General features: G+C 34.1%; 187 protein-coding genes, 3 tRNA genes and 3 pseudogenes (2 of these 193 cut by a window edge). 97 read left to right on the forward strand and 96 right to left on the reverse strand.

Translation table 11 applies throughout. The features are described 5' to 3' along the window. Positions 1–495, forward strand: the 3' portion of a protein-coding gene (locus ACFS3A_RS00320; RefSeq protein WP_343590802.1) for a competence protein CoiA family protein. Its footprint begins 204 nt before the window's first position; only the last 495 of its 699 coding nucleotides appear in the window; its start codon lies off the left edge, out of view; the stop codon is at positions 493–495. A gap of 452 nt (positions 496–947) precedes the next feature. Further along, the gene (locus ACFS3A_RS00325; protein ID WP_343590803.1) at positions 948–1,418 is read left to right on the forward strand and encodes a hypothetical protein; all 471 of its coding nucleotides are present in this window, start codon (positions 948–950) and stop codon (positions 1,416–1,418) included. 197 nt (positions 1,419–1,615) lie between these two features. On the opposite strand, the gene ACFS3A_RS00330 is transcribed toward ACFS3A_RS00325, so the two are convergent. From ACFS3A_RS00330 to ACFS3A_RS00345, 4 genes are all read right to left on the reverse strand, one after another. Continuing rightward, positions 1,616–2,014, reverse strand: a complete 399-nt coding sequence (locus ACFS3A_RS00330; protein WP_379823162.1) for a hypothetical protein — start codon at positions 2,012–2,014, stop codon at positions 1,616–1,618. 62 nt (positions 2,015–2,076) lie between these two features. Beyond that, entirely contained in the window at positions 2,077–5,349 is a 3,273-nt protein-coding gene (locus ACFS3A_RS00335) for a dsDNA nuclease domain-containing protein (protein ID WP_343590805.1), read from the reverse strand. A gap of 94 nt (positions 5,350–5,443) precedes the next feature. Next, the gene (locus tag ACFS3A_RS00340; RefSeq protein WP_379823164.1) at positions 5,444–6,562 is read right to left on the reverse strand and encodes a hypothetical protein; all 1,119 of its coding nucleotides are present in this window, start codon (positions 6,560–6,562) and stop codon (positions 5,444–5,446) included. 241 nt (positions 6,563–6,803) lie between these two features. Continuing rightward, entirely contained in the window at positions 6,804–11,378 is a 4,575-nt protein-coding gene (locus ACFS3A_RS00345; RefSeq protein ID WP_379823165.1) for a hypothetical protein, read from the reverse strand. A 68-nt stretch (positions 11,379–11,446) separates the two neighbouring features. Here ACFS3A_RS00345 and ACFS3A_RS00350 point away from each other — a divergent pair, with 68 nt between their 5' ends. The 3 genes from ACFS3A_RS00350 (at position 11,447) to ACFS3A_RS00360 (ending at position 16,213) form a co-directional block, all read left to right on the forward strand. Further along, positions 11,447–11,917: a DUF4138 domain-containing protein gene (locus ACFS3A_RS00350; protein ID WP_343590808.1), complete on the forward strand. Its 471-nt coding sequence runs from the start codon at positions 11,447–11,449 to the stop codon at positions 11,915–11,917. Positions 11,918–12,042: 125 nt separating this feature from the next. Continuing rightward, on the forward strand, positions 12,043–13,923 hold the full coding sequence (locus ACFS3A_RS00355; protein ID WP_343590809.1) for a DUF262 domain-containing protein: 1,881 nt from the start codon (positions 12,043–12,045) through the stop codon (positions 13,921–13,923). Next, positions 13,907–16,213: a DUF262 domain-containing protein gene (locus ACFS3A_RS00360; protein WP_343590810.1), complete on the forward strand. Its 2,307-nt coding sequence runs from the start codon at positions 13,907–13,909 to the stop codon at positions 16,211–16,213. Before ACFS3A_RS00355 ends, ACFS3A_RS00360 begins: the two co-directional genes overlap by 17 nt. A gap of 77 nt (positions 16,214–16,290) precedes the next feature. On the opposite strand, the gene ACFS3A_RS00365 is transcribed toward ACFS3A_RS00360, so the two are convergent. Continuing rightward, the gene (locus ACFS3A_RS00365; RefSeq protein ID WP_379823167.1) at positions 16,291–17,229 is read right to left on the reverse strand and encodes a hypothetical protein; all 939 of its coding nucleotides are present in this window, start codon (positions 17,227–17,229) and stop codon (positions 16,291–16,293) included. Positions 17,230–17,792: 563 nt separating this feature from the next. Between ACFS3A_RS00365 and ACFS3A_RS00370 the strand changes: the two genes are divergently transcribed. Further along, the gene (locus ACFS3A_RS00370) at positions 17,793–18,599 is read left to right on the forward strand and encodes a hypothetical protein (RefSeq protein WP_379823169.1); all 807 of its coding nucleotides are present in this window, start codon (positions 17,793–17,795) and stop codon (positions 18,597–18,599) included. Positions 18,600–19,121: 522 nt separating this feature from the next. Here ACFS3A_RS00370 and ACFS3A_RS00375 read toward each other — a convergent pair. Continuing rightward, positions 19,122–19,532 carry a hypothetical protein gene (locus ACFS3A_RS00375; protein ID WP_343590813.1) on the reverse strand — a complete coding sequence of 137 codons (411 nt, stop codon included), beginning with the start codon at positions 19,530–19,532 and terminating at the stop codon, positions 19,122–19,124. Positions 19,533–20,151: 619 nt separating this feature from the next. On the opposite strand from ACFS3A_RS00375, the gene ACFS3A_RS00380 reads away from it, so the two are divergent. From ACFS3A_RS00380 to ACFS3A_RS00390, 3 genes are read left to right on the forward strand one after another with little or no spacing between them, the layout of a single operon-like run. Next, on the forward strand, positions 20,152–23,175 hold the full coding sequence (locus tag ACFS3A_RS00380; protein WP_343590814.1) for a SusC/RagA family TonB-linked outer membrane protein: 3,024 nt from the start codon (positions 20,152–20,154) through the stop codon (positions 23,173–23,175). A gap of 18 nt (positions 23,176–23,193) precedes the next feature. Next, positions 23,194–24,624, forward strand: a complete 1,431-nt coding sequence (locus ACFS3A_RS00385; protein ID WP_379823171.1) for a RagB/SusD family nutrient uptake outer membrane protein — start codon at positions 23,194–23,196, stop codon at positions 24,622–24,624. A gap of 1 nt (position 24,625) precedes the next feature. Further along, positions 24,626–27,283: a S9 family peptidase gene (locus ACFS3A_RS00390; RefSeq protein WP_379823173.1), complete on the forward strand. Its 2,658-nt coding sequence runs from the start codon at positions 24,626–24,628 to the stop codon at positions 27,281–27,283. A 69-nt stretch (positions 27,284–27,352) separates the two neighbouring features. Here the strand turns inward: ACFS3A_RS00390 and ACFS3A_RS00395 are convergent, their stop codons facing one another. Both ACFS3A_RS00395 and ACFS3A_RS00400 read right to left on the reverse strand, forming a co-directional pair. Further along, positions 27,353–27,634, reverse strand: a complete 282-nt coding sequence (locus ACFS3A_RS00395) for a DUF6520 family protein (protein ID WP_131427308.1) — start codon at positions 27,632–27,634, stop codon at positions 27,353–27,355. 88 nt (positions 27,635–27,722) lie between these two features. Beyond that, positions 27,723–29,240 (reverse strand): DoxX family protein, encoded by a 1,518-nt coding sequence (locus ACFS3A_RS00400; protein WP_343590817.1) that lies wholly within the window; start codon positions 29,238–29,240, stop codon positions 27,723–27,725. Between the two features lie 1,384 nt (positions 29,241–30,624). Here ACFS3A_RS00400 and mobA (ACFS3A_RS00405) point away from each other — a divergent pair. The 6 genes from mobA (ACFS3A_RS00405) (at position 30,625) to ACFS3A_RS00430 (ending at position 37,385) form a co-directional block, all read left to right on the forward strand. Next, on the forward strand, positions 30,625–31,056 hold the full coding sequence (mobA, locus tag ACFS3A_RS00405; protein ID WP_343590818.1) for a conjugal transfer protein MobA: 432 nt from the start codon (positions 30,625–30,627) through the stop codon (positions 31,054–31,056). Then, on the forward strand, positions 31,053–32,342 hold the full coding sequence (gene mobB / locus ACFS3A_RS00410; protein WP_379823175.1) for a conjugal transfer protein MobB: 1,290 nt from the start codon (positions 31,053–31,055) through the stop codon (positions 32,340–32,342). Before mobA (ACFS3A_RS00405) ends, mobB (ACFS3A_RS00410) begins: the two co-directional genes overlap by 4 nt. Before the next feature lie 362 nt (positions 32,343–32,704). After that, entirely contained in the window at positions 32,705–33,130 is a 426-nt protein-coding gene (locus ACFS3A_RS00415) for a hypothetical protein (protein ID WP_379823177.1), read from the forward strand. Positions 33,131–33,172: 42 nt separating this feature from the next. Continuing rightward, the gene (locus tag ACFS3A_RS00420; RefSeq protein ID WP_343590821.1) at positions 33,173–33,343 is read left to right on the forward strand and encodes a hypothetical protein; all 171 of its coding nucleotides are present in this window, start codon (positions 33,173–33,175) and stop codon (positions 33,341–33,343) included. A gap of 775 nt (positions 33,344–34,118) precedes the next feature. Beyond that, positions 34,119–35,579 (forward strand): hypothetical protein, encoded by a 1,461-nt coding sequence (locus tag ACFS3A_RS00425; protein WP_343590822.1) that lies wholly within the window; start codon positions 34,119–34,121, stop codon positions 35,577–35,579. Positions 35,580–35,591: 12 nt separating this feature from the next. Further along, positions 35,592–37,385 (forward strand): hypothetical protein, encoded by a 1,794-nt coding sequence (locus ACFS3A_RS00430; protein WP_379823180.1) that lies wholly within the window; start codon positions 35,592–35,594, stop codon positions 37,383–37,385. 288 nt (positions 37,386–37,673) lie between these two features. Here ACFS3A_RS00430 and ACFS3A_RS00435 read toward each other — a convergent pair whose 3' ends face one another. Further along, the gene (locus tag ACFS3A_RS00435; RefSeq protein WP_343590824.1) at positions 37,674–38,192 is read right to left on the reverse strand and encodes a hypothetical protein; all 519 of its coding nucleotides are present in this window, start codon (positions 38,190–38,192) and stop codon (positions 37,674–37,676) included. A 143-nt stretch (positions 38,193–38,335) separates the two neighbouring features. Next, entirely contained in the window at positions 38,336–39,361 is a 1,026-nt protein-coding gene (locus tag ACFS3A_RS00440; protein ID WP_343590825.1) for a PIN domain-containing protein, read from the reverse strand. Positions 39,362–39,765: 404 nt separating this feature from the next. On the opposite strand from ACFS3A_RS00440, the gene ACFS3A_RS00445 reads away from it, so the two are divergent. Then, positions 39,766–40,191 (forward strand): hypothetical protein, encoded by a 426-nt coding sequence (locus ACFS3A_RS00445; protein WP_379823181.1) that lies wholly within the window; start codon positions 39,766–39,768, stop codon positions 40,189–40,191. A gap of 1 nt (position 40,192) precedes the next feature. Beyond that, on the forward strand, positions 40,193–40,477 hold the full coding sequence (locus ACFS3A_RS00450; RefSeq protein WP_379823183.1) for a helix-turn-helix domain-containing protein: 285 nt from the start codon (positions 40,193–40,195) through the stop codon (positions 40,475–40,477). A 547-nt stretch (positions 40,478–41,024) separates the two neighbouring features. On the opposite strand, the gene ACFS3A_RS00455 is transcribed toward ACFS3A_RS00450, so the two are convergent. From ACFS3A_RS00455 to ACFS3A_RS00475, 5 genes are all read right to left on the reverse strand, one after another. Continuing rightward, positions 41,025–43,109, reverse strand: a complete 2,085-nt coding sequence (locus tag ACFS3A_RS00455; protein WP_343590827.1) for an AAA family ATPase — start codon at positions 43,107–43,109, stop codon at positions 41,025–41,027. 3 nt (positions 43,110–43,112) lie between these two features. After that, positions 43,113–43,559 carry a hypothetical protein gene (locus tag ACFS3A_RS00460; RefSeq protein WP_343590828.1) on the reverse strand — a complete coding sequence of 149 codons (447 nt, stop codon included), beginning with the start codon at positions 43,557–43,559 and terminating at the stop codon, positions 43,113–43,115. After that, positions 43,552–44,697 (reverse strand): hypothetical protein, encoded by a 1,146-nt coding sequence (locus ACFS3A_RS00465; RefSeq protein WP_343590829.1) that lies wholly within the window; start codon positions 44,695–44,697, stop codon positions 43,552–43,554. The genes ACFS3A_RS00460 and ACFS3A_RS00465 overlap by 8 nt, the downstream gene beginning before the upstream one ends. Then, entirely contained in the window at positions 44,694–45,731 is a 1,038-nt protein-coding gene (locus tag ACFS3A_RS00470) for a ComEC/Rec2 family competence protein (protein ID WP_379823185.1), read from the reverse strand. Before ACFS3A_RS00470 ends, ACFS3A_RS00465 begins: the two co-directional genes overlap by 4 nt. Positions 45,732–46,245: 514 nt before the next feature. Further along, entirely contained in the window at positions 46,246–46,956 is a 711-nt protein-coding gene (locus ACFS3A_RS00475) for a hypothetical protein (RefSeq protein WP_343590831.1), read from the reverse strand. 877 nt (positions 46,957–47,833) lie between these two features. On the opposite strand from ACFS3A_RS00475, the gene ACFS3A_RS00480 reads away from it, so the two are divergent. From ACFS3A_RS00480 to ACFS3A_RS00535, 12 genes and pseudogenes are all read left to right on the forward strand, one after another. Further along, on the forward strand, positions 47,834–51,010 hold the full coding sequence (locus ACFS3A_RS00480; RefSeq protein WP_379823186.1) for a DEAD/DEAH box helicase: 3,177 nt from the start codon (positions 47,834–47,836) through the stop codon (positions 51,008–51,010). Positions 51,011–51,538: 528 nt separating this feature from the next. Next, positions 51,539–53,197 carry a T9SS type A sorting domain-containing protein gene (locus ACFS3A_RS00485; RefSeq protein ID WP_379823188.1) on the forward strand — a complete coding sequence of 553 codons (1,659 nt, stop codon included), beginning with the start codon at positions 51,539–51,541 and terminating at the stop codon, positions 53,195–53,197. A 1-nt stretch (position 53,198) separates the two neighbouring features. Beyond that, the gene (locus ACFS3A_RS00490) at positions 53,199–59,984 is read left to right on the forward strand and encodes a DUF5977 domain-containing protein (protein WP_379823191.1); all 6,786 of its coding nucleotides are present in this window, start codon (positions 53,199–53,201) and stop codon (positions 59,982–59,984) included. Between the two features lie 26 nt (positions 59,985–60,010). Beyond that, positions 60,011–63,337: a DUF6443 domain-containing protein gene (locus ACFS3A_RS00495; protein WP_379823192.1), complete on the forward strand. Its 3,327-nt coding sequence runs from the start codon at positions 60,011–60,013 to the stop codon at positions 63,335–63,337. 2 nt (positions 63,338–63,339) lie between these two features. Beyond that, complete coding sequence (locus tag ACFS3A_RS00500; protein ID WP_379823194.1) at positions 63,340–63,870, forward strand: hypothetical protein; 531 nt, start codon at positions 63,340–63,342, stop codon at positions 63,868–63,870. Positions 63,871–64,105: 235 nt separating this feature from the next. Next, on the forward strand, positions 64,106–65,032 hold the full coding sequence (locus ACFS3A_RS00505) for a hypothetical protein (RefSeq protein WP_379823195.1): 927 nt from the start codon (positions 64,106–64,108) through the stop codon (positions 65,030–65,032). A 141-nt stretch (positions 65,033–65,173) separates the two neighbouring features. Then, a pseudogene (locus ACFS3A_RS00510) lies at positions 65,174–65,758 on the forward strand (DUF416 family protein). Between the two features lie 195 nt (positions 65,759–65,953). Then, positions 65,954–66,916 (forward strand): hypothetical protein, encoded by a 963-nt coding sequence (locus ACFS3A_RS00515; protein ID WP_379823197.1) that lies wholly within the window; start codon positions 65,954–65,956, stop codon positions 66,914–66,916. 80 nt (positions 66,917–66,996) lie between these two features. Then, positions 66,997–67,737, forward strand: coding sequence for a DUF6882 domain-containing protein (locus ACFS3A_RS00520; RefSeq protein ID WP_379823198.1), 741 nt, complete (start codon positions 66,997–66,999; stop codon positions 67,735–67,737). 19 nt (positions 67,738–67,756) lie between these two features. Further along, the gene (locus ACFS3A_RS00525; RefSeq protein WP_379823200.1) at positions 67,757–68,677 is read left to right on the forward strand and encodes a tetratricopeptide repeat protein; all 921 of its coding nucleotides are present in this window, start codon (positions 67,757–67,759) and stop codon (positions 68,675–68,677) included. 103 nt (positions 68,678–68,780) lie between these two features. Beyond that, complete coding sequence (locus ACFS3A_RS00530) at positions 68,781–69,170, forward strand: hypothetical protein (RefSeq protein WP_379823201.1); 390 nt, start codon at positions 68,781–68,783, stop codon at positions 69,168–69,170. A 44-nt stretch (positions 69,171–69,214) separates the two neighbouring features. Further along, positions 69,215–69,661, forward strand: a complete 447-nt coding sequence (locus tag ACFS3A_RS00535) for a hypothetical protein (RefSeq protein WP_379823203.1) — start codon at positions 69,215–69,217, stop codon at positions 69,659–69,661. A 60-nt stretch (positions 69,662–69,721) separates the two neighbouring features. On the opposite strand, the gene ACFS3A_RS00540 is transcribed toward ACFS3A_RS00535, so the two are convergent. Further along, positions 69,722–69,979, reverse strand: coding sequence for a hypothetical protein (locus ACFS3A_RS00540; RefSeq protein ID WP_379823205.1), 258 nt, complete (start codon positions 69,977–69,979; stop codon positions 69,722–69,724). 92 nt (positions 69,980–70,071) lie between these two features. Then, a complete protein-coding gene (locus ACFS3A_RS00545; RefSeq protein WP_379823206.1) occupies positions 70,072–70,479 on the reverse strand; it encodes a helix-turn-helix domain-containing protein in 408 nt (135 codons plus the stop codon). Between the two features lie 174 nt (positions 70,480–70,653). Here ACFS3A_RS00545 and ACFS3A_RS00550 point away from each other — a divergent pair, with 174 nt between their 5' ends. The 5 genes from ACFS3A_RS00550 (at position 70,654) to ACFS3A_RS00570 (ending at position 74,192) form a co-directional block, all read left to right on the forward strand. After that, a complete protein-coding gene (locus ACFS3A_RS00550; RefSeq protein WP_379823207.1) occupies positions 70,654–72,288 on the forward strand; it encodes a hypothetical protein in 1,635 nt (544 codons plus the stop codon). An 86-nt stretch (positions 72,289–72,374) separates the two neighbouring features. Beyond that, positions 72,375–72,737 carry a hypothetical protein gene (locus ACFS3A_RS00555; RefSeq protein ID WP_379823209.1) on the forward strand — a complete coding sequence of 121 codons (363 nt, stop codon included), beginning with the start codon at positions 72,375–72,377 and terminating at the stop codon, positions 72,735–72,737. An 11-nt stretch (positions 72,738–72,748) separates the two neighbouring features. After that, positions 72,749–73,282: a hypothetical protein gene (locus ACFS3A_RS00560; RefSeq protein ID WP_379823210.1), complete on the forward strand. Its 534-nt coding sequence runs from the start codon at positions 72,749–72,751 to the stop codon at positions 73,280–73,282. Positions 73,283–73,446: 164 nt separating this feature from the next. Next, complete coding sequence (locus ACFS3A_RS00565; protein WP_379823211.1) at positions 73,447–73,839, forward strand: hypothetical protein; 393 nt, start codon at positions 73,447–73,449, stop codon at positions 73,837–73,839. Between the two features lie 11 nt (positions 73,840–73,850). Next, positions 73,851–74,192 (forward strand): hypothetical protein, encoded by a 342-nt coding sequence (locus ACFS3A_RS00570; RefSeq protein WP_379823212.1) that lies wholly within the window; start codon positions 73,851–73,853, stop codon positions 74,190–74,192. A 554-nt stretch (positions 74,193–74,746) separates the two neighbouring features. Here ACFS3A_RS00570 and ACFS3A_RS00575 read toward each other — a convergent pair. Next, positions 74,747–75,076: a hypothetical protein gene (locus ACFS3A_RS00575; protein WP_379823213.1), complete on the reverse strand. Its 330-nt coding sequence runs from the start codon at positions 75,074–75,076 to the stop codon at positions 74,747–74,749. A 24-nt stretch (positions 75,077–75,100) separates the two neighbouring features. On the opposite strand from ACFS3A_RS00575, the gene ACFS3A_RS00580 reads away from it, so the two are divergent. Beyond that, positions 75,101–75,595, forward strand: coding sequence for a hypothetical protein (locus ACFS3A_RS00580; RefSeq protein ID WP_379823215.1), 495 nt, complete (start codon positions 75,101–75,103; stop codon positions 75,593–75,595). Positions 75,596–75,660: 65 nt separating this feature from the next. Here the strand turns inward: ACFS3A_RS00580 and ACFS3A_RS00585 are convergent, their stop codons facing one another. Then, the gene (locus ACFS3A_RS00585; protein ID WP_379823216.1) at positions 75,661–75,978 is read right to left on the reverse strand and encodes a DUF6922 domain-containing protein; all 318 of its coding nucleotides are present in this window, start codon (positions 75,976–75,978) and stop codon (positions 75,661–75,663) included. A 153-nt stretch (positions 75,979–76,131) separates the two neighbouring features. Between ACFS3A_RS00585 and mobA (ACFS3A_RS00590) the strand changes: the two genes are divergently transcribed. The 26 genes and pseudogenes from mobA (ACFS3A_RS00590) to ACFS3A_RS00715 all read left to right on the forward strand — a co-directional run. Continuing rightward, positions 76,132–76,563, forward strand: a complete 432-nt coding sequence (gene mobA, locus ACFS3A_RS00590; RefSeq protein ID WP_379824349.1) for a conjugal transfer protein MobA — start codon at positions 76,132–76,134, stop codon at positions 76,561–76,563. Beyond that, the gene (gene mobB / locus ACFS3A_RS00595) at positions 76,560–77,855 is read left to right on the forward strand and encodes a conjugal transfer protein MobB (protein ID WP_379823217.1); all 1,296 of its coding nucleotides are present in this window, start codon (positions 76,560–76,562) and stop codon (positions 77,853–77,855) included. Before mobA (ACFS3A_RS00590) ends, mobB (ACFS3A_RS00595) begins: the two co-directional genes overlap by 4 nt. Positions 77,856–78,317: 462 nt before the next feature. After that, positions 78,318–78,881 (forward strand): hypothetical protein, encoded by a 564-nt coding sequence (locus ACFS3A_RS00600; RefSeq protein ID WP_379823218.1) that lies wholly within the window; start codon positions 78,318–78,320, stop codon positions 78,879–78,881. A 4-nt stretch (positions 78,882–78,885) separates the two neighbouring features. Further along, a complete protein-coding gene (locus ACFS3A_RS00605) occupies positions 78,886–80,556 on the forward strand; it encodes a hypothetical protein (protein ID WP_379823220.1) in 1,671 nt (556 codons plus the stop codon). A gap of 166 nt (positions 80,557–80,722) precedes the next feature. Next, complete coding sequence (locus ACFS3A_RS00610) at positions 80,723–81,640, forward strand: tyrosine-type recombinase/integrase (RefSeq protein ID WP_379823221.1); 918 nt, start codon at positions 80,723–80,725, stop codon at positions 81,638–81,640. A gap of 10 nt (positions 81,641–81,650) precedes the next feature. Next, positions 81,651–82,526, forward strand: a complete 876-nt coding sequence (locus ACFS3A_RS00615; protein ID WP_379823224.1) for a tyrosine-type recombinase/integrase — start codon at positions 81,651–81,653, stop codon at positions 82,524–82,526. Positions 82,527–82,574: 48 nt separating this feature from the next. Beyond that, entirely contained in the window at positions 82,575–83,618 is a 1,044-nt protein-coding gene (locus ACFS3A_RS00620; protein ID WP_379823225.1) for a phosphoribosyltransferase-like protein, read from the forward strand. Positions 83,619–83,645: 27 nt separating this feature from the next. Further along, positions 83,646–84,260 carry an NADAR family protein gene (locus ACFS3A_RS00625; protein ID WP_379823227.1) on the forward strand — a complete coding sequence of 205 codons (615 nt, stop codon included), beginning with the start codon at positions 83,646–83,648 and terminating at the stop codon, positions 84,258–84,260. Positions 84,261–84,492: 232 nt separating this feature from the next. Continuing rightward, entirely contained in the window at positions 84,493–85,341 is an 849-nt protein-coding gene (locus ACFS3A_RS00630; RefSeq protein ID WP_379823229.1) for a hypothetical protein, read from the forward strand. Next, the gene (locus tag ACFS3A_RS00635) at positions 85,338–85,781 is read left to right on the forward strand and encodes a hypothetical protein (RefSeq protein ID WP_379823230.1); all 444 of its coding nucleotides are present in this window, start codon (positions 85,338–85,340) and stop codon (positions 85,779–85,781) included. The genes ACFS3A_RS00630 and ACFS3A_RS00635 overlap by 4 nt, the downstream gene beginning before the upstream one ends. A gap of 40 nt (positions 85,782–85,821) precedes the next feature. Beyond that, positions 85,822–86,415, forward strand: a complete 594-nt coding sequence (locus ACFS3A_RS00640) for a hypothetical protein (protein WP_379823232.1) — start codon at positions 85,822–85,824, stop codon at positions 86,413–86,415. A 9-nt stretch (positions 86,416–86,424) separates the two neighbouring features. Next, positions 86,425–86,808 (forward strand): hypothetical protein, encoded by a 384-nt coding sequence (locus ACFS3A_RS00645; protein ID WP_379823234.1) that lies wholly within the window; start codon positions 86,425–86,427, stop codon positions 86,806–86,808. A 278-nt stretch (positions 86,809–87,086) separates the two neighbouring features. Continuing rightward, complete coding sequence (locus ACFS3A_RS00650; protein ID WP_379823237.1) at positions 87,087–87,911, forward strand: hypothetical protein; 825 nt, start codon at positions 87,087–87,089, stop codon at positions 87,909–87,911. A gap of 43 nt (positions 87,912–87,954) precedes the next feature. After that, positions 87,955–88,755, forward strand: a complete 801-nt coding sequence (locus tag ACFS3A_RS00655) for a phospholipase D-like domain-containing protein (protein ID WP_379823238.1) — start codon at positions 87,955–87,957, stop codon at positions 88,753–88,755. Between the two features lie 630 nt (positions 88,756–89,385). Next, positions 89,386–90,234, forward strand: a complete 849-nt coding sequence (locus tag ACFS3A_RS00660) for an RHS repeat-associated core domain-containing protein (RefSeq protein ID WP_379824350.1) — start codon at positions 89,386–89,388, stop codon at positions 90,232–90,234. A gap of 808 nt (positions 90,235–91,042) precedes the next feature. Next, on the forward strand, positions 91,043–91,687 hold the full coding sequence (locus tag ACFS3A_RS00665; RefSeq protein WP_379823240.1) for a hypothetical protein: 645 nt from the start codon (positions 91,043–91,045) through the stop codon (positions 91,685–91,687). A 364-nt stretch (positions 91,688–92,051) separates the two neighbouring features. After that, the gene (locus tag ACFS3A_RS00670; protein ID WP_379823242.1) at positions 92,052–92,627 is read left to right on the forward strand and encodes a tyrosine-type recombinase/integrase; all 576 of its coding nucleotides are present in this window, start codon (positions 92,052–92,054) and stop codon (positions 92,625–92,627) included. Positions 92,628–93,106: 479 nt separating this feature from the next. After that, positions 93,107–93,673 (forward strand): hypothetical protein, encoded by a 567-nt coding sequence (locus tag ACFS3A_RS00675; RefSeq protein WP_379823243.1) that lies wholly within the window; start codon positions 93,107–93,109, stop codon positions 93,671–93,673. Between the two features lie 4 nt (positions 93,674–93,677). Further along, positions 93,678–95,357, forward strand: coding sequence for a hypothetical protein (locus ACFS3A_RS00680; protein WP_379823246.1), 1,680 nt, complete (start codon positions 93,678–93,680; stop codon positions 95,355–95,357). Between the two features lie 109 nt (positions 95,358–95,466). After that, positions 95,467–96,384: a tyrosine-type recombinase/integrase gene (locus tag ACFS3A_RS00685; RefSeq protein ID WP_379823248.1), complete on the forward strand. Its 918-nt coding sequence runs from the start codon at positions 95,467–95,469 to the stop codon at positions 96,382–96,384. A 12-nt stretch (positions 96,385–96,396) separates the two neighbouring features. Then, entirely contained in the window at positions 96,397–97,263 is an 867-nt protein-coding gene (locus ACFS3A_RS00690; RefSeq protein WP_379823250.1) for a tyrosine-type recombinase/integrase, read from the forward strand. A 46-nt stretch (positions 97,264–97,309) separates the two neighbouring features. Continuing rightward, on the forward strand, positions 97,310–97,441 hold the full coding sequence (locus ACFS3A_RS00695) for a hypothetical protein (protein WP_379823251.1): 132 nt from the start codon (positions 97,310–97,312) through the stop codon (positions 97,439–97,441). 210 nt (positions 97,442–97,651) lie between these two features. After that, a pseudogene (locus ACFS3A_RS00700) lies at positions 97,652–98,476 on the forward strand (RHS repeat domain-containing protein); the annotation flags it as partial. 1 nt (position 98,477) lies between these two features. Next, positions 98,478–99,032 carry a hypothetical protein gene (locus ACFS3A_RS00705; protein ID WP_379823253.1) on the forward strand — a complete coding sequence of 185 codons (555 nt, stop codon included), beginning with the start codon at positions 98,478–98,480 and terminating at the stop codon, positions 99,030–99,032. A gap of 241 nt (positions 99,033–99,273) precedes the next feature. After that, a complete protein-coding gene (locus ACFS3A_RS00710; RefSeq protein WP_379823255.1) occupies positions 99,274–99,933 on the forward strand; it encodes an IS1 family transposase in 660 nt (219 codons plus the stop codon). A gap of 100 nt (positions 99,934–100,033) precedes the next feature. After that, positions 100,034–100,204, forward strand: a pseudogene (locus ACFS3A_RS00715) (RHS repeat-associated core domain-containing protein); the annotation flags it as partial. Positions 100,205–100,258: 54 nt separating this feature from the next. Here the strand turns inward: ACFS3A_RS00715 and ACFS3A_RS00720 are convergent. The 5 genes from ACFS3A_RS00720 to ACFS3A_RS00740 form a co-directional block, all read right to left on the reverse strand. Continuing rightward, positions 100,259–101,422 (reverse strand): IS3 family transposase, encoded by a 1,164-nt coding sequence (locus tag ACFS3A_RS00720; protein WP_379823257.1) that lies wholly within the window; start codon positions 101,420–101,422, stop codon positions 100,259–100,261. Positions 101,423–102,161: 739 nt separating this feature from the next. Further along, on the reverse strand, positions 102,162–102,560 hold the full coding sequence (locus ACFS3A_RS00725) for a hypothetical protein (protein WP_379823259.1): 399 nt from the start codon (positions 102,558–102,560) through the stop codon (positions 102,162–102,164). A gap of 10 nt (positions 102,561–102,570) precedes the next feature. Further along, on the reverse strand, positions 102,571–104,202 hold the full coding sequence (locus tag ACFS3A_RS26755; protein ID WP_449267441.1) for a ferredoxin: 1,632 nt from the start codon (positions 104,200–104,202) through the stop codon (positions 102,571–102,573). Positions 104,203–104,626: 424 nt separating this feature from the next. Next, positions 104,627–105,943, reverse strand: a complete 1,317-nt coding sequence (locus tag ACFS3A_RS00735) for a site-specific integrase (RefSeq protein ID WP_379823262.1) — start codon at positions 105,941–105,943, stop codon at positions 104,627–104,629. 281 nt (positions 105,944–106,224) lie between these two features. Next, positions 106,225–106,309: transfer RNA gene (locus tag ACFS3A_RS00740), tRNA-Ser, on the reverse strand. 396 nt (positions 106,310–106,705) lie between these two features. Here ACFS3A_RS00740 and ACFS3A_RS00745 point away from each other — a divergent pair. The 4 genes from ACFS3A_RS00745 (at position 106,706) to ACFS3A_RS00760 (ending at position 111,687) form a co-directional block, all read left to right on the forward strand. Then, positions 106,706–107,119 carry a hypothetical protein gene (locus ACFS3A_RS00745; RefSeq protein ID WP_379823264.1) on the forward strand — a complete coding sequence of 138 codons (414 nt, stop codon included), beginning with the start codon at positions 106,706–106,708 and terminating at the stop codon, positions 107,117–107,119. 7 nt (positions 107,120–107,126) lie between these two features. After that, the gene (locus tag ACFS3A_RS00750; RefSeq protein WP_379823265.1) at positions 107,127–108,227 is read left to right on the forward strand and encodes a hypothetical protein; all 1,101 of its coding nucleotides are present in this window, start codon (positions 107,127–107,129) and stop codon (positions 108,225–108,227) included. Positions 108,228–108,343: 116 nt separating this feature from the next. Further along, on the forward strand, positions 108,344–110,581 hold the full coding sequence (locus ACFS3A_RS00755; RefSeq protein WP_379823266.1) for a S8 family serine peptidase: 2,238 nt from the start codon (positions 108,344–108,346) through the stop codon (positions 110,579–110,581). Positions 110,582–110,598: 17 nt separating this feature from the next. Next, positions 110,599–111,687 carry a hypothetical protein gene (locus ACFS3A_RS00760; protein ID WP_379823268.1) on the forward strand — a complete coding sequence of 363 codons (1,089 nt, stop codon included), beginning with the start codon at positions 110,599–110,601 and terminating at the stop codon, positions 111,685–111,687. 392 nt (positions 111,688–112,079) lie between these two features. Here the strand turns inward: ACFS3A_RS00760 and ACFS3A_RS00765 are convergent, their stop codons facing one another. The 4 genes from ACFS3A_RS00765 to ACFS3A_RS00780 all read right to left on the reverse strand — a co-directional run bounded on the left by ACFS3A_RS00765 (position 112,080) and on the right by ACFS3A_RS00780 (position 115,350). Then, positions 112,080–112,316: a PDDEXK nuclease domain-containing protein gene (locus ACFS3A_RS00765; protein WP_379824351.1), complete on the reverse strand. Its 237-nt coding sequence runs from the start codon at positions 112,314–112,316 to the stop codon at positions 112,080–112,082. Positions 112,317–112,705: 389 nt separating this feature from the next. Then, complete coding sequence (locus tag ACFS3A_RS00770) at positions 112,706–113,713, reverse strand: PDDEXK nuclease domain-containing protein (protein WP_379823269.1); 1,008 nt, start codon at positions 113,711–113,713, stop codon at positions 112,706–112,708. 65 nt (positions 113,714–113,778) lie between these two features. After that, positions 113,779–115,002, reverse strand: a complete 1,224-nt coding sequence (locus ACFS3A_RS00775) for a site-specific integrase (RefSeq protein WP_379823270.1) — start codon at positions 115,000–115,002, stop codon at positions 113,779–113,781. A 260-nt stretch (positions 115,003–115,262) separates the two neighbouring features. Further along, a tRNA-Ser gene (locus tag ACFS3A_RS00780) sits at positions 115,263–115,350 on the reverse strand. Positions 115,351–115,913: 563 nt separating this feature from the next. On the opposite strand from ACFS3A_RS00780, the gene ACFS3A_RS00785 reads away from it, so the two are divergent. The 10 genes from ACFS3A_RS00785 (at position 115,914) to ACFS3A_RS00830 (ending at position 125,777) form a co-directional block, all read left to right on the forward strand. Next, positions 115,914–116,675 (forward strand): Cthe_2314 family HEPN domain-containing protein, encoded by a 762-nt coding sequence (locus ACFS3A_RS00785; RefSeq protein ID WP_379823272.1) that lies wholly within the window; start codon positions 115,914–115,916, stop codon positions 116,673–116,675. Positions 116,676–116,841: 166 nt separating this feature from the next. Beyond that, complete coding sequence (locus ACFS3A_RS00790; RefSeq protein ID WP_379823275.1) at positions 116,842–116,991, forward strand: hypothetical protein; 150 nt, start codon at positions 116,842–116,844, stop codon at positions 116,989–116,991. Continuing rightward, positions 116,972–117,778 (forward strand): hypothetical protein, encoded by an 807-nt coding sequence (locus tag ACFS3A_RS00795; protein WP_379823276.1) that lies wholly within the window; start codon positions 116,972–116,974, stop codon positions 117,776–117,778. The genes ACFS3A_RS00790 and ACFS3A_RS00795 overlap by 20 nt, the downstream gene beginning before the upstream one ends. A 179-nt stretch (positions 117,779–117,957) precedes the next feature. Beyond that, positions 117,958–118,605 (forward strand): hypothetical protein, encoded by a 648-nt coding sequence (locus ACFS3A_RS00800; RefSeq protein ID WP_379823278.1) that lies wholly within the window; start codon positions 117,958–117,960, stop codon positions 118,603–118,605. 553 nt (positions 118,606–119,158) lie between these two features. Beyond that, positions 119,159–119,719, forward strand: a complete 561-nt coding sequence (locus tag ACFS3A_RS00805; protein WP_379823281.1) for an SH3 domain-containing protein — start codon at positions 119,159–119,161, stop codon at positions 119,717–119,719. 62 nt (positions 119,720–119,781) lie between these two features. Then, a complete protein-coding gene (locus ACFS3A_RS00810; RefSeq protein WP_379823282.1) occupies positions 119,782–120,519 on the forward strand; it encodes a nuclease-related domain-containing protein in 738 nt (245 codons plus the stop codon). A gap of 183 nt (positions 120,520–120,702) precedes the next feature. After that, complete coding sequence (locus ACFS3A_RS00815) at positions 120,703–122,880, forward strand: ATP-dependent endonuclease (RefSeq protein ID WP_379823284.1); 2,178 nt, start codon at positions 120,703–120,705, stop codon at positions 122,878–122,880. 11 nt (positions 122,881–122,891) lie between these two features. Then, entirely contained in the window at positions 122,892–124,793 is a 1,902-nt protein-coding gene (locus ACFS3A_RS00820; RefSeq protein ID WP_379823286.1) for a UvrD-helicase domain-containing protein, read from the forward strand. Between the two features lie 236 nt (positions 124,794–125,029). After that, positions 125,030–125,470 (forward strand): hypothetical protein, encoded by a 441-nt coding sequence (locus ACFS3A_RS00825; RefSeq protein WP_379823288.1) that lies wholly within the window; start codon positions 125,030–125,032, stop codon positions 125,468–125,470. Then, complete coding sequence (locus tag ACFS3A_RS00830; protein ID WP_379823290.1) at positions 125,460–125,777, forward strand: DUF6804 family protein; 318 nt, start codon at positions 125,460–125,462, stop codon at positions 125,775–125,777. Before ACFS3A_RS00825 ends, ACFS3A_RS00830 begins: the two co-directional genes overlap by 11 nt. A gap of 762 nt (positions 125,778–126,539) precedes the next feature. Here ACFS3A_RS00830 and ACFS3A_RS00835 read toward each other — a convergent pair. From ACFS3A_RS00835 to ACFS3A_RS00970, 28 genes are all read right to left on the reverse strand, one after another. Then, complete coding sequence (locus ACFS3A_RS00835; protein ID WP_379823292.1) at positions 126,540–126,860, reverse strand: hypothetical protein; 321 nt, start codon at positions 126,858–126,860, stop codon at positions 126,540–126,542. Between the two features lie 490 nt (positions 126,861–127,350). After that, a complete protein-coding gene (locus ACFS3A_RS00840) occupies positions 127,351–128,046 on the reverse strand; it encodes a nucleotidyl transferase AbiEii/AbiGii toxin family protein (protein WP_379823293.1) in 696 nt (231 codons plus the stop codon). Then, positions 128,039–128,560, reverse strand: coding sequence for a hypothetical protein (locus ACFS3A_RS00845; RefSeq protein WP_379823295.1), 522 nt, complete (start codon positions 128,558–128,560; stop codon positions 128,039–128,041). Before ACFS3A_RS00845 ends, ACFS3A_RS00840 begins: the two co-directional genes overlap by 8 nt. Before the next feature lie 123 nt (positions 128,561–128,683). Beyond that, positions 128,684–129,907, reverse strand: a complete 1,224-nt coding sequence (locus ACFS3A_RS00850; protein ID WP_379823297.1) for a site-specific integrase — start codon at positions 129,905–129,907, stop codon at positions 128,684–128,686. Between the two features lie 261 nt (positions 129,908–130,168). Next, a tRNA-Ser gene (locus tag ACFS3A_RS00855) sits at positions 130,169–130,256 on the reverse strand. Between the two features lie 149 nt (positions 130,257–130,405). Continuing rightward, the gene (locus ACFS3A_RS00860) at positions 130,406–130,804 is read right to left on the reverse strand and encodes an acyl-CoA thioesterase (RefSeq protein ID WP_379823299.1); all 399 of its coding nucleotides are present in this window, start codon (positions 130,802–130,804) and stop codon (positions 130,406–130,408) included. Between the two features lies 1 nt (position 130,805). Next, complete coding sequence (ribB, locus tag ACFS3A_RS00865; protein ID WP_289665653.1) at positions 130,806–131,939, reverse strand: 3,4-dihydroxy-2-butanone-4-phosphate synthase; 1,134 nt, start codon at positions 131,937–131,939, stop codon at positions 130,806–130,808. 2 nt (positions 131,940–131,941) lie between these two features. After that, the gene (locus ACFS3A_RS00870; RefSeq protein ID WP_379823302.1) at positions 131,942–133,390 is read right to left on the reverse strand and encodes an LptF/LptG family permease; all 1,449 of its coding nucleotides are present in this window, start codon (positions 133,388–133,390) and stop codon (positions 131,942–131,944) included. Positions 133,391–133,398: 8 nt separating this feature from the next. Then, entirely contained in the window at positions 133,399–134,091 is a 693-nt protein-coding gene (locus ACFS3A_RS00875; RefSeq protein WP_379823304.1) for a LolA family protein, read from the reverse strand. A 7-nt stretch (positions 134,092–134,098) separates the two neighbouring features. Further along, positions 134,099–136,552 carry an FtsK/SpoIIIE family DNA translocase gene (locus ACFS3A_RS00880; RefSeq protein ID WP_379823305.1) on the reverse strand — a complete coding sequence of 818 codons (2,454 nt, stop codon included), beginning with the start codon at positions 136,550–136,552 and terminating at the stop codon, positions 134,099–134,101. An 18-nt stretch (positions 136,553–136,570) separates the two neighbouring features. Next, positions 136,571–136,945 (reverse strand): diacylglycerol kinase family protein, encoded by a 375-nt coding sequence (locus ACFS3A_RS00885; protein ID WP_379823307.1) that lies wholly within the window; start codon positions 136,943–136,945, stop codon positions 136,571–136,573. A gap of 13 nt (positions 136,946–136,958) precedes the next feature. Then, a complete protein-coding gene (tpx, locus tag ACFS3A_RS00890) occupies positions 136,959–137,456 on the reverse strand; it encodes a thiol peroxidase (RefSeq protein ID WP_289665663.1) in 498 nt (165 codons plus the stop codon). Between the two features lie 345 nt (positions 137,457–137,801). Continuing rightward, a complete protein-coding gene (locus tag ACFS3A_RS00895) occupies positions 137,802–138,059 on the reverse strand; it encodes a DUF6952 family protein (RefSeq protein WP_008462029.1) in 258 nt (85 codons plus the stop codon). Positions 138,060–138,082: 23 nt separating this feature from the next. After that, positions 138,083–138,391, reverse strand: coding sequence for a thioredoxin family protein (locus ACFS3A_RS00900; protein ID WP_007805605.1), 309 nt, complete (start codon positions 138,389–138,391; stop codon positions 138,083–138,085). A 209-nt stretch (positions 138,392–138,600) separates the two neighbouring features. After that, a complete protein-coding gene (locus ACFS3A_RS00905) occupies positions 138,601–139,239 on the reverse strand; it encodes a peroxiredoxin (protein ID WP_053471125.1) in 639 nt (212 codons plus the stop codon). A gap of 125 nt (positions 139,240–139,364) precedes the next feature. Beyond that, complete coding sequence (locus tag ACFS3A_RS00910) at positions 139,365–140,978, reverse strand: glycoside hydrolase family 3 protein (protein WP_379823308.1); 1,614 nt, start codon at positions 140,976–140,978, stop codon at positions 139,365–139,367. A gap of 2 nt (positions 140,979–140,980) precedes the next feature. Next, positions 140,981–141,430 carry a GNAT family N-acetyltransferase gene (locus ACFS3A_RS00915; RefSeq protein WP_379823311.1) on the reverse strand — a complete coding sequence of 150 codons (450 nt, stop codon included), beginning with the start codon at positions 141,428–141,430 and terminating at the stop codon, positions 140,981–140,983. 152 nt (positions 141,431–141,582) lie between these two features. Then, positions 141,583–141,924, reverse strand: a complete 342-nt coding sequence (locus ACFS3A_RS00920) for a hypothetical protein (protein WP_379823313.1) — start codon at positions 141,922–141,924, stop codon at positions 141,583–141,585. Positions 141,925–141,955: 31 nt separating this feature from the next. Further along, complete coding sequence (locus ACFS3A_RS00925; RefSeq protein WP_379823314.1) at positions 141,956–143,218, reverse strand: MFS transporter; 1,263 nt, start codon at positions 143,216–143,218, stop codon at positions 141,956–141,958. Beyond that, complete coding sequence (locus tag ACFS3A_RS00930; RefSeq protein WP_379823315.1) at positions 143,205–144,773, reverse strand: family 10 glycosylhydrolase; 1,569 nt, start codon at positions 144,771–144,773, stop codon at positions 143,205–143,207. The genes ACFS3A_RS00925 and ACFS3A_RS00930 overlap by 14 nt, the downstream gene beginning before the upstream one ends. Before the next feature lie 93 nt (positions 144,774–144,866). Further along, complete coding sequence (locus ACFS3A_RS00935) at positions 144,867–146,138, reverse strand: acyltransferase family protein (protein ID WP_379823316.1); 1,272 nt, start codon at positions 146,136–146,138, stop codon at positions 144,867–144,869. Between the two features lie 59 nt (positions 146,139–146,197). After that, on the reverse strand, positions 146,198–147,403 hold the full coding sequence (locus ACFS3A_RS00940) for an anhydro-N-acetylmuramic acid kinase (RefSeq protein ID WP_379823317.1): 1,206 nt from the start codon (positions 147,401–147,403) through the stop codon (positions 146,198–146,200). Between the two features lie 300 nt (positions 147,404–147,703). Then, positions 147,704–150,703: a glycoside hydrolase family 3 N-terminal domain-containing protein gene (locus ACFS3A_RS00945; RefSeq protein ID WP_379823319.1), complete on the reverse strand. Its 3,000-nt coding sequence runs from the start codon at positions 150,701–150,703 to the stop codon at positions 147,704–147,706. Positions 150,704–150,755: 52 nt separating this feature from the next. Then, the gene (locus ACFS3A_RS00950) at positions 150,756–152,261 is read right to left on the reverse strand and encodes a sodium:solute symporter (protein WP_379823320.1); all 1,506 of its coding nucleotides are present in this window, start codon (positions 152,259–152,261) and stop codon (positions 150,756–150,758) included. Positions 152,262–152,285: 24 nt separating this feature from the next. Then, positions 152,286–153,107 (reverse strand): N-acetylmuramic acid 6-phosphate etherase, encoded by an 822-nt coding sequence (murQ, locus tag ACFS3A_RS00955; protein WP_379823322.1) that lies wholly within the window; start codon positions 153,105–153,107, stop codon positions 152,286–152,288. A gap of 133 nt (positions 153,108–153,240) precedes the next feature. Beyond that, a complete protein-coding gene (locus tag ACFS3A_RS00960; protein ID WP_379823323.1) occupies positions 153,241–154,440 on the reverse strand; it encodes an exo-beta-N-acetylmuramidase NamZ family protein in 1,200 nt (399 codons plus the stop codon). A 242-nt stretch (positions 154,441–154,682) separates the two neighbouring features. Continuing rightward, the gene (locus ACFS3A_RS00965) at positions 154,683–156,419 is read right to left on the reverse strand and encodes a RagB/SusD family nutrient uptake outer membrane protein (RefSeq protein WP_379823325.1); all 1,737 of its coding nucleotides are present in this window, start codon (positions 156,417–156,419) and stop codon (positions 154,683–154,685) included. Between the two features lie 32 nt (positions 156,420–156,451). Further along, positions 156,452–159,730 (reverse strand): SusC/RagA family TonB-linked outer membrane protein, encoded by a 3,279-nt coding sequence (locus ACFS3A_RS00970; protein ID WP_379823327.1) that lies wholly within the window; start codon positions 159,728–159,730, stop codon positions 156,452–156,454. A gap of 245 nt (positions 159,731–159,975) precedes the next feature. Between ACFS3A_RS00970 and ACFS3A_RS00975 the strand changes: the two genes are divergently transcribed. The 6 genes from ACFS3A_RS00975 to ACFS3A_RS01000 all read left to right on the forward strand — a co-directional run bounded on the left by ACFS3A_RS00975 (position 159,976) and on the right by ACFS3A_RS01000 (position 170,071). Further along, positions 159,976–160,725: a DeoR/GlpR family DNA-binding transcription regulator gene (locus ACFS3A_RS00975; protein ID WP_379823329.1), complete on the forward strand. Its 750-nt coding sequence runs from the start codon at positions 159,976–159,978 to the stop codon at positions 160,723–160,725. Between the two features lie 136 nt (positions 160,726–160,861). Next, positions 160,862–161,755, forward strand: coding sequence for an alpha/beta hydrolase (locus tag ACFS3A_RS00980; protein WP_379823330.1), 894 nt, complete (start codon positions 160,862–160,864; stop codon positions 161,753–161,755). 345 nt (positions 161,756–162,100) lie between these two features. After that, entirely contained in the window at positions 162,101–163,936 is a 1,836-nt protein-coding gene (locus ACFS3A_RS00985) for an outer membrane protein assembly factor BamB family protein (RefSeq protein WP_379823331.1), read from the forward strand. A gap of 208 nt (positions 163,937–164,144) precedes the next feature. Then, the gene (locus ACFS3A_RS00990; RefSeq protein ID WP_379823333.1) at positions 164,145–165,626 is read left to right on the forward strand and encodes a glycoside hydrolase family 10 protein; all 1,482 of its coding nucleotides are present in this window, start codon (positions 164,145–164,147) and stop codon (positions 165,624–165,626) included. A gap of 9 nt (positions 165,627–165,635) precedes the next feature. Further along, positions 165,636–166,940, forward strand: a complete 1,305-nt coding sequence (locus ACFS3A_RS00995) for a serine hydrolase domain-containing protein (RefSeq protein WP_379823334.1) — start codon at positions 165,636–165,638, stop codon at positions 166,938–166,940. 227 nt (positions 166,941–167,167) lie between these two features. Next, positions 167,168–170,071, forward strand: coding sequence for an FAD-binding and (Fe-S)-binding domain-containing protein (locus ACFS3A_RS01000; RefSeq protein WP_379823336.1), 2,904 nt, complete (start codon positions 167,168–167,170; stop codon positions 170,069–170,071). A gap of 140 nt (positions 170,072–170,211) precedes the next feature. Here the strand turns inward: ACFS3A_RS01000 and ACFS3A_RS01005 are convergent, their stop codons facing one another. Continuing rightward, a complete protein-coding gene (locus ACFS3A_RS01005) occupies positions 170,212–171,369 on the reverse strand; it encodes a Gfo/Idh/MocA family protein (RefSeq protein WP_379823338.1) in 1,158 nt (385 codons plus the stop codon). Between the two features lie 384 nt (positions 171,370–171,753). On the opposite strand from ACFS3A_RS01005, the gene ACFS3A_RS01010 reads away from it, so the two are divergent. Continuing rightward, complete coding sequence (locus ACFS3A_RS01010) at positions 171,754–173,688, forward strand: amino acid permease (RefSeq protein WP_379823339.1); 1,935 nt, start codon at positions 171,754–171,756, stop codon at positions 173,686–173,688. Positions 173,689–173,835: 147 nt separating this feature from the next. Next, complete coding sequence (locus tag ACFS3A_RS01015) at positions 173,836–174,930, forward strand: DUF695 domain-containing protein (protein ID WP_379823341.1); 1,095 nt, start codon at positions 173,836–173,838, stop codon at positions 174,928–174,930. Positions 174,931–175,163: 233 nt separating this feature from the next. Here ACFS3A_RS01015 and ACFS3A_RS01020 read toward each other — a convergent pair whose 3' ends face one another. Next, positions 175,164–176,408 carry an aminotransferase class I/II-fold pyridoxal phosphate-dependent enzyme gene (locus ACFS3A_RS01020; RefSeq protein ID WP_379823342.1) on the reverse strand — a complete coding sequence of 415 codons (1,245 nt, stop codon included), beginning with the start codon at positions 176,406–176,408 and terminating at the stop codon, positions 175,164–175,166. A 346-nt stretch (positions 176,409–176,754) separates the two neighbouring features. On the opposite strand from ACFS3A_RS01020, the gene ACFS3A_RS01025 reads away from it, so the two are divergent. The 5 genes from ACFS3A_RS01025 to ACFS3A_RS01045 all read left to right on the forward strand — a co-directional run bounded on the left by ACFS3A_RS01025 (position 176,755) and on the right by ACFS3A_RS01045 (position 180,531). Next, on the forward strand, positions 176,755–177,213 hold the full coding sequence (locus tag ACFS3A_RS01025; protein ID WP_012024199.1) for an Lrp/AsnC family transcriptional regulator: 459 nt from the start codon (positions 176,755–176,757) through the stop codon (positions 177,211–177,213). Between the two features lie 324 nt (positions 177,214–177,537). Further along, positions 177,538–177,783, forward strand: coding sequence for a hypothetical protein (locus ACFS3A_RS01030; RefSeq protein ID WP_379823344.1), 246 nt, complete (start codon positions 177,538–177,540; stop codon positions 177,781–177,783). Then, positions 177,773–178,066 carry a type II toxin-antitoxin system RelE/ParE family toxin gene (locus tag ACFS3A_RS01035; RefSeq protein WP_379823346.1) on the forward strand — a complete coding sequence of 98 codons (294 nt, stop codon included), beginning with the start codon at positions 177,773–177,775 and terminating at the stop codon, positions 178,064–178,066. Before ACFS3A_RS01030 ends, ACFS3A_RS01035 begins: the two co-directional genes overlap by 11 nt. 364 nt (positions 178,067–178,430) lie before the next feature. Further along, on the forward strand, positions 178,431–179,834 hold the full coding sequence (gene lpdA, locus ACFS3A_RS01040) for a dihydrolipoyl dehydrogenase (RefSeq protein WP_379823348.1): 1,404 nt from the start codon (positions 178,431–178,433) through the stop codon (positions 179,832–179,834). 154 nt (positions 179,835–179,988) lie between these two features. Continuing rightward, entirely contained in the window at positions 179,989–180,531 is a 543-nt protein-coding gene (locus tag ACFS3A_RS01045) for a lipocalin family protein (RefSeq protein ID WP_379823349.1), read from the forward strand. A 61-nt stretch (positions 180,532–180,592) separates the two neighbouring features. Here the strand turns inward: ACFS3A_RS01045 and ACFS3A_RS01050 are convergent, their stop codons facing one another. Together ACFS3A_RS01050 and ACFS3A_RS01055 are read right to left on the reverse strand one after the other, a co-directional pair. Beyond that, positions 180,593–180,967: a DoxX family membrane protein gene (locus tag ACFS3A_RS01050; protein WP_379823351.1), complete on the reverse strand. Its 375-nt coding sequence runs from the start codon at positions 180,965–180,967 to the stop codon at positions 180,593–180,595. A gap of 243 nt (positions 180,968–181,210) precedes the next feature. Beyond that, on the reverse strand, positions 181,211–182,419 hold the full coding sequence (locus ACFS3A_RS01055; protein WP_379823352.1) for a vWA domain-containing protein: 1,209 nt from the start codon (positions 182,417–182,419) through the stop codon (positions 181,211–181,213). Positions 182,420–182,558: 139 nt separating this feature from the next. On the opposite strand from ACFS3A_RS01055, the gene ACFS3A_RS01060 reads away from it, so the two are divergent. The 3 genes from ACFS3A_RS01060 (at position 182,559) to ACFS3A_RS01070 (ending at position 187,362) form a co-directional block, all read left to right on the forward strand. Beyond that, positions 182,559–183,845 (forward strand): anthranilate synthase component I family protein, encoded by a 1,287-nt coding sequence (locus ACFS3A_RS01060; protein ID WP_379823353.1) that lies wholly within the window; start codon positions 182,559–182,561, stop codon positions 183,843–183,845. 116 nt (positions 183,846–183,961) lie between these two features. Beyond that, on the forward strand, positions 183,962–185,272 hold the full coding sequence (gene tilS / locus ACFS3A_RS01065; protein ID WP_379823355.1) for a tRNA lysidine(34) synthetase TilS: 1,311 nt from the start codon (positions 183,962–183,964) through the stop codon (positions 185,270–185,272). Next, positions 185,272–187,362, forward strand: a complete 2,091-nt coding sequence (locus ACFS3A_RS01070) for a protein-disulfide reductase DsbD family protein (RefSeq protein ID WP_379823356.1) — start codon at positions 185,272–185,274, stop codon at positions 187,360–187,362. Before tilS ends, ACFS3A_RS01070 begins: the two co-directional genes overlap by 1 nt. Positions 187,363–187,842: 480 nt before the next feature. Here ACFS3A_RS01070 and ACFS3A_RS01075 read toward each other — a convergent pair whose 3' ends face one another. Next, a complete protein-coding gene (locus tag ACFS3A_RS01075; protein WP_379823358.1) occupies positions 187,843–189,159 on the reverse strand; it encodes an ammonium transporter in 1,317 nt (438 codons plus the stop codon). A 316-nt stretch (positions 189,160–189,475) separates the two neighbouring features. Here ACFS3A_RS01075 and ACFS3A_RS01080 point away from each other — a divergent pair, with 316 nt between their 5' ends. Continuing rightward, on the forward strand, positions 189,476–190,456 hold the full coding sequence (locus tag ACFS3A_RS01080) for a Gfo/Idh/MocA family protein (RefSeq protein WP_379823361.1): 981 nt from the start codon (positions 189,476–189,478) through the stop codon (positions 190,454–190,456). A gap of 100 nt (positions 190,457–190,556) precedes the next feature. On the opposite strand, the gene ACFS3A_RS01085 is transcribed toward ACFS3A_RS01080, so the two are convergent. Continuing rightward, entirely contained in the window at positions 190,557–191,723 is a 1,167-nt protein-coding gene (locus ACFS3A_RS01085) for an MFS transporter (RefSeq protein WP_379823362.1), read from the reverse strand. 96 nt (positions 191,724–191,819) lie between these two features. On the opposite strand from ACFS3A_RS01085, the gene ACFS3A_RS01090 reads away from it, so the two are divergent. Beyond that, a complete protein-coding gene (locus ACFS3A_RS01090; protein ID WP_379823363.1) occupies positions 191,820–192,188 on the forward strand; it encodes a winged helix-turn-helix transcriptional regulator in 369 nt (122 codons plus the stop codon). 45 nt (positions 192,189–192,233) lie between these two features. On the opposite strand, the gene ACFS3A_RS01095 is transcribed toward ACFS3A_RS01090, so the two are convergent. After that, positions 192,234–192,932 (reverse strand): DUF1963 domain-containing protein, encoded by a 699-nt coding sequence (locus tag ACFS3A_RS01095; protein WP_379823366.1) that lies wholly within the window; start codon positions 192,930–192,932, stop codon positions 192,234–192,236. 152 nt (positions 192,933–193,084) lie between these two features. Here ACFS3A_RS01095 and ACFS3A_RS01100 point away from each other — a divergent pair, with 152 nt between their 5' ends. Next, a complete protein-coding gene (locus ACFS3A_RS01100; RefSeq protein WP_379823367.1) occupies positions 193,085–194,620 on the forward strand; it encodes a YifB family Mg chelatase-like AAA ATPase in 1,536 nt (511 codons plus the stop codon). A gap of 73 nt (positions 194,621–194,693) precedes the next feature. On the opposite strand, the gene ACFS3A_RS01105 is transcribed toward ACFS3A_RS01100, so the two are convergent. From ACFS3A_RS01105 to gltB, 27 genes are all read right to left on the reverse strand, one after another. Beyond that, complete coding sequence (locus ACFS3A_RS01105) at positions 194,694–195,926, reverse strand: outer membrane beta-barrel protein (RefSeq protein WP_379823368.1); 1,233 nt, start codon at positions 195,924–195,926, stop codon at positions 194,694–194,696. Positions 195,927–196,279: 353 nt separating this feature from the next. Then, the gene (locus tag ACFS3A_RS01110) at positions 196,280–197,149 is read right to left on the reverse strand and encodes an alpha/beta hydrolase (protein WP_379823370.1); all 870 of its coding nucleotides are present in this window, start codon (positions 197,147–197,149) and stop codon (positions 196,280–196,282) included. Between the two features lie 34 nt (positions 197,150–197,183). Further along, complete coding sequence (locus ACFS3A_RS01115) at positions 197,184–197,735, reverse strand: hypothetical protein (RefSeq protein WP_379823372.1); 552 nt, start codon at positions 197,733–197,735, stop codon at positions 197,184–197,186. Between the two features lie 131 nt (positions 197,736–197,866). Then, the gene (locus tag ACFS3A_RS01120; protein WP_379823373.1) at positions 197,867–198,367 is read right to left on the reverse strand and encodes an SRPBCC family protein; all 501 of its coding nucleotides are present in this window, start codon (positions 198,365–198,367) and stop codon (positions 197,867–197,869) included. A 46-nt stretch (positions 198,368–198,413) separates the two neighbouring features. After that, entirely contained in the window at positions 198,414–198,914 is a 501-nt protein-coding gene (locus ACFS3A_RS01125) for an SRPBCC family protein (protein WP_379823374.1), read from the reverse strand. Then, positions 198,904–199,230 carry an ArsR/SmtB family transcription factor gene (locus tag ACFS3A_RS01130; RefSeq protein ID WP_379823376.1) on the reverse strand — a complete coding sequence of 109 codons (327 nt, stop codon included), beginning with the start codon at positions 199,228–199,230 and terminating at the stop codon, positions 198,904–198,906. Before ACFS3A_RS01130 ends, ACFS3A_RS01125 begins: the two co-directional genes overlap by 11 nt. 203 nt (positions 199,231–199,433) lie before the next feature. Next, positions 199,434–200,777 carry a hypothetical protein gene (locus tag ACFS3A_RS01135; protein ID WP_379823377.1) on the reverse strand — a complete coding sequence of 448 codons (1,344 nt, stop codon included), beginning with the start codon at positions 200,775–200,777 and terminating at the stop codon, positions 199,434–199,436. Beyond that, on the reverse strand, positions 200,764–202,482 hold the full coding sequence (locus ACFS3A_RS01140) for an IPT/TIG domain-containing protein (protein WP_379823378.1): 1,719 nt from the start codon (positions 202,480–202,482) through the stop codon (positions 200,764–200,766). Before ACFS3A_RS01140 ends, ACFS3A_RS01135 begins: the two co-directional genes overlap by 14 nt. Positions 202,483–202,599: 117 nt before the next feature. Next, entirely contained in the window at positions 202,600–203,787 is a 1,188-nt protein-coding gene (locus ACFS3A_RS01145; protein ID WP_379823380.1) for a hypothetical protein, read from the reverse strand. Positions 203,788–204,044: 257 nt separating this feature from the next. Further along, positions 204,045–204,803 carry an ankyrin repeat domain-containing protein gene (locus ACFS3A_RS01150; RefSeq protein ID WP_379823381.1) on the reverse strand — a complete coding sequence of 253 codons (759 nt, stop codon included), beginning with the start codon at positions 204,801–204,803 and terminating at the stop codon, positions 204,045–204,047. 24 nt (positions 204,804–204,827) lie between these two features. Further along, positions 204,828–205,532 carry a M949_RS01915 family surface polysaccharide biosynthesis protein gene (locus ACFS3A_RS01155; protein WP_379823382.1) on the reverse strand — a complete coding sequence of 235 codons (705 nt, stop codon included), beginning with the start codon at positions 205,530–205,532 and terminating at the stop codon, positions 204,828–204,830. A 25-nt stretch (positions 205,533–205,557) separates the two neighbouring features. Beyond that, positions 205,558–206,046 carry a YegJ family protein gene (locus ACFS3A_RS01160; protein ID WP_379823383.1) on the reverse strand — a complete coding sequence of 163 codons (489 nt, stop codon included), beginning with the start codon at positions 206,044–206,046 and terminating at the stop codon, positions 205,558–205,560. 39 nt (positions 206,047–206,085) lie between these two features. Next, entirely contained in the window at positions 206,086–206,793 is a 708-nt protein-coding gene (locus ACFS3A_RS01165; RefSeq protein WP_379823385.1) for a PA3715 family protein, read from the reverse strand. A gap of 18 nt (positions 206,794–206,811) precedes the next feature. Next, on the reverse strand, positions 206,812–207,795 hold the full coding sequence (locus tag ACFS3A_RS01170) for a hypothetical protein (RefSeq protein ID WP_379823386.1): 984 nt from the start codon (positions 207,793–207,795) through the stop codon (positions 206,812–206,814). Between the two features lie 36 nt (positions 207,796–207,831). After that, positions 207,832–208,299 (reverse strand): DUF1572 domain-containing protein, encoded by a 468-nt coding sequence (locus ACFS3A_RS01175; RefSeq protein ID WP_379823388.1) that lies wholly within the window; start codon positions 208,297–208,299, stop codon positions 207,832–207,834. Positions 208,300–208,337: 38 nt separating this feature from the next. Beyond that, positions 208,338–208,901 (reverse strand): hypothetical protein, encoded by a 564-nt coding sequence (locus ACFS3A_RS01180; protein ID WP_379823389.1) that lies wholly within the window; start codon positions 208,899–208,901, stop codon positions 208,338–208,340. A gap of 93 nt (positions 208,902–208,994) precedes the next feature. Next, positions 208,995–210,155 (reverse strand): DUF1624 domain-containing protein, encoded by a 1,161-nt coding sequence (locus ACFS3A_RS01185; RefSeq protein ID WP_379823391.1) that lies wholly within the window; start codon positions 210,153–210,155, stop codon positions 208,995–208,997. Positions 210,156–210,411: 256 nt separating this feature from the next. Then, a complete protein-coding gene (locus tag ACFS3A_RS01190) occupies positions 210,412–210,774 on the reverse strand; it encodes a hypothetical protein (protein WP_379823392.1) in 363 nt (120 codons plus the stop codon). A 134-nt stretch (positions 210,775–210,908) separates the two neighbouring features. After that, positions 210,909–211,352 (reverse strand): hypothetical protein, encoded by a 444-nt coding sequence (locus tag ACFS3A_RS01195; protein ID WP_379823394.1) that lies wholly within the window; start codon positions 211,350–211,352, stop codon positions 210,909–210,911. Positions 211,353–211,379: 27 nt separating this feature from the next. Continuing rightward, a complete protein-coding gene (locus tag ACFS3A_RS01200) occupies positions 211,380–211,829 on the reverse strand; it encodes a hypothetical protein (RefSeq protein WP_379823396.1) in 450 nt (149 codons plus the stop codon). A 40-nt stretch (positions 211,830–211,869) separates the two neighbouring features. Further along, positions 211,870–212,004, reverse strand: coding sequence for a hypothetical protein (locus ACFS3A_RS01205; RefSeq protein ID WP_379823397.1), 135 nt, complete (start codon positions 212,002–212,004; stop codon positions 211,870–211,872). Positions 212,005–212,060: 56 nt separating this feature from the next. Further along, complete coding sequence (locus ACFS3A_RS01210; RefSeq protein WP_379823398.1) at positions 212,061–212,198, reverse strand: hypothetical protein; 138 nt, start codon at positions 212,196–212,198, stop codon at positions 212,061–212,063. A 79-nt stretch (positions 212,199–212,277) separates the two neighbouring features. Further along, on the reverse strand, positions 212,278–212,673 hold the full coding sequence (locus tag ACFS3A_RS01215; protein ID WP_379823399.1) for a helix-turn-helix domain-containing protein: 396 nt from the start codon (positions 212,671–212,673) through the stop codon (positions 212,278–212,280). 257 nt (positions 212,674–212,930) lie between these two features. After that, positions 212,931–213,476: a DUF7691 family protein gene (locus ACFS3A_RS01220; protein WP_379823401.1), complete on the reverse strand. Its 546-nt coding sequence runs from the start codon at positions 213,474–213,476 to the stop codon at positions 212,931–212,933. Positions 213,477–213,627: 151 nt separating this feature from the next. Next, positions 213,628–214,863, reverse strand: a complete 1,236-nt coding sequence (gene lysA, locus ACFS3A_RS01225) for a diaminopimelate decarboxylase (protein ID WP_379824352.1) — start codon at positions 214,861–214,863, stop codon at positions 213,628–213,630. A 797-nt stretch (positions 214,864–215,660) separates the two neighbouring features. Continuing rightward, on the reverse strand, positions 215,661–217,115 hold the full coding sequence (locus ACFS3A_RS01230; RefSeq protein WP_379823402.1) for a glutamate synthase subunit beta: 1,455 nt from the start codon (positions 217,113–217,115) through the stop codon (positions 215,661–215,663). A 155-nt stretch (positions 217,116–217,270) separates the two neighbouring features. Continuing rightward, positions 217,271–221,788: a glutamate synthase large subunit gene (gene gltB / locus ACFS3A_RS01235; protein WP_379823404.1), complete on the reverse strand. Its 4,518-nt coding sequence runs from the start codon at positions 221,786–221,788 to the stop codon at positions 217,271–217,273. Between the two features lie 416 nt (positions 221,789–222,204). Here gltB and sucC point away from each other — a divergent pair, with 416 nt between their 5' ends. Further along, positions 222,205–223,398 (forward strand): ADP-forming succinate--CoA ligase subunit beta, encoded by a 1,194-nt coding sequence (gene sucC, locus ACFS3A_RS01240; RefSeq protein WP_144214913.1) that lies wholly within the window; start codon positions 222,205–222,207, stop codon positions 223,396–223,398. Between the two features lie 415 nt (positions 223,399–223,813). Here sucC and ACFS3A_RS01245 read toward each other — a convergent pair whose 3' ends face one another. Together ACFS3A_RS01245 and ACFS3A_RS01250 are read right to left on the reverse strand one after the other, a co-directional pair. Beyond that, the gene (locus ACFS3A_RS01245; protein ID WP_379823406.1) at positions 223,814–224,611 is read right to left on the reverse strand and encodes a DUF5694 domain-containing protein; all 798 of its coding nucleotides are present in this window, start codon (positions 224,609–224,611) and stop codon (positions 223,814–223,816) included. A gap of 86 nt (positions 224,612–224,697) precedes the next feature. Then, a complete protein-coding gene (locus ACFS3A_RS01250) occupies positions 224,698–225,495 on the reverse strand; it encodes a DUF5694 domain-containing protein (RefSeq protein ID WP_379823408.1) in 798 nt (265 codons plus the stop codon). Between the two features lie 221 nt (positions 225,496–225,716). Here ACFS3A_RS01250 and ACFS3A_RS01255 point away from each other — a divergent pair, with 221 nt between their 5' ends. Together ACFS3A_RS01255 and ACFS3A_RS01260 are read left to right on the forward strand one after the other, a co-directional pair. Continuing rightward, the gene (locus tag ACFS3A_RS01255) at positions 225,717–226,757 is read left to right on the forward strand and encodes a sensor histidine kinase (RefSeq protein WP_379823410.1); all 1,041 of its coding nucleotides are present in this window, start codon (positions 225,717–225,719) and stop codon (positions 226,755–226,757) included. A gap of 4 nt (positions 226,758–226,761) precedes the next feature. Beyond that, positions 226,762–227,469 (forward strand): LytR/AlgR family response regulator transcription factor, encoded by a 708-nt coding sequence (locus tag ACFS3A_RS01260; protein ID WP_379823412.1) that lies wholly within the window; start codon positions 226,762–226,764, stop codon positions 227,467–227,469. A 137-nt stretch (positions 227,470–227,606) separates the two neighbouring features. Here ACFS3A_RS01260 and ACFS3A_RS01265 read toward each other — a convergent pair whose 3' ends face one another. The 4 genes from ACFS3A_RS01265 to ACFS3A_RS01280 all read right to left on the reverse strand — a co-directional run. After that, positions 227,607–228,074, reverse strand: coding sequence for a DUF1456 family protein (locus tag ACFS3A_RS01265; protein WP_379823413.1), 468 nt, complete (start codon positions 228,072–228,074; stop codon positions 227,607–227,609). A gap of 104 nt (positions 228,075–228,178) precedes the next feature. Then, complete coding sequence (locus ACFS3A_RS01270; protein WP_379823415.1) at positions 228,179–229,213, reverse strand: aminotransferase class I/II-fold pyridoxal phosphate-dependent enzyme; 1,035 nt, start codon at positions 229,211–229,213, stop codon at positions 228,179–228,181. A 1-nt stretch (position 229,214) separates the two neighbouring features. Continuing rightward, positions 229,215–230,225 (reverse strand): dipeptide epimerase, encoded by a 1,011-nt coding sequence (locus ACFS3A_RS01275; RefSeq protein ID WP_379823416.1) that lies wholly within the window; start codon positions 230,223–230,225, stop codon positions 229,215–229,217. Between the two features lie 48 nt (positions 230,226–230,273). Continuing rightward, positions 230,274–230,686, reverse strand: the 3' portion of a protein-coding gene (locus ACFS3A_RS01280) for a hypothetical protein (protein WP_379823418.1). 817 nt of this gene lie beyond the right edge of the window; only the last 413 of its 1,230 coding nucleotides appear in the window; the start codon falls outside the window, past its right edge; it ends in the stop codon at positions 230,274–230,276.

The following is a 230,686-nucleotide window of genomic DNA, read 5'->3' on the forward strand; positions in this document are numbered from 1 at the left end:
ACGGTCTGGCATAAGACCGCAAAGAAATTTATAATCAATCAATTGTCAAAAAAGGGAATCACAGCACTTCAAGAAAAGATAGGATTTGATTGGATCGCTGATATCTATTTTGAAATCGATGATAAAAAATATGCATTTGAAATCCAGAGATCTGCTCAAACTTTACCAACCTATCTGGAAAGACAGGAAAAATATAATAATTCCAATGTTGAGGCAATCTGGCTGTTAAAGCATTCACGGTACAAAACTCTTACAAAAGCAATAGGTTATTATATCTTAAAAAAGAAATATAATAATAAAGTTCCAGCGTCTGGTTTTATGCCATCACTAATTGCTTTACCGGTTTTTTATATTGATGAATCTAGCTTCCGCATAAAAGGAGTCGGCAAATTTGATCACTCCATTCCTGATTTCATCTCAGCAATAGTCGAAAACACGATGTTTTTTGATCACTGTTGGAAATTAAAGGGCATTGACCTTTTAAATGATCTGTAATTTACTTACTCCGTTCTGAAACAAATAGAACTGTTGCTCTGAGCAACAGTATGCTTAATAAAATAAAAAGAACCTGACTTTTTTGCATTTTCTTCATAAGTGAAAGGAAAGAGTGCAAAAGTGATCTTTAAATGCACGATAAGGGAGGTAGCTTTGCGGGAATGTTAAATCGGCTAATTTCCATATTGTTATGTATTGTGCTCAACGGCTCACACTTTTCGAGATACATTACTATTGCTGGAAAAACCGGTCAATGTGACGACCATTTTGCGGAGCCATATTTTTTTTGTAAAAAAAAGAATTAGCTTTGAATGTTGTATGTTTTTTAGCTTTTAGTGACGTATTGATATTAGCTTTTAATGATGCATGAGTATTAGATCTTAATATTTGTACTATCGTTCCATTTTAATTACATTGTGGATATTATTTAAAGTCACAATTTTAAAAGAAAGATGGAAAAGCTAAAGCCTACTAAACAACTTGCTCAAAATCTGAAAGATTTATTGAAAGATATCGGCGAAAATTCAGTTTTATTTCAAATTTACACAAGAATTCATTCGAGTGAATGGCAGGCATTCAAAAATCTGGAACATTCCGGCTGCGATATTGTTTTATTAAATCTGAAAACAAACAGGATAATAAAAATAGAAGTAAAGACCAGACAATCACTTTACACGACAGCGACGAGCAAAAATACAGAAGGTAAGCGACAATTTAATGTAACTAAAAATGAATACGATGAAATGGACTTACTGATATGTTTCTGGTTTGACTATAATTCATATTTCATAGTGCCCAAGTCTGATCTAAGTACTAATAAATCCAATATTAAACTCACGATAAAGAGAAACGGAGAAGGAGGCTACGGAATAAATGATAAATTTTTGGATAAATGGGAAAATCTGACCAATCTACTATTGTAAATTTTTAGCAGCAGTTAAGTTCTTACAGGTACTTTGAGCCAAAGTATTGCGAAAGGCAATTTTATTAATCTGCCATATTTTTTAATATTAAGGGTAAAGAACTAATGTTTTGTTTCTGGAAAGGATTTTTTACGCTTAAAAAATGAAAATAGCTGAAAATTCATCTTTTAAAGGTGCACTGGAGAGTGCCTGTGGTTTCAGTAAAATTTATATTCCATTCCAAACTTGAATACTGATGACGGTGTTGATGCTGTTGGAAAAAATTCAACTTTCAAAGTATCGGCATCCTTGCGGGTTTTAATTTTATATCCTCGTTTTTCGGTCCACTTAACAAGTTCCTCATTCTGATCCATAATCTGTATCTGTGAAGGTTTTTTAGAAACCTTAAATATGAATTTGCTGCCTTGATCGTATACGAATATGCTGTCTGCCTTTTCTACGGATTTGTAGTCGGCAGAAACAGTGTCGGACCTCATTATCAGATTTGCCGCCGATGGATTAAAATTATAGGTTGTTTCTATCTTTACTTTATAACTTGGTGATGGGGTGCAGGCCGACTGGATTGCCAGTACGAATAAAAAAAAGGCTCTTTTCATGGTAAAGCGATTTCTGGTTCTCTCAGATGTATAAAATAAGCCGTTGAGTCTGGCCAATTTATTTATAAATCTTTTAATGGATTTTCTGTGGGATCATCATCCGAGCCAAATCCTAAACGTCTGGAAAGATAGCTGCGAACCGCCCTGAAGTTTGGGTATTTCATTCCATTTTCTAATCCGAAGGATTCAAGAATGTCAACAGGAAGTTTGTCGATATAAAATGAAAGTTCGGGAGATCTGAGCCATTCCACTGGTATCGGAATATAATTTTGATCTTCGAGCTGGATTCTCATTTCTGCCGATAGCTTTGTTTTTAAAGCTGAAGCCTCCTGTTGGGTTGAAGGGGGATTTTTCTGCAGTATAATATTGGCTTTTATAGCAATTACAAAATTACTCAGAGCTGAAAGGATCTGCCAGTCAAGAAAACCTGTAGAGCGCATTGAATTGACAAGTGCTTTAAAATCGGGATCCCGTTTCCAGATTTTGAGGCTGACAGACAGTGATGTATTGGCAGATCTGTAATGTTCTGAGATCTTTGCCAGTGATGAAGCCTGATCGTATTTTACACTTAAATCTTCAATTTTGATATCCAATTTCAGTGTCTGCGGATCAAAATCATTAAAGCTGACAGGGTTGAAATCTGACCGTCTGGATTCTTTGAATTCTTCCTGTGACACAAGATTGAAATATACTTTTTGGAAGCCGTTTAAAATCAGTCCTTTGTGCCCTAAATTTTGTTTGGTGTAAAGCGCATCAAATGCGCCATAAAATTCTTTGCTGGGTAGCAGGCTTATATTGCTCAAGAGTATTTTAATGCAGGTGGCAAGAAATGCGTAGTGATACTGCACATTTTGCTGGCCTATGTCCTTAAATGCCGGAATGGCCAAGTCCCAGACAGCCTCATCATGGGACATTCGCTGCTTTAAATTATGCGTATATTCTTGATTTTGATCCAAATGAATTGTTATCGGCATTTGAAGGAGGTGCAGATCGGCGCCCAAAAGTCCTATCTCACAGAGTATAATCTGTAAAAGTGCTGTAAATTCTTCTGCAATTGCAGTCATTTCTGCTTCATTTGAAAAAGCAATTTTCCATCCAATCCCGTAGGTCTCAAATTCTATTTTCCTTACCGGGCCGATATCGCTGAAAGGAGCCATGCTCAGTTTTTTCTGCAGCAGTTCCTTTAAGGTGTTTATATCGCGAAGTTCTGATTCAACACCTCTGCCGGCCCCCTGCAGGAATTCGGTATAGATCCATCCCAGCTTCTGCTTCTGGAACTGTAAAAAACCTTGAAGCTCGGAATGTATTACAGGCCCGGCAATAAGAATAATGGCAGTATCTGCAAGTGCATTGCCAAAAACAATGTCTTTGTTCACGTCAATGTAATCGGCATTAAACTCAAACCTTGCATAAAGGTAATTCTGTATATTATCCAAGGCGCTGATCCAGCTGCCCTGGCGATAGTCCGCGTCAAAGACTGAAGCATAGCTTTCGCCCATGAGCTTCAAAGCGCCGTAATCTCCAAAATGCACGCATGCCCATACCGCAGAGAGGGCGTAATATTTTGCGGCAAGATTCATTCCCAAGTCCAGATACACTTTTGAAATATTGTTAAGAACAATTATCAGATACGCACGGCCATCATCATGATTGCAGTTATCCTTTGCTTTATGCAGGCAGGCCAATGCAGCCAGATAGTTGTTGGAGGAAGGCCTGCTCAGGTAGGTGAAGCTTCTTTGAAGAAGAATTTTTGCAGCCGCAAGGTTTTGGCCTTTTTCCCCTGCCAGTTTTTCAATGCTTTGCAGAAACACTTCAAGTGTGTGTACAGCCTGGATCTCGACCTCCTGTCTTATGAGAATATTGAGTATGCCTTCTGACTGGTTATTAAGAGTGGCTATACTGTAGGTTTTTGCCTGTTCCAAAAGATCAGGAATTTTACGGTAGAATTCTACTGCCCCAGCAGTCTTTTGCAGCATTGAAGCTGAAGGATCGTTATGAAAATGGAAGTTTCCCATCAGCTGCAGAGCCAGGCAGAGCTCATCAGTATTATTATGTTTTGATATTCTACTGCTAATAACCTTATATATTGAATTCCGCCAATTTTCTACATCTTGGGACTTAATAAGTTCTGGAAAAGTCAGAGAATACTTAGCGGCTATTTCCAGCAGTATTATATCATCTTCCAGATCAGAAAAGGAATTTCTATCGTCAAGATTTTCAAAATAATAGCTGATTAAGTTTTCTGTGCCTTCAATTGTATTTTTTACTGTAAAGGTTTTTGAATCCGGCGATAAAAGAAGAAAAATATATTCATAGACTGCTTTTCGACGGCAGGATGTAAATGTTTGCTCCAGATCTATATAATGCTTTAATAGGTCCAGCCATAGCCCATCATGATCGGTTTGGCAGAGTTCCCATCTGCAATGCTTTGCAGCGGCAATGATTTCATAAAATTCTCCTACTCTGAAATCATTAATCTTTGCCGCTTCTTTCCATTTTTTGTAAAGTAGAGCATACCATCTGTCTTTTTCGCTTCCCATATTGAGAAGCAGGACATCAAGGGACTGGTCAGTAAGAATTTTTCTTTCTGCATTTTTTTCTGCAGTTCTGGCAGCTATTTCGGCCAGGAGTAACGATATATAAGTAGAGGCCCGATCTGGATTTAAAGAAAAGGGCAGCTGTACTACTAATTGCTCCAGTTCATTGACAAGCTGCGGGATGGCATCCTGCTGAGGTATCGCATCAAATTTCCATCTTATCGATTTTATAAAATTATTCCAGACTTCATCGGGCAGCCGGTCATAAATTTCTTTGGCATCCTTGATCGCATTTTCGATTTCAGGAGAAAATTTTGCGCTCATCACACTGGATATATACTGATCTATTATAGATTTTACCTTTGAGCGGCATCTTTCGAGTATCTGCTCTGGGAGGTTGTCCTGATTCCTCCACCACTCCTGTAAAAGTTTAGGATCCCCGGTTTTATACTGTCTAGCCGGTTTAGAGTTCGTTTCAAATACAAATGTTACATTGTCCAGGGCATACTCTCCTTTGCAGTAGAGCATAAAAAAATGAGCAATGCTCTTTGTAATTTCTTCCTTTGAAAAAGAAAAATTATCGGAGTATAATTTTACCTGTCTAAAAGTAGAAGATCCTTTGCTCAGACTGCGTTCAAAAATATCCTCTTCATAGTCACAATAGATTTCAGTGCCATTCTGCTCGAGCCTGTTTTGCAACCATGTCCGAAGAGTTATAAGTTTTTGAAAATAAAAACCCTGCTCTGCACCAGTAGCATCAGTATCTTTTGTAAATAAATGAAGTTTGGCTAAGCTCATAACAAAAATATTGTTTTTATAAGTGAATGCGAGTTGATAATATCTATTGTAAAACTCTGCGATAATCAGTTCTTTTTGATTATCTCAATCAGGGTTAAAACCATGTTTTCTTTTTAAACTGTAAAGTATCCTTATCCACATCATCCAAGAACTCCTCTTTACTATTTGTCAATGGATTGTACCAGTCTAATTTTTGTAGTGCCCATTCAAGCCACTGCTCAGTTTGGGATGATTTGTCAGGCTGAGTATTTATAAAATCATAATATTCTTTTAAGATACTGTAATTTTTCCAGCGGTGGGCGTCATTATAGAACTGTCTGAATTTATTTAATTCATCCTCCTTTGTCAGCTGTTTTTCAAGTTCTATCTTTTCTAATTCTTTCCTTTTAGTTTCTTCAAGCCTTCTGCGTATCCTCATTTCATGCATTGCCAGAAAATCACTTTCGATTTTGATCAGAATTTTTGCAATTTGATTCTCGATGAGGCTTTTTTTTGAATCAACAAATTCATAAGTTCCAAATCGTCCGGCTTTCACTGCAAGTTTTCCATTGGGAATCAGCTCTCTGGTTTTCCATTTAAAATCAGTATCAACCATCACAGAATTACAGATTTCCCTGATGGAAATTTTCATCTCGTCATCTTCATTGGCTATGATTGTTAATCCGTCCTGTTTTACAACTATTTTATAGTTTAATACCCGGAAGTTTTTAATGAGATTATCGAGTATTCTTAAAGATCGTGCAATATTTTTAGGAGTAACAATTATGCTCGGCATTCCCCTTCCGGTCTCTATTGTGCCTTTAATCCGGCTGTAGGCATCTGCTTTTATCCCTTTGATGTAATTTTGGGTGTCTAGTACGATAATATCGGGTCTGCTCAGCCTGTCAGAAACTTTAAACACCAGATTCTTATTGTTTTTTATACTTTCGGAAACCAGATCAATTTTCGGATCCTGCTCACTGCTTGGCTTTGTCTGACTGATGTTAATTTTGATCTGTTCTTCTAAATTTTTGTTTGGCAGTTTAATCACTGCAGTTTTTTTGCCATATTGAATTTTCTGCCAATGTCCCATCACAGGCGTTGGTATATTGTGTTTTTTACATATTTTCCTTAAGCCGTTATCCGATAGATTGAATTCTTTGGCTAAAACAGTCATCGGCGTGGACCATATTTTTTCATACAGTTCCAGCCTTGTCAATGTTATTACGTTCATATATTAGTTTTACTGTATGGTATTGGAATTGTTCGGTTAAATCTAATAATTATAATCGTATTGCAATGAGTATTTTCCTAAGATTTTTACAGCTGTTTATCCTGAAAACCGTTCTGTGCAGAGACGCTGTTGAACCATAAATATCTTTGTAATATCGGTGCTTTTAATTTTAAATTAAGTGCTGATTTTTTAGAGCAGGCCGGACAGCATTATAATTAATTTTAAAATTCAGGAGAGATGTTTAAACCAATTCTTCTAGGATTTTCTCAGTAATTCTTTGATAGCGGTAATCTTTCAAAATTGAATCGAATGATTTTAAGAGATCTTTCCTCAGAAGGATGCTCTGCTCATCATTTGATTTTAAAGCATTGAATGCGCCAACGATAAATTTTATAGTTTCCTGATCCCTGCCAAATCCCTGTTCTTTATTTTTTAGCTTATCGTCAAGCAGGACAGCCTTATTAAATATATTGACTGAAGTGGGGGCATACTTGCTGCACTGTTGGGTTAAATATCTGATGAGCTGTCCGGAAAGATAAAAATGGGGGGTCCCGATAAAAAGGGTCAGGAATTTTTCGATATCTATCAGTTCAATGTCATCAAGAAGCATATACTGAAAAGCCATGTCCTTGGATGTATCCAGGTTTTCGGCTTCCAGCCAATACTCTAAAATGTTATTTGCTTTTAAAGAGCTCTCTTTGTTATGATAGTAGTTTTTAAAAACAACCTGCAGCGTCCATGATCTGGTGTAATGACTGCCCGAAATTAGATCCTTAAGAAGTTTTTCCGCGGCATCTTCTCCATATATGTAGGAGCTGTATAAAATTAAAAATAAGGCTTGAGAATCTTCTTCCCCTAATTTCCTGCTTTGTATAAGTGCATCAAAAACGGGAATAAATTTTTCAAAATTGACATTGGCCATAAACTGAAGTGACCAGAGGGCTGAAGCGGCAATATAAATATTGTTCTGCTGAAGAAGGTTGGTACTGAAAATTTCAAATGATTTTTCGCGGTCTAAATTATTTAGATAGACCAAGCGATTCAGAACTACCGCTTTTGCTTCAGCGGGACCGTCCTTTAAGATTTTTTCAATTGTGCTGAAAGTGACCTGCTTATGCTTTTTGTCGGTTATCTGCAATAATGCCGCAGCAGCCATTCCATAAGGAGTGCCCTTTGCAGCTCTAACCAATTCAACTTCCGAGGTTTCGGAATGGGCTGCAAAATCTACATTTTTAGCTTTATTCCAATTTAGGGCAGTGCCGATGATGTACTCTAAGATTTCATCGTCATCAATATTGGATTCAACAAGATATCCGGCAATTCTGACCACAATGTTCATTTCATCCTGCTCACTTCCGTCCACAATGGGTTTGAGTTTTTTGAACAGCATGTGAATTATTTTGGGATCATGCTTTATTTCGATCAGTCCCAGCATTCCTAACACGGGGTAGCTGATGTTTATTGATGTGTCATCTATTGCGTGCTCTATAATTTCAGCAGATCTATCAGGGTAGTTTCTGGCATATTCTTTAAAAGCCCATGAATGTTCCCGCAGCCCGCCTTTAAGGAAGTCCTTTGAAAATGGATTTCTCTCTGAGTTATATGTACGAAAAGATGCCAGCCAATGCAATATGCCCATTTTGCTGTATGCCTGATCATTCAGGGGCCTTCTTACAATACCGGCCAGAGGACTGCCCGAGGTGTAGGTTTCTTTAAAATCTTCAAATTTTCGATCTAATTCATTTTTTCGTTTTTTTAATTCTGTATTTTCTTTAAGAGTTTTTTCTGGAAACCTTCTTAAAAGGACATGCTGTGTGAAACCCCATTTCAAGTGCAGGTAACTTTTATCATTGTATCTGCGGACAGCTGTTTCGGACGGGACCCTTAGATTCAGCACCAGCTGCATAATTGTTTTCTGCTCATCGGCATTAAAATAGGGAAAGCTGTTTTGAAGCAGATCCCGGAACTCCGCTCCAAGATCGCTTGCTGTTAAAAAACATTTGCTGTCATAAAAATGCATGAAGAGTTTATAGGTGTAGTCCGGATAAGTTCTATGAGAACCGTCTAATGCGTGAACAATAAGACGCAGGACCGCCTCATATCTTGACGTAAGATGGTGATCAAGGAACTGCTTAAATTCCGGACTCTCTGACAATGCCATTTTCCGCAGGCAGGAAGCCAGAAGCCAATAGTAATATCCGTCGTTATCTGAGGGCTTTGTCGTTTTTAAATTTACCCCTGTATAAACATGGTCATCATAAAAGCTTAAATAGTTATGGTCATTTGACCTTAATTCTTCAATTAGACTCTTAAGCAGAGGCTGGGCCAGTTTCCACGGAATTACGCTGGATAATGCGCCAAGCAACTTATTTTCCTGGTAGGCTGTATTTCTTGCGGTCTGCTGCAATGTATTGTTGGGCAGCTTGTCTTCAATCAGATTGAAACAATACTCAGGATTTGTCTGCGCTATTTTATATAGGGACGTGTAATAGGTATGCGGGTCACTATCTACAAGATCGGGACATTGTTCGAATAGTTTCAAGTAATTATCGGCAGGGCAATCCTGCAGATAGAATAGAAGTGACTGCTTTACTGCGGTGTTGTCTAATTTATAGAGGAGATCCCATGCGCCCTCTGCATTTTTACTTATATACCGATGCAGAAAACTTACCATGCTATTGGTTTGGTATTCGTCAAAACCCTTCGTGCCGAAGTTAATCTGGATTTCAGCTGCTTCACCTCGGGGTTGAGTCAGCAGTCCTTTTTTCTGGGCTGAAAGAAACCATGCATCGTCCTGTGCATTCTCAAAATATAGAATCCTATATTCAATGCTGCTGCCGGCCAGATCTGATATCAATTCTGCTTCTTCTTCAAAAGGAGACTCCTGAAATAAGACCCAGCAATAGCACATGTGCTTGATATGGAAAAAAATCTCATCATCCTTGAAAATGTTTTCCAGCTGGGCAAGATATATTTTTGGACTGTATTCCCGCAGGTAATTAATGATCATCTTTACGGCCGACCTTATCAATATGGACTGGTGCTGCTGCTTGATGTATTTAATGATGCTGCTGTTTTTTTCGACGAATCGTTTAGCGAAAATAAAATCATAAAATGTCTGATGAAAGAACTGGATCTGTCTGGTGTCCTTTTTTATCAGCCTTTCACTCTCAAGATAGTTCAACTCGGATAAGTAATTGTCAAAATGAAATTCATTTACGGTGATTGCCTGATCTGCAAACATTTTATTGGCAATTTTGAACAGGAGCTTTTTTACTTTTAGAGGATCTACCGGTGTCTGATGGCTGATTGTCCTAACCTTGGATCTGTAGAGTTCCGTATAGAGTTCATGCAGGGAGCTTATTGATGAATTTAAATTGACAGAAGAGCTTATACGGGTATAGATATTCAGATGGCTGGGTGTTCTGAGAAGGTGCAGCAGCTTGCTGGAAATTTTATTTTCATCAATTCCCTTTTTCCTAATTGTTTCAAATACTTCCGATTCGCTCAACAGTCCGACTTTCACCGTTTTCAAGTTTTTATAAACTTTTAGGGAAGGGTCATAATGAAGATCGAAGATGCGGACAGAGACAATAAGCCGAATATTGGGGTCATAGGTAAATTGATCGATTATTAGTTTAAAAACATCAAGATAGCTTCTATTGCTGGACATGGACTGTGATAAAGCATCAATCTGGTCAATAATGATTACTGTCTGGCTGTATTTTTCTTTACATTTCTCTATCAGATCCAGTACAGGGACTTTAAGCCCGGTTTTAAGCTGCAGCTCCTTTATGTTAGAACAGTGCAACTTGTCGGCTTTCAAGCCCAGGACTCCAATTTTGCCGTTAGACAGCTGGTCATAAAGATCTTTCAGTATGACAGTTTTGCCCATTCCTGCATTGGCGGCGAGAAGGCATACATTCAAGGGACGATCCAGCTCATCCAGTTCATGTGGTGCACTTAGCCATTCAATAAGCTCCTGGGTTTCTTTTCGGGGAATGTGTGAATTTTGCAGGTCATCAAAATGATTCTTTTCGATACTCAGACTGGCAGAACCTTTCTGCAGTTCCTTTTTAATATTATCCCCGGTCAGCATATTGCCAAGGTTCCCTGAGAGAGTGTTTTTATGGTTTTTGCCAGAATCTAAAATTACAGTGCGGACCTGAAAAAATAATGACTGCAGATGCCTGCAGGATGGATGGACAAGTAATGCATCAAGATCCTGAGGATAGATTTTTTTTACTTTTATTGCTGCTAGTATTTCCAGAACATCATTAAAAGTTGAAGGCAGAAGCGAAAGGGGTTTTATGGTAGGATGCTTCAGATTCTTAGCGATCCAATTCTGCAGGTCTTTTTCCGCTTTTATATTGGCATTAAAATCGTCAATAAAATCGCTGCATTCCATTACGAATCCCGTTGAGACAGCAATATAATAAGTGAATTTTTTTTTATCAGGAATCAATCTCGGATCAAGCAGGCTGTAAAGCGCGAATTTGGTGATTTCCAGACCAAACTGCTGTTTGGAGAGATTCTTTGCGTACTTCTTACATTGAATGATTCCAGTACTCTTGAAGTTATTGAATAAAGCACAGTCACGCCCTTTGTCGTGAACCCCTGACATCGGGGAAATGCTTTCAAAAGATTCGAATTTATTCTCTTTGATCAAAATATCGTAAAGACTGTATACCAGCTCTTCGAATCTGCGGTCATCAGAAATCTGGTTATAGGGAAATGATTTGTTTTCAATTGCGACAGGCTTATTTTCCTGCGGATCGTCAAAAGGCAGTACGGTATGATATTGAATTAAATCCATATGAGGTAATCAGAGTTCTATAATTTAAATTTGGTACTGTCTGCAGCAATACTGGTAAAGACAAATAAATGAAATGTAAAACAAGCTCAAATATAGAGATTATTTGCCCTTTTTTAAGACTACTATCGGCTACTGTAATTCTGATCAGCTGCGCATTATCCTCTTTTGCGCACAATACTGCAGGTATTCCCCTTGAGCTGCAAAGGATAGCCCCCTTTGCAATCAAAGTTACCTATGATAAGACATCTAATATTTTTTTCCCGGGAGCTATTCGCTATGTGGATCTTGGCAGCGGGGAACTCATTGCAGGAAAAACGGAAGGATCAGACAATGTACTGAGGGTAAAAGCGTCGGTAAACGATTTCGAGCCTGAAACCAATTTTTCTGTCATTACTAACAACGGAAGTTTTTACATCTTCGATGTGCACTACAGCGCGAATCCCGATACACTGAGTTATAATTTATGCAAGGTGAACCAAGCAGGCCAGAAGGCAGGTGCAGATATTCATATTTTTAAAACGATTGCTGCTCTAAGATAAAAGCACAATATCTCTTGCGAAATTTTATAATATTTATCGTACTGCTTTGATAGAAAATATTATAAATGTGCGAAACATTTTATAAATTGCTCAAATTTCCTAAACATTTTAACTATACCTAATTTATGAATACATTAAACCAGACTACTGCTCTGATAGACCTGTTTGGAAAAGAGTTCATCATACCTCATTACCAGAGAGGATACCGCTGGGAAAAGCAGGAAGTTGAAGAACTTCTTGATGACTTGTGGAACTTTCAAAAAACGTCCAATAATGGAGAGTTTTATTGCCTGCAGCCCGTTGTTCTGCAAAAAGTGGATGATAATATCTATAATGTACTGGATGGACAGCAGAGGCTTACGACCATTTATCTGATTCTTGCTTTTCTTGAAGAAGCAAGGCATGACTACGGTTATATGCAGAAAATTTTTAAACTGAGATATGAAACAAGACCAGGTTGTGAAGAATATTTACACCAGAACAAATTTTCTTTAGGTATTGATGAAAGCAATATTGACTATTTTCATATCACCAATGCCTATCAGGCTATACGGGAGTGGTTTGCAGATCCACTGCATGGAGGGGCAAAAGTAAAACTAGTGCCTATTCTTATGGATGAAAATTCAAAGTCCAACCGAAATATTAGAATTATATGGTATCAGACAGCGCCTACAGTAAAACCGATCGATATTTTTATACGTCTTAATATTGGAAAGATTCCCCTTACGGATGCTGAACTTGTAAAAGCTCTTTTGCTGCAGAGTGATAAGTATGGAGATAAGGAACTAAAGTTTGCGGAAATGAAACTTTTTGAGCTGGCTTCTGAATGGGACAGAATTGAATATGCCCTTCAAAATGAGGATTTTTGGTATTTTTTAAATAATGGCAGTAATACCAAACCTTCGCATATTGAATTCATACTAGATTTGACAGCAGATATTATTTTCAGGGAAAAAAAATATTTTGACAAAAAGCCTCATAAGCATTCCACTTTTCTGATTCTCTCAGCCTACCTTCAAGACCTTCTAGAGACTGAGCAGATGAGCAGGATTAAAGCTGTGGAAAAAATATGGAAGACAATTGCGGAATATTTTGAGTATTTTCAGAACTGGTATAATGACAGGACACTCTTCCATCATATAGGTTATCTTGTTGCTGTGTCTACTAGGCCGGCTATATTGATTGATAATCTTTTGGTAAAATCTAAAGGGCTTGCAAAAAGCAGTTTTAAAGAATACTTAAGGAGTCAGATAGGCTCGAGGGTTTTTATTGAGAAAAAACGAAAGGATATTAGTGGAGAGGAAAAGTATTTAAATTTGGAAGACCTAGTGTATGAAACGGCAGATCAGAAAAGCAGTGATCGTCAGGAAATAATGAGGATTCTACTGCTTCATAACGTAGATGCATCACTACGAAGCGATAAAGAGAATTCTAGATTCCCTTTTAATCTTTATAAGCAGACTCATACAAATCAAAAATGGAGTCTTGAGCATATCCATGCTCAAAGATCAGCCTATATTACAAGTGAAGAAGGCAAGAGAACATGGCTTACCGACCATAGAACTTCTCTTAACAGCAGCCAGCATGATGATGACTTTGGCATTTTGGCTGAGAAAATGAATGCTCTGCTTTCTGAAGAAAGCATCAACAAAAATGGGTTTGAAGACGTGGTGGAAGAGTTATACTCTTTAATTAATTCCAAAACATGCACTGATCAGAACAAAATTCATTCAATAAATAATCTTTGTCTTGTTGACAGCATTACCAATAGTCATCTGAATAACTCAGTTTTTGACGTGAAGAGGGAGAAAATAAAACAGAGAGAAGCCAAGGGACATTATATTCCAGTCTGCACAAGAAATATTTTTATGAAAACCTATAGTGAATATCCCCATACTAATGCTTATTGGACAGATTACGACAGGGAAAAGTATTTAGAGAAAATTAGAAAAGTTTATGATTTTTATACTCAACAATCTATAAAGGAAAATGAAGTTTACATTTAAAGAGTTATTAGAGAAATATAATGTAGTGATTCCGCAACTCCAGAGAGATTATGCTCAGGGGCGCACAAGTGAGGAAGATTTGAGAAAAGTATTTATATCTAATATCCGGTCAGTGCTCGCTGATGACGGAACAGATCTTAATCTTGATTTTGTTTATGGCTACACTGAGCCTTCTGGCGGTGAGCGAGAAGTTTTTATCCCTTTGGATGGACAGCAGCGACTTACAACGCTTTGGTTAATCCATTGGTACCTCAGTCCGCGTGAAGTAGAACAAATAGAAGAGAAAACTTTCTGTTTTCTGGATTCTGATACAGTGGAATATCTAAAAAATTTCACATATCAAACAAGGATCTCATCAAAGCGTTTTTGTACCTGCTTAATAAGTGAATCACTGAATTTAAAATCAGAGAGGTCCTTAAGCAGTAATATTACTGATTCACCCTGGTATATGGCTTCGTGGGATAGTGATCCTACAATTAAATCCATGCTTGCCATGTTGGACACCTTGGAGAAACTTATACTAGACAAAGAAATTTCATGGAGCAATCTTTTGACTGGAAGAATTACATTTGATTATATTGACATTAAATCTGACGAATTTCGTCTAACTGATGAATTATATATAAAAATGAATTCAAGGGGCAAGCCATTGACGGATTTTGAGAATTTCAAAGCATTGTTTTCAGGTATATTAGCAAAGAAAGACACTGAATACGCAGAAAGCAGAAAGAACTTTGAAAATGCGCAAGTGAGCTATCAGGATTATTTTGCATTTAAAATTGACGGACAGTGGCTTGATCTTTTCTGGTCTTACAGAAACCAGGTTACTATCAGTGTCGATAAATGTATACTGAATTTTCTTTATTTTGTTTCCGAATTTCTCTTTTATCGCAGTGATGAAGATTACGGGAGCGAAGGTATAGTTCCCAAAAGAGATATCGATTTTTATGCCGAGGTGTTTTCTTCAAAAAAGAATATAGATTTTCTTTTTGATTCGTTGGATTTTTTATCTAAGCTTGAAAGTGCGCCTGAGTTTTTTAATGATTTATTCGAGAATATCTCCACTTTTGACATTCATAAAAAAGATTATTTTTTCAGATGTATTACAAGTACAGGGTTTGACGTTTTGGACAAAACGATGCTATACTCGATTCTGTCATATGCTACAAAACTGGAAACTGTGATACCAGATGATGAATTTAGAGATTACGTTCGCGTAGTAAGAAATCTTCTGATGGCTGTGCGTCAGCCCAATCCTAAAAGAAGAATTGAATATTTGACTAATCTGCGTTTGCCAAATGTAACGGACTACTGTGCTTTTATAGATCGTTTTACTGATGTTCTGCGTGACGATCCGCAGAATTCGGTTTATGGTATACTTTCGGAAACGCAATTTTCTGGATTCAGCAAGGAGAGTATAACTGCTGAGATGCGTAAGGCACTGGTGATTAATGATGATTTAAGCTTGAAAGATTCCATTCATGCTCTGGAGGAGCATAAACAAATTCAAGGAAATACTATTAATTTCAATTTTAAAGGTATTGATGTAAAAAATAAAATTGAATCATTTCTTCAGATTTGGTCGGGAGAAACAGACAGAGGACTCCTAGTTCGTGCTTTTCTCACTTACGGTGATTACTCTGTGAAGACTCACCAGCGTACTTTATTAGGTCCGGTATGGTATCTTGGCAGTCGACTGAACTGGAATAGAATTCTGACTGCGGGTGAAAGGGATGAAAGAAGGAAAATATCGGTAATGCTGGATGACTTTCTGGAAGGCTTTATTAAGGCTGAAGGCATAAATGTCAGCGAGAAGCTGGAGTTTATAATCGACAGGTTTCAGAGTGAAGAATATGACTGGCGCTACTACTTTATAACTTATCCCGCCATAACTAGTAATCATTATGAAAAGCTAAATGTATTTTCTTGGGGGGATAGTGATTTTGAAGTAAACCAGCTTGGGAATTCAGGAAAACAGGTACTACATTCTTATCATCTAAATTCTTATGAAATTGCATTAAAATCACTATTCAAAGAAGATGGACGTGTTGTTCTTTATTACGGCAGATTTACTGACTTGAGTTATATTAAGGTTTTAGGTAAAATCTCGATAAGATGCAAGGCATCTGCCTGGAAGATTTCATGGCAAGACAGCGTAATTTTAGATGATAGTCTTATTGAAAAATACAGACTTGTGATAGACGGAAACACTACTTATCTCAGAGATAATGAAATGAAGGATCGCATAGAACTAGCGGCCAGATTTATAAAAGATTTTGTTGAATTGTAATATATAGATTTTAAATTAGCTGCCTCTACCAAACAGGTAGAGGGCTAATTAGATGTATGACACAATTTACTGACTGACTAGTTTTCTTCCTTGACCGCGAAATACTCAGCAAATATTTTTTTCAGGGTAGTGTACAGTTCTTTCCTGGAACCGAAAATCTTTGAAAGCACTATTGCTGCCTCATTGTCTTTTTCGCTTATGCGTCCAAGGATAGCTCGGACGAGTTGCATCTTGGAATCTTCTGAATATTGGCTTCTTTCGGCATATTGGATATCTTGATCGAGGATTTTATAAATCATTTCCAAAATTTTTGTAATTTCTCGAATTAAAATATCTTTATTTTCCTTACATATAGCTAGATTACCCATTTTTATACCATTGGCAAGAAGGTGGCAAATAAAAAATAGTTTTGCGCTTTGGCCTGTCATTTCTGAATCGGGACAGCTATTGTTCGGATTAATATTGCATAACTCCTTATGATGAGTTACAAAATCGATTTTTAAGGCATCTTCAATATTCAATTCTCCTTCAAACATGAATTCGATATTAACTGCTTTATTGTAAAAGTTACGTCCTGTAGAATCAATATGTAAGGGCCCACTGTATTCTGCTCCAGGGTCATAGGGTTTTATAATTTCATGATCTACGTAGTCTTTGTCTGAAATTAGGATTCGGCATGCTTGGGGGGTATATTCAGACATTACCTCGACAGTATAGAATTTTTTATTCCTTACTAGATCACTAAGACGATAAGAAAATCGTATATTTCCGTAAATTGATCCGTCATGCCATTCATTTGGGGAAAGCCAGACTACCTTGATCAATTCACCATTAAGGCGGCTTTTGTCTTGGATGAGTTGTGGAATGATTTGCTCTGACTGCATCAGATATTTTGCGGCTGGAAGGTGAGTGATGTGGTGTACTTCTAAAAATTCTCTTGAATTGTCAAGCCAGATATCCTTTTGACCTCTCCTTTGTATTCCTTTTATTATCTTTTGATTTTCAAATATGTTCATTTGTTTTTTGAAAAATAGGTATGAAATTTATTTTATAATAATAGCAATTATTTTTTGTCTTGTCAAGCCTTTCTTATATTTTATAATCTGATTTTTTTAAACTAATATGTATTTAGATATAAAATTATTCTTAATTGTTGAATCATATGTTTTTAAATATAAGTTAAAGGTCCAATCAGCTAATTATATGTATCTTCATATAAAGTTTAATTTCAGTAAGTTGTAATTTCTTATCTATCTTTAAGGTTATCAAAGTACATCCACTATTTTGAATATGCACTTATGTAATTTGCCAGATTAATATTCAGTATAACATATTCCTGTTGCAGAATTGGCAGATTGATGGCAAAATTCTTTTTTGTAAAAACAAATTCTCTGTATCTTGACTTGTTCTTGTCTCCTCTCTTGAAATTGTAAATTTATCATATTTCCATAGTCCGTGGTTTGAATTTTTGCCACCTTTTGATGGAAAGATTGAAATCAGGTAAAAATACGTGCTTGGGACTGTGCATGAAATTGTTATTTTACCTTCTCATCTTTTTTAATTTACTAAATAATTTTATATGTTTGGAGACCACGTAACTGCCCATCGGATAGCATTCCAGTTTATGGGTATTGATATGAAATGTCGTGCGGAGCTGCAGAAGTGTACTCTTGTATCGGAACGCGACTACGTAACGGCCTTCGGGACTAGAATTCGAGATAGTCTTTTCCATGATTTTGATTGTTATTCACAGACTTTAAGACCGGCGGTTGAACAGGAAAACGGGGTGGACGGCATCATCGTTTTTAAATTCGGCAATGATGTCAAGATCGGCATGTTTGAAGCCAAAAGGCCACAGCTGAAGCACAAAAGCTGTCGTTGGGACTATCTTTCAGGAGGTGGGCTTTCGCATTTTACCGAACAGATAGAAAATCAGCGGAAATGGAGGGATGTTTTTGCCATCTGGGAGATGTTTATGAACGAGATGCCGGACGGACATCTCAGCCCTCCTTTTGAGCATTTTGGGAGTACCTGTATATGGCATAATGATGCTTTTCGTTATGCTGCTGTTAACGCACTCTATCTCAGTGCATGGACGACCGACCACCTGAAGATTCTTGCAGCGCAAGACTCTGTGAACCTTTACACTATCATATATAATATAGTGATCTGCAAGAGGGGCAGGCGCCTTACAGTCAATCCGGCAGACAGCAGTGTTACTGTCCTTAATCCGGCGGACAACAGCTTTTCGATGGAAGTTCCTCTGCCGTCTGCTCGCAGCAGGGACGATGATTTAAGGATAGCATCTTTTCTAGAACGCAACAATCTGGACCATTATACTTTCGTAGACCTTGCTGGAAACAAGGAACATCTTGACAGTCATTAGTGGCTGCCGTGCAGCAGGGAATAAAAAATATAAACTACTAAAATAGTTTAAAAATCGCATTAAAGGATGATTTTAAAGTTAGATGCTAGCTGACCAATGAGTGCCTGCGAAGCAAGGACACTGGAAAAAGTGTCGGATTATGATTTGTTCAGTATATTATCATTTTCAGATACATATAAGAATAAAAAGAGATAGAACAGAAAGTTTTCTTTCTGTTCTATCTCTTTTTAATAGAAACTTTTACTATAATTTCTGTTAGAAGAAGCTTGAAAACGTAGTGTTAAATCTAACGGTAATTATTGCGCCGTATTCTAGGTGGTTTAAATTGCCTTTACCTTTGGTTCTAATACTGGCAAAGGGGCTTGCTCTAATTTTTATATTAGCACTATCTTAAATTGCACTGTCTGTAGGGCAGCCGCAAGTGAATTGCTATAAATCCCGTGAGGGTTAAGTGTTTTTTCACCACTTTATCGAAATTACATTTATGACTGAATAAAAAACATAAAATGAATTGCCCAAAATTTATTCTCGTGATAGAAGAAATTTCTTAAACGCAACAATATCGGATTCGCTTATTGAATAATATGTTTTAGCAAAATCGTTTAGAGAAAATCCCATAGCTTCCAAAATTAAGATTAAAGTTGTTGATTTAGCTACAGATTTAGCATTAAGAATGTTTGAAACTGTTGCTTTTCTTATGTCTACTTCATCAGAAACTTTTCCATAACTTTTTACAATAACATCCACATCATTCTCATTATGAGGATAATTTTTATTGCTTTCTAATAGCCTTCTTAGGCTAAGTGCAGTCTTTAATTTTATATTTTCTTCATTAGTTTTTTTCACAATGCAATTAACCATATCTAAAATAAATAATCGGTACGCTTTGGGGTACCGATTATTTTTAATATATTTGATTTTGTAACTAGTCAAATAGTAACTTTTTTGTTAAATTTGCGATTCTTCAATAAAAATTTTTGAAGCATTCGCTTTGAATCTCGTATAGGAAAACTGGCGTTTTTAAATTACCACGAGATGATAAGTGCAAATGCTCACGCCACAAAGGGCGTGGGCTCACTTATTTGTGGTAAAGGTACCGCCAGTACCTCCTATACAATAAGCTGAGTTCCGCGCCTCTTTTATTTGGTCACACCTCAACTTCTTCAAAGCAGCTTCCTTAGATTTTAAAGAAACGCATCCTTTTGTTTAACCTATAACCGGTTTAAATAATGATGTAGCAGTTAATTTATTATTAGTAATGCCTGGCCCATACTGTTATTACCGTTGAATTAGTTAAAGGAAGGGCTAGGTTATTACCTTATCTAAGTATTTTGTGTAAAATTTACAGAATCAAAAATTTATATCATCATTTTTTTTTAAATTATTAACCCAATTAAAAACACCTTGCCAGTGAAATAATACAATTATAATCAAAATTGAAAGCTCACTTAGAGCTACAATTAAGTAAAAAATGGCCCTCTACCACAGCGACTAAACTAGTATAGAGGACCATAGCCAATCAAACCAATGTTTAACTAACCAATCCAATATTATGAATAATTTTTCATTTTACAAGGATGGGAAAGCTCTTTATTGCCTATTTTTTATCTGGCTGTCTCTATCTTTCTCATCCTGTTTTGCCGCTGATTCACGGCATTTCAATACCATTTCACAACAGATTCACGGTACTGTAACCGATGGAAGTTCTCCGCTTCCAGGTGTCACTATTTCTATAAAAAATAAATCAAATACTACAGTAATATCAGATTACAACGGCCAGTTTTCTCTTTCTGCTTCGCCCTATGATACACTCGTGGTTTCCTTTATCGGATTTAAAACTGCTTTAGTACCCATCGCCGGAAAGAAGATTCTCAATATTGCCCTGCAGTATAACACGACCAGCCTTCAGGAAGTCAAAATCAACGCGGGCTATTATTCGGTAAAAGAAAAAGAACGCACAGGAAGCATTTCAAAAATCAGCTCAAGAGATATCGAAAAACAACCCGTTACCAATGTACTCGCGACAATGCAGGGACGAATGGCAGGTGTGAATATAACCCAAAATACAGGTGTAGCCGGCGGAGGTTTCGATATCCAGATACGCGGACAAAACAGTTTACGTTCTGATGGAAACAGACCTCTATATATTATTGACGGCGTTCCTTACTCTTCTGATTCGGTAGGTTCAGATCTCACCGGAGTTGTTCTTCCGGGGCCAACCAGTCCTTTAAACAGTATTAACCCAAGTGATATAGATAGTATAGAAGTGCTTAAAGATGCCGATGCTACAGCTATCTATGGCTCAAGAGGTGCTAACGGAGTTGTGCTTATCACTACAAAAAAAGGAAAAGAAGGTAAAACGCGCTTTACTGTAAATGCCTCAGGGGGACTTGGTAAAGTAACCCGAATGATGGATTTAATGAATACCCAGCAGTATCTGCAAATGCGAAGAGAAGCATTTGCCAATGATGGCATACCGTACGGACCAACAGATTACGATGTAAATGGAACTTGGGATCAGAACCGCTATACCAATTGGCAGAAAGTTTTCATTGGAGGCACTTCAGAGATCAACGATGTGCAGGCATCCTTGACAGGAGGTTCTGCGGGAACACAATTTCTAGTGAGCGGTAATTTTCATAAGGAAACAACAGTATTTCCAGGGGATTACAATTACAAGAAATGCAACTTGCTTACCAATCTGAATCATGAGTCCGAAAATAAAAAATTACATCTCAATTTCTCTATGGGTTATACAGTACAAAAAAACTATCAGATGGCAGATGATATCACGCAGCAGGCCGTTCTTCTTGCCCCAAATGCACCAGCGCTGTATGATGCCCAGGGGAATTTGAACTGGGAGAACAGTACATGGAACAATCCACTGAGTGCTTTGGAAGGAGAATACAGGTCCAGTACCAATGATCTTTTTGTCAATGGTTTGTTTTCTTATGCAATTATTCCAAATTTAATTGCTAAAACAAGCTTTGGTTTTACCGACACCCGATTTGAAGACAGCCGTACACAACCCTCTACCATGTATGATCCTGCATCTGAAGTAGGAAGCGACAACTCATTCATCGATGTTAATGCCACCTCAAGAAAATCATGGATTATTGAACCTCAATTGTCATGGTCAAAAAAAATAGGCAAAGGAAAAACCGAAATACTCATAGGGGCTACCTATCAGCAGCAGACTTCAGAACAACTTGTACAGGAAGCCATTGGATTCAGTAGCAACAGCTTGATTTATAATCTATCTTCTGCTTTTTCTATTTACAATGACACTCATAGTGAAACTGTATATAAATATCAGGCCTTTTTCGGTAGAGCCAATTTCTTCTGGAACGAGCGTTATATTATCAATCTGACGGGTCGAAGGGACGGCTCAAGCAGATTTGGCCCTAGCAGACAGTTTGCCGCTTTTGGAGCTATTGGAACTGCCTGGCTGTTTTCAAATGAAAACTTCATAAAGAATAATCTTGATTTTTTAAGTTTTGGAAAACTAAGGCTGAGTTATGGAACCAGTGGAAATGACCAGATCGGGGATTACCAGTTTTTAGACACCTATGGAGCTTCGGGTAACAATTACGGGGGTATTATCGGTTTTGAACCTACGCGATTATTCAACCCTAACTTTGGCTGGGAAATCAATAAAAAATTAGAACTGGCATTGGAAACTGGATTTTTCAAGGACCGAATTTTTATAACAGCTGGCTGGTACAGTAATCGCTCGTCGAATCAACTCGTTGGAAATCCTCTTCCTACAATGACAGGGTTCAGCTCCATACAGGCAAACCTAGATGCAACGGTACAGAATACAGGAATCGAACTCACTCTGAGAACGATCAATTTCCAAAGACAGTCCTTTAACTGGTCCAGCAGTTTTAATTTAACTATAGCCCGCAATAAATTACTTTCTTTTCCTAATCTTGGAGGATCAACTTACAAGAACTCATTTGTAATAGGAGAACCTTTAAATATTAAAAAAGTGTATCATTATACCGGGATGAATCCTCAAACTGGAATCTACCAATTTAAGGATTACAACGCTGATGGTTCCATAACAGCAGCAGAAGATAAACAATCTGTACGTGATTTGAATCCAAAATATTTTGGAGGATTTCAAAATACCATTGCCTACAAGAACTGGCAGTTCGATTTTTTATTCCAGTTTGTCAGCCAGTTGAATTATAATGGTTCCTATAGGTCAGGACTGCCCGGCAGCATGAGTAATCAGCCAACAGCGGTAATCGACCGCTGGCAGGCTCCCGGGGATAATGCAGCATATGAATTATATTCCACGGGAGTAAACAGTGCGGCAGTAGATGCATTTAACAAATATTATCAAAGTGATGCCATGATAAGCGATGCCTCTTATGTTCGTCTGAAGAACCTGTCCCTTTCTTATACTATTCCAGAGCAGTGGCTAAAAGGTGTAAAATGCAGACTGCTGTTTCAAGGGCAGAATCTGTTTACAATTACCTCCTTCCCAGGTGCTGATCCGGAATCCAGATTTAGTATGAGCCTGCCGCCGTTAAAGGTTTTTACAACCGGTGTACAGCTCACTTTTTAATCCTATAATTCAAAAATTATGAAAAAGAAATTAATTTTTCGATTTATGGCTAAACATAATATCGAAGCTGTAAGCCGAAACTATCTTATTGTATTACTTATGCTGGGTGTATTGCTTGTGCATAGCTGTGATAGTTTTGTTGAAGTTGACCTGCCAAATTCTCAACTGACCGCAAGTGGTGTTTTTGAAGATAAGTCCACAGCCAATGCTGCTATGGTAAATATATATGCAAAAATGAGAGATTCCGGTATTCTAAGCGGTAATTTGTCTGGACTGTCCAATCAAATGGGCAACTACACAGACGAGCTAGTATATTATGGAAGTGTCATTGGCAAAACCCGCAATTTTTACAATAATGCTCTCCTTGCTTCCAATGTGGATATTTCGAATTGGTGGGGCACAAGCTACAATCAGATTTATGCCGCCAATGCGGTCATCGAAGGGGTAAACGCTTCCAAAGCATTAACACAGGAGGATAAAAAGCAATTGACAGGAGAGGCTTTATTTGTGAGATCGCTGCTTCATTTCTATCTTTTAAATCTCTATGGCGATGTGCCTTACATAACCACTACCGATTACGATAAAAATAAAACAGCATCTAGGATGCCCTCTACTGAGCTGTATCTCTATATTATAAAAGATCTGGAATCGGCAGTATCATTATTACCCGATGACTATTTTTCAAGTGACCGTATACGTCCCAATAAATCTGTAGCGATGGCATTACTTGCAAGGGTGTATCTCTACAATAAACAGTGGGCAGAAGCTGCTAATGCCGCATCCTATCTTCTAAACAATACACAGAGTTACTCCTGGCAGTCCGATTTAAATTCGGTCTTTCTGAGAGAAAGCACCACAACAATTTGGCAGTTAATGCCACGCGTAAATGGGCAGAACACGCAGGAAGGGGAAACCTTTATATTCAACGCAGGACCGCCGTCACTTACTGCATTAAGCGCGCAGCTCCTAAATTCATTTGAGCCGGGAGACCAGCGCAGAGTGCTGTGGATAAAAACAGTTACTAAGGGCAGTGAAAAATGGTATCACGCCAATAAATACAAACAGAAATCAAAGACAGCAAGTTCCTTGGAATATTCCATAATTTTTCGATTAGCTGAGCAATACCTCATTCGTTCTGAAGCGCGCGCCGAGCAGGGTGAACTTATCGGAGCAAAGGAAGATTTGGACAAAATCAGAACCACAGCAGGTCTTTTAGAAACCACAGCCCTGAGCAAACAAGAAATCCTTACTGCTATCCAGCATGAGAGAAAAGTAGAGTTTTTTACAGAACAGGGACATCGTTTTTTTGATTTAAAAAGAACACATGCTCTTGATCCATCCCTTTCATCTGTAAAAGCAGGCTGGGATTCAACCGATAGGTTATTACCATTGCCGGAATCAGAACTCCTGCTCAATGCTAATCTAAAACCACAAAACCCCGGTTATTAAAATGAAATTTCATCACAAAAAAAATGACATAGATAATTTCTTTGCATTAGCGCATTATACAAGAAACTGTTTTTTAATACTGATTGTAATTTTGATTTCATTTAATGGATTTAGCCAAAACGCTTTTGAAAGAGAATTAACGGCAAAAGATTATCCTTTGTGGAGTTATTTAAATATAGATAAATTTTCACAAAATGGAAAATGGGTCAGCTTTTATCTTAATTATGAAAGTGGAAGAGATACTTTGCTGGTTAAAAATAGTGTAGGAACAAAGAGCTATAATTTCGCGGGAGCGAAAAAAGGGGAATTCATCACTGAGCGCTTTTTTTTAATGATGAGTGCAAAAGAAGAAATAAGAATTCTTGACCTCCACAGCTCCAAACAGGAAATTCTGCAAGGAGTACTCCGATATGAGGTATGCAAGGATTCCAAAAGTGTAATTATTCTCAAAAAAGCAGACACTGGAAAAAAACAGTTAGAGCTGAAAAATTTAGAAAATGACAGATCAGTTACTATTGATGATCTCGATCGATATTGGTATAATTCAAAAGCTGATCTGCTTGCATACACCGCTATAAAAGATGGTAAAATGGCCCTTAACCTGTTAAATCTGCATGATAAAACCACAAAAACAATATCTATTGCAGTTGAGGATTTTACCTATTCTGATCTGGTCTGGCAAAAGAATGGAAATTCTATAGCATTTCTGGAAAGTCCTTTAAAGAATAAAGAAAAGCCATCACTGAGTTCTGTCGGATATTACTTTGTAAAGGAAGGAAAATTATACACGTTCAATCCGCAAACGCAGGATAATTTTCCTAAAGATATGCAGGTTGTTTCTTCCTCTGCTGCCAGTCTTAATATTTCTGAGGATGGCAAAAGAATTTTTTTTGGATTACAGAAGACTCTGCTTCCTGTTGATCAAACACAAACTCAAATTTGGAGCGCACAGGATAAGTTTCTATACACCGCCAAAGTGCAGATTGAAGGTTGGGACAAAATAGCAAAAGTAGCAGTATGGCAGCCTCTGAAGAACAGCTTTAATCAGATCACAGATAATGAGTTGCCGAAAATGATGTTAAACACAGATCAAAAATACGCTTTGCTCTACAATCCGCAAAGCTATGAACCACAGGCAAATCGTGAAGCTCCATTGGATATTTATATGATGAATCTAGAAACCGGTGAGCGTAAATTAGTATTAGAAAATCAATCAGGTGCTCAAACTGGCACTACTGTTGCTATATACGAAAAAAAGCTTATCTATTTCAAGGACAGGAACTGGTGGGTTTATGATATAGAGCGAGCGGTTCATCAAAATCTTACAAAAGATCTTGGAGTGTATTTTTCAGATGAACAGACCGACTGGCCCGAAGAAGCAATTCCTTTCGGGAATCCGGGATGGATCAAGGAAAGTAAGAAACTTTTTTTATATGACAAGTATGATATCTGGAGCATTGGTATAGACGGAAGCGGGGCAGTTCGTCTGACCGATGGGCGAAAAAACAAAACAACCTGCAGAATAATTCCCCAATCTCAAGAGCAGTCAAAAAAAATGAACTACGACGGCAGTTATAAAGGAGTATTTAAACTGTGGGACAGACTGCTGATCAAAACTGAAGCACTTGAGAGTACAGGCTATTGTTATTGGGATAAAAAAAATGGTCTGCAGCCTTTGTTGGATAAAAAAATGTATACAAGCCAGTTCCTGAGTGCTTCAAATAATAGCACTTGTATTTACAAGGAAGAAAATTATGACTCACCGCCAAGACTAATCCTGAAAGAGAGTACAATTTCCAAAGAAAAAACAATCTTTCAAAGCAATACGCAGCATTTCAAATACCAGTGGGGACATTCCAAAATGATCAGCTATGTGAATTCCAAAGGCGACAAATTGTATGGAGTTTTATTCTATCCGGCTGGCTTTCAAAATGGTTTAAAATACCCTATGATTGTTCATATCTACGAAAAGCAATCCAAAGAATTGTTCAAATATGTAAACCCGTCACAGAACAATCCCACAGGATTTAATATCAGCAATTTTACTTCTAAGGGATACTTTGTCTTTTTGCCTGATATTGTTTATGAAGTTGGAGATCCAGGCCCGTCTTCGGCCGACTGTGTTATTTCTGCTGCAAAAAAAATAATTAGCAGTGAATCTGTTGACAGTGACCGCGTAGGTATCATCGGACATTCTTACGGAGGATTTGAAGTGGATTATATAATTAGCCAAAGCAATTTGTTTAGAGCAGCAGTTGCAGGGGCGGCTATCACCGATTTTGTCAGCAGCTATTTGTGGGCCGCATGGGGAGGTGAAAAACCTAATTTTTGGCATTATGAGTTTGGGCAGCTAAGGATAGGAAAATCTCTGTATGAGGATTATGATCGATATCTTAAAAACTCTCCTGTTTATCATGCTGGCAAAGTAAATACACCTCTGTTATCGTGGGCAGGCGAACAGGATGCACAGGTACATAATTATCAGAGTATTGAATTTCATTTAGCTCTCCGGCGTCTTGGCAAAATAAATACAATGCTGCTTTATCCAGGAGAGGATCATACCTTGATGAACAGCAAGTACCAAAAAGACCTTACAGAACGAATCGAACAATGGTTCGGCTATTACTTAAAAGGGAGTAAAAAACCAGATTGGTTCTAAAAAATAATCCCGTTTAAAAACAATGCAGTTCCACTGGGAACTGCATTGCCTTTTCTACAAGGAAGAGAACTAAGGGCGATATATTGTGCGTACACAATCACCAGCTGCATTCAATCCAAATAATTGTGCACCGGCTGGATCTAAATCGACTCTACAAACAATTCCATTGTTCGTTGTTGAACATTCATCCGCTTGTTCACAAGAATTTCCTTGATCATTCAATTTAACGTACCCTTGAATTGGCGCAGCTTTTTTAGAGCGCTCATTCATCGCATGGGTGGTAAAAGCACCTGCTATCGCAAGGGCAAATACGGCAACAGGAAGCACCTGTTTTGCAAATTTTGATTTCATGATATATAATTTAAATGTTAGCGATCTACTCTTTTACAGGTTTTCGATCTTTTCCCTGACACTGCAGTATATTTTCATGATAGAATTTCTATTTTTTATTTTGATAGACGTTGATTAACCTTTTATTTAATTTGTAATGAACCAGGTACTTTCCGATAATACCATAAAAATTATCATTATGAACAAAGAAACTCTTCAGCTTTTCATTTTTAATATGGTAGATATAAAAACTGCCTTTATAAGAATTAGTATTAAGATCATAGATATCAATAATACTAGCCTCTTTCCACATTTCTGAAGGTTCATACTTACCTAATAATGCTGAATTCACAAATAATAAATTTTTACAAACGGCGCTTGCTTTATTGACTATTAATGGAGGAGCCGCCAATTTTCTTTCTGCTCTGCTGGTAACAGTAGCCACTTTAATCTGCACTTTATTTACTGAATCTATTGTCTTGCCTCGATAGCTGAGGTTCAGAGTAGAGTCAGCTACTATAAATTCATTCCGATACAGGTAAATATATACCAGCCTCTGAAGTTCATGATCATAATGAAGTGTTCCGTCGACATCAAAAATTCCATCTATTTGTTTCTGTAATAATTTTTCATTGAAATGCAGCCTTGGCTGGTCTCCAAAATACAACGAACCAAGTATGCTTTCGCCTTTTCTACTGGCGTTTGAACGAAATACTAGGTTAGTTGAATCCACGAGCTGATAATGAGAAAAAGTATTGTAGCCATTCCATTTTACATATGCTTTCCAGTCTTTTATCAAACCTTTGTATATAACAGGAACCGATCCATCTATAAGATAAAAATTGGGAGGTAAAATACGAACCTGGACAGACTGGAATGGAAAATCAGTTCGAGTGGGATTAATTTTGAATTCATCTCTTTTTTGTAGAAGAGTATCAAATACTGTGATCTTTAGAGGCGCAGTATAATTACCCAGATAAATTTTATCTTTCATGGTCCCCGCAAAATAATAGGAATTAAACTGAAGATTAATTTCATTCATTTTAGCAGCTTTACCGGAAAAGCGGCGCACAAAATTATTTCGATGCTCAATTATGTCTTCGGATAATATAAAAAGAAATACAACTACCCCAATACTAAATAGAGGAGTTATTAAAAAGGCACTGGCAAGTACAGCAGGTTTTGAAATAAGATGCCCTTTGGATACCATACCGGCCAGTATCAGAATACCTGCTGCTGCCAAAATTATGAAAACTGAATTGAAAATCAAATGTTCTCTCCATCCCATTTCTTCAAGTATGCCACCACAGGAACATGGAACAAAAGAGCTGTAATTTAAAATAATATAAATATAAACGGTAAACATAACCATTAGACAAAGAGCTAGAAAAAGTCCTATTAATCTCCATTTTTTTGAAATCAGAAGAAATGCGATAAACAATTCTGTTGCCGGTACAATCCAGGCAAATAAACCTGCAAAAGCACTAAGCAATGGGGACTGTCCCAATTGAACCTGAAAATTTTCAAAATCGAGCAATTTACTTATTGCAGCATACACAAACAGCAGAACATATAGAAAAGAAATTACTTCTATAAAAATATTTCTATGATGGCTGCTTAATTTCATTGTGATGTAATTAAAAATTCATAATGTAAAATTCTGTAAATTAATTGGTTAAAGTGTTGCCGATTTGGGAATACAAATTATCAATAAGGGATTAAATTCATACTATGATCGACAATCTGTAAAGTCTTCTTTTTTATAACTCTCCCTTTATCAGTTTTAATATGTGTAAAATTAGATTAATTACTCCTGCTGATTATTACGAAAAACGATCCAAAATTTATAAAAAACGATCTATTTTACATCGTTCCCAAATATCTAAACGTAAAAATAACTACCCATAAAATCTCAATACTAATCACAAAAAATAATTGTTTTTTAATATTAGAGTCTCTTAATAAAACTTTTGAACATCAAGTGCTTACAGTATTTGTAATCTGAAAAGTATATTGAAATTTTATATACATGAATGATACGTTTATAAATTGAAAGACGAATAGTTATCCAGCATAAGTAATAAAACCCGACTTTGGAGGAGTTTTTAAGCCCCGCAGGGCAAGTTGTTTTGAGATGCTGAATTCATTTCAAGCATCTCAAAACACAACTTGCTATTTTCTCTCGAAAATATTATTACTGATGATTTTAATTGAAAGGGCTTGATGCCCTTTTTTTTGTAATGGCTGTAGGTTAATTTATTTCAGAAATCTGCAAAGTGTGCAGGCTTATAGCAAAGCCTGATCAATAACAGTTTTTTTCGGTGAAGCCTGCAGATTGTGGGAAGATATATTAAAGCAATAATTGACTTATAGATCTTAATTACAAGCACGGGCGCAAGTATGCTGGACTGCAAGTAAGCAGGTATGCAGGTGTTTAAGTATTCAAGTACGCAGGAATGTAAGCAGGCAAGTATGTAAGCAGGCAAGTATGTTGGCATGCAAGAATGCTGGCATGAAGGTATGCAAGCCAGCAAGCATTTACTTATTTGTATAGGTGTTTTTAAAAGCATAAAAATGCTTTTATGGTTTTTCCAGAAACTCTTCAATTTTATTTCAGGCAAACGTAGAAGAGTCAATTGAGCCTAAGTACCAAGAAAAAAAATATTTTTCCAAAGAAAATAGAAAAACGGAAAAAAGAAAAAGAAAGCAATTTAAAAGGGCGGGATGCAGACAGAGCAAAAGGAAACGGAATAAGTCCCGAAGGGTGTTTTGTGAGCACGCGAGCAAAACATTATGCCGTAGTCTTTTGGTCAGGCTGATCCATCACGTCCTACCTTGGTTTTCTTTTTACTGTTCCTTTAATTAGAATATAAAGCTACATTTGAAAATATCCGTCCTTTTTTTTTGAGACATAACAGGCCAAATGCTTCCAAAGATTTCCAAATCCAAGCAGCACTGCTGATAATAAAATATATTGGTTTTTATTTTAAGTAATATAAGCAACAATACTTATGGAAAACAAAAGTACAGCCAATCCCCGCAAAGGAGGCAGGCATCCTAAAGTAGATCCCGCCATCCACCGCTATTCGATCAGTCTTACAGCTGAGGAAAATGCCCGCTTCCTGACTCTTTTTGAAACATCAGGCATGAACGTAATGGCGCATTTTATTACGGCGTGTATTTTTCAAAAAGAGATTAAGACAGTTAAGATCGATAAAGGAGCAATGGATTATTACATACTCCTGACTGCCTTATTTGGTCAGTTTCGGGCTGTTGGGGTTAATTATAATCAGGTTGTGAAAATTATGCAACACAATTTTTCCGAAAAGAAAGCTCCGGTATCTCTCTACAAATTGGTCAAAGAAACAATGGAGTTAGGTGTTTTATGCCAAAAGATAATCCGGCTTACAGCTGAATTTGAAGAGAAACACCTGAAAAAGTGATAGCAAAAATAGGAAGAGGAAGCAGTTTGTACGGAGCATTGGCCTATAATTATCAAAAACTTGAAAAAGAAAGTGCACAGATTTTGTTTACCCAAAAGATAATCCAATCCCCTGATTGCAATTATTCCCTAGAACAGCTCTCCCGTTCTTTTGAATTACACTTACTGGCTAACAGAAAAACAGAAAAGCCGATACTTCATATCTCTTTAAATCCTGATCCGAAAGATAATGTAAGTGATACTGATTTTGAGAATATGGCACAAGACTATATGAGGCAGATGGGTTATGGAAATCAGCCTTTTGTGGTTTTTAAACATACCGATATAGACCGTACTCATATCCATATCGTATCGGTGTGCGTGGATGCAGACGGCAGGAAAATATCCGATAAATTTGAAAAAAGACGCTCGATGGCTGCCTGCCGGACACTGGAAAAACAATACGGTCTTATATCGGCAGTAGAGAAAAAGCAAGAGGCGCACAACCCAGCATTCAAACCAGTTGACTATAAGGCAGGAGATATAAAAAGCCAGATGGCTTCGATACTGAGCTATCTGCCTAAATATTATCAGTTCCAAACTTTCGGGGCGTATAATGCTGTGCTTTCCCTTTTTAATATTACTGCCCAGGAAGTCATCGGCGAATATAATGGCATTCCAAAACAAGGACTGGTATATTTTGCATTGAATAAGCAGGAAGAAAAAGCAAGCAGTCCTTTTAAGGCTTCGCTGTTTGGCAAAAGCGCAGGTTATTTACAACTGCAATCCCTATGCAGCCATAACAGGATAAAACTAAAAGATAGTCCCGTTAAGGAATCAGTTAAAGAGAAGATCCAATCAGTAATACGTACTGCATCAAACGAATCCGAATTTAGAAAAAAGCTAATGGAGGAAAGGATCAGTATTGTTGTACGACGAAATGCTGGAGGACGTATCTATGGCATCACTTTTATAGACCACAAATCCCGCAGTGTATGGAACGGATCAGAGCTGGCTAAAAACCTCTCGGCAAATACATTTAACGACTGGTGGAATAATAATAATAAGAAACCAGAAAATCCCATACATAAAAGCAGTTTTTCCCAAAAAGATGCTATGATGAAAACAGAAACAAGCCAATTGCCTAACACGCCTGACTTTTTAATAAAAGAAAATATGCCCCATACTTATGAACAAAACAGTTTTGACGTATTAGGCGCTTTATTGCTGCAGGCACAGGCAGAGGATTACGAGGAAAAGTTATTTGACAGTAGGATGAAACGAAAGATTAAAAGAAGAAGATTGTAAGCTTAAATATGAGTTTCCTTATCACCAAAGAACAATTTGAGTTCAATAAAACAAAGGCTGCTAAAATTTATAAAACCAGTATTTTTATAAGTCTGGATCATTTTTAATTTTTTTATTTCAACAGACAAGCTGCCTTCGGGTATTTACCTGAAAAACAAATTGGCACAAACGTTATGCCATTGAAAGACAAACAAAGCAAGTAATGGATGTATTCCGAATTACTTCATGGGCATTTTTATATTTGTCTTATAAATACATACGCAAGCTGGATAGGTAGAAATATCTAATTTATATAGTTAAGGAATAAAACAAACGCAGCGATATATTTTCATTAAGAGGATAATAACTAAATTTTAAAGGCAATGAAAAGAGGTAAGCTGATAAAGTACTTGAATGTTATATTAAATTTTGATGAAAGGATCCGATTAGTAGAACATCTAATTAGTGTAAGTGATCAGGAAAAAAAAATGCAGTCCATTTCTTCAAATGAAAAATGTAAATCCTGTTATAACAAAATTGACTTTGCCCAGCTGTTTTATATTTTGATGGATGAAGGTATATTGTTTTTTGATGCTACAGACGAAAAAAATAATAGAAGTAAGTTTCAGTCTTTTCTCGAAAATAATTTTACATATGCCGGAGATGAGGGCGGGCAGTCGAGAATTAAGTCAATCAGTAGACAGTTTTCCGAATGTAAGGGCTACACATATAAAGAAAAGCAAATTACATTTTTAGAAGATCTTATAAGAACAATGCAGGATAGGAAAAGAAGAATTGAGAGCTGGTAAGACCTGGTAAAATAGTTTAGTGTCAAATTTAAATTTTTAGTGATGACAAAAAAAGAAAGAAAGCTCTCTTTTGTTATGAGAGTAGAACAATTAATAGAGCCTGTGCTTTTAAGACTGGAAACAATTGATTCAAAAATTAGCCAAGGGAAAGTTTTGGGACCTGAATACTACAGAAATGAAGATTTTAAAAAAAATGTTTGGGCTGTCCAATAACACTATTATAAAATACAGACAGACCGGAATCCTTCCCTATACCAGGCTGGGGGATATTTTTCTGTATGACAGCGGCAAGATTGATAAAATACTCAGAAGCAATGGATCATAAATTAGTATTTAATCAGTTGCCCCATATTTATAAAAAGAGCTCCAAATAGATTAGGTAACTAAAAAAGCAACTATTTTTTCAAGGATGGTTTGATACCATTCCAAAAGAAAAAGCCTTTAAAGACTTATATTTAAAGGCTTTTTCTTTTTAAAAGTCACTTTTCGAACTTTACGTGGCTGAAGAGCTATGTTTTGTTTCATGAGCATAAAAAGGTTAGTGTTTAGGCATAGCAAGGTTTTGATAAAAAATACAACCCGGAGGAGATTTTTTATCAAATCTGAAAGGCCAGGCCTTGCTATGGCATTAAGAACAAGGAATTACCTTTGCTCCTGAAATAAGACAAAAGCATACAGGCTATTAATTATAAAAATCAAGGGGATGAAATGATGGTTGGATTGGAAACGAGTCAAAGCGATTAAGATGACAAATTCTGCAATCTGATAAGTTACAAAGTATGCTGTTATTTGATTAAATTGATATTTTATATAATAATTTTCTTCTAAAAAAACAGGTATTTATACGTGCGATTAATATAATTAACATTTTTACATTTACTACTGATTAACAATGGATTACGGTTTGTTCTTGCTGTGTTATTAATTTTTCATGTAGTACAAAAAGTTCAATTTTTATAATTTCTTAATTTGTAAAATTTTTTAAAATGTGGAAAAGCTTATTGCAATAATTACAGTCCTTTTTATTTTAAGCATGGTCTGTGAAAGGATAGCAGAATTCTTGAAATATTATATTTCCGATAGCAAAGTTGGAAAGAGATATTTTGTCGGTAATACTGCAAAACGTTATCCAAAAGGTTCTCAAGGAGAACAAAAAAGAATATATCGTATATTGAAGATCAATCTAGTATGCGGCTTTATAACAGCTTTGGCTTGCCATGCATCACTTTTTGATTTACTGTCAAATCTCGACAATCCTGGAGGTCAGCTAGGATGGACAGGACATACAAAGCAGTTTTGTCAACGGGAATACTTTTGGGACAATGTGGGATTTGTGATTGGATGTTTTATGACTGGTGCTTTTATTAGTCTTGGGTCAAAATTTTGGCATGATTTACTTGACATAGTTATGGCGGTTCGAGATGCTAAAAATGAAATTAACCGTGCATCTGATTCTTCATACGCCGGTTTAACCCAAAGCGAAAAGTACCAATTGCTTGATGCTGCTATAAAGGAGAATAAAGCTTCTTGGAAAGCTTCTTATGATAATTACGCTGGAGTTTCAATAGGCAATAAATTAGTAGGGACAGAAAGAATTATTACAGACGAACTGTCTATAAGATTTAACGTAGTGAATAAGGTTGAGCTTAGGCAAGACGCCAGAACAGCAATTCCTGACTATATTTTTTATGCAGGCTACAAGATTCCGACCGACGTTGTTGAGACAGGCAATATTGTTGCAACGGTAAGCCCTATAGGTTCTAATGTGAGACCACGCCCTTTGGGTAGCAGTATCGGCAGGATTAATTCAGGGTATGCTGGCACGCTTGGACTCAGGGTAAAACTAAATGTAAATGGAACTGCGCTTGTATGTGGTATGAGCTGCTATCATGTTTTGTTTCCAGAAGAACTACTGAAAGGTGTTCGGGAAATTTTTTCGCCTAATGACATTACCATAACTACAATGAATGACGTAGTTTCTCCATCGCAATTGGATAACCCCACACAAAAAGGTATTGGCGGAGTTGCTGTAGGATGCTTTAATCGATATGTGGATATCGGCTTTTTCGAAACGACACAGAAATTGGTATCAAAAGACATATTTAGTTTCAAGTCTATAACTTCAATATATCAGGTAACTACCAGTGATGTCAATATTCTAAAAGTAAAATTATGTGGACGTACTTCTGGTCTTGTCCAAGGGAGAGTAGTATCAGTTAGGACTCACCCTGATATCCTCTATTTTGAAAAAGAGCCGAAAAGATTTAAGCATGAACTGCAGGATCTTATCCAAATAGAAATCAATGCTACGTCTGGCGATTCAGGTGCTGCAGTGATAACGCGTAGCAATGAGCTATTAGGCATATTGGTGGCTACTGATAATTATTATGGCTATGTAATTCCCGCACATGCTATCATGAAAAATTTTGATTTAGAATTTGAATTTTAAACCAACATAACTATGAAAAAAATTATACTATTTCTTTTTATCTTTTCGATGAGCCATTTTATCAACGCTCAAGATACCATTACTTCGCCAATCAAAAAAGAACTGGCGCAAAAACAGGATCTTATTAAATCAACGCCTAAAGGCTACGAAAAGGGATATGCAAATTGTGACCAAGATGCTACAGAGCTTGAGGTCTTGTTAGTTATTGGAAAAAAGGGGGATAAGCCTTTGGATAAAAACCAGTATAAACTTAAGCAGATTGGCGGATCGGCAGTTGTTGATGCAAGCAGTGCTGAAGGAATAAAGCTGACTTTTAAAATTCCTAATCCACTTCAGAGTGTAGAAGATGTAGTTTTTTACCAATTAACTAATAAGAATCAAACTACTTTTTATCAGTATATTAAGCAGATCAGTAAGCAGTCCATGGTAGCAAAACCGGTAACAATTAATGCGCTTACACTAAGTGTTTACACCCCGCAGGCTGACGTTTGTACCGGATGTAAAACTGTTGGAAATACAGTAAGTTACTACTTTGGGACCAACGAAACAAAAATCACAAGAAAAGCTGGGAGTAACATCAAGCCTTCTGGAATGGATAGTGAAGGGTATTTGCGTACTAGATGGTGGGCACTTCCTCATGTTGGAGAGGAGTTAGAACTTGAAATTCTAGATGTTAATCCCTTCAAATATGACGTAACCATTTCAGATGAGACTGTCAATATACATTCATCGACATCGGAATTCTTAACATCGGTATTCACTCCTGGCATACCTAAAATGTCGGGTGCTGATAAAGGTACACAGGAGGACCAAGAAAGGATAAAGTTTTCCAAAATTATGGAATCTCTTGACCAGGCACTTACACAGAGAATGGCAGAATATCAGAGGGAAGGTGACTGCTATAATCCTTGCTCAGATGTTTCGAAAGCAGATAATGAAATACAGCAGTATTTTATAAATGAGTATACATTTCCTCAAGGAACTATTACACTTGAGTCGTTTCTGTTGCAAAAAATAGAAAACCTTTATGGCGCAAGTGATGGAGATGAAGAGGCGACCAAAGAAAAGAAGAAATTAAAAGATGTGGTTTCTAAATATATTTCATTCAAAACCTCTGCGATGGGAAGGGTCAGTTACAGTATCCCACAAATCAAGAACGTGGACCAGTATGTTTTTACGGTTAATATTACTCCAAAACCAAATATGAATGCAGGTAAGCGCCTTACCAATGCGCCAATAACTGTTGATATACTAGGCGGTTTTCGTGCAGACGTAACAACCGGATTGTTCGGTACCTCTCTTGTAGATGAAAAGTACCGCATTTTTGCCGATAGTACGCAGGTTCCAGGCTCCAGTCCGACAGCATATATCAAGAGAAAGAAAATTGTAAAGGAGGATTGGGGAAATAAAGATTATGGTGTCTCGGCGCTATTTCATTTCTACTACAAATTCAATCCTTACATTAATCCCTCTTTGAGTTTAGGGGCGGGTATGACAATAAGTGACAAACCAAAGCTTCGTTATTTTTTAGGAGGAAGTCTACTTTTTGGAAAAACAAACAGGCTGGCAATCACTTATGGAGCTGCAATGGGGCAGATCGAAGAGCTTAGTGATCGTTATGTTGAAGATCCAGACGGTAATATCTATACTTCTAATTCTGATACAACTGTTGATCTTAAAAAAAGATTTCAAATTAAGCCATTTCTTTCTCTTACCTATAGTATCCCTGTGTTTGAGAAAAAAGAGAAGGTAAAAGCCGCAGAAGTCAAAGAAGAAGAGGTTAAGACAGATACGAAAAAAAAATAGGACAGATGTTATTATACTAAAAAAAATGACAATTGAAAGCTGGGAGGTAGTACGTTAATTTTACCTAAAAGAGAAAGATTTCTTATTAAGGAATCTTTCTCTTGTTACACGGATTGAAATTTTTTCTATAGAAACTTGCCAAAACGTAATGGTAGATAGTTTTGGTTAAGCTGCCACCAGATTGATTATCAATTTAATAGTAGACTAAGAGGAAATAGTGATTTAGAAAAAGGCAAAAATTCGATATTTTTAAACTTTTATATTTATAAAAAGCTTCTACAACATTTTTTACTTTAATCGGTTTGATAAACTAACATTGAGCTTGTCAACTCTCAAGTCCTTTCTTACTAAATTGATAATTTTTCTCAGACTTAATTCTAAATTATCGTAAGCTTTAATTGTTAATTTTGCATTTCCATTAAAAGCTGAAGTAACGAAATGTCTAGACTCATGCCCAAATTCTAGTAATTCCATATAAATCTTATTTGGCAATATTGGAATAGCTTTAAAAATTGTATCTTGAAAATCTGTTACAAGACTATCGTAATTTGTGCTTTCTTTCTCAATATATTTAACCCAAGCTTTTTTGGTTCCTTGATGGTCTTGAACTTCTTGAACAAGATCAAAAAAAGATTCAAATATATTGTTGGCGTGGAAAATTAAATCTTTATAGGCATCAATTTTTTCCTGAAAAATTAGATCTTGATTGGATTTGTTCCTGTCTCTCTGATAGCTTAAAAATGTTAGAATGAGAGCAAATATTGAAATCGCTGTTGCAAATATGGCTACTATGTCTGATGATGTCATATGGGATAGATATAAAGTTCTGTTGTTTTTATATGGTTAAAAGATTTGAATAGAATAATAATAATATGAACAGATAAAAAAAGAATTAAAACCAATTGGAAACGTCATAAACGATAGTACATGGTATAGACTTCGAAATTTCATTAAGTATCCAAATTGTCCCATTCATCACCGAGTACCCAGCGTAAAGCCGATAATTTCCCGTTAATCATTCCCCATGTAAAATCATCAAATCGTAAATTTTTTTTGCCGTAAGTACGTTCTACTTTTTCGGCTCCTTCTACAGCTCCTTCCCAAACATCTTTTATTATGGTGCTATTGGCGGTTTCGATTTTAAAATCTTTTCTATCTATTAACTTCATTTTGCCATTTCTAACTGACTGCTCGCGAATTTTATGTCTGTTGTACCAGATCTTCTGCTCGATCTCGTTTTCTACATCTAATATTTCAGAAAGACTTCTAAATCCAAAATCCCAATCATTTTCATAATTAAAGTCTTCAACTAGGTCAGGGTTAATTAAATAAAGTGCTTCTGCCAGATTTATAAAATACTGGTATTTGGGACTGTTAAATATTTCTTTTAAATCTTCGTGCGGCAATTTTTGATTTCCATTTTTGATGCTGAAATCATTAATATTATGAGTTACAAATGCAATGTTGAAATCTTGAGCGGAATTTTGTTCTTTGTACTCGTTGTAACATTCAATTATGAGTGAGTCTCCCATACTGTTTTTGGAAAGATGAAATGGTGCTTTCTTATCTATTGCCCGCTGAGCGGCCCTAAGTTTTATAGAGTCAGTGATATCAAAAATTTCAGCGTTTTTAAATATACTCTCAATCTTTGCAATACTAATAATCGCATTTTCGCTAAGGGTCGGTATCTTTTTATCTATATCATCTAGTTCGGACAAAATATGGGTTTTAGATTCACTTTTTGCGTGCTCTGTAACCATTTCTTTTACTTTTCTAAAATGACTTGATAAGCTCTTTCCAGCATCCAAAATTATACGTTCTTTATTTCTATCAAATTCAGCTAATATTATTTGAGGTAATATTAGGGTTACTTCGCCCTGATCTAGAAATTCGCAAAGTAAATTTAAAGTTTCTTCGCCTTTTAAAGTTTTCGCGAGATCCAGCCAAACACAGGTGTCTATTAGTAGCTTTGTCATTTTTTAATTTAATGATTTATTGTAAAGAGTTTGATTAATTTTTTCGCTGAACATATATCCCATTCATTATAATATAAACTTAATCAAGTCGGTCGCTATAAATATAGTAAAAATGTTAAAATTCAAAATTATAATGAATGTCTATTTCAGCCTTCCGATGTCAATTATCTTCATAATATTTTTTAAACCTTAGGCGCAAAGAGATTAAATTCAGTCATTGGCTTCCTTCCAATGACAAACATTACTGACTGGTTAAGTTTGATGAATTTTTGCATTTAATTTACTTTTTAATAAATTTCAAAAGAAGGAAGATGCAAAAAGATACAGTTTATAAAGATTTGAAAATGTATTACCCTTCATTCAGAAATATTAGAGCAAGTTGAATTTTTTTAATATCAAACGCGATGAAAGATGTAAAGATTGATACTCTGGAGACTATGCCAAAACTGCTTCGTATACTCTGCATCAAAATAAAGTCACTTGAAAAGACGGTACAAAGAAATAATGGTTCAAAAGGAAAAAGAATGGTATGCTGCTCAAGTCTCAAAAAAAATGAGCTCGCATTTATTTTCTATATCTTAATGGACGAAGGTATCCTGTTTTTTGAAAGGAATGGCCCTTCGCAGAACAGGTCCTTGCTGCAGACCTTTTTTGAAAAGAATTTTAGTTACAGAGGGGAGACAGGCCTGCAAATGCCTTTAAAATCTATTAGCAGGGAATTTTCAGAGGCAAAGGGGTATACTTATGAAGAAAAGCAATGCCGTCTTCTTGATAGCATAATAAACCGGCTGGAACGCCGCAAGGAAAGGATTAAATTAAAGTCGCAATAAAATGGAAAAAAATAAAATTTCTTACAAACCCAGGCTTTTTAATGCGTTACAAAATGTTCTAGATCCGCTTTTTCAAAAGATTGAGAAGATCGAGCTGAGTATCAATTCAACAAAGATGAAACCTCAGTATTATAGAAATGAGGATTTGAAAAAGATGTTTGGACTGTCCAATAACACCATTATAAAATACAGACAGACCGGAATTCTGCCCTATACTAAGCTGGGAGATATTTTTTTGTATGACAGTAGAAAGATCGATAAAATACTGAGAAGTAATGAATCATAACTAGTTCCCCAGGTTAAAAAAAAAGAGATGAAAATAAAGCGGGTTACTCAGGAGGTAATTGTTTTTCCAACAGGGTTCGATACAATTGTGGATGAAAAAAGTCTCCAATTAATTGAAGTGTCTGCACGCTAATAGAAAAACGGCTCTATGACAGCTTTAGTGCTTTTACGAGGAGGTTTTCATTTTTTTATTCTTGCTCTTTATCTGATAGAGATTTTCGGAAAGCAGTCCCAGTAATCGCTTTTTGTATGTGTAGGAATTATTTTAAATTCCTGCGAACTGGATGATTTTTGCCGTTTTTTCAGGTATGGGCAAAAGTGGCATCCAACAGGAATTTCTCTTTAAGAAAAACCTCTATCCTTGTCTTGAAATTATCTGAACGTTCATAGGGAAAGTTTTACCTGAATTTATCAGTTATTAGATGTTCTTTAGCAAAATCACTATGTAAATTTTCAAATCTATTAGTAATATTATGCTTTAAGATATGTATCGCTTGTTCACAGTTTGAATGGCAAGTTTTATTTATTAAAAACGCTGAAAATTAATGCTACATTGGCTGAATGCATTTGTCTTTTCGATCATGTGAATCGATCATATTAATTTTATAATCCTGATCTTTAACTAATTTAGTTTCTTCAAGGATGTTTAAAAGATCGACCTGAACCTGTTTCGATTGACCGTTTTCAGAGGTTGTTACTTTATCTTCTTTTGAAATCGCAACCAATATTTGTCGATTTTTATTCTTACTGGCTTCTTTTAATAATTCTTTTAAATCCGCAGAAGCTATTGCATGCTGCCCTGGTTCGTCAAGAATTAAAATTCCAAGATGAAGTTCGGCTTTTACCAATAAGGTCATATAGAATGCCCATTGCGCACGAATAAAATCACTTGCTGACGATAGTAATCTAATCGGTTGAGGGGTAATAGTTCCGACAGTTACTACTGGGAAGAGTTTGTTGGATTCATCTTGAGAAATATAAATCCGTGAAAGTATTTCTTTCGAATATCCAAATTTTTCCAAATAGTCAATAAACTGATTTTTAAAATCATAAATCTTTTGCTGATCAAGTTCAAAATGACGTTTTAGTACTTCTTTTCTTGATCTAATCTGTGCTAATTTTTCAGAGATTTCCATTAAGTCGGCCTTAAACCTGTTAAATTGATGTCCAATCTTAGTCATTTTTTCAAGTTCGAATTTTATGCGCATTTCTTCGTTGATACTTACACGTGACGGGATTCGTGAATCGTCAAGTAATTCTTTATCTAGAATAGACAAAGTGTTTTTTAGTTCACTTATCTTCTCTTGGTAATAACTGACAATTTTGTCAAAGCGTCCATTAAGGTTTTGTGAACTTTTGAGATAAGATACGTACAGGCTGCGTTCGGACTTATAAAATGGTATCGATTTAGAGCCGTTAATTCGATCAATATTTTTAAACTCGATATTAGGATTGGTTAATAAAGATGAGTTGCAGACTGGGCAATTTTCTACAGCACCGACATGAAATGATTTTAGTTGATTAAGCTTATTTATCCCCTCCAAAGCTTCAATCTCTTTGTTTAAGTGATCAACTGTAAATAGATAATTTTTTATTTTGACTTCTTCATTTATTTGTTGCTCTCTTATTTTGTGTAATTCCTTATTTAAAAAAGCTAATTTTTTACTTGTTTCGTCATGTTTTAATAGAATTTCGCTGCTTGTTATCTTGGAACTATCCAAGGTATTTTTTAATATCAGATCCCGATTTTGGATCTTCAGATCTGATATTATTTTCTCCAAAGTACTGTAGTTACCTTTGGTATCTCTGGTCTGCAAATCAAGTTTTGAAATTTTTTTTGGAGAAAGTTCAGCTGTAAATGTTTCAGCAAGGTTGGCGGTTAATAGATTATAATATGAAGTTATAGTCTGAAATGTTTCGACCGTATTTGTCCAAACATTTTTATATTCTTTTTCGCGCTGTTTTAGCTTGTCAAGTTCAAACTCTTCAATTAGTCCACTTAGACCTAATGTATATTCTACAATTTTTTGTTTAGCTTTTTTTGTATTAAAAACAGGAATCTGCGCAAAGAAATCTGACCATCCTTTTGTTTGTTCTACAAATGAGCTCGCAAATATTTGCTGCAGATAAAGTATTTTTTGTGTAGTTCCATCATCATCCACAAAAAGAGGGATTGCTATTTTTGAAAAATCAGAAAGCCATCTATAAAAGCCATCGGCATGATCAGTATCACCTGTGGCATGTATGAATTTTTCTTCGGGTGCTCCATCATTAATCTGGACGTTAATCAAATTTGGATCATCATCATATTGAGATTTTATAACTCTTGTAATTATAGCTTTTTCACCATCTTGATTACTAATTTCAAGTTTTGCGGACGACTCAAAAACATTAAAGTTTTGGTTATTGTATTTGAAACTTGTCTTTAAACATTCTTTTAGGCCATCAGAATTACCATAGCTAGCCAATTGTTCCATCCCCAGACAATAATAAATGCAAGACAATACTGTGGATTTACCACTAGAATTGTCTCCTGAAAGTATATTTAGTCCAGAACTGAAGCTGTACTCGAAACCAAAGTTCCTGCCTTCAGTTTCAGTAACCAATGCCTTAATTGAGTGAATTTGTATCATTATCTACCAGATTAATTGTTGTTTTTTTAGCTCGCTCATACTAACAGCTTTGCACCATTGCATAATTTCTTCACGAATTTCTGGCATTATGTTGTTATCTTCCATTTCGGTGACTATGGATAATCCTGTAGCGCTCATACCAAAACTAATTATGCCATTACTTTCCTTAATGACTAAATATTTTTTCTCATGCGATAAAATTATGTTTTTGCGTAATGAGCTGGAAATTTCCCAAGGGGAAGAAAGCAAGGTGGAAAGTTTTTTTACAGAAACATTTTTTTTAACAGCATCTAAAATAAATGCAATCTTCTTTAAAGGAATTGAAAGCGTTTTACCGTTTATCGAGTACTTTATGATTAGCAAGATCATCAATATATTAATCTGATCGTTTTCTTGATATCCCTCAAGAATCTTGATTTTATTTCCTTTTATTGTTATTTTTTCATTCATTTCCTAATATACTTAAGCTGCAGTCTGCGATCCATTCGCTAATTCCATAAAATGCCAAAAGTTTTACATCCGACGGGGAAAAAACAGAACCCAGGCACTCACGTAAATAATTTTCATATTCATTTTTAATGTTTGTAACGCCAAGACGAGCTTCCCTTTTATCATTTGCATATATATTCTTATCTTCGAGATCATAAACCTTATATGCATTTTTATATAAAGTAAACAACTGTTCATTATTACGTAATTCCGTTGTAATATATGCTTTTCCAAGAAGCAGTTTTTTTATAATATGCCTTTTGTTTTTTTCTAATTGATCTTCAGCGTATACATTTGGCAATTTACTATTGATATATTTGAGTTGTGGCTTGTTAAGGTCATTATTCTCCCACTCAGTAATTGCATCTTCATCTATTGCATCAAATATAGCTTCTAATGACCTCAGGCTTAGAGTAGAATCAAAATTTAATTCCTCTGAATCCATAATTGGAAGTTCAATTCCTAAAATTTTAAGAGCAGATAGAGCCGATACGCTTACAAACTGAATTTGGCCGTCATCCCCTTTATTTGGAATTTCTGTCATTACTCCGGCACATATAAGCTCCGTATGATTTTCAATAAATAGACCTGAACCTGACCATCCGCCTAACCAATCACTACCCGCACTGTAGGTATTGTTACTTAAAAGACTTTTGTCAACACTACAGAGGAAATGGTAATTAATCTTTTCACAATCTGAATTGAAATATAATTTTTTGTGGGTTACCGAAGTTTTAGAGCTTTCATATTTTCCCCGAAACATTAGTGAATGAGTTGGGTTTTTTGGAATTGTGCAGAATTTAGGGCAGATGAAACTTGCAAGATCTGATTTACAATCCAGTTTAAAAATTGTAATATCATGCTCTTTTGCCAGTTCTTGATTTCCCACCAACTCTATGACTGGATGTGCAAGACCAGTATGATCTACGACATTCCAATTTTTGAGCACAGGTGTCTGGTCAAAATTTTTACCAAATAGATTATGACTTGCTGTTAAACATAGTAGATCTTCTTTCCATGGGAAAATTACGGAACTTCCGATAAATTTGCCATCCTTATGGATTAGTCCCGTGGTGGTGTTTAAATTAGAAATACTCATTCTTCAGGAAATTTTAAAAATTGAATTACTTGAAAATCTAAATTAAGTGTGTTTTGTTCTTCGGCCGTTAAAAGTTTGTCTAAAGGTAGGGGGTAATTCGAATAAATTGTAATTGGATTGTCATTTGAAATACGACCATAAGTGCTTATCAATATTAAAGTTTCTCTTGAAGGATGGTAATACGGTCCGCTTCCGTCTGTGGAGATCAAATATTTGGAGCATTTTATTCTCTCCAATAAGTCCTGTGTCGTATTATGTTTGGATCCGTGGTGGCTAACCTTAAATAAATCAATTTCTAGCTGATTCTCTTTGGTATAGCCTTTTCTGTCCAATTCTTCAATTATTAGTAATGGATTAGCATCCCCTAGAAATAAGAGTCTAAAATCTTTATATTCTAATATAAAAGCGATGGAGCTGGCATTGAGTAAATCTGTTTCCCAATTATGAGGTATAGGTTGATTGGAGAGGATGTGTTCTCTTTCAATTAATCTTTCGTCGCGTGCAGCTACTTTGTTGTCAACTTGATTTCTTGAATACACATATTGTTGATATATTTCATTTGCAGTCCATTTAGCTATTAGTCCTTTAATGACTTCTTCCTTTGGGGAAAGTATATGAAGGCTTAATCCCTGAATGTTAATTAAATTGTCATTATTCTCCTTTAAATATAGAGATATACACTGGATTCCACGCGAACGCAGAAGTTCCTCCAATTTTACGCCATGTTCAACTCCCACGAGATCTGAATCTGATGGTGCTAAAATAAGCTCTGGTGTATTCATAAAAACTTTTGAAGCTGGGTTAAATGCGGTTTCTTTATCTTTAAGCCATTTGAAAAAACCTCCAACATGATCATAATCTACATGAGTTACAAGTATAGAGTCGTGCTTACCAAAATCTTGAACCCTGGATTTAAGAAATCGATATGTATTTTGGTTTCCGGTATCAATCAGTAGTCGATGTGGATCTTCTTCATTCCAAGAAAGCATAAAACTATCTCCTTTTCCAGCAAGAAAACAGTCCAGCCTTAACATTGCAAATGACTTAAAATAGATGAGTTAGTAAATTGATTTATGTAGTTTTTGAGCATAGTTTTAAGTTTAGTTGGTTTAAAAATACAAAAAATCACGTTGTAATAGTCTATCCAGCAAGAGTACGAATATTCTTTTATAATAGCTAGAGTCAATTTGTGGGGAAGTTTTTTGTTAGTGGCTAATTTTCCTTAATTCTTTCCAGTTCTAAACCTTCTTGTAATGCCTCATACATAGAATTTTAACTAACATATTTTAGTCGAACGTATTTATCAAATTAATTTTTCAAAACCTTAGTAAAAGTATTATTTTTTTATTTTGGGTGTTAACCTTTCATAAGATCAGGTATTTTTACTTGCTCTTATACTTGTTAATTTTGTTCAAGTTAGGTTTTTAAGTTTTCTAAAGCATAATATTTTATAGAATATGAAAAGATCTAATTTCACTCAATAACGAATATAAATAGAAATAAAAAAGCCTGCATTTTTGCAGGCTCCATTATGACTTTGAATATATTTTAAAAATAAAATTTTCCCTCTGCTTCAAATCCTGTAGGCTTTTGAGAAGGCATTTTCTCTAATTCTGATTTTTCACCCTTTCTAGTGTAGACATCAACAAAACGTTCTCTATCTTTTCCCATAAGATGTTTTCCTTTTTGCCTTTCGAGCCAGCCTGTAACAGTCACTCCGACAAATTTTGGGAAAAGCTCTCTTCGAGCTAAAGGGCTAGTGGAATTAAAACTCTCACGACTTCTGCCTGATAATTCAGCTTGTGGATGTTTGCTGTGGTCGTATTTCCACCATACAGAAATTTCAAGTTCACCAAATCCTATTTCCCGCCATTTTATGACTGAAGGGTATTCAAGAACTTCAGCAAAAACATGTCCCTTCTGATCGTTTGCGTTCGGATTTTCAGGGCTATTTAAGGATATCAGGTTCTTTTTTAAGAGTTCATTAATTCCAGCCACTAAAAGATTGCGATACGGATCGAGTTTTTTTCTTCCCTTAAGTTGTGAGTTTTTGTTAGTATTTTCCCGAGTATCAGCGGTGTGATTTTTAATAGCATTGTCCCTTATAATGCTGTTTTGGAAATTTTTAAAATTGGTGAATCCAGACTGCACAGCAGCAACATCCAATGCTTGAATGTGTGTAATATTCTGTTCTTTTTTGATTTTTTTGGCCTGACGCTTCAAGTAGCTTTCAGTATGCCCTGTATCGTTCTGTTTCATTTTCATTGTGAATTTATTTCTCGTCAAAAAATGTCGCCCATCAGCCATCTTTCGAAACGAGAACTAAGTTTCGACAATGAAATTGTAAATAAGACGGTGCTGATACAGCTTTGCAGTGATGAGCGGCACGCTTCCGTTAAAAGCGATGTGTAAAGTTAATAAAAATATAATTACCCGCTTAATAATATGTTGTAAAGATTATCCAGTTTTCTGGCAAGTAATCTTCGTAAATTGTTTATAATTTGAGTTTCAGCTGAAAGTTCGAGCGGACAATTATCAAGATATTCGTTAAGCAGCTTGTTTAAAATATTTCTATTGACACGAATTGTAACGTAATCTTCGGTTATAAATTTGGAAACGTTATCCCTGCATTTCATCCGCTTTCTTTGGCAATGGATTTTCCTTTTGCCTTTTCAAGAAGTGTCTTAAAAAAACAATATCCTTTGGAGTTGTTGATTGTTTGGTCTGGAAAAAGTCCAAGTCAATATCTAGTCAACCTGAGATAAAGATAAAGTCCAAAATAGAATGGTGACTGAAAAGCAGCCTATAACACTCCAAATGAAAAAGCCTTTAACGCTAGTGTTTAAAGGCTTTTTCATTTGGAGTTTCTTTTGAAACTTCTACTGGCGGAGGAAGAGGCTTCGATTATCTTATTTTGATTCCAGTAATTACTGGTACTTTCAGCATTTTTATATAAAATTTGATATAGTACAAATATTACTCTCAAATTTTCTGTAAAAGTATAAATTTTCTGCTTAATTGAGGGCTATAAAATGAATGAATTATTCACTTTTTATGTGGTTTTATAGTTAATATCTTAATTAGCAATAATGTATGTAAATCTTTAATTTAGCACTACCAAATTAACTTTCTAACGATGAACCAACTACAACAGTTTAGCCTCGAAATACCTATTGAGGCAAAATTTATATTATATGAACCGCTTTATTATTTTAAACATTCTAAAGATTGCGGCAGTTTCCGTCAAGTTGCCCTTAAAGCTGGATCGCATAATTTAACTTTAACTCATAAGAAAGATTCTGTTTATCTAGTGCATGATGTTGAAGGAAATTCCTTTACAGCTTCGGTTACTTTCAAACAAGGGATTTATAAATTTAGTGGCTTAGCTGAACATTCTATTGAATATTCGAAACAAGATTTCAATTTATACAGAAATGGAACAGATGGTTATTCTTTAAGACCTGCTCAGTCAGGAGCTTTATATTCTTTGTTATCCCATTGGTCGTTGAGCTATGATGCATGCACTATTGTACTGCCGACCGGTACTGGAAAGACGGAAACCATGCTGGTAGCTGTATTAGCTGATAATGCTCAGAGAGTATTGGTAGTCGTACCGACAAAGGATTTAAAAAAGCAGTTGTCTCAAAAATTTGAAACTTGGGGTATGCTGAGACAACTAGGAGTAATAAGCGGTGCCACTTCAAACCCGAAGGTGCTTATATTGGATAAAATTATTTCCAACCCTAAGGATATATTAGATATACAATCGGCAGAAATAATTGTAACAACTCCAGGATTAATTGCGAGGGCAAGTTTCCCAATACTGGAAGCATTGAAAGGTACTTTTTCTCATATTTTCTTTGATGAAGCGCATCATGTTGCAGCGACGGGTTGGAAAAGAATAAAAACACAGTTTGAAGATTCAAAAATTGTACAATTTACTGCAACTCCATTTAGGAATGACAAGAAGCCCATTGAGGGCAAAATTCTCTATAATTATTCTTTAGCAAGAGCATTAAAGGACAATTGTTTTTCAAAAATTTCTTTGATATCAGTTGATGAAAGACATCCTAAAAGAAAAGATAAAGCAATTGCTGATGCTGCAATACAAAGACTTAGAGAAGATAGAGCAAATGGATTGACTAGGCATAAGGTTATGGTTAGGACAGAAAAGAGCAAACATGCGGAAGAACTATATAAGAACTACAAAGAATGGTTTCCTGATGAGAGAATTGTTGTAGTTCACAATGAAACAAAAGGACAGGCAAAGATTGTTGAAGACATAAAAAGAGGCTTATATGATATTGTGATATGTGTTGATATGCTTAAAGAGGGCTTTGACTATCCTGATTTTAAAATTGCAGCTGTGCATAAGCTTCATAAATCTTTGGCAGTCCTTCTCCAGTTTATAGGACGATTTACCAGAACGCAGGAAGGTTTGGGAGATGCTTCATTTGTTGTAAATTTTGCAGATGAAAATTTATCTGTGGAATTGGAGAATTTATTGCAGGAAGGATCTGGATGGGAGGAAGTTATCAGTGAAATAGCTGATGCTAGGAAAGCTGATGCGGAATCTTTATTATCTTTTTTACAGGGATGCAAACCATTTTCAGGTTTTGATTCTCCTGATACAGAGTTAAACCCGAAGCTGGTTTATCCTGCTTTAAGCTGTATGTGCTACAGAGCAGCGAAGGTTGATTGGAATAACTTTAAGCTTGCATTCAATCTTTCTAAATATGCTCTTACCCAGCCATATTATAACCCTGATGAAAATGTTTTTTATTTTACCACGCAGAAAAGAGAGAAGGTAAAGTGGGCCAGAACAGATAAACTACGTGATCAGACTTGGAATTTGATAGTAATCCATTTTGATTCTGTGTCGCAATTGCTTTATATCGGATTTTCAGAAAAAACTCTTGAAATAGATAAATTAGTAGAATTCCTCACTGAATCCAAGCCAGAACGCGTATCTGGAGATCCTGTTTTTAGAGCATTTGACTCTATAAATCGACTAAGTATAGTGCATGCAGGGATTTTTAAGCCAGCTAGTCATTTACATCGTTATTCAAGATTAAGCGGCTCAGATGTTACAACAGAACTAAGTAGGTGGAAAAGTGGAACAAGATGCCAGAAGTCCGATTTTGTAGGAGTGGGGTTTAGAGATGGTTTTCCTGTGAGTGTAGGCGCCTCGGTTAAAGGGAAAATTTGGAGCCCGGCAAGAGTTGGGGATTTAAAACAATGGAAATCTTGGTGCATTCAAGTAGGTAAACTTATTACAGACGAGTCGATAGATTCGAATAAATTACTAGAAGATTCAGCTGAAAAGACAGAGTTAAAGCTTTATCCTGAAAACTTAATTGTAATGGCTTGTGATTGGTCAGAGGAACTTTATGATAAAATACATAAAATTACAGTGGATTCAGGTTCAGTTTCTTATCTTCTTAGTGAGGCATATATCAAGCTTTTAAGTATTAGGGATGATAGGGCTCAGTTTGTTTTTTATCTGCAGAATGAGAAAATAGAGTTTAGCATCAGGCTTGGAGGCGAAAGAGGACATAGTATTGAGGGATTGGATAAGAGTCGTTTTTTTGTTGAAGGATTAAGAAGTGAGCCAATGGAGTTAAAAGAATTCTTTGAAAAGTATCCTCCGACAATGTTCTTATTAAATGGTGATACTATCTCAGGATGTATTTGGACTCAATATGCCCAAGTTGCTGCTGTCAGTATTCCTGATGATAGAATTGAATCCTTAGGATGGGAAGAAGTGCAATACAGTGCAGAGTCAATGTATAAGGGCAGTTTGAAACGTGAAAATTCTGTACAGGAGTATATGATGAACAGATTAGTTAACCAAGGAGCAAAAGTAGTTTTTAATGATGATAATTCTGGAGAGTCGGCTGATATAGTTGCAATATTTCATGATGCAGATACCATAAGATTTGAAATGGTTCATTGTAAATACTCAAAAAATACTGCCGGTGCCAGACTTTCAGATTTATATGAGGTCTGTGGACAGGCTATTGTGTCCTTAAGATATAAATGGAAACCAGAAGAGCTCTTAAAGCATATGGAAAGGCGTGATAATACAGGTGTATTAAAAGGAAGAAGGTTTTATTATGGAACTAAGACTGATATTGAGAATATTAGAAAGGCACTTCGATATAGCGAGGTAAAGTTTGAATTTGCAGTTGCACAGCCAGGTGTAAACGTTAAAAAACTAAACGATGAAATGAAGGGTTTTTTAAGTTCTGTATATTCAACGGTTGTAGACATGACAGAAACAGAATTGAAATGTTATTTTAACAGTAAATAATTTGCTACTGCCGCTAAAAAATCAAAACCCTCAGCGTTAACTGAGGGTTTTTTTTAAGCGGAGGAAGAGGGATTCGAACGGTTGTTCAGATTTCTCTTATATTCTGCATTTTTCTAATATTTTTTTAAGTACTGCGCCACGATTACGCCATAAACTTTTTATGCATTTTTATGCATATTGAAAGGTTAAAGATCGATTTGCATCTTGTTTAAATCATCAAATAATTCATGATTGATTTAGAAACAAAGATATGAATTTTAATTAATTAAGAAGCATTTGAAAAGTTATGCACTGCGAGTATCCACAAAAATTAGAATGGTAGATTATTTGTAAGTACCCATTAATTTTTGTGGAAGAAAAGGTATATATTCCAACCAAAATCGCTGCCATCTTCTTTTATTTATACTTTAATAAATTTTTTAGATTAAACAAAAGCTAAATCTTTACGGAATCCCGTAAAGAACTTATAAACAGTTAAATTATATTCGCTGCATAATTATAATAATCCCAAATTTTATGATAATGCTTATGCGGAAACTTTACTTATTACTTCTTTTTTTAGTGCCTTTTTTGAATTATTCTCAGGATATTCTTTGGGAGAAATCCTATGGAGGCACACATGCAGATTATCTTTTCGATGCGCAACCCACAGCTGATTATGGTTTTATTCTGGCAGGAAGTTCTCTTTCTGATAAGACAGGAAATAAGTCCGAAGAGAATCATGGAGATTTAGATTACTGGATTTGGAAAATGAAAGAAAACGGAGAACTGGACTGGCAAAAAAGTTTTGGAGGCTCTGGTTTTGATATGCTTCAGAGTATAAAAAATACCATAGACGGCGGATTTATTTTGGCAGGTACTTCAAGCTCTGCCAAAAGTTTTCAAAAAAAAGAAGACTGCAAAGGACTTTCGGATTTTTGGGTAATAAAACTTAATGCTGCAGGTGATGAACAATGGCAACGTACCATAGGCGGAGACGGTCAGGAAGAATTATTGTGTGCTTTCCAGACTAAAGACGGAGGATATATTTTAGGGGGTTCATCAAGTTCTAGTCCGCGTTCTGCAATTAGTTCCAAGCTTGACGAAAAATCTTTTGCTTCCGACCCGTATTCAAAATCTGAAAAAAGCAGAGGAAATATGGACTACTGGGTTATCAAATTAGATAAACAAGGTGTTATTGAATGGCAGAAAACCTACGGAGGTCAGTATTCTGATATTTTAAGAAGTATGGAGCAAACCGCAGACAACGGTTATATTCTGGCAGGTTATTCCAATTCTCCTATATCGGGTGATAAAACAGAAGCCTATAAAGGAGTGGGTGATTACTGGATTGTGAAGATAAATGATACAGGTGTAATACAATGGCAAAAAACTTATGGAGGTGATGGCGATGACCAGCCTTATGTGATTCATCAGACAAAAGACGGCGGATATATAATAGGAGGAAACTCCAACAGCTCAAATGCGTTAACCAGTCAGGGAGGAATTGTAGGTAACGGAACTGATTACTGGATTTTGAAACTGGATCAAGAAGGAGGAGTAATCTGGAGTAAAACATTTGATTTTGGTAAAGTTGATATTTTAACATCGTTGGTAGAAAATGCTGATGAGACTTATTTAATAGGTGGCCATGCACGAAATTCCGGGCCGAAATCAAACGGAGGTTTAGTGTCAAAAGCAACAAATTTAATTGCTAAAGAAAAAGATGGTATTAATGACTACATCGCGCTGAAAATTAACAATGAAGGGGAAGAGATCTGGAATAAGACAGTTGGAAGCGGAGGAGAGGATATTTTGCGTAAACTGGTTGAGACCAGAGACGGAGGTTATTTGATGGCCGGTACTTCTAACGGATCATCAAAAGATAAAAATTCCAATATAGGGAACAATGACTTTTGGGTAGTAAAACTAAAAGACAAAGCCAAAGTTGAAAAAGTGAAAGCCAGTATAGAAGCTATTCCTAACCCGGTATCTACTTACACCAACGTTATTATAGGTTATGATTTTAATAAAGGAACCGCTTCTGTAATAGACATTTTAGGAAGAACACTCCAAAGGTTCGATATTTCCAGCAGGACTGTTCCTGTGGATATGACTTATTATCCGGAAGGTGTCTATATCATAAAAATTCAGACTGATGTAAAAACAGAATCAGTGAAAGTTATTAAAAAGATAAACGGTAAATAGAATGAAGCATTTTATCCTTTCAATTCAAACAATAGTATTGTTGTTTCTACTATTATTTATAAACTTTTCAACGTCCTTACAAGCACAAACAGGAAATACTTCTCCCATACCTGATTTTGCTCCGAAAACTCCAGAAGCAGCAGCTTTTTTGAAATACGGAGAGTATCCGGTTGATCTTTCTACAGGTGTTCCTGGTATCTCAATACCATTGTATAGTGTCGATATAAAAGGGTTTAAACTTCCAATTTCTTTGGACTATCATGCTTCTGGAATCAAAGTCAATCAGGAAGCAACATGGGTCGGACTAGGATGGAATTTAAATGCTGGTGCTCAGGTTATTTTAAGCCCAAGAGATGAAATCGATGAGAATTATCCTGACGTTGATGTAATTCCAAATGATGATGATATAATCGCTTTTTTCAAGCAACATCCTTACAGACATAATGATGTTTCCATGTTAAATACGAGCCTTGACAGGTCAAGGGTTAAAGACATGTATGTATTTTCTTCTCCTACTGCGAATGGTAGTTTTTACATAGACAATCTTAAAGAAAAAAAGGTGGTGACGATTCCTCCAAATGCTTTTAAAGTTGAACTTATAGGGGGTAGTAGAGAAAACATGAGATTTAAAATTACAGATCCTCAGGGTAATGTATATTCTCTTAATACAACTGAAATTTCAGTGAAAGCTTTGACCCATGATGACAGATATATTAGCGCCTGGTATGTTGATGAAATTAAAACCCCGTCAAACAATAAAATAGAGTTTTTATATGAGGACGACGGGGGACTTACAGATTTGAGTTTTTCTCAAAGAGTAGATATAAAAAAAATCACTAAGAGTGATCGGGAAAAATGTTCAGCATTTTCGCAGTATACGCAGGTTGGAGCGGTAATAGACGAAAAAAGTAATGTTGTAACATTATCAAAAAAGATAAAAGAAATAATTTTTAATGAAGGGAACTCAAAGGTTATTTTTAGTAAGACTGCCGGAAGACAAGATTTGAGAGATGGAAATAGTTATTTGAGTAAGATAGAAGTTAGAGATTTTACAAGTATAAAGGGATTTGTATTTCAATATTCTTACTTTACTTCATCCAGTTCGGGCAGTAACTACACCGGCAAAAGATTAAAACTGGATAAGATTAGCGATTTGTATGGTAAAAATGAACAAGAATTTGTTTATTCGAATATTGCACTACCTAACAAAGAGTCTAAAGAACAGGATTATTTTGGTTTTTACAATCAGAGAAGTAACCAGGACCTGATTCCTAAGCATTATATTTCATATCCCTATCCAACCGAGATTGGGAAAGCAGACCGAAGAGTCAACCCTTTAGTGAATCAGACAGGCATTCTGAAGGAAATTCATTATCCTACAAAAGGGTATACAAAGTTTAACTATGCAGCTAACCAATTTTTTGGAATTGACCTTTTTGATAAGTATAATTCAAACATTATAAACAGTCCCGTTATTCAGGGCACTGGAGGGACACTTCAGGTTAAAGAAAAGCCAGGGATTGACGGAATGGTATGTGATAATCCGGATCCTTTAGAATGTGTTAATTATGTTTCAATTCCGTTTACTGCTATAGAAGCTAAAGGCTTGTTGACATTTAAACTGGATGCGCCAGAAGGAGATAATCCAACATTATTAAAATACCATTATGCAAAAGTGAGGGTTTTTTCAGGGCAAAATGAAGTATATAACTCGGGAAAATTAGTAAGACAGGAATATAATATTCCAGTTGAGTTACCTGAGTCAGGAACAATAGAGGTGGAAGTTTACGGTAAATTTTATAGTGTAAATAATCTGCAATTAAAATATACAAATAATGACCCAACACCTAAAAATAATTTAGGAGCCGGGTTGCGAATTGAAAGTATCGAAAACTACAATCATGACAATTCACTAATTTCAAAGAAAGAATATGATTACAGTGATGTTGAAAAACCTCTTCAAACCAGTGGTAAATTGATAAATGAGCTGAGTGCCACTTTTGAAACTATGAGTTTTAAGAATTATAATTTTTATCCATGTTCTACCTCACAGAGTGGTTCGAATGGTTGTGATCCACTTTATGATCTTCAGAATACATCCAGTATCACTTCAAATTCAAGATATGGAATAGAAGGAAACACGGTAATCTATAAATATGTAAAAGAGAAACAAGTTGATGTATTAAATCAAAACAATAATATTGTCAGTTTATATGAATTTACTACAGCTTCAGATGATGTTCCTTTAGGTAATCCAGGATTACAAATATCAACAACATGGAAAAGAGGTAAAGTATTAAATAAAAAGATTTATAAAACGATAGGACTAAGCAATGAGTTGATCGAGGAAGAAAAAAATACTTATATTGAAGATCCGACAAATACTTCAAGATACAAAGGGTTTAAGATGTGGCGTTTAGGTAAAACAAATATAACGGAAGATCCAAATAATCCTTTTGTGCTAACTTGCCCCTATTATGCAAATGGACTGGATATCAGAGTGCTGGACGTTATAGAGCCGATAACATATGATATTCTCATTCTATGGTATTATCAAAAAGCCTCTGAGAAAACGAGCTATTATTATGATTCATCTAATAGCCTGACAGGAAAAGTAATTACTACTACCAATTTTAATTATAATAATCCGGAACATCTTCAATTATCCTCACAGACGGTTAAAAACTCAAAAGGTGAAATTCTTGAATCAAAGTATTTTTATGCGGGGGATTCGGAAATGACATCTAAACCATTTATAAACGAATTGAAGGCAGCTTATTTAATAGGAGTTCCTTTGAACACACAAACATTTAAAGGAGGAGTAAAAATATCGGAACAATTAACGAATTATGATAAAAGTTCTTCTACAAACAATTTGCTTCTTCCAAAATCTGTTTATGCAAATAAAGGTACAGCAGAAATTGATTTGATTTTGGACAAAAAAATCACTTATGATTTATATGATGACAGAGGCAATATATTGCAGTATACACAAGAAGGAGGATTACCAGTTTCTATAATATGGGGATATAATAAAATGCATCCAATTGCAAAAATTGAAAATACAGCTTATTCATCAATTAGTCCGGAAACGATAACAAATTTACAGACTCTTTCTAATAGCGATTCAGATAACTGTATGTCTGCTGATTGTTCAGAACAGGTGTTGAGAAACGCATTGAACTCATTTAGGAACTCGTTTTCAGATGCGTTTATTTCAACTTATACTTATAATCCTTTAGTTGGTGTTACCAGTGTTACAGATCCGAAAGGATTTTCTTCATATTATGAATATGATCGTGATGGTAGATTACGATTTGTGAAAGATAAAGATCTGAATGTACTCCAAAAATATTGTTATAATTACAAAGGTCAGACAATAGACTGTGGTGATAATTCGTCAACAAGTGTCGTATTATATAAGAGTGTTGCACAGAGCGGTTCGTTTACCAAGAATAATTGCCCTGCCGGAGCGTCAGGTTCAAGTGTAAGTTTCAGTCTTGGAGCAGGTGCAGTGACATCAACAGTCTCTCAGGCAGATGCAAATGCTTTAGGATTAAATAAATTCAATACAGACGGGCAGAATTATGCCAATGCAAGTGGATCTTGTACATATTACAGTGTTGCCCAAAGTGGTTCATTTACCAAAAATAATTGCGCTGTTGGAGCATCGGGTTCAAGTTTAATTTACAGTCAGGCAGCTGGCGTTATGACATCAAATGTTTCACAAACTGATGCTGACGCTTTAGGGTATTCTAAGTTTATTAATGATGGACAGAATTATGCCAATGTCAATGGATATTGTACTTATTATAGTGTTGCACAAAGTGCTTCATTTACTAAGAATAATTGTCCTGCAGGAGCATCAGGTTCAAATGTAGATTATAGTCAGTCAGCTGGGGTTGTAACTTCAAATATTTCACAAGCTGATGCCGATGCCTTAGGATATTCTAAGTTCATGAATGATGGTCAGTCATATGCTAATGCTAACGGATATTGTACTTTTTACAGTGTTGCGCAAAGTGGCGCGTTTGCTAAGAATAGTTGTAACGCAGGAGGATCAGGATCAACAGTATCCTACAGTCAATCAGCAGGAGTTGTAACATCAAACATTTCGCAAGCTGATGCAGATGCTTTAGGATATTCTAAGTTTATTACTGATGGTCAGAATTATGCCAATTCCAATGGATATTGTACGTATTACAGTGTGGCTCAGAGTGGTTCATTTACCAAAAATAATTGCGCTGTCGGAGCATCAGGTTCAAGTTTAATTTACAGTCAGGCAGCTGGAGTTATGACATCAAATGTTTCACAAACTGATGCTGACGCTTTAGGGTATTCTAAGTTTATTAATGATGGACAGAATTATGCCAATGCCAATGGATATTGTACTTATTATAGTGTTGCACAAAGTGCTTCATTTACTAAGAATAATTGTCCTGGAGGAGCATCAGGTTCAGATGTAAATTATAGTCAGTCAGCTGGAGTTATAACTTCAAATATTTCACAAGCTGATGCCGATGCCTTAGGATATTCTAAGTTCATAAATGATGGTCAGTCATATGCTAATGCTAACGGATATTGTACTTTTTACAGTGTTGCACAAAGTGGCTCGTTTGCTAAGAATAGTTGTAACGCAGGAGGATCAGGATCAACAGTATCTTACAGTCAGTCAGCAGGAGTTGTAACATCAAACATTTCGCAAGCTGATGCTGATGCTTTAGGATATTCTCAGTTTATTACTGATGGTCAGAATTATGCCAATTCCCATGGATATTGTACTTATTATAGTGTTGCCCAAAGTGGTTCATTTACTAAGAATGACTGTGCTTCCGGAGGATTAGGGGCAACAGTTTCCTATAGTCAGTTAGCTGGAGTTGTAACCTCAAATATTTCACAAGCTGATGCCGATGCTTTAGGATATTCTAAGTTTTTTAATGATGGACAGTCTTATGCCAATGCCAATGGATATTGTACTTATTATAGTGTTGCTCAAAGCGGTTCATTTACTAAAAATGATTGCGCTGTCGGAGGAGCAGGTTCAAATGTGAATTACAATCAGGCAGCCGGAGTTTTAACATCAAATATTTCGCAAGCTGACGCTGATGCATTGGGACTTGCTAAATTCTATACAGATGGTCAGTCTTATGCTAATGCTAACGGATATTGTACTTATTACAGTGTCGCACAAAGCGGTTGGTTTACAAGAAATAATTGCGCTATGGGTGGAACGCCTTCAAGTCTATTTTACAATCAGACGACAGGAGCATCAATATCAAATTTTTCTCAGGCAGATGCCGATGCATTAGGATATGCTAAATTCAATACGGATGGTCAATATTATGCCAATATAAATGGAACATGTACATTTTATAATGCTGCAGTAAGTAAAGTGTTTTTTAGAAATAATTGTCCAGCTAACACTGATCCGGGATCATATACTTATTCTGTTTCATACGGAACCTATACAAGTACTATTTCTCAGGAGCATGCAGATCAGTTAGCACAAAATGCTATCAATGCTTATGGACAAAATGCTGCAAATGCAGAAGCAGTATGTATATTTTACAGCGTAGCACGAAATGGCTCGTTTATAAAAAATAATTGTGATGTAGGCGGAGCAGGTTCAAGCGTGACTTACAGTCAGAACAGAGGAGTTTTAACTTCTACCACTTCCCAAGCGGATGCCGATGCTTTAGGGTATTCTAAGTTTATGAATGATGGCCAGGCTTATGCCAATGCAAACGGATATTGTACGTATTACAGTGTGGCGCAAAGCGGCTCTTTTGCTAAAAATAATTGCGGTCCGGGAGGAGTACCATCAAGTGTATCTTATAGTCAGACGGCAGGGGCAGAAATTTCAAATATCTCACAAGTTGATGCAGATGCAAAAGGACTTGCTTTATTTTACTCAAATGGACAAGCCAATGCAAATGCAAATGGAACTTGTACATATAGTAATGCAGCAATTAGTCAGACATTTACCAAAAATGATTGTCCCGCAAACAGTACCCCGGGTACTTACACTTACACTGTTCCCGCCGGAAAATATACTGGAGGATCACAAGTATTGGTAGATAACTTAGCACAAAATGAAATGAATGCAAATGGGCAATATTTTGCAAATATGATAGCGGAATGTTTTTTTTACAATACAGCTAGGTCAGGAGTATTTGTCAAAAACAATTGTGGCGCTGGTTTGACGGGAGGTTCTGTTACTTATAGTGTTCCAAGTGGAAAATATATCTCAAATTCTCAAGAGAATGCAGATAATTTAGCGCAATCTGAGGTAAATAATAATGGACAGGAATATGCAAATACAAATGGCATTTGTCTTTATAATAGTATTGCGAGAAGTGGATCGTTTACCAAAAACAATTGTGGACAAAATGGAGATGGATCAGTTGTGAATTACACTCAGGGCGCTGGCGCAGTTACATCAACAGTTTCTCAGGCCGATGCAGATGCTTTAGGTCTAGCCAAATTTAATACTGATGGACAGGCTTATGCTAATGCAAATGGCGGCTGTTCTGTAGGTTTTAGTTATGAATATTTTTTTAATGCTTCTACCAGACAGCTTAGTCTAGATGTTATGGCTTCCGGTACGGCTCATAATGGTGCTACACTTTATTTTACGATCAATTTCATCCGAACAAGCGGGGTAGGATCTAGTGTAACTCAAACAGTAGTATTTTCTGCAGGTCAGACAAGTAAGCTGGCTACCATTACGTTACCACCTACAAATAGAATTGCTAGTGTAACATTGGATCAATTGATTAGAAATTAATAGTAAAAAGGTAAAATTTAATACTAATGAAACAATATATAGAAATTCTAATACTGTCATTGATCGTTTTTAGTGCCAAAGCCCAAACTTTCAGCGACGATAATTTCATTTATACCATAGCTCCTAAAAAAGCAGTTCAGTCAGCAAATTTAAGCTCTCTGGCCAAAGAGGAAATGACTCAGAACCTGACCTATTTCGACGGATTAGGTCGTTCTGTTCAAACAAGAGTGATTGGACAGGGAGGTAATGGAGAAGATCTTGTTACCCCCTTTGAGTATGACGGTTTTGGCAGGCAAGTAAAAGAATATCTGCCTTATGCTGTTGTAAATGGAGGGACTAATTATGGTCGAATCGACACCAATACGGCGATTAGTACATCAGGTTCCTTTTATAATGGTTTGTATGATAATGGTTCGAATTCTTTTTCAGAAAAACAATTGGAAAATTCGCCTTTTAACAGGGTCTTAAGACAAGCAGCACCCGGAACTTCCTGGGCCATGGATAGCGGTCACGAAATTAAAATAGAGTATCAGACCAATAAATCGTCTGATGCCATAAAATTATATAGTGCCTCAGCAACGTGGAATGCCGGCTCGGGGTTGTATGATATTTCATTTTCTGATGGAGGAACTTATGAGGAAAATGTGTTATATAAAACCGTAACTTATGATGAGAATACATCTGCCAGTCCTGCTGAAGGTTCCGGTTCTACGGTTGAATTCAAAAACAAGGAAGGGCAGGTTGTCTTAAAAAGAACCTACGATGGTGGAGAAAAACACGATACCTATTATGTCTATGATATTTATGGAAATTTGACCTATGTGATTCCGCCAAAAGCAGAAGGAAATATTGATTTTAATGTCCTAAGTGGTTTATGTTACCAATATAAATACGACGATAAAAATCGTTTGGTGGAGAAAAAACTACCGGGTAAACAATGGGAGTTTATCGTTTATGATAAACTGGATCGTCCTGTTGCTACAGGACCGGCGATCTCACCTTTTAAGGGAGAAAGTGCAATAGGCTGGATTATTACTAAATATGATGCCTTTGGAAGACCTGTTTATACAGGATGGAGAAATCAAACCTCTAATTCAGCTTCGCGTAAATCCCTTCAGGATGCACAGAACAGTGCAACGGTTTTATTTGAAAGCAAGCAGGCTTCGGGAACTATCGACGGAATCGAAACATACTATACTAATCAAATTGAGCCTGTAAGTTTTAATCTCTTAACGGTTAATTATTATGATAATTATGTATTTCCAAATGCACAGGTTTTACCTTCTTCAGTAGAAGATCAAATCGTTTTGCAAAATGTGAAAGGAATGGTCTCAGGAAGCTGGACAAGAGCTGTAACTACTGCATCTTCAACGGCAGGAGAGACCAATACTATATTTTATGATGACAAAGCGCGACCAATAAAAAATTATCTTCAGAATTATCTGGGAGGTTATACCTCAAGTGAGAGTAAACTCGATTTTGCCGGAAAAACATTGTATAGCATTACCAGACACAAACGTAGTTCCGGGAATGCAGAAATTATAGTAAGAGAAGAATTTACGTATTCAGGTCAGGATCGTCTTCTTACCCATACCCATCAGATAAACGGTGGAACAATTGAACTTTTGACTGACAATAAATATGATGCTCTGGGACAGCTTGAAAGCAAAAGAGTTGGAAACAATTTGCAAAAAGTAGATTTTAAATATAATATCAGGGGATGGCTCAAAGAAATCAATAATACAGCTAATTTGCAACAGGATACAGATACGGTAGATTTGTTTGCTTTTAAGATTAATTATGATGCTACTCAGACAGATGTATCGGGAGTAAGTCCATTGTACAATGGGAATATCTCTGAAACCTTATGGAAAACGGCTACCGATTTAAACGAAAGAGCCTATGGCTATAAATACGATAAACTCAACCGATTAAAAAATGCAGTTTATGAAAAGAACGGTATCACTACCAGCGCTTATGATGAAAACCTGACTTATGACAAGAACGGAAATATCAAAACCATAAGCAGAAAAGGAGATTACGACCCTCAGGTAGGAAACATCGATATTGATGATTTGGTATATACTTATCCGGCCAATTCCAATCAACTTACAAAAGTGACCGATAACTCGAATAACGTGAGTGGATTTAATGATGCCAATAAAACAGACGATGATTACAGCTATGATGATTATGGGAATATGATTACCGATAAGAACAAAAACATCACAGAAATTACTTACAATCACTTAAATTTGCCAAAGAAAATAACATTTGGAACCACCGGCAGTATTGAGTATATTTACACTGCAACAGGACAAAAAATTGAGAAAATTGTAACTGAAAATACAGTAACTACAACTACCAATTATTTGAACAGTTACCAGTACAAAGACAATGTTTTAGAATTCTTTCCGACAGCAGAGGGTTATGTGAAAAATGAGAATAATGCTCTTTCGTATGTTTACCAATACAAAGATCATTTAGGAAATGTTCGTTTAAGTTATACCCGAAATGCACAAAACGTTCCTGAAATTATTGAAGAGAATAATTATTATCCTTTTGGTTTAAAACATAAAGGATATAATGATTATTTGGCAACGGTGAATAAGTATAAGTACAACGGCAAGGAGCTCCAAGACGAGCTGGGGCTTGGTGTTTACGACTATGGTGCAAGAAATTATGATCCAGCGCTTGGTCGTTGGATGAATATAGATCCTAAGGCTGAAGAAATGCGTAGACATACACCGTATAATTATGCATTTGATAATCCTGTGTATTTTGTAGATCCTGATGGAATGAGTCCAACAGAAGGTCCAGGTCCGGGTCGCGGTGCTGCAATTATCGCTGCAGGTCTCGGTGGTGCTGCTGCGATATCAGTAGCTGGTGTAGGGCCACAAGGAATTGTTTTAGAACCCGCTGCGGGTGTGGTTGCTGTTGGTTCTCTTATAATCGGTGGTGGTGTGATGCTTTGGGATGCATTTACAGGTAGAGATAATTCTTCAAGTAGTAATGCAGATTATAATTCGGGTGCAGATAATAAGGAAACTAAAACCAAAACGGCACCAAATCCTGACGGGGCTAAAGGTAAACCCGATCACCAACAAAAAGTGAAAGATCTAGAGCAAAAAGCAAAACAAGATCACCCTAACGATGATGTGGTAACTGAAAAGAAAATTAAAGTAGAAGGTTCAAACAGAAGACCTGACGTTCAAGTAGTAGATAAAGAAACGGGTAAGACTAAAATGATATACGAAGCTGAAAGAAGACCAAAAAGTAAAAGAAATGTTGAACGTGAAGCGGAATATACTAAATTAAAAATACCACATGAAACACATAAAGTTGGTAATTAATTATGGCTCAATTTGAATTTTATATAAATGATAATGACAGAATAAAATTGGTAAATTTTATTCTGTCTAAAAGAACAAATATTATTCCAGATCTTTTATACGAAAGTAAAAAATATAGGATTTTGGAAGATACCGAAGATTTCAATAACTGCATGAAAAATAGAGATATTAGATATTTTTTATTAGACTCTAGTTATGCTAGTGAAGATCTTAATTTTTTAGAAGTATTAATTGAAAATAAGACTAAGTATAAAATAAGTCAAAGAGTTGGTGGCCCCTATTTAGATTTAGTGTTCTATTTAGGACACGCAGAGGATTCGACAATACCATATAAGCGTAGCGAGTTGGATTTCTATTCAAAATTTATCCATCTAAACAGCACGGATGAGTTTAAAGCATCCGTAGAGTTAAAAGCATATTACTCACAAATTGTTAAATTCATAAAAAGTCAATGCCGATCTGTCAAAAAAAACGGAAAAAATTATTGGATCAGTAATGAGGTTTTACAAGAAATAAGTATTGATTTAGATTAGAGAAACGATAACGAAATTTTTAGAAAAGGGTGACATATGATCGCCCTTTTTTAGAATATTGGAATATACTTTAGGTTTGAAATTAGAAAATAAATGAGGTTGTAACATTAAATTGATAGTAGAATATTGAACTTTATTATCTTTAGAATTAATTTATGAATCAGTGCAAATAAAGACTAGTAGACAGCTAATTAATAAATAACCTAATCATTTAACATCTGAATGACAATTTACAATGAGCATATTTGATATATTTAAAAAAAAACAAGAATACGAACTTCCCCAAATTTATAAAGGAATAATTAGTAAAGATGATTATAATATTATTTTGGATTTCTCATTACTTTACCATAAAGAGCAGAATTTATTAGTTTCTAAAATTGATGAGGGAGAAATTGTGATTGAAATTAATAATGAAATTCAACATCGTTATTTGGACAATTTGGTTAGAGTCCTATCGGGTAATGAAAAGCTAAAATGGAAAGAAATAATTTTCGATCATTTTAATAAATTAAAGTATAATAACTCAGCTTTTGAATATTTATACAAAGACTTCGAATACGCCTCTCAATTTTTAAGGGTTTTGATAAAAGGAAATAACTTTAATTTAGGTGATGATATTTCAAATTATGTTCATAGAATTGATTTTCCCGATACTAATACCTTTTTAGTTTTAGAATTCGAAGAACAATTTCATTATATCTTAAAAGATGAAATTTTGGAATGGGAAAAAACAGAGAATGAATTGTTTGAAACTGCTTTAGAAAATATTCCACAAGATGAAATTGAAATTAAAGTATATGAGTTTGCTGAAAAATTTAAAGTATTTTCTTTTACGAGTGGTGATTATTCATCTTCATTTATGATTAATTTGAAAAATAAGGCTGATTATGTAATTGGAAATTTTGGAAGTTTAGTTGCTATTCCAACTAAAGGGACTGCATTGGTTTATCCAATTGAAACAAATAACATTCTTGAATTAATTGAAGTAATAGATCCCACGATTGAGAAATTTTATAATGAAGACCCAGGAAATATAACTCAAAATTATTATTGGTTTCACAATAACAAATTTCGTTTATTCTCAACAGGAACCGACGAGGATAAAAAATTTATAAAATTGCCAGAAGCATTATCCGAAATGTTTGCTAACAAACTTTAGTTTAAAGAATGTTTATCCAAATGGACAAAATTATACGAGGTTATAATTTTAAATATTCGGATAATGAAAGATAGGTAAGACATATTATTAATTATTTAAGGAGGGATAATAAAAAGTGCAAACTTATTTAGTTACAAAAATATGATACAACAAAAATTACTTTTGTTAAATGACGAGAAAAAAATTACATTTTCACTATTGATATGTGAAAGGCTTTTACCTAACTATGTTTATTTTTCTAAAAAATATAGCTGCGGTAATCCATCGGAACTAAATAATATAATTTCAATTTTATATTAGAATTTACTTGAAAAGATTGAAGATCCTAATATTGATAATTATATAGATACTGTTAAAGCGATTATTCCAGATACTGAGGATTATAGTACTATATTAGTCTCTTTTGCTTTAGATGCTTGTACATCAATATTGAGTACTTTATATTTTTTACAAGATAAAGAAACAGAAAATATTGTCGATGTTTCGACTTATGCAACAGATACTGTTGATATGTTTATTCAGGAACTTGATGATTTAGATATCAGTAATCCTAATTTAGAATCATTGATTTGGGAAAATTCGTTTATGCAAAATGAGATAAAAAGGCAGGCAAATGTCATTGATTATTTAAATAGTATAGAATCAGTAGCGGAAAGGGATTTAGAAGTAATGAGACAAATTGTTAAAGATGATATTATCGACGTAAGTTTGTTGAAAGAGATATAGATCGGTATTGGTTTTGCCAACCAAGACAAAACAAAACAAAAATTAAGGGTGTATTTTTACACCATTAATTTTTGGAACAGTTTTATTAGATATTTATCAAATAATTAAATATATCCATCACAGATAAAAACGAAATTGATAGTGGATAGAATTAAATAATGCAATATTAAATAATGGAGGTCAACAGTGGTTAAGATGCTAAAATTATTAATTAATAAAAAAAATATGTTTTCATTTTTTAATAGAGGAAATACCAAGCCAGATATACCAAACTGGGCTAGTTTTTTTGAAAATTCAGAATATTCAATATTCATATACGAAATTGAAAATTATTTCAATAAGCTAAAGATTCAATTTGAAGTTTATGACGGAATTATAATAACAAGTCAAAACGAATTTGGATTAACTAATTTAGGATTAAGCAATGTTGCTCAAATCTGCAAACAAGATCAACCTAAAAATTATAAAGTGATAATAAAGGATCACTTTAATTCACTGATTGAAGCAAATAAATTTGAAATAGAATTTGAAAAAAAAGTAGACAACTTTGATGAAGTTAAAAAATATATTGGAGTAAGATTATATAACGAAGAATATGTTGATTATACTGGAAAAGAGTTTATAATTGGAAAAGAATTTGAAGGAGATATTTATTGTATGATTGTATTTGATTTTCCTCATAGCATTTCAAGTATAAAACCAGAACAAATAAAAAACTGGGGAAAATCTATAGGGGAGCTTTTCGAAATTGGAATACAAAATATTAGAGAAAAATATCCACTTACAATAACAAAAGAAGATTTTAATACGTTCGACATTTGGTTTGTTAATTCCGATCATTTTTTTACGCCAAACATACTATTTGATGTAGAAAACCTCAAAAAGCTTAGTGGCAGTAATGGTCTATTAATTGGAATTCCTCATAGACATTCGGCAATAATATATCCAATTGAGAATTTAGAAATCATAAAAGCTATGAATGGAATTTTTCCAGCAATTCATAATATGAACATTGAAGGGCCTGGATCTCTTAGTAATAAAGTTTTTTGGTATAAGGATGAAATTTTTACTGAAATTCCATATAAAATTGAAGATGGGAAATTGCAATTTTTTCCTCCAGAAAACTTTCTAAAAATGCTAAACGAACTAACTACTTAAATAAAAATACGGACTTAGGTACCTCTCTAGCCTTAAGTTACGGCAGGCTTAAGGACAAAGCTACACAAAAACGTTATAATATGGACTACAAAGATTTTTTAACAAATTGTTTTGGAGAATTAGAAAAATTGCAAGATAATTTAAATAAGTCTTATGATATTAATTCTTATACAAGGTGGGAGTATGACCAGCCTAGTGGTATTATAACTCTTTCTAAAGCTGATAAAATTATTAATTTCAGATATTATCAAGTAGGAACTTTTTCAACAGAATTAAAAACTTGGAAATGGTCTTGGGACAATGAAAATACATCAAAAAATGTAGCCGTTGATATTGAAAAAATTAGAGGTTTTGGAATTGCAAATGAGTATGAGAATTTAATTAATGGAGAATTTACTTCGTACGAAGAAATAGGATGGGAATTATCTTCTATTTGTTGTAATTTAATTGGAGGTATTGGCGTATATAGACCCGTTATTGATCATTTAAAAATTCACATTGTACTAACCGAAGTAATTGATAACGATTTAGCAGAAAGGGAAAAGACTAAATATGTTGATTGTGAAAATCATGACAGAAGAAGAAGAGCATTTATCTGTCAGCATTTAAAAGAAGGAAGCAAAAATGGATTTGAAGAATCTTTTGAAACATATGAAGACATGGAATTTGAGTATGAAGATGATGATTTTGTGGCTTGGTGTAACGACTGTGAAAAAGTAAGAGATGAAGAAGATAGTTTATCCGGAAAATGTTGGGAAGAAGGCAAATTTAAAATTGTTTGTGAAAAATGTTATTTCAAGATTAAGGAAAGTAACATCTAAAAAGCACTTTATATTTGACATGAAAACCTATATTCTGATTTTATTAGTATTGTTTAAAACCTTGACAGCTGAAGGGCAAAAGAAAATGGAAAATAAATTTATTACTTGGAATAATTTTGTAGATGGATTCGGTAAAGAAATGGTTTACGCTGAAGATGTTTTTAAAAACATGGTTAAAAGTGGATTGAAAGACCATTGCTTAACCAAAATGGATTTCACTTTTATTTCAGACAATCAGGAAAATCTAATCCGATTAGCGGAGTTTCTAATATCCCATTATCCATACACAGTGCAGGAAGTGAAGAAATATGGATCCCTGTGGGAAATAAACGGAGAGACAAATGAAATGCCGATCACGGAAGATAATTTAATGTATTGGTGTCTGGATATGTATAAAAGAGGCTATGAATTTGATTCAACTCTAGACGCTTATGGAGGACTTTTTGACCCTAAAGATCCCAAACTTCCAGACTTAGACTCTTCAAAAGCAGATTACTATTTTGATAAAGGAGTTGAATGTTATAATAATGGAGATTTAAGTGGTTCTTTAATCAATTGGTCATTAACTATCGCGATTAATTCAAAAGATCAAAATGCTTATTACTCAAGAGCAATCGTGAAAAATGAATTGTATACTTGGAAATCAGCACTTAAAGATTATGATAAAGCTTTAGAAATAGCACCAAAATTTGCAAGTGCCTTAATAAACAGAGGCGGGCTTAAAGATGAAAATGGAGATTATCAAGGGGCAATTGCTGATTATCAGAAAGTATTGCAACTCGATGATTCAGAGATTGAGAATAAACAACAAGCATATTTTAATCTTGGTAATACAAAATTCAATTTAAAAGATAAAAATGGAGCTTGCGAAAATTGGAAAAAAGCATTGGAACTTGGTGCTGAATATGCTAAAGGTAAAATTGACGAATATTGTAAATAACAAAGTCAATAAAATATTGATTCAAAATCCTGTGAATTTTTATTGGAATGATTATGAGGTTAATTTATATCAACGGACGGATAAATGAAAAAGATTATTAATTATGTTCTATAACTACGATACACCCGAAAAAGCAATAATTTCTTTAGAAAATGCATTTTCTAACAAGGATATTGTAAATGTGGTTGCTTCTAAAGATTTTGAAGCAGAAGCAAAAATAGTTTTACAAAGAACAAATGTGGAGCTAAATGAAGAGACTATTGATTTGACTGCTAAATTACTTGAACTATCACTTGTTGAGTACATTCTAAATAATGGGTTTCCTGATTTTTCTATGGTAAAAAGGCAATTTTCTGAATTAAGTGAAATAGATAATGATTTGTATTTCATCGAGGAAACATTAATTTACGAGGATGGTAAAACTTACAGCAATATAATTTTTCTAACAGTTGAGGATAACAAATGGAAAGTAGCGATGAATGAGGAAAAATAATTGTTGAAATTACTCATAATTTTCTAAATATATACCAAACAAAAATGAAACATAAATTTACATTGCTTTTAATTTTAGTATCAATGACGCAGTTTGGACAAACAAAAATGGAATTTGAAGGCGACAAAATAAAAGTTTCTTTTGGCAAAAATATTGACAGCGAAAAAACAGCTATAAAATTCACTCAAGGAACTTGGAATGTAACCTTATACAGTTTATTTGAAAATAACCAAATCGTTGAAAATGCTTTCCCTTTAGAAGCTGGAATTTATAATCTGATTATCACTTATTCAAACGATCTATATTACAGTGAGATAGCATTGTATAGGATGTCACCTAAAAAGGAAAAAATATCCTTCGATTTTTATGAAGCCTGCGGAAAAATATTTTGCCGAATAAAATCTGATTATGCTCAAGAATTGAATAAAGAAATTGTTATGAATAAGTTTGACAATGAAATCCAAGAAATCATAAATTCTGTAAAAGATTAGTCTTTACTTGTTTGAAATATATTCCAAATAACGTCTTTATATAAACGATATTGAAAATTGTTACTTAATTGTACTTAGTAAAGTAATAATGTCATTTACGTTGTGAGAAGAAATATAATCTAATATATAATTTTCTGCTTGTTTTTTTAGGTCTGCCGAAGTTGAAAAAGTATTAACATAGAAACCTTCATTTTCATCTTCAATATGAATAATTTCGGTATAGCCTTTAGTAATTAATGTCCCTTTTAGTTTTAATAATTTAAGCTCACTTTCGCTGTCAATTTCTTTCTTTACTCTAAGCTTTATAGTTTTATTCATGGTATTTCATTTTATAATTTATGCAAATATTTAGCAACAAAAAAGAGACTCGAAAGTCTCTTTTTGGAATTAATATATCTTTTATAAAAGCATCATTTTGCTTTTAATAATTTTTCCAAGTATTCGACCTTATCTTTTTCTGCCTGAACCAAGCGCTCGTAAAGTTTGATCTGCTGTTCGTGGGATTCGATTAATTTATCTAAAGGATTAAAATTGCATACATTATTTGCAAAAGTATTATTGCCTGAATCATTAAAAGTATTAAAATAATTAAACACACCTTCTTCAGAAAAATTCTTAATTGCTTCGACGCTTACACCCAATGCTTTTGCTACTTCGATTAGTTTTTCTTCTTCAATCGTTTCACTGTTTTCCATAATAGAAATCGCCTGCTGGTTTGTTCCCATAGCCTGTGCCAGTGCCTCCTGTTTCATGTCTTTCAGTTCACGGATACGGCTGATTTTACGCCCCATGTGATTTGGTTTTGTTAATGTACTCATAGCTCAAAGATAATAATTAAGAATAAAAAAGTAAGTCTTATGTATGATATAGAAATTTTACTGTACGGTATGATACAAATTGATACGGTACAGTACGACTAATCACTTACTTGCCTGTGTGTTAGACAAAAATACAATTTTTCACACAAAGTATTAATTAAAAAATGAAAAATTATGAGTGAAATTCAATTTCAAAAGCAGAAAGAATTGGAGAATGCCGTGAGAGAGCTCCAATCATTTATTGACATTACGGCGGTCACTCTGCATCAGGCAGAGACAGCGGGTAAAAACGGTTATATACTTACCATAATCTTAAGGGAAGATTCACAGCAGATTGCATCGGAAATGTATGCTTGGGCAGATAAGGTTTTGAAAAAATATCCATCCGTACCCTATGTGATTATAAATCTATGGGATGTACTGCATCGTTTAAAAAATGGGAACCTGTATTATTTAAAATGGTATGTATCAAGTATAAGCCTGTTTAAAAACGATGAGTTTGATTTTAAAATCAAAAAAGATATTCCACCCGTATCGGCACTTTTAAAAAAAGCAGTAAAGAAATACAATCAGCACTCAGCTGAGGCAGAATCTCTCAGAAGGGGCTCACAGCATTATGAAGGCACAAACAATCATGGTCTCGCACTCTATACAATCCATCAGGCCATAAACCTGCTTTTTGGCTGTATAGGAGAACTGGTGATGGGAAAAAAGCATTCCGAATATTATATTTTCCATCATCTGAGCATTATTATAGATTTTGCGCCGGTTATGGCTAAAATTTTTGATGCTGAAAATAAGAATGATCTGGAGATTGCAAAACTTATGGATGAAGCAAGAATTAACTTTCCATATTCCGGCGATTTAAAGATTAAAAAAGACAAGGTAAAAGTAGCGCAGAAGAAACTGAGCCAGATTTTAAAAGAAGCCAAGAAAATCTTTCAGGAACAGCTTTCATACTGCGAGCAGAAAGCTGTCAGCTTTTCTGAGCCTGAAAAACTTGAAGAACAGCCTGAAACTGAAATTTGTGATTTCGAAAAGATTATCAGCACTGCTGTTACCGCATATCTTAAAACCGAAGCATTATATTGTTTTAATAAAGTCCAGGCTTCTGCACTGCATTATTACCTGCTGGTATTTGTCAGCGAGAATAAAGCTAATGCGGTTCATGATCTGGCAGGAATCATCAAAAGCAGAACTAAAGAAAAGTGCACTGCAACCCTTTTAATCCATACTATTTCCGAGTTTCATAATGCAACGGGAGACCAAAAGCATTTCTTTTCTGATATTGTTTTAAACGGCACTCTTTTATTTAAAGTTGAATCGGCGGTATTGGAAGCCAAATGCCTTCCATTGCGAAATATGTCTTCTGCAAAAGAATACCTGTCTTACAGAAATATTATTGTAAATAATATGGAAAGCTGGCAGGAAGATTACGACTGGGCATGCTATGCGCCTTTGAAAGCACTGATGCTCCATACCATAGCAGAGCAGATCTGTCTTGGAATGATCCGCCTGTTTATGGGGTATTCTCCAAATCATTTTTCCCTTTCTTATCTATTAGAAATCTGCGGTCATTTTAACCCTGAAATAAGCAGTTGCTTTCCGAGGGTTACAGAACAGGACAGAAACCTGTTTACGATATTAAACAGATCATATGCTTCTCTGAGATACAGCGGTGCAGATACTTTTTTAGAAAAAGATATGGAACTTCTGCAGGATCGATGCAATGATTTTGGCAGTTTCTGCACAGCTGTTGTAAAGGATGAATTAGCACGCATTGAGAATCTTATTTCGGCTGAACTTTAAACAAAAACAGATGCAGTAGCAGATAAGTGAAGTAAAAACAATGTATCAGCAGTACGCTGAGCAGACCAAACAAATATTTAAAGAATATGGAAACCAATGAAAATAAAAAGGCGGATGATTTTATCAAAGAACTGAAAAGCAGTTTTTATTTTAGAACATTGACCCCGCAGAACGAGAAAGACGGCATTTACCATGCCGGCATAAAATTTACGAGCTACATAAAGCTGATTTTTACAGTACAGGATCTGCTCAAAATAGCGCTTCACACGCTGGAGAATTCCGATCTTGAAAATTCCAGCCAGATTGAGGATCCCGCTTTCCATCTTACGAGCATTCTGGAAATTGCGATACAGCTCCTGCCCTGCAGTGAGGCGGAAGGACTGGATAAACTGCACAAACTTTATTTAGAGATCAATAAGGAAAGTAAAAATGAACAAATGGATAATTAATCTTTTAGATCATGAAAAAGAATAAAAAAAACTTTGAGACCAAGTTCTGGGCTGGGTTTGAGGCTGGAAATCCATTTGAGGCATCTGATGCCCTCTTTGATTTTGCGCACCTTGACTACTACAAGCGAAATTTAACGCAGGCAGTGATTTACAGCTTTAAAGAAGAAATCTGTAGTAATAATACGCCAAGCGAGATTTTTATCTTCTACAAAGCAATAGGCTCATTTTTGAAAATATATTACAGCCTTCATAAAAAAAGCAGTAAATGGAAAGTGAAAGAGCCGGTTCGAACAGAAGATGTGTTTCATCTCACTTCGCTGACAAAAGAAGAATATGACAATCCTTTCACAGTATTTCAAAAGGCATTTGCAGAAACCGCTTTTAAGGATTTTGAATTTTTCCTCGCTGAAATAATAAATCTTTCCCTGTCTCCATGTAAAGAAGACTGGAACATTGATCTTATGAGCCCGTATATCCATTTAATTAAAATGCTTGATGCTGGAGAGCTTATGCGTGAAAGAGGTCTTGAAAAAATAAAAAAATGAGACGACTTAGAGAAAATATATACGTTAAAGCAAAAAAATGTCTGCACATTTATAGGGTGTATTAATATGTTGATGGTTAGTGTTTTATTGCGATTAGCTGGCTGTTTTGAATATGTTGAACTAGTATAAAATGATAAAATTAATAATGTGTAAATTATGATATTATGAAAAATGAAAAAGATATAAGATTGGATGATTTCATTGAAGAAATTACCACGTACGCTTATTTTACTACTTTGAAACCTAATAATAAAAAGGATAATCAATTTAATGCCAATATAACTTTTGGGAGATATTCTGATCTGCTGGGTTCAATAAAGGATTTGTTGAAAATTTGTCTGCATACCCTTTATAATAGTGAAAGTCAAAATTCAGGACAGATTAAAAATCCCACGGTTCACATGATAAGTGTTTTGGAAATGGCAGTGCAACTGATTCCCTCTACCGAAGGAGAAGCGCTCGACGCTGTGCACGCATATGTATTGGAATCTGATAAGGATAAGGATAAGGATAAGGAATCTGATAAGATACTCGAAGATAATCAAACACCAGCTTAAAAATAAACGTTATGAAAAAAAATAAAATCAAATTAAGAGATATTGTTGAGAATCCTGAACATTATTTTGTAATGCTTGAGCCTGCGTCAAAAACAAGAAAAGATATATACAATCTGAGCATAAATGTTAGTGGATATTCTGATCTTTTTACCATGATTATGGATTTACTAAAAGCAGGTATGCTGGCTTTAGAGGGAATTGAAATAAGTGAGAATAATCACAAGCAGACAGAAAGATATGTTTACAGTCTTCTGAAAGTAATTGAAATGATGATTCCATTAGAAGAAGGAGATCTGCTGGACATGCTTCACAGCAGATATTTAAAAGAAAATAAGAAAATCAGTGCGGACTGATTCAGGACTAATTGTAATTTAAAAAAAGCCGACTTCGGAGGATTTTTCCAGTCCCGCAGGGCAAGTTGTTTTGAGATGCTGAATTCATTTCAAGCATCTCAAAACACAACTTGCTATTTTCTCTCGAAAATATTATTACAGATGGATTTTAATTGAAAAGGGCTCGAAGCCCTTTTTTTTATGTGTGGTTAAAAGTAATTTGTTTTAAGGATAGGCATTTTGTTCAGACCTGCATGATAAAGCCATATTATTGAAATGAAGTGCACAGAGATAGTTTTCAATAATCTATCTATATCTCTTTGGACAGGTATGCAGGCATTCAGTCACGCCTGCATGCAAAGATTCAGGTATTCAGATGTTCAAGACTGCATGACTTCATGCATTCACATATTCATGCAATCATGTATTCACATATTCATGCAACCATGCAACCATGCAATCATGTATTCAGGTATTCATGTATTCAGGTGTGCATGAAGGCATGTCCGCAGGTAAGCCTGCAGTCAGATATTCAGGAGTCCAATACTGCAGGCATGCTGTCAAGATTGCAGTCTTTATGGAAACAGCAGTGTTCTGGCAGTAAGAAGAAAAATTATTTTCTCAAAGAAAACAGAAAAACGGAAAAAAGAAAAAGAAAGCCGTTTCACTGGGCGGAATGCAGACAGACCAAAAGGAATCGGAATAAGTCCCGAAGGGCGGACTGTGAGGAACGAGCAGGGCGTTATGCCGAAGTCTTTTGGACAGGCTGAAGCATTCCGCCCTAACTTGGTTTTCTTTTTATTATTTCTTTGGGTAAAATATAAAATATCCAGTCCGTAATAAGTAATCCACCGCCTATTAATGCCTAAAAGAGCCAAAAACAAGAAGCATAAAAGATAAGGCATAACTTCTGCCTTAAAATTAAAATCATGAAAAAAGATAAGCACAAAGAAAAAGCGGAGAAAAAGAACAAAAAGAAAAAACAGGATCAGCTGATTACTGAAAAGCCTGAAGAAGAAGGGAAAAAGAGAGAAACCGCAAAGAAAGGCATCAGGCAGAGAAATCCGCTTATTGAGTTAGACAGGGGCGGAAACATTTTTACCAATTTCTTTTCTAATTTTTTCAGACAGCTGAGAAATCCGACAAACACGGGAGCGAGCAGGCTTTTAGCTAAGATGCTTACTGTTAAAATTGATGAAAAGGACAAGAAGGATGCAGAGAAACCTTTAAAGCCAGTGGATATAATGGGGCAGGTAAAAACGGTTCTGCGCCACGTGAACAACAGTAACAGTGATAATATCAGCCCTGCTGAAAAAGAATCGCTCAGACAGCGCACCAACCAGCCTTTAAGGCATGAGAGCAGACCAGAGATGAATGAACCAGAGCAGGAAAATAAACAGCGAAAGAACCGTTTGAAAATGTAGTTTTTGGTTAGAATGTTATGAGAAGACAGGCTTTTGTGAGCCTGTCTTCTGTTAATCAGGGAATGCTAAATCCAGTGATAGGGTTTGTCCTTTCGGTTCAGGTAACAGTACATTTCTTCCTTTTTGAGTTCAGGGAAAAACTTAAGAGCATCTTCAATGGCATAGTTGGGAAGAAAGTAAATTTCATCACGGACAGCGGTAATTACTTTTTCACGGCCGTAAAAGCGGACGATTTCATCGATCTGCTCCTGCGCTCCACGCTCTATAATGCGGGCAATTACCATTTTATAGGAGCGCTCCCAATTGATCGAATCATATACGAATTCCCAGAAAAATTTGGGATGAAGATTGGGGATTTTTTTATGTTTTTTTGCTTTTTTCATACTTTAAATATAGTGATTTTAAGCGGTTTATGCAATAAATAAAAGGGGTAATTGGACGTATAAAGGGCTGTTTATGAGGAAAAAGACATAAAAAAAAATGTTTTTTCAGTCAGATCAGATTTATAGTTTTTTAAAATGAAAGAGGAAGATATTATGGAAGAAAATAACAAAGCCCGACATCACAAAACAGGAAGACCGGCTAAAAATGATCCTGCCGTCCACCGCTATTCGATCAGCCTTACGGCAGAAGAAAATGCCCGATTCCTTTCCTTATTTGAACAGTCAGGCATGAACATAAAGGCGCACTTTATTACAGCATGTATTTTCCAGAAGGGCATCACAACTATAAAGGTTGACAAGACTGCAGTGCAATACTATATACGCCTGACTTCGTTATTCAGCCAGTTTCGGGCTGTAGGGGTTAATTACAATCAGGTCGTGAAGATCATGAACCGTAATTTTTCTGAAAAGAAAGCTCCTGTTTATCTGTACAAGTTAGTACAGCAGACATTGGAATTTGCTCTTCTGGCTCAAAAGATAATACAGCTCACAGCTGAATTTGAAGAAAAACACCTCAAAAAATGATAGCAAAAATAGGCAGAGGAAGCAGTCTGTACGGAGCATTAGCGTATAATTATCAAAAAGTTGAAAAAGAATGCGGACAGGTTTTGTTGACCCAGAAAATTATCGAAGCACCTGACGGAAGTTATGACATTCAACAGCTCTCCCGTTCTTTTGAATTACACTTATTGGCTAACAGAAAAACTGAAAAGCCGATACTCCATATCTCTTTAAATCCTGATCCGAAAGATAATGTAAGCGATACTGATTTTGAGAATATGGCACAGGATTATATGAAGCAGATGGGTTATGGAAATCAGCCTTTTGTAGTATTCAAACATACTGATATTGAGCGCACCCATGTCCATATCGTATCGGTCTGCGTGGACGAGGACGGCAGGAAAATATCCGATAAATTTGAAAAAAGACGTTCGATGGAAGTCTGCCGGACGCTGGAAAAACAGTACGGTCTTATATCAGCTTTAGAGAAAAAGCAGGAAGCGCATACACCAACATTCAAACCTGTTGACTATAAGGCAGGCGATATAAAAAGCCAGATGGCTTCAGTAGTGCGTTATCTCCCTAAATATTACCAATTCCAGACTTTTGGCGCATATAATGCCGTGCTTTCCCTTTTTAATATTACTGCCGAAGAAGTCAAAGGGGAGTATAACGGAATCCCCAAAAAGGGATTGGTTTATTTAGCATTAAATGAAAAGGGAGAAAAAGCAGGTAATCCCTTTAAGGCTTCGCTGTTTGGCAAAAATGCTGGTTATCTGCAGCTTCTTTCCCAATGCGACCAGAACAGAATAAAACTAAAGGACAGTCCCGTTAAGAGATCAGTTAAAGACAGGATCGAATCAATAATACGGACTGCATCAGACGAATCCGAATTTAGGAAAAAGCTAATGGAAGAAAGGATCAATATTGTTGTTAGGCGAAATGCGCAGGGTCGTATTTACGGCATCACTTTTATTGACCACAAGTCCCGCAGTGTGTGGAACGGATCAGAACTCGCTAAAAACCTTTCGGCTAATGTATTCAATGACTGGTGGAATAATGGAAATAAAGCAGATCTGCCTTTAAATAATAACACTGCTGAAAAGGAAACTTTTCCTGCAGATCGTCAGATCAGCCACCCACACAATTTGTCCGTCTTTTCAGGGAAGGAAGATACCTCTTACAGCGAGCAGGAAAACAATGTTATTGAAGTATTTGGAGGCTTAATGCCCCAAGGTCATGGAGAAGATTTTCAGGAAACAGCTTTTGCCAATCAGATGAAAAGAAAGGATAAGCGAAGAAAACCAAAGCTTTAATTATGTTTTTTGGAATGTGCAATCTGCATAAAATGTATGAAACACGATTTTCAATGTACCGTATATAAAGAATTGATAGGATACATTTTTGCGATTTTTTTAATTGCTGGTAATTAAAAAATGTAATCCCAAGTTATGTTACACACAATCCTTTTATTTTATCCAATAAGATCTCCGCCATGCGGGTTTTCTGAATTATGCAAGTCCTCTGCTGGATACACGCATTGATATCATTTATTCCTTATCTGCAAATCTGCAGAGTTATCTTCAGATCTAAAAACAAATTGTCTTGAACATTTTGACTTTAAAAGACAAATAGTGCCTGCAGTGGCTATACTGGAATAACCTCAAAAATGCATATTTATATTTACAGGAAGACTTTATGCTTCTTTGATATAATGCAGTACTGCCAAACGGCTTCGGTCGCCTTATCTCCGAAATAATGCAAAGCATTAAATATCTATGGAAACTTTAGAAACATTATTCCGCTCTTTTGAAACAGGCATCCGAAGTGCCAAAGCTTTGAAGCCCAAAGAATATCTCAAAAGCATCGGACTGGAGTATTCTGATCTTATGATCGGATTTAATTCAGGACAGTTCCACCACCGTAAAACACTTGAATCCAAAGACCAGTTTGAAAAACTGGGCGTAATTACCAAGAGTGATGCAGGAGTGCGGGATGATTCCTTTACGGCTTATACCGTCTTCGGACGATACGGGCTTATATTCCCCCTGCTGGACAGAGACAATACGATTGTAAATTATTTTGCGCTCCGTTTTGATCTAGACAGCCCCAAGGAGGAATATCTAAACCAAAAGGGAATTTATCCTGCATATCCGCATCCGCTTACCAGAAAGCTTTATCTCGCTCCGACAGTTATTGACTGCGCCAGTTTAATTCAGAGCAGAATACTGGATCAGAGGGAAGCAGTGATTGCACTTCATGACGGGGAACTGCTGGATGAACATATTGAAATTATTAAGTCATTATATGAACTGGAATCAATAGTAATCTTTAAACGCTGACAAGATGGAAAAGATCAGATTGCAAATGCAGGAGATAAGACCCGACGTTCCGCTTTCAATAGCGGAACTTCCCGAAGGACATACGCTGAATGATATGTGGGTCAATTATGGAACGGACGGAATATCTAATCTTTTAAAAAGCGCCAAAACAGAAAAAGCAGGCGAAACACTGCAGATTGTAAACGGCTACAAAATAAGCTACAAAGGACTCTCGGGGACTTTCTTCGTTCTGGGAAACCTTCCGATGGATTTAGGAAACCTGAGAATTTCTCTCCAGATCGTGGAATACAATATCAGGAGAAAACACAGGCTTAAAATCGATCTCTTTGATTTTAACAGCGTTCAGAGCCAGTGTACGGATTTATCCGAAAAGCACGGCTTTGATTATGAAAATCTGGAAAAAGATCTCACACAGCTTACCGATCTTCTCGAACAGCACCGTGAAGCACTTTTTGAGGCTGAGATCAACCCCATGACAGAGCGTTATGCTGAAAAGGAACTTACGCCTCAGGCACATGAAAATGCAGTTGCATTTCTGGCAAAACCAAAACTTCTGGAAAACATCAACAAGCTCTTGGAACAGAACGGAATTGTAGGGGAAGAAGAAAACAGGATCGTGATTTTTATTCTGGCATCCAGCTATAAAATGCCCTACCTGATGCACGGTCTAGTTCAGGGATCAAGCGGAGAGGGAAAAAGCCACCTGATAAACGGCATTGCAGGATGTATGCCTCAGGAGGACGTGATGAACATGACACGGATTACCAGCAAGTCACTTTACCATTACAGGGATAAGGAACTTATCAATAAGCTGATTATCATTCAGGATTTTGACGGACTTGATGAAGAGGCGCAGTATGCCTTCAGGGAAATGCAGTCCGCTAAGTTCTTGACCAGCTCCACGGTGGTAAAAGATATATTCGGCAATAACAGGGGAAGAATAAAACAGGTTCAGGCGCATTTTGCCAGTCTTACCACAACCACAAAAGCCGAAGTGTACTACGACAATATGAGCCGTTCTGTGATCTTGGGAGTTGATGAAAGCCAGGAACAGACTTTGCGTATTATTAAGAAACAGAACCAGAAGACAGCCGGACAGGACAGTACCGAGAAAGAAGAACAGGCAAAACAGCTTTTACGAAACGTGATGCGTGTGCTTAAATCCTATGAGGTTGTTAATCCATTTGCAGATAAACTCAGCCTTCCCATGGAAGCCCGAATGCTCAGAAGGCTGAACTCGCAGTTCCAGAACTTTGTTTCGCAGATCACGATTCTTCATCAGTACCAGAGAAAAACAGATTCTAAAGGGAGGCTTATCACTGATAAAGCAGATATTAAATCTGCCGTTGACATTTTCTTCAGTTCAATTATCATCAAAGTGGACGAGCTTGATAAAAGCACCAGACAGTTCTTTGAGAACCTGAAAGAATTTATAAAAAAACAGAAAGAGGGAACGTCAAAGAAATTCACTGCCAGAGAGATAAGACTGGGGCTTAATATCAGTAAAACGGCAACATTCCGTTACATGCACTTACTGCAGGAGCTTGAATACATTCAGGCTGTGGAAGGCTCATACAACAGGGGGCTGAAATTCTCCATTGCCTACTGGGATGATATGAGCAGACTAAAATCCCGAATCCGAAAGGAACTGCACCGCCAGCTTGAAGAGCTCTAAAAAAAACAGCGAAAACTAAAAAACGGAACACCACGGAACACCAGCGGAACACTGGAAGCCCAGAAAATACTGGCTATACGATACTGGCGTTCCGCGTTCCAGAAGGCGCACAAGCACAGGCTTTTAAAAAGCAGGGAAAAACGACATTAAATAAAAGAAAAATACAATGAAAAAAAATATTCAGTCTAAGGACTTTCAAAGGCTCGCAGGAGGATTTGACAAATTTGTGAAAGTCCGGAATTATAAACAGGGAAGATCAAATCTGTATAAAAACATCGTAACGGAATTTCTGGTCTGGCTGGAACAGTCAGGAGTCAGTAAAATCCAGAATGTAACTTCAAAAGAATCTGTAAAGTATTTAGAATATCTGGTTTCAAGACCAAAGAAAAGAGGGAACGGAGTTCTGGCAGAAAAAACAATCAAACTGCATCTTTTTGTGCAGGGGCTTTTTCAGGTTTACCTGCTTGAAAATAAAGAAATCCAGAACACTTATTATGTGCCTTCCATCAGCGGAGGAACACAGAAGCCCAGAAATATCCTCACAATAGAAGAAATAAAGCTGGTGTACCATCATGCGGAGAATGAAATGGAAAAAGCACTGCTCTCCATTGCCTACGGATGCGGGCTGAGAAGATCTGAAATAGCTAATCTTGATTTAAAAGATGTGAACCTTATCAAAGGAATGCTGGTGGTAAGACAGGGAAAAGGGAACAAAAGACGTGAAGTTCCCATGAGTGACACTGTTCTTCAGTACTTAACCAAGTATATCAGGAATGAGAGACCTGAAAGGCTTTCAGGTAAAAACCAGCATGAGGAAGCTTTTTTTATTAACAGCAGAGGCAGAAGATCAACAGGAGAAAACCTCAATGAGATTTTAAATAAAATGATCGAGCAGACAGAAAAATTTGAGCTTGTACAGAAAGAAATCACGCTCCACTGCCTGCGCCACAGCATTGCCTATCATCTGGCAGAGAATAATGCAGGGATTGATTTTATACGCAGTTTTCTGGGGCATACCCAGATCAATACCACCTACATCTATGCAGTACAGAATAAGAAAAGAAAACCGGTTGTAAATTTTTAAAACTAAAACAATGGAGAATCAGAAACCTGATCTTAGAAAATACCTCAGAGGAATACTCTCTGAATCGACGGCGGAAAGCTATCTCTACACCATTAATCATTTTTTGAAGACCAATCCAAAAGCAAAACGATACCAGTATAAGGACATTGTAAGGCACATGGATAAAGTAAGCGGGAAGCAGTCCAATGTGCAGTACAGAGTAAGAATCCTTTCAGCCCTTAAAAAGTATTATGACTATCTTGTGATGTACGGCTTTAGAAATGACCATCCCTGCAGAAAGTTGAATATAAAAATCAAAGGCAACCAGACTATTCAGGTTCAGGATCTTTTCAACAGTTCGGAATTACAGCTTTTAATGGAACGGGAGAACCGGTATAAGCATCTTGACATGAGAAACAATGTTCTGATTTCCCTTTTAATTTATCAGGGGCTTGCCAGCGATGAAATAGCAAGGCTGGCTTTAAAAGATATTGATCTGGACAACGGCACAATCTATATCAAGGGATCAGCCAATCTTAATAAAAGAACTCTGGAACTTGTGCCAAAGCAGATGATACTCTTTCATAATTACATAAATGAAACCCGTCCTGCTTTGTTGCGTGGCAGTACCGATAAATTCATATTGACCAAGCTTGGCAGACCTATTGCAGTGAACAGCATCCTTGCCATGATAGAGCCTTTGAGACCATTATTCCCTGACAGAAAACTAAATCCGCAGACCATCAGAATGAGCGTGATCTGCAACTGGCTCAATGAAAAAAACATTCCTCTGGAAAGGGCTCAGGAATTGGCTGGACATAAATGGCCGGGTACAACTGAGAAGTATATAAAAGTGAACAGTTCTCAGCAGAGAGAGTTAATAAATAGATATTTTCCTGTTATTTAATTTTATTACTTTTGGGAAAACCATTTAAATTATAACCAGATAAGATTGATGAAAGAAATTGCGGATAAAATTTTAGAAACTATTAAAGACTATAGAAATGACGACGGATTTTTTTTAGACAGCGAATATATTCTCAATTGGGGAAAACAGTTTGGAGAAGATGCTGAATTTGTGCTTAATGAATTCAGTGAAATAATACCAAAGGTTTATGTTTCAAAAGAAAGAGCTAAAATTTTTATAGACGAGCATATTCAAGCTTTAATAAAGGAATTCAACTGTTCAAGTATATCACAGTTTTTGATTGATACAGAATTTTTAGATTTACAACTGCCTTATAAAAGCCAACCGGCAATATTGAATATATTAGAAACTTTGTTAAATGAAAAGTATGGGGAATCCTATATTAAATACAAAACTTATCCGAAAGTAAATTATGTGTATTTTGACGATATTTTAGCCTCAGGAAGTACAATCGGAAAACATTTAGTAAATTGGTTAGGAGAGAAAAATTCTGAAAATATAAGTAATATTGAAAATGTTTTAAAAGATAATTATCGATTATCAGTAAATTTATTTGGATTGCACAATTGGGGTCAGGCTTTTCAAGAGTATAGATTAATGAAAACTTTTGAAGATAAAATTAAAAGAAAAATCACATGGTATCATAATTATGAGATTCAAAACCATGCTAAATTGAATAATCAATTATTGAATGTTGCGTTTCCTACTGATGAACAGCCAACAAATGTGAAGTCATACCTAGCAAATTTAAATGCAGATAAATATGAAGATTATGCGTATCGAAAACCTAATCTGCCTGCTGTAGAAAGCTTTTTTACATCCGCTGAAAATAGAGTTCGTTACGAGAATATTATATTACAGAAAGGGATATCAATTATAGAAATGATTCAAAGTGAAATAAAACCTAACATTAGACCGTTAGGATTAATAAATCCAAGTTACAAAACATTTGGATTGGGGACACATTTTTTTACATGGAGAAATATTCCTAACAATAGTCCCTTGGTATTTTGGTGGGGAGTAGCTGGTCACGATTGGATTCCGTTATTTCCTGTTGCAAATAGAGGCTAGTAAAATAAAATTGTTTTAATTTGTATTATGAAAATTAGTGAAAGAACATACAACAAGAATGAAGTAATTACTTTTAGTAAGACTACTGGCAGATTTGGAGGTCTTTCGAATATGGCTCCCGGCTATTCTATATTTGTAAATGAAACTAATATTGCAAATTCTGAAATTCTATATCAGGCATGCAGGTTTCCATTATTTCCAATCATTCAGGAAGAAATCATTTCCCAGACGAATCCAATGGATGCTAAAGAGATAAGTCGAAAGTATAATCAATTTACCAGACAGGATTGGGAGACCGTAAAGTTTGATGTAATGCGCTGGTGTTTACAGATAAAACTTATACAGAATTTCTATAAATTTTCTGAGGTTCTCTTAAGTACAGGAAATAGTACGATTGTTGAGTTTTCAACTAAAGACAATACATGGGGAGCAATGCCTGTAAATAAAGATGAGCTAAAAGGAAAGAATGCATTAGGTAGATTATTGATGGAAATAAGAGAAGTGAATCTAAAAAATTCACAAGACTTAGATCATGTAAAACCATTAAGTATCCCTGCATTTTTACTTTTTGACAACCCGATAGATAAAGCATATAAACCAGAATTTGTCATACATGACTTAGACGATATCTACGCCTATTAAATGAAAAGAATGAAATAAATAAAATTAAAGCCCTCATTAATGAGGGCTTTTTCATTTTATAGAAATATTATTTTACGATTTATTAGGAAAGTAATTAAAGTAAATATATTTTCGTGAGAGAAAAAGTATTATTTTTCTTAATGTAATTATGAGTCAAAAATGACAAGAATTTGTTTTTGCGATAATACAAAGTCAGTAACCTTAATGTTGATATTAAAAAGTAATTTTTAAAATGGTTAATCTTGAATTTTTAATGTGGAATTTAAAAGGTAAGGGTAATAAAATGCTTGGGGCATTGACTGAATTATATACTGAAAGAAAGCCTGACTTTTTACTTTTAATTGAAAGTTCTATTAACGATTCACATATCGTTAAGTTAAGCAGTAATAGTCTTAGATCGGTTATGTTAGATGACAAAAAAAGTATACGCTTATATGTTTCTAAAAATGTGGATGTAAATGTTGTCAACGATCAAGAATTAGAAGAGCTTGCCACTGCAGGGAGGAGAAGACAGATAAAAGAGAGACTTATTTTTTTTAAATTAAAACTAAAAAAAACTACTATACTGCTGGTTGGAATTCATTTTCCAAGTAAATATAATCATACAGTAAATGCCCAGCAACAGATTATAAAACGTTGGAAGCAATGGATTGAAGAGCAAGAAACTATATTAAAAACGGATAAAACGATTTTATTTGGTGATTTTAATTTAAATCCGCAGGAAATTTCATTGTACAGTCATGAGGGATTATCAGCTCATCCAACAATAAACAGTTTAACTAAAGTTAAAACAAAATATTATAACCCCATGTGGTCAACGATGGGAGACTTTATTTATAAAACAAATAAATCAAAAGTTCCAGGAACATATTTTAGAGATATTGGAGAGGATAATGTGGATGAGATTCACTGGAATGTGTTAGATGGTTTATTAATGAAGAATTCTTTAGTTAAAAATTTTTCTAAAAAAGATTTGGAGATTATAACAAATACTGCTAATCACCAATTTTATAACAATAATAAAATTGATTCTGTTGGATATTCAGATCATCTGCCTATTAAATTTAAATTTAAAATATGAGTCCTATAAGAAATATTTGGAATGAAGCTAATGTTGACTTCAATAAAGGTGAAAATGTAACTCCCGTAGATATACTTCGAAAACAGTCTGACGCATTAAACAAGGATACTGATAAAACAAATATTTACAGTATGATAATGTCATTCAGCATAAAGAAAAATAATGTAGTAGACAAAGTTAAACATGTGTTGTATATTTTTCCAAAAAACGGGAATGACTATAATTATAAGTTGATTGAGATATCAAGTAATCCAGAAAATGATTATCCTCTACAAGTTTATGCCTATCAAAGCGGAAATATAAATTTCGGTAAATGTAAAACGGAAGAAGAATTCTATGAGACATTATCTAAAATATTCACTGATCCGAGATTGAAAATTGTATTTGAACAGTTAAGAAATATAGGAGACACTATTGAAAGCTTTAAGCAAGAGGAATGATTTATAAAAAAGAAATTGCAATATTTCTTAAATGAAAAAAATGTCAAGTAAAAAATATAATGATATGAAAGATGATCCCAATGTTGTTTATTTAAAACATATCGGTGAGTTTGAGGAAGCAGATTTAGATGAAATTTCAAAAAAATTATCGACTGCTGATTTTGAATTAGATGTATATAATGGTGGAGGAAAAGTTACTGCCAGTTTAGAAGATTTTAGTTTTATTTCTTTTCTTGCTTTAAATTCTCCCATTATGATAGAATTTCTAAAGGGAGTTGGAACTAATGCTGGATGGGATGTAATGAAGCAGGTGATAATTTTAGCTAGAAGTAAAGTTTTAGGTAAAAAATACCATAAATTAACATCAACTACCAGAGAAGAAAAAGAAATTACTTTTGGGTTGAAGATAAAACTTGATAAAAATTCTAAGTTTGATTTTGAGCTGAAAGGGAATTTAAGTGATGAAGTAATTGGAGAATCTTTGGATAAAGCATTAGATTTTCTGAAAGCGCAGATGAAGACTACTGAATATAAGCATCCCCCATATTTAAGGTATTCAACAGAAGAAAAAAGATGGATTACTGTAGATGTATTGGAAGAAATTAGAAAAAAACACAAAAAACAAAACTTATAAAAAAAGATTATGGCTATTTACGGAGTTGGTGCATATTATGACAAAGATGTGAGTGGAGATTTTATATCACAGAATTTAGTAGGCGTTGGATGGGACGATAAAGATGCTCCAGAATTAAAAGAGTATTTTACATCTTTAAAAACTGGAGATATTGTATATATCAAAGCAACCTTTGGACAAAATGACATTACTGTTAAAGCAATTGGAGTAATAAAAGACAATATAATTATCCAAAACAATGGGCTTGTATCAACAGGAAGAAATGTTAAGTGGATTTCTACAGACAAATTTATAATAGCTAGACCAAAAGAAAAAAATAATGTGCGTGCCAATACAGTTTATGAAGAATTTCATCCTGAGGTTCTAGATCAGATTATTTCTCGAATTAATTAAAACTAAGCATAATTACGAAAGAAACCTGCTATGAAAAAAGCAGGTTTTTCTATTTGTAATGTTTAGGATTTGTGCTTGATTAATAATATTTTCGTTAACACAATTTCTTCTTTAAACATAGATTTTCCGGGGGTATATTTTTCTCTGAAAAAAGGTTTACTCTTTGTAAGTTACTTTGCAATATATTCAAAGAATATTTTGAACAAAAAATATCTATGAAATAGAAAGATGCAAAAAAAAGAATTCGTTTTTAACCAATAACATAAAAAAAAAATTTAATGAAATTTACCGCGTACATAAATGAAACAGATAAAAAGCAACTTGAATTTGAGGTTTTATCTCAAGAATTTTATGCGTTTCTAACTCGTTTTTTGATGCATTGGACTGAAGAACCAGAATTTGCAGAATCCATCATACACAGAAAGAATGTTATTATCAATCTTTCAAATACAATACTAGGGATAAGTATTTATCCTCTTCAGCCAGATGATGATGGAGGTTTCCATGATGGTGAATATGCTTGGCACGACAGTAATTTATTTCTCGCACTCCGCAGACTTAATACTATTCAATTTATTGAATTTGCAGGAGATTTAATTGAAAAAGAAATTTTTGATATAGATTTTTTAAATGGAACTCTTAAAAAGGAAAATGCAACTTTTGTTTTTGTGAAAACATCTCATGAATTGAAGGTAAAAGTGTACTCAATTAATGAGCTTGATGAAGAGACTTTTGATACTGAACATCCAAATATTAGGTTGCTTGTTTTAAGAATGGAATCTGCTTTAGAAAGCGGTGATTTTTCAAATTTATTACATGCAAGTGCTAGTATTTTTGAAACTATGGCTAAGTATGTCATCAATACAGAAGCAGTTCAAAACGAAACATTAGGAAGAATTTTTAATATGTATAGAATCGACTCGAAATTACCAGATTCCATTTTGGACTTTATCCTGGATACTTATAAAAAAAGAAATACCACTCCTTTAGCAGGTCATGGCAGTTTAAATGTGCCAACCATAACGATTCAAGAGGCTACCGTCTTATGTGAAATGACGAAAGCATTTGTAAAAATAGAATCTAAATTGCAGAGAGAAATTTAAAAAAAAATTATACAATTGTTTTACTTAATCTTATCTTTTAAGCATGAAATTAACAGCTTATTCAATTCAAAAACTAAAAGAAATTATTTCAGGAGATTTAGGTTTAACACCTTATCAGAGCGGAAGTAATTTAGTTGCTTTGTTTAATTCGTTTGGGAGTCGGGAAGTTTATAATGGATCATTACCTGATGGGCTAAGCCGTAATAAATATGCTGAGAAAAAACTTTTAGAAATTAATGAAACAGATAATTTGACTAAGATTATTGAATTCATTGTTTCACCCGCATATTTTAACGGATCTGAGCTTGATGCAAAAGAAGCAGTACATTTCATTAATCAGATAATTAATGAAGAAAAATATAATTTATCATTAATTGGAGGTGCATATCAGATAACAGGTAATATTGCTGAAGCAAAGCAGGAAGTTAAAAACCAAGTTCATTTTGAACAAATTCAGAAACAAATATTAGCTGAATTAGACAAAGCAAGGTTTACAATATGGATTGCCGTAGCTTGGTTTACAGATCCTGTACTATTTAGTAAGCTCATCGAAAAAAAGAAGCAGGGATTGAATGTGCAGATACTTATCATAAATGATGCTATAAATTCTCGCAGTGGAATTGATTTTGAAAGCCATTTTCAGATTATAAGGTTAAAACCAACAGGATATTTTGGAAATATTACTCATCATAAATTTTGCGTAATAGATTTAGAGAGAGTAATTAATGGTTCTTATAACTGGACTGTGAAAGCGCAATATAATGATGAGAACATTACAATAATGGAAGATCGTAGGGTTGCTCAGGAATTTGCAGAGAAATTTTTGGCTATAAAAACAGAATAATTCTAAATATAATTATTACATAATAAGTCTTTCAAGCCTTTTTTAACTGATATTCGTAGATTTTGATGAAAAAAATATTTAGTAGATTACTAAAAAAGGGAGATGTTTTTTTTAGGATTTTGTTTTCTATTAGTTTGATTTTCTGCTGTATAATATTTCTTCATCCAAAAACAATAAAAACGTTTAGAGAGTTTGGCATATTTGTTTGGGTTATTATACCTGTAATGATCTATTGCTGTACGATATTGTTAGTGTGTTGCATAAGTTTTTTTATTCTAATTCTTTCGCACTTCTACTCAGAAATTAAAAAATCAATAATTAATCACGAATATTTAGCAATAGTTGCCACTTTATTTGGAGCTGTTATCTTTTTTCTTATGATTTTCCCCATTCTTAAAATAGCTTTTTATGTATTTGTAAATTTTATATTCGGAATCAAATTTAAAAACATGTAAGAGAAAATAATAGAGATTTTAGGTAAATGAGAGCTTGTTTATTAAATTAGCTTCGTAAATACGTTCTTTATATAGAGATTTTGCAAGGGAGTTTTTTTTCTTTAAAAAAAAGTTTGCAGACCCTTATAAGTATAAGTACAACGGGAAAGAACTCCAAGACGAACTAGGACTTAACATATATGATTATGGCGGACGTAATTATGACCCTGCACTTGGTCGTTGGATGAATATTGACCCGTTAGGAGAATTGTTACGAAGATTTACTCCCTATAATTATGGCGTAAATAATCCAATAAGTTTTGTTGACCCAGATGGTATGCTTTCTCAATCGTTTATGGACATTTTAAAGAATTCTGCTAGTGGAACAACTTGGACTAATAACAATAATGGAACATTTTCGAGCAATAATGGAGAAACTGTAAGTGATGGGGAAAACAGAGATGCTCCTTCTGATGATATAACTGTTAATTCAAGTGGAATAGTTACTAATGTTGTTAAAAATAAGAAGCCTAATAGATTTTTTGATGAAGCTGGAAATGAGTTAAAAGCTAATGATTATGGCTTCGATAAAGAAGTTTTAAATTTTGATTGGCAAGTAGGTAGTAAATTGTATACATTAATTCCTGTATCTAAATTTTTTAAATTTATTGCTAAAGCAGGTATTATGCCTCCTTCTATTTTAGGACTTCCAAGTAGGTATTTTGCAACAGGTTATCAGTCTCATAGCACCGCAGATTTTGGTTATAATCAATTAATGGAAGCCTATAATGAAGATTATGCGAATACTGAATATGGTGGAAATACTGGAAATGGAACACTTTATAGATTTCAAGGTACCAATACTTTGTACAATTTAAGTGATGCTGGAAATTTTCTTTGGGGAGCCTGGATGTCCTTCAATAATTTTTCTTATGGAGAAGTTTGGGCAGGCTCAAACTTAAATAGTATTTTTACTTTAAACGGGTTCGATACATCAGCAGACCAAAAAGCAATTAAAAGCGGATTTAATTACATAAAAAAATAAAGACATTATGAAAGATAAAGTATTAAGAACATCATATATTTCCTTTAGTATCTTACTAGTTCTTCTGATTTTAGAGATTACTATAATGAACAGTAAAATTAATAGTTATGGTACAAATGTTAGAGGAATTAAAGTCATACTGTCTTACTTTGTTCATTTACCACTTTTCATCATTAATTTAATGTTGACCATAAAAGTATTTATGTTTTACTATAAAAATAAATTTCAAAAACCGCTGAAAGCGTTTTATTTTGTAATGCCATCTATAATTTTTTATATATTTTGTATAGTATACTTTGTAATTGGATTGATTAAGATATTATAGTTAGCTTCTAGGCACTTTAAGCATTAAAGCCATTCCATAACGGAGTGGCTTTTGCTTTCATGACACTTTAAAGTGTACCAAACTGTTAAAATAGAATTCATGTTATCCTGCATCTGCTGGCGAACCTCAATAGATTTGAAAAAACAGTATTCGGAACATCCGTCCTCCCTGTATCAGCTGTTTCGATACCAGAGACCGAGATTTTTAGTGTCAAGTTACTTCCCCGTGATGATGTGGAGCACATGAACTTCAATAGCTACCATCGATGCTTTAAGCGAAAATTTTCTAATTTTTGAAACTTCCAAGACTAGTGTTTCATTTTGGAACACTGATTTACCAAACAAAAAAAATATTTTTGAAAAAAAAGTGCCAAAAAGCTACACTTTTCAAGATTCGTTAGTATTTATTGTAAAGATGCTTGACTAACCTCCTTGTATGGACTTCCTGCATCTAACGAATAATGAGATACTAACCAACTAAGAAATGAAATATGAAAATTTAAAGAAATTTATAAAAAGCACAAAATCAAGTAAAAGCACCATCTACCGATTTTACAAAAAGAATGAAGACTTATTTTTAGAAACTAAAAAACCAAACAGAGAAAGACTTTTCCCTGTTGACCATGCAAGATACTTTGACAGCGAAATCATGTTCGATGAGAACAAAGCGTTAAGACAGGAAAACCTATCTATGAGAAACCTCATTGATTGTCTGACAGACAAAGAAAGCTTACAGCATACCTTCTGGCAGATGGACTGGAGTTTTTTCTTTACGGTAGCCTACAAAGCAGACCGCAACAAGACAAGCTGTTTTAAGCAGATGCACGGACTGCATGATTATCTGAACCAAAAATACGGAGCATCAACAGAAGTGCGACTATTCTTTACTACTGAATCTTTCACAAACCGAAAAGGCTTTCACAATCATTTTGTGGTCTATATTGCTGATAAAAAACTTCATGAGCAGATTGTAACGGATATTCAGGACTACTTCAACTACGACAGAACCGATGTAAGCATTTATGACCGATACAAAGCAGGATTGTTCTACATGTCCAAAGACGGTCTGAGCGGAGAAGACTGGGATTTTATCAGTAACACCACAAACACTAAAGACGATGAGAATTAAGCTTAAACTTTCTCAGCTCAGACAGGTATTGAAGTCACAACCGCTCAAACTGCCAATCAGTTTTAAAAGAGAAGATTTTACCGACCAAGAATTTTCAGAGTTTTCACGATTGATACAATCCAAAGAACGAGGCTAACGACCTCGTTTTTTTGTGCTCTAAAATGCCCCAAAAATCCGTGAGCCCAGGAAATCCATGATTTTTCTTGCTTAATCCAATTTAGACCTGGACATTTGTTTCACTTTTAACAATAAGTGAAAGTGAGCATGTAAACCCAATGAAATCAGTGGTTTACGGAACATGAAGAATCGACCGCTTTCAGATAAATATATTCAAGGTAGAAAAGTGAAACTAAAATCAAGAATTATGGCATTAAAAGGACAAAAGACAACAAGTGATTTTTTAGAGTGGGAAAAGATGCAGAGCATCGTTTTGAAGCTGGAGCGAGACAATGACATGAAATTTGCGCTACTCATTGCAACAGGTTCTTACATCGGTCTTAGAATTTCTGACCTTCTCCAGCTTCGTTGGAATCAGGTTCTGAATCAGGATTACTTCACGATAACGGAGAAGAAGACCAAAAAGACCAGAAAAGTGACCATCAACCCAGAACTGCAGACCATCCTTAGCCGTCTGTTTATCCAGCTCCATGCTAGCGAAACTGATTTGATGTTCGCCAACCGCTCTGGAGATAAGCCGTTCAGCATCCAGTATGTGAACAGCAAGCTGAAAGATATCTTTGCCAAGTACAACGTCAGAGGTCAGTACTCCAGCCACTTTATGAGAAAAACCTTAGGAAGGCGTGTCTGGGAAGTTAACAAGTACTCTGACCAAGCTTTGCTATTGCTGTCTCAATTATTCAATCATTCGAGCGTATCGACCACTAAAATCTATCTTGGAATCAGAGAACAGGAAATCAGCAACCTATATCTGAGCGTTTAAATGTAAGAAATAGGTTGCTTTTTATCTGACATAACTAAATTGAGTTAAGTAATACGCAATTAATCTGAAATTCATAGCGTACAACTTAGTTAAATAAATGTTAAATATTGAATAATCTAGCAAATTATTTCAACAAATAAGAGTAAAGAATGAAGAGGCAATTGATTTAAAATCAACGATTTATATCTCCTTAAGACCTAAGTCAATTACGTTAAGTCGTTTTACATAACGTGATTGAGTTACATAAGAAAAAAGTCTCAAAAATATCACTTACCTTTGTCAAACAAAACAAAAGGAAAAAGATTATTGCAAGAATCCTTCGCCATTCTGACAGCTAAAGAATGGAATAAGAGCAAGTTGTAAAGCTGAACAGCAAGCTCTAAAAATCACAAACATGTTTCAATTGAATATTCGACCTAATAATCGAAGCAGGATACCTATGTCTATACGTTACTGCCAAAACCTAAAAAACTAAACTTATGAAAAATACATTAGAAACACTTTTCCAGTCTTTTGAAACTGGCATCAGAAGTTCCAAAGCGATAAGACCAAAAGAATACCTTAAAAACATAGGATTGGATTATGCAGAGCTTAGAATTGGCTTCAATTCTGGACAATTCCATCATAGAGAAACCCAAGAGTCCAAAGATGAATTTGAAGCCCTAGGAGTGCTTAAAAAGAGCGATGCAGGTGTCAGACAAGAAGACCTGACGGCATACACAGCATTTGGCAGATATGGACTTATTTTTCCACTGATGGACAAGGAGAACAGAATCGTAAACTATTTCGCTCTACGCATCAAGCTCGAAACCGCAAAAGAAGAATACCTCAACAGTGAAGGCATTTATCCAGCATATCCCAGTCCGCTCACCAAAAGGCTCTATCTCGCTCCAACGGTCATCGACTGCGCCAGTCTTATGCAGTCCAAAGCACTGGAGAACAGGGATGCTGTCATGGCGATGCACATGGGAGAGCTTCTGCCACAGCACATAGAAGCCGTAAAATCACTGTGCGAACTTGAAGAAATAATAATCATAAAAAACTAAAACGATGCAAAACATAAAAACCCAGATACAAAATATCAGACCAGAATTGCCAGTAAGAATGATTCAGCTCCCAGACGGACATAACATGAACGATATGTGGCTGAATTACGGAACGAGTGGAATTACTGACATGTTACAGAATCCAGTAAAAGAGAAGATAATCCCAGGACTGGAGATTCTAAGCGACTACAAAATCAGTTTCAAAGGAAAAACGGGAACTTTCTATGTGATTGGTAGCCTACCAATGGATTTAGGAAATCTAAGACTGACCATTCAGATAATCCCAAATGACAGCCAGAAAAGACTGCGTGTTAAGATAGACTTGTTTGATTTTACAAGCGTTGAGAACCAGTGCAGGGAACTAAGCGAAAAACACGGATTTGACAGCACACTTTTAGAAGCTGACCTCTTGCAGTTCACAGACCTGCTGGAAGACTACAGAGAAAACCTCTTCAACGCTGAAATGAACCCAGTAACCGACCAGTATTCAGAAAAGGAACTCACACCCAAAGCCAGTGAAAAAGCAGTACAGTTCCTCTCTAAACCCAAGCTTTTTGAAAGTATCGACAAATTGCTTGGACAAAGCGGAATTGTTGGAGAAGAAGACAACAGGATTCTGATGTTTGTATTGGCATCGAGCTACAAAATGCCCAATACCCTGCACGGACTCATACAGGGAAGTTCTGGAGAAGGAAAAAGCCACCTCATCAACGGAATTGCGCAGTGCATGCCTCAGGAAGACGTTCTTAATATGACCCGAATTACCAGCAAATCGCTGTACCACTACAGAGATAAAGAACTCATCAATAAATTGATACTCATACAGGATTTTGACGGATTGGACGAAGATGCTCAGTTTGCGTTCAGGGAAATGCAGTCTGCTGGATTTCTGAACAGCTCAACGGTGGTCAAAGACCTGCTTGGAAACAACAGAGCAAAGATGAAAAAGGTTGAAGCCCATTTTGCAAGCCTTACCGCCACGACCAAAGCAGAGGTTTACTATGATAACATGAGCCGTTCGGTAGTCTTGGGAGTTGATGAAAGCCTCGAACAGACCCTGAGAATTATCAGTGTGCAGAATCAGAAAAATGCAGGTATTAGCAACACGGAACGTGAACAGGAAGCCAGACAGTCACTGAGAAACTGCATGCGGGTTCTAAAGAGCTATGAAGTCGTGAATCCGTTTGCCGATAAGCTTATGTTACCGCTGGAAGCCAAGATGCTCAGAAGACTCAATGCACAGTTTCAGAGTTTTGTCGCTCAGATTACAATCCTGAACCAGTACCAGCGAAAAACAGATGATAAAGGAAGACTCATAGCGACTGAGGAAGACGTGAGAAAAGCCGTTGAGATTTTCTTTAGTTCCATCATTATCAAAGTGGATGAACTCGATAAGAGCACCAGACAATTTTTCGAAAAGCTGAAAGGATACCTAAGAAACCAGACCAACGGAACAACACACCGTTTTACGACCAGAGAAATCAGACAGGAACTCAATATCAGCAAAACGTCAGCCTTTAAGTACATGCAGACCCTGCAAGAGCTGGAATACATTCAGGCAGTTGAAGGCTCGCCAAATAAAGGATTTAAGTATGTGATAAGTTACTGGGATAATCTGGAAAAGATGAAAGCAAAGATTAAGGAAGACCTCAACAAGCAATTAGACCACATGAAAACCACCTAAAAGAACACGCCAGCCCCAGTAATAACTGGCAATATAACGCTGGTGTTCCCAGAATTTCAAAATGCTCATAAGGAAAGTTTTGAAATGATGATTAAAAAACAACAGACAAATGAAAAAAACGATAAAAAATACAGCATTTCAGAATCTGCTTAATGATTTTGACAGCTATGTAAAAGTTAAAAACTACAAACAAGGAAAAGGCACAATGTACCAGAATGCCGTATCAGAATTTCTCATCTGGCTGGAAGATTTGGGAATCACTAAGATAAAGAGTGTAACAGGCAGAGAATCGGTAAGCTATTACGAGCATTTAACCAGTAGACCCAAACACCGAGGAAACGGAACGCTCTCAGGGAAAACCATCAAATTTCATCTTTTTGCTCTGGGTCTTTTTGTTCTGAACCTTTTGGAGAACAGGCAGATTGAAAAAGCTTTCTACATTCCAAGCTATTCAGGAGACAGCGGAAATTCCAGAAATGCCCTGAGCGTTGAAGAAATCAAAATGCTTTACCAGCACTGCCAGAGTGATTTACAGCGGGCTCTATTATCAGTGGCTTACGGTTGCGGGCTTCGCAGGTCGGAATTGGTGGCTTTGAACACACGGGATATTCAGCTCTCAAAAGGTATGCTCATTGTCCGAGACGGTAAAGGAAGCAAGAGACGTGAAGTACCTATGAGTGATATGGTTGCGTGTCACGTCAAAAGATACGTAGCCGAGGAACGTTATGAGAAGCTGAAAGGCAGTAACCAGATTGAAGATGCATTTTTTATTCATGACAGCGGTACACGAATGAATGGCGAATACCTCAACGATACCTTGAAGAAAATGACCGAGCAGACCAGCAGTTATGAGCTAATCCAGAAAGACATTACGCTCCACTGTCTCAGGCACAGTATTGCCAGCCATCTGATGGAAAAGAACGCAGGTATTGATTTTATACGTGGTTTTTTAGGTCATTCCCAAATCAACACCACATACATCTATGCCGTTAAGAACAAAAGAAGAAAACCAGTAACCACCTTTTAAACAGACCAGCCTATGACTAAACCGACAATTGAAGATTTCCTGCTCCAGAACTACAGCGAGCAGACCGTAAAGAGCTACACGTTTGCCATTAATCACTTTTTAGTGATGAATCCCAAAGCCAAACGATACAAATACAAAGATATCGTTGAGTACATGGAAGAAATAGGAAAGCAACAGCCTAATGCCAAATATCGGGTCGTTATCCTCTCGGCTATCAAGAAATACTACGATTATCTGGTCATGAGCGGTTACAGAGAAGACCATCCGTGTAGGAAGCTCAATATCAAGGTCAACAGCAATCAGGCAGTTCAGGTTCAGGATTTGTTCAGCTCAGAAGAACTTCAACTGCTTTTAAGCCGTGAGAACAGGTACGAGAATTTGGATACCAGAAACCATGTTCTTATCAATCTGCTGATTTACCAAGGTCTGACCAGCGATGAAATTATACGGCTCAGTGTTCAGGATGTTGATTTGGATGCAGGAACAATCTACATCAAAGCTTCCAAGAATCTCAACAGGAGAAAAGGCAAACTCTTACCTCAACAGATAATGCTTTTTTTTAAATATATCAACGAAATAAGACCCAGAATGCTCAGAGGTGCAACCGATAAACTCATCATTGGAAAACTAGGAAAGCCAATAACTGTTGATAGTATACATGCCATGATTCAGCCGTTAAAAGCATTGTTTCCAGATAAAAACCTCAACCCTCAAACTATTCGAATGAGCGTTATTTGCAACTGGCTCAATGAACAGAAACTGGCTCTGGAACATGTTCAGGAACTGGCGGGTCATAAGTGGCCTGGAACGACTGAGAAGTATTTCAAAGTAGATAGTTTTCAACAAAGAGAGTTGATAAATAAGTATTTTCCTCTTTGAAAAATTGACTATATTTGAGATATCTAACCAACTAATTTTTTAAATTATGGCACTTAAAACAGGACCAAAAAGAATAGCAGATTCAACAGGAAAACCAGACCAACGTCAGCGTGATAACAAAGGTACGCCTGGAAATACACCATCGTTGAAACCATCCAAAAATTCTCCTAAAAAGTAAAATTTCAATTATCCGAATAGACGGATTTTAAAGCAGATGCATTATAAACCTATCATTGATTTGATAGGTTTTTTTTATGCCATATAGTTAGGAATTTCGTAAGATTACTTCTATTTTCGTCACGGAAAGTAAGTTCTTTGAATTATATAACGATTGGCTAACCGCACTAATTATCATTAAGGAAATTTTGTAAATCCTTATAAGTATAAGTACAATGGAAAGGAGCTTCAAGATGATAATATTGGCGGGAATCAGTTAAATGTTTATGATTATGGGGCAAGAAATTATGACCCAGCTTTAGGAAGATGGTTTAATGTCGATCCAAAAGCAGATAAATATAAAAACATGGGACCTTATGTTTATGTAGGAAATACTCCAATAAATGCTATTGATCCTGATGGAAAAGAAATTATTTTCATCGTAAGGGATAATAAGGGAAATACTATTGATCAGCTAAAGTATAGAAAAGGTAATTTTTGGCATCAAGATGGAAGTAGATATAACCCTGGAAAAGAGAGCTTGAGTCCAACTTTGTATAAAGTTTTAGCTTCTTATAGAAAAATAGAAAGTTCAGGTGACAAAACTTTAATTAGGAAGCTCAAACAATTAGAAATTAGCAGTAAATTACATTATGTTGAACATGGTGTTAAAAGTGTGGTTGGTGAATATGACTACTATACTGATCCTAAAGAATTAAAGAAATTAGTTGGAAAAGGAATAGGAGTAGGTAGTCTTACTTATTATAATTTTTCAAAGGAACAGATAAAACAGTTAGAAGAAAGTACAGGTGTTCCAAGTTCTCATTATACCACTGTGGCACATGAAATTCAACATCAGTATGATTACGATCAGGGAAATAACTGGGACTCACAAAATGTTGAAGCTAGCTCTGAATCCCCAGCAGAAATTAGAGCAGTATTCTTTGAAAATCTAGCACGACAATCAGATAAAAAACTAAAAAATTTTTTAAGAATCAGATACGGAAAAGAGATAATTCAAAAATCAAAACTAGAGAATCCACCTAATAATAACTAATATGAATAAAATTAAAATATTTTTTTTACTAGTATTTATTTTTTGCTCTTCATGTAATAAAGAAAAGCAAAAATTTAGTCCTGAAATTGTTGAAATAATTTCAAATGAAAATCCAAAATATCCTTCCGTTTTTGCAACAGTATTATTTTTTGGTAAAACTAAAAATGATGAAATTATTATTTTGTATGTTCAAGAATTAAGAAGGATACACAAAATGAAATATAAGACTTTAGATTTTAGAGATTTTGTTGATAGTGTTTTTAATGAGAAAATCACTATTGATTGTCAGGATGAGAGTTATTGTTTCGGTATTGACCCTCATGTAGAAGATATATATATAAATAAAAGTTTTGATGATTTTAAGAAAAAATTTTGTGATATAAGTGATTCAAAAATAATAATGTTAAAAAAGAATATTTCAAAAAAGCAATTTAATTCAATTAATTATTTCTTTTTCAGGAATAATTATTTGTCTTACTTTGATGATAACACAGGAAGATGGTATTTTATAAGTACTACAGATGTAATTAAGAATTTGGGTAGTGTATCAGATTAGGTGTTTTTGGTAATGTATCAGATGTGTTGGTGGTTAATTATTGCATCTAACATCTACAGATTATCGGTAGTGTTACAGATTAGGTGTTTTGATAATATATCCATGTAACTAACTGAAAAAGAATATTAAAATTAAATTATTGAATAGAAAAAGAGACGACCATCAGGTCGTCTCTTTCGTTTTTTGTCTTTTAATAAGCCTTTGAATGCTTTTGCCTTACCTTAGTGTTTCAAATTAGGTCATGAAAATAAAATGTAATTTTTGCAATGGTAAATGCATAAAGAATGGATTTCAATCTAACGGTAATCAGCGTTATAAATGTACTATTTGTCAAAAACGACAGCAGACTTACTATAGGTACAATGCTTACAACGGAGATATCAATAAGGAGATAGTGCTGTTCACCAAAGAAGGTTTAGGAATAAGAAGCACGGCAAGAGTATTAAAAATATCAGCAACAACGTTATTGAAAAGAATTGTCTCCATTGCGAGAAATATAACCAGACCAATTGTCAGCAGAGGCAAAACTTACGAAGTAGATGAACTGTGTACTTATATCAGACACAAGAAAAATTATATCTGGCTGGTTTATGCTTTGGAAAAGAATTCTAAAAATGTGGTGAGTTTTAATGTAGGCAAACGAACTAATAAAACTCTGAATCGTGTTTTGGAAACTCTGAAATTGGCAGAAGCAAAAAAGATATTTACGGACAGACTTAAAAACTACAGATATCTGGTTGGCGAGAAGCTGCATTCTGTCAAGCGTTTCGGAACTAATCATATTGAAAGGAAGAATCTGACGCTCAGAACTCATCTGAAAAGACTCAACCGCAGGACAATCTGCTTCAGTAAAAGTCTGGTTATTTTTACTGCTGTTTTGAAGATTTATTTTTGGATTTGAGCAATTAAACAGTAAGTTTATCCTTCAAAATCATGTTCTTAAAATTTTTGTATTTAACAGGTAAAAACTTGTAAAAAAAGTCGTAAACCCTTATACGTATAAGTACAATGGCAAAGAATTGCAAGATGAGCTGGGACTTAACTTCTATGACTATGGAGCAAGGAATTATGACCCTGCTTTAGGAAGATGGATGAATATTGACCCATTGGCTGAAATTTCAAGAAGAAATTCCCCATATACTTATGCTCTTAATAATCCTGTCTATTTATAGGGGGGAAGATGGATTTTAAAGAAGCGGATGGAAGCGACAAGTAACTTCATCTAATCATAAGATATTAAATTGATTGTGAAACTCTTTCATTGTCATATTTCCAAGTGCTGAATGCCTTCTCACTGTATTGTAGAAATTTTCAATATAGTTACTGATTGACTTTCTGGCTTGTTTTACGTTTTTATAATTATGCCGGTATACCAGTTCTGTTTTCAGTGTTTTGAAAAAACTCTCGGCGACAGCATTATCGTAGCAGTTTCCTTTCCTGCTCATGCTCTGCTTGATCTGGATGTTTTTTGATAATGCGGACAGAAAGATTCTGCAGGAATATTGGATTCCCCTGTCAGAATGAAATATGAGGGTCTGGTCTGAAGCTAAAGGTCGGTTCAGCAGGGCTTTTCTTAAAGCCGCGAAGCTGGTGTCTATTGCTTTCAGAGTTTCGCTTAATGACCAGCCTATAACTTTTCGGTCAAACAGGTCTATAACTGTAGTGAGATATGCCCATCTTTCTGCTGTTCTGATGTAGGTGATGTCCGAGACCCATGCCTGATTTTGTCTACTCACCTTGAAATCCTGATTTAATAAATTTTCTGCAGCAGTATATCTTGGGGAGGAGAGGGTGGTTCTTTTGAATTTTAGTTTAGCAATCCAGTGCAGCTGCTGCTCGGCCATAATCTTTCTGACTAGGGAAGGACATGCTTTTATGCCCAGAGAGGCCAATTCTCTGGATATTCTCAGACTGCCGTATCTGCCTTCGCTCCATTGGTAGATTCTTGATATTTCTGATGTTATAAAAATTCTGCGTTCCGTCCTGTTGGTGGCAAGCCCTTTAAGCCACTTGTAATAGCAGCTGGGATCTACCTGAAAAGCCCTGCACATCTTTCCAACGGGGAATCTGCCGGTATTTTCTCTTATAAACTGGTAAATGGCACGTCTACCAAGATGGAAAAGCCCTGAGCCTTCTTTTAAAATATCCCGTTCCAGCCGTATGTTTTTGAGTTCCTTCTGAAGTTGGACTATTTCATTTCTGTTCAAATCCGGAACTGAGGACTGATGCAGGGTTAGCTTTCCGTTCCGGAAGAGGTTTTTCCAGTGTTGCAGGCTGTTTTTGTTGATCTTAAGTTTATTGGCGGCCAGACGCACGCTTTTATGTTCCATGCAGGTCTTGACGGCCCAGATTTTAAAGTCAATGCTGTATTTCTTTCTGCTGTTTTCCATCCTGTCATAAGTTAAGTTCGTTATTCTGCTAAAAGGCATTGAAAATCATAACGTAAATTTTTTAACTTTTTAAACGGTTTTGTCAGAATTCGCCTTAGCTGTTTGTGGCAGAAAAAGTATGCATTCCAAAACAAAAGTGCCACGATTCTGCCATAGAGATTTTGGGCGGTTTTAAAAAATATGAAAAGCAATACAAATGAAAAAAGCCTGCGAATCTTACGATTTGCAGGCTTTACCACGTTTTTTGAGGGTTTTTGAAAAGATTGAAAAACTTTCGTTTTGGCTTCTTTTACCCTTTTTGTGGGGAGAGCAGTATAGGAACCTTTGAGTAAACATTAAAAATGTTAGCTTTTTACTTTAATTGGGACTGGATAAATTGTGACTTGAACAGTTAATTTTGAGTTTTCTTCACTATGTGGTCTACAGTAAAAAAAAAAATCGATTTTACATAAATTAGCTATCTGGTTCGATTATTGAAATTGTCCTTTTGAACTATATCAAGTAATTCCTGTATGCTCGTATTTATCTTTAAAATGGATATTTTACTTGATCAAAACAATATTTATATCTTTATCATTATTGCTTGAGTTTTCGAAGGGAGCAATTTAACTTTGACAGCTGGAAAAGATATATATCGCAATCGTTGGCTGATTTATTTTCAATGCTAAATTTAGCTTAAAACATTATAGGCGAAAGGACCCCAAATAAGGAGTCTTCGCTTTATATATTGTAAATTAAATTATTCAATTTCAAAACTAGATTCAACTAAAATATACTCTTTTGAACCGTTAGTTTTTTTAACGAAAATTATAACAAATTTGTTAAGTTCTTCATATAGGTTGTAGTCATTTAACTTAGGGAGCTTGCTTTTATTATAAAAGATGGAAGAGCGTATAAATTTTTTAAGACAGATTACTTTTGCTTTTGACTTAGGCCCATTTATATTTCTTATTTTTGTAAAGTAGAAATTACCTGAACTTGTCCCGCTTGCATCTTTTATGTAAAGATGTTTAGGAATTTCAACATAGGTTTTAATGTATTTATTATCGTATTTAAAATAAATTGTATCTTTTGATTCCTGTTGTGCCTTTATGCTAATTGAAATTAGAAAGGCGGTTATAAGTAAATAAGTTTTCATAAATAGAATTTTATTTGCAAGGTGTGTTTTTAGTAAGCATTGGAACTCTGGATGCAAGAGCCTCTATAGATGCTTTTTTATCAGCTGGTAAATCTTTCCAAGCCTTAACATCTGCATCTTTTAGACCGCCCCATGCTAATGCGTTATAAAATGCATCACTTGGTTTTTCACCGTAATAATTAGTATAATTTTTATAGTCATCTGGAAAAGCACTTTCGTGAAATTCTTTCAATGCTTTAGCCATGCTTGAAAGATAAAGATCGGCCATTGCACTATGCTGGTTTCCATATGCCTCATAAGTACTTTTGAAGTCTAAGACGCCATTTGGAGTTGGGATTTTTGTATTTAGTTTTCTAAAAATGTCGGCATGAATATATTCATGCAAAATTGTACGTGCAACATCCAAAGCACTGCTTCCTTGTGCCATACTATTGTTTATTTCAATATATATTGTTTTGTTTTTAGGCGGTAGAGTTCTTCCGTTAATTTCTCTTGTTGCACCATTCTTTACTCCATACACGTGATCTTTCGAACTTAGTATAATATCAAATTCAGATTTGCCTTTAAAATTACTTAATAGTTTTTCAACAAAGGAGTTTCCTTTTTGATTTAGTAAAGCGTTGAGACACTTTTCTTTGCCTTTAAGATTGTCAATAATCTGATATATTAAAGGAAAATTCAAGGTGCCACCGTTAAGATAGATAAATCTTATATTGCTCCAGCTTAAATCAAAGATTGGATTAGTATATCCGTTTATTATCGTTACGCCGCCCAGATGAATTCCTCCGCTGCAGCCACCTTCCTCGGTAAGACTGCCCTCTAGATGTGTTGTAATCTCACAGTCAGATGTTGGATAAGCAACAGAAGTTAGAATCCATCCGCACATGATTTGCTCATCATTAAGAAAAGATTGATTGTTTTGATTAACAGAACCTGATACAAGTTTGGAAGCGTCAGAGGAGCATGCACCAACTCTGCACGAGTAAGGAAGATCTATTCCATGTTCTTCTGCTGAATCAAGTATAGTCATGTCACTTGGACACTCGATATTTTCCTCTCCTGAGGGTGTATTCAGTTTTACTTTGTATGTGCTCATCGCTTTTGACGTAATGGAGCCTGCTATTTTGGCTGATGAAATATTAATACTGGATTTCAGATCATCTTTCGAATTGTTTTCATAGTATATGAATTTATTTAAAATATGTTGAACTTCATCTTGACCATTAATGAAATCTAAAATTGCATTTTTACGAAGAGTATAGCTGATTTTTTGAGCATCTTGATCTTTAAATTTGTTTGAAAGATTTTTACGGCTTACTTCCATCATTTTAAATACAAGCAGTTCGCTGTTTTTCTTAGAGAGCTTATGATCTTGTTTTTTTAAGATACTTAAATTTATTAACTTCTCTTCTTTTGGACTTATTATGTTTTTACTTTCTTCAAGTATATTATTTTCTATATTATCTAATGCTTTGTTGAACATTGCAATGGAATTGCTGAGATCATGAAGCGTATTATGATTCGGTTCTTCAATGGAGTTACTGTATTCTACAGCATTTTTCTCGCTGTCGCAACTTAATGTAAGAGATAAAAGTATTAAAACTGCAGCTGCAAGTTTTAATGATGATGTAATTTTTTTCATTTAATTTTAAAAGGATTATATGGGATTTTAATTTAATTTAGAAATCTAATCATTCACATCTTAATAGTTTGACACCGAGTTGGTATGTCTCCTTACCAAATGCATTAGAAAAAAAATCTATCAGTATTAGATGAAGATGATTATTGTTTTATTTTGTAGGTTTATTTTGCAAAAGTATATCAAAATAATTGCATTAAACATTAAAATAACATTAGAATTTTAAGTTTATTCTCACGGTATTTGATTTTCAATATATTGTCTTGAAATCTATTTTATGAAAACATCGTTTCATTTTTACTGTTGTAAAACAGGTTGTTGGAATTTCGACAAGTTTTCGAAAGATAAATCCGAAGTACTTAAAAAAACTGCTCCAAAATATATAAGACAGACTTTTTTAGCTGTTAAGGCTTTTAAATATTGCAATTCAATGATTAAAATGCGAACTGCTATATCTCTTTTTGATTTCCTGAATTTCTTTTTCGAGCCTGTTCAAACTGTCCATATCTTCAGGAGAAACTTGTGGATTTGTCAGATTTAACTTTTTATTCAGCAGTGACATTTCCCTGCCTATAGTAGTCTGCTCTGTTATGGCATAAGCTTCTGTCTGCTTGACAGAAGAATGTCCAAGCAGTTCTTTTACTACATTGATGGGAACGTTATTGTTTAAAGTCACCGTGCTTCCAAATGTGCGGCGAGCCATATGGGTGTTAAGGGTAAATGAGAAGCCGCATAGTGTAGCAATTTCTTTAAGGTAGCCGTTCATCTTCTGATTGGAATAAACCGGCAGCAGGGTTCCGCGCTTAATGCACACAGTATGATCTCTATATTTCTCAAGAATTTTTAAAGCTTGTGGCAGAAGCGGAATCTTTGCCGTTGAATTTGTTTTCTGTCTTTCAGAGATAATCCAGGGATTTCCGTCCACGCCGTCTTTGATATCGGCGCTTGTGAGCTGATAGGCATCAATGTATGCAAGTCCGGTGTAGCACTGGAATACAAATATATCCCGTACAATACTGAGTCTTTCTATTGAAAACTGATGCGTTTCCAGTTCTGCTAATTCTTTTGCAGAGATAGGCTTCTTTACAATTTTAGTTTTCCGTCCTTTAAAATTCTTAAAAGGATCTTTTATAATGATCTCCTTGTCAATTGCACGTATGACAATTTTTTTAAAGTTGGCAATGTACTTGAGGGTTGTGTTGTTACTGCACTTACGGACAGATCTGAGATAAAACTCAAAATCTTTTACGAATTCAAGATCTAGATCGGCAAATTCAAAATCATCAGCATTATATTTGAATTTTATAAAAGAGGACACATGATTTTTGGTTATGTTAAACCTTTCCAGAGTAGCACCTGTATATCCATTGCCAATGAGAGCTTTCAATTCATCATTATGTTTTTGAAATTCTTCAAGCACTTTTATTCTCGGCGTTATTCTTCCCATTACATGATCCATGATTTTCTGGGAAGTCACCGGTTTTCCGCTGTAGAGTATCTCTGTTTTGATATCATGGATTTTCGTTGTGAGTGAGTCCAGAAAAAAATTAAGGGACTTTGCGTCTTCTTTTGTACCGACGGCTCTTTCATTTTTCTGGTTCCAGCGCTCAATATCCCACTGGCGTCTGGTAGATGCTTCTTTCGGAATTCCGTCAATGGTTATCCTGAAATAGACACTTCTAATTTTACTCTCATTGCGGGGCACTTTCAGATAGAAAATTAACCCAAAGCTGTTCTCTAGCATAATTCAACTTATTAGATTAGTAAATGTAGAATTATAACGTGATTTAAACAAGATGTAAACGTGCTTAACCCCTTTTTTTACGGGAGCTAAAGGCTTTTTTTGTGGCGCACCGCTGATTTTTTGCTCTGCGCCACGAGTGCGCCACAAAACTTTTGTGCGGTTTTGAAAATATTGAAAATGCATATAAAAGAAAAAACCCTGCAAATCGTTTGATTTGCAGGGTTTTCCGTGAATTTTGGCCTTTTTTGTAAACTTTGAAAAGTCTCTTTTTAAGCTCTCAGCGGAGGAAGAGGGATTCGAACCCCCGGACCTGTTACAGTCAACAGTTTTCAAGACTGCCGCATTCGACCGCTCTGCCATTCCTCCAGTAAGACGCAACAACATTTATCGTTTGCGGGTGCAAATATAGTATGTTTTTTCGATTTTAGAAATTTTTTTTAGATTATTTACAAAAGATATATGTGCTATTTCGAATATGGAATTTTAATCGCTATTGAATCTTTTTTATGTAAGTTAATATTTATTTTTTTAAAGAAAAGCCTTTTATTATTTAATGAATATTTATAGTTTTTTCTTTATGTACAATATTTTTACCTTATAGTAAAAATATATAAATTTTTTAATATTACTGATTAATGTTTTTTAATTATAATATGTTCTTTTTTAGTGTTTTGTGATTTAAATCAGGTGTAAATACCTACTTTCTTGTGATTTGTTTCTTTTAATTTTGGATTGATTTAATAATTAAAAACAAAAATAAATATGGCAAATCAAGAATTTCACAGAGTAAGTGTCGTATCGGAAAATTTTGATGCAGAGATATTGGATGCACTCGAAAAAAGGAACGTTTCTATTTCAATAAAATGGAGTTCCGGAGGACCAATAAGAATTCATAAGATTAATTGGAAACTAAATTCAGGATCTTGGAATATGGCAATTAAATATGTGGTAAACAGTACCTCAGGGAATGAGCTTTTTAATCTAGGGACTTTTGACCTAGGTGCAAATTTAACTATTAAAGTTAAAATTGAGCCTTTCGCAAATATACAACAAGCTATTTGTATGGTAGTACAGACTAATCCAGGAGTAATAATTGAAAGAGAACCTAGGCTTGGTCTTAAGTCCCTTACAAATGGAGAGTTGTGGAATATTGACTTATCGGCTGACATTAAATAAAATTACTATGATAAAAAAACTACTATTTATTTCTTGTGTTCTCACTAATGCTTTGATGTTAGCACAAGGTGATATTAAAGGGAGTTCGTCTTTTAGCATGATGTCTTCCTCAATGCCAAAGCCAGAGCTTTTTGATGAGATTAGTTTTGGAGGTTTTGATCTTATATCCGCCAGTCTCAAGTATTCAAAAGATAATACTTTACAAAAAATTGTATTTTCACCATTTAAACTGGTTAAAACTGATATAAATGATACTTTAGATAAATTAAAAATTTCTCAAATTTTTATCGACAGTAAAATAAATTTTGCTCAAAAAGATGGGATTTCAACTTTTGGGATTGCTCTGGGATTTGATAGCACTAATCCTTTTGGACCATTTAGGAGTCGAATTAAAAGTAAATTTGATTCAATGCCTATAGCAGAAGCTGAGCGTGAGCAGAATGAAGGAGAGACTAAGGCTCAATATGAACAATACAAAGCAGAACGGCAAAAAATAATTGACCAGCAAAGAATAAATTATTTTAAAGATATTGCGAAAAATGGAGTTGCATTTAACATTGGGTATAACGTTTCTTTTTTTGAAATTTTAGGTGGAGATAAAGTGCTTAATGATGAAGGAATAATTACTAATAAATATGCCGTTAAAGCATATAGTTTGTCTTCGGATATTAGTTATTCACTTTATTATGATCTCATTTTTACGGGCGGAGTTGCATATCAACGTAAGCGTAAATCAGCCGAAGAAAATCAGAAACTAATCAATTACTATGGGTTAAATGCATCAGTAAGTTTTAGAGCAATTAAATTCCTATCTGAGGATGAATTACTTAATAAATCAGATCAGAATTATGTGAAAGATTTTTTCATCCCCTCTATACTGATAGGTGTATCTTTTGAATATCTTAAAGCTAATGGTGATATGTTGTACTATGAAAATGATATAAAAAAGCAGACAATAACTATGCCTTTTTTAGATTTTAAGATAAGTCCGACAAATCAGTTTCGCCTTGGTTTTCCAATTAAGAGATATCAATCAGTGAGTGAAACTCAAATTGGACTAGGTACCTTTGTACAATACAATATAAGTTTGGCTGATAAAAGTAAGTAGAAAAAATGGTGAAATAGTAGGGTTAAACTAAACTATAGAGATAGCTAGACCAATGGAAATTTCAAGAAGACTAATTATTTAAAACAGTAAATTAGCTCAAATTAACAACTTAGATAATGACAAAGAAAAAAATTATTGCCTATTATATTAATGAGGCCGAACGGGATTATATTTATAAATATTTAGAAGTCAAAAAAGTAACCGATAGTTTTCTTATCGGGGATATTGATGAAAATGGAGAAAAGGATTTAGTAGATTTTGGTATTATCCTAAGGAGTATTGAAAGACTTCATGATGAACAATTTTATAAAGAAGACTTATTCCTGTATAGAACATTTTTTAGTGATTGGGACTATTCCACAGAACGGTGGCGGGATTATTTTAACATCAAGGCAATTTTTCCGGCTTATTTTTCACTAAGAATTTTAGGGCCACTGCTTGAAGAGTACAGTGACTATTTAAATATAAATGGTATTGCTATAACGGAGTTTCGCTACCCTGATTTATATGTGGTTCGGATTGAAAGTCAGGAAGTTTTTGCGACGCTCAGGGATTCCGATTTTATTGAAAATATTATCCCCATTACCATTTGGAGTACCCCTTTGACACTTCTTTACAAGTTTAGAGAAAAAGGGTCTGATGATTTGAAAAAACTAGGAAAGCAAATGTTGACCTACGATGTCCTTTTACACAGGGAGGAAGATATGGAGGAATTTTTATCATTTTTAGAACAAAGGAATATTGCTGTTGCGGGTCATGACGGGATAAAAGTCAGAATATATTTACTGGAGTCTGAACCAATTATGTTTTCTATTATTGATCATTCTTCTGTAAGGGAAATGTATGAATATATTCCGCCTAAACTTCACAATGATAAAGCAAAGGAAATTATAGGCCTGCATGGTGCTGCTGTTCTTCCCAGTACATTTCCGTATTATGGTGCAGGACAGCTCATCGGGATAGCTGACACAGGAATTGATGCCAAACATGGAGATTTTACTGGCAGGATAAAGCATATGCAGGACTGGGGAGGTTTGGGCACAGGTGTCGATACAGATGGGCACGGTACTCATGTCGCAGGAACTGTACTTGGTGACGGGGCCCATTCAGCGGGTGTTTATGCAGGTGCGGCGCCAAAATCAGATCTTTATTTTCAATCACTGCTTAACAATCTGGGAGATATTACAATCCCTTTTAACCTAAAGGATCTTTTTAATCAGGCCTATAAAGACGGAGTTAGGATACATAACAACAGCTGGGGTTCTTCAACTAATTCCCGTATTACTGCTCAGGCTATAGAAGTAGATGAATTTGTTTACGAAAAAAAGGACATGCTTTTAGTCTTTTCTGCAGGCAATGAGGGAAAGTCAGTTGGCGCATCAAATTCAGCAGTAGGATATCCTGGTCTTTTAAGTATTGGAGCACCGGGTACTGCCAAGAACATACTTACTGTTGGATCAAGCAGAAGTTCAAGAACAAGCTGGGGATATTCCACCTTTACCTATAGTACTATGTGGCCATACAACTTTCATCCATCCCATTATTACGGAGGTCAGAATGTTTCAGGAGATTCTGATTCTCTTGCCGGATTCAGTAGCAGGGGGCCATCAGATGATTATCGAATAAAACCTGATATTGTTGCCCCAAGCACAGATATAGTCAGTGCAAGATCTGCCCAGAGTAGTCCATCGAATTTCTGGACGGCACATCCCTCTAACAATCAATATGCTATTATGGGAGGCACCAGTATGGCTGCGCCTCTGGTGACGGGCTGTGCGGCCATTATAAGGGAATACTACGAGAAAAAGTGGAATCATCAACCAAGTGCTGCTCTTTTAAAGGCGACTATTATCAATGGTGCAAAAAAGCTCAAAGGAACTGATGCCTGTATCAATCATCCAACGGGACCTAATTTTGATCAGGGCTTTGGTATGATTGATATGCAAAATAGTATCCCACTGGAGCCAGAGAATTTCTTTTTTCATTATGTGGATAATTATCTTGAGCCAACAGAGCATCTAATTACCGGAAAAAAATCCTTAGTGACTATTGAACTTAGATCCCTGGGCTGGATCAGGGTATGTCTGGCATACACGGATTTACCTGCCCGTGCGCTGCAGAACGATCTGAACCTGATAGTAGACTATGCTAATCCTGTCAAAAAGTGGTTGGGAAATGAGGATGCGTATTCCTTTTTGAAAGGATTGGACAGCAGGAATAACGTAGAGCGTGTCATTATCGAAGACGCGCCCGCGGGTCGTTACAATATTTCTGTAATAGGAAGTAATATTATAAAAGGGGCTCAGGATTTTGCGCTTATTATTACCGCTTCATCCGATACCATAATTGTCTAACTAAAAAGTAATTTAAAATGCTAAAACTACATGTTATCCAAGCAGCTTTCGGGGATGCACTGCTGATGGAATATGGCACACCTTCGAAATATATTTTAATAGACGGAGGTCCAAGGGACATCTTTGAAGGTTCACTGCGTCCTGAAATCGATAGAATAATTAAAAATGGTGAACTTGAAGCATTGATTGTCAGTCATGTTGATATGGATCATATCAAGGGTATACTAGATCTTTTTATTGAATTAAGGCGCCAGACAGACGCAGGAGAACCACACTTTATTGCCATCAAAAAACTTTGGCTAAACAGTTTTAACAAAACAGTTGACCTTACCCAGGAGATTGAGACCAGACTAGAGGGAGTGCAAAGCAGTTCTGCAAATGCTTTAGTGCAGATGAAAGGTACTCAAATTGCATTAATGGGTGTAAAAGAAGGATTTCAGTTAACGCGCTTGGCCGGTATGCTTGGTATTCCTCTAAATACAGACGCTCATGATGGAGTGTTCACTGTTGACTCAAGCCAGCAAGATATCAGTTTTGGCGAGCTTACTTTTACTATTGTAGGTCCTACGCAAGCAAATCTAGATGCTTTAAGAGTAGAATGGCTTACGTGGCTCAAAAAGCGAGAGCAGGAAATTGCAGATGGAAAGTTTAACGTGCTCTCCTTTAGTGATAGAAGTATTCCTAATCTTAGCAGTCTTATGTTCCTAGTAAAAGATAGTGGGAAGAGTATTCTTTTTACTGGTGATGGGAGAGGGGATCATTTGCTTGAGGGTTTAAAAATGAAAAATCTCTTAATAAACGATAGAATGCATGTAAATATCTTTAAGGTGCCCCATCATGGCAGTGACCGAAACAGCAATAGAATGCTTTTTGAAAACATTACGGCCGATACCTACGTCATCTCAGCAGATGGAAAAAATGGGAATCCCGACATCGCTACCCTTATATGGATTGTAGAATCGGCCAAAGCTGAGGAAAGGCAGATCAGAATCGTGGTTACTAATGAGACAATCACAACAAAAAAACTGATTGCTGATTATCCTATGCATCAATGGAATTACACAATGGACTATATTGAGCAGGGCAAAATGTCAATAACTCTTTAGAATTAAGACCGCGCTTTATTAGTTGTTTTCGATAATTTTGTGTGATATTTTGGTATAAAGTTTCGAGCCTAAGGCCATAAAACTTTGATTTTTTTACAAAATTTAGATAGGTTAAAAATCTGTAAATCACCTAAACTTTCTATGGCAAAATTGTGGAAATTCCAATAGTATTATGAGTCTTATTTGGGATTTTATTTATATTTCTAATTGCATCCGCACTGTGGACGCAATTAGAAATATAAGAAAGAATTGGATTTATTCATTTTGTCGATTGCTGTTGAACAATTCATGGATTTTTTGCTGGAGAATAGTTTTATCTGGTAGATGCATTTGATATTCAGCCACCATAGTTGGAGAAAGACTTAGATTCTACAACTTCACTATCCTTATCTTTACAAAGTAAAATTCCGATACTTGAATTTTTGTTCTCTTTTTTTTTCATTTCTGTCAAGGGCTTCTAAATAAAAAATTATCTGATCTAAATGCTCTGGCTTAAACTTATCTGATTTTAATTCAAAAGCCACAAGGCACTGCAGTACACTGTGGTAAAATAATAAATCAATATAGAAGGCACTGTTTCCGTCCTGAACTTTATATTCTTCGCCTACATACAGAAAGTCTCTCCCCAGCTAAAGAATAAAATCTTTCATCTGTTTGATCAACCCTTTCTTAAGATCTTTTTCATTGTGAGGCTCAAAGAGATTTAAAAAATCAAAAATATAGCTGTCTTTGAGTGAATTGATTGTTTTGGGGTTATTTCTCTCAACGCTGTTGAGAGTTTTGCATTTCTGAGCATGGTGCGTTCAAAAAGTCCAGAGGAAATCTGCCTCTCAAGTTCTCTAAAGCTGTAGCTTTGCCATTTAGCAATTTTAAGCTAGAACTCCTTTTTTCCTATACTTTTACATCTGGAAAAAATAGAAAGATTGTGTGACCAGCTATCATCCCGGAATAACATTTAATACTAAGATGAAAAATAGTCTTAAAGGAATTGGTTTATTTCTTTAAGACTATATTAAAATCATTTTTTGTCTTTTTCAAAATTTGCCAATTCTTTTTTGACTTCTTCAAGTAACTGCTGTTCGGTTGGAAGGTATAAATGGTACTTGCTTGCAATAATGCTTTTGTTACTTTCGGGTAATGTGAATTTTACTACTCCGTCATTTTTATCAGCACATAGTAATATTCCTATAGTAGGGTTTTCGTTGTTATTTTTTTCAATGCGGTCATAATAGTTGACATACATCTGTAATTGTCCTATGTCTTGATGGGTAAGTTTGTGTGTTTTGATTTCTATTAGAACGAAACACTGAAGTAATCGATTGTACAAAACCATGTCTACAAAAAACTCATCTCCATCGATATGTATTCTTTTTTGTCTTGAAACAAATGAAAATCCATTTCCAATTTCTAATAAGAACTCCTGAAGATGAGTGATAATTGCCTGCTCCATGTCTTTTTCATAGTATGCGGCTTCGCGTTTTAAGCCTAAGAATTCTAAATACATTGGATCCTTTATAATTTCTCGGGCATCTGAAGGTAATTTTTCATTTTGTGCAACTGCCAATACATTTTCTTGATCATTACTCATTATAAGTCGTTCAAATAAACTGCTATTTATCTGGCGTTCCATCTGGCGTGATGTCCAATTATTTTTAACGCTTTCTGCAATATAGAACTCTCTTTTTTCTTCATTATCAATTGATAGCAGGAGTTTATAGTGTGTCCAGCTCAATTGTGTCCGCAGTGCGGACACAATTGGAAATGTCCTATAAAATTTTCGATACCAATTCAATTGGCGGTATGAAAAGCCAGTTCCATAATGAGGTTGTAATTCTTTTGCAAGATATTGAATTAAGTAAGTGGCGTAGTCGGCTCTTTCTTTTCCCTGTTGTTCTTCCTCAAAAATACGTTTTCCGATGGACCAGTACATCGTAGTTCTTTCATTATCGACGGCTCTAATTGCACGTTCTTTTGAAGTCTCAATTATTGCTTTTATATCAGGGATTAAGGATTGGTTTTGAAGCATTTTTTTTTAATTTAATAGTTAGGCGTAGTTGATTAAAGTTTTAAAGAATTTTCAAATTAGGAAACTTACCTAAACTTAGATTTCAGTTTTTCCATATCTTCCATGATGTTCACATCCAAAACTTTTGCATAATGCTGAGTCTGTTTTGTGTTTGTATGTCCCATCATTGCTGAAACATTCTCGAGTCTAACCCCATTTCCTAAAGTGACAGTAGTGGCAAAGGTATGTCTGGCAACATACCATGTAAGATGTTTGTCTATGCTGCAGGTATCAGCTATTTCCTTAAGATAAGCATTCATTTTTTGGTTGGATATTTTCGGGATAAGACCTTTCTGCTGATTTTTATATTTTGAAATAATTTTATCAATGGTTGGTAATACAGGCACATTGGCTCTAATGGCAGTTTTAGCTCTGCTGGTCATAATCCATAAATTTCCATTTGAATCTTCGGATAAGTTTCTTTCGGTCAGATCCATGGCATCGACGGGCGCATATCCTGTATAGCAGCTGAAAAGAAATATATCCTTGACCTTTTCCAAACGGGGCGTTGAAAATATTTTATTCTCGATTGTATTAAGTTCCTGTTGGGTCAGGAAAACAGCATCTTTTACACTCAGCCTTCCGTCATAAACGTTGAATGGGTTCTTTATGATCAAATCCATTTTAATGGCATAATTGCAGGCAGTTTTATACATTTTCATATACTTTACCACCGAATTGTTTTTGATACCTGTCTGGTCTTTAAAACTGCTTTCGTATTTAAGGAACTGTTCCAGTTTAAACACAAACGAGCTTGATATTTCAGATGCAGGCATATCTTCCTTTTTGTAGGCGCTGGTGATGAAATCCAAAAGTAAATCCTTTGCTCTTTTGTACTTCTGCAGTGAAGCCGCAGCGCGTTCTCCAGAATTGACTCTTTTGGTGAAGAATATATTGTATGTTTCCATAATTGAAATTATGGAAGGCCCTTGAGGCTGGCCGATTTTGGCTTTTCCTGTAAGTTCAGCTTTTAGCAGTTCCAGATCAACCTCAGGATCAATTCGGAAGAGTTCTGTAAACTTCTTTTCGGCATTAAGCTGCATGAGATCAAGAGAGCTTTTGATTACCTTTTCTTTTTCCGCCTTCAGTGTATTTTTCAGATGGTTTGTCTGGATCCATTTTTCTTTCGAAATATATTTTCCCGAGGCGATTGTAATTGTTTTGGTTTTATAAGAAAGCCTTAGGATAATAGAGCTTTCTCCATCTCGATTAACTCTGCCGGATTTTAGCAGAAAAATTGTTTTTAACATGTTATCTAATTTTAAAATTAATAATCAAATTGAATTAATAATTTTAAGAGAGCCCATTAACAGCAGGGAATTCCCAGGGAATTCTTTTGTTTTAGTGGTCCAATTTTGAGAAAAAAGATCTCAAAAAAAGTGGGACACTGATTGTGCCACCATTCTTTGATAAAACATGTGCTTTTTGAAAAGTGTGTAAAATCGAAAAAGCCTTTAAACACTAGTGTTTAAAGGCTTTTGATTTTTAAAGTTTCTTTTGAAACTTCTACTGGCGGAGGAAGAGGGATTCGAACCCCCGGACCTGTTACAGTCAACAGTTTTCAAGACTGCCGCATTCGACCGCTCTGCCATTCCTCCAGTAACATGCAATCATTTTCTCATTGCGGGTGCAAATATATAATGTTTTTTTGATTGCAGAAATTTTTTTGACACTATTTATAAAGAAAATAATATCACGTCTTAAATACAATTGAGACATAAGTAAAGTTTACGAGTGTTGCGTATTTAAAATATATTTTATGGGTTAATTGATTGAACAATTTACAAACCATTTCTTCCAAAATTTAAAGAAATTCTTTACTATGCTATATATGCTGATTTTGATTTTGGCAGACGAAGGAGAAGGCTGGTGAAAAAGGTTTTTCATTAAAAAGGGAAAATATTTTTTTCTTGTTTAAAATCCTTATAATAGATAATTATTTTTTAACTACGCAGAATAACTGCGTACTGCTTAAGTATCTTTGGTATTGTTTAGTAATCATAACTAAATTAGATCCCGTAATTATTAAAAAAAGAACGCGGGAAGAATAGTAAGCTGATTTTGTATTTAGAAAGATTTGTCAATTCAGAAGAATGGAATTAGTTTAGTACCGATCCCGCTGTAATACCAGTACATTACTAACCCCTATAAAAGAAACTAAATGGAAATAACCGAATTTAACGGCGAATTATTTAAAGATTTTATTGAAATTGTTCATCGTACAATGGAAGAGATTCGTATTCATCCAGAGTATAGCTTGTCCAAAAACAATCATCAGTTATTTAGTCCAGAAGGTAAATATGCTAATAAAGTTTTTGACATTTATTCTAAAATAAATGAAATCAAAGGGGATTTTAAAAAAATAGAAGTCTTTCTTCGTCGTTTTCCATTAAAAAATTTTTATGAGGAAAATGAAATTACTCATTTAGATTATATTAAATATCATACCGAAGTTTTTTATCACAAATCCAATACACTCTTAGATTTGTTCAAATTATTTACGAATGAAGTATATGAACTTGGATATTCCGAAAGGAAATGTACATGGGGTAATTTAATGAAATCGGAAGTAGTTAAAGACTCATTATCAATAAAAGTTATAGAATATTATCATAAAAGTTTTGAGCACATTATTAAAGCCAGAAATTTAAATACTCATCGCGGAATATTCAAAGATTCCGAAAAAGATGATATCGAAACTCCAATGATGATTTATAAAAATTCAGAAAAATTTAATATGGAATTAGGTGATGACTTCAGAAAAATGATGCCTAAATTTTTATTGGAATATAAATTGAAAAAATACAAAAATGAAAGATTATTGTACATTAAAAGTGGAAATAATGCAGCTGAACAATACATCAATTTTTATATGAACGTAACAATTCCTGAATTTTTAAACAGGGCTAAAGCGAAACGATAACGGCAACTAACACACATCTTATGCAATTTGGGAATTTAGTAGAATTACCGTTTATAGCATGTTTTAGTTTAGCTGAAAAGACTCTATTACGAAAGTCGCGAATTGAGCAAGGCGATGAAATATTAGCTATAATGCTCTCTCAAGAGGCTTTAAAATAATAACTTATATGAAAGAAATAAATTATTTACAACCTGATGAAATCTGGGAAGTATTTGATATAAAATCTGAGGATGATTTTAGAGAAAAGTATTTACTAAAAGGAAAATTCCATTCTTTAGTTCCTGAGACGATAATTAATGATTACAAAAGTAGTTGAGAGGCTTATGTATTATAGCTATTTTAATTATCCATTAATAGATGAAGCATTTTCAAAATCGACACGAATTTTTGAAGCATGTGTTACCTTAAAACTCGAAATTTCTGGTTTAAAAAGAGATGGTTTTGAATCATTACATTCAAAGCTTACACGATTAAAAGAATTATGTTCGAATGATTTATTTGAACAATGGAGAGGAGCAAAAGAGTTAAGGAATCATTTTGCGCATCACGAAGCTGGTGTTCTTATGGGTATTTTTCTGATGAATGGATTCAAACATAACTTAAATCTAATAAATTCAATTTTTCTTGAATCTACAGCTATATTAGATAAAGAAAAAAAGCTTAAAGATTTGCTTCAACAGAGTGAGCATTTAGTTAAAGGTTTATTTATTTTAGAGTATAAAACGCAAAAAATATTAATCTACGGAGCCAAACTTTTTGCAACTGGAATTATAAATAATTTAGGTAAATCACTATGGGTTTTTATTCCGATTACAGGTGATAAGATTATAAAGCACGTAAATGATTTTCCTGCTTCACTAATTTTAAAATTAGAAAATGTACAAATTAATGAGAAAGGATTAAATGCAATAGATGCTATAACAAAAGAAGTAATTCAGCTTACAGTAACTGAGAATGCTGAAAATGTTGAGAAATTCAATTTACACAATAAACGAATTGCAGAAATCGAAAAGATCTCGCCAAATATTAGTTTAGAGTATATGTCAATGTTAAAGCATGAAACAGCGAAAGAAATTTCAGATTTTCTATATGAAGATTGGTAATTGCATAACAGCTGACTGCTGCTGAAACGGATGTAGATAATGGCCTATTTGAAAAACGATTTTGCATGCGGCGTAATGAAAACTTAACTGAATTCGAACCATATTCCTTGGGAAATAGAATTGTTTAACTTTTTTCCAATTTAGATCATAAGGAATTATAATTAATCAAAAGAAAAAAAATGAACTTTCAGCCTACATTTGAAAATAGACAAATTGCAATTGAAAAAGCTCTTTTCTTTGAGTCATTAACTTCTAAACTTATAAAGCACATGATGGGGCTGGAGTTACTGGGTAGTACGAAGTCACTAGATAATAAATCTTCTTCGATAAGTTTGCGTGCTAAAATTGATCTGCTTGTGGATTGCGGTAAAATTGACAAATTGACTTATGCCAATTTATTACATATTATCAGCATTAGAAATCAGTTTGCACATAATTTTGAATGCAATAATTTTGAAGATTTACCAAAATTTATTGATGGTATTGATAAACCATTGCTAAAATATAGTCCAGATTTAAGTGCTTCTGTAGAAGAAAGCTTAAAAAAGGGATTTTTGAACATGGCGGATCAAGCGTTCAAATTTCTTTTAAATGAATTCGGAGGAGTTACAAAAGAATATCAAATTGATACAGAGAAACTAAAAATACGCATTACAGAGGAAGAGGAAAAATTATTGGATCAATACGGAATCGAAGGAGCTAGAAATAGGGCGCTGGTTTTAAATAAAGTAAGACAGCTTCTTAAAGAAGATGAAAATGAAGAATTGAATTCGAAAATAAATGATGAGATTATCAAATTCAAGAGCAAAAATCCTGATCTGCATTAATTCTAAAATTATGTAGTGTTTTATTCCTTATTTGCGGTTAAATCAAAGTCGAAATTAATCAATTTCTGACTTCATTTGAACAACAGTCAATTGTATATATATAATTTGAATTGTGAAAAAAACTATTGCAAAGTAGAGAATAAACAAGAGCTTCAGACTCCGCAACTTAAAGATAACTTGGTGAATTCACTATATAATTGGTAACGGTTGGGGTAAATGGATAGGCGAAACATCTGTAAAAAGTACCTTAGTATTTTGTGGCAAAATTGAAGGCAACTGCAAACTAGAATCCTTTTCTATATATTTTTAAAACAGCCTTAACTTTAGCGGTAAAAAAGGTATTCATTCCAATAAGTGAATACTGCATAAACAGGTATAAATACTTAGTGGGTGATTGTTACAAATCAATATTTTTGAAAGGATATTATTTTATACTATCAAAAGATTTTTATTTAGTAGTCATTTTTTAGCTTTAAAAAGATCAGTTATGGAAAACCGTAAAGTTATTCAGTAATATCTTGCTAAGTTTGGCATTAAACATAAATGACCTGCTATGATAAAATTAATATATTTTAATGTTTTGTTCTTTTTTTTGATTTCAGCTGTGAGAGCACAGGACAATAAGCTTCTGGCAAGCTGTTGCGATTCTAAACCTAAGGAAAATGGACGATGTACTGGTAGTGCATATTGCAGTGCCTGTTCGAACTGCAGTAGATGTGCACACTGCTCTAATGGTGGGAGCTGTGGAGTATGTGCGTCATATTCACCACCTGTTAGATATACTGCGCCACGCAATGTCAGCGGTAATAGAGTTAAAACTCCTTCAAAAAATACTGTAAATGCTTCTTCCAATTCGAACTTTTATTGCAAGCCTAAAAAAGAAGCAGAAAATAAAAAAGTGATTAATAATTATCGTTCTGAAGACATGCTTGCAGTTGATTCAGAAATTCTTAATTTACGAGAAGGACCTGGTACTGAATACGAAGTAATTGAAGTGCTGGAAAGGTATGCTGTGATAAAGTTTATAGCTATTGATGGTGAATGGTTACAGGTTAAGGTAATAGAATCTGGTAATTATGGATTTGTCAATGTAAAACATGTCTACAAGATTTAGTCTAACCGTCACTTTCAGATAGTTTTAATCTATTCACTGAAAAAATCAGTAACTAAAAAGTTATGGAGATAGTTCTACTAATTGTACTTTTTGGACTAATTTTTATTTTTAGTCTTTATAAGGTAAAAATTAAAGGAATAATAGGAGAGAAAACAGTTTCATTAATATTAAATCTCTTAGATAAGTCAGATTATAAAATCATCAACAATATCCTTTTAAAATCAGGAGAATTTACCACTCAAATAGATCATGTGGTAATTTCAAGTTTTGGAATATTTGTAATCGAAACCAAGAACTATAAAGGATGGATTATTGGATATGAAAATTCAGAGTATTGGACTCAGGTATTATATAAATACAAAAAAAAGTTTTACAATCCTATCCGCCAAAATTCGGGACATATAAGAGCCTTGAAAAGCTGCTTAAAGGAATATCCTGATCTCGAATACAAATCGATTATTGTTTTTTCGACAAAAGCAGAAATAAAAATAGATACTAAAATCGACGTTATTAATGTATATAATCTTACAAGAACGATTAAAAATTACTCTACAATAAATCTCTCTCAAACTGATAAGGATAATGTTTTTCAAAAAATTAATGCCGCTAATCTAATTGATTCATTCAGCCGACGAAAACACGTTAGTTCCATTAAACAAAGAATGATCCATCGCGAGAAAACAATTCAAGAAAAGAAATGTCCAAGATGTGGTAATAATCTCGCTGTACGAAAAGGAGAATACGGAAGTTTTTTTGGGTGTAAATCTTATCCAAGATGTAAGTTCACTCAAAAAATATAATTATAGAATTTGTTTTTGTTCCTTATCCTTTTTTTATAATTGGAATTTGCTGTACAATTAAGAAATGCACATTAAGAAATTAGAAAATTATTTGAGAGTTTATTATCAAAATTTTGTTTGAATTCCAAATTAGTAGTTTAAAAAGTTTAACAATAATAATCTAACCATTAAATATAAATTATAATGAGAATTGACTTTATAAAAATTAAGAATTTTAGAAAACTAATTTCTTGTAAAATTGAGTTTTCTGAAAATGAAACAATATTTGTCGGCGCAAATAATAGTGGAAAGACTACAGCTATGGATGCTTTAATAACTTTTTTGAAAAGAAAGGAATTTAAAACTCAAGATTTTACGATATCTAATTGGATTGAATTAAATAAAATAGCTGAAACTTGGATAACAAATCCCAATTTATCTGAAGAGGATAAGAGTATAAAAAAACTGGAAACATATTTACCTTCATTGGATTTATGGATAAATGTAGAAGATTCAGAGTTGCGATATGTAAGTCATTTAATTCCAACTCTTGAGTGGAAAGGTGGCTTGTTAGGAATTAGATTGATTTTTCAACCTAAAAATATAGACGTATTAATTGAAGAGTATTTTCTTAGTAAAACGAAAGTAAATAAGCTAAATAATGATTCAGGTAAAAAAGTTGATCTATGGCCAAAAGATTTTTGGCAATTTTGTGATAGAAAATTAAATTCTTTATTTGAAATCAAGACATACATTTTGGATCCGGAAAAATTTAATGAAGACCAAGAATTGGATCAATACAATATTGCTTTAGAAGGAAATCCTCTTAATGGATTAATTAAAATTGATACAATAAATGCTCAAAGAGGATTTAGTGATCCCAATTCGGAAAATCCTGAATCAACAAATTCTAAAAATCTCTCATCTCAATTGCGTTCATACTATGATAATCACCTTAATCCTTTAATAGATCCAACAGAAAATGACTTAGATGCATTAGGGAAATTGAATGATGCTCAGTTAGTGTTTGATGATAATTTAAAAACTAGATTTAAAGATCCTTTAGAAGAGCTACAAAATTTAAATTATCCGGGCTTTGGTAATCCTCAAATAACTTTATCCTCACTCATTAAAGCTGCGGATGGATTAGAACACGAATCTGCTGTTAGATATGAAATTGAAAGTGGATTATCTTTGCCAGAAAAATATAATGGATTAGGGTATCAAAACTTGATATCAATAATTTTCAAATTAATGCGATATAGGGATGAATGGATGCGTAAAGGGAAGGCTATAAGTGAAGATGATGATATTATAGAACCTCTTCACTTAGTTTTAATTGAAGAACCTGAAGCTCATTTACACGCTCAAGTTCAACAAGTATTTATTAAAAAAGCCTATAGTGTTTTAAGAAAACATTCGGATTTGGGAGAAAATAAAGATTTTATTACCCAGTTGGTTATAAGTACTCATTCCAGTTATATAGCACATCAAAAATTTGAAAGTCTTAGATATTTTAAAAGGAACAATACACAGTTAATACCTACGTCTGAAGTCCTCAGTTTAAAATCAGTTTTTGATAGTTCTAAACGAGAAGGCAAAGAAACTGAAAAGTTTGTTGTTAGGTATCTTAATACTACTCATAATGATTTATTTTTTGCTGATGCTACAATATTGGTTGAAGGACCTGCAGAAAGAATGCTAATACCACATTTTATAAAAAATAAGCATGAAGTACTGGATAGCTGCTACATTACAATTTTAGAAATTGGTGGAAGTCATGCGCATCGATTAAAACCGCTAATTGAAAAGTTAGGAATAATTACATTGATTATTACGGATATTGATTCTCAGGAAAAATGTGTTGATGATTCACAGAGTCCACCAACAGAAAAATTTAAAAAGTGTCAACCCAAAAAGGAATCTAATCAAGTAACCAATAACGATACTTTGAAAAGTTGGAATCCTAAATTCAATAATATTGATGAATTGTTAGATTTAGAATTTATACATAAAGTTTTAGAGGATAATCCTATTAGAGTAGCATATCAAAGCGAAATAGATATAAAAGGTACAAAGATTTATCCCTATACTTTTGAGGATGCATTGGTAGTCGAAAATATTGAAAGATTTAAATCAATTTCTAAATCATCTGGTTTGTTAAAAAAAATGGCGCAATCTGCTAAAGAAGCAGAGGTTATAGATATCGCAAAAAAAGCTTACGATGCAATTAATGCAGAAGGAGCCAAAAAAGCAGAATTTGCATTAGATGTTTTATATTTTGAGAATCCAGAGAAATTAAATATTCCAAAATATATTGAAGAAGGATTAATTTGGCTCGAAGAAAAATTGAAATCAAACCAAAATGTCACTATAACTTAATCTTAATCACGATGACTACATATAATAATAATATTGATGAAAATGTTGATGTTGAAATTTACAAATGTATCAACCCCGTAAATCCTAAAAGTTTTTTTCTTTTTGCAGGAGCAGGATCTGGTAAAACACGTACACTTGTAAATGTACTCAGCCAGTTTAAAGAAAGTAATGGTAAAAATTTTAAGTTAAAAAATAAAAAGATTGCAATAATAACTTACACTAATGCAGCAGCAAATGAAATTAATCATCGGTTAGCTTACGATCCAATTTTTAATGTTAGTACTATTCATAGCTTTTGCTGGGAATTAATTCAAAACTTTACTATAGATATAAAAAAATGGCTAGAGATAGATTTAAATGAATCTATAATTGATTTAAATGTACAGTTGTCAAAAAGTAGAGATAGTAATAATAAAACATCTGTTGGAAATAGAAAAAAAATGGAATCTAAAATCAAGAGACTAGACTCATTGAACAAAATTTCTAAATTTGTTTATAATCCCAATGGCGATAATCTAACTAAAGATTCATTAAATCACTCTGAAGTTGTTTCTATTGCTTCTCACTTTATTGCTTCAAAAGATTTGTTTAAGCAAATTTTAGTGAACAAATATCCGGTTATTTTTATTGATGAAAGTCAGGATACAAAAAAAGATCTGATAGATGCTCTTTTTTCTTTACAATCCGTGAATATGGAAAAATTCTCTTTAGGATTGTTTGGAGATACAATGCAGCGTATTTACAGTGATGGGAAAGAGAAATTAGGAGAAGATTTGCCACCTGATTGGTTGAAACCAGTAAAAATGATGAACCATCGCTCAAAATCTAGAATAATTGAATTAATAAACAAAATAAGAGAGGATGTTGATAAACAGAAGCAATTTCCAAGAATTGAAAATTCAGGAGGTGTTGTAAGATTTTTCATTGTACAAAGAGGGATCAATGAGCTATTAGTAGAGGAATCAATCAAGCAGAAAATGTCATTAATTACTAAGGATGATAAATGGATAGATAAAAATATTCCAAAGAATAAACAGGAAATTCCAGTAAAGACTCTAACTCTTGAGCATCATATGGCAGCTGTTAGAATGGGGTTTTCAACTTTTTTTAATCCATTATATACTATTGAAAAAATGAAAACAGGTTTGTTAGATGGCAAATCTGCTTCAGTGAATTTTTTCGTTAAAACAATTTTGCCTTTATTATTAGCTTATAAAAGCAACAATAGCTTTGAAATAGCGAATATTATTAAAAAGCAATCATCAATTTTAGATAAAGAGAATATCAAAAAAGAAAGTGATAAAATAGGAATATTAAAAACAGCTAAAACTAATGTAGAGAAATTACTAAGCCTTTGGGCTGAAGATCGATCACCTAAACTGTTGGAAATATTAAAAAATGTCTATGAATCAAAATTATTCGATTTACCTGCTGATCTGAAGCTTGCATTAGAACGCTCTTCGAGCACTTCTACTCAAGCTGACGAAACGGAAACAGAAGATGATGATGAGTTAATGCTTGCTTGGAGTATTGCTTTAAATGCTGATTTTGATGAGATAATAAAATACAATGATTACATATCTGAGAACTCAGGATTTGGGACACACCAAGGTGTTAAAGGTTTAGAATATGATAGAGTAATGGTTGTCATCGATGATGCAGAAGCGAAAGGATTTATGTTTAGTTACGATAAGTTATTTCGAATAAAATCACTAACTCCGGGAGATAATAAAAATATTGTAGAAGGTAAGGAAACAGGAATAGATCGTACATCAAGACTTTTTTATGTTGCATGTAGTAGAGCCAAAGAAAGTTTAGCTATCGTAGCATATACTGATAATCCAGAGGTATTAAAAAATAGTTTATTAGATTTTGGCTGGTTTAATGATGAAGAGATTGAAGTCTATAAATAAGAATAGTTATTATTACTATAAAGAATTAGATTCTACAAATTCAGAAAAAAGAAAAAAAACAGGTATTTGTACTTGGTCCTTGTAGTTATTAAAAAGCTAATTTACCATTTTTGAATATTTGTGTCTAATGCAAAAAACTAAAAATTGTATTTTCAACCTCTTGTAGCGCCAAGACAATATAACCTATTTCTCATGACGTCAGCAATATAATAAAAAACTAACGAATATCAAATTTTATGAAAACCATTAAATCAATTTTTTTGACAATTCTCTATACAATTATTTTAATATTTATTTTAGGAATTTTAAATTGGATAATGTATAAAATGATTGAAAAAGTAGTCGGTCCATTATTTTTTTGGTTTTATGATTTACATTGGTTTTGGAAACTTTTACTTCTTTTTTTTGGTGGAAGCATCGTCATCACCATCTTCCTAAATATAGTAAATTATCTTGCCGCCATTATAAGCACCGTGATTAACATTGTTTTTCCATACAACAAAATAATGGTAGTGATTTCATCAATTATAGTAATTATAAATATTATATTATTAGAGATTGATTTCTGGAAACTTTTAACATGGGATTTTTGGATGATTTGTTTGTGGTTAATACTCACTTTCTTTATAGTTCAAGTAAATATTGTCTTTATTTTTAGAAATCCAAATGAAGTATAACATCCTTTCTACAATCTGCGTAATTCTTTGTGTTTTATTTTTAGGATGCTTGCTAAAAATGCCTTACGGTTATTTTCAACTAGTTCGCTTTGTTGGAATGATTGGTTTTGTCATTTTAGCGATTAACGAAAAGGAAAAATTACAAAGTAAAGCTTGGCTTGTAATTTGGATTTCCTCAACATTATTAATTAATCCATTTCTTAAAATATCGCTTGGCAGAACAATCTGGAATATTGTTGATGTCATTTGGGTGATTTTTTTATCGCTCTATATTGTTAAATTAAAAAGCAATAGAAACATCTTATGAAACTTGCTATAAAAGATTGATGTTATTGGCTTTATTTCAGAATTGTCTTGTATTTGAGAAGTTTAAGTAAATCTCAAGACAAGGCTTAATTTAATCTCAAATATCTTTTAGCAAGGAAAAGTTACCTACTATACAATGACCAAAAAGAAAAACAATAAATTGAAAATAGATAAAAATTAAAATATGGGTTTACTAAAGCATTATTCTACCGGACAATTGACATCAGTAATGAAGATTGGTTGAAAAATGCTGTTTTATTTTAGGATGAAATAAACACAATTGTTCCATCTTCAATTGCAAATACTTATTAAGAGAATACGACACAGTATTATAAGACGAAGGAATTTTGAAACCAATACCAGTAAATCCCAGTAAGGACTTGCTTTATGTTTTCCCCATTTGCTCTAATGTTATCTGATGCTTAGGAAAAATGGTTTGTTTTTTCTGTTCATTTTGTTAAATGTTCATTATTATGAACAAGAATAACGTTTATGTTCATAATAATGAACATTATTATTTGTTTTTATTTTTTAGAAGTTAAAAACTATATGATCTTTTAGGACTATTTATAGTAATTGTTTTCTTTAAGAATTATTGTTTTTACTATTTCTTATCTTCATTTTCTCTTATGATCAGTTCCTTTTTCATATGCGGTTCCAATTGGCACGATGTCCAATTGTTTTAACGCTTTTAGTATTGTAGAAATCTATTTTTTTTCTTTTTCATTATCAATTAATAGCAAAAGCTTATATTGTTTCCAGTTCAATTGTGTCCGCAGTGTGGACACAATTGTAAATATTTGCAAACCTGAAGATTAATCATGAAAATTGTTATTCGGAGATTAATATTAAAAACCATGGAATTGCTGCATATAGAATTATTTACGGTTGGGATTTGGAGGTTTAAATCATCAAAATCGACGGTATAAGAACTTTGACAGGCATTTAATCTTACCTGACTTTCTGGTTTTTTCTGAAGTTCAATTAATACCTCTCTGGTTTGACCATCTTTTTTTAAAAGATTTTTATCCAGTTTATCGCATTTTTGAAAACCTCTTCTCGGAAGTTTCAAATACTGTGTCAAGTGCTTTTTCTGCTAAATGTTTTCCTAATAATCCTAATGATATGAAGATTATGGGGGGCTATATTAAAGATTGTTTGGAATGTTTTAAGTCAATTATTGTTGATTTTTTATACTATAATCGGAAAAATTCCGATTATCTATGAAATTTTTCGCAATAAATAACTAGACGCAATCTAAAATAGAAAAAAAAGGGATATACTCGATGGTGATCTGGGTTGTCTTTATGACCTAGATCACTATTGCCAATACACTTTCTTTATCACTGCTTATTAAAAGATGTTCATTTAAACTGATGTTTATCTGGTGTTCCGGCTGGCGCGATTTCCAATTGTTTTTAATGCTTTCGGCAATATAAAACTCTCTTTTTTCTTGATTAAGAAGAGATATTAAATGTTTATATTCTGTCTAGTTTAATTGCGTCCGCACTGCGGACGCAATTGGCAACGTTAGTTAATTACTACTAAAAGAAATAAAATTGTACTTAATGTATTTATTTTATTATTATATTTATTTTATCTTTTAACATAGAAAATCGTTCTTCTCTTATATAAGCGCTTATATGCATTGACAATATTTCGTCAGATTGTGGATGCTTGGAGAGCTTTGTTAATTCGTTTATTAAGAAGTTTTTGACTAACTCGTCGGATTGCAAAATCTCGTCAACAATGTGGATTCGATTATCAAGTACGTATATTATGTCTTCATAGTCATGACTTCCATGATAATCTTGGCCGCCCCCACGTTGATTAAATGCTTCAAATTTTGTAGCAAGAAAATATGATACAGGCAATATATTTATAAATATTCCGTCAGAAATTTCATATTGCTGAAGGTATTTAAAACCTGGAATATACCATGAATTAGAAGGGCCAACAGGACTGTCACTTGCAGGCATAATATCAACAGGGATATTTTTGTATTTATAACTACAGATTGAATGTCCTTCCGGATCAGGGAAAAATTCCAATTCACGTAATCTTTCCTCTGCTTCAACAAGATTTATATACTTGTTGCCCAAATTTATTGTAAGATCAATGTCTTGGGTTGGCCTTATTTCATCTGCTGCTGGGTCATCGGTATACAGGCTAATCACTGCTCCCCCGATAAAAACCATTCTTTCTCGTAATTCTTGAAGTCCGTTTGCAACTTCAATGACAGTTGCCATATTTATTTCTTTGTTATACATTGAGTATTAGTTTTTCAAGTTCTTTTTTAGCGATTTCTTTTTCTCTTGTTTTCCCTACTCTTATCGCATCAACTAGGGTAAGTAAATTATATAATTTTTTATCTTTTAATGATGCCTCAACTACAGTGGTGTAAAGTGGTTCAATAGCTTGGCCTTTGTCTTTGCCCTTTGCGGATGGCCAAACATATTTTTCATTAGAATTGATAAACGCGCTGAGAGGTTCTGCAGAGTGAGCAGTTAGCATACCTCTTACAATCGGCCCTGGACGTTGAGGAAACACATATGAAATTCCATGTATTAGGAATTCTTTTAATGCAATTCTATTTACTTTTTTTTTAGTGACATCTAATAAACCAGCATAATTTGATCTTGTCAAAGATTGACTTATTTCAGACTGGCTCATGTAAAGATCTTCAGCCAATGTATGATGGAACCATGATTTTTCATTTAACGCTACTATTTTAAGTAGAATTAATACGTCTTGAGGTTTTAAAATATATTTAATTTGTCTCATTTGTTTTAATATTGCATATTGCGATATGCAATATTAATTTATATTTAATTGAAAAACAAATTATTAATATATTATATCGCATATCGCAATATGCGATATGATTTCATGAGAGGTATATACGATTCACCTAAACTTAGATTTAAGTTTTTCCATATCTTCCATTATATTAACATCTAAAACCTTTGCATAGTGCTGCGTCTGCTTGGTATTGGTATGGCCCATCATGGCTGATACGTTTTCCAGTCTTACTCCATTTCCTAAAGTAACTGTGGTTGCAAAAGTATGTCTGGCAACATACCAGGTAAGGTGTTTGTTTATGCCGCAGACATCAGCAATTTCCTTAAGGTACGCATTCATTTTCTGGTTGGAAATTTTTGGGATAAGACCTTTCTGCTGGTTCTTATATTTGGCAATAATTTCTTCAACGGTAGCCAGTACTGGAACATTGGCTCTAATAGCAGTTTTGGCTCTGCTTGTCATAATCCATAAGTTTCCATTTGAATCTTCGGATAAGTTTCTTTCGGTGAGCTCCAAGGCATCGACAGGGGCATAACCTGTGTAGCAGCTGAAAAGGAATATATCCTTCACCTTTTCCAGACGGGGAGTTGGAAATATTTTGTTCTCGATTGTATTCAGTTCCTGCTGGGTTAAGAAAACAGCATCTTTTACGCTCAGCCTGCCGTCATAAATGTTGAATGGGTTTTTTATGATCAAGTCCATTTTAATGGCGTAATTGCATGCAGTTTTATACATCTTCATATATTTTACCACCGAATTGTTTTTGATGCCTGTCTGATCTTTAAAACTGCTGTCATATTTAAGGAACTGCTCCAGTTTAAATACAAACGAGCTTGATAACTCAGATGCTAGCATGTCTTCTTGTTTGTAGGTGCTGCTAATGAAGTTTAAAAGCAGATCTTTGGCTCTTTTGTATTTCTGCAGTGAGGCTGGAGCACGTTCTCCCGAGCTCACTCTTTTGGTGAAATATATATTGTATGTTTCCAAAATTTCAATTATGGTAGGTCCTTGTGGCTGTTCTATTTGGGCTTTACCTGTAATTTCAGCTTTTAATAATTGAAGGTTAACCTCAGGATCAATTCTGAAGAGTTCAGTGAATTTTTTGGCTGCATTAAGCTGGAAAAGATCTAGTAGATTTTTGATTACTATTTCCTTTTCAATTTTAAGCTGGTTTCTAAGGTTGTTAGTGCTGGCCCACCTTTCTTTTAAGATGGATTGTCCGGTTGACATTGAAATTTGTCTGTCATTGTAACTCAAACGCGCATAGATGGGAGATTCGCCGTTCTTGTTTACTCTGTCGGATTTCTGGTAAAAAATTACTTTTAACATGTTATCTAGTTTTAAAATTAATAATCAAATTGAATTAAAAATTTTAAGAGAGCCCATTGATAGCAGGGAATTCTCGGGGAATTCTTTCTTTTTAGTTACCCATTTTTTAGAAAAAAGATTCAAAAAATGACTGGGTAACTAATAGGGTAACCGTTCTTTGATAAAACATGTGCTTTTTGAAAAGTCTGCAAAAACGAAAAAGCCTTTAAACACTAGTGTTTAAAGGCTTTTGACTTTTAAAGTTTCTTTTGAAACTCCTACTGGCGGAGAAAGAGGGATTCGAACCCCCGGACCTGTTACAGTCAACAGTTTTCAAGACTGCCGCATTCGACCGCTCTGCCATTTCTCCAGTATGTCGCAATCATTGCCTGATTGCGGGTGCAAATATAAGACGGTTTTTCGGTTATAAAAACTTTTTTCGGACTTTTTTTTGAAGTTTTTTAAGATAATTTTTAAGTGCTTAATTACCAGTGTTTCCGAAAGTAAGTTTTTTTAAAATTAATTTAAATCGTCTAAAATTGGTGTTGGTTTTTTGTTTTCATCTACTGCAACAAACGAAAAAGTTCCGGAAACTACCGTTTCGCGAAGCTCGGAATACATTTGTTCCATGAAAATATCAACGTGAATTTTACAGCTCGTTCTTCCAACGCTATCTACTTTTGCGACTAATTCAATCAAAGTCCCGGCAGGAATCGCTTTTTTAAAGTCAATCTGACCTGTTGAGATTGTAACTACTTTTTTACGGCTGAAGCGTGTAGCGCAAATAAACGCTACTTCGTCCATTAAGTGGAGTGCTGTTCCTCCAAATAAAGTATCGTAATGATTAGTCGTGCTAGGGAAAACAGCTTTAAAAATTCGTGTTTCCGATTTTAAAATTCTTTCTTCTACTGTTCCCATATTAGTAATTAACGTATTCTGTAATTTCAAGACCATAACCAATCATTCCGACGCGTTTTGTTTGTTCAGTATTAGAAACTAATCTGATTTTAGAAATGTCTATATCGTGAAGGATTTGAGCTCCAATTCCATAGTCTTTACTGTCAATAATCACTTTGGGAGCTTTTAAGGTTCCTTGTGACTGAAGTGTTTTAAGCTCTGAAATTCGATTTAAAAGATTAACTGCTGTCATGTCTTGATTAATGAAAATAACAGCGCCTTTTCCGTTCTCGTTAATTACTTTGAACATATCGTCTAACTGTTGTTCTGCATTATTGGTCAAAGTTCCTAATAAATCGTTATTCACCTGAGAAGAGTGGATTCTGGTCAAAATAGGCTCTCCAAGGTTCCAGGTTCCCTTAGTTAGTGCAATATGTATTTGTTTGTTGGTAGTCTGTTCGTATGCTCTTAATCTGAAAGTTCCAAAACGGGTTTCAATATCAAAATCCTCTTTTTTGACGATAAGACTGTCGTGCTGCATTCTGTAAGCAACTAAATCTTCAATCGAAACTAATTTTAGATCGAATTTTTTAGCTACTTTTATTAATTCTGGTAAACGAGACATTGTGCCGTCTTCATTAAGGATTTCGCAGATAACACCAGCAGGTTTAAATCCGGCCAGACGTGCAAAGTCTATAGCGGCTTCGGTATGGCCTGTTCTTCTCAAAACACCACCTTGTTTAGCAATTAAAGGGAAAATATGTCCTGGTCGGGCTAAATCATGTGGTTTTGTATTTGGATCAACTAAAGCTTCAACTGTTTTGGAACGATCTGCAGCAGAGATTCCGGTTGTAACTCCGTTTCCTTTTAAATCAACAGAAACGGTAAAAGCGGTTTCCATATGATCTGTATTATTGGTAACCATGGCGCGAAGATCAAGTTCTTTGCAACGGCTTTCTGTTAATGGTGTACAGATTAAACCGCGTCCATGAGTAGCCATAAAGTTGATCATTTCTGGTGTTATTTTTTCAGCTGCAGCCAAAAAATCACCTTCATTTTCGCGATCTTCATCATCGACTACAATGATTACTTTACCTTGACGAATATCTTCTATAGCTTCCTCAATGGTATTTAGTTGTATTTTTGTTGTTGACATAATTATTTTTGCTTTTGAGCAGGTAAGAACCGCTCGGAAATTTTCTGAAATAGTTGTGAAATCGGAGTTGTAATCGCGTCAAAATTAATTAATCCATTGTCGTTTGTTGCGCGATAGGTTAAAAGAATCGCTAATGGCAATAAGATAAACGATGACATCCATGATCCCATAAACGGAGTCATACCACCTTCTTGCGATAATCTTTTTCCGAAAGTATTAATAAAGTGAAAAGTGATAAAAATTAATACAGCAAATACGATTGGAAGTCCAAGTCCGCCTTTTCTGATAATAGCACCAAGTGGAGCTCCAATAAAGAACATTAAGAAACAGGCGAAGGCAATCACGAACTTTTCATATAATGCACTCAAATGTTTGTTAATTTCGCGTTGTTTGTCTTTTAGGTCTTTTTGTGTAGTTTCGATCGAATAAATGTTACTGGTAACATTACTTCCTGCCATTTTCAAAATATCTACTTTGTCTTTGTTGGAATACATCGACATAAGATTGCTTGGTAATTGTTTTTTCTTGGCTTGTATGGCAGAAGAAAATTTGCGAATTCCAACACGCTGATTGATGTTTTCAGAAAAAGAGACAATTTCATTATCCAGATTTTTGTTTAATGAATCTAAAGTATAACGTAATTCATTAACATTCAGCATGGCATTTGTACCAGCAATACTTTCTTTACTGTCGTCAACCTTGTTTAATTCAGATAAGTCAATATTGATAATCTGTTTTTTAAATTTTCCTTTTATGAAGGGTAGCTTTGCACGATCTTCATATTTTTTAGGAGTAACATCCTGATAATAATAGCCATCATTTAAAACAAGTTTCAGAATGCTCGATTTTTCGCTGCTTACCAGTTCACCGGTTTTCGATTTAATAACTGTTTTGTTTTCGCCCATATTATTAGGCTTTTCATGAATGGTTACTTCCGTAAGTTTGTTTCCGTTTTCTCCCGATTTTTTTACAACTTTAATGTTATAAAAGCCAACGTCATTAAATTGTCCTTCAACAATAGCCATAGCAGGTTTAGCTTGTGCAATGTTTTTTCTAAAGTTTACGAATTTATATTCTGCATACGGAATAACATTATTGGCAAACCAAAATGCAACAATACTTAAAACGAAAATAAAGATAATCAACACCCGCATAGCTCTCTGAAGTGAGATTCCTGATGATTTCATTGCAGCAAACTCATAATTCTCTGCTAAATTACCAAAGGTCATAATTGAAGCCAATAAAACGGATAAAGGAAGTACTAGCGGGATAATACGAGGCATAGAAAAAAGCAGGAATTTCACAACCAATATTAAGTCGAGATCTTTACCTGCTAGTTCTGATATAAATAGCCATACTGTTTGCAGTATGAATATGAAAAATAAGATTACAAATACCGTGGTAAATGTAAGTAAGAATGTTTTTAATAAGTATTTGTCTAGAATTTTCAACCTTCTGATTAATCTAATTTATTAATGTAGTATTTCGGGTATTTACTCGCTACAAATGTAAATTGATTTTTTGATAATGGCTGATTGGTTTTAAAAGAATTAACGGTTAAAGTTGTTTTTGTTCCGTTTTTTCCAGTTTCAATCAAATTATAAATGTGTTTGGTCTGAACATCAACACCTAAAAGAATTTCTTTTCTTTGGTCTTTTCCACTTGTTGGAACTAATTTGATGTATTGAATTTTTCTCCCTTTTACATTTTGTACAATATCCATCGTGTATTTATAACCTGAATTGAAAAAAGTAAGCATTTTTGATGGAGTGATGGCATTGTCATCTTTCTCGTTTACTTTAGAAATAGTAACTTCTTCGTCTTCAGGAACGATTGTATAGGTTTTTTGACCATCAAAAATTTTAGTCACACCCATGAAATTCAAAACATATTGATTGCCTTTCATCGTAACGTTTCCTTTACTGTCCTGGTTAATGTTTTCTTTAGCATTATTCAAAGAATATTTAAAGTCAATAACAATATTGTCATAACTTTTAATTTTTGAAGTTACTTCGTTCAATAAATCTTTAGCTTTTTTATCCTGAGCCTGAACAGAAGTGAAACTCAAAAGCAAAATAATTGCTAATTGAAAACACTTTTTAGTCATGTTTGTGATAGAATTGTTGTTGATTTCTTGAATTTTTACTTTCATGATTGGATTAATTTTGTTCATTATTAAAAAACTGATCAAGAGCACTTAAATCTAAGATGTTTACACTGCGTGCTTTACTACCCTCAAACGGACCAACAATTCCTGCTGCTTCCAGCTGATCAATTAAACGACCGGCTCTGTTGTATCCTAATTTTAGTTTTCGTTGTAATAAAGAAGCAGAACCCTGCTGGGCATTGACAATTATCTCTGCCGCTTCTCTAAATAAAGTATCTCTTTCGGAAATATCTATATCAAGATTAATGCCAGTTTCTTCTCCAACAAACTCTGGAAGTAAATAAGCTGTAGCATATGCTTTTTGTCCGCCAATAAAATCCGTAATTTTTTCAACTTCCGGAGTATCAATAAAGGCACACTGTACACGCACAACATCATTTCCATTGGTATAAAGTAAATCTCCTCGTCCAATTAACTGATCAGCTCCTTGTGTGTCCAGGATAGTTCTTGAATCGATTTTCGAAGTTACTCGAAAGGCAATTCTGGCAGGGAAATTGGCTTTGATCAAACCTGTAATTACGTTTACAGAAGGTCTTTGTGTCGCGATAATTAAGTGAATTCCGATAGCACGAGCTAACTGAGCCAAACGGGCAATTGGGATTTCAACTTCTTTCCCGGCTGTCATAATTAAATCAGCGAACTCGTCGACTACCAAAACGATATAAGGTAAAAATCGGTGGCCGGCTTCCGGATTCAGTTTTCTGGATTTGAATTTTTCGTTGTATTCTTTAATATTACGAACCATCGCATCTTTTAATAAAGAATAGCGATTATCCATTTCGGTACAAAGTGAGTTTAAAGTGTTTACGACTTTTGCATTATCAGTAATAATAGCATCTTCGGTATCTGGAAGTTTTGCTAAATAATGTCTTTCAATTTTATTGAAAAGCGTAAGTTCTACTTTTTTTGGATCTACCAAAACGAATTTTACTTCTGCCGGATGTTTTTTGTATAACAATGAAGTTAAAACCGCATTCAATCCAACAGATTTTCCTTGTCCGGTTGCTCCTGCCATCAATAAATGGGGCATTTTGGCAAGATCGACAACAAAAGTTTCGTTTGAAATGGTTTTTCCTAATGCAATTGGTAGCTCCATTTCTGCTTCTTGAAATTTTGCAGCTCCAATTACGCTCTTCATAGAAACCATAGTTGGGTTTTTGTTCGGAACCTCAATACCGATAGTACCTTTTCCTGGAATTGGCGCAATAATACGAATTCCTAATGCTGATAATGACAACGCAATATCATCTTCTAAACTCTTAATTTTTGAAATTCTGATTCCGGCTTCCGGAACAATTTCATACAAAGTAACCGATGGTCCAACAGTTGCTTTGATTTGTGCAATTTCAATTTTGTAGTTACGAAGCGTATCTACAATTTTGTTTTTATTTTCTTCTAATTCTTCCTGGTTGATTGTAATTCCTCCAGTCGAATACTCTTTTAATAAATCGATGGTTGGGAATTTATAGTTGGATAAATCCAAAGTTGGATCAAATAATCCAAAATCGGCAACTAAGCGAGAAGCCAGATTTTCTTCAATAATATCTTCTTCTTCGGCTTTTTCAATTACAAAAGCTTCGTCAGGAGAAACTAGTGGTAGTTCTTGTTTTGGGGTAATTGGTTTTAAAACAGGATTTAACTCAATTTCAGACGAATGAGAAATGGTTGGTTTTAAGGCTTCTTTATTAAGTTCGAATTGAGTGTCAACCGTTTTGATGTGAATATCATCTATTTCAGGATCACTTTCAATTTCTTCTTTAATAGCAAATTCTTCTAAGTTATAAGCGCTTTCAGGTTGGTTTACAGCTGGTTTTAAAGTGTCTAATTCCGATTTGAATTCTTTTTTAGTAGAATCAAAATAAGATTGAATTTTTTCCGGAGATAATTTGATTTTGAAAATCAGATATACAATTAAACCAAAAAGTAGTGTAAGCAGAGTACCTGTTTTTCCGATATAATCCTGAAGAAATAAGTTTAATTCGTAACCAATTGTACCGCCTAATTCAGGGGCAGAAGTGGCGAAAAAACCAAATAAAATTGAAACGATTATGATGGCAAAAATGTCCCAAAACCAGGTGTTTTTTAACTTTTGAGTCGAAAGCTCTAAAGCCAAAAACATTCCGGTAAGGAAAAACAAACGTACAAAAATGAATGAAGCAAGTCCGAAACCTCTATAGATAATCAAATCAGCTAAATAAGCTCCGAATTTTCCGAGCCAATTTTCTGCAACTTCTGTACGGTCACCAAGCTGATTTACGACACTTTGGTCATTTTGCCATTGTCCATTTACATAAAAAGAAATAAATGCAACTAATAGTGCAATGGAGAAAAGAACCAAAAGGCAGCCCAAAACAAATTTCTGTGGTTTGTTCATCTTCCAGGATCTTTTATTTCCTTGTTGTTTGTCGTTTTTTTTATCTACAGTTTCTTTTTTATTTTTTGCCATTCTTGCGTTTTCCTTTGCCTAAATAAATTTTGGAATATAAATAATCAAGCCTATTGCTATTGCAGTCATTGCAGCAAAAAATACTGCCCCTGCAGCAATATCTTTTATAAAACCGATTCGTTTGCTGTAATCAGGATGGATAAAATCGGCAATTTTTTCAACTGCCGTATTTAATCCTTCAATGCTTAAAACCAAACCGATGGCAAATGTCTGGGACAGCCACTCGGTTTGTGAAATGTGAAAATAGAACCCCGCAATGGTCATGATAATTCCCAATGAGAACTGCACCATGATACTGTGTTCTGTTTTAATCAATTTTACAGCTCCTTTAAATGCATAAGTCATGCTTTTTAAACGACCTGTAACAAAAGTATTGTCTTTTTGAAACTCCATTTAAGGGAAAATATTATAGCGCAGCCAAAGCAGCTTCGTAATTTGGTTCGTTTGCAATTTCGGCAACTTGTTCCGTGTGAACAACTTTTCCGTCAGCATCAACAACAATGATTGCTCTTGAGTGTAAACCTGCAAGAGGCCCGTCAACGATTTCTAGACCGTTTGCTTTACCAAAAGCACCAGTTTGAAAATCTGATAAGTTTACTACATTTTCTAAACCTTCGGCACCGCAAAAACGTTTTTGAGCAAAAGGCAAATCTCTTGAAATACATAAAACAGTAGTATTTTCTAATCCGCTTGCACTTGCGTTGAAAGTTCTAACAGATGTTGCGCAAGTTCCTGTATCAACACTTGGGAAGATATTTAAAACTAATTTTTTACCAGCGAAAGTACTTAAAGAAGCAACTGATAAATCGTTTTGAACTAATTTGAAGTCAGCTAATTGTGATCCAACTGCTGGCAATTCGCCTGATGTATGAACTGGATTTCCTCCTAATGTGATAGATGCCATGATTTTTGTTTAAAATTAATGAGGTTCAAAAGTAAGGATTAATATTTGAATCTAAAAGTATTTGTTATGGGTTTAAGGAGAGATTAAGGAGATGGATTTCTATCCTAGTTTGCATATTGATTGGACACGGATCACACAGATTTGCTTACACAAAAACGCGGATCTAAACGGATTTTTTTATATAACATTTTCTCATAAAAACAAAAAAATCCGTTTAGATCCGCGACTTCACGAAGTGAATCCGTGTCATCCGTGTGCCATTTACCACAATACAAAAAAAGCGTCCTAAAATTAGAAACGCTTTCTCAGCCTTGTTTTTTGTTTATTCTTGGGAAGGAGGTCGATTTATTTATCGATTGAACCTAATACACGTTTCATGAACGTATTTAGAGCCTCTTTTTTGTCTGTTCCTTGTGCTACAAGTTTTTGAACTTCAAGAGCACCATACATATTTGAAATCAATTCACCTATCACGTCTAATTCTTCATCTTTAAGAGAAGGAATTTCGGTCATTGCTTCCAGAACTTCGATCGTTTCAATGATATAATCCTGATCGTTTTCTTCGATGAATTGCGTTAAATGCTTAATTACTGGTAATTTCATGTTGTGGAGTTTTAAATGATGAATTAAGCAATTGCGTTTACAAGATCGATTAAAACTTCTTGTTTGTTGGTTTGTGTTTCGCCAACTAATTGTCCGTTTACGAAAGTTGCGAATGTTGGCAGGTTGCTCACATTAGCTAATTTTCTTGATTCAGGAGAATTTTCTGCATCAACCAAAACAAAAGTGATAGCTTCATTTTCTGTTGCTAATTTTTTGAATTTTGGTTTCATAATACGGCAATTTCCACACCATGAAGCTGAATATTGTACTACTACTTTTTCGTTTTTAGCAACTAAATCTGCTAACGTATCTTCGTTTAAGTCGATTAACATAGTTTTTATTTTTAAGACACTAAGTTGCTAAGGTTCTAAGATGCTAAGTTTGCTCTCGAACCGAATAACTTATGTGGATTTATTTGATAGATTTTTTTAAGTCTTTGAGATTCTAAGATCTAAGTTTAATCTTAGAATCTCTCGACTTTTATTGTAGAATTTTTATATAAGATTCAAAAGTTAACTTAGCAACTAAGAACCTTAGAAGCTTAATTAGCGCTTAAGTATTCAGCAGTACTAACTCTGTCTGCAGACATAGCTTCTTTACCAGCTTCCCAGTTTGCTGGACAAACTTCACCTTTAGTTTGGATGTGAGTGTAAGCGTCAACCATTCTTAAGTATTCGTTTACGTTACGTCCTAATGGCATATCGTTTACGCTTTCGTGGAAGATTTTTCCAGTTTCGTCAATTAGGTAAGTAGCTCTGTAAGTTACGTTTGAACCTTCGATGATAACTGAATCAGTATCTTCGCTGTAGCTTGTAGATTCGATATCAAGAATACCTAAAATGTTAGCTAAGTTACGGTTTGTATCTGCTAAGATTGGGTAAGTAACACCTTCGATTCCACCATTGTTTTTTGGAGTATTTAACCAAGCAAAGTGAACTTCGTTTGTATCACAAGAAGCACCAATTACGATAGTATTTCTTTTCTCAAATTCTGGTAATGCAGCTTGAAAGGCGTGTAATTCTGTTGGACATACAAAAGTAAAATCTTTTGGGTACCAAAATAAAAGTACTTTTTTATTGTTGTTTACTGCTTCTTCAAAAATGTTGATTTTTAAATTGTCACCCATTTCTGAGATAGCATCTACTGCAATACTTGGGAATTTTTTTCCTACTAAAGACATAATTTTCGTTTTACGTTAAATATTTATTTCTGGTGCAAAAATAGGGTACAAGTGCAGGTTTTTACAATAAGATATGATTATTAATATTTATAAGTTGATAAATTTTGACTATTTTGTGTTTTAACTTATTGAATTTCAATGTTTACGGGTAAAACGCCGTTTGAACTATTTTTTGCTAAAAATTGAATTCCTGCAGTTTTTTGAAATTCTTCAAAATCCTGATAGGCTTCCACCAGTCCTGAAGCCTTTTTCAGATTTGGAATTAAGGGTAAAGAATATGGATTTCCGAAAACGTAAACGATACATTTTTTGTTTTGAAGTAAATCAGAAAGCAATTCTAAAACTTCATTGTCAATTTCAAAATTGTTGAGCGGTTTTGCCTTTGGAACAAATAATGAAATTAAAATAGTTTCAAAATTTTCTAATTCTTTTTTGATAGATGAAATCTCTGAAACTTCTAAATTTTCAAAAGCAAATTCTGGAGAAGGTAATTCTGAATTTAAAGTTTTAAAGAATGTATTTTCAGTATTTTTATATAAACTAAGTTTGGCTAATTTGTTGTTTTTATGAGCTTCAAATGCTAATTCTGAACTTGAATTATCAATAATCGTTGTAATCGCATTTTGAGCAATTTCTAAATTTATTTTTGATGTTTTTTCGAAATCTAATTCGCCTGAAACAGCTGTGTTTCCAGAAAGAATTCCAGCTTTTTCTTTAGCTTTCATAATTCGGTTAAAACTTTCGAAAATACGGTCTGGAGAAGCATTTTTATAAATCGTTTCAATTCCTTCAGGAACATTTTCAGCAAAGCATAAAACATCATTTCCTGCATTAAAGGCTTCCCATTCTAATTGGCCTTTGGTTTCATACAGTTTCGAAACGCTGTGCATATTTAAAGCATCTGAAATTACTAAGCCGTCATAACCTAATTTATTACGCAAAAGATCCTGAATAACAGCTTTTGATAAGGTTGCCGAAGTATCTTTTCCGTCATTTAAACTTGGAACAGCCAAATGTCCAATCATAATCGAATCGACATTATTTTCGATTCCTTTAATGAATGGATACAATTCGTTTTCCATCAATTCTTCTAAAGTCTCCTTTAAAACTGGTAATCCTAAATGCGAATCGACATTCGTATTTCCATGTCCGGGAAAGTGTTTCAGACAACCTAAAACGCCAACTTCCGACATTCCTTTTAGATATTCAACAGCAAAATCGGCTACTTTTCCTTTGTTTTCGCCAAAAGAACGATACCCAATAACGGGATTATTTGGATTATTGTTGATGTCTGCCAAAGGCGATAAATTATACTGAATTCCAGCAGCTTTTAAATCTAAACCAATTTGTTTTCCAACTTCGTAAACCAAATCAGATTTGTTTTCTGGTAAAGCACCAAGCGTTATTGCATAAGGATATTGCGGTGTTTTTTCGATACGCATTGCTAAACCCCATTCCGCATCAATACTAATTAAAAGTGGAGTAGGTGCGACTTTTTGATAACGAACGATTAATGCTTTGATTTTTTCGTAACTGTCATCGTTGAAAACAATTTTTTTCTTGCTTTCATAATTGGTTGCAGCGCTCGCACGGCTGTGGAAAAAAGTCAGTCCGCCAATATTATGTTCTTTGATTAAACGTTCCGTTTCCAGAATATTTTCTTCGGTATCGTTGATGAAAACGGCAGGGAAAAAGAATTGCCCTATTTTTTGTTTTAATGCTTCGGCAGTGATTTTCATTATTATAAAGTCTTTTTCATGCAGACACTATTATCCATTTTTTCGTAAGGCGGATAATTTGGAATGATGGTGTAATTTAATTTTTGATATAAATTGATGGCTTCCGGCTGATTTTTGCCAGTTTCCAAAATGGTATAAGTATAACCAGCTTCTTTAGCCCAAATTTCCAATTCGGCTAAAATTTTCGATGCAATTCCTTTATTTCGAAAATCAGGATGAACATACATTCTTTTGATTTCAGTCGTACCGCTTTCTTTCTCTCTAAAAGCTCCACATCCAACAGGAATTCCGTCTTCGTAATAAACAATGGTATGCTTTATTTTATCTGTTTTATTGTACTGATTGTAAAAAGCATGATCTTCACCGTCTCTAACGGCTAATTCTTGATCTAATATAACAACTAGATTTATAAAATCAATATCATCTGAGTTTGTTTGTTTTATGTGAATCATGATTTTATAGCTTTTTTGTTTTTGCGTTAATTTTTGAAAAATAGAAATAGTTTTAGAGCAGTTAAAGGCATAGCTATGTTTTGGGAAACTAGTTTCTCTTTTTTTTCTCTTTTTTAAATAAAATAATTCTATGTTTCTATGTGTTTAAAAAACTATTTCAATTTTGCCTTCTTTTGTTTGGCTAATTGCTTTTGGGTTTCAATGGCTTTTTCCAATCGGTTTTTGAATCGGAAAAGTTTTGGTAAACCTTCTAATCGGTCTACAAGTGTGATTTCTTCGTAAACCAAAATGGCTTTTTCTAAAACCCTAATTTCGTTGTCGAGATCGTTTTGATTTTTGTAAATCGTTGCCAGTCGATCGTAAGGGTGATTTCCTTTAAAGCTTTCTGCGACATTTTCTTCATACAATTCAATTGCTTTTTCAAGATTTCCATTTTTCTCGAACTCAGTTCCTTTCAGATTTCGTTCGGCCTGCAAATTTTCATTGATTTCCATATGTAAGAGTTTGATTTGGGATTTAAACTTCTTATGATTTTTTCCCAAAATCTTTCGGGAAAACTAAAAAACGTGATAAAATAAGACCTGGAATTGTCGCTATTAAAACCCAAATAAAAAAGTTTTGATAGCCTAAAAATTTCTGAATATAACCGCTCAACATTCCCGGAAGCATCATTCCTAATGCCATAAAACCAGTTGCCAATGCATAATGTGCTGTTTTGGATTCTCCTTCGGCAACATGAATCAAATACATCATAAACGCTGTAAAACCAAAACCGTAACCAAATTGTTCTAAAATCACAACGGCATAAATGTAATAAATTGATGTCGGGTGAAAAAATGCTAAAAGTATAAAACCAATAATGGGTAAATGCATGGCTAAAAACATTGGAAACATCCATTTGGTAAGACCATGTCTGGAAATAGCAATTCCGCCTAAAATCCCGCCTAACGTTAATGCTGCAACTCCAAATGTTCCGTAAATAATTCCAACGGCTTCCGTATCTAATCCCATTCCGCCAAGTTCTTTTCCATCCAATAAAAAAGGACTTAACATTTTAAGCAGTTGTGATTCTCCTAATCTGAAGACCAGAACAAAGGCTAGGATTAATCCGATTTGTTTTTTCTTGAAGAAACTAATGAATATGGTTCCAAAATTTTGATGAGGAGTTTCTTTTTTGCTTTCTACAGCATTAATTTCATTTTTTGGTGTAAAAATGAAATTGTAAACCGTAATAAATGTCATTAACAAACCAACACAAATCATTGTGTAAGACCAGGCTTTTGTGTTGTCTCCATATTTATGTTCCAAATATCCTGCAAAAAGTACCACCAATCCGTTTCCGGCAAGCATCGAAAGTCTGTAGAAAGTACTTCTAATTCCGATAAAGAAAGATTGCTTGTCTTCCGGTAAAACCAATAAATAGAAACCGTCTGTTGCAATATCATTGGAAGCCGAAGCAAAAGCGGCAACCCAGAATATGGCCAGCGACATCATGAAAAATCCGTTGGTTGGAATGGCTAATCCGACCAGTAAAAAGGCGGTCGAAATTAATAACTGCATTGATAAAAACCATTTTCTTTTGGTTCCGATTAACTCAATAAGCGGACTCCAAAGCGGTTTTACTACCCACGGAAGATATAATAAACTGGTGTAGACTCCGATATCTTCATTTGAAATTCCCAGATTTTTGTACATAATTACCGAAACTGAAATAATTATGGCATAAGGCAATCCAGATGCAAAGTTCAGAAGTGGAATCCAGAACCAAGGTTTATTATCTATTTTCATTTGGTTGTGCAGGTGTATAGTTTTTAAATGGTTTTTTTAGATCGATTGTAGTTGGCGAGCTTTCGTTGGCGTAATAATCAATGAAAGTCACAGCGCAGGCTTTGTACAGATTTAGTTTTCCACCAGCAATTGAGAAAGTAATTTTTCCGTCAACTTCTTTTACGGTTACTTTTTCAACAATTTTTGTAGCATCGTTAATGTCGATTTTTGAGATATGATCGCCTCCATAAACCACCATATAACGAACTTTCGTATTTAGCGGACTTTTTATTGTAAAGTTGTATCGAATACTGTCTTTGTTGTATTCAATTAGTCTTGGTGTATCAATAATTACATGTCTTAAGTTTGGAACTGCTGCAGGAAGTGCCGGATATTTATATTGATTTTCTTCTAAATGACGAACCACATCGAAGTTTTTACCCATGAACCACTTTGAGCTGAAATAAGCACTTCCGGACACGTTTTTAAAGGTTCTCAGAAAATCAACCTGTGTTGGGATTTCAGTCATAAAATTCCAGCTTTTATCTGAGTCGCCTCTAATTTTATAAGAAGCATGACCAATGTAAATAGCGGTGTTTTTTGCATTTTCTGACCACCATTTTACTAATTTGGAGTAAGATGCTCTTGTATTGTTCATACTCCAATACAATTGAGGCAGAATATAATCAATCCATTTTTGATCCATCCATAACATTGGATCTGCATATAAATCATCGTAATTAGAAGTTGACTGTGTTTCAGAACCTCTTGGATCCTGAGATTTATTTCTCCAAACTCCAAAAGGACTAATTCCAAATTGAACCCAAGGTTTGCTGTCTTTTATTGTTGTCGAAATAGTGTGTACAAAGTTGCTCACATTGGCACGACGCCAATCGGCACGGCTTAAACCTGCACCATATTTTTGGTAAGAAGCGTTGTCGTTAAATACTTTCCCGGGAACAGCATACGGATAAAAATAATCATCAAAATGAATGGCATCAATGTCGTATTTGTCCACAACTTCTTTAACTACTTTTGTTAAATGCGCCTGAACTTCCGGTAAAGCCGGATCGTAATAATATTTTCCGCCGTATTCAATCATCCATTCCGGATGTTTAAAAAGATCATGTCCCGGACTTAAAAGGTTTTTGTTTAAATCGAAAGTCGCACGATAAGGATTTAACCAAGCGTGAAATTCAAATCCACGATTGTGCGCCTGCTCAATCATCCATGCCAATGCATCGTAATACGGATTTGGAGCTAAACCTTCTTTTCCAGTTAAAAAACGAGACCAAGGGGCAAATTCAGAAGGATAAATGGCATCGCCCACACTTCGAACCTGAACGATTACGGCATTGTAATTTAATTTCTTGTATGCTTCTAAAATCTCAAGATAATCAGCTTTTTCTTTCTCTACGTTATCAATGCTTGTTTTTGGCCAGTCAATATTGACTACAGTGGCGATCCAAACACCTCTAAATTCGTTTTTAGGATGCATTGTATTTTCCTGTGCGGCAATCGTCGAAACGAAAAATATAAATAGAAAAGAGAATATTAAATACTGATTTTTATGCATTTCAATGTTTTTTAACAAAAACCAAAAGTAGTTTTTTTAGATGATTAAAGGAAATTTAAATTTCGCAATAATAATACCATTCTTTCTGAAATACTAAACTTTGAAGATCAGTTTTCTTTTATGCAAAATCCATAAGATAATTGACCAGAAAAGGGCATAAGCCAGCGCATAAGCTAAAGATGCGTTTAATGGATTTTCAAAATGAGGAACAATTCCGTATTGGTATAGGTAAGCTTGAAAACCAATTTCTTCGCCTCCAATTTCCGGATTTTGCATCTTGATAGAACTCATTACTCTTGGAATTATTCCAGAAAAGTAAAAGACAATCATTGGATTTACACCCCAGATTAAAAACAATTTGGCCCACTTTTTATAATTCGCCACATCGATAACATAGTACAGAAACGTCAAACATAAAGTAGCAATTCCTCCTGTATATAAAACATAAGAACTTGTCCAAAGAGATTTGTTAATTGGGAAAATAATATTCCAAACTAATCCTGAAATCAATAACACGATTCCGGAGATTGCCAGTTTTTTTACAATTTCGATTTTAGAAACAGATAAATTTAAAATTTGCCCGATAAACATTCCTGTAATTCCAGTTGCTATGGCTGGTAAAGTACTTAAAATTCCTTCCGGATCCCAAGTTTTAGAAACGCTCCAAAGGTGTCCGTTTAAAAGTAAATTATCAAGCCAGGCCGCAAGATTGGTGCCTTTTTCAAAGTTGGCTTCTCCAATTCCGGGAACAGGGACAAAAGCCATGAACAAATAATATCCAACCAGAATTGAAACTGCGGTTATAATCTGTGTTTTTAAATTGGTTTTTAAATATAAGAGAGAAGTAAAGAAATAAACAATACCAATTCGCTGTAAAACTCCTGGAATTCTAGTGTCTTCAAAGTGTTCTAAACCGCTGTAGGCTAAAAATAGTAATACAGCTAAGATTCCGAAAACAAGATAGGTTTTGACTTTTAAGCTGAAATCTCCCAAAAGCGCATAAGCGATTCCGAAGAAAATAACGAGTCTTACTGCTAAAAGAGGAAAGCCTTCCAAACCAAATAAATGTATTCTGCCGAAAAAAGCTAAAGAAAATCCTAAACAAAAAATACGCAGTGATCGAACTAAAATTTTATTAAAAACAGCACCATCAAGATGTTTAACCGGCATGGCAAAAGGGATTGCTGTTCCCATGATAAAAACGAAAAAAGGAAAAACTAAATCGGTTGGAGTACAGCCATGCCATTCTGCATGTTCTAATGGCGGATAAATAGAAGACCAGCTTCCGGGATTGTTCACTATCGTCATTAGAAAAATAGTAAATCCTCTAAAAACATCCAGTGAGGTTAAACGTTCTTTTGTCATGGTTTTGGTTATTAATAGTTTATTGTTTGTGGTTTATTGTTTGTGGCTGGTTTTAAAAATTAATCAGGAAATGAAATTTTCCCCATAGTTACTGATGGAATTTTTACAGAATTAAATTTAAAATCTCCTCCCGCAACAGTTTCATTGGCTAAAACAGCAAATAGAATCGCTTCTTTGGCATCACTGTTAATTCCTAAATCATCGCTTTTGAAGAAAGAGCAAGGCAGTAATTCTTTTAACCATTGTACGATTAATGGATTATTGGCTCCGCCGCCGGAAAGATATATTTTAAAGTCTTCAATTTTATAAGAAGAGTTTTTAACAGCAAATTGAATCGCTTCTGCAATAGTTTCGGCTGTAAAACGTGTTAAAGTCGCCAATAAATCGGGAGCTAAAATATCGGTAAGATTACTTTTTGAAAGTGCTAATTCTACATATTCAGCATTAAATAATTCCTGCCCGATCGTTTTTGGGAAACCTTTTTTGAAAAATGCATTGTCTTTCAAATTGTCTAATAAAATCTGATTTACATTTCCTTGTTTGGCTATTTCAGCATCTTTATCGTAGCTTTTGTCTAGGAAATATTTCTTCACAAAAAGATCAATTAAGGTATTTCCTGTTCCGGTATCGGTTACAAAAGTATCTTCATTTTTTATGTCTGATGGCAGATAAGTAAAATTGGCAATTCCGCCAATATTCAACATAATTCTGTTTTCGCCTTCTTTTCCAAATAAAAAATAATCGCCATAAACCGCTAACGGAGCACCTTCGCCACCCGCAGCAACGTGTTTTTGTCTAAAATCAGATAAGGTGATAATTCCCGTTTTTACTGCAATATGATCGCCGTCTCCAATTTGCAAAGTAGCATTTGGAAATTTCTCCTGCTGATGCAAAAATTTTGGTGCATGCAAAACCGTTTGTCCATGAGAAGCGATTAAATCAATTGCTGAAGCTGGAATATTCCATTTTTCTAAGGTTGCATTTACCATTTCCGTATGAAGCAAGCCAATCCATTCGTTGAGCAAAGCCAAATGCTGAAAATCGATATTTTTTTGAGCAAAGACTTTACGAATTTCTGTTTTGATTTCTTCAGAGTAACTAATCGTTTCAAACTGAGCCAGCTTTACATTGGTATTTACACCAGATCCTGAAATTTCGCATAAGGCAATATCCAATCCGTCAAGAGAAGTCCCCGACATCAGTCCAATAATACGTTTCGTTTCTTTTTGAGCAATTTGATAAAGTGCTTCAATATTTTTGTTCATGAAAGTTTGTTTAAAATGCAGCTAAAGTTAATTAGTTGGAAGCGATTAATTTTATTAAACACATAGAAACATAGGTTTTATATTATTTACCATTAAGGCATTAAGTTAATAAAGCTAAGTCTTAATTTTCTTTTTATCATTTAGGATTAAGTTCATAAAGTTTAGCTTAATTTTCTTAATGTCTTAATGGTAAAAAAAGAAACTTAATTTTAAGGAGCTATGTGCTTTATTCTAAGTGAAACGACTTTTATAAGCTAATAAAATCTATGTCTCTATGTGTTTAAAAAATAATAGGCAAAGTTATTTTATTATAGATTCATAAATTATCTTCTGAATATCTTCACGAATTTTTTCTTTCGCTAATTTATTGCCTTCTTCGCCAACTTCGGGATACGTTCTGTTGGATAAAAACACATAAACAGTTTCGTTTTCAGGATCAACCCAGGCCATATTTCCTGTAAAACCAGTATGACCAAAACTTGATTTCGAAGCACATTGACAAGTCGGCCCGTCTTTTCCTAATCTTTTGTCGAAACCTAAACCTCTTTCTACGCCCTGATCACAATAAAAGCAAGTATTAAAAGTATCAAATGTAGCTTCAGAAAAATAACGTTCACCGCCATAACTTCCTTTTTGAAGAAAAAGCTGCATCATTTTGGCAACATCCATCGCATTGGAGAAAATTCCTGCGTGTCCGGCAACGCCGCCTTCCATCGCTGCTGCCATATCGTGTACATAACCTTGTATCAATTGATGTCTGAAATAATTATCAATTTCGGTTGGAGCAATTACATTTTTGTCAAATTTCAACAATGGATTATAGGTTGTATAATTCATTCCCAACGAATTGAAAAAGTTCTTCTGACTTAAATCTTCCAATTTTTCATGTGTGGCTCTTTCCAGATAATCTTTTAAAATAATAAAAGTAAAATCGCTGTATTTGTATTCTTTTTTAAGAGAAATAGGGGAGTCGGCAATAAATTTCATGATCGTGTCATGATAATCATTTCTAATGTAAAGACTGTCGGCTACTTTAGTTGTGAAATTGTTTTCTGCAACTTTTCGATAATATTTATCAGAAGGAAACCCCTTGGCATCTAATGTCGATTTGTAAAACGGACTCCACGCAATTAATCCCGCATAATGATTTAAAAGATCTTTAAACGAAATATCTTTTTTGTTTGATTTAGCAAACATTGGAAGCATGGTTCCTAATTTGGTGTCTAACTCAACTTTATTTTTATCGTATAACTGCATTACGTTTGGAAGCGTGGAAATCATTTTTGAAATCGAAGCAACGTCGTATAAATCAGTATTCGAAACTTTTACTTTTTTGTCATAAGTTTGATATCCGTAAGATTTCTGAAAAACGACACTGCCTTTTCTTGCGACTAAAACCTGCATTCCAGGAGCCATTTTTCCGTCAATTGCTTTTTTGGCAATCGCGTCTATTTTGTCAAGAATTGCCGAATTCATTCCGACATTTTCTGGTGTTTCAAAACCTAAACGATCGATTTTTTCGGTATCGATTCCATCATTTACTTTAAAATTATCGTTGATTGAAACGGGTAATTTTCCTTTGGCACTTTTTGCTCCAAATAAAATTTCGGCAGAAACAATCTGAGAAATCGTTGAGTTTTGGTACGAAACCATCAATCCTTCAATAGCATCAAAATTTTTGATAGAAAGAAGCGAATACGGTTTTGCAAAAACGTCTAGAATTACTTTATTATTTTCGGCAATTTTATTTAGAAAAAACAATTCATTTGAAGAGAAATCTTGTTTTTCCCAAGCTTTATTCACTTTGTGATAACTCACAATAACTAAATCGTATTTCTTTAATTGTTTGTTTAAAGAATCAATGTTGGTATTTGAAACTTCTGTTATTTCAGTATATTTTTTTAAGGTTGAAACAAAAGCACTGTTGACATCTTCTCCCAGTTTTACGTAAGCAATTTTCTGATTCAGATTTTTAATTGGAAGAATGTCTTTTCTATTTTTTAAAACGGTAGCCGCATTTTCAAACAAATTGTATTGAAGCGCATCTTTATCTGGGCTGGTTAAATCTTTTTGCAGATTTTTTAAATCAACAGGTTTGTATTTATTTAAACCTGCTTTGAATTTGTAATGCAGAATTTTTTTAACGGAATGAGCTAAACGTTCTTCGGTAATCTGGCCATTTGCATAAAAGACTTTTAATTTTTCTAAAGCGGCGGGAACATCATCCGGACAAAGGAAAATATCATTTCCTGCCTGTAAAACAGCCAATTCCAAATCGCCGATAGGTTTAAAATTACTGGCGCCTTTCATGCCTAAACCATCTGTAAAAATAAGTCCTTCGAAACCTAATTGTTTCTGAAGAAGTTCGGTAACAACATTATAAGAAGCAGAAGACGGAACATTTTCTTTTGGTTCTAAACTCGGAATATTAAGATGCGCCACCATGACAGAAGCCAGACCTTCGTCAAAAAGCTGTTTATAAGGATATATTTCCACTTCATCCAAATGTTCTTTCGTAAAAGAAACGGTTGGAAGTGCTTTATGCGAATCGACTGCCGTATCGCCGTGACCCGGAAAATGTTTTCCTGTACATAAAACACCTTGGCTTTGAATACCTTTCATAATTGCCGAAGCACGATTGGCAACATTGGTTTTGCTTTCGCCAAAAGAACGATTTCCGATAATGGGATTCAGCGGATTGGTATTAATGTCTAAAACGGGAGCAAAGTTGAAATGAATGCCCATTCTTTTGCATTCGCTTCCCATTTGTTTTCCGACTTTTTCAATAAGATTTAAATCCTGAATCGCGCCCAAAGTCATGTTCCAAGGATAAGCGTAAGTAGAATCTAAACGCATGCTTAATCCCCATTCGGCATCAAGTCCTATAAACAGCGGCACTTTGGCTTTTGACTGATAGATGTTGGTTAATTTCGCTTGACGAACCGGCCCGCCCTGAAAGAAAATAATACCGCCTATTTTGTATTTTGAAACCAGTTCTTTTACTTTATTAACATGTACAGAATCTTTGTTAGAATAAGCATTTGCAAAAAATAATTGACCTAGTTTTTCGTCTAGCGTCATTTGGCTGTAAATACTGTCTGCCCAACGATTTTCGGCATCACAATCGGGAACAAAAGGTTTTTTTTCTGATTTGCTTTTTGGTACGTAAACTTCTTTATTTTCTGTAGAAATAGGTTCAGTTTTATTAACAGTCGTTTTACTTTTTTTAGAAACACCGCAATTGATGATTAAAAAAAGAACAGCAGTAAGCAAACCTATTTTTATAATAGTATTTTTCATGAAATCATTTTTTTGCATTCAGATAAAATTCTGAATTGCTTTATTTTGGCTTTTAGAAAGAGATTTTTTCTTCTGTGCGTTTACTGGTGAAATAAATTCCGATATAAGTAAACAATCCGTTGATGATAATTAATTCGTTATCAAAAGTGTATCCGAATAATTGTGCTGAATTTTCACTTAAGAAATACGTGAATATTGGAGAAATAAGACAGATAATCGGAATTAGTCTGTCGTTTACTAATCTTGATTTTTGCAATAATCCAAAAGCGTACAATCCTAATAAAGGGCCGTAAGTGTAAGATGCTGCTCTGAAAATTAGTGCCACAACAGAAGCGTCATTAAAGGAATTTAAGACAATAATTACCAGAAAAAGCAATATTGAAAAAGCGAAATGCACCCAATGTCTTATTGTTACATTTTTGTGATTATCCAGATTTTCAGATTTATCCATTCCAAGAAAATCGACACAAAATGAAGTTGTCAAAGCCGTTAAAGCCGAGTCGGTTGTTGCAAAAGTCGCTGCGATAATTCCTAAAAGGAAAACAAAAGCCGGAACAATTGACAAATGATTTAAAGCAATTTCTGGAAAAAGTAAATCGGTTCTTGGTTTTCCTGTCGCTAAATCTAATGGAATTTCAACATTGTTTTTTGCAGCGTAGATGTATAATAAAGCACCTAAACTCAAGAAAATAATATTGATTAAAACAAAAATTCCTGTAAACGTAAACATGTTTTTTTGTGCTTCGCCGATGTTTTTACAGCTTAAATTTTTCTGCATTAAATCTTGATCGAGCCCAACCATTGCAATAGTAACAAACATTCCTCCTAAAATCTGCTTTACAAAGTGGTACTTGCTCGTAAGGAAATCATCAAAGAAAAATATTTTAGAATAATTACTTTTCTGAATGGTTGAAACCGACTCAAGAACAGTCAGGTTAAGACTGTCACAAACAAAATAAATGGTTATAAACACGGAACTAACTAAAAAAAACGTCTGTAAAGTATCGGTAATAATAATCGTTTTTAGACCGCTTCTAAAAGTGTATAAAAAGATAAGCGCCAAAGCTAAAAGTACCGTTACAGGAAATGGAATATGAAAATCGTTGAACACGTATCGCTGTAAAACAATAACCACCAAATACAATCTAAAAGCAGAGCTAATGGTTCTGCTGACCAAGAAAATCGAAGCTGCCGTTTTGTAACTTCTAATTCCCATTCTTTGTTCGATGTAGCTGTAAATCGAAGTCAGATTCATTCTGTAATAGAGTGGCAGCAGGACTTTTGCAATAATGATAAAACCAATTGCGTTTCCTAAAACAAATTGGAAATATTTGAACTGTTCTCCGTTTGGCGAACCGACTTCTCCAGGAACCGAAATAAAGGTCACGCCAGAAAGTGCTGTTCCAATCATACCAAACGCAACTAGATACCATTTGGAATTTTTATTTGCTTTGAAAAAAGAATCATTGTCTTGTCCTTTTTTACTGATTACATTTGAAATAAAGAGTAAAAGGCCAAAATAAACAAAGATAAAAATGAGAATTGTAGTAGAAGACATTTTGGTTTTGGTTTAGTTTTTAGGTTATTTTTTGCTGTTATGATCTAATAAAACAGCGCGTACACTTTTATGTTTTTGCAGTAATTCTTCGGCTAAATCATATTCAATTTCTAATTCTTCCATAATCATTTTGATGCCTCGTTTTACTAGTTTTTCATTAGACAACTGCATGTCGACCATTTTGTTGCCTTTTACTTTTCCAAGTTTAATCATTACTGAAGTCGAAATCATGTTCAAAGTCAGTTTTTGAGCTGTTCCTGCTTTCATTCTTGTACTTCCGGTTAGGAATTCTGGCCCAACGATTACTTCAATTGGAAAGTCAGCTTCTTGTGCTATAAGTCCATTGCTGATACAAGAAATACTTCCTGTTTTAATATTGTGTTCTTTAGCTTTTTTCAAAGCACCTAAAACATAAGGCGTATTTCCAGAAGCAGCAATTCCGATAATAAAATCCAGACTTGAAATTTCAAATTTAGCTAAATCTTTCCAAGCTTGTTCGGTATCGTCTTCTGCATTTTCAACCGCTTTTCGAATCGCAGTGTCGCCGCCGGCAATAATTCCGATAATCATATCATGTGGCACACCAAAAGTTGGCGGGCATTCAGAAGCATCTAAAATTCCGATACGCCCAGAAGTTCCAGCTCCAATATAAAATAATCTACCGCCCAATTGCATTTTCTTAACGATTGCTTTAACCAGTTTTTCAATTTTAGGAATCTGTCCTTCGATAATTTCTGGTACTTTTCGATCTTCTGTATTGATGTTGGTCAACAGCTCTTTCACTGTCATTTGATCTAAATCTTTGTATAAAGATTCTTGTTCGGTTTCAGGATTTTTATTCTTCATTTTTTTTCTTTTTTTGGTTGAGAAATGACAGATTTTCTTGGGATCTTTCATTTCGATAATTTATATAGGAAATCTCTATTTTATTAAAAAATAGTCAGTTTTGGGGTTTTTGGCGGGGAATGAAAAGTTATATTTAGTAAAGTAAATACGGTTTTCTCATGATTTGAAAAGCTTCTAAATCTTTTTTCCAGCTTGCGCGAATTTCTTTTTCAGAAACACCCGATTCAATTTGCTGTTTTAATTTTTTTGTTCCGGCCAGTTTGGTAAAAAAGACATTAAAAAATTTAGATTTGTCGCTGGTATTTTGATAGGCTTTTAAGAGCCATTTTAATTCTAATTGTTTGAGTCTTGGGTAGGAAGTTAAATCTTCGCCAAAACATTCTTTTCCGTTATAAAGAGGATCTTTGGCTCCAAAATTGGGTTTCGGCGTAAAGCTGAAATTGGTTTTGGTTAAATAAGGAGAACCGTAAATCTGAAATTGCTTTTCTGTTCCACGCCCCATGCTTACATTAGTTCCTTCAAAAAGGCATAAACTGGCGTATAGATTAATAGACTGATCGTTTGGTAAATTTGGAGAGGGTTTTACTAATAAGCTGTATTCCATTGTACGTTTATAATTGGAACATGGAATTACAGTTAGTTTACATTGAGCTCCATCTTTAAGCCATTTTTGTCCATTAATCATTTGGGCATATTCTCCAATTGTCATTCCGTGAAGAAGTGGAATAGTGTGCATGCCGACAAAACTGGTAAATTCTTTTTCTAAAAGCGGGCCATCAACAATACTTCCATTCGGATTTGGTCTGTCCAAAATTAGAAGCGGGACATTGTTTTCGGCGCAAGCCTCCATTACATAATGCAAAGAAGAAATATAGGTGTAAAAACGAGCACCAACATCCTGGAGATCAAAAATCATAATATCGATCCCGTTTAATTGTTGAGGTTTTGGTTTTTTATTGTCTCCGTAAAGAGAAATGATGGATAATCCTGTTTTTGGATCTTTTCCGTCAACAACATGTTCTCCTGCATCGGCAGTTCCTCTAAAACCGTGTTCTGGCGCGAAGATGGTTTGAATGGCAATTTTTTTCTCCAGTAAAAAATCAACTAAATGGGTTTTGTTAGATAAAATCCCCGTTTGATTAGTTACAATTCCTATTTTTTTGTCTTTTAAAAGCGGTAAATATTTCTCGTAATTATCTGCTCCAGTTTTTATTGCTGGAGGATTAATTTCTGATGTGCCGTAGTTTACAGCTGTTGAGAACGAATTAGAATACAAAGACGTAATAAACAGAGAACTTAAAATAAAGACACTTTTTGAGATGAATTTTATCATTTTAATTACAATTAATAGTTAGGCAAAAATTGACTAATAAAATTAAGCTATTATTTGATTGGTTGTTGTTTTGATTGATGATGAGAAATGATGATCTGAAATTTCAGATTGAGGGTTTTAACTTCTCTCTTTTGTCAATTGATTATACATTGAAAAAGAGTGTTTAAATACTGCCTCTGGTTAGATTGGTTCCAGAGGCAGTTTTTATTATAAAGGACAAATAATCTATTTATTGTTTTGAATTACCAGCCTGGGTTTTGTTTTAATTCAACACCTTCTGCAGCATATAGATTAATGTCATTTGTTGGGATCGCACTTAGATAATTTTTTGGCGAAACAAACAGTCTAGACACACCTGCAGCATAAGGAATTACATATCCGTCTGAATTTACTCTTGTCTTAGAGTTAGTTCCAATTAAAGCAGGTATTCTAGCTCCTAAAACAACATCTGGGTTGGAATTAGTGTCCAGATAATCTCCTTTTTTCCAACGCATAAGATCTTCTTTTCTCATTGTCGTCCAAGCCATAAATTCGATTCTGCGTTCACGACGAATCTCCCATATAATTGGATTAACAATTCCAGAAATTTGTTCTAATGCAGTTGTTCTTTGCGGGTCGTTTATTTGTACTCCACTTGCAGTAGCATTTGTACCATCTGTAGTCAAAGTAGCGATTCCTGCACGTGTACGAACTTTGTTTAGTGATAAATCAAGATCAACATTAGTAATTGTTCCTAATTCTGCACAGGCTTCAGCATAATTTAAGTAAACTTCACTTAATGTAAAAACTGGAGCGTCAATTTGATTTTGCCCAATTGTTGAAACGTCTGTACCTGTTGTAGCAGGGTTATTATATAATTGAAATACATAACCTGTGATAGAGGTTAAACCATTATACGGTTTATCAGAGTAAGCATAATCTGCTGTACTGAAAGCTTTAGCAAACCTTGGGTCTCTGTTGGCAAAAGTATTAGCAATAGTATTGTCGCCTAAAAATTGAGCATTTCCAGCTTGCTTGATAGGAAGTCCATTTGTAGTTACATAACTTTCTGCAGCAAATTTTGTCAACCCGTTTTGAACTGTAGAGGTATTTGTATAAGCTTGCACTGAATTTCCTAAAACACCTTTAATGTATCTTTTGGTTAAAATTACCTCAGTATTATTCATTAACTCAACAGAGTTGTAAAGTGCTTTCCAATCTGCATTTAGTTTGAAAGAATTATTATTCATTACCGCTAAAGAAGCTTCTTTTGCTTTTTGAAGATAAGCATTTCCGTTCTGCCCTAAATTATATTTTCTGTAAGTACCTTCGCTCAAACATACTCGGCTTAATAATGCATAAGTGGTATATTTATTTACAGTAACATTGCTATCATCAACGTTTAATAACATTGGAATGGCTTCTTCCAAATCTTTGATAACATTGTCTATTACTTCAGCTCTCGATAACGCCGGTTTGTAAACATTAGGATCACTTTGCGCTAGATACTTATCTGTATACGGCACATCGCCAAACTGCTGTGCTAAACGAAAATATGTATGAGCTCTAAAAAACTTTGCAACACCTATGTAGTGATTTTTCTTTGTTTGATCCATAGGTACATTTGGCACTCTTTCTAACATAAGATTACAACGGCGAACCAAAGTGTAATATTCGTTCCAGTTTGCATTAGTTGCATTTGGAGCCGTTAAAAAGTTAGTAAAAACGTTCATGGCTAAATTGTCGTCTATTAATCCTGTAGACGAAGCGTGAAAGTAAAAATCAGCGGTAGTACCAGCATTATTTCCGTATCCATTAAACGTATTATAGTTTAACCAAGAAAACGTTTTTACGTTATTTTCTGAAGTCCAAAAGTTTGCATCTGTAAATACATCTTCTGGTGGTGTATCCAAAAAATCTGAACAGCTAACAGTCAAACTTGCAAAAGTAAGTAAGGCAACTGAAAGTTTTATTCTTGAATTTATTATTAATTTTTTCATCTTAATTAAATTTTAATTTTTTAATACATTTTTTAAAATGCAAGTTGTATACCTACTGACCACGTTTTAGAATAAGGGAAAGTTCTTCCCCATACTGCTTCAGTTTCGTTAATTTCAGGATCTACAGGTAATTTACTGCTTTTCCAAGTCGCTAAGTTGAAACCTGAAACATAAGGTCTGATTTTATCAAATCCAGCTTTTTGAGAAAGGCTTTTTGGAAAAGTATATCCAAGAGTCATCGATTTTAAACGTAAATAAGACATATCTAACAGATAACGTGATTGCGCCACAAAATTGTTTGATCCAGGAGCATAAGCTCCAAAAGCATTACCAGAATGCCCAGGGTAAGGATTAGGGAAATAAGCATCTGTATTTTCAGTTGTCCAGTAATCATTCATGCTTTCATACATAGCATCTGTTCTGTTGTAGAATGGTAAAACTAAGTCAGAAGTTGTCCAGTATTCACGTTTACCAACTCCTTGAAAGAAAGCATCAATATCAAATCCGTACAATGCACCACCTAAACGAACTCCGTATTGGTAACGAGGAGTTGAATTTCCTATCACTTTTAAATCTCCAGGATTAGCAGCCGTTCCATCTCCTCTTGAGATAACTCCATCTCCGTTTAAATCTTTATACATTACATCTCCAGGACCGTATCTAAAAGCACCTGTTCTTATATTTTTATAATCAACACCATTTACTATTAATCCTGTCGCATCAATTTGATCTGTTGATTGAATTAAACGGTCTGTTTCTAATCCCCAGATTTCGCCTAATTTTTGACCTGCATAAAAAGATCCTAAAAGTTTAGAAGAGTTGTTCCATTCTGTTACTTCTGTAGTATTATCTGAAAGTGTAAGATCTGCATAAACATTTATGTCTTTGTTTATTTGTTTATTAAAGTTAAGCGCCAATTCCCAACCAGTTGTTCTTAAATTTCCTGAGTTTGTATTGGCAGCAGTCTGACCAAATGAACCTGGAAGTGTTTTCCCTGGAGCTAACATTCCTTTAGTATCACGTTGATAGTAATCAAAAGTTAAACCTAGCATATTGAATATTCTAATATCAATACCAATATCCTGAGTAGTTACTTTTTCCCAAGTTAAATTCGGGTCAACGTTTGTAGGCTGGTTAACAGTAGGAGGAACGGTTGTACCGCTGCCTATCCAATAAGGGTTAGGATTAGTAGTAACGTTAGTCATAACTGGTAAAAAGGCATTGTTAGCGATATTTTGATTTCCAATTGAACCAACAGATCCACGGATTTTCAAATCATTTAACCAGCTTCTTGTTCCTTCCATAAAACTTTCTTCAGAAATTCTATATCCAACAGAAGCAGAAGGGAAGAATCCCCATTGTTCATTAGTAGGAAATTTTGAAGAACCGTCATAACGTCCGTTTATTTCCACTAAATATTTTCCTTTGTAATCGTAGTTTACACGTGCAAAAAATCCTGCAATGGCATATCTTGATAAGCCTGGATTTAAAATGTCATTAGCAGCAAGAGGCGAAGTAAATTGATCGCCAATAGCTAAATTAAACTCTGGCTTGTTTTTGTCCAAAAGTGTATTTCTACGAGCGTAGGTTCTCTCGAAATCATACCATTCCGAGTTCAAACCTCCTAACACTTTGAAATTATGGTTTTCGCCTAATGTTTTAGTGTAGTTTGCATAAAAATTAGCTACATTTCTTGTAAAAGATGATTTGGCTTGTGCAACAAAATCATTCGCAGTTTCCATTGATGTTGGTTTTCCTGCAACTAAGTCAGCTGCACTTGTCCAAAAGTCCCAAAGAGGCACCTGCCCACCGTTCATTTTTAGACTTGAAAAATTAGTGTTAAAACTATATTCCCCAATTATATTAAAGTCTTTTGTAATTTGAGCAGTAAGTTTTCCGCTTAACCTTATATCATTTGATTTGCTTTCATTTTGAGAGGCATTTGCCATATAACCTGGCGCATGTCTAAAATAAGTACCATTATAAGTTCCATAAGGAAAATAAGAACCCCAACGCATATAGTAGCCAAAATATCCGTTACCGGCAGTATCAAGACCACTATTGTAGTAATTAAAAGGAGAGTCATATTCCTGGAAAGTCCCTAATACTTTAAAATCTCCAGTAAGCCAGCTTGCTAACTCAGTTGTTAGACCAAGGTTAAGATTGAATCTTTGGTTGGTTTCGTTATTGATTTTCATTACACCGTCCTGATTAGCAAGTCCTAATGAAACAATAAATGAACTTTTTTCACTTAAAGAACCTTGAGCAGATAAATTGTGAAGTGTTTGCACCGCATTCTTTTTTAACATTTCATCATGCGGATTCCAAATTCTGTAGAAATATTCTTTTCCGCCAATAATGTCAAAATCTTGTCCTAAGATCATGTTTTTGTCATTAGGGTTTCTTGATGCAGCATATTTTTCCTTCCAGTTAATGATACCAGGTAGTAATGTTTTGTAGTTCATACCGAAAGATTCCGGGTTCGCATTACCAGCTCTGGCTTGTGCTTCGATCATTACCGGAAGTTCTACAGTAGGGTCGTTAAATTGAACTAAAGAAATTGGATTACTCCAACCTGTGTTGTTGCTGTAAGCGAATCTTACTTTACCTTTAGAATTTTTACCACTCTTGGTAGTAATTAATACAACTCCAAATGCAGCACGAGCACCATAAATAGACGCGGAAGCGGCATCTTTAAGAACAGACATCGATTCTACGTCTTCTGCGTTTAGCATTGATAAATCGCCTGGAACACCATCAACTAAAATAAGTGGCGAACCTGAAGCTTGTCCATTCACAATAGTTCCTGCTCCACGGATATTAACACTTGATCCTTTGCTTATATTACCTGAATTAAATGTAATATTAAGACCAGGTGTGGTTCCCTGTAGACCTCTTGTAATATCAGTAATAGGTACGCTTCCTAAAGCCTTTTTAACATCGACCTTTGCAACTGCTCCGGTAAGATTTGCTTTTTTCTGAGAAGCAAAACCTACAACAACAACTTCATCCAATTTTGAAGTACTTGGAGAAAGGTCAATGTTGACTTTTTGTTGCCCTTCAATTTTTACAGCTACGGTTTCAAAACCCATATAACTGAAGCTAAGGCTTCGTCCTGGCGCTATACTGATACTGTAGTTACCGTCAAAATCAGTAGTAGTTCCATTAGAGGTTCCCTGAATCATTACGCTGACACCAGGTATGGGGAATCCGTCTGCTTTGTTTTTTACCGTTCCAGTGATTGTTTTTGTTTGCCCAAAAGTTGCTTGAATGAACAAAACCAACAATGAAATAAGAAATAGTTTTTTCATGATTACTTGGTTTTTTTAATGGTTGTTGAGCAAATATATTTATTTATTGCATACAAATGCATTTTTATTGTTAATATTTTTTTAAAATCTTCTGAATAACGCAAAATAACGCATTTTTTAAGTGTGTAATTTTTCTTGTTTTATTTTTTGAGTTAAAACATGCAAACTATTGCAGTAATTCGGCTTACTTTTATATTTCAATAAAATTATTTGATATATTTGCCTGAATTTAAACTTTTAATAATATGCTGAAAGCCGAAAGACATAAATATATCATGACTAAACTTGTTGAAGAACAGAAAGTTGTCACAACTGATTTGGCTTTGGCTTTAGATTTGTCTGAGGATACCATAAGAAGAGATTTAAATGAATTGGATAGCAAAAAGCTGTTAGAGAAGGTTTATGGTGGTGCTGTGCAGGTAACAGAAAAATCTGCAGACGTTTTTAATATTGCTATATCGGGAGAAGATGAAAAGATAAAGATTGTTACAAAAGCACTGTCTTTACTTCGTGATGATCAGGTTATTATTATGAGTGGAGGAAGTACTAATTTGGTTTTTGCAAAGTTAATTCCGGCCGATTTAAAAGCAACAATTTATACTTACAGTCTTCCTATAGCAATGCAATTGTCACAACATCCTAATATTGATTTGATCTTTATTGGAGGGAAAATGCAGAAAAATGCAATGGTAACAATTGGTATGGATGTAATTCAGGTAGTGTCAAAAATTAAAGCTGATATTTGTTTTATAGGGGCCAGCAGTATTAATGTAAAACAAGGATTGACGGAGATTGGCTATGAAATCTCAATTGTAAAAAAAGCCATGATAGAAGCTTCTGATAGAGTAGTTTCTATGTTTTCTTCTGATAAATTGAATACCAAAATGCCTCATGTAGTTTGCGATTTAAAACAATTGGATACCATTGTGACTAATCTTGATCCCGAAGACGCCAGTCTTGAAGAATATAGAAAATCGGGGGTTTTTATATTATAAGAAGGAGTATTATATAATTATTTCTGCATGTTTTTGCGTTATTTGTGTTTTATTTTGTTAAATAATGCAAAATAATGTATTCTGTTTGTTTTTTGTATATATTTGTTAAAACTATTTTCTAACAAAACCATATGATATGAAAAACTATTCCTCTACTCCAAATAGACTTCAAAAAAGTGAGGAAGCTTTATTTCGAAATAAGTATAATTTAAAAGTACTTTATACCTTATTCTTAATTTTTTTGTTTTTTTCTGCAAAAGCTGCTACAGTTGATACAATTCAGGTTTTCAGTCCTTCAATGAATAAGAATATTAAAAGCTGTATTATAGTTCCGGAGAGTTATAAAAAAAGCGATAAAAAATTTCCTGTAGTTTATCTGCTTCACGGATATAGTGGAAATTATGGTTCTTGGGCAAAAGATTTCAAAGAACTTAAAAATCAGGTGGATCAATATAATTTTATTGTAGTTGGTGTAGACGGGAATTACTCAAGCTGGTATTTTGACAGTCCAATCGATCCTAATTTTAAGTATGAAACTTATGTTATAAAAGAATTAGTGCCTTATATAGACAAAAAATACAAGACGATTGCCAATCGTGAAAATAGAGCAATTTCAGGTTTAAGCATGGGCGGACATGGCGCTTTGTATTTGTCTTTCAAACATCAGGATGTATTTGGTGCGGCAGGAAGTATGAGTGGCGGAGTAGATTTTAGACCATTTCCTGATAACTGGGATATTAAAAAACGTCTTGGCACTATAACGGAGTTTCCTGAGAATTGGGATAAAAATACCGTTACCAATATGCTTGATTTGGTAAAAGACAATAATTTAAAGTTGATTATAGATTGTGGGGTTGATGATTTTTTCATGGAAGTAAACAGACAACTTCATGCTAAAATGCTAACCTTAAAAATAAATCACGATTACATAGAACGCCCCGGAAAACATGACATTAAGTATTGGGAAAACTCTTTAAAGTTTCAGTTGCTGTTCTTTAATAATTTTTTCAAAGACAATATCAAAAATTAGATAAGTAAGTGTGTATTGCGATTTTACCCATAAAAAAAGTAATGCATAAATTTTGGTTGGTTACCTATCCTAACAGGTTTTCAAAACCTGTTAGGTATTTATCAATAAATTAGAATAACCAAAGATTAAAAGTATTTAAGATTTTTTTTGCATAAAACCGAGCGATAGTGAATTACTGAAGCAAATCCCCAAGAATTAAATCTGCTGAATCTGCAATCCCGATAGCTATCGGGAGCGTGAGAAAAAAGCACATAGACATATATCGTAGAGATGCACTGCAGTTCATCTAACACAATGTAATTACAACATAATTTAAATGAAGTTTTAATAAATAAAAAAACATCTATGAAAAATCTATTTTCAAGAATATTATTGCTTTTTATAATAGTTTCCGGTTTTTCTCAAAATCCAGAAAAATCAGAAAACATCAAATTTGTGCAATTGACCGATCTGCATGTTTCATTAGGAAATGATAATGATTTTTTACTGCAGAATATCGTAAAAGAAATCAATAATTCTGATTTTGAATTTGCAATTGTAACGGGAGATTTAACCAATCGTGGTGCAGATGATGAATTAAAACAAGTTCATTCCATACTTTCTCAGCTCAAAATTCCTTATTATGTAATTTCAGGAAACCATGAAACGAACTGGAGTGAAAGCGCTGGATTAACTTATAAAAAAATATTTGGCGAGGATCGGTTTGTGTTTTCAAAAGGAGATTATGTTTTCATCGGATTTCCATGCGGGCCTTACATGAAAATGGGCGACGGATTTGTGAAACACGAAGATGTGCTTTGGCTGGATAAAACCTTAAAAGAAAATCTTAAAAACAGCACTAAAAAAGTGTTGAATTTTGCTCATTATCCATTAGATAATAGTGTAAGCAATTATAAAGAAGTACTCTCTGTTTTACAAAAATATCCAACAGTTGCCACTTTTTGTGGTCACGGACATACCTTAAGAAAATATGATTTCTCTGGTTTGAGCGGTATAATGGGAACTTCTATTACTTCGCTTGACGGAAAAACACAAAGTTATAATGAAGTAATTATCAGCAAAGACAGCATCAGCATTTATCAGAAAGAAATTGATAAACCGGGAGTTTTTAAATTTTCAGTTCCGTCAAAACCTTCTAAAATTGAAATTCCGAAAGATAATTTGGTAATGCAAACTCCCTTTTTTAAAGATATTGCTTCGATTTATTCTCTTCCTGCATTTGATAAAAAGAATCTTTATTTCACGAATTCTATAGGAGAAATAAAATCAATAAATCTGAAAAATAAAGCCCAGAATTGGAAAAGGGAAATAGGAAACTCCATTTATTTTTCACCAATAATTGTAAAAAATAATTTAGTTATTGGTACTATTGAAGGAAATCTGAAAGGTTTTGATACACAATCAGGAAAACAAAAATGGACTATTCCTGTTGGGGGCGTTTTAGTAGGTTCGCCAATTGCAGAAAACAATAAAATTTATACAGCGAGTTCAACAGCGTTTATTTGTGCAGATGCTGTAACTGGGAAAGTGATCTGGCAGAATAATTTGCCAGCATCTTATTCGCAAGGAGTACCTTTAATACAGGGCGATAAAATAATTTTTGGAGTGTGGGATTCGTACGTGTATTGCTTGGACAAAAACACTGGAAAACTAATCTGGAAATGGAATAATGGTAATGATAAGCAGATTCTGTATTCGGCTGGAAATGTCAATATGGTTGCAACAAAAAGCCGACTTTATTTTGTTACGCCACAGCGTTTCTTAACTATCTTAGATCTTGAAACGGGTAAAACACTTTTGAGAACTCAGAAATGGAAAATCAGAGAGTCTATGGGTAAAAGCCAAGACGGTAAATGGTTTTATGGCAAAACAATGGATGGAGAACTGGTAAGAGTACCAATGAACGATACTATTGAATTAACAGAAGAAAATCTAATTGTGCAAAGTAAAGTTTTGGATCTAAAATTAGGATACGAGCACAATCCTGCAGGAATAGTAGAAAATAAAAATAAAATTTATATTGGAAGCCGAAAAGGAGAAGTGATAATCGTCGATGCAGCCAAATTTGAAATCATCAAACAAATTAATCTGGGAAGTTCAAGTGTAAACGGTTTTACAGTTGATGATAAAGGACAAGTTTGGGCATCACTTATCGAAGGCGGAATCTTTTTGTTGGAATAATTTTTTAAGAGTTTTTTTCTAGCCAACAAATTTTCTCGCAAAGTCGCAGAGTCGCCAAGTTTTTTTTCTTTCATAAACTTTAAGTAATACTTTGCGACTCCGCGACTTTGTGAGATTAAAAATAAAACTTAGCAAACCTTGCGTAAATCTTAGCGAACTTTGCGGTTAAATTATTTAACAACAATTAACTAACCAAAAATGCAACCTTATGAAAAACCTAAAATTCATAATCCTAATATTGCTCTTTCAAGCAAAACTTTTCAGTCAGGAATCGCCAAAAAGAGAAATGCGTGCAGCGTGGATTTCTACCGTAGACAATATCGACTGGCCATCAAAACCAGGTTTGTCAGACAAACAGATGAAAGCTGAAATGATTATGATTTTAGATAATCTAAGATCAAATAATTTGAACACCGTAATTTTTCAAATCCGTCCAACTGCTGATGCGTATTACAAATCGACAAAAGAACCTGCATCGCATTGGATAACCGGAACTCAAGGCGTTGCTCCCGGATTTGATCCGTTGCAAATGATGATTGATGAAGCTGGAAAAAGAGGAATGAATGTTCACGTTTGGCTGAATCCGTATCGTGTACAAAAAGACACTGTAAAAGATGTATTGACTAAATCTCATTTATATTTTAAGAAACCAGAACTGTTTTTAACCTATGGGAAATCAAGATATTTTAATCCGGGTTATAAAGAAACCAGAGATTTTGTGTCTTCTGTAGTAGGCGATATTGTTCGAAATTATGATATTCAGGCCGTTCACATGGACGATTATTTTTATCCATATAAAATAGAAGGACAAGAATTTCCAGATGAAAAAGCTTTCGCTAAAGAACCTCGTCAGTTTAAAGACAAAGACGATTGGCGAAGAGATAATGTTGATTTAATCATCAAGCAAATCAGAGATACTATTATTGCCAATAAACCAGAAGTTGAATTTGGAATTTCGCCTTTTGGCGTATGGCGTAATATTGCGAAAGATTCTCAAGGTTCCAACACTAAGGCAGGAGCGACTAATTACGACGATTTATATGCCGACATTTTAAAATGGCAGAAAGAAAACTGGATCGATTATGTAACACCACAATTGTACTGGCATATTGGTTTTGACAGAGCTAATTTTGAAGTTTTGGCAAAATGGTGGGCAGAACACAAATATGGAGCAAATGTTTATGTGGGTCATGGCGATTATAAGATTTCAAATACCGCAAAAGAGCCAGAATGGAGAAGTCCGGATCAAATTGTAAAACAAATAGAAATGATTCGTAAAATGCCGTTAATAGACGGTTCGATGCATTTTACAGCAAATTCATTTTTCAAAAAAGGCGATACGTTAAGAAATGCTTTAATTGAAAAAGAATACAAGTATATCGCTTTAACTCCTGAAGCAAACAGAATTACAAGAATAAAACCAAATGCGCCAACCAATGCGGTAATTGCTAAAAAAGGCGATACAGCAGTTTTAAGCTGGAAAGCCGAAATGCACGATAAGAAATATGTGATTTATAGATTTCCAAAAGGGAAAATTACAGATTTCTCTAATTCGGCAAATATTTATTACGTGACTACGCTTACAAAATTGGAAGTTCCAAATCCTGATTTAGAAAATTATGTTTATGCTATTTCAGCTTTAAGTCAGACACAGACAGAAAGTATTCCAGTAGAATTTGCAACAAAATAAAAATGCATAATGAAAAACAGAACATTTAAAATTGTATTCGCTTTTTTGATTTTTTTTGGAATCAGCAGTTATGCCCAGAAAAATTCCAAAAAATCTTTTGATGTAAAACGAAATGAAGTTTATATCGATTCAATGATGACCAACGCGCTGGAAAAAGGATTCTTTCCTGGAGCTCAGATTATGGTGGGAAACAAGGATGCTGTTTTTATTTCGAAAAATTATGGTTTTCAGGATTATTCAAAAAAACAAGCTGTAAAAAATGAGGATGTTTACGATCTGGCTTCGATGTCTAAAGTTTTAGGTGCAACGTTAGTAACCATGCGTTTGGTGGACGAGGATAAAATAAAATTGACGGACAGAGTAGGCGATGCAGTACCTTTTTTTAAAAATACTCCAATTGCAGATTTAACACTTTTTGAATTATTAACACATACTTCAGGATTAAAAGCCAGCATTACTTTTTATCAAAGTCTGCTTTCAACACCTGATGGAGCTCCGCTTTTGAGTGATAAAAAATCCGCAGAATATCCGGAATTGTTTGATACCATGTATGTAAACAAGAATATAATTTACGATGCCAATTATCTTTCGTTTACACCAAAAGAAAATTGGATTCAGATTTATAAAAATATGTGGCTGAATCCTGAATTTCACAAAACAGTTTATGATCAGATTGCTAATGCAAATGTTAATCCGCGAGGAAAATACGTTTACAGCGATTTAAATTTACTTTTGGTAAAGGAAATGATCGAAGCCAAAACAGGAAAAAAACTCGATCAATTGACTAATGAAATTTACACAGAATTGGGTATTTCTAAAATTGGATACAATCCTTTAAAATGGACAGCTATTGAAAATGTAATGCCGACAGAATTGGATAATTTCTTTAGAAAAGACACTATTAGAGGCTATGTTCATGATGAAGCCGCTGCGATTTTTGGAGGTGTTTCAGGAAATGCAGGTTTGTTTGCCAATGCTCAATCCATTTCTGTTATCTGTCAAATGTTATTAAATGATGGGAAATTTCAAGGGAAACAAATTCTGAAAGCAAAAGTAGTAAAGGAGTTTACGCAATCGCCTTTAGCAAAAGGGGGCATCTACCGTGGACTTGGTTTTGACAAAAGAAAACCAGATGAATTTTTCAAAGCAGATGATTTTGGTCACACAGGTTTCACAGGAACTTTTTTCTTTATGAACCCAGACAATAACAGATTTCTTATTGTTCTAACCAATCGCGTAAATCCAACAAGAACCAACAGATTAATGTACAAGGATGATTTTATGGCAAAAATCTGGAAGCAGATTAATAAGTAAAAGTTTTTTTTGCCACGAATTCACGAATTAATTTGAAAATCTGTACGTGAAAATAATTTTGAATTACACCAATTTATTTGAAATAATTCGTGAATTCGTGGCGGAAAAACTTTGATTCATACTTTTATTTTAATCACATATAATAGAATATAACTATTGAAATTACAGTAATTTTGTAATCTCATCAACAAAAATAAAATCAGTTTTAGACAACAAATTAGAATATAATGTCAAACCAAGAGTTACAGCAGTTATCCGAATCATTAGAAGGAACACTTTTATATGATGATCTTCATAAAACACTTTATTCTACCGATGCATCGGTATACAGAATTAGGCCAAATGCTGTGGCATTACCAAAAACTACGGCAGACATCAGTAAATTAATTCAATTTGCTTCGAAACACAATATTTCTGTTACGCCAAGAACAGCCGGAACTTCATTGGCAGGTCAGGCAGTTGGAGATGGATTGGTAATAGATGTTTCGAAACATTTCACTAAAATACTTGGATATGACGAAGCAAAGAAAACTGTTACGGTGCAGCCAGGTGTGATTCGTGATGAACTGAATTTATTCTTAAAACCTTATAATGTATTTTTTGCTCCAATCACTTCGACTTCAAACCGAGCTATGATTGGCGGAATGGTGGGGAACAATTCTTCAGGAACCACTTCGATTCGTTACGGTGTAACGCGTGATAAAATTGTTGAGGTAAAAACGATTTTGAGTGACGGAACAGAAGTAGCTTTTGGCGAACTGACTTCTGCTGAATTTATGGAGAAGACAAAAGGAGATACTTTAGAAAATAAAATCTATAAAAGCGTTTACGACGAACTTTCGGTAAAAGAAAATCAGGAAGAAATTATAAGAGAATTTCCAAAACCGGAAATTCACAGAAGAAATACGGGCTACGCTGTTGATATTCTGCTAAAATCAGAATTATTTGGAGGAACTGAACCAACTGTAAATCTTGGAAAATTACTTTGTGGAAGTGAAGGAACTTTAGCTTTTACAACCGAAATCACTTTAAAAGTAGATGATTTACCGCCAGCACATAATATTATGGTTGTGGCGCATTATCATACGATTCAGGAATCATTGGAATCAGTTGTCGTGGCAATGAAACATCATTTGTACACTTGCGAAATGATCGACGACACGATTTTGGATTGTACTAAAACGAATCGTGAACATATTAAAAACCGTTTCTTTTTAGTTGGAGAACCAAAAGCAATTATGTTGTTTGAAGTGGCGTCGCATAATTTAGAAGATGCAGAAAATCAAGCGAATGCTTTAATTGCAGATTTAGATAAGCATAATTTTGGTTATGCCAGCGTTAAAATTTATGGGCCAGATATTGATAAAGCTAACGAACTTAGAAAAGCCGGATTAGGTCTTTTAGGAAGTATTGTAGGCGACGATAAAGCGGCCGATTCTATCGAAGATACAGCAGTTGAATTAAGTGATTTGCCAGCTTATATTGCAGAGTTCTCAGCCATGATGTTGAGCCACGGACAGGAAGCAATTTATTATGCACATGCCGGTGCAGGAGAATTACACCTTCGTCCTGTTTTGAACTTGAAAAAAACATCTGACTTAAAATTATTCAGAACCATTGCGACGGATGTGGCGCATTTGGTTAAAAAATATAGAGGTTCATTAAGTGGTGAACACGGAGACGGAATTGTACGTGGTGAGTTTATTCCGTTTATGATTGGGGATAAGAATTACGAACTACTGAAACGACTTAAATTAGCGTTCGATCCAAACTCAGTTTTAAATATTGGAAAGATTGTCAATGCTTTGAAAATGGACGAAAATCATCGTGTCATTTCGGGAAGGGTAGAACCGGATATTAAAACGTTTCAGGATTTTTCAGATAGTTTAGGGATTTTACGTGCTGCAGAAAAATGTAACGGATCGGGAGATTGTAGAAAAATGCCATCTGCTGGAGGAGCAATGTGTCCGAGTTATCGAGCAACCAGAAATGAGAAAGAAACCACTCGCGCACGTGCAAATGCTTTAAGAGAATATTTGACGTATTCTGAAAAAGAAAACAAATTTGACCAAAAAGAATTATACGAAGTTTTTGAGTTGTGTGTAAGCTGTAAAGCCTGCGCCAGCGAATGTCCAAGTAATGTAGACGTTGCGACTCTAAAAGCCGAGTTTTTATACCAATATCAAAAAGCAAACGGATTCTCAACCCGAAGCAAGATTTTTGCTAATAATGCCAAACTGAACAAAATGGGAAGCTTGTTCCCGTCAATCACAAATTTTATTTCGAACCAGGCATTGGTTAAAAAATCAATGGGAATTGCTCCTGAAAGACAGGTTCCGCTTTTAGCGAAAAAAACTTTTAGAAAATGGTATCAAAATCATAAACCAGAAACGACTGATTTTTCAAATGGAAGATTGTACTTGTTTGTGGACGAATTCACGAATTATTATGATGTCAATATTGGAATTGATGCTTTCGAATTATTGACAAAATTAGGTTATCAGGTTTTAGTAATAGATCATGAAGAAAGCGGTAGAACGTATCTGTCAAAAGGTTTTTTAGAAGAAGCGAAGAAAATTGCCAATCATAATGTAAATGTGTTTAAAGATTTGGTTTTAGCCAATGCACCTTTAATTGGAATTGAACCTTCGGCTATTTTGACTTTCAGAGACGAATATCTCCGTTTGGCAGATGATAAAGAAGCTGCGGAAAAATTAGCTCAAAATGCGTTTACAATTGAAGAATTCTTTAAAAAAGAAATCATCGACGGAAAAATAACTCCAGATTCATTTTCAGAGGAAACTAAAGAAATTAAAATTCACGGACATTGCCACCAAAAATCATTAAGTTCTGTTGAAGCTACTTTCGCGATGTTGAATTTGCCTAAAAATAATACAGTGACAATTTACAATTCAGGTTGCTGTGGAATGGCAGGTTCATTTGGATACGAAAAAGAGCACTACAAAGTGAGTATGCAGATGGGAGAAGATACTTTATTTCCGAAAGTAAGAAACACTGCAGAAAATGTAAAAATTGCAGCAGCAGGAACCAGTTGTCGTCATCAAATTTATGATGGAACAAAACGTGAAGCACAGCATCCAGTTAGTATTCTGAGAAATTGCTTGAAGTAGATTTAACTGGAAAGAGCGCTAAGAATTACGAGAAAAGGACGCAAAGTTTTTCTCTCGCAGATTTGGCAGATTCCGCGGATTTTTGATTATACAAAAATAAATCTGCTCAATCTGCCAAATCTGCGAGAGAAATATAACTATTACAAACTTATTTTTTTGCCTGTTTCAGCAGCTTTATAAATTGCATTAATGATTTTAACATCTTTGATGCCTTCTTCGCCGGTAATATGATTGGGAAGTTTTTTATTGGCTAAAATCACTTTGCATATTTCATCCATTTGGGTTTGCTGTTGGTTGATAACGGGGAAATTAAATGGTTTTCCATCAGATCTTTTTCCTATAAAAGGGCCATAGCTCACAGCAGGACTCATCTCAAAGAAACCTTCATCTGCAGCTGCGTAAAATCTATCAATGCCAAAGCCACAAGAACTGCTACAATTCGCAACAGCACCGCTTGGGAATTCCATTTGCCAAGTGATATTTTCCTCAACTTGAGAAAACATATTTTTATTATTGACATGTCCGAATTGTGCCGTAACTGAAATGGGTTCTTCGCCTAAGACATAACGCGAAACCTGAATGCAATAAATTCCTAAATTAATCAAACAACCGCCTCCGGCCCATTTTTTAGTCAGTCTCCATTCGTTACGGGCATTTAAATCGACTGGTTTATTAATATCGTGAACATCATAAGTGCTATAACCAAGACCAGTTTCAATATAACGAACCTGTCCCATAACTTTTTCTTGACCCAATCGTTTTATCTCTAAATGATTTGGTTCGTAATGCAAACGATATCCCATTGCTAATTGCACATTATTATCATTGCAAACTTTAATCATTTCTTCACAATCTTCGGCTGTAATTGCCATTGGTTTTTCAACAATAACATGTTTTCCAGCTTTTGCTGCACGAACAGTAAACTCTTTGTGCAATGCATTTGGAGTTACAACATAGACTAAATCGATGTCTTTGTTTTTGACAATGGAGTCGAAGTTTTCGTAATTGTAAATATTCTTTTCGGGAATATTATATTTCTTCTTCCATGTTTCAGCTTTAGCAGGAGTTCCGGTAACAATTCCGGCAAGCTGACAATATTCAGAAACCTGAAGTCCTTCAGCCAGTAAAGAAGCATAGTTTCCTAAACCGCATAAAGCAATATTTAATTTTTTTCCAGTGTAAGGCACATGAGTTTTTTCTGTTTCAGTCAAAAAAGAAGGAAGCGTGGTCATTACAACTGAAGCTCCAACCCCTATACCAAATTTGTTTACAAAAGAACGTCTTGAAATTTTTTCCATAAAATGATTCTTTAAAAATTAAATGCTATCTAATCAGTATGCTGATTTTGAGAAATGTTACATTTGTGATCGAAGAAAAGGGTTTCACGCAGATTAGGCAGATTTTAGCAGATTTAATTAAAAAATGATCTAATCTTTTGTATCTGCTTAAATCTTTTTTAAATCTGCGTGAAATAAAAAAGTAATCTGCTTACATATAGTTATCAAGAGAGTAGAAAAATTTGTGCCTTTGAGTCTTAGTGGCAAAAAAATAATTTGTGGTAGAAAAAAGCACCACTTAAAACAAAATCGTTTCATAAATTTGATTTAACGATTAAATTTGCATTATTTGCAAAATAAAACAAAAACGACTGAATTAAATTAATTTATAACAGCAAAACATATATGGCATTTTCAAGTTTATTCCGAAAGAAAACAGTGCAAGATATTCTAAAGCAGGTCGCACAGAACGAAACAGACGGTCATAATGCATTAGGAAAACATTTGACGACAAGAGATTTGACAGCTTTTGGAATAGCAGCTATTGTTGGAGCGGGAATTTTTAGTACAATTGGAAAAGCCAGTGCTGACGGTGGTCCGGCAGTAATATTTTTATTCTTATTTACAGCTTTAGCCTGTAGTTTTGCTGCTTTCGCTTACGCAGAATTTGCTTCGATGGTTCCAGTTTCAGGAAGTGCTTATACCTATTCTTATGTAGCTTTTGGAGAATTAATTGCCTGGATCATTGGTTGGGCATTAATTATGGAATATGCCGTCGGAAATATAACGGTCGCCATATCGTGGAGTGATTATTTTACGGGTCTGCTCCAGAGTGGTGGTATTCATCTCCCACAATGGATTCAGATGGATTATCTAACGGCTTCAAACGGATTTAAAGATGCCGAAGCTTTAATGAGAGGTGGAAAATCCTTCGAAAATTTAAGCGCAGCTTTACAACAGGCGCACACAGCCTGGACAACGGCACCAACAATTGGATCTTTCCATTTTGTAACCGATCTACCAGCTTTGTTTATCATTATCCTAATTACAGCATTGGTTTATAGAGGGATGAAAGAATCTCGTAACGCCAGTAATTTAATGGTTGTAGTAAAACTTTGTGTGGTGCTTTTAGTAATTGCCGTTGGAATATTTTATGTAGATACAGCAAACTGGGATCCGTTTGCGCCAAATGGAGTTGGAGGAGTTTTAAAAGGAGTTTCTGCCGTTTTCTTTGCTTATATTGGTTTTGATGCGATTTCAACGACTGCAGAAGAATGTAAAAATCCACAACGTGATCTACCACGCGGTATGATGTGGGCGATTATCATTTGTACAATACTTTATATTGCCATTGCTCTAGTTTTAACAGGAATGGTAAAATATCACGAATTAAATGTTGGAGATCCATTAGCTTTTGTATTCGATAAATTAGACTTAAAATGGATGTCGGGGATTATTGCGGTAAGTGCAGTAGTGGCAATGGCGAGCGTTTTATTGGTTTTCCAAATGGGACAGCCTCGTATCTGGATGAGCATGAGTCGCGATGGTTTACTGCCAAAGAAATTTTCTACCGTTCATCCAAAATTCAAAACACCATCTTTTGCAACTATTGTTACCGGTTTTGTAGTGGCAGTTCCAGCATTATTCTTAAACTTAACAATGGTAACGGATTTATGCAGTATAGGAACTTTATTTGCCTTTGTATTAGTTTGTGCAGGAGTTTTGGTTTTACAAAACAAACCTGAAATTCCGAGAGGAAAATTCAAAACGCCTTATGTCAATTCAAAATTCATTTTGCCAGTTTTAATGATTGCAGGCTTGTATTATGCTTTTGCATTCAACAACAAAGCGACAATGGCGTTTATCAATAACGAACCACAGATTTATGACGCAACTTCGATTGTAACTTCTTTAGATAAATCAGAATCTGAGAAAGTTTTTAAATATTTAGAAAGCATCGAAGTAAATAATAAAACGGCCGAAACATCAGATTTAGAGCATTTATTAGGACAATATCAAGATGACGAAGCTAAATATGCTGAAGTTGTAAAAGGATTACCAATTGCTGATTCTGCGAAATATGAATCAGGTTTTAGCTTATTCAAACACAAGATTCCAATGTGGATTTTCTTATTTGTTTTAGTTGGATTAGCGGTTTGGGCATTCAGAAAAAACCTTTCTTTAATTCCGCTTTTGGGCTTAATCTGCTGTTTGTACATGATGGCCGAATTAAGTGTTTGGAACTGGATTTATTTTACAATTTGGTTGATAATCGGATTGCTGATTTATTTTGGCTACAGCCGAAAAAATAGTAAACTGAATACTGAAAATATAGTTTAAAAAGTAAAATTTTTATAGAAAAGCCGTTCTGAGTACTTCAGAACGGCTTTTTGTTTTTTGGAATTTTTTATAGAAATATTCTTATGTTTTAAAAGCACTTTTTCTTAAGTTTGTTTTAAGTAAAAAATTAAAATTAATAAGTAATACATGGGTTTTCTTGATAAAATATTGGGCAAAAAAGAAGCTCCAATACAATCTAATGCTGATTTTTGGAATTGGTTTTTAAAAAACGAAAAAGAGTTTTTTAAAATTGTTAAAGATGGAGAAAATATACATAAAGGTTTTTTAGATAAACTTGCTCCAAAACTAGATGAAGTTCACGACGGGATTTATTTTTTAACTGGAATGTTTGATGATCAAACTGCAGAATTAATTCTAACGCCAGATGGAGCAATTAGAAATATTTATGCGATAGAGGAATTAGTAAATGAAGGGCCTGAAATTAAAGGTTGGAAATTTACAGCCCTTAAACCAGCTTCAGATATTAAGGATGTTGGTATTACTTATGAAAATTTCGATTTTAATAAAGACAATTTAAAATTTTATCCCAACATACATAAAAACTATCCTGATGAAATTGATTTGACAATTGTTTATGATCATTTTACAGAGGATAAAAAACAGCAAGTTACGAATGGAGTTTATATTTTTCTGGATAACTATTTAGGCGAATTGCATTCAGTTACTTTAATAGATAATATGAAAGTGTTGGGGACAAATGACATTTCGGAAGAATTAATTCCAATCGAAAAATTAAAAGATTATTTAATCTGGAGAGAAAAAGAGTTCGTTGAAAAATACGAGGGAACAAGACATAATACTGAACAAGACAATTATTCTGGTTTCGAAGCAACAGCAAAAGATGGAACGGGCATTATCGGATTAATGAATACCGATCTTTTACAATGGGATAAAAAAGCATCTCATCCGTGGATATTTATTATTACCATTCTTTTTGATGGTAGTAATAATAATGGAATGCCGGATAAGGAAACGTATCAAATATTAAATGAAATAGAAGATGAAATTACATTAGATATTAAAGACTTAGACGGTTATTTAAATGTAGGAAGAGAAACATTGGCAAACAGAAGAGAAATATTTTTCGCCTGCAAAGATTTCCGAAAACCAACGAAAGTAGCAGATGAATTAATCAAAAAATATGCAGGTTCTTTTGAGATTAGTTACGAAATCTACAAAGACAAATACTGGCAAACGTTTAGACATTACGAGCCAAGATAAAGTACAGAAAGCCGTTTTGATAACCTTCAAAACGGCTTTTTTATAAAAAATCCGCTTAAAGAAAATCTCCAGCGGATTCAAACAATCAAATAAAAAATGTGCAAATTTATTTATAGAGGAATGTTTGCTTTTATAGTGAATAATTTTTCTCACGCAGATTCTTCAGATTTAGTTTTAAAAATAAATTTGCTAAAATCTGCCTAAATCTTTTTAAATCTGCGTGAAAAAAAAACTTAGTGAATATCTGTGCAAACTTCTTTGCGAATCTCGGCGGAACTCAAAACGTCAAGTTCAACCATGCAAGCCCTCATCATTTCGTAAGTACGTTGAATATCATTATCCAAACCAATAGAAAACCGAATCAATCCATCTGTCAATCCCATTTCTTTTTGTTCTTCTAACGGAATCTCGCTGGAAGTTGAAGTTCCCGGCGCGCTAAATAATGTTTTATAAAAACCTAAACTTACTGCCAGATATCCAAGGTTACGTTCCTGCATTAATTCCATTAATTCATTGGCTTTTTCCAAAGTTCCAACATCAATCGTCAACATTCCCCCAAAACCATATTCAGGATTAATCATCGTTTTATACAATTCATGACTCGGATGACTTTTTAATCCCGGATAAACCGTTTTTAAACCGTCTTTTTCAAACATATCGGCCAAATAATGTGCATTATGACTGTGCTGTTTAATTCGGATATGAAGTGTTCTAAGGTTTTTCATCACACTTGCAGAACGCAGACTGTCCATCGTTGGTCCCAAAAGCATACTAGCACCAGAATTCACATTTTTAAGGGAATTAATAAATTCTTTAGAGGCACAAGTTACACCGCCAACCGTATCACTGCTTCCATTAATGTATTTGGTCAAACTGTGAATTACAATATCAGCGCCTAATTTTGCTGGAGAAACTGATAAAGGAGAAAACGTATTATCAACAACCAATTTTAAATCATGCTTTTTGGCAATTTTAGCCAAACCAGCAATATCCGCTACTTCCAAAAGTGGGTTACTTACCGTTTCGCAATACAACACTTTCGTTTTTGGCGTAATCGCAGCTTCAACAACATCCAATTTAGTAATGTCAACAAAGCTCGTTTCGATTCCGAATCTCGGTGTAAAATTTTTCAGGAAAGCATAAGTTCCGCCATAAATAGTTCGGCTAGAAACAATGTGATCACCCGCACCGCAAAGTTGCAATAGAGTAGGCGTAATCGCTCCCATTCCCGAAGCCGAAACATTAGCCGTTTCTGTTCCTTCCATCGCTGCCAAAGCCTGATCCAAATATAAATTACTTGGCGACGAATGGCGAGAATACAAATAACAGCCTTCCATATTTCCCTCGAAAGTATCAAACATAGTTTTCGCCGAAAGAAAAGTATAAGTAGAAGAATCAGAAATCGACGGATTAACACCACCAAATTCGCCAAAATATTGCAAATCCTGAATTTTATCTGCTGGATTGAAGTTTTTCATAATAGTTAGTTTTTTTGTTTCAAGTTTCAGGTTTCAAGTTGATTGAACCTAGTGTTAATTTTTAGGAGCTATTTCCTGCTATCCGTTTCAATCTTTTGTACCGAACCCCGGTACAAAAGGATTTCCACTTCTATCAGGGCTAGGGCACTCGTTTTCAAAAGAAATCCTGTTCAAAATAAGATTTAATTAGAAAATTAATCAACTGTAAAATGAATAATTAGATTTTAAAACTATAAAAATCTGTTTATAATGATTTTTAATCTAAATTTGATTCTGGAATTGCAATTCACTAGATTTTCTTTCTTTTCAATAACCATCAACAATCAACCAAAAACAATCAATTATAATGACTTTAGACGCCACTGATAAAAAACTTCTGGTTTTACTTCAAACCGACAGTAAAAAAACAACCAAAGAATTATCCTTAAAACTGGATCTTTCGGTTACAGCAGTATACGAACGAATAAAAAAGTTAGAACGCGAAGGCATAATAAAAAACTATGTCGCCTTAGTCGATAAATCCAAAATCGAAAAAGGATTTGTGGTTTTTTGTCATTTAAAATTAATTCAGCACACGAAAGAATTTTTGACCAAATTCGAAAGCGAAGTCATTAAACTCAATGAAGTTTTAGAATGCCATCATGTAAGTGGCGATTATGACTATATTCTGAAAGTTTTGGTAAAAGATATGGAAGCTTACAGAGAATTTCTAGTAACCAAACTGACCTCATTACAACATATTGGAAGCACACAAAGTATGTTTATGATTAGCGAAGTGAAGAATTCGACGGTGATTTCTTTTTAGAAGGTTCAAAGGTTCAAAGGTTCAAAGGTTTCTTTTTTAATCTCGCAATCCCGATAACTATCGGGAGCAGAGTCGCAAAGTTTTAATTGAATTGCCTCCAGCTTCAGCTGGAGGTTTTATTTAGATAGAAGAGGGCTTTAGACAAATCTACAACAGTTTGGCTAAAGCCTCATGCTTGACATCGATAATCCATCCAGCTAAAGCTGGACGCTATTAATCTTTATTCTTTAAAAACTTTGTATCTTAGAGCCTTTGAGGCAGAAAACAAGTTTTAACATAATTGAATGATTATAAATCTTAAATTTGAATTTAAATAGAAACAAAATGGAAGCGAAGGAATTAAGACTTAAGCTTATAAAAGATTTTGGTAAATTCATAGATGACGATTCTAAATTAGAAATTTTGGAAAGCGTTTTCGATGCCATTAATCATGACGAAAAAGATTCAATTGTTCCTGATTCACATTATAATTTAGTTGCTGAAGAAAGAGAAAAATATCTGTCTGGAGAAATACAGGCAAGTTCGTGGGAAGAAACAGAACAGCGATTGAATGCTAAGTATGGTTTTTAAAATTAAAATTTTACCATTAGCAGAAAAAGAAATTAATGCATCTATTGAATTTTACGAAAGCAGAAGCAAAGGCTTAGGTAAACAATTTCTAACTTATTTAAGATCGTATCTCAAGGTTCTAAAAACAAACCCAGAATTATTTGAGATTAAAAAACAGCCAGGTTATAGAGAAATGACTTTGGTTAAATTTCCATTTGTTATCATTTATGAGATCATTAGAAATGAAATAGTAATTTATTCTGTATTTCATACCTCAAGAAATCCAGAAAGAAAACCTTCGTAAAGAGGGACAAAGTTACAGAGAAACAAAGGTTCAAAGGTTTTTTTTTAGAGGCGCACAGCAGTGCGTCTAGCGCCTAGTTTGTCATCCTGAGGAACGAAGGATCACACACGAAACTCTACAAAGATTGGCGATCTTGCATGCGGAGCTTCTAGTGTGATCCTTCGTTCCTCAGGATGACAAGCTTGTGGATAAACTTTGTGGCTCTGCGTCTTTGCGAAACAAAAAAACAAAAAAACTTTGTGTCTTAGAGCCTTCGTGGCAGAAACCTATCGCTTCAAATTTCACACAAAAAACATTGAAAATTAAACTTCAAACAAAACTTTATTGCTTAATTTTGTAACCGCTAAAATAAAAACAAAATACTATGAGTTCATTTGACGTAGTCATTATAGGTTCAGGTCCTGGAGGATATGTATCAGCAATTCGTTGCGCACAATTAGGTTTCAAAACTGCAATTGTAGAAAAATATAATTCATTGGGCGGAACTTGCCTTAACGTAGGTTGTATTCCTTCAAAAGCATTATTATCTTCATCTCATCACTATGCAGAAATAGCTCATTTCGCAGATCACGGAATCGAAGTTTCCGGAGATGTAAAAATCAATTTAGAGAAAATGATCGCGCGCAAACAAGCCGTTGTAGATCAAACTGTAGGTGGAATCAACTACCTAATGGATAAAAATAAAATTACTGTTTTCAATGGTTTAGGTTCTTTCGTAGACGCAACTCATATCGCTGTTGCAAAAGCTGACGGAACATCAGAAACTATCGAAGCAAAATATACTGTAATTGCTACAGGATCAAAACCATCTTCTTTGCCATTCATCAAAATTGATAAAGAAAGAATCATCACTTCTACTGAAGCCTTAGCTTTAAAAGAAGTTCCAAAACATTTAGTTATCATCGGTGGTGGAGTTATCGGAATCGAGCTTGGACAAGTTTACCTTCGTTTAGGAGCTCAGGTTTCTGTAGTGGAATTCATGGACAGAATTATTCCTGGAATGGACGGTTCTCTTTCTAAAGAATTAACTAAAGTATTGAAAAAACAAGGAATGAAATTCTACGTTTCTCATAAAGTAAAATCAGTTGAAAGAAACGGCGATGCTGTTACGGTTCAAGCTGAAAATGCAAAAGGAGAAACAATCACTCTTGAAGGAGATTATTCATTAGTTTCTGTTGGTCGTCGTCCTTACACAGACGGATTAAACGCTGACAAAGCTGGAGTAAAAATTTCAGACAGAGGACAAGTTGAAGTAAACGACCATTTACAAACTAATGTTCCAAATATCTATGCAATTGGTGACGTTGTTCGTGGAGCAATGTTAGCGCACAAAGCAGAGGAAGAAGGAACAATGGTTGCTGAAATTTTAGCTGGTCAAAAACCACATATCGATTATAACTTAATTCCTGGTGTTGTTTATACTTGGCCAGAAGTTGCTGCAGTTGGACAAACTGAAGAGCAATTGAAAGCTGCAGGAGTGAAATACAAATCAGGAAGTTTCCCATTCAAAGCGTTAGGACGTGCAAGAGCAAGTGCTGATTTAGATGGATTCGTAAAAATCTTGGCTGACGAAAAAACAGATGAGGTTTTAGGAGTTCACATGATTGGTGCTCGTACAGCAGATTTAATTGCTGAAGCGGTTACTGCAATGGAATTCAAAGCTTCTGCTGAAGATATTTCAAGAATGAGCCATGCGCACCCAACTTTCGCTGAAGCGGTAAAAGAAGCAGCCTTGGCAGCTACAGAAAATAGAGCTTTACACGTATAATCTGCGTAAATCATATTTATAAACCGTCAGAGTGATCTGGCGGTTTTTTTTATGAGATATTTTAAGCTATATATAATATAATAATCAAAAATAATTTTGTAAATTAGATGTATAATTCAAGTGGTATCTTTATGATGATTAAAAAGATATCATTATGAAAAGTAAATATATAGTTCCAGTTTTAGTTGGAGCAGGGATAGGAATAGCATTGTACTCTTGCGGTGGCGGAATTCCTAAAAACGCACAAGCTGTTACAAACTTTGACAGCTCAAAATATCTCGGAAAATGGTATGAAATTGCCAGATTAGATTACAAATGGGAAAGAGATTTGAACAATGTAACTGCCGAGTATTCATTAAATGAAGATAAAACAATAAAAGTCGATAATAAGGGCTATAATGTCAAAAAAGACAAATGGGAACAAAGTGTCGGGAAAGCTAGATTTGTCAAAAAAGACAATATTGGTATGCTGAAAGTCTCATTTTTTGGTCCTTTTTATTCTGGTTACAATGTAATTGCAGTCGATCCTGATTACAAATATGCATTGGTAGCCGGAGAAAGCTTAAAATATATGTGGATACTTTCCAGAGAATCGACAATTCCGGAAAGTATAAAAGCAGATTTTCTCATTAAAGCACAAGAAATTGGTTATAAAGTAACCGATTTGGTTTGGGTGAAACATGATAAAATGAATTAAATAAAAAAATCCGATAACTGTTAAAAGCTATCGGATTTTTATTTTTAGTTTAAAATCATTCTCATGGTGTAAAAATACTTCTGTAATTATCCCAATATCTGTATATCAGAAATACATTGCCTATAAAAAGTAAGACTGCGATCGGGAGTCCTTCAGGCGCTAAAAAATAATTGATAAAAAGGATATTGATTGTGATAGGTAAAATCAGAATATTGGCAAGAGTTACAAAACGACCGCTTACAAAGGCGAGTCCGCAAAGTAATTCTACTGATTTTGCCAAAGGCATTAAATATGTCGCAGCCATTAAACCAACATTAAAGGCTTTGAAATTTCCGGTAGTTTCCGGTTCGGGCATCAGGTGGAAAAAATAACTGATCGATGCAAAAAGCAACAAAAGACCAATTAAAACACGGACAATAATGGTGGCAATTTTCATATTACTTAGGATTTTTTAAGGTTAAAAAATATAATTAAGTTATTGGAAAAGATGCTATTTAAAGTCTCAAATTAGAATTACAAATTACTTTTTTTGTGGTCTGTTTTTGAGAATTTTACAATCAAATTAATACAATTTTAGGATTAATCTAAATGTATATCAAATATAACGAATTTTTTCTTGCTAAAATGCTGTTCTTTAACACTTTTAATTATTTTTTTAATCGTAAACTACAGCCTCTTTTTATTTAAGACTTTCGTTTATCAGCCTTTCCATTAGTTTGTTTAAATATTCGACCTGATAATCACCTACGGATGCAATTAAATGATCATTGCCAATACCGCTGTCATTTGTAATAAATACATAAGTACCATTCGTGGCAATTGCCATATAGCGCATTAAAAATTCAGTTTCTTTGTCAATACCACTTGCAGTAATAGGAATAATTTTAATTCCTTTTTTGCTTGCTGTTTCGATCAAAGTATGAATTTCAGATACAATTTGATTTTCATAATGAGGAGGAGCATCCAAAACTAAAAAAAGTATCCTGGAAGTCGCATTTTCCGACCATTGTAAAGAGTTAATTGATTTATCTAAAGCAGTTTCAACTGCTTCAGGAAAATCACCGCCGGCAGCAGCTGATTGTTCTTTTATAAATCCGATCGTAGTGTCAGCATTTGAAGAGAAATCAGAAACTTTCGTTACATATTCTTCTCCCTGATCTCTGTAAAAAACAGCGCCCATATTTATTTTTGTATTCTGGTTTTGTTGTTTTACTTTTAAGATTACATCTGATAATTCTTCTTTTAAGTATTCCAGTTCATCTCCCATTGAACCTGTTGCATCAACCATAAAAGCAATGTCGATTTTCTTTTCAGAGTCGCTTTTGTAATAATTTTTAAGAGATAAGATATTGGATTTTAATTTGCTGTATTTTTGAATATTATCAAAAACCTCATTTCCAACTTTCACTTTTAAACTTTGTAAATCAGATTTTTGAGTATTCTTTAAAAGAGGCCATAATTCAGCATTTCCTTTATTATTGGTTTTGGATGTCCAGATAATTTCATTTTGTGAATTAAGTAACGATACAGGTATGTCTACCATATTTTCTGAACCTGATTTTACATTGACAGAAATTCTGTCTCTTAGGTTATATTTCCAATACGTACTCATTTCTGAGAATTCAGAGTTTTCATTTAACGATTCCCAAAAAGACCAATTGTTTAAGTCGTTCCATTCTCCTGCCGTAATTTGACCAGCCTGAATTTGTAATTGCTGTTTTGGTCCTTCGCTTTCAGAATTAGTTGCATCTGTAGTTGCTACAGCTTCATCTCTGCTGGCAGATTCAATTTTAATATCTGCGGATGATGTGCTATCTGCTTTTTTGCAGGAGAAAAGTAAAAAAAGTGATAAAAAGCTTATGAGGCTTAATTTTATAAGTGTTTTCATAAAAGTTAAAATTGATTAAGATTTTGGTTGTTAAATGCACGTGAATTATTACAAAATCGATACAATAAAAAGCGTGCCAATAATTTTAAACATTAGTTTTTTTTTGTTGTAATTTTGTAACTTAAAAAAATATTCATTTTTGAGAGTTTCTATTACCAAGCCTATTTCAAATCCTGAGCAGTTTAAAGAACAGCTTTTAAATTGGGCACAACAGTTTCGGGAAATTGTTTTTTTAGACAGTAATTCGTATCCACAGCAATATTCCAGTTTTGATTGTTTATTGGCAATTGATGCTTTTACGTCTTTAAAGACCGATTATTATAATGCCTTTGAAGATTTAAAACAGTATCAGCAAAATACAAAAGACTGGCTTTTTGGATATCTTTCTTATGATCTTAAAAATGACATCGAAAATCTTCATTCTAATAATTTTGACGGATTAGATTTTCCGGATTTATTTTTCTTTCAGCCTAAAAAGATTTTTATTTTGAAAGGAAATGAGCTTGAAATTCAATATTTAATGCTTTGTGACGATGAATTGGAAGAGGATTTTGAAGAAATAGTTCAAAGTCCAAATTCTAAATTCCAAAGTTTGGAGTCTTTAGAAATTAAACAACGCATTTCTAAAGATTTATATATTGAGAAAGTAAATAAAATGCTGGAACATATCCATATTGGAGATATGTACGAAGCTAATTTCTGTATGGAATTTTATGCCGAAAATGTGGTTATAAATCCGTTAGAAAAATTTCAAAAACTAAATGAAATTTCGAAGGCTCCTTTTTCTGTTTTCTTTAAAAACTACAAGCAATATCTGCTTTCTGCTTCGCCGGAACGTTATTTAAAGAGAGTCGGAGAAAAAATTATTTCGCAGCCAATTAAAGGGACTTCGAAGCGTTTTTCAGATTTGGAAGAAGATGAAAAATCGAAATCAATTTTGGTCTCAGACGAAAAAGAGCGTGCCGAAAATATTATGATAACCGATTTAGTTCGAAATGATTTATCGCATACAGCTCAAAAAGGATCGGTTGAGGTTGAAGAGCTTTGCGGTATTTATTCGTTTTTACAAGTGCATCAAATGATTTCTACAGTAACTTCAAAATTAGATGCACAATATTCGGCTGTAGATGCTTTGAAAACAACTTTTCCGATGGGAAGTATGACTGGCGCTCCTAAAATTTCGGTAATGCAAATTGTAGAAAATCTGGAAGAAACTAAAAGAGGTTTATATAGTGGTGCGGTAGGATATTTTACACCAGAAGGTGATTTTGATTTTAATGTCGTTATTAGAAGTATTTTATACAATCAGGAAAATAAATATATTTCATTTTCAGTTGGAAGTGCTATAACATCACTTTCAGTTCCAGAAAAAGAATATGAAGAATGTCTCTTAAAAGCGAAAGCAATGCATGAAGTTTTGAGGTAATTTTTTTGCCACGAATTCACGATTTTTTTCAAAATAATTCGTGAATTCGTGGCGAAAAAACCTCGCTTAACATTTCATTTAAAAATAGATCGAATTTAATTTTTTACTTTTATCAGATGTTTTCAAAATTTCAAAATCATATCGCTTCTAGATTTCCTTTTTTAGCAGAAAAAAAACTCTTTCTGGCTGTAAGCGGTGGACTGGATAGTATGGTTTTACTGCATTTGATGGCCAAACTTCCTTATGAAATTGCTGTTTTGCATTGCAATTTCCAACTTCGAGGATTAGAAAGTTTTGGAGATCAGGAATTTATTCAAAAGTATTGTGAGCAAAATAATATCCCAATTTTCACCACTCATTTTGATACGGAAGCTTTTGCTAAAGATTATAAATTATCGACGCAGGTTGCTGCAAGGGAACTTCGTTATAGCTGGTTTTATGAATTATTAGAAGAAGAAAACTTCGATTATATTTTAACCGCCCATCACGCCGATGACAACCTGGAAACTTTTATTATCAATTTGACACGTGGAACCGGTTTAGAAGGTTTGACAGGAATTCCGGAGCAAAACGATAAAATTATTCGTCCGCTTCTGCCTTTTTCAAGAGAGGAAATTTTGAAATATGCTGAGGAAAATAATATCAAATGGCGTGAAGACAGCAGTAATGCTTCAAATAAATATTTGCGAAATAAAATTCGTCATGATTTAGTTCCGATTTTAAAAGAAATCAATCCTAATTTTTTGACCGCTTTTGAGAAAACGCAATCTTTTCTAAAAGAATCAAAAGAAATGGTTGAAGATGCTTCAATTATGGTCTATCAACAAGTGGCAAAAGAAGCAGGAGAAGATATTCATTTTGATTTAAATCAATTGAAAAAACTTCCAAATTATAAATCTTATCTCTATCAATGGCTCAATGAATTTGGATTTTCTGCCTGGAACGATATTTATGATTTAGTGGAAGGGCAGTCGGGCAAGCAAATTTTTTCTTCGGAATTCAGGTTGCTTAAAAATCGGGAAATGCTGATTTTGAGCCCGTTTTCTGAAATATCAGAAAAGGATGAATATGAAATTAGTGAAAACGATGCAGAAGTTAATTTTCCCTTAAAAATGTCTCTTTGTAACGTTAGTCACATAACATTAGATTCAAATAAAGCTATATTTGTCGATGCCGATAAAATCGGTTTTCCGTTAGTATTGCGAAAATGGAGAGAAGGCGATGTCTTTCAGCCTTTTGGAATGAATGGAAAATCGAAAAAAGTCAGCAAACTTTTTAAAGATGAAAAGCTATCATTGATTGAAAAAGAGAAAACCTGGCTTTTATGTTATAATGACCAAATAATCTGGGTTGTTGGAATGAGACAGGACGAACGATTTAAAATAAAGAAAACCACAAATAATATACTAAAAATAGAATTGCAATAATGAACTTTACTCAAACTCTAAAGGACAATCAGTTTAAAAACGTTTGGACTAAAACTATTTTACTTTTCTTGTTTTTCTTTGCTTTTGCAAAAGGTAACGCGCAAATATTAGAACCGGTAAAATGGACTTCTAAAATTGAAAAGAAAGGAAATAATGCTGTATTAATTTTCGATGCAGTTATCGAAAAAGACTGGCATATGTATTCGCAGTTTACTCCTGAAGGCGGGCCTCTTGCTTTGGAAATTACTTTTAAAAACCAAAAAGGAAATTACGAATTAGTTGGCAAAGCCAAAGAAGGAAAAACAAAAACTTCTTTCAATGATGTATTTGGTGTAGATGAAACTTATTTTGAAGGAAAAGCTCATGTAGAGCAGGAAATAAAAATCATTAACCCAAACTTAAAAACGGTAGATGTAGATTTTGATTTTCAGGTTTGTAAAGAAGTTTGTATCAATTCGAGTAAGAAATTCTCTATTGCGATTCCATCGACTTTTAAAATAGAGGAAATACCGGTTGTAAAAGAAGATAAACTGGACGAAACTAAAACAGTTGGAATTGCTGTAGATACTGTAAAATCAGTAGTTGCAGAAACAGCAAAAGAAGAAGTTAAAGCGGTTAATAAAGAGGTAACTTCTCAAGAAGGAGTTCCTGCACAAGCTCCTGCAAGAAGTTTGTGGTCGATATTCTTTATTGCCTTTTTGTCCGGATTTGCTGCGTTGTTGACACCATGTGTTTTCCCAATGATTCCAATGACGGTAAGTTTCTTTACCAAACAAAGTAAAAGCAGGGCAAAAGGAATAAGAAATGCTATTATTTACGGATTTTCGATTATCGCTATTTATGTGATTTTAGGTTTAATTGTAACTAAAATTTTCGGTGCAGATGCTTTAAATGCTTTGTCTACAGATGTTTGGTTTAACTTGATTTTCTTTATTATTCTGATCATTTTCGCGACTTCATTCTTAGGAGCTTTCGAAATTATGCTTCCAAATTCATGGGCAAATAAAGCCGATCAGCAAGCGGATAAAGGTGGAATAATCGGAATATTGTTTATGGCTTTGGCTTTAGCAATTGTGTCTTTTTCTTGTACAGGACCTATTGTTGGAACTCTATTGGTTGAAGCGGCTTCAAACGGAGGAATTGCTCCGGTTGTCGGAATGTTAGGATTCTCTTCTGCATTAGCACTTCCATTTATGTTGTTTGCCATGTTCCCGGGCTGGTTAAATTCGTTGCCAAAATCCGGAGGATGGTTGAATACGGTAAAAGTGGTTTTAGGATTTTTAGAATTGGCTTTGGCTTTCAAATTCTTATCAAATGCTGATTTGGTTTTACAATTGCATTTCTTAGAAAGAGAAGTTTTTATCGCGATCTGGATTGCTATTTTTGGAGCATTGACTTTATATTTATTCGGAAAAATTACGTTGCCTCATGATAGTCCGATGCAGCATATCTCAGTTGGAAGATTATATTTAGGTTTACTGACTTTTGTATTTACTATGTATTTAATTCCAGGACTTTGGGGAGCGCCATTAAAATTAATTAGTGCTTTTCCGCCACCGCCGCAATATAGTGAGAGTCCGTTTGGAGTTGGAGGATCAGGTCATGCAGCAGTAAATACGGATCCAAAGGGTTTGCCTGCTGGAGCAGAATTAGGGCCACACGGAATTATGGTTTTCCATGATTATGAAGATGGTTTAGCTTATGCAAAAGAAATTAATAAACCAATCATGCTTGATTTTACAGGTTATGCTTGTGTAAATTGCAGAAAGATGGAAAACAATGTTTGGTCAGAACCAGAGGTTTTACCAATTCTAAAAAATAATGTTGTCTTGATTTCACTTTATGTTGATGATAAACGTGAACTTCCAAAAGAAGAACAATTCACCACAGCTGCAGGAGATAAAATTATTACTGCAGGAGATAAATGGACAGATTTTATGATCTCTAAATATAAAACGAATACACAGCCTTTGTATGTGATTACAGATTTAGAAGGAAATAATTTAAATAATACTAAACCAACAATCAGCTACGTTAGTACAGAAGAATATTTACAATGGCTGAAAGAAGGAATTTCTAATTTCAAATAAGATTTTTAGAATTAAGAATTAAGAATTAAGAATTATTAGCTTTAAAAACTTTATTCTAACAAATTAATTTTTCTTTGGGGGTTAAAATTAATTCAAATAAGAAGGTTGTCTCGATTTTAGAGGCAACCTTTTTTGATGTAATTGGCTTCTGTTTTTATTGCGAACTATTTACAGTGTGAGTCAATTCCGAGGAATGTTTCATTGGTAAAAAGTTCAAGTAAAAAAGACTGTCTCGATTTTTGAGACAGTCTTTTTTTATGTAATTGTTTTTTTTGCTTTTAGGTAAAAACTATTACACCGACTTACCATTGTAGAAATGTTTCATCGATAGAAATGTTTTATCAGTCGGATATTTTATTTGCAAAATGTTTTGTTTGTGAAATTTTTCATAGGTGGAATTTCATTAGCTTGCATCAAAAAAAGCGCCCTAATTGCTTAGGACGCTTTTTTATTTATCAAGCGAAAGTGAAAATTAATATCTTATAAGAATTCCCCGTGTTGAGAGATATCTAATCCTAATTCTTCTTTTTCTTCAGTAACTCTTAGAGGTGTAATTTTATTTACAACAAAGAATAAAACATAAGAAGCAACAAAAGCAAAGATTGACACTGCAACAAGAGCGGTTAATTGGTTAAGGAATAAAGTTGGAGTTCCGAAGATTAAACCTTGATTGTCTCCAACAGCCGGGTTTATAGCTTTTGAAGCAAAAACTCCAGTTAATAACATACCTACCATACCACCAACACCGTGACAAGCAAATACATCTAAAGCATCATCAATTTTTCCTTTAGGAAATTTACTTACTACAAGGTTACTTACAATTGCAGAGAATAAACCAATAAAGATTGCGTGAGAGATACTTACGAAACCAGCAGCAGGAGTAATAGCAACAAGACCTACAACCGCTCCGATACAAGCTCCAAGCGCAGATAATTTGTGACCTAAAATTTTATCAAGGAAAACCCATGCCATTGCAGCAGCAGCAGCAGCTACAGTAGTTGTTCCAAGAGCCTGAGCGGCAAGTCCGTTAGCTCCTAATGCAGATCCGGCGTTGAAACCAAACCATCCGAACCAAAGTAAACCAGTTCCTAATAATACGTAAGTAATTCTGGCAGGGTTAACTTTTTGAACTTTTCTTTTTCCTAAGAAGATCGCTCCAGCCAATGCAGCCCATCCTGCACTCATGTGTACTACAGTTCCCCCGGCGAAGTCAAGAACTCCCATTTTGAAGAAAATCCCATCAGGATGCCAAGTCATGTGAGCAAGCGGTGTATAGATGAATAAGATGAATAAAACCATGAACAGTAAATAAGCCCAGAAACGTACACGTTCTGCAAAAGCACCTGTAATTAATGCAGGAGTAATGATAGCGAATTTTGCCTGAAATAATGCGAATAATATAAAAGGAATAGTTGGTGCTAAGCTCCATGCTGTATTTGTTCCAACTCCTTCAAAGAATAAATTATAAGATGGATTTCCAATAATTCCTCCAATGGTTGGTCCAAAAGCTAATCCAAACGCAACAACTGTCCATAGTATAGTAACAATTACCATTGCCATGAAACTTTGAAGCATAGTACTAATTACGTTTTTCTTACCTACCATTCCTCCATAGAAAAATCCTAAACCAGGAGTCATTAACAATACAAATGCAGTTGCAACGATCATCCAGGCAGTATCTCCTGTATCAAACTTAACAGCTTCGGCAGGGATTGGGTTGTCTGCAATGATAAAGTTTGAAATAAAGGTTAGTACCAAAATCGTGATAAGAATCACACTTAAAATAATTTTTCGCATAGTTATTTAGTTTTAAAATTTTTTATAAAAGTATAAAATGATTTAATACCCCCTAAAAAAATAGGGTTCAATGTTTAATTTTTGTTAAATTTAAAATTTGACCCCTTAAATTTTGCGTGAATTTGTTAAAAAGGACTTAAAATTTGTAATTCAGCAACATTTTTTTTCTCCTTAATAAGACTTTTGATAATTTTTGGGTTAATTGATTGTTACTTTTTGCGATATATTGGATATTTGTTGGGTAAAAACGTATCGTATTTTTAATTGGTAATGTTTTTTTAATGTTTTTAACAATTTTAATGATTAAAATATAAGAATGGAAAAAAGAAAAATTAAATGGGGAATTATTGGTTTGGGAAATATTGCAAGCCAGTTTGCTTCTGACTTACTAGTACTGCAAGATGCAGAACTTACAGCCGTTGCTTCTAGAGATTTTTCAAAAGGACAGCAATTTGCAGAAAAGTTTAATGCTTTCAAAGTATATGATTCTTATGATTTGATTTTTGCAGATCTGGAAGTTGAAATCATTTATATTGCCACACCTCATAATTCTCATGCTGAATTATCAATTAAAGCTTTAGAAAATGGCAAACATGTTTTATGTGAAAAACCAATGGCTTTATCTTATCAAGATGCAGTGAGAATAGTTGAAGCTTCTAAAAAGCACAATAGATTTTTTATGGAAGCATTTTGGACGCGTTTTATTCCTTCAATTCAAGATGTTTTACAAAAAGTGAATAAGGGAGTAATTGGAGACGTAAATTATATAAATGCCGATTTTGCTTTTTATGGAAGTGAAACCGAAAACAAAAGACTTTTTGATAAAAAACTTGGTGGTGGCGCTTTATTTGATATTGGAGTTTATCCTTTATTTCTCTCTTATATACTTTTAGGTAATCCTAAAGAGATACTTGCCAAAGCAGTAATGCATAAAAATGAAGTTGATTTACAGACTTCCATTATTTTACAATATGAAAGTGCCCAGGCAGTTTTACATGCTTCTATAGTTTCAGATTCTGATATGAAAGCGTCTATAAGTGGAACGGAAGGAAGAATTCATTTAAATTCTCCTTGGTATATAGCGGATGGATATTCTTTGTTTGAAAATGGAGCAAAAGAGGCTGTTTTCAGTCTGTCCTATTTAGGAAAAGGATATGCACATGAAGCGATTGAATGTCATGATTGTATTCGAAATAATCAAATAGAAAGCGAGCTTTGGTCGCACCAGAATAGTTTGGATTTGAGTAAGATTGTGGAGGAGATAAAAACACAAATTAAGTTGTCGTTTTTATTTTAAAAGCAAAAGATTATTCCCAATCTTGAAGACTGAGAATAATCAAATGAACACAACTTTTTTCAGTTTTCCAGTGATAAAATTTTAGCATACATTATTTAAATTAAGGACAACTTTGGATTGTTGTAAGAGCATTACGTTCCAGAAAACTTCTTAATGCAATCATCAAAAGTGCCAATGCGCCAAAAACAACTCCTAACCAAGGATTATATTCTACGCCTTTTGTAACGATTATCCAGCCTCCTAAAGTTGTACCTAATGTTACGCCCAAATTTCCAAAAGAAGTAGCGAGACTGTTAGCAAACTCTAAACTATCTGGTACAGAAGAAATCATATAAGTTGAAGCATTTAAGAAGCTCGGAGAATATAGAAATCCCCAAATTCCAATTACAATAATGGTAGCCACATTATTTCCATCAGAAAAATATAATAAGACAGGAATTAAAATAGTTCCTGAAAGAAAAAACGCCGTAGTTTTTGCAATATTTCTATTCAGCATTTTACCGGCAATCCAATTGGCGAAAACTCCAATAATACCAAATAAAAACAGCATATAACTTACCATTGTAATGTCCATACCTTTAGCTTTATTTAGGTATTCTGCAAAATAACTATAGGTTGAAAACCAAGCAGTAATCATAAAAAAATTCATTGCCGTACTAATGATGAAAGTAGGCTGTGTTAAGATTTTCAACTGACTTCCATACGATTTTTTTTCTTTTACAGGCATTGAAGGTAGTACAAAGTAAATTCCTGCAAGAGCTATAATACTCACAATTGACTGTACCATAAACGAATATTCCCAAGACCATAATCCTGCCAGCCAAGTGGCAAAAGGAACTGTGGTTACCATAGCAATAGCTACACCACTAAATACAATACTCATCAGTTCGTTTTCTCTTTTTTTATCTGACTGTGAAACTGCTACAGCCAAAGCCGTTGCAATATAAACAGGCTGTAAAAATGCGGGCAAAATCCGAATGAGCATTAATAACCAAAAAGGAGGCGAAAAAGAAGAAACTATTCCTGTTATTAAAAAAATAAAAATTGCTGCAAGCATGACTTTTTTACGGTCAAATCGAGAGGTAACTAAAGTCATAAAAGGCCCTGTTAGTGCGATGACTAAGGCAAAGGCACTTAGTAAAGATCCAGCCTTGTCTATTGTGATTTTATAATGTTCTGCAACTTGTGGCAAGATGCCAATGATACCAAATTCTGTTGTAATGACTGCTAAAAAACCAAGACAACCAATGTATGCGTATTTTTTCATTTATATTAATTTTGTTAAACAGGGCAAAAGTATTTTTAATCTATTAATTTTGCATAGTACACATTTAAATGTATGGTACTAACAAATTTGTAAGTAATGGGAAATAGAAAAGAAAACTCGACCAATATGCTAAACGAAAAATGCATTATTGAAGGTTGTGATTTAACGTATGCCGTTTGTAAAATAGGCGGAAGATGGAAATTGTTAATACTTTGTAAACTTGAAAAAGGTAAGCTGAGATTTAGTGAAATAAGAAAACAGATTCCAAACATTACAGAAAGAATGCTGACATTGCAATTACGTGATTTAGAAAAAGAAGGGCTGTTAAAGCGAACTGTTTATGCAGAAGTGCCACCAAGAGTAGATTATGAACTAACGGAAATTGCCAATGATTTGATTCCGATATGGCGCCAGTTGGAGAATTGGGGGGCAAAACATAAAGGTTTGGTTAAACAATCCAATTAAGGAAAGTAAGACTCAAATCCAGATTGATTTACTTCAATATAAGATTTAATAAAAATCGCAATAGTAAAGCCATTCTCCTGTTTTATTATTTTTGGCAAAGTAAAAGTTTCCTCCATCTATAATGTTTAAATTCGCTTTTTCATCAGAAGAAATTTGAAACACAAATTCAAAATCTTTACCATAATAAATCCCAGATTGACAGTAACTTGCATATCCTCCAATTTTATGACCGTAACTGTTTTCAAAAAAATCATAATAAGAGCCTATCTCTTTTGAATCTTCAAGTTCATTAACTCTATTACCAATATTATCTGGTATGTTTTGATCTTCCCAAACAGGAAAATCTTCTTCGATTAGTTTACTTGATAAAGGAAAAGGTTTAATAAATGATGATTTATTTTTTAAATCTTTAAATACTATTCGATCCTTACTTTTGTACTCTCTCAAAACCCAATTATTTCCATTTTGATTTAAATCCATTGGATAATCTTCAGAAATGAAAACGGTAATGATTTTAGTCTCTTTCAAAATTTCTGGAACATAAGGAAGATTATCAAAACAAAGCTGAAATAAAGGGATCATTAGTTTTCGATTATTATCAATTGGAATCTCCTCATCTTCATTGTATAGATAAACTCTGCCAATCCAGCTTTCGCTTGTAGAATGTGTGGGTTTAAATCCTCCAGCAATAAATTCTGTTGCCTTTTTAGCTAATAGTTTTCTCGTATTATGAATATCATTCATTGTATTATTTGATTTTTTAGCGGTAGATTAAAATTTAAAAATAATTGTGGAAATTGAAATTTACCCAAATAGCAAAGTAATAAAATATTTACAAAAAATAACTTTTTTAATTCTAATTTAAATACTTTTACTTTTTTTATAAGAATTTATTTATGTTAGTGAAAGTTTACGGCAGTGCCGTTTTTGGAGTAGAAGCAACAACCATTACGATTGAAGTTCATATGGACAAAGGTATTGGTTATCATTTAGTAGGATTGCCGGACAATGCTATAAAAGAAAGCAGTTTCAGGATTGCAGCAGCACTTAAAAACAACGGTTATAGTCTACCTGGGAAAAGAATCACCATCAATATGGCTCCCGCTGATCTCAGAAAAGAAGGTTCTTCGTATGATTTAACCTTGGCAATGGGAATTCTAGTTGGTTCGGATCAAATAAAAGCGCCTGAAATTGAACGTTATATTATAATGGGGGAGCTTTCTCTTGATGGAAGTTTACAGCCTATTCGCGGGGCGCTTCCCATTGCAATTAAAGCAAAAGAAGAAGGTTATAAAGGATTTTTTCTTCCTATTCAAAATGTTAAAGAAGCGGCAATTGTGACAGGATTAGATGTTTATGGTGTTGCCAATCTTAAAGAAATAATCGATTTCTTTTCGGGCAAAGGAACTCTGGTGCCGACTGTTATTGATACAAGAGCAGAATTCTACAAAACACTGGATTTTCCTGAATTTGATTTCTCTGATGTCCGTGGACAGGAAAGCATCAAGCGGTGTATGGAAATTGCGGCTGCGGGAGGTCATAATATTATTTTAATTGGTCCGCCTGGTGCAGGAAAAACCATGCTAGCAAAACGTGTTCCGAGTATTCTGCCACCTATGACTTTGCGCGAAGCTTTGGAAACTACTAAAATTCATAGTGTTGCAGGAAAATTAAAAGAAGTTGGGTTAATGAATCAAAGGCCATTTAGGAGTCCGCATCATACTATTTCAAATGTAGCTCTGGTAGGAGGGGGGAGCTATCCACAACCAGGAGAAATTTCGATGGCGCACAATGGTGTTCTTTTTTTAGATGAACTTCCGGAATTCAAACGAGACGTTCTGGAAGTAATGCGCCAGCCGTTAGAAGACCGTGAAGTGACTATTTCTCGTGCCAAGTTTACTATAACTTATCCATCCTCTTTTATGTTGGTTGCCAGTATGAATCCAAGTCCGAGTGGTTTTTTTAATGACCCTGGTTCGCCAAATACCACTTCTCCGCACGATATGCAGCGTTATATGAGTAAAATTTCAGGACCGTTATTAGACAGAATTGATATTCATATAGAAGTTACACCTGTTCCGTTTGAAAAATTAGCCGATGACAGAAAAGCAGAAAGTAGTGTTGAGATTCGTAAACGTGTAACTGCAGCCAGAGAAATACAAACTAAGCGATTTGAAGCAGTAGAAAATGTACATTATAATGCTCAAATGAGTAGTAAACTTATACGTGAATTTTGCGGGCTTGATGAGCCTTCGAAAGAATTACTTAAAACAGCAATGGAAAGGTTAAATCTTTCGGCACGAGCTTATGACAGGATTTTAAAAGTTTCCAGAACCATCGCCGATTTAGAGCATTCAGAACATATTATTTCGCATCATATTTCAGAAGCAATTCAATATAGAAGTCTGGATCGAGAAGGATGGCTGGGTTAATTTTTTTCTTCTTGATTTATATATGCTAATTGACACTGGTATCAATTAGCATATATTATCAAGTAAAATATAATTAAAAGAAAGAATAGCCAACAATTAAAGAAGTAGTTTGATAAGAAGAACCCCAGTTTGGATTTTCGGCCAAAAGACCTCTTGGAGTTTGATATCTTACTTCTGCACTAAATTTATCTAAAAACTTAGCTCCCAGACCAAATCCAAAATTTATTCCGGATTTTACATCTAATTTATTGAGCTCACTGCCGTCATTTCTTGTAACACTAGCACTGGAATTGTTGTTAATGTCCATTACAAGGGACCCGTTAGCAAATATCTGAACGTTTTTATTAAGAAAGAAATAACGTCTAACTCCAATTGGTAATTCAATTGATTTGTAATCTACTTTACCGGTTAATGTACCACCAACAACCTGAGAGCTTTGTATTGTTTGTTCGCCTTTGTAATATTGATATGTCGGTTCTACAATAACAGACCATCTGTTTTTATTAAATGGTAAAATGAATTCAGCCTCAATTCCTAAACCAAAAGTTGATTTTCCTCCAAAATCAAAATCCAATCCTTTAAAAAGAGAATTATTCATAGAAAGAGAACTATTATTATATCTAGGTCTAAGCGTAAGATTAAATAAATCTTTTTTCTCTTTTACTTCAAGATCAACAAATTCAGAATTAGTACATTTATTATACTTTGTAAAAATACGTATTAAAGCATTTTTGGTGTAGCTTAAGCTCTCGTACTCATTTTGTTGAATATTATCGCATTTTAAATCCAGATAAAGCTGTTCTCTAAAGTAATTGTTTTTTGCAATTTGGTCCGTATCGTCATTTAAAAAGTAAGTTTTGTAAACAAGTTGTTTTATCTCCGAACTGTTTGTTTTATAAAAAAAACGTCTTACTGTTCCATCATCATACAAATACAAAGAAGCATTTCCTTCCATAAGAACCTGTAAAAACAAGTTTTCCTGACGAAAAACAGGATCTTTGCCTTTTGTCATATTTTGAAGGTTTTTTGTTGATCGGTCTATATTGACAACCGCTCTAATAAATTTATTTTGACCAGTGATGCCAAATTCTTTTACGCTTCTAATATCTGCATTAATAATTGGAGAAGTATCAGATAGGCGGTATCTGAAATTAACCGGAGTATTTTTCCAATCCATATTTTCAATCAAGCATTCTGTTTTTGGATTGTTTTCGGTAACAATGAAACCTTTTTCGAAACCGATTTGAGAGTAACTTTTAAGAGTTAGAAATAAAATTAAGGCAATAAATAAAATTTGTTTTTTCATTAAATTATTTAGGTTATAGATTTGTTTTATTTTGGTTGGCATCTAAAAGAATAGTTATTCTTTTTTTAATTGAGAGATAAAGACAAGCAGGTTTTAGGTTAAATTATTTTGATTAGTTGTTAATTTTTTTGATCCAAATATACAGTAACAATAATCTATTGTCTTTACGGGAAACCGTAATGTTGTTTGTTTTTTTTTGTTTAATATATTTAGGCTGTTGGTTTCTTTTTAAATTGTGCTTTCTTTTGTTTTATAGGTGGTTATAATTGTTTTAAAACAAAAAAATCATAAAAAAAAGAGTTTCTTTTATGATTTTTGATTAAACAAAAGAAGTTGTTTTTTAAAACATTTTTTTATTCTTTAGCCTGAGGATAAAAGAATTTAAAAGAGTTAGCAACTGCCGGATGCAGAATGGTACCATGGTTTTCTTCTGGGAAATAATCGAAATAAACTTTAATGTTTTTGCTTTTAGATGCTTTTATTTTTTCAGCCAATACATTTGCATCAACTTCCATAACTCTTGGAATTTCTGTTGGTGTTAATCCTTCTTTTCCAACGGCAATATAAATATCGATCTGTTGGTTGAAATTTTCCTTCAGTATTTCAGAGTCTAAATCAAGTAAAGAACCGTTATTCCACCACAGACTTGGGCTTACAATAACATATCTATTAAACAGGAAAGGTTTTTTAAGCAGGATTTCTGTTTCTAATAATCCGCCTAAAGATTGTCCGATAATTGTTTTAGATTCGTTGGTCTTGTATTTTTTCTCAATAAAAGGTTGCAATTCTTTTTCGATAAAAGTTATAAACTGATCTGAATGACCTGTGGTTGGAAAGCGGGTTTTATCATTTTCAATGTTTGTCGGAAATGTAAAATCTCTTCTTCTGTCTACTGTTGCAATACCCACAACAATTGATTTTGGAACCTGATTAATCCATTCAAAACTATTAAATTGGACTAATCCTGATATATGGATAAAATCCTCATCAGCAGAACCATCAAGCAAATAAATGACAGGATATTTTGTTGTTTCAGCAGGATTATAGCCTTCCGGCAAATAAATATTCAGAATTCTTTTTTCGTTTAATTCTTTGGATTGAATTTCTTCAATAACACCTAAAACAAAAGGCTTAGGAGTTTCTGTAATTTTAGTTTTACTTTTTTGACCGAACGTTAAAGTAAAAGAAAAAAATACAAAGGTTAGAGTAAAAAGTTTTTTCATTATCAAATGATGTAAAATATTAAGATTATATCAGCTATTCTTCAGGAACTTCTATACCAAAGCTATGTACAGGAAAAATTAACCATCTATCGGCCAGCTTCATTGCTTTATTAATTTTAACAAGACGTTCTTTATTATCTTCAAGTTTTAATGTAATGGTTAAGTCATAAATTTCACAATTTGCTTCCGATTTATCTTTCATGTGATGAACCTTTTTGCTTTCTATTAAATTAGACTCAACTTTAGTTATTCTTACTTTGTTCCAGTCTAACATCTTATTAAAATGATCAAGGTACTGGTTGATAGTTTTAATTTCAAACGCTTTATTTTTGTTTGATTTATCAATTATCAGTTTAAAATATTCTTCAGGAGATTTTAAATTAGCCATTTCTTCAGAACTGATTGCTGTAGTTTCAAAACCATAAATTGCCGTTTCTTCGGGTGTCATAAAAAGAGCATAGATTTTTTCTGCATCCTTATTTTTAATATTGTCTATAATTTTTTGCGAAAAACTGTCAGCAGTTTCTATATTGCTTTTGCAGGATAATAATGTTATAAGGCTGAAAAAAAGTAGAATATGTTTCATGAATTATGGTTTTAGAATATTTTAAAATTAGGATACAATAGTAAGGTTTTAATTTAAAGAAACTAATTTGTGTTTAAAAAAAAATCCTGCGTAAATGCAGGATTTGAAAAACGGTATTTTTTATTAATTTCTTAAGCTTTTTCGGCAAAAATTTCATCCAAACCTTCCATTGCAATCGTAAAGCCTTCTTTAAAGCCCATTTGAATAATTGCTTCCAAATCAGAAAGTTTATCATGTTTGATTATGATATCAACAAAAGTTGAATTTCCTTCTTCAGAAAAAGTCACATCCCAATTGGAACGTGGAAATTCTTTGTTTAGATTTCCTTCGCTGTCAGAAAAGGCGTCCAGATATTTAAAATTAGTCTTTGGACTTATAGAAGTAAAATCGGCAATTGCCCAATGTTCTTCTCCCTGAGGACCGACCATTGCATATAGTCTTCTTCCACCTTCTTTAAATTCCATACTTTTTGTTCGCGATTTCCAGGGAGCTGGTGCCCACCATTGATCTAAAATTTCAGCTTCTGTCCAGGCAGACCAAACTTTTGCCAGTGAAGCATTGAATTCTCTTTTTACATTCACCGTATTATTTTCCTTATTTACAGTAAAATTCATTAATAGATTCGATTTCATTTTCTTTAGATTTTAAATTTATTAATAGTTATTTTATGAAATTGTTTTATTTTTTTGTCTCCAGAATTTTATCCAGGGTTTGCATTGTACTTGTAATACCTTCTTTGAACCCCATTTCAATTACTTTTTCTAATTCTTCCAAACTGCCTCGCTTAATAGCAATGTCAACAATTGTAGAATCTTTGTTTTCTGAGAAAGTAATATCCCAATAAGAACTTCCTAAATTCGAATTAGGAAGACCTTCGGCATCGCAAAAGGTAGCGGAATGTTTAAAGTTTACTTTAGGAGAAATCGAAGTGTATTCAAATATACTCCAGCGTTCTTCGCCTTCAGGGCTCACCATTGCATACAATCTTTTTCCACCCACTCTAAAATCCATAAACTTTGTTTTGGATTTAAACGGAGCTGGTGCCCACCACAAATCCAGAACTGAGGCATCTGTCCAGGCAGACCAAACGTTAGATAATGATGCATTAAATTCACGTTTTATATTCACTGTTTTATTTTCCTTGTCAACGGAAAAATGCATTAAAAGATCAGCTTTCATTTTCTTTAGATTTTAAATTAAGTAATACTTGATCCAGCTGATCAAAACGCTGTTCCCAAATCTTCTTGAATTGTTCCAGCCACTGATCAACTTCTTTCATTTTATCAATTTTGAGTTGATAATAAATTTCTCTACCCGTTTTTTTTTCTTCCAGTAAATCACATTCGTTTAATATTTTAATGTGTTTCGAAACGGCTTGTCTGGTGGTTTTAAATTGTTCTGCAATCGCATTTGGCGTCAATGCGGTCGAAGAAATCAAAACTAAAATCGCTCTGCGGGTCGGATCGGCAATAGCCTGAAAAACATCTCGATTCATCTTTTAAATAAAATTACGCAACTAATTAATTGCAAATATACGCAACTTTTCGGTTGCGCATTAAAAAAAATGTTTTTTTTCTGAAAAAGATCGAAAACGAAAAAAGGCGCAATAAAAATGCACCTTTTTTTAGATTACCATGTTACATAATTATGGTATTATTTTATTTCTGATTAAAAAATCAGCAATAAAAAGGAAATTGTTTACTTAAACGTTTCAATAGCACATCTTACGTTAAAACTAAAATTATTTCCGTATCCATAGCTCCAATAAGAAACGGGCTCATAACTTCCCAAAACTTTTAGTCCTTCTGTAGTAATCATTGGAAATAATGGATATAATTTTGTGTCAATAACTTCGACAAGTTTGTAGTGTGAATTGAATTTATGAATCCTTTTTTCACCCTGTAAAGCAGCATAAATATTATTATCAGCATCATAGGCATATTGGAAATAACGTTTGCCTGTAATATCATATAATCTTATTTCAGGCTTTAATGTATTTACATCAAAGACAACACCATTGATTGAAGAAATACATTTTGATTTATCAGCATTCCATGAGAAAATATTCGCATCAATCGAATTTGGTTTTACAGAACTTGGTGTTTGATAATAATTTACAGGAGAACAGCTTGTAAAATCGGGACAATTTTCGCGAGTATATCCCAGAAAGTACATGGCACTATATTGCTCACTTTCGCAGTATAGAAATAAGGTTTTGTTATCGCCAATATACTCTATATAGTTGGCACTATTTACATAACCGCTTCTTGCGGATTTTCCTGTAGAAGAATCATAAATACACCATTGTTCATCATCCTGATAGTAAATACGATTCTCTGAAACAAAAAAAGCATTCATATTGTCTGTAACCAGAGGAAAGTAAGTGCCTAATGTTTTATAATCATCGGCATTTATCTTTAATACCTTGCCTTTTGTATTTGCAATATAAATTTCATTATTGTTTATAATATGAAATTTATGATTTATAAAGAAAGCGTCTTCAAATTTTGTTCTATGTTCGATAGTATTCTTTAAACCATTATATCTTACTAAAGAAGCATTGTTTTGTCTGTTAAGAATGTGAAAAATATTTGGTTGAAGAGGATCTTTTTGTACCTGATAAGGAGGTTCGTTGAATTTTACAATTTCACGAATAAATTTTTTTTCTTCACTTTTCATTTCTTTACGAATGGGGTCTTTTTCTCTTTCATCTCTGTAAGAAATTCGAACAGAATAAGAAACTTCGTCTTTATAAGGAACATCATTATCCACAAACGAAGTCTCATTTGAAGGAAGGTTTGCTACCAGCTTTTCCAGATAAAAGCCAGATTCGCCGTTTTTTTCTATTCTGTATATAATTAAATCGTCAATAATAACCCCTTTTGGTCTTTGAAGTTCCCAGTCAAGTTTTACTTCGCTGTAAGAAGTTTTAAAATTAGTAATTGTTATTTCTAATGGCTTATGAGATTCTTCATCAGCAGAACATCCCAAAATAAGTAAACTTAAGAGAATAAATGTTGTATATTTTTTAAAGTATTCCATTAAAAAAATCTTTTTTTAGTTTTTGAGTATAGGTAGTATTTTGATAATATACAGACCAGCTATTTTTTAGATAATATATTTGATTATTTAAAGTGAAAAAATTACTGGTATATCCAAACAATCCATAAACATCTAAAGTTTTGTATTGATTTGTTTCAATATTAAAAAGTAACTGATTATAATTTACATTTTGACCAATAATAGTATTTCCATATTCAAGATACAAGCGATATGGATATTCCGTAACATTAAGATTTGGATTAATTTTATAAGTTTTATAATTCAGCCCATATGAAATGTAAATGTTATCTCCGTTAAATAGATATTTACATTTTCCTGAACCTTCTTTACTGGTTAGCGGAAGAGTTGAAAATGAGGAACCTGGTAATGTCGTCCAGGTGCCTGTAGTTTTTGAATATTTGTATTTCTGATCACGAACCGAAACTTTTCCATCGACATTGTTTAAACCATTTATCATATAAAGATTGTCACGATAAGCAAATAATGTTGGACCAAAAATTTTATTACTAGGAAGATCTATTTCAGATTCTCTAAATGTATTTAAATCTAATTTACTCATAGTAAATGACTGATTAGCAACAGACATTTTGTACAGATAAAGCGTGTCGTCATTATCAAATACAGCATCTACAATATTACCTGAGTATTTAAAAGAGGTTAATTTGGTCCACTTTTCTGTTACTGGCGAAAATTCAAGTAAAGAATAACTACGGGTAAAAACGTCATTAGAATTGATAACTACAGAACTGAGTACATACGCTTTATTGTTATGGGTAAAAATCTCGTGTTCAATATTTGAATCATCAATATGATCAACCAGAATAAAATCATTTGCGATTTTGAGATTTGTCTCATAACTTGTTGTTAATCCTGCAGTTTTATAAGTAATATTATTGATTGCAAAATTCTTATACGGTCCGGGAGGTACTGTAATTTCAACCTTTCCGTTTGAAAAGTTAAAATAAGCCGGGATATCATTAATAAGTATTTCGCCATATTTACTATCCGGATTAAAGTTTTCAACATCAATATATAGATATTGTTGTAACCATATTTCACTTTGCTGAATATTCTTAATAATAGGTTTTTTTAATACCAAAGAAACTGATGAAGTAGTTTCCTGAAGTTGAGACTTCACTTTTATTTTTAAATCGGATGAAATGATTTGCGACGGAATTTGTACTTCTATTTTGTTATAGTCACTATTCAGGACTATGGCTTTTTCATCGTTTACAAGTACAGATACAAGATCTTTATTGGAATCAAAATTTTCACCGTAAATAGTTAGGGTTTCATTAAATGTAATAGCATCACTATTGTATTTGGAAATGATCGGTTTCTTTAATAAAAATGTTTTTTCGAGTATTGTTTTGTTTTCATTTAAGTCAATAATCTTTAATGTTGGATTACTTCTTTTAAGAGTAGGAGGAACAATAACAATAATCTCATCCTCTGAAAAAGATTGTATATAGGCCTTTTCCAAATCGAAAAAAATCTGTACTTTGTCTACTTCAAAATTTTCGATTTTTATTGATATAGGTTTTCCTAATAAACCTGTTTCTTCAAAACTTACAAGTGTAGGAGGAGTGTATTGCGAATGATCTTCTGAATTGCTGCAGGAATTTACAACAATAGTTAATGATCCAAGTAAAACAATAAAAAGTTTTTTGGCAATCTTCATCATTAGGAATTAAGTTACGGTAAAGCAGTGCGAAAATAGTATATTCCTATATAAATGTTAAAATTTATATGAAATAAATACTAAAAAATTAAGAAGAAAAAGAATATTTTTTAGGAAGTGTTATCGTCTAATTTTATTTCTCACAATAATATCTTTTAGTTTGGCTTTCAAATCTTCACCCGTATCATAAACCATTTGCTCATTATTTGGAAAAGCAACAGCCCCTCTGGAAAAATAATTCATATAATTTTCATCACAGGCATTGCGGTCTCCTTTATATTTCGAATAAATATTTTCGAAAACAAATTCACTGCTAATTGGAAAAGTTTGTACTAACTGATTTGTTTTCAAATCCACATAATCAACTTTTGCCGTTACCTGACAAGATTTAAATTGTCTGAACTCATAAACCGTAGCGCGAAGAATTTTAATATTATCCACTTTAATTTCTTTGCCTAAACTATCTTTTACAGGTCTTCCTCGACTATCCAAAAGTGTTTTTACGCCATCTTTTACCTGACGTTCTTTTATAAATTCTTTTTCTTTAATCTGTTCCGGCGAAATAAAAATAGCTCTAAAATTAATTATCAGACTGTAATCGTAGATTGTGTTTTTTTGCCTTACGCTATGATAAACCGTCCATTTATCATTTAATCCATAGGTTTTAAAATCCAAAAGATCTTCCTGAAGCATTTTCGGAATCACCATATTGGTTTCATTTTTTGCGTACACATCTACAAAATCTGTCCCTTTAAAAAGAGCATCATCCATTAATTTTTTGGTATTTTTATAACCGGGATTAATACTTTCCAGATAAGCAAAATCGTCGTATGCTTTTCTAAAATCCATTTTATTTGTTGATTTTAAAAGGGCAGAAGCATTTTCATACAAATATTTTGAAAGGGCATTTTTACTGTTTACAATTTCATTTGAATAATTATCAAATGGGAAATAAGCATTTTTACCTTGCTTGATCAACTTCAAAGGTAAAATAGGTCTGATTTTCTCCTGACGATTATGCAGTTGTAAATAAGTATTATAAATACGTTCAGCGTTGGCAGGATTTGCATCTTTAGAGAGCATTTCCAAATCGCGTAAATCTCTTTCTTTAGCTTTAGCAAAAGCCTCTTCCAATAAATACACGTAATCTTGTTTTCCCTTAGAATCTTTGTTTGATCTTAAAGCTTCGACTGCACGATCAATAGCTCCATCATAATTTCCGTCACTTATTAAGGCTTGAGTTGTTTTTACGCCGCAAGAAGAAAGGACCAAAAAGAATATAAAAAAGAGTAAAGTAGTTTTTTGCATAATGTTTCTTTTGAAGGTGTAAATATATTTCTTTTAACTTTCAACAACTATGCCTTTTTTTAGATTTTTTTAAGGAGCAGAAATTATCATTTTTACAATAACTTTCAGTCCCGCTTTCGCCTTTATCTCTCCTCCCGATAGCCATCGGGATACGAGGATATCGGCTCTATCAGGGCTAGATAAGAACGTTTAGTTTTTATAAGAAGTAAAGTAAAAAACTTGTGTTAAACAGGAAAGATTATAAAACATTATTTAGGTTATTTAAGCAATTTTACAATTTCTGTCAATTTCATTTTCGTTGCAATTTGGATAGGTTTTTTACCATAAGAAATATCGTCGCCGGCGTCAAAAGTTTCGGGTTTATTTTTGTCTGCACCTTTTTTCAGGAGGTATTTTACCATTTCGGTATTCTTAGTTTTTACGGCAATTATCAAAGCAGTTTCCCCGTCGTAATTATGAGAATTAAGTTCTTCTTTGTTTAGTTTTAAAGCGTTCAGGACCTCATAATCAGATTTTCTTACCGCTTGTTCAAACACCCAGAGTTTACCTCTGATGTCTCCTTTTTCCTGACTGGCACCTTTTAGCAAAAGTAATTTGGCAGAATCGTAAAAATGATTGAATCCGGCAGTATTAAAAGCTTTATTAGAAATAGGTTCGCCTTTTTGAATTAAATATGATAAAATTTCAAGAGTTCCTTTCTCTGCTGCAACATCAATTGCCTGAGAATTTGAGCTGTTTACATTCGCTCCTTTTTCAACTAAAGCTTTTACAAGCACTAAATTATTTTGCCAGATTACAGCTTGCAATGGTGTAACTTTATTTTGTGGTTCGTAATTAGCTGGAAATTTGGTACCAATCATTTTTAAGGCTTTTGGAGTATCATTTGCAAAAATAGCATCATAAAATTCCTCAACTGTTTCCCTTGAAGGAACAACCGACTTTGTTTTTGTTTGTCCAACCGATTTAACTCCAAAAGTAATTGCAAGAATTAAAAGAATAGTTTGTATGTTTTTCATCTGTAATGTTAGGTTTGTCTGTTTCTAATTTTCCCAGTTTTCCATAAGATTTTCGTTCCATAATTTACGGGCGAATTCTTTAAAAACTTTTGGGCCATTTGTAAAATTTTCATCAAACTTAAATTTACCGCCTATAAATTGTTTTTCGCCATTATCGTAAACTCCCACCTGAACTTTATTTTCTCCACGCATTGCATATTTCTGTGTTTCTTCGTACATAATAATTTTCATGTCACACGGACTCACATCGCCGTGACAAATCGTTTTATACATTAACCAGATTTCAGCAATTCCGTTATGGTTTAAATCTGTAACCTGAAAAGTGTCTTTCACAAATGACGCCACAATATCAACCGGGCAATCTGCAATATAATCGTAAACTTTCCAGGTTTGTTTGGCTTTATTTCCGGAAACTATAAAATGATAAGCAAATAATTCAGCATCAGAGCCGTCAGATTCATGTTCGAATTTAGGATTAATATGATAACCCGTTTCAGTTGTAACCACAATATTATCACCTAGTTTGTCTTTCCAGCGAACAGCATTTTTAATAAAACCTTCGTATTTTATGGATTCAGGAAACTGTGTCGAATCTATTTTTTTAACATTTAAAACAAAAGGAATCTCTTTTATTACCTTCTCTTTTAAAGCAACTGTTTCTTCCTCTTTTTTGTCTGATTTACAATTTGAAAATAAAATAAAGAGAAACAAGAATGGGATATTTTTCATTGAGTAATTTTTAAAAATCAATAATTTAATCGATTAGCATACCGCTTTCGGCATCAAATTGTTTGCGTTCTTCTTCACTCATTCTGTTTCGTAAAACTTTTATAGTATAACCGCCAAATAATTTTCCATTTTCCAGATACATCCAATCGCTAATTTTAGAAGGGTCAATATCTATTTTGTCACCAGATTTATATTCTTTAACATATTCAGGATCATTGTTTAAAATTCCGGAATATTTACCATCCTTAAAAACAATATCTCCAACCCACATATGTTCGGTTCCGCTTGAATTTGTAAAATGAACCTTTAAAGCCTGACTTTCAGCTTTAGGATTCAGTAATCCTGCATTAAAATCCTTTAAAGTTTCATTTGCTTTTAGTATCGCCGCATTCATTTCTTCATCCTGACTTTCAACACTGTAAATTGTAGGTTCGTTTTCTCTTTCAATTTTATTAGAATCTTTACAACTTATCAGGCAAATTATGCTTAGTAAGGCTAAAAGTTTTGTTTTCATTTGTTCGTAGTATTTAAGTTTAAATAAAGATTGTTTTCTCTATTTGTATTCCTTACCATTAAAAATCAATTTGGAGGTCTCTTTTTTAATCGTTTCTTTAGAGACACAATCGTCATTTTTATAAGTGTTTTTTGTTTTAGTAATCTTTGTTTTTACAATAAGATTATTAAAATTATTGGTTTGCAGTTTATCGATATCAATAGTTGAATCATTGTCTTCAAATTCGCCATTACACTTCATGTCCCATTCTCCTCGGTATCTGTAAATAGTATAGTTATGAAGCACAGGTTTTAAAGTGTTTTTTTCGACAACATATAGCGATAAGTTGGTTTCGTTGTAGGGGTTTGGCTGGCTCTGGGTACGATAATCTGCCCTAACTCCAAATGCTCTTGTGGTTTTGTTTAAATGATATAATCCAGTATCAATAGTAACATCGGTTAAAATTACGGCATCAGATGTCCATGCATTGGGTTCAATAAATTTGGAAATTATTTTTCCTGTCGCATTATCTATTAGCAATAGGTAAGCGTCCAATACGAAAGAGCCTTCTTCTATATCAGAAGCATATTTTGGAATCACTAAAATGCTTTTGCTTTTATCATAAGGCAATATTTTTTCAGTAAAAAGCTCAATTCTTATCTGGCTTTCTTTTAGTTTTAGCTGTTTCAGAACAGTATTGAGATGATCCGTATTTTGCGAAAACGAAAACTGCACACAAAATAGTAAAGTGAAAAGAAAATTTTTCATTAGAGTTTTTTATTGAAATTAATAGCTCTCACGTTCTTTTTCATATTCTGAAGTAAATACACCACTTACTTGTTCGCTGTATTTTTCTATCCATTTTTTGTAATAATACTGAACATGTAAAACATTGTTTTTAAGAGTAATTTTCGAAAATGGCTTTCCAATTTGCGGAATCTCTTTTAATCCGAAAGTTTCATCTGTGCCATTATCAAATTTACAGTCCATTTCTCTTGCCCAGATCATTTCAAACTCCGTATCACTTATTTTGCGAACCGGATAAAAGTAAACGCACTGTCCATGATATTCAAAAGCCAGAGAAGTCTTTCCAATATTAAGTGAAACCATACCATTTTCCCATCTTCCGGTAAAATCATTTGTTTTCTGAAAACTTTCGACAAAACTATCATAATCGAAACCTTCCAGATAGGATATTTTCCATTCGTTATTTTCTTTTACAGCTTTAATATTATATACAATGCCATCGCCCCAGCTCCAATTATAAAAGGCTTTGTTATTTTCTATAGAAAGGTGCATAATCCAGATTTTATCCAAAAAATGATCAGGAGTATCCTGGCAATTACACCATGGACTTGCTCCTGTACCAAATGGAGGAAGTTCACCAACATCCCATTTTAAATTCCCACTTTTAAATTCACTGTCAATTTTTAGTGCAATTTTATTATAGTTATCAATAAAATCCTTTGAAAACAAATGAGTGTTTTCAAGCTCTTTAAGTCTGGCCTTATGAAGTTTTATGTCGATTCCGCTATAAATACTGTCTGTGCTTTTATCTTCAACAGGACTAAAGTCTGTTCCAATACTTTTTTGTTCCTCCCATTCGTAAAGTTTCTTAGTGAGTGCTAATAATGCAGTACTGTCATTTTTAGTGTCAACGATATTGGTTGTATCTTCGACAATACTATTTTCTTTTTTTAGGAATGTTTTGTCTTTTTTACAATTTATGAACAATAAGAATAAAGGCAGGAATAAAATTAGTTTCTTCATTTTGGCACGTAGAACTTATGTTTAAAAGTTTCGGTTTTAATTATTCAGCATTTTTTTGATCAGGACAATTTGTCCTAAATGGTAATAGCTGTGTTCAATCATAGCATCAATATTTCTTTGGTAGCTTCCATATTTCTCATCAACAAAAAAGTCATTTAATTTTTCGTCAGACATTTGTTCAACAAAAGAAATAAACTCTTCAGAAGCAGTCCAAAATCTAGTCAAAAACATTTCCCAGTCTTCCTGTGAAGAAATAGGAGGAAAGTCAAAACTGAATTTATCTTTTATATCAAGTGTTCCGCCTTTAAAGACATTGTTTATTCCATCAATGTAATAATGAATATGCTGTGCCAGAAGCGCAATAGTATTTAAACTTTGAACAGGAGTAACAGCAATTTTCCAATCCAGATTTTGAAGTTGATCTTTGTAATTCGTGTTGGCAATCCAGGTTCCGTTTAAAATAGTTTCTCTAAAACGATTGGCAATTTCTAATGCATTTTTCATCTTTCAATATTTTTAGAATTATATAGAATTGGAAAAACTTATTCTTGTTGAACCCACTCGTATTTTCCGTTCTTCAGATAAATAATACCACCACCACAGCTTTCTTCGGCATGAATAAAGATTCCGTCATTTGGGAGTGTTATTTTATCTTCTTCTTTAATTTCTTCGTCTCCCATAATTTCACCGTTGTCGTTTACATTATTCCAGACGATTTTTCCTTTTGGGGCTTTCTCGAATATTCCAGCCCAATCAATTTCGTCAAATCCCTGATTTAAAACATTATTACCGAATCCGAAATAGTCGGTTCTTTTGTTATTACCAAAAGTTATTTTTAAACCGCTTTTGTCATTTTTTGTACTTCTAATAATTTCTACCATTTCGTCTTTTCCATCTCCATCCAAATCACAGCTAATTTGGTTGGGTTTATGTTTTTTAGAAAGCACAAGAGTATCAGCTTCTTCAACATTTATTTCAGCATTAACTTTAGGTTTTAATGTGGCTTCTAAAATGTCTTTTTGAGTAGCTTGAGTAGTTTCAGTTTTGCTTTCGTTTTTACAAGAAACAGCAATTAAGGATGCAAGAAATAAAATTCTGATTTTCATTATTTAATTATTTTGGCTTAGAAAATTTAAAAAGCTAATATAAAAAAATACGTACAGAATTTAAAGCATTTGTATTTTAACTTTTAATGAAATTTAAATGTATTTAAGCCACCAATGTTGATTTTTAGCTTTATATTTTCCAAACCATTTACAAGGTTTGTAAAGCAACGCTACTACAAAAATCCAAATCAGATAAACTGTCCAAAGAGGAAAACCGCTTTCTGTATCTTTAGGTCTTCCAAAAGTTCCCGTTGCAAATTCAAATTGCGAAAAGCTGAAACCCTGCGCAAAAAGCATAAGAAGTGTTAGAATATGGATGACATAAAAATGAACCACAAAATAAAACAAAGGCACTTTGCCATAAACCAAAGCCACTTTTTTGATTCTGTTTGAGAATCGTTCTGCAAAAGCAATCAGTAAAAATATAATACCTAAAGTAATCAGGCAGAATAGGAGTGAAGGAGGATATTTGGTCACATTGATAAAAGACAAAAAAGTAAAAACAAAATCTTTTTGTGTTGTCCATAAAGCAGGATCACCATAAATATTTACGAAGCGAATGATGGTAAATAAGGCTAAAGCACTGAAACCAATTTTAAGGATTAGTTTGTTTCTTTTCTCTTCCCCCAATTCAAAGAATTTCCCTGTTGCAAAACCAATGAGCATAATTCCAAGCCATGGGATTGGAGGATAACCTATAATAAAGACTCTGCCTGAAAACGGGAAGACAGCCGGACTAAAAAATGGTGTTAAAGCACTTTTTAGAATTGAATTTTCTGCAAATGGAATAAGCGGTAAGAGATTGTGAAGAAAGAGTATTAAGAGTCCAATAATGCCTAATGTTTGGGAGCGGATTTTCAGTAGCAAACTTAAAGTCATAAATCCCAAGCCTATTGCAGCTATAACCTCAAATAAAAGAGAGTGAAAACCAATATCGAAAAACAAACCAAAATTAATAAGGGTAAATTCAAGTACAATTAGCCATAATCCTCTTTTGAGTAAAAACGTTCTTGTCCCGGCTAAATTATTTTTGTTTTGAAGCGAAAGATAAACCGAACTTCCTGCCAGAAAAACAAAAGCAGGTGCACACAAGTGAGTAATAAAACGCGTAAAAAACAACAAAGGCGAAGTGGTTGACAAATCGGTTGGACTTTGTGTAATCGAGTCAATATGCATCAAATCCCGAACATGATCCAGAGCCATAATAATCATTACTATGCCACGAACAATGTCGATTGATGGTTGTCGTTTCATGAGTTTGATTTTTAAATGCTTAAGGTAAATCTAATGATTTTTTTTTAAAGTATTTAATCAAAAGTTTTTTAGGATAAAGAGATAAAATGAGTTTTTATGAAATAGTTTTAGAATGAATTGCCTCCAGATTTAGCTGAAGGTGCAATATTGATATTAAAAAAGGCTTTAGCCAAAAACTTATAAGTCTGACTAAAGCCTTTTTTGAAAGCCTCTTATTTACCTTCAAGTAAAGTTGGAGGCATTTGAATTTATCTTTTTATGATTTTCTAATTTTTATCTGATACACAATTTCCCAAAAAATAATAGAGAAAACGGCATTAGCAAATATGGCAGTCTTAACCTGATATGGATCGTAATCTATTAAAAGATGCAAATTCGTAAACTGCAAAGCTAAAAATAGAGACAAAGCGGCAATTCCAATAGCGAAAAGTATATTTAATAAAGGTTTCCACTTTAAAGCTAAAAAAGCATAAATAAGATTGAAAATAGCAAAACCACACCCTAAAGTAATATACGGATCTGTTTTTAATTTTTGCCCTACAGAAAGGAAAAATGAAGTCGCTGTAAGATATAAAAAGAACAAGATAGAGTAAAGTAGGATTCGTATTTGTAGTTTCATTTTTTATATTTTTTTTTTAGCTGGTAAAATTACTCATTTAAAATGAAGCTTTGATTAATTTATAAATTATTAGGTACATTATACAGATGTCATGCAGTTTCAAAAACATCTTTTTTTTCGAGTAAACAGCTAGTTTAATAATCTTCAAAAGATTTGTCTTCATCCCATTTTTTTTTGCCCAAATATTTTCCACAAGAATTATAACGTTTTATAATTGCGGTTTTGTAGTGGTCTCTATTATATTTAAATATGTATATTTCATTTCCTATAATTTTAATGCGCCTAAATTTTATATCATCACAGGCATCCATTGAGCAAATATGTATAGTACGTTTCTTTACTATTATTTTTCCATCTGTATTAATTACTCGATCAGTGATTGTTATTTTTCGATGTGGTAATCGCCAAAAAATAAATTTTCGATCCTTTTCAATTCTATCTGTTTTTAGTTTTATGTTTTCACTTAAACATTTCTTTTCATTTTGAATTGTATCTTTTGTGGATTTGGAGATGTTGTTGCCAAAAACAGAAAGAGAAAAGATGCAGAATAGAATTGATGTTATAAATTTTTTATACATAATTTAAATTATTGAGAGCAAACTATTTTACTCCAAAATAGCCTCTACTTTAGCCTCTGATTTTTCTTTTAATGGGCTATCAGCTTTTAAACTCCAAATCACTAAGAATTTACCTTTTGCAATATATTCTTCCGGATGTTCATCTGTCGGCTGACCATCTTTTCCCCAAAGTAATCCTTGTAAGAAACGATCACCTTTAAATACATGATCAAATTCAAAATACATAATTGAGCCTTTGTCTCCTTTGTTTTTAAAACTTTGAATAGCTTTACTTTTTACAGTTCCTACAATATTACTGTAGGTTTCAATATCAGTATAAAAATTACAGGCTTGTGGGTTTACACATATTTGACCGTCATTTGCTATGTAGCCTTTGGGAATTTCTTTTGGTTTTAGTTTTAAATCGGCAAGGGTTTGGCTGAACGAATTGGTTGTGAAAAGTAAGAATAATGTGAATAGGGGGATTATAGGTTTCATTAGTTTTGGGGTTTGATTTGACAAGTTAAAAATAGCTTTTTTATTTTTTTTGTACTTTAACTATTTTCTCTTTTTCGTCATAATACAAGAGATCTTTGTTTTTCTCAAACCAGACTCTCCATTTCTTTATCGTTTTGTCCGGAGGAAAGACAGGCATATCAAATGGCTTTTCCATTTTATAACTAATACCGGTGATATCGATTAAAAACTTTCGGGCTTCGTATACCGTGTTTAAATTAATCGAAGCATTTTCGTTTGCCAACCGTTAAAAGCTCCAAGGTTTTCCAGAAATATTTCCTGAGCATTTTGTGCGTTTAATTTGGCTGAAAATGAAAGAATAACAAAGAGAAATAGAGATAGTTTTTTCATTGGTTATTTTTTGGGTTACAAAAAAAGCACAAAAATAGAATGTTATTTGTGCTTTTGTAAAATTTATAGAATTGAGAAATTATTTCCCTTTTAGTAATTTTTCTAAATATTCGACTTTATCTTTTTCAGCCTGAACCAAACGTTCGTAAAGTTCTATAACTTTATCGAGCGGATTGAAGATACAATTGTTATTAATTCCCTGAGCACCATTTATTGAACTATGATCATGAAAGTTATTAAAGAAATTAAAAACAGATTCTTCAGAAAAATTTTCAATTGCCTCGATTGTAACTCCAAGTGCTTTAGCAATTTCAGCAAGTTTTGTTTCTTCAATAGTTTCACTTCCTTCAAGAGTAGAAACATATTGCTGGCTTACACCAATTGCAATTGCAAGAGCTTCTTGTTTTATACCTTTAAGTTCTCTAATTCGGCTAATGTTTCTGCCGATATGTTTTGGTTTGGTTGCTGTGCTCATATTTTAAAGGTATTTAATTTTTTTACTTTATAGAAGAGTAAATATATGATTTTTCTGAGGGAAGACTAGATATTCTAAAGTTTTAATTTAAAGTCCCAATTCTCTGCAATCTTGTCATTTCAGAAATGATAAAGATTGTGGTTATGTTACGAAGGCTTCGACTCCGCTCAATCTTGCATTACGTTTGTAAACAATCTAAAATCTAAAGTCATAAATCTACAATAAAAAAATTCCACCTCAATTAAGAAGCGGGATGATTAATATAGAAAAAAAACTAAATCCCGATTTTCCTCTATAGCAATGTCAAAAATATAATCAAAATCTTCTTTAAGAGCTTTTAAAGTTTCTTCATTTATACCATCAAGCTTTTGAATTGATAAAAAGAGATCTTTTTCTTGTTCTAAATCATTATGATAAATACTATAAATTTCTGGAAAATCGCTTGAAAAAGGAATTGAAATAAAAGCTTTGTGTGTAAGCTTTGGAATTTCCCAATAATATGTTGTCGAATACTCTTTATTAGGAGGAAATATTATTTCTCCATAATATTCACAAAGTAGTTCATAAACATAACCATACATAAATGCTAATTCAGGAAATCTAACTTCTCCATTTATTATATCAGTTAGTATTTTTTGAGACTGTTTATTTTCAGTTACAGCATAATCAAAACTTCCATTTAACGAATCTAATTCTTCGGAAAGATCGTTTAAAATAACAGTTAGTAATTTTTCGTCTTTACTTCCATATACTTTTTTTATCTCTGAGCTGTTTGTAAGATAACTAGTTACATAATATCCCATAATTATTTTTTTAAGATTATTGCTTAATTAAAAAACAATTATATAATTATTTTCTTATAAAAATATTTTTTTTATGTTAAAATTCTAAAACAAAAAAATCCCGCCTCAATTAAGAAACGGGATTAAAGTGATATTCTCTTTTTTTCTATTGTTAAACCGCAGCAGCAACTTCTTCTGGCAACGGAATTTGATTTTTAAGTAAATCTTCGAAAGTTTCATGAGCACGAATCAAGATTCCTTTTCCGTCTTTCCATAGCACTTCGGCTGGTTTGTATCTTGAATTGTAGTTCGAAGACATGGAGAAACAATATGCTCCTGCATTTCTGAAAGATAAAATGTCTCCTTCAGTAATTTCCGGTATTCTACGATTGTTTGCAAAAGTATCTGTTTCGCAAATGTATCCTACAACAGAGTAAAAACGCTCTTTTCCTTTTGGGTTAGAAATGTTTTCAATGTGGTGCGAAGATCCGTACAACATTGGACGAATTAAGTGGTTAAAACCACTATCAACTCCTGCGAAAACAGTTGAGGTTGTTTGTTTTACTACGTTTACTTTTACTAAGAAATGACCTGCTTCGCTCACCAGGAATTTTCCGGGTTCGAAAATCAACGTTAAATCTCTGCCGTATTCTGTACAGAAAGCATTGAATCTTTTAGATAATTTTTTACCTAATTCTTCGATGTCTGTTTCGATATCGTCTTTTTTGTAAGGAACTTTGAATCCGCTTCCGAAATCTAAGAATTGTAGATCTTTGAAATGTTTAGCCGTATCAAATAAGATTTCAGCAGCATACAAGAATACTTCGATATCTAAGATATCAGATCCTGTGTGCATGTGAATTCCAACAATACTCATTTTTGTATTTTCGACAATTCGCAAGATATGCGGAATCTGGTGAACAGAAATTCCGAATTTACTATCGATATGTCCCACAGAAATATTAGCATTTCCACCCGCCATTACGTGTGGATTAATGCGAATACATACCGGAATATTAGGGTGTTTTGTTCCGAATTGCTCCAGAATAGATAAATTATCGATATTGATTTGTACACCCATTGCGGCAACTTCTTCAATTTCTTCCAGAGAAACGCCGTTTGGTGTAAAGAAAATTTTGTCAGGATCATAGCCAGCGTGAAGTCCTAACTGAACTTCCTGAATTGATACAGTATCTAAACCAGACCCCATGTTCTTTAATAACTGAAGAATCGCAACGTTTGACAATGCCTTCATGGCATAATTAACTCTTAAGTTTTCTACCTTAGAGAAAGCTTTAGTTAATCTGTTGTACTGAGATTGGATTTTTTCGGCATCGTAAACATACAATGGACTTCCAAATTGGTCTGCTAACTGCAGTAAATCTTTTGCTTGCATTTTTAAACTTATTTTGGACAAAGTTATTACTCTTTTGTGTATCAGCAAATAAATTATAGAAAAATAACAAATTATAACAAATTGTTTGTTTTTGAACAAAAAGTTGCTGTTTTTGGAATTTTGTAACGCACTAGGAGGTTCAAAGGGACAGAGGTACAAAGATACAAAGGTTTTCTGCCACGAATTTCACAAATTTCACTAATTTATAAATGCTGTTGAGAATTTTTTGCCACAGATTATATGGATTAAATGGATTTCTTTTTTAGCCTAATTTTTAAAAGAAGCCAAATGTTTGAGTTTAGCCCCGATTGAGGCGGTATCCTCGCAGTGGAACGGAGAGATATAGCCGAAAGCGGGAACTATGGTTTATTAAAATGCCAATTGTGATGCTTCAAAATGCGAGGTTTTTTAGCCACGACCCGAGCGATAGCGAATAGGCGAAGCAATTACACAAATTTCCACAAATTTTGGTTTTTCGCAAAATGCTAAAACATAGCCCGTGGTTTCAACCACGGGAAACGTGCGGATTGGACGCAATCATATATTGCGTTCCCGTGGTTTCAACCACGGGCTATGTTTGAAATAGAAATCGCTCGAAGAATAAAAATTTGTGGAAATTTCTGCAATTTGTGGTAAAATAATAATCTGTGCAAATCTGTGAAATCTGTGGCTAAAAAAAAAACAAAACCCCTGAATATCAATTCAAGGGTTTGTTAGTAGTTATGTTGTTTATCGGAAAAGATTAAATAAAATGCTAAGAAAAAAAACTTAGAACCTTAGCATCTCAGTATCTTAGCATCTATAAAAAATTATAGACTAGGAAGATCTCCTTTTCCTTTAGTAGGCAAGTTTGTAGATCCCATAAGGAACAAATCTACCTCTCTTGCTGCTTCTCGACCTTCTGAAATAGCCCACACGATTAATGATTGTCCTCTTCTCATATCACCGGCAGTGAAAATGTGAGGTACGTTTGTCTGATAGTTATGCGCTTTGTAATTGCTTCTCATATCAGTTTCTATTCCTAATTGCTCGCTTAATGTTTTCTCCGGACCTGTGAATCCAAGAGCCAATAAAGCTAAATCGCAAGGCCAGATTTTCTCAGAACCTTCTTTTTCGATTAATTCAGGACGCTGACCTGGAGTCATTTTCCATGCCACTTCAACCGTTTTTAATCCAGTTAATTCGCCTTTATCGTTAGAAATGAATTCTTTAGTGTTGATCAACCAGTTTCTGTCGCAACCTTCTTCGTGAGAAGAAGATGTTTTTAACTGCAACGGCCAGAAAGGCCATGGAGTTGACTCGCTTCTTCCAACTGGAGGTTTTGGTAAAATCTCAAAGTTAGTAACCGATTTAGCTCCGTGTCTGTTAGAAGTTCCAATACAGTCAGAACCAGTATCTCCACCACCAATAACGATTACATCTTTACCAGTTGCTTTAACCTGATCCGGAATTGATTCTCCAAATAAAACTTTAGTCTGTTGTGTTAAGAAATCCATTGCCTGAACAACGCCTTTACTTTCGATTCCTTTAGTTGGCAAGCTTCTTCTTTCAGTGGCTCCCCCGCATAAAACAATAGAATCGAATTGGTTTAATTCTTCTACACTGAAGTTAACACCAACATTTACATTTGTTTTGAAAGTGATTCCTTCCGCTTCAAGAACTACTACACGACGGTCAATAATTCCTTTTTCTAATTTGAAATTTGGAATTCCGTAACGTAATAAACCTCCAATAGCATTGTCTCTTTCAAAAACAGTAACGGTGTGACCCGCTCTGTTTAATTGTTGAGCCGCCGCAAGACCTGCAGGCCCTGAACCAATAACGGCAACAGTTTTTCCAGTTCTTGTTTTTGGTGGCTGTGGTTTAATCCATCCTTCAGCGAAACCTCTTTCGATGATGCTTTTTTCGATGTTTTCGATAGAAACCGGATCTTTGATGATTCCTAATACACATGATTTCTCACATGGAGCAGGGCATAAGCGTCCTGTAAATTCTGGAAAGTTATTAGTAGATTGTAAAATCTCTAATGCACTCTGCCATTCTTCCTGATGCACCATGTCGTTGAAGTCAGGAATTAAATTTCCTAACGGACAACCACTGTGGCAAAAAGGAATTCCACAGTCCATACATCTTGATCCTTGTTCTTTTAATTTATCTTTTGGTACCGGAATAGTAAATTCGTTGTAGTTCGAAACACGTTCTGCTACTGCTAAGTTACTTTCATCGGCTCTGTTATATTCTTTAAATCCGCCTATTTTACCCATGACATTTTAATTAAATGTAAATGATAAATTCTAAAGTTCTAATTTTTTTAACCGCAAAGAACGCAAGGTCTTTTTTGCTTTTTTGAGTGTTTTAAGTTCGCAAAGCTTTGCGGTTAAGTTTTAATCTAAATCTGAACTCTAAAATCTAAAATCATTTATCCCGCTATTAATTCTTCTATTTTTTTCTCTTCTGCAATTCTTTGTAATGCTTTTTTGTAATCAGTTGGCATTACTTTTACAAAGTGCTGTTGTTGGTTTTCCCAGTCTGCTAAAATTCTTTTTGCTAATGGACTGCTTGTGTACAATGAATGATTTTTGATCAGTTTTCTTAGTTTCGTAAGATCTTCTTCTTCCATTGGGTCGAATGCAACCATTTCCATGTTACAAACTGTAGAATCGAATTTCTTATTTGGATCGTAAACATAAGCTACACCACCGCTCATACCAGCTGCGAAGTTTCTTCCTGTTTTTCCTAAAACTACTACTGTACCACCGGTCATGTACTCGCAACCGTGATCTCCAATTCCTTCAACAACTGCTGTTGCTCCAGAATTTCTCACACAGAAACGCTCTCCGGCCATTCCATTAATATAAGCCTCTCCGGTAATAGCTCCGTAAAGGGCAACGTTTCCAATAATGATATTGTCTTCAGGTTTGAAAGTTGCAGTAGGAGGTACTTTTACAATTAATTTTCCTCCAGAAAGCCCTTTTCCTAAATAATCATTACAGTTTCCGTGAATTTTAAATGACAATCCATTTGTTGCAAAAGCACCAAAACTTTGTCCGGCAGAACCTTCAAAATCAACTAAAATAGTGTCATCAGGTAATCCTTGCGCGCCGTAGATTTTTGAGATTTCGTTACTCAAAATAGCACCTACAGAACGGTCTGTATTTTTAATTTTAAAGGTTACTCTTGTTTTCTCTTTTCTATAGATAGACGGAATAGCTTCTTTGATGATGTCAAAATCCAATACGTTTTCAAGTTGGTGATCTTGAGTTGTTGTATTATGATTTGGCTCTGTTTTCGCTTTTTCCGGTTTGTATAGAATGGATGACAAGTCTAAACCATTTGCTTTATAATGTTTGATGGCTTTGTTCACATTTAATTTTTGTGATTGTCCCACCATTTCTTTTAAAGTTCTGAAACCTAACTGCGCCATGATTTCTCTTAACTCCTCAGCAATGAAATACATGAAGTTGATTACGTGCTCTGGAGTTCCTTTGAAATTTTTTCTCAATTCAGGATCCTGAGTTGCAATACCAACTGGGCAAGTATTTAAGTGACAAGCTCTCATCATGATGCATCCAGAAGCTACAAGCGGAGCCGTTGCGAAACCGAATTCTTCAGCTCCTAATAAAGCAGCTATCGCCACGTCACGACCTGTTTTCAACTGTCCGTCACATTCTAAAACTACACGGCTTCTTAAATCGTTTAAGATCAAAGTTTGTTGTGCTTCCGCTAAACCAAGTTCCCACGGAATACCTGTGTGCTGTAAAGATGTTAATGGTGCAGCTCCCGTTCCTCCGTCGTAACCAGAAATTAAGATAACGTCAGCTTTTGCTTTGGCAACACCGGCAGCGATGGTTCCAACTCCAACTTCAGAAACTAATTTTACGTTGATACGAGCTTCACGGTTTGCATTTTTCAAATCGTAAATCAACTGAGATAAATCCTCAATGGAGTAAATATCGTGGTGAGGAGGAGGCGAAATCAAACCTACATAAGGCGTAGAGTTTCTAGTTTCAGCAATCCAAGGCACTACTTTTTCTCCAGGTAACTGTCCACCTTCTCCAGGTTTTGCTCCTTGAGCCATTTTAATCTGGATTTCTTTAGCGTTTGTCAAATAGTTGATCGAAACACCAAAACGTCCTGATGCAACTTGTTTGATAGCAGAGTTTCTAGAATCTCCGTTAATTTCTTTCTGGAAACGTTTTGGATCTTCTCCACCTTCTCCAGAGTTACTTTTTCCGCCAATTCTGTTCATTGCAATCGCTAAATTCTCGTGTGCTTCTCTACTGATAGATCCGTAAGACATTGCACCCGTTTTGAATTTCTTTACAATTTCTGTCCAAGGTTCTACTTCGTCAATAGAAATTGGATCCAAATTATTGAATTCAAATAAACCTCTAATGGTCATTAAATTTGAGCTTTGCTCGTTAACGGCATTTGAGTATTCTTTATAACTTTCTGGGCTGTTTAAACGAACTGCTTGTTGTAATTTAGAAATCGTTGTTGGGTTAAACATGTGTTTTTCACCACCACGTCTCCATCTGTAAATACCTCCAATTTCAAGAGAAAGCAAGTTTGCAATTTTTGAATTTGGGAAAGCTTTTTGGAAACGTTTTTTCACTTCTTTCTCCACTTCCATTAAACCAATTCCTTCAATTCTTGATGGAGTGTAAGGGAAGTATTTGGATGTAAATGTTTTGTTTAAACCTAAAATCTCGAAAATTTGAGCAGCTCTATATGAATGCAAAGTAGAGATACCAATTTTGTTCATGATTTTCACGATTCCTTTTGCGATCGCTTTGTTGTAATTAACAACTGCATAATCTGCTTTTACTTTTGTAATGAAACCTTTTTCAACCTGATCGTGAATGATTTCGTTTACCATGTAAGGATTGATGGCACTTGCACCATATCCAAACAATAAAGCAAAATGATGAGGTTCTCTTGGCTCTGCAGATTCGATGATGATTCCGAATTTAGAACGAACTTGTAAAATGTTCAATGAATGGTGAATGTAAGAACAAGCCAATAACATTGGAATTGGAGCTAATTCTTCGCTCACACCTCTATCTGATAAGATAATGATGTTGCATCCTTCTTCAACTGCTTTAAAAGTAGCCTGAACACATTTTTCAAGTGCACGCTCTAAACCGTTAACTCCTTTTTCTATTTTATATAAAGTAGAAATTGTAGCCGATTTGAAATCCGGGTGATCTATATTTCTAATTTTATCCAAATCCTCGTTAGAAACAACTGGATTTTGGATTTTTAATTTTTTACATTGTTTCGATTCAATTTCGAAAATATTGAAATCTCCACCAATCGCTAAACTGATATCAGTAATAATTTCTTCACGAATACCATCCAACGGCGGGTTAGTAACCTGAGCAAATAATTGTTTGAAGTAATTGTACAACAACTGTGGCTGATCAGATAAAACAGCTAAAGGTGTATCGTTACCCATAGAACTGATTGCTTCAGCTCCGTCACTTCCCATTGGGTTGATGATTGTTTTTAAATCTTCGATTGTATAACCAAACAAACGCTGTCTTGTTAAGAAATCTAATTTTTCAACAGGAGTAGGGTTGTTTGTGTAAGGAACTTTAGCAAGTGGTAATAAGTTTTCGTCAACCCATTGCTGGTAAGGACGTTTTGTAACTATCGCTTTTTTAACTTCTTCATCTTCGATGATACGACCTTCGTTCATATCAACCAGGAACATTTTTCCTGGCTCTAAACGTCCGTGCTGAATTACATCTTCTGGATCGATATCTAATACACCAATTTCAGATGACATAATTACGAATCCGCTTTTCGTTAATGTATAACGAGAAGGACGCAATCCGTTTCTGTCTAGTAAAGCTCCAATTACGTTTCCATCTGTAAACGGAATAGAAGCAGGACCATCCCAAGGCTCCATGATACAAGCATTGTATTCATAGAAAGCTCTTTTCTCCGGAGACATTGTCTGGTGTTTTTCCCAAGCTTCAGGAACTACCATCATCATCGCTTCTGGCAATGAACGGCCTGTCATTAATAAAAGCTCCACCACCATATCCATAGAAGCAGAATCTGATTTTCCTTCTAAGATAATTGGGAATAATTTTTTGATATCATCGCCAAAAACTTTGCTTTGCATAAGCTCTTCACGAGCACGCATACGGCTTACGTTTCCACGAAGTGTGTTGATCTCACCATTATGACACATGTATCTAAACGGTTGAGCTAAGTCCCAAGACGGGAATGTATTTGTAGAGAAACGTTGGTGTACAAGTGCAAGACGAGTCACCAGGTCCGGATCTTTCAAATCTATATAATAACGGCTGATGTCTTCCGGCATCAATAGACCTTTATATATTATAGTAGTTGTCGATAAACTAGTAAAATAAAACATGTGGCTTTCTGAGGTTTTAGATCCTCTTACGGCATGTTCGGCAATTTTTCTAGCTGCAAAAAGTTTTGCATTAAATTCTTGTTCAGTTAATTCCTGACCGTTTTTAGAAACGAAAACTTGTTTAACTGTTGGTTCTTTTTCTGCGGCAATTTGCCCTAAATTTTCAACGTCAACTGGCACATCTCTCCAACCTAAAACTTTTAAGTTTTGGTCTTTAATAGTTGCCTCAAATGCATTAATGCAAAAAGAAACCTGGTTTTTACTTTTTGGTAAAAAAACCATTCCTACTGCATACTCACGCGCTTCCGGGATTTCAAAGTCACAAACTTTCTTAAAAAAATCATGAGGAATATCGAATAAAATTCCGGCCCCGTCACCAGTTCTTCCATCAGAACTTACGGCACCACGATGTTCCAATTTAATTAAGATGTCTAATGCTTTGTGAATAATATCATTTGATTTAATACCATTCAAATTACAAATAAATCCTGCACCACAATTGTCGTGTTCAAATTCAGGCAGATAAAGCCCTTGTTCTTTAACTCTCATTCTTGATATTTTTTCTACAAAAATAAAGATTTCGTTAAATATAATGTAGTGAAATTATATATTTGCTTTCATTTTTGTTGTTATATTAGAAAAAGGGTTCTTAAATGATAATATTATTAAAGAAACGATTGCGAATTATCAAAATCATAATTGAGAATAAAATATATTAAGAAAAATCGTCGCTTAGGTCTTGAATTCAGTGAAATTTTTGTTAAATATCAAACGTTTTAGTGGTTTTGTGTTAACATTAACAAAGTATTTCGTTAACGATTTGTTTGCGTTGCAAAATAATCAACGGTTAATACCTATAGGTAACATTTATTTAATTGAAAAAGATTTTACTATTAAGTTGTATTTTGTTACTTTTGTCGCACTTTTATTCTGAAATAAATTCAGAACCAGACAAATTCAATATTATGAACATACACGAATATCAAGGAAAAGAAATTTTAGCGAGTTACGGAGTACGCGTACAACGCGGAATTGTGGCTAACAATGCGGTTGAAGCTGTAGCTGCTGCAAAACAATTAACTGCCGAAACTGGTACAGGATGGCACGTAATAAAAGCACAAATTCACGCAGGTGGTCGTGGAAAAGGTGGTGGAGTTAAGCTGGCAAAAAACTTACAACAAGTTGAAGAGTTAGCAGAACAAATCATCGGAATGCAATTGATTACGCCTCAGACTCCGCCGGAAGGTAAAAAAGTAAACAAAATTTTAGTTGCTGAAGATGTTTACTATCCTGGAGAAAGCGAAACTTCTGAATTTTATGTTTCTGTTTTATTGAATAGAGGTACAGGACGCAACATGATCATGTATTCTACTGAAGGTGGAATGGATATCGAAGAAGTTGCTGAGCACACTCCACATTTAATCTTTACTGAAGAAGTTGATCCTTCTGTAGGACTACAAGGTTTCCAAGCTAGAAGAATTGCTTTCAATTTAGGTCTTTCTGGAAATGCTTTCAAAGAAATGGTTAAATTCATCGACGCACTTTACAATGCTTACATTGGTTCTGATGCTTCTATGTTTGAAATCAACCCGGTTTTAAAAACTTCTGATAACAAAATCTTAGCGGTTGATGCTAAAGTTAACATCGACGATAACGCTTTATACAGACAACCTAAATATGCTGAAATGAGAGATATCCGTGAGGAGAATCCAATCGAAGTTGAAGCTAAAGAAGTTGGTCTAAACTATGTTGACCTTGACGGTACTGTAGGATGTATGGTAAACGGAGCTGGTCTTGCAATGGCAACTATGGATTTAATTAAATACGCTGGATTTGAACCTGCTAACTTCCTTGACGTAGGAGGAACTGCTGATGCAAAACGTGTTGAAACAGCTTTCAGAATTATCCTGAAAGATCCTAACGTAAAAGCTATTTTAATTAACATCTTCGGAGGTATCGTTCGTTGTGACCGTGTTGCTCAGGGGGTTGTTGATGCTTACAAAAACATGGGTGATGCTATCAATGTGCCAATCATTGTTCGTTTGCAAGGAACAAATGCTGAAATTGCAAAAGAATTAATTGATAACTCTGGTATGCCAATCTTATCTGCAGTTCAATTCCAGGAAGCTGCTGACCAAGTTAAAGCTGCTCTTTCTTAATTAAAATTGTAGAGATGTACTGCAGTGCATCTTTCTGAATATAGAAAATCCCTCCGGTTTCGGAGGGATTTTTTTTTTTGGAGCCTATTTAACCGAAAAGGTCGCAAGGTTTTTTGTTAAGAATTATGAATACAAACGCAAAGTTCGCAAAGCTAAATCAATAAAATTTTACGGATTTTATTTCAATATAGCCCGTGGTTTCAACCACGGGGACTAAGAGAAGCATCGTATGATATGCATTGTGTTCCCATGGTTTCAACCACATGGGTGTTTCGTAATATGCAGATTTGATAAACAGATTGTTGATATGCATTGTGTCCCCGTGGTTGAAACCACGGGCTATGTTTTAAAATTAGGAACTTTGCGTATCCCGATAGCTATCGGGATTGCGCTCTTTGCGGTTAAATCATTAAGTTTATTTCAAAACTGTAGATAGTTCTACAAGTTCAAATGTAGGATCATGTTCTATAAATTCTCTAATTAAAGCAGCATGGCCAGCGCCAACTAAAATCATTATTTTAGTATCTGCAGTTTCAGTTAATTTCTGAATTAAAGAATACATATATAAGTTCCTTTTGTACCAATTTGAAACTAAAGACGGTCCTGTAAAATCATCTGGATTTCCAGCTCTATTGGCTACTTCCAAATACCATTGGATGTTTTTATTTTCGGTTTCTTTTTTATTGTAATGTAGCATGAGTTCTTGTAACGAGCTTTTTGTTATTCTTTCGTTATGATCTTTTTCATTCTTTTTTTTCCACTCATTATTTCTCTTCAATAAATCTTGTTGGTTTGCTTTTTCCATTGCCATCATTAAACTGTCATAACGAAAAGAAGTATAAAGATTCATTCCGTATAATTTTTTATGATTCAGTTTTTTGGCCGTGCGAAGTGCCAGTTGCGTTATTTCGTTTTTATTAGTTTTAAAAAGACTGTCGGTGTTTTTATTGTAAAACTTATCTAAATCGACTTGTTCGTTAAATTCCCATTCTACAAAAATTTTATCCGGGCCAAATTTTTTGATTTTGTCACTCATTATTTCAAGTTCCTTTTGGCTCTTTTCAGACAGGATATCAAAACTGTTTAGTTTGGCAACATCAAGACCAGGATTGGCGTAATGAAAAGTTCCAACCAATAGAATTTGCTTTTTCTTAGTTTGAGCAGATGCCATGTTAAATGTTATAAGAGCTAGTAATAGAATAATTTTTTGCATGATTTTTTGTTTTTACGGTTAATGTATATCGTAGAGGCGCACCGCAGTGCGTCTACGCAAAGTTTAATGATGTGGTTAGAAAATTACTATTTCAAAACAGTCGCCAATTCAACGATTTCAAATTCTGGGTCATGTGCTAGAAATTCTCTTAGCATCGCAGCGTGCCCGGCTCCAAGTAAAACCATTATTTTAGTATCAGTGCTTTCGGTTAATTTCTGAACCAAAGAATACATGTAAAGGTTTCTTTTATACCAATTTGAAACTAAAGAAGCTCCTGTAAAATCGTCTGGATTTCCAGTTCTGTTGGCTACTTCCAAATACCATTGAATGTTATCTTCATTAGAAGCTTTTTCATTGTAGTAAAGCATAAGATCTGTTAAAGAACTTTTAGCCATTCTTTCGTTATTATCTTTCACAAACCTTTCTGTTGACTCCGTATTTTTTTTCATTAAATCCTTCTGATTTGCTTTTTCCATTGACATCATTAAACTGTCATAAGGAAAACGAGTACGATAATCAATTCCAAACATTTTTTTATGATTCAGTTTTTTAGCAGTACGTAATGCTAACTGCGTAATTTCATTTGAGCTATTTTTAAGTAAACTGTCAGTATTTTTATTGTAAAACTGATCTAACTCGGATTGTTTGCTAAATTTCCATTCTACAAAAATTTTATCCGGACCAAATTTTTTGATTTTGTCACTTATTATTTCGAGTTCTTTTTGGCTTTTCTCAGACAATACATTAAAAGTATTTATCTTGGCAACATCATGACCTGGATTTGAATAGTGGAAAGTCCCAATTAATAAAATTTGCTTTTTCTTAGTTTGAGCAGAAGTTAAGTTTAATGTAATAATTGCGAGTAATAAAATGATTTTGTGCATGACGTTTTGTTTTTAAATTCATGACAAATGTATTCCGTCTTTTGACCTCTGTTTTTTGTTTTTGATGAACATAGGATTTCATTTTATAAACACATGAAATCTGCAGTGTAATAATTTCATGTAAAGTTTTTGACAGTTCATCCCTAAAAAAGCATGTTTTAAATAAATGTCATTTTCGATTAAAGGCTTAATTGTATTTTTGAGCTAATTATCATAAAACTATGAAATCAAGAATCCCTTTTTACTATCACATTGTTTTTTTCTTATTATTATTTCTAACATACATTTTCTGGGATATTGGACTTAATGATCAAAAAATAGAAATTGTAATCAAAGCAATATGTTATGGAATTACGCCAACTCATTTATTATCAATATTTTGTATTTATATTCTCAATTTTTATTACTTCTGTGAATGGTTTTTAAATAAGAAGAAATTACTTTTTTATATTCTCACAATTCCAGTTTCGCTATTGCTTTTTGCGGCTGTTCGTTATTTTTTGCAAGAAGTTGTTATGTTTAATATTACCGGAATGCACAACTACTATGAAGAAGCTAGAGAAATAACCTATTACATAAAAGACAATTTTTTCTTCGGATTACCAGCTGTACTTTTAAGCGCATTAACTTTTTTGTTTTGGCAGTTTCATACTACGCAACATCAAAATCAGGAATTGCTTCTGGAGAATAAAAAGGCAGAATTTCAAATGTTGAAAGCACAGGTTAGTCCACATTTTTTGTTTAATACGCTGAACTCTTTTTACAGTCAGTTGGTTTTAAAAGAAGACGAAATGGCTGATGATATTTTGGTTCTTTCAGATTTGCTTAGATACGTTATTACCGAGACAGATAAAGATGAAGCGATACTTTCCAAAGAAATTCAGTTTATTCAGAACTATATTCATTTGCAGAAAAAACGTTTTGAAGACCAGTTGTATTTAGATTTTTCTGTTGAAGGAGAATATTCAAATGAAAAGGTCCTTTCTTCAGCCATAATTCACTTTGTAGAGAATGTTTTTAAACATGGGAAACTGAATAATGAAAATGAAAAAGCTGTTATTTCAATCAAAATAAAAGAGGATTTTCTAGAGATTTCAACTTTCAATTATAATGTAAATGGAGAGAATTATTCTTCTACCGGAATTGGCTATGAAAATCTGACCAAAAGACTCGAATACATGTATAAAGACCAATTTGTACTTGAAAAAACAGAAGAAAATAATACCTTTAAAACCTACTTGAAAATACCGCTAAAAAAATAATTTTATGGTTTTTAAATGCATTATTGTAGACGATGAACCGCCTGCAACACGAATTCTCGAAAATTACATTGGGAAAGTAAATTTCCTTGAAAAATCAGGCGTTTTTAATGATTCTCTAAAAGCACTGGAATTTTTAAATACACAATCTGTTGATGTGATTTTCCTGGATATTCAAATGCCTCAATTGACAGGATTACAGCTTTCTAGAATCATTTCGAAAAACATAAAAGTCATTTTTACAACAGCTTATCCTGATTTTGCTTTAGAAGGTTTTGAGCTAAATGCAGTCGATTATTTATTGAAACCCATTTCGTTTGAACGTTTTTATCAGGCTGTTTCAAAATTGAATTCTGAGCCTAAAATAGAAATTTCAAATCAGAGCAATCTGCCAGATTTTCTTTTCGTTAAAACAGACGGAAAAAATAAATTTCAGAAAGTATTTTTGACGGATATTTTATATGTAGAAAGTCTCCAGAATTATGTTTGCATTCATACTTCAAAACAGCAGATTATAACGCATTCATCCTTGAAAAATGTAATTGAATCGCTTCCGGATAATGAGTTTATTCAGATTCATAAATCGTATGTTGTTTCACTAAAACATATCGAATCAACTGATAATTTCTCTGTTTTTATAAATGGAAAAGAATTGCCGATTGGAGCTACTTTTAAAGAGGCTTTTTTTGATAAAATAGAGGAGAATAAAATTTAATTTTTTTTTAACCGCAAAGTGCGCAAGGATTTTTGACTAAGTATTGTGAATACAAATGCAAAGTTCGCAAAGCTTTGTGAATAAAACTTTGCGAACTTTGCGTAAATCTTATCGTTCTTAGCGGTTAAAATCCTCAATTACGATTTTTTCTTATTACCGTTTTTGAATACTACTTTTTCTACCACAACTGGTTTTCCGTTTCCTTTTGGGAATGATTTCTTTTTAGGTTTTCCAGCAGATGAACCTGATTTTGATGCACTTTGATCACCTCTGTATTTTTCTGAATCTTTTGGTGCGGCTTTAAATTCCGGTCTTTCTTTAGAAGTTTCCTTTTTCGGAATTTCTGATTTATGTTTTGCTAAAACATCATTTGGATTTTTCGGATTCTCTTTCGTTCCTCTTAAATGAATTACTAATCCGTTTAAGAAATTACGTAAAACCTGATCGCCACATTCCATGTAGTTTGGATGATCTTCGGCTCTGAAAAAAGCTCCTAATTCTGATTTTGAAATTCTAAAATCTACTAATTCTAAAATTTCAACTATTTGGTCATCACGGAGCATCAAAGCCACGCGAAGTTTTTTAAGTATATCGTTATTTGTCATAATTTTTGTTTCATGTTTAAAGTTTAAAGTTTCAAGTTTTTGTGATCTTTACTTGAATTTAAAACTCATTATTTACTTTTTGCAAAGGTAGTTTTTTAAAATGATTAAAAACGAGAATTAAAATCATTTAAAATGTTTACAAGTTTATCTAAATCCTGTTTAAGGTGATTTGCCGTAATTACAATTCGATTTAATGGTTCTGCTTCTTTGGTGTATTTGAAACTCGCAATAATGATTTTTTCCTGTTGTAGTTTTTCTACTATTTCATTTGATAAAAGATAAATTAAAGGATAGTTTTTATCAAATTTTACATTGCCATTTTTAACTAAAATCGAATCAATATAATTTAAATTATCTAACAGTTTTTGATGCTGTATTTTGTAAATTTCTTTCGCATCAGAAAGTGTCTGCACAAAAGCGGGATTCATTCCGGCGGCACTTGTAAAAGTTTCGATTTCTTTTATTTCTCTAATGAATTCAGAATCTGAGGCAATCACTCCGCCTGTTAATCCGAAGGCTTTTCCTAGAGAAGAAACCAGGATTTTTCTTTTAACTGGAAATTGAACGGAAGCATAAATTCCTGAACCATTTTTGTTTACAATTCCTAAGGAATGCGATTCGTCAATAACCAATGTAACTTCTTTATGATTTGAAATTTCTTTTAAGAAAGATAAATCAACGGCTTGGGTTTGAAATGAAGGAACACCATCTGTCAAAATTGTGACTTTTTCTGGTTTTGAATCTAATAAACGCTCATTCAATTTTTCATTTACAAATACAGAAAGACTTTTTTCAATCTGAATGGCCGAATGAATTTCATGTAAATGATAAAAACAATCGGTTTGCTTTTTCAGTTTTTCCAAAACCAGTTTTCCGGCCAGCATTCCCGAAGAAACCGTAACAGTGCTTTCTGAGCCAATATGAGAAGCTAAAAAGCTTTCGCCTTCATCATAAGCCGTTAATTGAATATTAGCAGTTCTGGAGCTCCCGTAAGTAGTTCCCCATTTTAAAATGTTTTGAACGACTAAATCCTGAAATGCGGTATTTGTCGGAAGTCCCAAATAGGCAGTTCCGCCAAAATACAAATATTGTTCCTGGTCAATTTCAATTACTCGATCTGGAAATTTTTCGACTTTCATTTTATAAAAGTGTAACTCCAGTTCCGTTTAAATCAGAATAACTTACAACACCGTCTTTTATGGTGACACCTGTTGCAATATCTTCTGCTAAAAGTAACGCGCCGTCCATGTCAACATAATCCAACTGTGGCAGTAAATGGGCAATTGCAGAAATTCCGACTGTTGATTCTGTCATGCAGCCAACCATGGTTCTTAACCCTAATTTTTTAGCTTCTTCGATCATGCGTTTTCCAGGAGTTAAACCACCACATTTTACCAATTTTACATTCACGCCATGAAAATGATTATGACATTTTTGAACATCTTCTTCAATAATACAGCTTTCGTCGGCAATTACAGGAAGCACAGAATGTTTAAAAACTTCTTTATGGCCTTCCCAATTATCAGCTTTCATAGGTTGTTCCAGAAATTCGACCCCCAGTTTTTTTAATTCGACTGCATTGTTGATCGTTTCTTCAACGCCCCAGCCACAATTCGCATCAATTCTAAAAACGGCATTGGTGTGTTTACGAAGTTCTTTTACAATTTCGATATCTTCTTTGGTTCCCAATTTAATTTTATAAATCGGCCAGGGAAGTTCCTGCATTTTAGAAACCATTTTGTCAATAGAAGCAATTCCGATTGTATAATCCGTCATCGGATTTCTCTCTGTTGTGTAATTCCATAATTCGTATAATTTTTTGCCTTTTTTACGAGCATACAAATCATTGTAAGCCAAATCTAAAGCGCACAGAGCAAACATGTCGTCTTGTAAATATGGATGGATTTTAGCCCAAAAAACTTCCGGAGTTTCATTGTCTGTACTTTCAATAACACTTCTTATTTTTTCTAAATCCTGCATCATCATCGGAACCGTAATATTGTAATATGGATTGGAAGTTGCTTCTCCAAAACCAGCAAAACCTTCGCTTTGTAATTCCACAATTAAAGAAGGCTGAAAATCAATAGATTCTCTCGAAATGGTAAAAGTATGTTTGAGTTTGAGATTGTATTCTCTTAAAATTAGTTTCATGGTAATTTGTTTGTTATAAGTGGTTTGATTTGGTTTTGATGTAAAATATTAGCTTCTTTTGATTGACATTTTTAATCCGATACCCGTTTGGAAATCAGGCGCATTGTCTAAATTTAAATCTTCCCGAAAGTAAGCAAAATAAGAAAATCTTTTAGTAGAATAAGTACAAATAAAGCTCCATCCTTCTAAATCTTCGTACATATGATAAATGGTCTTCTGCCAGTGTGTATTGATTCTTTCTCCTGTAAAAACAATGTAATCCACATCCTTTTTTTTGTTGTAAGCCGTTTGAAAATTATAATTAACGCCATATGAAATACGATTATTATTTCGGAGTTTCACTTTATAATCAATTAAGCCTTCAAAACTATACAGAAAATCCTGATTGCTAATATTTACCCGCTCGCCATATTCAATTATATGCTGACGTAAAGCCCCTGCACTCAAGCCAAAGCTTAGAA

The sequence above is a fragment of the Flavobacterium notoginsengisoli genome, from assembly GCF_042686225.1.
In the GTDB taxonomy this organism is placed as follows: domain Bacteria; phylum Bacteroidota; class Bacteroidia; order Flavobacteriales; family Flavobacteriaceae; genus Flavobacterium; species Flavobacterium notoginsengisoli.

Bases quoted from the DNA above. Each gene is read 5' to 3' on its own strand.
- ACFS3A_RS00380 (WP_343590814.1), top strand. From the start codon at position 20,152: ATGAATAATTTTTCATTTTACAAGGATGGGAAAGCTCTTTATTGCCTA.
- ACFS3A_RS00840 (WP_379823293.1), bottom strand. From the start codon at position 128,046: ATGTATAACAAAGAAATAAATATGGCAACTGTCATTGAAGTTGCAAAC.
- ACFS3A_RS00945 (WP_379823319.1), bottom strand. From the start codon at position 150,703: ATGAAAAATACTATTATAAAAATAGGTTTGCTTACTGCTGTTCTTTTT.
- ACFS3A_RS00495 (WP_379823192.1), top strand. From the start codon at position 60,011: ATGAAACAATATATAGAAATTCTAATACTGTCATTGATCGTTTTTAGT.
- ACFS3A_RS00975 (WP_379823329.1), top strand. From the start codon at position 159,976: ATGCTGAAAGCCGAAAGACATAAATATATCATGACTAAACTTGTTGAA.
- ACFS3A_RS00505 (WP_379823195.1), top strand. From the start codon at position 64,106: ATGAGCATATTTGATATATTTAAAAAAAAACAAGAATACGAACTTCCC.
- ACFS3A_RS00960 (WP_379823323.1), bottom strand. From the start codon at position 154,440: ATGATAAAATTCATCTCAAAAAGTGTCTTTATTTTAAGTTCTCTGTTT.
- ACFS3A_RS00775 (WP_379823270.1), bottom strand. From the start codon at position 115,002: ATGTTAAAAACAATTTTTCTGCTAAAATCCGGCAGAGTTAATCGAGAT.
- ACFS3A_RS00800 (WP_379823278.1), top strand. From the start codon at position 117,958: ATGAACTTTCAGCCTACATTTGAAAATAGACAAATTGCAATTGAAAAA.
- ACFS3A_RS00480 (WP_379823186.1), top strand. From the start codon at position 47,834: ATGAACCAACTACAACAGTTTAGCCTCGAAATACCTATTGAGGCAAAA.
- ACFS3A_RS01160 (WP_379823383.1), bottom strand. From the start codon at position 206,046: ATGAAAACAAAACTTTTAGCCTTACTAAGCATAATTTGCCTGATAAGT.
- ACFS3A_RS00825 (WP_379823288.1), top strand. From the start codon at position 125,030: ATGAAAACCATTAAATCAATTTTTTTGACAATTCTCTATACAATTATT.
- ACFS3A_RS00950 (WP_379823320.1), bottom strand. From the start codon at position 152,261: ATGTCTTCTACTACAATTCTCATTTTTATCTTTGTTTATTTTGGCCTT.
- ACFS3A_RS01215 (WP_379823399.1), bottom strand. From the start codon at position 212,673: ATGAGCACAGCAACCAAACCAAAACATATCGGCAGAAACATTAGCCGA.
- ACFS3A_RS00515 (WP_379823197.1), top strand. From the start codon at position 65,954: ATGCTAAAATTATTAATTAATAAAAAAAATATGTTTTCATTTTTTAAT.
- ACFS3A_RS01140 (WP_379823378.1), bottom strand. From the start codon at position 202,482: ATGATGAAGATTGCCAAAAAACTTTTTATTGTTTTACTTGGATCATTA.
- ACFS3A_RS00735 (WP_379823262.1), bottom strand. From the start codon at position 105,943: ATGCTAGAGAACAGCTTTGGGTTAATTTTCTATCTGAAAGTGCCCCGC.
- ACFS3A_RS01230 (WP_379823402.1), bottom strand. From the start codon at position 217,115: ATGGGTAAAATAGGCGGATTTAAAGAATATAACAGAGCCGATGAAAGT.
- ACFS3A_RS00455 (WP_343590827.1), bottom strand. From the start codon at position 43,109: ATGATACAAATTCACTCAATTAAGGCATTGGTTACTGAAACTGAAGGC.
- ACFS3A_RS01115 (WP_379823372.1), bottom strand. From the start codon at position 197,735: ATGAAACATATTCTACTTTTTTTCAGCCTTATAACATTATTATCCTGC.
- ACFS3A_RS00565 (WP_379823211.1), top strand. From the start codon at position 73,447: ATGAAAAATGAAAAAGATATAAGATTGGATGATTTCATTGAAGAAATT.
- ACFS3A_RS00390 (WP_379823173.1), top strand. From the start codon at position 24,626: ATGAAATTTCATCACAAAAAAAATGACATAGATAATTTCTTTGCATTA.
- ACFS3A_RS00910 (WP_379823308.1), bottom strand. From the start codon at position 140,978: ATGAAAATCACTGCCGAAGCATTAAAACAAAAAATAGGGCAATTCTTT.
- ACFS3A_RS00490 (WP_379823191.1), top strand. From the start codon at position 53,199: ATGAAGCATTTTATCCTTTCAATTCAAACAATAGTATTGTTGTTTCTA.
- ACFS3A_RS00540 (WP_379823205.1), bottom strand. From the start codon at position 69,979: ATGAATAAAACTATAAAGCTTAGAGTAAAGAAAGAAATTGACAGCGAA.
- ACFS3A_RS00385 (WP_379823171.1), top strand. From the start codon at position 23,194: ATGAAAAAGAAATTAATTTTTCGATTTATGGCTAAACATAATATCGAA.
- ACFS3A_RS00325 (WP_343590803.1), top strand. From the start codon at position 948: ATGGAAAAGCTAAAGCCTACTAAACAACTTGCTCAAAATCTGAAAGAT.
- ACFS3A_RS00940 (WP_379823317.1), bottom strand. From the start codon at position 147,403: ATGAACAAAAATATTGAAGCACTTTATCAAATTGCTCAAAAAGAAACG.
- ACFS3A_RS00670 (WP_379823242.1), top strand. From the start codon at position 92,052: ATGGCATTAAAAGGACAAAAGACAACAAGTGATTTTTTAGAGTGGGAA.
- ACFS3A_RS01030 (WP_379823344.1), top strand. From the start codon at position 177,538: ATGGAAGCGAAGGAATTAAGACTTAAGCTTATAAAAGATTTTGGTAAA.
- ACFS3A_RS00810 (WP_379823282.1), top strand. From the start codon at position 119,782: ATGGAGATAGTTCTACTAATTGTACTTTTTGGACTAATTTTTATTTTT.
- ACFS3A_RS00445 (WP_379823181.1), top strand. From the start codon at position 39,766: ATGAAAGATGTAAAGATTGATACTCTGGAGACTATGCCAAAACTGCTT.
- ACFS3A_RS00435 (WP_343590824.1), bottom strand. From the start codon at position 38,192: ATGACATCATCAGACATAGTAGCCATATTTGCAACAGCGATTTCAATA.
- ACFS3A_RS00830 (WP_379823290.1), top strand. From the start codon at position 125,460: ATGAAGTATAACATCCTTTCTACAATCTGCGTAATTCTTTGTGTTTTA.
- ACFS3A_RS01250 (WP_379823408.1), bottom strand. From the start codon at position 225,495: ATGCACAAAATCATTTTATTACTCGCAATTATTACATTAAACTTAACT.
- ACFS3A_RS00345 (WP_379823165.1), bottom strand. From the start codon at position 11,378: ATGGATTTAATTCAATATCATACCGTACTGCCTTTTGACGATCCGCAG.
- ACFS3A_RS00755 (WP_379823266.1), top strand. From the start codon at position 108,344: ATGACAAAGAAAAAAATTATTGCCTATTATATTAATGAGGCCGAACGG.
- ACFS3A_RS01175 (WP_379823388.1), bottom strand. From the start codon at position 208,299: ATGAAAAATGCATTAGAAATTGCCAATCGTTTTAGAGAAACTATTTTA.
- ACFS3A_RS00705 (WP_379823253.1), top strand. From the start codon at position 98,478: ATGAATAAAATTAAAATATTTTTTTTACTAGTATTTATTTTTTGCTCT.
- ACFS3A_RS00615 (WP_379823224.1), top strand. From the start codon at position 81,651: ATGGAGAATCAGAAACCTGATCTTAGAAAATACCTCAGAGGAATACTC.
- ACFS3A_RS00925 (WP_379823314.1), bottom strand. From the start codon at position 143,218: ATGAAAATAGATAATAAACCTTGGTTCTGGATTCCACTTCTGAACTTT.
- lpdA (WP_379823348.1), top strand. From the start codon at position 178,431: ATGAGTTCATTTGACGTAGTCATTATAGGTTCAGGTCCTGGAGGATAT.
- ACFS3A_RS01255 (WP_379823410.1), top strand. From the start codon at position 225,717: ATGAAATCAAGAATCCCTTTTTACTATCACATTGTTTTTTTCTTATTA.
- ACFS3A_RS00695 (WP_379823251.1), top strand. From the start codon at position 97,310: ATGGCACTTAAAACAGGACCAAAAAGAATAGCAGATTCAACAGGAAAA.
- ACFS3A_RS01185 (WP_379823391.1), bottom strand. From the start codon at position 210,155: ATGAAACGACAACCATCAATCGACATTGTTCGTGGCATAGTAATGATT.
- mobA (WP_343590818.1), top strand. From the start codon at position 30,625: ATGGAAAACAAAAGTACAGCCAATCCCCGCAAAGGAGGCAGGCATCCT.
- ACFS3A_RS01125 (WP_379823374.1), bottom strand. From the start codon at position 198,914: ATGAAAGCTGATCTTTTAATGCATTTTTCCGTTGACAAGGAAAATAAA.
- ACFS3A_RS01020 (WP_379823342.1), bottom strand. From the start codon at position 176,408: ATGAAAAACTTCAATCCAGCAGATAAAATTCAGGATTTGCAATATTTT.
- ACFS3A_RS00370 (WP_379823169.1), top strand. From the start codon at position 17,793: ATGTTTGGAGACCACGTAACTGCCCATCGGATAGCATTCCAGTTTATG.
- ACFS3A_RS26755 (WP_449267441.1), bottom strand. From the start codon at position 104,202: ATGAAAAAAATTACATCATCATTAAAACTTGCAGCTGCAGTTTTAATA.
- ACFS3A_RS01200 (WP_379823396.1), bottom strand. From the start codon at position 211,829: ATGAAACCTATAATCCCCCTATTCACATTATTCTTACTTTTCACAACC.
- ACFS3A_RS01080 (WP_379823361.1), top strand. From the start codon at position 189,476: ATGGAAAAAAGAAAAATTAAATGGGGAATTATTGGTTTGGGAAATATT.
- ACFS3A_RS00465 (WP_343590829.1), bottom strand. From the start codon at position 44,697: ATGAGTATTTCTAATTTAAACACCACCACGGGACTAATCCATAAGGAT.
- ACFS3A_RS00750 (WP_379823265.1), top strand. From the start codon at position 107,127: ATGATAAAAAAACTACTATTTATTTCTTGTGTTCTCACTAATGCTTTG.
- ACFS3A_RS00470 (WP_379823185.1), bottom strand. From the start codon at position 45,731: ATGTTAAGGCTGGACTGTTTTCTTGCTGGAAAAGGAGATAGTTTTATG.
- ACFS3A_RS00640 (WP_379823232.1), top strand. From the start codon at position 85,822: ATGTCAAGTAAAAAATATAATGATATGAAAGATGATCCCAATGTTGTT.
- ACFS3A_RS01070 (WP_379823356.1), top strand. From the start codon at position 185,272: ATGAACTTTACTCAAACTCTAAAGGACAATCAGTTTAAAAACGTTTGG.
- ribB (WP_289665653.1), bottom strand. From the start codon at position 131,939: ATGTCAACAACAAAAATACAACTAAATACCATTGAGGAAGCTATAGAA.
- ACFS3A_RS00650 (WP_379823237.1), top strand. From the start codon at position 87,087: ATGAAATTTACCGCGTACATAAATGAAACAGATAAAAAGCAACTTGAA.
- ACFS3A_RS01195 (WP_379823394.1), bottom strand. From the start codon at position 211,352: ATGTATAAAAAATTTATAACATCAATTCTATTCTGCATCTTTTCTCTT.
- ACFS3A_RS00990 (WP_379823333.1), top strand. From the start codon at position 164,145: ATGAAAAACCTAAAATTCATAATCCTAATATTGCTCTTTCAAGCAAAA.
- ACFS3A_RS00535 (WP_379823203.1), top strand. From the start codon at position 69,215: ATGAAACATAAATTTACATTGCTTTTAATTTTAGTATCAATGACGCAG.
- ACFS3A_RS01275 (WP_379823416.1), bottom strand. From the start codon at position 230,225: ATGAAACTAATTTTAAGAGAATACAATCTCAAACTCAAACATACTTTT.
- ACFS3A_RS00625 (WP_379823227.1), top strand. From the start codon at position 83,646: ATGAAAATTAGTGAAAGAACATACAACAAGAATGAAGTAATTACTTTT.
- ACFS3A_RS00895 (WP_008462029.1), bottom strand. From the start codon at position 138,059: ATGAAATTACCAGTAATTAAGCATTTAACGCAATTCATCGAAGAAAAC.
- ACFS3A_RS00365 (WP_379823167.1), bottom strand. From the start codon at position 17,229: ATGAACATATTTGAAAATCAAAAGATAATAAAAGGAATACAAAGGAGA.
- ACFS3A_RS01000 (WP_379823336.1), top strand. From the start codon at position 167,168: ATGTCAAACCAAGAGTTACAGCAGTTATCCGAATCATTAGAAGGAACA.
- ACFS3A_RS01145 (WP_379823380.1), bottom strand. From the start codon at position 203,787: ATGCAAAAAACTACTTTACTCTTTTTTATATTCTTTTTGGTCCTTTCT.
- ACFS3A_RS00440 (WP_343590825.1), bottom strand. From the start codon at position 39,361: ATGACAAAGCTACTAATAGACACCTGTGTTTGGCTGGATCTCGCGAAA.
- ACFS3A_RS00560 (WP_379823210.1), top strand. From the start codon at position 72,749: ATGAAAAAGAATAAAAAAAACTTTGAGACCAAGTTCTGGGCTGGGTTT.
- ACFS3A_RS00935 (WP_379823316.1), bottom strand. From the start codon at position 146,138: ATGACAAAAGAACGTTTAACCTCACTGGATGTTTTTAGAGGATTTACT.
- ACFS3A_RS00330 (WP_379823162.1), bottom strand. From the start codon at position 2,014: ATGAAAAGAGCCTTTTTTTTATTCGTACTGGCAATCCAGTCGGCCTGC.
- ACFS3A_RS00520 (WP_379823198.1), top strand. From the start codon at position 66,997: ATGGACTACAAAGATTTTTTAACAAATTGTTTTGGAGAATTAGAAAAA.
- ACFS3A_RS00545 (WP_379823206.1), bottom strand. From the start codon at position 70,479: ATGAGTACATTAACAAAACCAAATCACATGGGGCGTAAAATCAGCCGT.
- ACFS3A_RS00630 (WP_379823229.1), top strand. From the start codon at position 84,493: ATGGTTAATCTTGAATTTTTAATGTGGAATTTAAAAGGTAAGGGTAAT.
- ACFS3A_RS00900 (WP_007805605.1), bottom strand. From the start codon at position 138,391: ATGTTAATCGACTTAAACGAAGATACGTTAGCAGATTTAGTTGCTAAA.
- ACFS3A_RS01105 (WP_379823368.1), bottom strand. From the start codon at position 195,926: ATGAAAAAACAAATTTTATTTATTGCCTTAATTTTATTTCTAACTCTT.
- ACFS3A_RS00500 (WP_379823194.1), top strand. From the start codon at position 63,340: ATGGCTCAATTTGAATTTTATATAAATGATAATGACAGAATAAAATTG.
- ACFS3A_RS01120 (WP_379823373.1), bottom strand. From the start codon at position 198,367: ATGAAATCGAATCTATTAATGAATTTTACTGTAAATAAGGAAAATAAT.
- ACFS3A_RS01210 (WP_379823398.1), bottom strand. From the start codon at position 212,198: ATGAAAAAACTATCTCTATTTCTCTTTGTTATTCTTTCATTTTCAGCC.
- ACFS3A_RS00880 (WP_379823305.1), bottom strand. From the start codon at position 136,552: ATGGCAAAAAATAAAAAAGAAACTGTAGATAAAAAAAACGACAAACAA.
- ACFS3A_RS01265 (WP_379823413.1), bottom strand. From the start codon at position 228,074: ATGACAAATAACGATATACTTAAAAAACTTCGCGTGGCTTTGATGCTC.
- ACFS3A_RS00395 (WP_131427308.1), bottom strand. From the start codon at position 27,634: ATGAAATCAAAATTTGCAAAACAGGTGCTTCCTGTTGCCGTATTTGCC.
- ACFS3A_RS00860 (WP_379823299.1), bottom strand. From the start codon at position 130,804: ATGGGAACAGTAGAAGAAAGAATTTTAAAATCGGAAACACGAATTTTT.
- ACFS3A_RS00970 (WP_379823327.1), bottom strand. From the start codon at position 159,730: ATGAAAAAACTATTTCTTATTTCATTGTTGGTTTTGTTCATTCAAGCA.
- ACFS3A_RS01155 (WP_379823382.1), bottom strand. From the start codon at position 205,532: ATGAAAAATATCCCATTCTTGTTTCTCTTTATTTTATTTTCAAATTGT.
- ACFS3A_RS00360 (WP_343590810.1), top strand. From the start codon at position 13,907: ATGAAGTTTACATTTAAAGAGTTATTAGAGAAATATAATGTAGTGATT.
- ACFS3A_RS00995 (WP_379823334.1), top strand. From the start codon at position 165,636: ATGAAAAACAGAACATTTAAAATTGTATTCGCTTTTTTGATTTTTTTT.
- ACFS3A_RS00805 (WP_379823281.1), top strand. From the start codon at position 119,159: ATGATAAAATTAATATATTTTAATGTTTTGTTCTTTTTTTTGATTTCA.
- ACFS3A_RS00850 (WP_379823297.1), bottom strand. From the start codon at position 129,907: ATGTTAAAAGTAATTTTTTACCAGAAATCCGACAGAGTAAACAAGAAC.
- ACFS3A_RS01135 (WP_379823377.1), bottom strand. From the start codon at position 200,777: ATGGAATACTTTAAAAAATATACAACATTTATTCTCTTAAGTTTACTT.
- ACFS3A_RS00685 (WP_379823248.1), top strand. From the start codon at position 95,467: ATGAAAAAAACGATAAAAAATACAGCATTTCAGAATCTGCTTAATGAT.
- ACFS3A_RS01005 (WP_379823338.1), bottom strand. From the start codon at position 171,369: ATGGAAAAAATTTCAAGACGTTCTTTTGTAAACAAATTTGGTATAGGG.
- ACFS3A_RS00845 (WP_379823295.1), bottom strand. From the start codon at position 128,560: ATGAGACAAATTAAATATATTTTAAAACCTCAAGACGTATTAATTCTA.
- ACFS3A_RS00905 (WP_053471125.1), bottom strand. From the start codon at position 139,239: ATGTCTTTAGTAGGAAAAAAATTCCCAAGTATTGCAGTAGATGCTATC.
- ACFS3A_RS00720 (WP_379823257.1), bottom strand. From the start codon at position 101,422: ATGGAAAACAGCAGAAAGAAATACAGCATTGACTTTAAAATCTGGGCC.
- ACFS3A_RS01085 (WP_379823362.1), bottom strand. From the start codon at position 191,723: ATGAAAAAATACGCATACATTGGTTGTCTTGGTTTTTTAGCAGTCATT.
- ACFS3A_RS00875 (WP_379823304.1), bottom strand. From the start codon at position 134,091: ATGAAAGTAAAAATTCAAGAAATCAACAACAATTCTATCACAAACATG.
- ACFS3A_RS00600 (WP_379823218.1), top strand. From the start codon at position 78,318: ATGGAAACTTTAGAAACATTATTCCGCTCTTTTGAAACAGGCATCCGA.
- ACFS3A_RS01095 (WP_379823366.1), bottom strand. From the start codon at position 192,932: ATGAATGATATTCATAATACGAGAAAACTATTAGCTAAAAAGGCAACA.
- ACFS3A_RS01045 (WP_379823349.1), top strand. From the start codon at position 179,989: ATGAAAAGTAAATATATAGTTCCAGTTTTAGTTGGAGCAGGGATAGGA.
- gltB (WP_379823404.1), bottom strand. From the start codon at position 221,788: ATGAGAGTTAAAGAACAAGGGCTTTATCTGCCTGAATTTGAACACGAC.
- ACFS3A_RS00745 (WP_379823264.1), top strand. From the start codon at position 106,706: ATGGCAAATCAAGAATTTCACAGAGTAAGTGTCGTATCGGAAAATTTT.
- ACFS3A_RS00460 (WP_343590828.1), bottom strand. From the start codon at position 43,559: ATGAATGAAAAAATAACAATAAAAGGAAATAAAATCAAGATTCTTGAG.
- ACFS3A_RS00570 (WP_379823212.1), top strand. From the start codon at position 73,851: ATGAAAAAAAATAAAATCAAATTAAGAGATATTGTTGAGAATCCTGAA.
- ACFS3A_RS00785 (WP_379823272.1), top strand. From the start codon at position 115,914: ATGGAAATAACCGAATTTAACGGCGAATTATTTAAAGATTTTATTGAA.
- ACFS3A_RS00605 (WP_379823220.1), top strand. From the start codon at position 78,886: ATGGAAAAGATCAGATTGCAAATGCAGGAGATAAGACCCGACGTTCCG.
- tpx (WP_289665663.1), bottom strand. From the start codon at position 137,456: ATGGCATCTATCACATTAGGAGGAAATCCAGTTCATACATCAGGCGAA.
- ACFS3A_RS01245 (WP_379823406.1), bottom strand. From the start codon at position 224,611: ATGCAAAAAATTATTCTATTACTAGCTCTTATAACATTTAACATGGCA.
- ACFS3A_RS00355 (WP_343590809.1), top strand. From the start codon at position 12,043: ATGAATACATTAAACCAGACTACTGCTCTGATAGACCTGTTTGGAAAA.
- ACFS3A_RS01190 (WP_379823392.1), bottom strand. From the start codon at position 210,774: ATGAAACTACAAATACGAATCCTACTTTACTCTATCTTGTTCTTTTTA.
- ACFS3A_RS01220 (WP_379823401.1), bottom strand. From the start codon at position 213,476: ATGGGATATTATGTAACTAGTTATCTTACAAACAGCTCAGAGATAAAA.
- ACFS3A_RS00760 (WP_379823268.1), top strand. From the start codon at position 110,599: ATGCTAAAACTACATGTTATCCAAGCAGCTTTCGGGGATGCACTGCTG.
- ACFS3A_RS00790 (WP_379823275.1), top strand. From the start codon at position 116,842: ATGAAAGAAATAAATTATTTACAACCTGATGAAATCTGGGAAGTATTT.
- ACFS3A_RS01055 (WP_379823352.1), bottom strand. From the start codon at position 182,419: ATGAAAACACTTATAAAATTAAGCCTCATAAGCTTTTTATCACTTTTT.
- ACFS3A_RS01205 (WP_379823397.1), bottom strand. From the start codon at position 212,004: ATGGAAAAGCCATTTGATATGCCTGTCTTTCCTCCGGACAAAACGATA.
- ACFS3A_RS00450 (WP_379823183.1), top strand. From the start codon at position 40,193: ATGGAAAAAAATAAAATTTCTTACAAACCCAGGCTTTTTAATGCGTTA.
- ACFS3A_RS00580 (WP_379823215.1), top strand. From the start codon at position 75,101: ATGAAAAAAGATAAGCACAAAGAAAAAGCGGAGAAAAAGAACAAAAAG.
- ACFS3A_RS01130 (WP_379823376.1), bottom strand. From the start codon at position 199,230: ATGAATCGAGATGTTTTTCAGGCTATTGCCGATCCGACCCGCAGAGCG.
- sucC (WP_144214913.1), top strand. From the start codon at position 222,205: ATGAACATACACGAATATCAAGGAAAAGAAATTTTAGCGAGTTACGGA.
- ACFS3A_RS00680 (WP_379823246.1), top strand. From the start codon at position 93,678: ATGCAAAACATAAAAACCCAGATACAAAATATCAGACCAGAATTGCCA.
- ACFS3A_RS00555 (WP_379823209.1), top strand. From the start codon at position 72,375: ATGGAAACCAATGAAAATAAAAAGGCGGATGATTTTATCAAAGAACTG.
- ACFS3A_RS00420 (WP_343590821.1), top strand. From the start codon at position 33,173: ATGACAAAAAAAGAAAGAAAGCTCTCTTTTGTTATGAGAGTAGAACAA.
- ACFS3A_RS01270 (WP_379823415.1), bottom strand. From the start codon at position 229,213: ATGAAAGTCGAAAAATTTCCAGATCGAGTAATTGAAATTGACCAGGAA.
- ACFS3A_RS00350 (WP_343590808.1), top strand. From the start codon at position 11,447: ATGAAATGTAAAACAAGCTCAAATATAGAGATTATTTGCCCTTTTTTA.
- ACFS3A_RS01075 (WP_379823358.1), bottom strand. From the start codon at position 189,159: ATGCGAAAAATTATTTTAAGTGTGATTCTTATCACGATTTTGGTACTA.
- ACFS3A_RS00485 (WP_379823188.1), top strand. From the start codon at position 51,539: ATGCGGAAACTTTACTTATTACTTCTTTTTTTAGTGCCTTTTTTGAAT.
- ACFS3A_RS00665 (WP_379823240.1), top strand. From the start codon at position 91,043: ATGAAATATGAAAATTTAAAGAAATTTATAAAAAGCACAAAATCAAGT.
- ACFS3A_RS01015 (WP_379823341.1), top strand. From the start codon at position 173,836: ATGGGTTTTCTTGATAAAATATTGGGCAAAAAAGAAGCTCCAATACAA.
- ACFS3A_RS00550 (WP_379823207.1), top strand. From the start codon at position 70,654: ATGAGTGAAATTCAATTTCAAAAGCAGAAAGAATTGGAGAATGCCGTG.
- tilS (WP_379823355.1), top strand. From the start codon at position 183,962: ATGTTTTCAAAATTTCAAAATCATATCGCTTCTAGATTTCCTTTTTTA.
- ACFS3A_RS00645 (WP_379823234.1), top strand. From the start codon at position 86,425: ATGGCTATTTACGGAGTTGGTGCATATTATGACAAAGATGTGAGTGGA.
- ACFS3A_RS00655 (WP_379823238.1), top strand. From the start codon at position 87,955: ATGAAATTAACAGCTTATTCAATTCAAAAACTAAAAGAAATTATTTCA.
- ACFS3A_RS00415 (WP_379823177.1), top strand. From the start codon at position 32,705: ATGAAAAGAGGTAAGCTGATAAAGTACTTGAATGTTATATTAAATTTT.
- mobB (WP_379823217.1), top strand. From the start codon at position 76,560: ATGATAGCAAAAATAGGCAGAGGAAGCAGTCTGTACGGAGCATTAGCG.
- ACFS3A_RS00575 (WP_379823213.1), bottom strand. From the start codon at position 75,076: ATGCCTTATCTTTTATGCTTCTTGTTTTTGGCTCTTTTAGGCATTAAT.
- ACFS3A_RS01010 (WP_379823339.1), top strand. From the start codon at position 171,754: ATGGCATTTTCAAGTTTATTCCGAAAGAAAACAGTGCAAGATATTCTA.
- ACFS3A_RS00335 (WP_343590805.1), bottom strand. From the start codon at position 5,349: ATGAGCTTAGCCAAACTTCATTTATTTACAAAAGATACTGATGCTACT.
- ACFS3A_RS00675 (WP_379823243.1), top strand. From the start codon at position 93,107: ATGAAAAATACATTAGAAACACTTTTCCAGTCTTTTGAAACTGGCATC.
- ACFS3A_RS00525 (WP_379823200.1), top strand. From the start codon at position 67,757: ATGAAAACCTATATTCTGATTTTATTAGTATTGTTTAAAACCTTGACA.
- ACFS3A_RS01050 (WP_379823351.1), bottom strand. From the start codon at position 180,967: ATGAAAATTGCCACCATTATTGTCCGTGTTTTAATTGGTCTTTTGTTG.
- ACFS3A_RS01165 (WP_379823385.1), bottom strand. From the start codon at position 206,793: ATGAAAAATTTTCTTTTCACTTTACTATTTTGTGTGCAGTTTTCGTTT.
- ACFS3A_RS00430 (WP_379823180.1), top strand. From the start codon at position 35,592: ATGAAAAAAATTATACTATTTCTTTTTATCTTTTCGATGAGCCATTTT.
- ACFS3A_RS01035 (WP_379823346.1), top strand. From the start codon at position 177,773: ATGGTTTTTAAAATTAAAATTTTACCATTAGCAGAAAAAGAAATTAAT.
- ACFS3A_RS00770 (WP_379823269.1), bottom strand. From the start codon at position 113,713: ATGCTTCAAAACCAATCCTTAATCCCTGATATAAAAGCAATAATTGAG.
- ACFS3A_RS00820 (WP_379823286.1), top strand. From the start codon at position 122,892: ATGACTACATATAATAATAATATTGATGAAAATGTTGATGTTGAAATT.
- mobA (WP_379824349.1), top strand. From the start codon at position 76,132: ATGGAAGAAAATAACAAAGCCCGACATCACAAAACAGGAAGACCGGCT.
- ACFS3A_RS01110 (WP_379823370.1), bottom strand. From the start codon at position 197,149: ATGAAAAAACTTTTTACTCTAACCTTTGTATTTTTTTCTTTTACTTTA.
- ACFS3A_RS00610 (WP_379823221.1), top strand. From the start codon at position 80,723: ATGAAAAAAAATATTCAGTCTAAGGACTTTCAAAGGCTCGCAGGAGGA.
- ACFS3A_RS00915 (WP_379823311.1), bottom strand. From the start codon at position 141,430: ATGATTCACATAAAACAAACAAACTCAGATGATATTGATTTTATAAAT.
- murQ (WP_379823322.1), bottom strand. From the start codon at position 153,107: ATGAAGAATAAAAATCCTGAAACCGAACAAGAATCTTTATACAAAGAT.
- ACFS3A_RS01090 (WP_379823363.1), top strand. From the start codon at position 191,820: ATGGGAAATAGAAAAGAAAACTCGACCAATATGCTAAACGAAAAATGC.
- ACFS3A_RS00795 (WP_379823276.1), top strand. From the start codon at position 116,972: ATGATTACAAAAGTAGTTGAGAGGCTTATGTATTATAGCTATTTTAAT.
- ACFS3A_RS00725 (WP_379823259.1), bottom strand. From the start codon at position 102,560: ATGAAAACTTATTTACTTATAACCGCCTTTCTAATTTCAATTAGCATA.
- ACFS3A_RS00885 (WP_379823307.1), bottom strand. From the start codon at position 136,945: ATGGAGTTTCAAAAAGACAATACTTTTGTTACAGGTCGTTTAAAAAGC.
- ACFS3A_RS00985 (WP_379823331.1), top strand. From the start codon at position 162,101: ATGAAAAATCTATTTTCAAGAATATTATTGCTTTTTATAATAGTTTCC.
- ACFS3A_RS00585 (WP_379823216.1), bottom strand. From the start codon at position 75,978: ATGAAAAAAGCAAAAAAACATAAAAAAATCCCCAATCTTCATCCCAAA.
- ACFS3A_RS00965 (WP_379823325.1), bottom strand. From the start codon at position 156,419: ATGAAAAAATTAATAATAAATTCAAGAATAAAACTTTCAGTTGCCTTA.
- ACFS3A_RS01260 (WP_379823412.1), top strand. From the start codon at position 226,762: ATGGTTTTTAAATGCATTATTGTAGACGATGAACCGCCTGCAACACGA.
- ACFS3A_RS00710 (WP_379823255.1), top strand. From the start codon at position 99,274: ATGAAAATAAAATGTAATTTTTGCAATGGTAAATGCATAAAGAATGGA.
- ACFS3A_RS00400 (WP_343590817.1), bottom strand. From the start codon at position 29,240: ATGAAATTAAGCAGCCATCATAGAAATATTTTTATAGAAGTAATTTCT.
- ACFS3A_RS00690 (WP_379823250.1), top strand. From the start codon at position 96,397: ATGACTAAACCGACAATTGAAGATTTCCTGCTCCAGAACTACAGCGAG.
- ACFS3A_RS00620 (WP_379823225.1), top strand. From the start codon at position 82,575: ATGAAAGAAATTGCGGATAAAATTTTAGAAACTATTAAAGACTATAGA.
- ACFS3A_RS00475 (WP_343590831.1), bottom strand. From the start codon at position 46,956: ATGAAACAGAACGATACAGGGCATACTGAAAGCTACTTGAAGCGTCAG.
- ACFS3A_RS01180 (WP_379823389.1), bottom strand. From the start codon at position 208,901: ATGAAAATCAGAATTTTATTTCTTGCATCCTTAATTGCTGTTTCTTGT.
- ACFS3A_RS00340 (WP_379823164.1), bottom strand. From the start codon at position 6,562: ATGAACGTAATAACATTGACAAGGCTGGAACTGTATGAAAAAATATGG.
- ACFS3A_RS00980 (WP_379823330.1), top strand. From the start codon at position 160,862: ATGAAAAACTATTCCTCTACTCCAAATAGACTTCAAAAAAGTGAGGAA.
- ACFS3A_RS01025 (WP_012024199.1), top strand. From the start codon at position 176,755: ATGACTTTAGACGCCACTGATAAAAAACTTCTGGTTTTACTTCAAACC.
- ACFS3A_RS01170 (WP_379823386.1), bottom strand. From the start codon at position 207,795: ATGAAGAAACTAATTTTATTCCTGCCTTTATTCTTATTGTTCATAAAT.
- ACFS3A_RS00930 (WP_379823315.1), bottom strand. From the start codon at position 144,773: ATGCATAAAAATCAGTATTTAATATTCTCTTTTCTATTTATATTTTTC.
- ACFS3A_RS00815 (WP_379823284.1), top strand. From the start codon at position 120,703: ATGAGAATTGACTTTATAAAAATTAAGAATTTTAGAAAACTAATTTCT.
- ACFS3A_RS01150 (WP_379823381.1), bottom strand. From the start codon at position 204,803: ATGAAAAACATACAAACTATTCTTTTAATTCTTGCAATTACTTTTGGA.
- ACFS3A_RS01100 (WP_379823367.1), top strand. From the start codon at position 193,085: ATGTTAGTGAAAGTTTACGGCAGTGCCGTTTTTGGAGTAGAAGCAACA.
- ACFS3A_RS00635 (WP_379823230.1), top strand. From the start codon at position 85,338: ATGAGTCCTATAAGAAATATTTGGAATGAAGCTAATGTTGACTTCAAT.
- ACFS3A_RS00920 (WP_379823313.1), bottom strand. From the start codon at position 141,924: ATGGAAATCAATGAAAATTTGCAGGCCGAACGAAATCTGAAAGGAACT.
- ACFS3A_RS00530 (WP_379823201.1), top strand. From the start codon at position 68,781: ATGTTCTATAACTACGATACACCCGAAAAAGCAATAATTTCTTTAGAA.